This is a genomic window from Lacticaseibacillus zeae subsp. silagei, from assembly GCF_030770335.1.
GTDB classification, from domain to species: domain Bacteria; phylum Bacillota; class Bacilli; order Lactobacillales; family Lactobacillaceae; genus Lacticaseibacillus; species Lacticaseibacillus zeae.
This window is the reverse complement of the sequence record NZ_CP132484.1, coordinates 1,095,141-1,325,826: the sequence shown is the minus strand read 5'-3', so window position 1 is coordinate 1,325,826 and position 230,686 is coordinate 1,095,141. Positions and strand designations below refer to the sequence as shown.

At 47.6% G+C, this 230,686-nt stretch carries 218 protein-coding genes, 2 tRNA genes, 4 pseudogenes and 1 riboswitch (2 of these 225 only partly in view); of the genes and pseudogenes, 82 read left to right on the top strand and 142 right to left on the bottom strand.

Annotated features, from left to right (window positions below; translation table 11 throughout):
- On the top strand, nt 1–233 hold the 3' end of the coding sequence (locus LACZS1_RS06340) for a helix-turn-helix domain-containing protein (protein WP_070650078.1). It extends 1,297 nt beyond the left edge of the window; only the last 233 of its 1,530 coding nucleotides appear in the window; the start codon falls outside the window, past its left edge; its stop codon occupies nt 231–233.
- Nucleotides 234–388: 155 nt separating this feature from the next.
- Here LACZS1_RS06340 and LACZS1_RS06335 read toward each other — a convergent pair whose 3' ends face one another.
- From LACZS1_RS06335 to LACZS1_RS06315, 5 genes are all read right to left on the bottom strand, one after another.
- Nucleotides 389–1,855, bottom strand: coding sequence for an amino acid permease (locus LACZS1_RS06335; protein WP_047105613.1), 1,467 nt, complete (start codon nt 1,853–1,855; stop codon nt 389–391).
- A 143-nt stretch (nt 1,856–1,998) separates the two neighbouring features.
- Nucleotides 1,999–2,173: riboswitch (Lysine riboswitch) on the bottom strand.
- 59 nt (nt 2,174–2,232) lie between these two features.
- Nucleotides 2,233–2,943, bottom strand: a complete 711-nt coding sequence (gene budA / locus LACZS1_RS06330) for an acetolactate decarboxylase (protein WP_070650079.1) — start codon at nt 2,941–2,943, stop codon at nt 2,233–2,235.
- A 68-nt stretch (nt 2,944–3,011) separates the two neighbouring features.
- Nucleotides 3,012–4,688, bottom strand: coding sequence for an acetolactate synthase AlsS (gene alsS / locus LACZS1_RS06325; protein ID WP_010491330.1), 1,677 nt, complete (start codon nt 4,686–4,688; stop codon nt 3,012–3,014).
- 414 nt (nt 4,689–5,102) lie between these two features.
- The gene (locus tag LACZS1_RS06320; RefSeq protein WP_010491332.1) at nt 5,103–5,657 is read right to left on the bottom strand and encodes a hypothetical protein; all 555 of its coding nucleotides are present in this window, start codon (nt 5,655–5,657) and stop codon (nt 5,103–5,105) included.
- A 120-nt stretch (nt 5,658–5,777) separates the two neighbouring features.
- A complete protein-coding gene (locus LACZS1_RS06315; RefSeq protein WP_070650080.1) occupies nt 5,778–6,302 on the bottom strand; it encodes a GNAT family N-acetyltransferase in 525 nt (174 codons plus the stop codon).
- Between the two features lie 428 nt (nt 6,303–6,730).
- On the opposite strand from LACZS1_RS06315, the gene LACZS1_RS06310 reads away from it, so the two are divergent.
- From LACZS1_RS06310 to rpmG, 3 genes are all read left to right on the top strand, one after another.
- Nucleotides 6,731–7,720 (top strand): DUF916 domain-containing protein, encoded by a 990-nt coding sequence (locus LACZS1_RS06310; protein ID WP_083311542.1) that lies wholly within the window; start codon nt 6,731–6,733, stop codon nt 7,718–7,720.
- 537 nt (nt 7,721–8,257) lie between these two features.
- On the top strand, nt 8,258–8,833 hold the full coding sequence (locus tag LACZS1_RS06305) for a hypothetical protein (RefSeq protein ID WP_025013110.1): 576 nt from the start codon (nt 8,258–8,260) through the stop codon (nt 8,831–8,833).
- 62 nt (nt 8,834–8,895) lie between these two features.
- Nucleotides 8,896–9,045, top strand: coding sequence for a 50S ribosomal protein L33 (gene rpmG / locus LACZS1_RS06300; protein ID WP_003566154.1), 150 nt, complete (start codon nt 8,896–8,898; stop codon nt 9,043–9,045).
- Nucleotides 9,046–9,137: 92 nt separating this feature from the next.
- Here rpmG and LACZS1_RS06295 read toward each other — a convergent pair whose 3' ends face one another.
- Nucleotides 9,138–9,998 (bottom strand): RluA family pseudouridine synthase, encoded by an 861-nt coding sequence (locus LACZS1_RS06295; protein ID WP_070650081.1) that lies wholly within the window; start codon nt 9,996–9,998, stop codon nt 9,138–9,140.
- A gap of 136 nt (nt 9,999–10,134) precedes the next feature.
- On the opposite strand from LACZS1_RS06295, the gene LACZS1_RS06290 reads away from it, so the two are divergent.
- Complete coding sequence (locus tag LACZS1_RS06290) at nt 10,135–10,944, top strand: alpha/beta hydrolase (RefSeq protein WP_070650082.1); 810 nt, start codon at nt 10,135–10,137, stop codon at nt 10,942–10,944.
- 100 nt (nt 10,945–11,044) lie between these two features.
- Here the strand turns inward: LACZS1_RS06290 and LACZS1_RS06285 are convergent, their stop codons facing one another.
- Nucleotides 11,045–11,608 (bottom strand): hypothetical protein, encoded by a 564-nt coding sequence (locus tag LACZS1_RS06285; protein ID WP_070650083.1) that lies wholly within the window; start codon nt 11,606–11,608, stop codon nt 11,045–11,047.
- Between the two features lie 219 nt (nt 11,609–11,827).
- Here LACZS1_RS06285 and LACZS1_RS06280 point away from each other — a divergent pair, with 219 nt between their 5' ends.
- Nucleotides 11,828–12,226 carry a hypothetical protein gene (locus tag LACZS1_RS06280; RefSeq protein ID WP_025013107.1) on the top strand — a complete coding sequence of 133 codons (399 nt, stop codon included), beginning with the start codon at nt 11,828–11,830 and terminating at the stop codon, nt 12,224–12,226.
- Nucleotides 12,227–12,298: 72 nt separating this feature from the next.
- On the opposite strand, the gene citG is transcribed toward LACZS1_RS06280, so the two are convergent.
- The 15 genes from citG to LACZS1_RS06205 all read right to left on the bottom strand — a co-directional run bounded on the left by citG (nt 12,299) and on the right by LACZS1_RS06205 (nt 24,482).
- Entirely contained in the window at nt 12,299–13,150 is an 852-nt protein-coding gene (citG, locus tag LACZS1_RS06275; protein WP_070650084.1) for a triphosphoribosyl-dephospho-CoA synthase CitG, read from the bottom strand.
- Complete coding sequence (locus LACZS1_RS06270; RefSeq protein ID WP_010491343.1) at nt 13,143–13,838, bottom strand: GntR family transcriptional regulator; 696 nt, start codon at nt 13,836–13,838, stop codon at nt 13,143–13,145. The genes citG and LACZS1_RS06270 overlap by 8 nt, the downstream gene beginning before the upstream one ends.
- A 126-nt stretch (nt 13,839–13,964) precedes the next feature.
- Nucleotides 13,965–15,368: an oxaloacetate decarboxylase subunit alpha gene (locus tag LACZS1_RS06265; protein WP_070650085.1), complete on the bottom strand. Its 1,404-nt coding sequence runs from the start codon at nt 15,366–15,368 to the stop codon at nt 13,965–13,967.
- Nucleotides 15,361–15,909 carry a citrate lyase holo-[acyl-carrier protein] synthase gene (citX, locus tag LACZS1_RS06260; RefSeq protein WP_070650086.1) on the bottom strand — a complete coding sequence of 183 codons (549 nt, stop codon included), beginning with the start codon at nt 15,907–15,909 and terminating at the stop codon, nt 15,361–15,363. Before citX ends, LACZS1_RS06265 begins: the two co-directional genes overlap by 8 nt.
- The gene (gene citF / locus LACZS1_RS06255; RefSeq protein WP_070650087.1) at nt 15,902–17,434 is read right to left on the bottom strand and encodes a citrate lyase subunit alpha; all 1,533 of its coding nucleotides are present in this window, start codon (nt 17,432–17,434) and stop codon (nt 15,902–15,904) included. The genes citX and citF overlap by 8 nt, the downstream gene beginning before the upstream one ends.
- The gene (locus LACZS1_RS06250; protein WP_010491347.1) at nt 17,434–18,312 is read right to left on the bottom strand and encodes an aldolase/citrate lyase family protein; all 879 of its coding nucleotides are present in this window, start codon (nt 18,310–18,312) and stop codon (nt 17,434–17,436) included. Before LACZS1_RS06250 ends, citF begins: the two co-directional genes overlap by 1 nt.
- On the bottom strand, nt 18,300–18,605 hold the full coding sequence (gene citD, locus LACZS1_RS06245) for a citrate lyase acyl carrier protein (RefSeq protein WP_010491348.1): 306 nt from the start codon (nt 18,603–18,605) through the stop codon (nt 18,300–18,302). Before citD ends, LACZS1_RS06250 begins: the two co-directional genes overlap by 13 nt.
- Nucleotides 18,595–19,599: a [citrate (pro-3S)-lyase] ligase gene (citC, locus tag LACZS1_RS06240; RefSeq protein ID WP_070650088.1), complete on the bottom strand. Its 1,005-nt coding sequence runs from the start codon at nt 19,597–19,599 to the stop codon at nt 18,595–18,597. The genes citD and citC overlap by 11 nt, the downstream gene beginning before the upstream one ends.
- 1 nt (nt 19,600) lies before the next feature.
- Nucleotides 19,601–19,744, bottom strand: a complete 144-nt coding sequence (locus tag LACZS1_RS06235) for an OadG family protein (protein WP_010491350.1) — start codon at nt 19,742–19,744, stop codon at nt 19,601–19,603.
- 54 nt (nt 19,745–19,798) lie between these two features.
- Complete coding sequence (locus LACZS1_RS06230; protein ID WP_039639198.1) at nt 19,799–20,923, bottom strand: sodium ion-translocating decarboxylase subunit beta; 1,125 nt, start codon at nt 20,921–20,923, stop codon at nt 19,799–19,801.
- 26 nt (nt 20,924–20,949) lie between these two features.
- Nucleotides 20,950–21,357 (bottom strand): acetyl-CoA carboxylase biotin carboxyl carrier protein subunit, encoded by a 408-nt coding sequence (locus LACZS1_RS06225; RefSeq protein WP_070650089.1) that lies wholly within the window; start codon nt 21,355–21,357, stop codon nt 20,950–20,952.
- 5 nt (nt 21,358–21,362) lie between these two features.
- Entirely contained in the window at nt 21,363–21,692 is a 330-nt protein-coding gene (locus LACZS1_RS06220; RefSeq protein ID WP_070650090.1) for a hypothetical protein, read from the bottom strand.
- Between the two features lie 264 nt (nt 21,693–21,956).
- Complete coding sequence (locus LACZS1_RS06215; RefSeq protein WP_010491356.1) at nt 21,957–23,306, bottom strand: CitMHS family transporter; 1,350 nt, start codon at nt 23,304–23,306, stop codon at nt 21,957–21,959.
- Nucleotides 23,307–23,590: 284 nt separating this feature from the next.
- Entirely contained in the window at nt 23,591–23,848 is a 258-nt protein-coding gene (locus LACZS1_RS06210) for a hypothetical protein (RefSeq protein WP_070650091.1), read from the bottom strand.
- 76 nt (nt 23,849–23,924) lie between these two features.
- Nucleotides 23,925–24,482 (bottom strand): RNA 2'-phosphotransferase, encoded by a 558-nt coding sequence (locus tag LACZS1_RS06205; RefSeq protein ID WP_070650092.1) that lies wholly within the window; start codon nt 24,480–24,482, stop codon nt 23,925–23,927.
- Between the two features lie 48 nt (nt 24,483–24,530).
- Here LACZS1_RS06205 and LACZS1_RS06200 point away from each other — a divergent pair, with 48 nt between their 5' ends.
- The 7 genes from LACZS1_RS06200 (at nt 24,531) to LACZS1_RS06170 (ending at nt 30,821) form a co-directional block, all read left to right on the top strand.
- On the top strand, nt 24,531–25,037 hold the full coding sequence (locus LACZS1_RS06200) for a GNAT family N-acetyltransferase (protein WP_070650093.1): 507 nt from the start codon (nt 24,531–24,533) through the stop codon (nt 25,035–25,037).
- Between the two features lie 226 nt (nt 25,038–25,263).
- Nucleotides 25,264–25,605 (top strand): PadR family transcriptional regulator, encoded by a 342-nt coding sequence (locus LACZS1_RS06195; RefSeq protein WP_070650094.1) that lies wholly within the window; start codon nt 25,264–25,266, stop codon nt 25,603–25,605.
- Nucleotides 25,606–25,607: 2 nt separating this feature from the next.
- Nucleotides 25,608–26,453: a DUF1129 domain-containing protein gene (locus LACZS1_RS06190; RefSeq protein WP_070650095.1), complete on the top strand. Its 846-nt coding sequence runs from the start codon at nt 25,608–25,610 to the stop codon at nt 26,451–26,453.
- 122 nt (nt 26,454–26,575) lie between these two features.
- Entirely contained in the window at nt 26,576–27,331 is a 756-nt protein-coding gene (locus LACZS1_RS06185) for an NADPH-dependent oxidoreductase (protein WP_070650096.1), read from the top strand.
- Between the two features lie 340 nt (nt 27,332–27,671).
- Nucleotides 27,672–28,589, top strand: a complete 918-nt coding sequence (locus LACZS1_RS06180) for an ABC transporter ATP-binding protein (protein WP_070650097.1) — start codon at nt 27,672–27,674, stop codon at nt 28,587–28,589.
- Nucleotides 28,576–30,192, top strand: coding sequence for an ABC transporter permease (locus LACZS1_RS06175; protein WP_070650098.1), 1,617 nt, complete (start codon nt 28,576–28,578; stop codon nt 30,190–30,192). Before LACZS1_RS06180 ends, LACZS1_RS06175 begins: the two co-directional genes overlap by 14 nt.
- A complete protein-coding gene (locus LACZS1_RS06170; protein ID WP_070650099.1) occupies nt 30,189–30,821 on the top strand; it encodes a TetR/AcrR family transcriptional regulator in 633 nt (210 codons plus the stop codon). Before LACZS1_RS06175 ends, LACZS1_RS06170 begins: the two co-directional genes overlap by 4 nt.
- An 82-nt stretch (nt 30,822–30,903) precedes the next feature.
- Here LACZS1_RS06170 and LACZS1_RS06165 read toward each other — a convergent pair.
- Nucleotides 30,904–32,293: pseudogene (locus LACZS1_RS06165) on the bottom strand (MFS transporter).
- Between the two features lie 231 nt (nt 32,294–32,524).
- Between LACZS1_RS06165 and LACZS1_RS06160 the strand changes: the two are divergent.
- Both LACZS1_RS06160 and LACZS1_RS06155 read left to right on the top strand, forming a co-directional pair.
- Nucleotides 32,525–33,262 (top strand): sulfite exporter TauE/SafE family protein, encoded by a 738-nt coding sequence (locus LACZS1_RS06160; protein ID WP_070650100.1) that lies wholly within the window; start codon nt 32,525–32,527, stop codon nt 33,260–33,262.
- A 117-nt stretch (nt 33,263–33,379) separates the two neighbouring features.
- A complete protein-coding gene (locus LACZS1_RS06155; protein WP_070650101.1) occupies nt 33,380–34,408 on the top strand; it encodes a helix-turn-helix domain-containing protein in 1,029 nt (342 codons plus the stop codon).
- A 102-nt stretch (nt 34,409–34,510) separates the two neighbouring features.
- Here LACZS1_RS06155 and LACZS1_RS06150 read toward each other — a convergent pair whose 3' ends face one another.
- Nucleotides 34,511–35,365: an alpha/beta hydrolase gene (locus tag LACZS1_RS06150; protein ID WP_070650102.1), complete on the bottom strand. Its 855-nt coding sequence runs from the start codon at nt 35,363–35,365 to the stop codon at nt 34,511–34,513.
- 173 nt (nt 35,366–35,538) lie between these two features.
- On the opposite strand from LACZS1_RS06150, the gene LACZS1_RS06145 reads away from it, so the two are divergent.
- Genes LACZS1_RS06145 through LACZS1_RS06135 form a run of 3 tightly spaced genes read left to right on the top strand, consistent with a single transcriptional unit; the run spans nt 35,539 to nt 37,328 of the window.
- Complete coding sequence (locus tag LACZS1_RS06145; RefSeq protein ID WP_070650103.1) at nt 35,539–35,919, top strand: GntR family transcriptional regulator; 381 nt, start codon at nt 35,539–35,541, stop codon at nt 35,917–35,919.
- Nucleotides 35,906–36,622 (top strand): ATP-binding cassette domain-containing protein, encoded by a 717-nt coding sequence (locus LACZS1_RS06140; RefSeq protein ID WP_070650104.1) that lies wholly within the window; start codon nt 35,906–35,908, stop codon nt 36,620–36,622. Before LACZS1_RS06145 ends, LACZS1_RS06140 begins: the two co-directional genes overlap by 14 nt.
- Complete coding sequence (locus tag LACZS1_RS06135; RefSeq protein ID WP_047105648.1) at nt 36,615–37,328, top strand: hypothetical protein; 714 nt, start codon at nt 36,615–36,617, stop codon at nt 37,326–37,328. The genes LACZS1_RS06140 and LACZS1_RS06135 overlap by 8 nt, the downstream gene beginning before the upstream one ends.
- Before the next feature lie 135 nt (nt 37,329–37,463).
- Here the strand turns inward: LACZS1_RS06135 and LACZS1_RS06130 are convergent, their stop codons facing one another.
- The 12 genes from LACZS1_RS06130 to LACZS1_RS06075 all read right to left on the bottom strand — a co-directional run bounded on the left by LACZS1_RS06130 (nt 37,464) and on the right by LACZS1_RS06075 (nt 50,054).
- The gene (locus LACZS1_RS06130) at nt 37,464–38,342 is read right to left on the bottom strand and encodes an ATP-binding cassette domain-containing protein (protein ID WP_070650105.1); all 879 of its coding nucleotides are present in this window, start codon (nt 38,340–38,342) and stop codon (nt 37,464–37,466) included.
- 33 nt (nt 38,343–38,375) lie between these two features.
- Nucleotides 38,376–39,443, bottom strand: coding sequence for an ABC transporter ATP-binding protein (locus LACZS1_RS06125; RefSeq protein ID WP_070650106.1), 1,068 nt, complete (start codon nt 39,441–39,443; stop codon nt 38,376–38,378).
- Between the two features lie 25 nt (nt 39,444–39,468).
- A complete protein-coding gene (locus LACZS1_RS06120) occupies nt 39,469–39,777 on the bottom strand; it encodes a hypothetical protein (RefSeq protein WP_306402910.1) in 309 nt (102 codons plus the stop codon).
- A 97-nt stretch (nt 39,778–39,874) separates the two neighbouring features.
- On the bottom strand, nt 39,875–40,777 hold the full coding sequence (locus LACZS1_RS06115; protein WP_414973793.1) for an ABC transporter permease: 903 nt from the start codon (nt 40,775–40,777) through the stop codon (nt 39,875–39,877).
- Nucleotides 40,778–40,845: 68 nt separating this feature from the next.
- Nucleotides 40,846–41,796: an ABC transporter permease gene (locus LACZS1_RS06110; protein ID WP_070650108.1), complete on the bottom strand. Its 951-nt coding sequence runs from the start codon at nt 41,794–41,796 to the stop codon at nt 40,846–40,848.
- A gap of 100 nt (nt 41,797–41,896) precedes the next feature.
- Complete coding sequence (locus LACZS1_RS06105) at nt 41,897–43,567, bottom strand: peptide ABC transporter substrate-binding protein (protein WP_093997892.1); 1,671 nt, start codon at nt 43,565–43,567, stop codon at nt 41,897–41,899.
- Between the two features lie 693 nt (nt 43,568–44,260).
- Nucleotides 44,261–44,524, bottom strand: coding sequence for a hypothetical protein (locus tag LACZS1_RS06100; protein ID WP_010491405.1), 264 nt, complete (start codon nt 44,522–44,524; stop codon nt 44,261–44,263).
- Nucleotides 44,525–44,697: 173 nt separating this feature from the next.
- Nucleotides 44,698–46,359 (bottom strand): ATP-binding cassette domain-containing protein, encoded by a 1,662-nt coding sequence (locus LACZS1_RS06095; RefSeq protein ID WP_070650110.1) that lies wholly within the window; start codon nt 46,357–46,359, stop codon nt 44,698–44,700.
- The gene (locus LACZS1_RS06090; RefSeq protein WP_070650111.1) at nt 46,352–47,956 is read right to left on the bottom strand and encodes an ATP-binding cassette domain-containing protein; all 1,605 of its coding nucleotides are present in this window, start codon (nt 47,954–47,956) and stop codon (nt 46,352–46,354) included. The genes LACZS1_RS06095 and LACZS1_RS06090 overlap by 8 nt, the downstream gene beginning before the upstream one ends.
- Nucleotides 47,957–48,415: 459 nt before the next feature.
- Nucleotides 48,416–48,814 (bottom strand): iron-sulfur cluster biosynthesis family protein, encoded by a 399-nt coding sequence (locus LACZS1_RS06085; protein ID WP_070650164.1) that lies wholly within the window; start codon nt 48,812–48,814, stop codon nt 48,416–48,418.
- A gap of 130 nt (nt 48,815–48,944) precedes the next feature.
- Entirely contained in the window at nt 48,945–49,112 is a 168-nt protein-coding gene (locus tag LACZS1_RS06080; protein WP_168165289.1) for a hypothetical protein, read from the bottom strand.
- Between the two features lie 96 nt (nt 49,113–49,208).
- Nucleotides 49,209–50,054, bottom strand: a complete 846-nt coding sequence (locus tag LACZS1_RS06075) for a phosphotransferase (protein ID WP_070650112.1) — start codon at nt 50,052–50,054, stop codon at nt 49,209–49,211.
- 216 nt (nt 50,055–50,270) lie between these two features.
- Between LACZS1_RS06075 and LACZS1_RS06070 the strand changes: the two genes are divergently transcribed.
- Nucleotides 50,271–51,026: a matrixin family metalloprotease gene (locus LACZS1_RS06070; RefSeq protein WP_070650113.1), complete on the top strand. Its 756-nt coding sequence runs from the start codon at nt 50,271–50,273 to the stop codon at nt 51,024–51,026.
- A gap of 105 nt (nt 51,027–51,131) precedes the next feature.
- Here the strand turns inward: LACZS1_RS06070 and LACZS1_RS06065 are convergent, their stop codons facing one another.
- The 4 genes from LACZS1_RS06065 to LACZS1_RS06050 form a co-directional block, all read right to left on the bottom strand.
- On the bottom strand, nt 51,132–52,466 hold the full coding sequence (locus LACZS1_RS06065; protein WP_070650114.1) for an FtsX-like permease family protein: 1,335 nt from the start codon (nt 52,464–52,466) through the stop codon (nt 51,132–51,134).
- Nucleotides 52,463–53,203 carry an ABC transporter ATP-binding protein gene (locus LACZS1_RS06060; RefSeq protein WP_070650115.1) on the bottom strand — a complete coding sequence of 247 codons (741 nt, stop codon included), beginning with the start codon at nt 53,201–53,203 and terminating at the stop codon, nt 52,463–52,465. The genes LACZS1_RS06065 and LACZS1_RS06060 overlap by 4 nt, the downstream gene beginning before the upstream one ends.
- A gap of 18 nt (nt 53,204–53,221) precedes the next feature.
- Nucleotides 53,222–53,782, bottom strand: coding sequence for a helix-turn-helix domain-containing protein (locus LACZS1_RS06055; protein WP_070650116.1), 561 nt, complete (start codon nt 53,780–53,782; stop codon nt 53,222–53,224).
- Between the two features lie 504 nt (nt 53,783–54,286).
- Complete coding sequence (locus tag LACZS1_RS06050) at nt 54,287–57,580, bottom strand: LysM peptidoglycan-binding domain-containing protein (protein WP_070650117.1); 3,294 nt, start codon at nt 57,578–57,580, stop codon at nt 54,287–54,289.
- An 885-nt stretch (nt 57,581–58,465) separates the two neighbouring features.
- On the opposite strand from LACZS1_RS06050, the gene LACZS1_RS06045 reads away from it, so the two are divergent.
- Nucleotides 58,466–58,798, top strand: a complete 333-nt coding sequence (locus tag LACZS1_RS06045; RefSeq protein ID WP_070650118.1) for a helix-turn-helix domain-containing protein — start codon at nt 58,466–58,468, stop codon at nt 58,796–58,798.
- 136 nt (nt 58,799–58,934) lie between these two features.
- Here the strand turns inward: LACZS1_RS06045 and LACZS1_RS06040 are convergent, their stop codons facing one another.
- The 5 genes from LACZS1_RS06040 to folP are packed head-to-tail and all read right to left on the bottom strand — an operon-like array spanning nt 58,935 to nt 62,576.
- Nucleotides 58,935–60,287, bottom strand: a complete 1,353-nt coding sequence (locus LACZS1_RS06040; protein WP_070650119.1) for a bifunctional folylpolyglutamate synthase/dihydrofolate synthase — start codon at nt 60,285–60,287, stop codon at nt 58,935–58,937.
- Nucleotides 60,288–60,296: 9 nt separating this feature from the next.
- A complete protein-coding gene (folE, locus tag LACZS1_RS06035; protein WP_070650120.1) occupies nt 60,297–60,869 on the bottom strand; it encodes a GTP cyclohydrolase I FolE in 573 nt (190 codons plus the stop codon).
- Nucleotides 60,870–60,881: 12 nt separating this feature from the next.
- On the bottom strand, nt 60,882–61,379 hold the full coding sequence (gene folK, locus LACZS1_RS06030; protein ID WP_070650121.1) for a 2-amino-4-hydroxy-6-hydroxymethyldihydropteridine diphosphokinase: 498 nt from the start codon (nt 61,377–61,379) through the stop codon (nt 60,882–60,884).
- Nucleotides 61,376–61,741, bottom strand: a complete 366-nt coding sequence (gene folB / locus LACZS1_RS06025) for a dihydroneopterin aldolase (RefSeq protein WP_047105662.1) — start codon at nt 61,739–61,741, stop codon at nt 61,376–61,378. Before folB ends, folK begins: the two co-directional genes overlap by 4 nt.
- Before the next feature lies 1 nt (nt 61,742).
- Nucleotides 61,743–62,576, bottom strand: coding sequence for a dihydropteroate synthase (gene folP, locus LACZS1_RS06020; protein WP_172493466.1), 834 nt, complete (start codon nt 62,574–62,576; stop codon nt 61,743–61,745).
- A gap of 345 nt (nt 62,577–62,921) precedes the next feature.
- Between folP and LACZS1_RS06015 the strand changes: the two genes are divergently transcribed.
- On the top strand, nt 62,922–63,575 hold the full coding sequence (locus LACZS1_RS06015; protein ID WP_070650122.1) for a DUF4767 domain-containing protein: 654 nt from the start codon (nt 62,922–62,924) through the stop codon (nt 63,573–63,575).
- 320 nt (nt 63,576–63,895) lie between these two features.
- On the opposite strand, the gene LACZS1_RS06010 is transcribed toward LACZS1_RS06015, so the two are convergent.
- Together LACZS1_RS06010 and LACZS1_RS06005 are read right to left on the bottom strand one after the other, a co-directional pair.
- Nucleotides 63,896–64,564 carry a Fic family protein gene (locus LACZS1_RS06010; protein WP_070650123.1) on the bottom strand — a complete coding sequence of 223 codons (669 nt, stop codon included), beginning with the start codon at nt 64,562–64,564 and terminating at the stop codon, nt 63,896–63,898.
- Nucleotides 64,565–64,827: 263 nt separating this feature from the next.
- Entirely contained in the window at nt 64,828–67,215 is a 2,388-nt protein-coding gene (locus tag LACZS1_RS06005) for a CAP domain-containing protein (protein ID WP_274784914.1), read from the bottom strand.
- Nucleotides 67,216–67,953: 738 nt separating this feature from the next.
- Between LACZS1_RS06005 and LACZS1_RS06000 the strand changes: the two genes are divergently transcribed.
- The gene (locus LACZS1_RS06000; protein ID WP_070650125.1) at nt 67,954–68,163 is read left to right on the top strand and encodes a hypothetical protein; all 210 of its coding nucleotides are present in this window, start codon (nt 67,954–67,956) and stop codon (nt 68,161–68,163) included.
- Here LACZS1_RS06000 and LACZS1_RS05995 read toward each other — a convergent pair.
- The 4 genes from LACZS1_RS05995 to coaA all read right to left on the bottom strand — a co-directional run bounded on the left by LACZS1_RS05995 (nt 68,158) and on the right by coaA (nt 73,735).
- Nucleotides 68,158–68,469, bottom strand: coding sequence for a helix-turn-helix domain-containing protein (locus LACZS1_RS05995; RefSeq protein WP_070650126.1), 312 nt, complete (start codon nt 68,467–68,469; stop codon nt 68,158–68,160). The genes LACZS1_RS06000 and LACZS1_RS05995 overlap by 6 nt on opposite strands.
- A 540-nt stretch (nt 68,470–69,009) precedes the next feature.
- Nucleotides 69,010–70,422 (bottom strand): reverse transcriptase/maturase family protein, encoded by a 1,413-nt coding sequence (locus LACZS1_RS05990; protein WP_231956450.1) that lies wholly within the window; start codon nt 70,420–70,422, stop codon nt 69,010–69,012.
- Nucleotides 70,423–71,075: 653 nt separating this feature from the next.
- Nucleotides 71,076–72,629 carry a glutamine-hydrolyzing GMP synthase gene (guaA, locus tag LACZS1_RS05985; protein WP_070650129.1) on the bottom strand — a complete coding sequence of 518 codons (1,554 nt, stop codon included), beginning with the start codon at nt 72,627–72,629 and terminating at the stop codon, nt 71,076–71,078.
- 179 nt (nt 72,630–72,808) lie between these two features.
- Complete coding sequence (gene coaA, locus LACZS1_RS05980) at nt 72,809–73,735, bottom strand: type I pantothenate kinase (protein WP_070650130.1); 927 nt, start codon at nt 73,733–73,735, stop codon at nt 72,809–72,811.
- 193 nt (nt 73,736–73,928) lie between these two features.
- Between coaA and LACZS1_RS05975 the strand changes: the two genes are divergently transcribed.
- Both LACZS1_RS05975 and LACZS1_RS05970 read left to right on the top strand, forming a co-directional pair.
- Nucleotides 73,929–74,273 carry a hypothetical protein gene (locus LACZS1_RS05975; protein ID WP_070650131.1) on the top strand — a complete coding sequence of 115 codons (345 nt, stop codon included), beginning with the start codon at nt 73,929–73,931 and terminating at the stop codon, nt 74,271–74,273.
- Between the two features lie 36 nt (nt 74,274–74,309).
- Entirely contained in the window at nt 74,310–74,600 is a 291-nt protein-coding gene (locus LACZS1_RS05970; protein WP_070650132.1) for a hypothetical protein, read from the top strand.
- Nucleotides 74,601–74,713: 113 nt separating this feature from the next.
- On the opposite strand, the gene LACZS1_RS05965 is transcribed toward LACZS1_RS05970, so the two are convergent.
- The 4 genes from LACZS1_RS05965 to LACZS1_RS05950 all read right to left on the bottom strand — a co-directional run bounded on the left by LACZS1_RS05965 (nt 74,714) and on the right by LACZS1_RS05950 (nt 79,432).
- A complete protein-coding gene (locus tag LACZS1_RS05965; RefSeq protein ID WP_070650133.1) occupies nt 74,714–76,123 on the bottom strand; it encodes a C69 family dipeptidase in 1,410 nt (469 codons plus the stop codon).
- Between the two features lie 242 nt (nt 76,124–76,365).
- Nucleotides 76,366–76,842: an acyl-CoA thioesterase gene (locus tag LACZS1_RS05960; RefSeq protein ID WP_070650134.1), complete on the bottom strand. Its 477-nt coding sequence runs from the start codon at nt 76,840–76,842 to the stop codon at nt 76,366–76,368.
- A 5-nt stretch (nt 76,843–76,847) separates the two neighbouring features.
- Nucleotides 76,848–79,139, bottom strand: a complete 2,292-nt coding sequence (gene helD, locus LACZS1_RS05955; RefSeq protein ID WP_070650135.1) for an RNA polymerase recycling motor HelD — start codon at nt 79,137–79,139, stop codon at nt 76,848–76,850.
- Between the two features lie 95 nt (nt 79,140–79,234).
- Nucleotides 79,235–79,432 (bottom strand): hypothetical protein, encoded by a 198-nt coding sequence (locus tag LACZS1_RS05950; protein ID WP_047105674.1) that lies wholly within the window; start codon nt 79,430–79,432, stop codon nt 79,235–79,237.
- Between the two features lie 71 nt (nt 79,433–79,503).
- Between LACZS1_RS05950 and LACZS1_RS05945 the strand changes: the two genes are divergently transcribed.
- The 3 genes from LACZS1_RS05945 (at nt 79,504) to LACZS1_RS05935 (ending at nt 83,179) form a co-directional block, all read left to right on the top strand.
- Nucleotides 79,504–81,333, top strand: coding sequence for a monovalent cation:proton antiporter family protein (locus LACZS1_RS05945; protein ID WP_010491464.1), 1,830 nt, complete (start codon nt 79,504–79,506; stop codon nt 81,331–81,333).
- 421 nt (nt 81,334–81,754) lie between these two features.
- Complete coding sequence (locus tag LACZS1_RS05940) at nt 81,755–82,660, top strand: proline-specific peptidase family protein (RefSeq protein WP_070650136.1); 906 nt, start codon at nt 81,755–81,757, stop codon at nt 82,658–82,660.
- Between the two features lie 57 nt (nt 82,661–82,717).
- Nucleotides 82,718–83,179, top strand: coding sequence for a DUF8821 family protein (locus tag LACZS1_RS05935; protein WP_010491468.1), 462 nt, complete (start codon nt 82,718–82,720; stop codon nt 83,177–83,179).
- 100 nt (nt 83,180–83,279) lie between these two features.
- On the opposite strand, the gene LACZS1_RS05930 is transcribed toward LACZS1_RS05935, so the two are convergent.
- Nucleotides 83,280–84,632, bottom strand: a complete 1,353-nt coding sequence (locus LACZS1_RS05930) for an Nramp family divalent metal transporter (RefSeq protein WP_274804346.1) — start codon at nt 84,630–84,632, stop codon at nt 83,280–83,282.
- Entirely contained in the window at nt 84,619–85,587 is a 969-nt protein-coding gene (hemH, locus tag LACZS1_RS05925; RefSeq protein WP_070650138.1) for a ferrochelatase, read from the bottom strand. The genes LACZS1_RS05930 and hemH overlap by 14 nt, the downstream gene beginning before the upstream one ends.
- A 160-nt stretch (nt 85,588–85,747) precedes the next feature.
- On the opposite strand from hemH, the gene LACZS1_RS05920 reads away from it, so the two are divergent.
- Nucleotides 85,748–86,413, top strand: coding sequence for a histidine phosphatase family protein (locus tag LACZS1_RS05920; RefSeq protein ID WP_010491473.1), 666 nt, complete (start codon nt 85,748–85,750; stop codon nt 86,411–86,413).
- A 305-nt stretch (nt 86,414–86,718) separates the two neighbouring features.
- Here the strand turns inward: LACZS1_RS05920 and rhaD are convergent, their stop codons facing one another.
- The 3 genes from rhaD to LACZS1_RS05905 all read right to left on the bottom strand — a co-directional run bounded on the left by rhaD (nt 86,719) and on the right by LACZS1_RS05905 (nt 90,573).
- Entirely contained in the window at nt 86,719–87,612 is an 894-nt protein-coding gene (gene rhaD / locus LACZS1_RS05915; protein WP_070650139.1) for a rhamnulose-1-phosphate aldolase, read from the bottom strand.
- A gap of 378 nt (nt 87,613–87,990) precedes the next feature.
- Nucleotides 87,991–89,799, bottom strand: coding sequence for an FtsX-like permease family protein (locus tag LACZS1_RS05910; protein WP_306402909.1), 1,809 nt, complete (start codon nt 89,797–89,799; stop codon nt 87,991–87,993).
- Nucleotides 89,800–89,811: 12 nt separating this feature from the next.
- On the bottom strand, nt 89,812–90,573 hold the full coding sequence (locus tag LACZS1_RS05905; RefSeq protein ID WP_070650141.1) for an ABC transporter ATP-binding protein: 762 nt from the start codon (nt 90,571–90,573) through the stop codon (nt 89,812–89,814).
- Nucleotides 90,574–90,874: 301 nt separating this feature from the next.
- Between LACZS1_RS05905 and LACZS1_RS05900 the strand changes: the two genes are divergently transcribed.
- From LACZS1_RS05900 to hflX, 3 genes are all read left to right on the top strand, one after another.
- Nucleotides 90,875–92,545, top strand: a complete 1,671-nt coding sequence (locus LACZS1_RS05900) for an APC family permease (protein WP_010491485.1) — start codon at nt 90,875–90,877, stop codon at nt 92,543–92,545.
- Nucleotides 92,546–92,827: 282 nt separating this feature from the next.
- The gene (locus tag LACZS1_RS05895; protein WP_070650142.1) at nt 92,828–93,709 is read left to right on the top strand and encodes a diacylglycerol/lipid kinase family protein; all 882 of its coding nucleotides are present in this window, start codon (nt 92,828–92,830) and stop codon (nt 93,707–93,709) included.
- A 194-nt stretch (nt 93,710–93,903) separates the two neighbouring features.
- The gene (gene hflX, locus LACZS1_RS05890) at nt 93,904–95,199 is read left to right on the top strand and encodes a GTPase HflX (RefSeq protein ID WP_070650143.1); all 1,296 of its coding nucleotides are present in this window, start codon (nt 93,904–93,906) and stop codon (nt 95,197–95,199) included.
- 127 nt (nt 95,200–95,326) lie between these two features.
- Here the strand turns inward: hflX and LACZS1_RS05885 are convergent, their stop codons facing one another.
- From LACZS1_RS05885 to LACZS1_RS05850, 8 genes are all read right to left on the bottom strand, one after another.
- Nucleotides 95,327–96,307, bottom strand: a complete 981-nt coding sequence (locus LACZS1_RS05885; RefSeq protein WP_070650144.1) for a polysaccharide deacetylase family protein — start codon at nt 96,305–96,307, stop codon at nt 95,327–95,329.
- Nucleotides 96,308–96,443: 136 nt separating this feature from the next.
- Entirely contained in the window at nt 96,444–98,768 is a 2,325-nt protein-coding gene (locus LACZS1_RS05880) for an LTA synthase family protein (RefSeq protein WP_070650145.1), read from the bottom strand.
- 293 nt (nt 98,769–99,061) lie between these two features.
- On the bottom strand, nt 99,062–100,111 hold the full coding sequence (locus LACZS1_RS05875) for an EpsG family protein (RefSeq protein ID WP_070650146.1): 1,050 nt from the start codon (nt 100,109–100,111) through the stop codon (nt 99,062–99,064).
- 81 nt (nt 100,112–100,192) lie between these two features.
- Nucleotides 100,193–100,828 (bottom strand): CpsD/CapB family tyrosine-protein kinase, encoded by a 636-nt coding sequence (locus LACZS1_RS05870; protein ID WP_070650147.1) that lies wholly within the window; start codon nt 100,826–100,828, stop codon nt 100,193–100,195.
- Between the two features lie 62 nt (nt 100,829–100,890).
- The gene (locus LACZS1_RS05865; RefSeq protein WP_025013850.1) at nt 100,891–101,583 is read right to left on the bottom strand and encodes a YveK family protein; all 693 of its coding nucleotides are present in this window, start codon (nt 101,581–101,583) and stop codon (nt 100,891–100,893) included.
- An 86-nt stretch (nt 101,584–101,669) separates the two neighbouring features.
- Entirely contained in the window at nt 101,670–103,109 is a 1,440-nt protein-coding gene (gene wzx / locus LACZS1_RS05860; protein WP_056945697.1) for an O-unit flippase-like protein, read from the bottom strand.
- A 14-nt stretch (nt 103,110–103,123) separates the two neighbouring features.
- Nucleotides 103,124–104,260, bottom strand: coding sequence for a glycosyltransferase (locus LACZS1_RS05855; RefSeq protein WP_070650148.1), 1,137 nt, complete (start codon nt 104,258–104,260; stop codon nt 103,124–103,126).
- A gap of 43 nt (nt 104,261–104,303) precedes the next feature.
- The gene (locus LACZS1_RS05850; RefSeq protein WP_070650149.1) at nt 104,304–105,269 is read right to left on the bottom strand and encodes a glycosyltransferase family 2 protein; all 966 of its coding nucleotides are present in this window, start codon (nt 105,267–105,269) and stop codon (nt 104,304–104,306) included.
- A gap of 434 nt (nt 105,270–105,703) precedes the next feature.
- On the opposite strand from LACZS1_RS05850, the gene LACZS1_RS05845 reads away from it, so the two are divergent.
- Nucleotides 105,704–107,428: a putative glycosyltransferase family protein gene (locus LACZS1_RS05845; protein ID WP_070650150.1), complete on the top strand. Its 1,725-nt coding sequence runs from the start codon at nt 105,704–105,706 to the stop codon at nt 107,426–107,428.
- Between the two features lie 914 nt (nt 107,429–108,342).
- On the opposite strand, the pseudogene LACZS1_RS05840 reads toward LACZS1_RS05845, so the two are convergent.
- The 5 genes and pseudogenes from LACZS1_RS05840 to LACZS1_RS05820 form a co-directional block, all read right to left on the bottom strand.
- Nucleotides 108,343–108,678, bottom strand: a pseudogene (locus LACZS1_RS05840) (C40 family peptidase); the annotation flags it as partial.
- Nucleotides 108,679–108,868: 190 nt separating this feature from the next.
- On the bottom strand, nt 108,869–110,260 hold the full coding sequence (locus LACZS1_RS14190) for a glycoside hydrolase family 73 protein (protein WP_172493468.1): 1,392 nt from the start codon (nt 110,258–110,260) through the stop codon (nt 108,869–108,871).
- 268 nt (nt 110,261–110,528) lie between these two features.
- The gene (locus LACZS1_RS05830; protein WP_172493471.1) at nt 110,529–112,259 is read right to left on the bottom strand and encodes a putative glycosyltransferase family protein; all 1,731 of its coding nucleotides are present in this window, start codon (nt 112,257–112,259) and stop codon (nt 110,529–110,531) included.
- 201 nt (nt 112,260–112,460) lie between these two features.
- Nucleotides 112,461–114,533 (bottom strand): GW dipeptide domain-containing protein, encoded by a 2,073-nt coding sequence (locus tag LACZS1_RS05825; protein ID WP_070650151.1) that lies wholly within the window; start codon nt 114,531–114,533, stop codon nt 112,461–112,463.
- 132 nt (nt 114,534–114,665) lie between these two features.
- Nucleotides 114,666–116,153 (bottom strand): glycosyltransferase family 39 protein, encoded by a 1,488-nt coding sequence (locus LACZS1_RS05820; protein ID WP_070650152.1) that lies wholly within the window; start codon nt 116,151–116,153, stop codon nt 114,666–114,668.
- 265 nt (nt 116,154–116,418) lie between these two features.
- Here LACZS1_RS05820 and LACZS1_RS05815 point away from each other — a divergent pair, with 265 nt between their 5' ends.
- Entirely contained in the window at nt 116,419–117,459 is a 1,041-nt protein-coding gene (locus LACZS1_RS05815; protein ID WP_070650153.1) for an acyltransferase family protein, read from the top strand.
- Nucleotides 117,460–117,528: 69 nt separating this feature from the next.
- Here LACZS1_RS05815 and LACZS1_RS05810 read toward each other — a convergent pair whose 3' ends face one another.
- The 14 genes from LACZS1_RS05810 to LACZS1_RS05745 all read right to left on the bottom strand — a co-directional run bounded on the left by LACZS1_RS05810 (nt 117,529) and on the right by LACZS1_RS05745 (nt 130,794).
- A complete protein-coding gene (locus LACZS1_RS05810; RefSeq protein ID WP_070650154.1) occupies nt 117,529–118,536 on the bottom strand; it encodes a glycosyltransferase family 2 protein in 1,008 nt (335 codons plus the stop codon).
- A 74-nt stretch (nt 118,537–118,610) separates the two neighbouring features.
- The gene (wecB, locus tag LACZS1_RS05805) at nt 118,611–119,753 is read right to left on the bottom strand and encodes a non-hydrolyzing UDP-N-acetylglucosamine 2-epimerase (protein ID WP_070650155.1); all 1,143 of its coding nucleotides are present in this window, start codon (nt 119,751–119,753) and stop codon (nt 118,611–118,613) included.
- 138 nt (nt 119,754–119,891) lie between these two features.
- A complete protein-coding gene (locus tag LACZS1_RS05800) occupies nt 119,892–120,773 on the bottom strand; it encodes a hypothetical protein (protein ID WP_070650156.1) in 882 nt (293 codons plus the stop codon).
- Nucleotides 120,774–121,007: 234 nt separating this feature from the next.
- On the bottom strand, nt 121,008–122,408 hold the full coding sequence (locus LACZS1_RS05795; RefSeq protein ID WP_025012872.1) for a sugar transferase: 1,401 nt from the start codon (nt 122,406–122,408) through the stop codon (nt 121,008–121,010).
- 127 nt (nt 122,409–122,535) lie between these two features.
- Nucleotides 122,536–123,276, bottom strand: coding sequence for a glycosyltransferase family 32 protein (locus LACZS1_RS05790; RefSeq protein WP_070650157.1), 741 nt, complete (start codon nt 123,274–123,276; stop codon nt 122,536–122,538).
- Nucleotides 123,277–123,298: 22 nt separating this feature from the next.
- Entirely contained in the window at nt 123,299–124,054 is a 756-nt protein-coding gene (locus LACZS1_RS05785; RefSeq protein ID WP_093997896.1) for a glycosyltransferase family 2 protein, read from the bottom strand.
- Nucleotides 124,055–124,137: 83 nt separating this feature from the next.
- Entirely contained in the window at nt 124,138–125,073 is a 936-nt protein-coding gene (locus LACZS1_RS05780) for an NAD-dependent epimerase/dehydratase family protein (RefSeq protein ID WP_025012875.1), read from the bottom strand.
- A gap of 238 nt (nt 125,074–125,311) precedes the next feature.
- Nucleotides 125,312–125,974, bottom strand: a complete 663-nt coding sequence (locus tag LACZS1_RS05775; RefSeq protein ID WP_010491536.1) for an amino acid ABC transporter permease — start codon at nt 125,972–125,974, stop codon at nt 125,312–125,314.
- 15 nt (nt 125,975–125,989) lie between these two features.
- Nucleotides 125,990–126,634 carry an amino acid ABC transporter permease gene (locus LACZS1_RS05770; RefSeq protein WP_047105698.1) on the bottom strand — a complete coding sequence of 215 codons (645 nt, stop codon included), beginning with the start codon at nt 126,632–126,634 and terminating at the stop codon, nt 125,990–125,992.
- Between the two features lies 1 nt (nt 126,635).
- Nucleotides 126,636–127,460, bottom strand: coding sequence for a glutamate ABC transporter substrate-binding protein (locus tag LACZS1_RS05765; RefSeq protein WP_070650158.1), 825 nt, complete (start codon nt 127,458–127,460; stop codon nt 126,636–126,638).
- A 51-nt stretch (nt 127,461–127,511) separates the two neighbouring features.
- A complete protein-coding gene (locus tag LACZS1_RS05760; protein WP_025012879.1) occupies nt 127,512–128,249 on the bottom strand; it encodes an amino acid ABC transporter ATP-binding protein in 738 nt (245 codons plus the stop codon).
- A 362-nt stretch (nt 128,250–128,611) separates the two neighbouring features.
- Nucleotides 128,612–129,601 (bottom strand): DUF6681 family protein, encoded by a 990-nt coding sequence (locus LACZS1_RS05755; RefSeq protein ID WP_070650160.1) that lies wholly within the window; start codon nt 129,599–129,601, stop codon nt 128,612–128,614.
- Nucleotides 129,602–129,621: 20 nt separating this feature from the next.
- Nucleotides 129,622–130,080, bottom strand: coding sequence for a hypothetical protein (locus LACZS1_RS05750; protein WP_070650161.1), 459 nt, complete (start codon nt 130,078–130,080; stop codon nt 129,622–129,624).
- A gap of 261 nt (nt 130,081–130,341) precedes the next feature.
- Nucleotides 130,342–130,794: a Fur family transcriptional regulator gene (locus LACZS1_RS05745; protein WP_070650162.1), complete on the bottom strand. Its 453-nt coding sequence runs from the start codon at nt 130,792–130,794 to the stop codon at nt 130,342–130,344.
- A gap of 111 nt (nt 130,795–130,905) precedes the next feature.
- Here LACZS1_RS05745 and LACZS1_RS05740 point away from each other — a divergent pair, with 111 nt between their 5' ends.
- Nucleotides 130,906–131,019 (top strand): putative metal homeostasis protein, encoded by a 114-nt coding sequence (locus LACZS1_RS05740; protein ID WP_010491550.1) that lies wholly within the window; start codon nt 130,906–130,908, stop codon nt 131,017–131,019.
- Nucleotides 131,020–131,084: 65 nt separating this feature from the next.
- Here LACZS1_RS05740 and LACZS1_RS05735 read toward each other — a convergent pair whose 3' ends face one another.
- Nucleotides 131,085–131,687: a nucleoside/nucleotide kinase family protein gene (locus tag LACZS1_RS05735; protein ID WP_274804347.1), complete on the bottom strand. Its 603-nt coding sequence runs from the start codon at nt 131,685–131,687 to the stop codon at nt 131,085–131,087.
- Between the two features lie 107 nt (nt 131,688–131,794).
- Nucleotides 131,795–132,202: a GNAT family N-acetyltransferase gene (locus LACZS1_RS05730; protein ID WP_070650163.1), complete on the bottom strand. Its 408-nt coding sequence runs from the start codon at nt 132,200–132,202 to the stop codon at nt 131,795–131,797.
- A gap of 655 nt (nt 132,203–132,857) precedes the next feature.
- On the opposite strand from LACZS1_RS05730, the gene LACZS1_RS05725 reads away from it, so the two are divergent.
- The gene (locus LACZS1_RS05725) at nt 132,858–133,982 is read left to right on the top strand and encodes an ArgE/DapE family deacylase (protein WP_093997860.1); all 1,125 of its coding nucleotides are present in this window, start codon (nt 132,858–132,860) and stop codon (nt 133,980–133,982) included.
- 121 nt (nt 133,983–134,103) lie between these two features.
- On the opposite strand, the gene LACZS1_RS05720 is transcribed toward LACZS1_RS05725, so the two are convergent.
- The 21 genes from LACZS1_RS05720 to LACZS1_RS05620 all read right to left on the bottom strand — a co-directional run bounded on the left by LACZS1_RS05720 (nt 134,104) and on the right by LACZS1_RS05620 (nt 150,488).
- Nucleotides 134,104–134,403 (bottom strand): glycine cleavage system H family protein, encoded by a 300-nt coding sequence (locus tag LACZS1_RS05720; RefSeq protein WP_010488872.1) that lies wholly within the window; start codon nt 134,401–134,403, stop codon nt 134,104–134,106.
- A 10-nt stretch (nt 134,404–134,413) separates the two neighbouring features.
- Nucleotides 134,414–135,619 (bottom strand): FtsW/RodA/SpoVE family cell cycle protein, encoded by a 1,206-nt coding sequence (locus tag LACZS1_RS05715; protein ID WP_010488875.1) that lies wholly within the window; start codon nt 135,617–135,619, stop codon nt 134,414–134,416.
- A 93-nt stretch (nt 135,620–135,712) separates the two neighbouring features.
- Complete coding sequence (locus LACZS1_RS05710; protein WP_010488877.1) at nt 135,713–135,934, bottom strand: DUF2969 domain-containing protein; 222 nt, start codon at nt 135,932–135,934, stop codon at nt 135,713–135,715.
- On the bottom strand, nt 135,927–136,232 hold the full coding sequence (gene yidD / locus LACZS1_RS05705) for a membrane protein insertion efficiency factor YidD (protein ID WP_010488878.1): 306 nt from the start codon (nt 136,230–136,232) through the stop codon (nt 135,927–135,929). The genes LACZS1_RS05710 and yidD overlap by 8 nt, the downstream gene beginning before the upstream one ends.
- Nucleotides 136,233–136,240: 8 nt before the next feature.
- Nucleotides 136,241–136,411 (bottom strand): DNA-directed RNA polymerase subunit beta, encoded by a 171-nt coding sequence (locus LACZS1_RS05700; protein ID WP_010488880.1) that lies wholly within the window; start codon nt 136,409–136,411, stop codon nt 136,241–136,243.
- 10 nt (nt 136,412–136,421) lie between these two features.
- Nucleotides 136,422–137,411, bottom strand: coding sequence for a rod shape-determining protein (locus LACZS1_RS05695; protein ID WP_010488882.1), 990 nt, complete (start codon nt 137,409–137,411; stop codon nt 136,422–136,424).
- A 64-nt stretch (nt 137,412–137,475) separates the two neighbouring features.
- Complete coding sequence (locus tag LACZS1_RS05690) at nt 137,476–137,712, bottom strand: DUF1146 family protein (protein WP_070651937.1); 237 nt, start codon at nt 137,710–137,712, stop codon at nt 137,476–137,478.
- 145 nt (nt 137,713–137,857) lie between these two features.
- Nucleotides 137,858–138,289: a F0F1 ATP synthase subunit epsilon gene (locus LACZS1_RS05685; RefSeq protein WP_010488888.1), complete on the bottom strand. Its 432-nt coding sequence runs from the start codon at nt 138,287–138,289 to the stop codon at nt 137,858–137,860.
- A gap of 14 nt (nt 138,290–138,303) precedes the next feature.
- Nucleotides 138,304–139,770, bottom strand: a complete 1,467-nt coding sequence (gene atpD, locus LACZS1_RS05680; RefSeq protein ID WP_047105964.1) for a F0F1 ATP synthase subunit beta — start codon at nt 139,768–139,770, stop codon at nt 138,304–138,306.
- Nucleotides 139,771–139,867: 97 nt separating this feature from the next.
- The gene (locus LACZS1_RS05675; protein ID WP_070651938.1) at nt 139,868–140,791 is read right to left on the bottom strand and encodes a F0F1 ATP synthase subunit gamma; all 924 of its coding nucleotides are present in this window, start codon (nt 140,789–140,791) and stop codon (nt 139,868–139,870) included.
- A gap of 11 nt (nt 140,792–140,802) precedes the next feature.
- Nucleotides 140,803–142,332, bottom strand: a complete 1,530-nt coding sequence (gene atpA / locus LACZS1_RS05670; protein ID WP_010488892.1) for a F0F1 ATP synthase subunit alpha — start codon at nt 142,330–142,332, stop codon at nt 140,803–140,805.
- Between the two features lie 23 nt (nt 142,333–142,355).
- Complete coding sequence (atpH, locus tag LACZS1_RS05665; RefSeq protein WP_070651939.1) at nt 142,356–142,901, bottom strand: ATP synthase F1 subunit delta; 546 nt, start codon at nt 142,899–142,901, stop codon at nt 142,356–142,358.
- Nucleotides 142,888–143,376 carry a F0F1 ATP synthase subunit B gene (gene atpF / locus LACZS1_RS05660; protein ID WP_010488895.1) on the bottom strand — a complete coding sequence of 163 codons (489 nt, stop codon included), beginning with the start codon at nt 143,374–143,376 and terminating at the stop codon, nt 142,888–142,890. Before atpF ends, atpH begins: the two co-directional genes overlap by 14 nt.
- Before the next feature lie 34 nt (nt 143,377–143,410).
- Complete coding sequence (gene atpE / locus LACZS1_RS05655; RefSeq protein ID WP_010488897.1) at nt 143,411–143,623, bottom strand: F0F1 ATP synthase subunit C; 213 nt, start codon at nt 143,621–143,623, stop codon at nt 143,411–143,413.
- 22 nt (nt 143,624–143,645) lie between these two features.
- Complete coding sequence (gene atpB, locus LACZS1_RS05650; RefSeq protein ID WP_010488899.1) at nt 143,646–144,356, bottom strand: F0F1 ATP synthase subunit A; 711 nt, start codon at nt 144,354–144,356, stop codon at nt 143,646–143,648.
- A gap of 299 nt (nt 144,357–144,655) precedes the next feature.
- A complete protein-coding gene (gene upp / locus LACZS1_RS05645) occupies nt 144,656–145,285 on the bottom strand; it encodes a uracil phosphoribosyltransferase (protein WP_010488901.1) in 630 nt (209 codons plus the stop codon).
- Between the two features lie 40 nt (nt 145,286–145,325).
- Nucleotides 145,326–146,558, bottom strand: a complete 1,233-nt coding sequence (glyA, locus tag LACZS1_RS05640; protein ID WP_070651940.1) for a serine hydroxymethyltransferase — start codon at nt 146,556–146,558, stop codon at nt 145,326–145,328.
- A gap of 162 nt (nt 146,559–146,720) precedes the next feature.
- Nucleotides 146,721–147,743, bottom strand: coding sequence for an L-threonylcarbamoyladenylate synthase (locus tag LACZS1_RS05635; protein ID WP_070651941.1), 1,023 nt, complete (start codon nt 147,741–147,743; stop codon nt 146,721–146,723).
- 81 nt (nt 147,744–147,824) lie between these two features.
- A complete protein-coding gene (gene prmC / locus LACZS1_RS05630) occupies nt 147,825–148,655 on the bottom strand; it encodes a peptide chain release factor N(5)-glutamine methyltransferase (protein WP_070651942.1) in 831 nt (276 codons plus the stop codon).
- Complete coding sequence (gene prfA / locus LACZS1_RS05625) at nt 148,648–149,727, bottom strand: peptide chain release factor 1 (protein WP_010488907.1); 1,080 nt, start codon at nt 149,725–149,727, stop codon at nt 148,648–148,650. The genes prmC and prfA overlap by 8 nt, the downstream gene beginning before the upstream one ends.
- 170 nt (nt 149,728–149,897) lie before the next feature.
- A complete protein-coding gene (locus tag LACZS1_RS05620) occupies nt 149,898–150,488 on the bottom strand; it encodes a thymidine kinase (protein WP_010488908.1) in 591 nt (196 codons plus the stop codon).
- 127 nt (nt 150,489–150,615) lie between these two features.
- Between LACZS1_RS05620 and LACZS1_RS05615 the strand changes: the two genes are divergently transcribed.
- A complete protein-coding gene (locus LACZS1_RS05615) occupies nt 150,616–151,968 on the top strand; it encodes a Mur ligase family protein (RefSeq protein ID WP_070651943.1) in 1,353 nt (450 codons plus the stop codon).
- A gap of 444 nt (nt 151,969–152,412) precedes the next feature.
- Here LACZS1_RS05615 and LACZS1_RS05610 read toward each other — a convergent pair whose 3' ends face one another.
- Both LACZS1_RS05610 and LACZS1_RS05605 read right to left on the bottom strand, forming a co-directional pair.
- A complete protein-coding gene (locus LACZS1_RS05610) occupies nt 152,413–153,426 on the bottom strand; it encodes a serine hydrolase domain-containing protein (protein WP_070651944.1) in 1,014 nt (337 codons plus the stop codon).
- A 35-nt stretch (nt 153,427–153,461) separates the two neighbouring features.
- On the bottom strand, nt 153,462–154,328 hold the full coding sequence (locus LACZS1_RS05605; RefSeq protein WP_070651945.1) for a VOC family protein: 867 nt from the start codon (nt 154,326–154,328) through the stop codon (nt 153,462–153,464).
- A 360-nt stretch (nt 154,329–154,688) separates the two neighbouring features.
- Here LACZS1_RS05605 and LACZS1_RS05600 point away from each other — a divergent pair, with 360 nt between their 5' ends.
- The gene (locus LACZS1_RS05600) at nt 154,689–155,447 is read left to right on the top strand and encodes a flavodoxin family protein (protein ID WP_306402908.1); all 759 of its coding nucleotides are present in this window, start codon (nt 154,689–154,691) and stop codon (nt 155,445–155,447) included.
- Nucleotides 155,448–155,570: 123 nt separating this feature from the next.
- On the opposite strand, the gene LACZS1_RS05595 is transcribed toward LACZS1_RS05600, so the two are convergent.
- The 4 genes from LACZS1_RS05595 to LACZS1_RS05580 form a co-directional block, all read right to left on the bottom strand.
- Nucleotides 155,571–157,457 carry an ABC transporter ATP-binding protein gene (locus tag LACZS1_RS05595; RefSeq protein ID WP_070651947.1) on the bottom strand — a complete coding sequence of 629 codons (1,887 nt, stop codon included), beginning with the start codon at nt 157,455–157,457 and terminating at the stop codon, nt 155,571–155,573.
- Nucleotides 157,457–159,187, bottom strand: a complete 1,731-nt coding sequence (locus tag LACZS1_RS05590; protein ID WP_070651948.1) for an ABC transporter ATP-binding protein — start codon at nt 159,185–159,187, stop codon at nt 157,457–157,459. The genes LACZS1_RS05595 and LACZS1_RS05590 overlap by 1 nt, the downstream gene beginning before the upstream one ends.
- A 59-nt stretch (nt 159,188–159,246) precedes the next feature.
- The gene (locus LACZS1_RS05585) at nt 159,247–159,906 is read right to left on the bottom strand and encodes a TetR/AcrR family transcriptional regulator (protein WP_070651949.1); all 660 of its coding nucleotides are present in this window, start codon (nt 159,904–159,906) and stop codon (nt 159,247–159,249) included.
- A 205-nt stretch (nt 159,907–160,111) separates the two neighbouring features.
- Nucleotides 160,112–160,828 carry a histidine phosphatase family protein gene (locus LACZS1_RS05580; protein WP_070651950.1) on the bottom strand — a complete coding sequence of 239 codons (717 nt, stop codon included), beginning with the start codon at nt 160,826–160,828 and terminating at the stop codon, nt 160,112–160,114.
- Nucleotides 160,829–160,976: 148 nt separating this feature from the next.
- On the opposite strand from LACZS1_RS05580, the gene LACZS1_RS05575 reads away from it, so the two are divergent.
- Together LACZS1_RS05575 and LACZS1_RS05570 are read left to right on the top strand one after the other, a co-directional pair.
- Complete coding sequence (locus LACZS1_RS05575; RefSeq protein ID WP_025012650.1) at nt 160,977–161,312, top strand: hypothetical protein; 336 nt, start codon at nt 160,977–160,979, stop codon at nt 161,310–161,312.
- The gene (locus LACZS1_RS05570; RefSeq protein ID WP_070651951.1) at nt 161,305–161,490 is read left to right on the top strand and encodes a hypothetical protein; all 186 of its coding nucleotides are present in this window, start codon (nt 161,305–161,307) and stop codon (nt 161,488–161,490) included. Before LACZS1_RS05575 ends, LACZS1_RS05570 begins: the two co-directional genes overlap by 8 nt.
- Before the next feature lie 199 nt (nt 161,491–161,689).
- Here the strand turns inward: LACZS1_RS05570 and LACZS1_RS05565 are convergent.
- A tRNA-Gln gene (locus LACZS1_RS05565) sits at nt 161,690–161,760 on the bottom strand.
- Nucleotides 161,761–161,886: 126 nt separating this feature from the next.
- On the opposite strand from LACZS1_RS05565, the gene LACZS1_RS05560 reads away from it, so the two are divergent.
- Both LACZS1_RS05560 and LACZS1_RS05555 read left to right on the top strand, forming a co-directional pair.
- Nucleotides 161,887–163,317, top strand: coding sequence for a C69 family dipeptidase (locus LACZS1_RS05560; protein ID WP_010488927.1), 1,431 nt, complete (start codon nt 161,887–161,889; stop codon nt 163,315–163,317).
- A gap of 257 nt (nt 163,318–163,574) precedes the next feature.
- Nucleotides 163,575–164,768: an MDR family MFS transporter gene (locus LACZS1_RS05555; protein WP_070651952.1), complete on the top strand. Its 1,194-nt coding sequence runs from the start codon at nt 163,575–163,577 to the stop codon at nt 164,766–164,768.
- Nucleotides 164,769–164,855: 87 nt separating this feature from the next.
- Here LACZS1_RS05555 and LACZS1_RS05550 read toward each other — a convergent pair whose 3' ends face one another.
- From LACZS1_RS05550 to LACZS1_RS05535, 4 genes are all read right to left on the bottom strand, one after another.
- Nucleotides 164,856–164,993, bottom strand: a complete 138-nt coding sequence (locus LACZS1_RS05550; RefSeq protein ID WP_010488931.1) for a hypothetical protein — start codon at nt 164,991–164,993, stop codon at nt 164,856–164,858.
- Between the two features lie 287 nt (nt 164,994–165,280).
- Nucleotides 165,281–165,352: transfer RNA gene (locus LACZS1_RS05545), tRNA-Glu, on the bottom strand.
- 147 nt (nt 165,353–165,499) lie between these two features.
- On the bottom strand, nt 165,500–165,967 hold the full coding sequence (locus tag LACZS1_RS05540) for a nucleoside deaminase (RefSeq protein ID WP_047105942.1): 468 nt from the start codon (nt 165,965–165,967) through the stop codon (nt 165,500–165,502).
- 96 nt (nt 165,968–166,063) lie between these two features.
- Complete coding sequence (locus tag LACZS1_RS05535; RefSeq protein ID WP_070651953.1) at nt 166,064–166,981, bottom strand: Gfo/Idh/MocA family protein; 918 nt, start codon at nt 166,979–166,981, stop codon at nt 166,064–166,066.
- 463 nt (nt 166,982–167,444) lie between these two features.
- Between LACZS1_RS05535 and LACZS1_RS05530 the strand changes: the two genes are divergently transcribed.
- The 7 genes and pseudogenes from LACZS1_RS05530 (at nt 167,445) to LACZS1_RS05505 (ending at nt 172,889) form a co-directional block, all read left to right on the top strand.
- Nucleotides 167,445–168,608, top strand: a complete 1,164-nt coding sequence (locus tag LACZS1_RS05530; RefSeq protein WP_010488937.1) for a glycosyltransferase family protein — start codon at nt 167,445–167,447, stop codon at nt 168,606–168,608.
- A 153-nt stretch (nt 168,609–168,761) separates the two neighbouring features.
- Complete coding sequence (locus LACZS1_RS05525; protein WP_070651954.1) at nt 168,762–169,517, top strand: sunset domain-containing protein; 756 nt, start codon at nt 168,762–168,764, stop codon at nt 169,515–169,517.
- Nucleotides 169,517–169,706 (top strand): annotated as a pseudogene (locus tag LACZS1_RS14185) (DNA/RNA non-specific endonuclease); the annotation flags it as partial. The gene LACZS1_RS05525 and the pseudogene LACZS1_RS14185, both read left to right, overlap by 1 nt.
- Nucleotides 169,707–169,792: 86 nt before the next feature.
- Nucleotides 169,793–170,368: pseudogene (locus LACZS1_RS05520) on the top strand (DNA/RNA non-specific endonuclease); the annotation flags it as partial.
- 278 nt (nt 170,369–170,646) lie between these two features.
- Entirely contained in the window at nt 170,647–170,934 is a 288-nt protein-coding gene (locus LACZS1_RS05515; protein ID WP_070651956.1) for a putative quinol monooxygenase, read from the top strand.
- Between the two features lie 263 nt (nt 170,935–171,197).
- Nucleotides 171,198–171,983 (top strand): SHOCT domain-containing protein, encoded by a 786-nt coding sequence (locus LACZS1_RS05510; RefSeq protein ID WP_070651957.1) that lies wholly within the window; start codon nt 171,198–171,200, stop codon nt 171,981–171,983.
- Between the two features lie 171 nt (nt 171,984–172,154).
- Nucleotides 172,155–172,889, top strand: a complete 735-nt coding sequence (locus LACZS1_RS05505) for a hypothetical protein (RefSeq protein ID WP_070651958.1) — start codon at nt 172,155–172,157, stop codon at nt 172,887–172,889.
- 151 nt (nt 172,890–173,040) lie between these two features.
- Here the strand turns inward: LACZS1_RS05505 and LACZS1_RS05500 are convergent, their stop codons facing one another.
- The 3 genes from LACZS1_RS05500 to LACZS1_RS05490 all read right to left on the bottom strand — a co-directional run bounded on the left by LACZS1_RS05500 (nt 173,041) and on the right by LACZS1_RS05490 (nt 176,201).
- A complete protein-coding gene (locus LACZS1_RS05500; protein WP_039638901.1) occupies nt 173,041–174,381 on the bottom strand; it encodes a glucose-6-phosphate isomerase in 1,341 nt (446 codons plus the stop codon).
- Between the two features lie 194 nt (nt 174,382–174,575).
- The gene (locus tag LACZS1_RS05495; protein WP_010488951.1) at nt 174,576–175,433 is read right to left on the bottom strand and encodes a GRP family sugar transporter; all 858 of its coding nucleotides are present in this window, start codon (nt 175,431–175,433) and stop codon (nt 174,576–174,578) included.
- A 162-nt stretch (nt 175,434–175,595) separates the two neighbouring features.
- Nucleotides 175,596–176,201: a VanZ family protein gene (locus tag LACZS1_RS05490; protein WP_070651959.1), complete on the bottom strand. Its 606-nt coding sequence runs from the start codon at nt 176,199–176,201 to the stop codon at nt 175,596–175,598.
- 471 nt (nt 176,202–176,672) lie between these two features.
- Here LACZS1_RS05490 and LACZS1_RS05485 point away from each other — a divergent pair, with 471 nt between their 5' ends.
- From LACZS1_RS05485 to LACZS1_RS05475, 3 genes are all read left to right on the top strand, one after another.
- Complete coding sequence (locus LACZS1_RS05485; RefSeq protein WP_047105933.1) at nt 176,673–178,931, top strand: LTA synthase family protein; 2,259 nt, start codon at nt 176,673–176,675, stop codon at nt 178,929–178,931.
- A 75-nt stretch (nt 178,932–179,006) separates the two neighbouring features.
- Nucleotides 179,007–179,753, top strand: a complete 747-nt coding sequence (locus LACZS1_RS05480) for a hypothetical protein (protein WP_047105931.1) — start codon at nt 179,007–179,009, stop codon at nt 179,751–179,753.
- A gap of 9 nt (nt 179,754–179,762) precedes the next feature.
- On the top strand, nt 179,763–180,332 hold the full coding sequence (locus tag LACZS1_RS05475) for a branched-chain amino acid ABC transporter ATP-binding protein (RefSeq protein ID WP_070651960.1): 570 nt from the start codon (nt 179,763–179,765) through the stop codon (nt 180,330–180,332).
- 114 nt (nt 180,333–180,446) lie between these two features.
- On the opposite strand, the gene purB is transcribed toward LACZS1_RS05475, so the two are convergent.
- The 8 genes from purB to LACZS1_RS05435 form a co-directional block, all read right to left on the bottom strand.
- Complete coding sequence (gene purB / locus LACZS1_RS05470) at nt 180,447–181,742, bottom strand: adenylosuccinate lyase (protein ID WP_070651961.1); 1,296 nt, start codon at nt 181,740–181,742, stop codon at nt 180,447–180,449.
- Nucleotides 181,743–181,856: 114 nt separating this feature from the next.
- Nucleotides 181,857–182,966 carry an ATP-grasp domain-containing protein gene (locus LACZS1_RS05465; protein WP_070651962.1) on the bottom strand — a complete coding sequence of 370 codons (1,110 nt, stop codon included), beginning with the start codon at nt 182,964–182,966 and terminating at the stop codon, nt 181,857–181,859.
- Nucleotides 182,967–182,986: 20 nt separating this feature from the next.
- Nucleotides 182,987–184,315: a nucleobase:cation symporter-2 family protein gene (locus tag LACZS1_RS05460; protein WP_070651963.1), complete on the bottom strand. Its 1,329-nt coding sequence runs from the start codon at nt 184,313–184,315 to the stop codon at nt 182,987–182,989.
- An 8-nt stretch (nt 184,316–184,323) separates the two neighbouring features.
- Complete coding sequence (locus LACZS1_RS05455) at nt 184,324–184,902, bottom strand: xanthine phosphoribosyltransferase (protein WP_047106314.1); 579 nt, start codon at nt 184,900–184,902, stop codon at nt 184,324–184,326.
- 190 nt (nt 184,903–185,092) lie between these two features.
- Nucleotides 185,093–185,728 carry a glycoside hydrolase family 73 protein gene (locus LACZS1_RS05450; protein ID WP_070651964.1) on the bottom strand — a complete coding sequence of 212 codons (636 nt, stop codon included), beginning with the start codon at nt 185,726–185,728 and terminating at the stop codon, nt 185,093–185,095.
- 6 nt (nt 185,729–185,734) lie between these two features.
- On the bottom strand, nt 185,735–186,220 hold the full coding sequence (locus tag LACZS1_RS05445; protein ID WP_010488969.1) for a GNAT family N-acetyltransferase: 486 nt from the start codon (nt 186,218–186,220) through the stop codon (nt 185,735–185,737).
- A gap of 190 nt (nt 186,221–186,410) precedes the next feature.
- Nucleotides 186,411–186,611 (bottom strand): cold-shock protein, encoded by a 201-nt coding sequence (locus LACZS1_RS05440; protein ID WP_306402907.1) that lies wholly within the window; start codon nt 186,609–186,611, stop codon nt 186,411–186,413.
- Nucleotides 186,612–186,775: 164 nt separating this feature from the next.
- Nucleotides 186,776–187,741 (bottom strand): aromatic acid exporter family protein, encoded by a 966-nt coding sequence (locus tag LACZS1_RS05435; RefSeq protein ID WP_010489006.1) that lies wholly within the window; start codon nt 187,739–187,741, stop codon nt 186,776–186,778.
- Between the two features lie 135 nt (nt 187,742–187,876).
- On the opposite strand from LACZS1_RS05435, the gene LACZS1_RS05430 reads away from it, so the two are divergent.
- Together LACZS1_RS05430 and LACZS1_RS05425 are read left to right on the top strand one after the other, a co-directional pair.
- Complete coding sequence (locus LACZS1_RS05430; RefSeq protein ID WP_070651965.1) at nt 187,877–188,515, top strand: YkyA family protein; 639 nt, start codon at nt 187,877–187,879, stop codon at nt 188,513–188,515.
- Nucleotides 188,516–188,671: 156 nt separating this feature from the next.
- Nucleotides 188,672–189,601, top strand: coding sequence for a glycosyltransferase family 2 protein (locus LACZS1_RS05425; RefSeq protein ID WP_070651966.1), 930 nt, complete (start codon nt 188,672–188,674; stop codon nt 189,599–189,601).
- 70 nt (nt 189,602–189,671) lie between these two features.
- Here the strand turns inward: LACZS1_RS05425 and LACZS1_RS05420 are convergent, their stop codons facing one another.
- A complete protein-coding gene (locus LACZS1_RS05420; RefSeq protein ID WP_070651967.1) occupies nt 189,672–191,411 on the bottom strand; it encodes a putative glycosyltransferase family protein in 1,740 nt (579 codons plus the stop codon).
- Between the two features lie 266 nt (nt 191,412–191,677).
- Here LACZS1_RS05420 and LACZS1_RS05415 point away from each other — a divergent pair, with 266 nt between their 5' ends.
- From LACZS1_RS05415 to LACZS1_RS05400, 4 genes are all read left to right on the top strand, one after another.
- On the top strand, nt 191,678–194,317 hold the full coding sequence (locus LACZS1_RS05415; protein WP_070651968.1) for a YfhO family protein: 2,640 nt from the start codon (nt 191,678–191,680) through the stop codon (nt 194,315–194,317).
- A 431-nt stretch (nt 194,318–194,748) separates the two neighbouring features.
- A complete protein-coding gene (locus tag LACZS1_RS05410; protein ID WP_070651969.1) occupies nt 194,749–195,579 on the top strand; it encodes a PRD domain-containing protein in 831 nt (276 codons plus the stop codon).
- A 42-nt stretch (nt 195,580–195,621) separates the two neighbouring features.
- Nucleotides 195,622–197,469, top strand: a complete 1,848-nt coding sequence (locus LACZS1_RS05405; protein ID WP_070651970.1) for a beta-glucoside-specific PTS transporter subunit IIABC — start codon at nt 195,622–195,624, stop codon at nt 197,467–197,469.
- Nucleotides 197,470–197,483: 14 nt separating this feature from the next.
- Nucleotides 197,484–198,935 carry a glycoside hydrolase family 1 protein gene (locus LACZS1_RS05400; protein WP_070651971.1) on the top strand — a complete coding sequence of 484 codons (1,452 nt, stop codon included), beginning with the start codon at nt 197,484–197,486 and terminating at the stop codon, nt 198,933–198,935.
- 316 nt (nt 198,936–199,251) lie between these two features.
- On the opposite strand, the gene LACZS1_RS05395 is transcribed toward LACZS1_RS05400, so the two are convergent.
- Nucleotides 199,252–199,419, bottom strand: a complete 168-nt coding sequence (locus tag LACZS1_RS05395; RefSeq protein ID WP_172493449.1) for an LPXTG cell wall anchor domain-containing protein — start codon at nt 199,417–199,419, stop codon at nt 199,252–199,254.
- 10 nt (nt 199,420–199,429) lie between these two features.
- Here LACZS1_RS05395 and LACZS1_RS05390 point away from each other — a divergent pair, with 10 nt between their 5' ends.
- The 25 genes from LACZS1_RS05390 (at nt 199,430) to LACZS1_RS05270 (ending at nt 216,661) form a co-directional block, all read left to right on the top strand.
- The gene (locus LACZS1_RS05390; RefSeq protein WP_172493447.1) at nt 199,430–199,807 is read left to right on the top strand and encodes a hypothetical protein; all 378 of its coding nucleotides are present in this window, start codon (nt 199,430–199,432) and stop codon (nt 199,805–199,807) included.
- 153 nt (nt 199,808–199,960) lie between these two features.
- Nucleotides 199,961–200,203, top strand: coding sequence for a hypothetical protein (locus LACZS1_RS05385; protein ID WP_070651974.1), 243 nt, complete (start codon nt 199,961–199,963; stop codon nt 200,201–200,203).
- Between the two features lie 840 nt (nt 200,204–201,043).
- A complete protein-coding gene (locus LACZS1_RS05380) occupies nt 201,044–201,253 on the top strand; it encodes a hypothetical protein (RefSeq protein WP_070651975.1) in 210 nt (69 codons plus the stop codon).
- Nucleotides 201,254–201,382: 129 nt separating this feature from the next.
- Nucleotides 201,383–201,583 (top strand): hypothetical protein, encoded by a 201-nt coding sequence (locus tag LACZS1_RS05375; protein ID WP_070651976.1) that lies wholly within the window; start codon nt 201,383–201,385, stop codon nt 201,581–201,583.
- A gap of 849 nt (nt 201,584–202,432) precedes the next feature.
- Nucleotides 202,433–202,687 carry a hypothetical protein gene (locus tag LACZS1_RS05370; RefSeq protein WP_070651977.1) on the top strand — a complete coding sequence of 85 codons (255 nt, stop codon included), beginning with the start codon at nt 202,433–202,435 and terminating at the stop codon, nt 202,685–202,687.
- 9 nt (nt 202,688–202,696) lie between these two features.
- Nucleotides 202,697–202,876, top strand: a complete 180-nt coding sequence (locus tag LACZS1_RS05365; RefSeq protein WP_070651978.1) for a hypothetical protein — start codon at nt 202,697–202,699, stop codon at nt 202,874–202,876.
- A gap of 1,020 nt (nt 202,877–203,896) precedes the next feature.
- On the top strand, nt 203,897–204,043 hold the full coding sequence (locus LACZS1_RS05360) for a hypothetical protein (protein ID WP_197713299.1): 147 nt from the start codon (nt 203,897–203,899) through the stop codon (nt 204,041–204,043).
- 2,040 nt (nt 204,044–206,083) lie between these two features.
- Nucleotides 206,084–206,386 carry a hypothetical protein gene (locus LACZS1_RS05355; RefSeq protein ID WP_070651979.1) on the top strand — a complete coding sequence of 101 codons (303 nt, stop codon included), beginning with the start codon at nt 206,084–206,086 and terminating at the stop codon, nt 206,384–206,386.
- Nucleotides 206,387–206,716: 330 nt separating this feature from the next.
- On the top strand, nt 206,717–206,863 hold the full coding sequence (locus tag LACZS1_RS05350; RefSeq protein ID WP_172493439.1) for a hypothetical protein: 147 nt from the start codon (nt 206,717–206,719) through the stop codon (nt 206,861–206,863).
- 435 nt (nt 206,864–207,298) lie between these two features.
- Nucleotides 207,299–207,493 (top strand): hypothetical protein, encoded by a 195-nt coding sequence (locus tag LACZS1_RS05345; RefSeq protein WP_070651980.1) that lies wholly within the window; start codon nt 207,299–207,301, stop codon nt 207,491–207,493.
- Between the two features lie 420 nt (nt 207,494–207,913).
- Nucleotides 207,914–208,204 carry a hypothetical protein gene (locus LACZS1_RS05340; RefSeq protein WP_070651981.1) on the top strand — a complete coding sequence of 97 codons (291 nt, stop codon included), beginning with the start codon at nt 207,914–207,916 and terminating at the stop codon, nt 208,202–208,204.
- A 12-nt stretch (nt 208,205–208,216) separates the two neighbouring features.
- Nucleotides 208,217–208,435 carry a hypothetical protein gene (locus tag LACZS1_RS05335; protein ID WP_141753075.1) on the top strand — a complete coding sequence of 73 codons (219 nt, stop codon included), beginning with the start codon at nt 208,217–208,219 and terminating at the stop codon, nt 208,433–208,435.
- Nucleotides 208,436–208,750: 315 nt separating this feature from the next.
- Nucleotides 208,751–208,921: a hypothetical protein gene (locus LACZS1_RS05330; protein WP_172493436.1), complete on the top strand. Its 171-nt coding sequence runs from the start codon at nt 208,751–208,753 to the stop codon at nt 208,919–208,921.
- A 36-nt stretch (nt 208,922–208,957) separates the two neighbouring features.
- Nucleotides 208,958–209,605: a hypothetical protein gene (locus tag LACZS1_RS05325; protein WP_115656726.1), complete on the top strand. Its 648-nt coding sequence runs from the start codon at nt 208,958–208,960 to the stop codon at nt 209,603–209,605.
- A gap of 699 nt (nt 209,606–210,304) precedes the next feature.
- Entirely contained in the window at nt 210,305–210,649 is a 345-nt protein-coding gene (locus LACZS1_RS05320) for a hypothetical protein (RefSeq protein WP_141753067.1), read from the top strand.
- Between the two features lie 459 nt (nt 210,650–211,108).
- The gene (locus tag LACZS1_RS05315) at nt 211,109–211,399 is read left to right on the top strand and encodes a hypothetical protein (protein ID WP_070651106.1); all 291 of its coding nucleotides are present in this window, start codon (nt 211,109–211,111) and stop codon (nt 211,397–211,399) included.
- Between the two features lie 1,056 nt (nt 211,400–212,455).
- The gene (locus LACZS1_RS05310) at nt 212,456–212,800 is read left to right on the top strand and encodes a hypothetical protein (protein WP_141753068.1); all 345 of its coding nucleotides are present in this window, start codon (nt 212,456–212,458) and stop codon (nt 212,798–212,800) included.
- Between the two features lie 189 nt (nt 212,801–212,989).
- Nucleotides 212,990–213,160 (top strand): hypothetical protein, encoded by a 171-nt coding sequence (locus tag LACZS1_RS05305; protein ID WP_168165302.1) that lies wholly within the window; start codon nt 212,990–212,992, stop codon nt 213,158–213,160.
- Between the two features lie 36 nt (nt 213,161–213,196).
- Nucleotides 213,197–213,406 (top strand): hypothetical protein, encoded by a 210-nt coding sequence (locus tag LACZS1_RS05300; protein WP_070651115.1) that lies wholly within the window; start codon nt 213,197–213,199, stop codon nt 213,404–213,406.
- Nucleotides 213,407–213,715: 309 nt separating this feature from the next.
- Nucleotides 213,716–213,844: a hypothetical protein gene (locus tag LACZS1_RS05295; protein ID WP_269461173.1), complete on the top strand. Its 129-nt coding sequence runs from the start codon at nt 213,716–213,718 to the stop codon at nt 213,842–213,844.
- 396 nt (nt 213,845–214,240) lie between these two features.
- On the top strand, nt 214,241–214,450 hold the full coding sequence (locus tag LACZS1_RS05290; protein ID WP_070651117.1) for a hypothetical protein: 210 nt from the start codon (nt 214,241–214,243) through the stop codon (nt 214,448–214,450).
- 63 nt (nt 214,451–214,513) lie between these two features.
- The gene (locus tag LACZS1_RS05285) at nt 214,514–214,888 is read left to right on the top strand and encodes a hypothetical protein (RefSeq protein ID WP_141753069.1); all 375 of its coding nucleotides are present in this window, start codon (nt 214,514–214,516) and stop codon (nt 214,886–214,888) included.
- Between the two features lie 189 nt (nt 214,889–215,077).
- On the top strand, nt 215,078–215,278 hold the full coding sequence (locus LACZS1_RS05280) for a hypothetical protein (RefSeq protein ID WP_070651119.1): 201 nt from the start codon (nt 215,078–215,080) through the stop codon (nt 215,276–215,278).
- 6 nt (nt 215,279–215,284) lie between these two features.
- Entirely contained in the window at nt 215,285–215,836 is a 552-nt protein-coding gene (locus LACZS1_RS05275; RefSeq protein ID WP_070651121.1) for a hypothetical protein, read from the top strand.
- A 531-nt stretch (nt 215,837–216,367) separates the two neighbouring features.
- Entirely contained in the window at nt 216,368–216,661 is a 294-nt protein-coding gene (locus LACZS1_RS05270) for a hypothetical protein (RefSeq protein WP_145981716.1), read from the top strand.
- Between the two features lie 201 nt (nt 216,662–216,862).
- On the opposite strand, the gene LACZS1_RS05265 is transcribed toward LACZS1_RS05270, so the two are convergent.
- From LACZS1_RS05265 to secA2, 8 genes are all read right to left on the bottom strand, one after another.
- Nucleotides 216,863–221,659 carry a KxYKxGKxW signal peptide domain-containing protein gene (locus tag LACZS1_RS05265; protein ID WP_115656725.1) on the bottom strand — a complete coding sequence of 1,599 codons (4,797 nt, stop codon included), beginning with the start codon at nt 221,657–221,659 and terminating at the stop codon, nt 216,863–216,865.
- Nucleotides 221,660–222,153: 494 nt separating this feature from the next.
- Entirely contained in the window at nt 222,154–223,014 is an 861-nt protein-coding gene (locus LACZS1_RS05260; protein ID WP_070650836.1) for a hypothetical protein, read from the bottom strand.
- Entirely contained in the window at nt 223,004–224,446 is a 1,443-nt protein-coding gene (locus tag LACZS1_RS05255; protein ID WP_070650838.1) for a glycosyltransferase, read from the bottom strand. Before LACZS1_RS05255 ends, LACZS1_RS05260 begins: the two co-directional genes overlap by 11 nt.
- A 14-nt stretch (nt 224,447–224,460) precedes the next feature.
- A complete protein-coding gene (asp3, locus tag LACZS1_RS05250; protein ID WP_070650840.1) occupies nt 224,461–225,225 on the bottom strand; it encodes an accessory Sec system protein Asp3 in 765 nt (254 codons plus the stop codon).
- Between the two features lie 15 nt (nt 225,226–225,240).
- Nucleotides 225,241–226,875: an accessory Sec system protein Asp2 gene (gene asp2, locus LACZS1_RS05245; protein WP_070650842.1), complete on the bottom strand. Its 1,635-nt coding sequence runs from the start codon at nt 226,873–226,875 to the stop codon at nt 225,241–225,243.
- Nucleotides 226,865–228,502, bottom strand: a complete 1,638-nt coding sequence (gene asp1 / locus LACZS1_RS05240; protein ID WP_070650844.1) for an accessory Sec system protein Asp1 — start codon at nt 228,500–228,502, stop codon at nt 226,865–226,867. Before asp1 ends, asp2 begins: the two co-directional genes overlap by 11 nt.
- Before the next feature lie 13 nt (nt 228,503–228,515).
- The gene (locus LACZS1_RS05235; protein WP_070650846.1) at nt 228,516–229,739 is read right to left on the bottom strand and encodes a preprotein translocase subunit SecY; all 1,224 of its coding nucleotides are present in this window, start codon (nt 229,737–229,739) and stop codon (nt 228,516–228,518) included.
- A gap of 95 nt (nt 229,740–229,834) precedes the next feature.
- Nucleotides 229,835–230,686: the 3' end of an accessory Sec system translocase SecA2 gene (gene secA2 / locus LACZS1_RS05230; protein WP_070650848.1), read on the bottom strand. 1,539 nt of this gene lie beyond the right edge of the window; 852 of the gene's 2,391 nt are visible here — the last part of the coding sequence; its start codon lies beyond the right edge, outside the window; it ends in the stop codon at nt 229,835–229,837.

The following is a 230,686-nucleotide window of genomic DNA, read 5'->3' as shown; positions in this document are numbered from 1 at the left end:
ACTTGTTGCCGGAACGTGCCGTTTTTAAAACTGCAGACCTCGTTATTACAAGTGTCGATAACGAGCAGGCCATCAAAGCCGCCGCGCCTGCCGGTTTTCATGGGCACATCATTAGTTGGACAGCTGAAGACAGCGACGACGCCATTTTCCGACTGTACTTATTGATTCGCCGCCTGTATCTTAAGAAAACCGACGCCTCGTTGTCAGGCCAAAATGCCGATCCCGCTTCTTAGGCTCTCGTCGTTCGAATAAATTTTGCCAGTTATCCATCAAAAATCGGCTCTAAAACGCAAATTGCTGCGTTTTAGAGCCGATTTAGCTTAGGCGCAATTTCATATACTTTAGCGAGAAATGTTGCGGTCAAAAAGCCAATCAGCTACTCTTTTACTCACGCTCGCTTGCTCGCCTGATGCTCACGGTGTGGTGAAAGATCGACTTTTTCTAACGGAATCAGTTTGGTCTTGTGTTTGACCTTATACCAGACAAATAAAACGATGAATAGCGGAATCGACATGTAAGAAATCAGCAGACGTCCCCAGGCAAAATGTTGCACCGCTTGCAGATCCTGCCCCACAATCACAATTAAGCTCATGATGATCGCCAAAATTGGGCCAACCGGGAACCATTTTGCATGATATTTCAACTCATGAACATCATGCCCCTGCTTCACAAACGCACGCCGAAAGCGAAAATGTGATACCGCGATCCCTAGCCACGCCAGAAATCCGGTCAGGCCGGATGCAGCCACCAACAGTTGATATACATGGGGTCCCATAATGCTGGTCAAAAATGTCAAACCACCGACCAGTGTTGTCAATAGTAAGGCTGCAATCGGAATGCCGCGGGTGTTCGTTTTTTGAAAAACACGCGGCGCAAACCCCGAACCGCCCATGGCCCACAACATTCGGGTGGAGGCATACATGCCGGAATTGGCAGACGACAAAACCGATGTCAGAATCACGGCGTTCATCACACTGGCTGCCCCAGCGAGCCCAATTCGATCAAAAACCAGCGTAAACGGCGAAATCGCCACCTGATCAACGCTAGCGCCTAACAAATTCGGACTGGTATAAGGAATGATGGCGGCAATAACGGCAATGGACAGAATATAAAACAGCAAGATCCGCCAAAACACCTGCTTAATTGCCTTGGGAATGCTGGTTTCGGGCGTGGCACTTTCACCCGCCGTAATCCCGATTAATTCGGTGCCTTGAAAAGAAAAACCAGCAACTACGAAAACCGCTAACGTTGCAGGCAAACCACCAACAAACGGTGCCGCCCCGGTCGTATAATTTTTAAAGCCGATGGGACCGTGTCCGCCCATGATCCCCAGAATGGTCAGCAAGCCCACGACCAGGAAGACCAAGACCGTAATCACTTTGATTAATGAAAGCCAATATTCGGTTTCGCCAAATGATTTGACCGAAATAATGTTAATCGTAAAAATAAGTGCCAAAAAGCCCAGCGAAAACAGCCAACCTGGCACATCCGGTAACCAGAAGTGCATCACAATGGCCGTTGTTGAAACATCAACGGCAACGGTGATCGCCCAATTGAACCAATAGTTCCAGCCTAAAGCAAAGCCAAACGCCGGATCAACAAACCGGCTGGCGTACTCTGAAAAAGACCCGGATACCGGTACATAGGTGGCCATTTCGCCCAAACTGGTCATCAGAAAGAACACCATTAACCCGATACCAATATAAGCTGCGATTGCGCCGCCCGGTCCGGCAGTTGCAATCGCGCTGCCGCTTGCGACAAAAAGTCCGGTGCCAATACTGCCGCCGAGGGCAATCATTGAAAGATGCCGGGTTTTGAGTTCTCGTTTGACCTGATTCGTTGCTGACTGTGCCACAAATGTACTCCTTTGCTGAATGGGTTGAGATGTTAAACGTTAGGCTGTTACGGTTACAGCGCGTTTAAGCAATAAAAAAACCGATGGGTGTCAGTAACTAACCCATCGGCTTATTCTGCTTTTCGTCATGAATAAACGTGATCCGATTTGTTAGCGCCCCGCGATAGCCGCGACAGTCCAGCAGATGTTATCCACTGGCCCAACACCGCCTTACTGAACTAAGCCGGCATTTCGGCACCTTTCCCTTTAACAACTGTGCATCTGGCGTTCAGGCCATTGCAGTTGCGACTGATGATCGGTGCGACCTCTAATCTTGATTATGGTTCACGTTATCATGTCTTATATCTGACGGCAACCGGTTCTCACCCGGTTTTAACTCAATTTTCAGCTTTGCGGATGTCATCGACTAAACTAGCCGTGTCAAAATGCTGCTTTAAGAACGGTTCGTCATCTGTCGGCAAGTGTAACTGAAAGTCACTAAACTTTTGCAAAAATAATTCGCCACTGTCGAGCTCAAAGCCAAGAATGTGCCCACCCATGTGATGATCAGTCGCCAAAAAGTGCAAATGGAAACCCGGCGATACTGCACCGGCATAAAGATCCGGTGAAAAGTAACCGATCAACGTTCCTTTGACGTTATCGGCATGAAATTCTTTTTGACCCGAAGCCGTTTCTGTCAACGTCGGATAAGGAGGTTGCTGCGGCAACACAGCGCGCGTGTGCATTTGCGTAAAGGTCCCTTCGACCCGAACTGCCGCAAAAAGATTACTGGTTTGTAACCGGTCAAGGACCGCTTTCTGAAACCCGGTCAGATCCAACCCTTGAAGCTTTCCGGCCGAAACATCGTCTTGATAATGAACATTCGCAAACGGCACTTTCTCATTCGCTGCAACTTCACGAACGGTACCCTGTGCATTCACCTGATAAACTTTTCCGGCTTGAATAATCAACTCGCCATCAAGGCCGGTCAACGTGCCAATGCCGGTGTCACCGTGTTGCAACAAAGCTTCGATCGTCTGTGTCCCGGCAAACAAACCAGGTACTAGCATTGCCAGTGTCCCATGTTGATACAATCGATCCGTTTTCAAAAAATAACAACCTCCTTTTACACAGGTTTCGAGCCTGCAACCGCCTTGAGTCAACCTGCCACTAACGATTAATAAATCTGATCAGGGAGCATGGCCGCGCCGAGTTCCGCATTGTCGGAATAATCAACCGGAATATCAACCAGCACCGGTCCTTTCGTCGCAAAGGCTTCATCTAACACTTTGCCAAGTTCACTCGGTTGATTGACACGCAGACCTTTGGCACCAAAAGCCTCCGCATATTTGACGAAGTCGACCGGGCCAAAATCAACGCCAGCTGCCCGACCATATTTCATCTCTTCTTGGAATTTTACCATATCATAATGGCCATCGTTCCAAATAATGTGAACCAAATCCGCTTTCAATCGAACTGCTGTTTCTAGCTCTTGGCCCGAGAAAAGAAAACCGCCGTCACCTGATACTGAAACCGCCTTTTTACCCGGACGGACCAAAGTCGCCGCAATCGCCCAAGGCAAGGCAACGCCTAGCGTCTGCATCCCATTGGAAAATAGCAAGTGCCGCGGTTCGTAACTCCGAAAATGGCGGGCCATCCAGATATAGTGACTGCCCACATCTACCGCAACTGTCATATCGTCCGTCACGCGTTTTTGTAAAGCTGCTACGATACTGAGCGGGTGTAAGACTTTTTGATCTGCGAGAGCTGGCGGAACATCGCTTTCCTGCAGTTTTCCTTGCAGTTCCGTGAGGTATTTCTTGCTTTCAGGCGCCACCTGATAGCCTCGCAGTAACGGTACCAAAATATCCAGCGTCTGAGAAATATCACCGATCAGCTCGGTTTCCGGCTGGAAGTTGTGATCGATTTCGGCTGGCACGTCATCAATCACGATGATGCGCGACTTGCCATCCGCATTCCAGTTACGTGGTTCATATTCGACCGGATCATAGCCAATCGCAATGACAAGATCGCTGTGTTGCAATAACATATCCCCCGGTTGATTGCGGAACAAACCAACCCGGCCAAAGAAATTGTCGATTTGGCGGTGAGAGATGATGCCCGCACCTTGGAAGGTTTCAACCACCGGCAACTCGGTAACTGACAGCAACTCGCGAATTTCTGCCGTCACATCGCTAGAAGACGCGCGCATCCCTAACAGCAAGACCGGCAGCGACGCCTCTTTAATGGCATGAGCCAAATACGTCATATCACTAGGACTCGCCGGCCCTAACTTCGGCGCCACCAGCGGCTTAATCGGTTCCGAATTCACTGGGGAATCGGTGACGTCTTGCGGAATCGACACGAAACTTGCCCCTTGCTTGCCGGATTCCGCGGCTTGATAAGCATTGGCAATGATTTCACTGACATTATCCGGATCCTGCACTTCAGCGGCATATTTGGTGATCGGCGCAAAAAGATCGGCATTGCGCATGCTTTGATGGGAACTGCGCAATAAATCTGCCCGCTTAACCTGACCAGACAAAGCCAAAACCGGATCACCTTCAGCGGTTGCGGTCACCAAGCCGGTTGCCAGATTTGAAGCACCGGGTCCCGAGGTTGTCAGGACAACGCCGGGTTTGCCAGTCAAACGCCCGATCCCGGCAGCCATGAACGCAGCATTCTGTTCATGCCGTGCCACGATTAATTGCGGACTCTTTTCTGATTTGGGATGTTCTAAGGTCTCAAAAACCCGATCGATTTTGGCGCCGGGGATGCCAAAAACATAATCAATTCCGTGATTTGCCAGACTTTCGACAATTAAATCTGCGCCATAGCGCTTCTCTTCTGCCATTTCGCCACTTCCTAAATTATTGATGTGTTTCATAATACGCTTTTTGTGTTCCGTTTCAAGCCTAGTTTTTTTGAAAAACACTGACTAAACAGAAATGTTCTGTTGCATATTTTTCATTAATCTGTATCAATTTTAAAATTAGGTGAGTCGGTTGGGAGTCACTTAGCTGATGTTTTTTAGCATCATCTTGATTTTAAACGAAATGGCGTAAACTTTGCTTAAAAACTGCTCACAAAGTGCAACAGGGATAAGGTGTTCTGTGTGGAAGGGCTTCAGACCATTTGCCTGTTTAAGATCGTGCTTTTTCAGGGCTGTTAAAGGGTTGGACTTTATTTTCTATAACGCGTTTACAAAAAATGCACCGTCCTTTTCAGACGATGCATCATGCTTATTAAATGCCACCAAATTGCCTACTCAAGACTGCATGGAACGGCTGATTTTGCCGATGCCAGTCTTGGGATCTGTCATTTTCATATTAAAACCGAATTTCGTGAAAATGTGGCGTAACTTGGCTAAGTTGACTTTATCAAACGAGCTGATCGTGCCGTCAACCAAACCAATATCGGCTTTCATTGCTAGGTTAAGAAATGCTTTTAACGCCAGCTGTGCCAGGCCCAGATTCTCAAAGTCGTAAAAAGCCAGCCGACTTTCAGAACCCAGTGTCTCCAGGACGGTGATGTGCATCACATTATCCCAGCGATTGGTTTCAAACAAGAGCTGTGCTTGATAATCCGCTTTTGAATGGCCATACTTGTCAACATTTTCAAATGGTGTGTAGACGTAAATCGAGTTCGTTTTTTGCTTTTGTTCGTCGGATTTAAAGTCAGTGAACACAATATATTGGCTCACTTTCTTTTGGGCTGGATCCTGCGGCTGATTCATGCTTGACAACACGGTGAACTGCGGATCGGCTTCGATTGCTGCAAGCCGCTTCTTATAGGCCTGCTGGTACTCTGTTTGCACAGTCATTTTGAAACCTCCAGACTATTACTCGTTTTTCATTATAGCATTTTTCAATCCGATGCCTATACAAAAGAAAAAAACCGCGTTGAATTCACCCGGCTTTCAAAAAATGATTAAAGAAAATCCTCATTTTTCAAACTGTTTCGGCAAAAGTCGAAAGTACTGTTCATCGCGCGGCTGGTGCTCGGTTAGCCCTCGTGGCAATGGCACCTCAAACTGAAAAACAAAACCTAATCTTTTTAATAAATGAATAGAAGCCTGATTGTCGGGGAAAACGCCTGCCCAAATGGCCCTGATGCCATGAGCGAATTGGTCAGCGATGACAAGCTGCAGGCCCTCGCGCATCAGTCCTTGATGCCAAAAATCCGGATTAAGAATATACCCGATCTCACGCGTCATGTCATCACCAGTTTCCGGCGATAAGGCGCGAGGATAGACCCCAATGTTGCCAATCACATGCATTTGGTAAACCAACGCCAGATCCTGCTGCTCGCGGGCGAAGCGTTGAACGTGATTGGCCGCCGCCTCGCGCGTCAGCAAGGGTGGCATCCCTGCGGCCATGGTCACCTTTTTTTGTCTTGCATAGGCAAAGTAATCATCCGTATCTGCCAACACAAAAGGGCGAACTGTCACCCGTGGTCCTTGTAACATTGTTCCTCCCCCTGACGCTGTCTCATTTTGTGGAAAAATTTTTCCATTTAGTGAGATGAACGTCCCATTCATTTGAATCGAAGCCCGCATTTTCTTCAGCGGTAACTATTTATCTTTTCATATTATCGAGTATTCATGACGCGAAGACAAGTCCAGCCCGCTGCAACCCATGTCCCCACGCAACTATGCACAAGCATTTTATGATGGCTAAACGACCCTTATCGGTAAAATAAAGTTGTTATCCGAAATAAATCGATATAACAATCAGACAGGGCGACGTCCGATTGACTAGCAAACCTCACCCGCGTCTGACAGGCAGCGATAAATGTGATCGCACTCGGTGGCACCTGTTGCCACCTACATATTACAGACAAAAGGTGAGGACACATGAAAAAGCTTGTACGTAACATTTTGTTACTTTTTTATTCATGGTTTTTATCTGGCCACTCCGCGTCGTCAACGCCGCAGTTGCGCCAAAGTTCACCGTCACGCCAATCTTACCGGCTAATCAACGTCAGACAGTTCCTGGCTATTTTGACTTGCAGATTCAACCTGGCCAGCAAGAAGATTTACAGCTGCGGATCGCCAATCAAACTGATGAAACCCAAACGTATACGCTCGCTGCAAACCCTGCTTACACCACCAATAGTGGCATGATCGCCTTCGATCAGAGCCGGCCGTCGTTGGATCAGAATGCCATTCGGCTGAATACGTTGATCAAGGGACCCACATCAGTCACAATTACCTCGAAAGGCAATCAAGTGGTCACCTATCATTTGCAGGCACCATCTGCGCATTTTATCGGCATTATATCTGGTGGTTTTTACGTTTTACAAAAAGGCGGTACAGCGGCGACCTCATCAACCAGTGGCGTCCGGTTCACGGACCAATTTGCAATCGGTATCCCACTCATTTTACGGCAGGATCTGAAGACTCCTAATCCGCCAATGTTGGAACTCACAAAAGCCAGTATTGGCATTGCCAACCATTATCCGGTGGTGAACGCCAACATTCATAATCCTTCAAGCAATCAGTTTGGCGAAATCGCCACTGATTATACGTTATTCCCAACAGGTGGGAACAAGGCGGTATTGACCGGACATTTTGCCGGCTTGGCGGTTGCGCCGCATTCCCGCTTCACGCAAAGCATTCCACTAAATGGCAAGCAATTGCAGGCCGGGTCTTATACCTTAAAGTGGACAGCGAAATCCGGTTCGTATACTTGGACCAAGCAGGTTAGCTTTCGGTACAATGGCCACCTGCCGGCCAACGCCATCACCTCCCAGCCAAAAACTCCTGCTGCGTCGCAAAATAATTTAGCACTTCCTTGGATTATTGCCGGCATCGCAACAGCATTGCTCATCATTATTCTGGGTATTTGGCGCTGGACGGTCGTTCGACACAAGCAAAATCAATAGAAAAGCGTGCCGTTACTGCTTCTTTGGCTTATGATAAAGATAGCGCACAGGCACCGGCCTCAAGGCATCATGGTTTTGGTAATTGCTTAAGGCCGGTTGTATTGACTGCCGCATTATTGAAACATGGTAACGCTAAGAACGCACCCGCAACGCTGTTTGTTGCCGGGTGTTTAGCAAGACTGTCTGGGCTTTGTTTGCGTGCTTGGTAACTGCTCAGTGGCACAGAAGCTTGGGACGGCTTGCGCTCACCATAACGCGTTCGGTGGCACTAAAGCTTGGACGGCTTGCGCTCACCATAACGCGCTCCCCGGCGCAGAAGCTTGCGTGTAAGGACCTTGAAGCCTAAATGGTCACTGACACATTAGTTTCTAAGCAGGGCGGTTTGCGCTCACCATAACGCGTTCGCCAGCCCAGAAACCTGCGTGTAAGGACCTTGGTCGCAATGGCCAAACCCGGGCCATCACGCCCAAGGCCACTTACACTCCGGTTTCTAACCGGGCTGGCTCACGCTCACCATGTTTGAAGGAGGAGTTTCCCATGTCAAATAACCGCATGCTTGGTAATGAATTTCAAACCGCTTACGAAGACGCGGGCGGGACGGATATTTTAAAGTTTTTGGCGGATGTCAAACAGGCTTACCGCTGCATTAGCGATCTGACTGCGCGGATTACGGCGATGCCGGATTCGGTCAAGACCGAGTCGGTTCCGCAGCTCTTGGTTCAGCAATTGGACCAGACCACATTTGCTGAAAGTTCCGTTCGCAAATGGGAAGATGATTTGCGCCGGTTTGCTGCTTATTTAACGCCGCTGGAACCGCCAATTGCGATTCTTGACAGCTGGGACACGCTCACCGATTTTCTCGAAGCCAACCAGGCATTGCTAAGTTCATTGCAAAATGTACCGTTATTGCACCAAGACACGCAGGATGTCAAAACGGCCACTCAGCTGCTGGTTTATCCGGCCGAACCGCTTTTCCAGGTTGTGCAAGCCGATACCGGTGAAAGTGACGCTATTGATTTACCTGGGTTAACGGCCGCTGATCCCGATGGTGTGGCTGAAATTGCCAAAACCCACGGCGTGACGCCGCTTGCCGCCTTTACGGTTCAGCCTTGATTTTGCCCTGTCAATCCTGTATGCTTGACAGGTTAAATCATGAAAAAGCGAGGTGCTGAAAGATGCGGAACAACATCATCTTAGGTAACAATGAAACCGGCGAACGTATCTATTTAACTTCTAAGAACAAGCGGAATACGCCTGATCGCCTGCAACTCAAGAAGTATTCACCAAAGCTGCGCAAACGTGTGGTCTTTACTGAAGTTAAGTAGGCTATAAGCCGTCAAACGTCAAAAAAGTACCTTCTTACCGAGATTGTCGGCAAGGAGGTACTTTTTTTAAACGCCAAATGACACGCCTAGCATCATTTTTCGTTCAATAATGTCTCAAACAAAGACGGAGTGGGCAGCGCTGCATGAATTTGCTTTTTTGAAAATGGATCGACAAAGCTTAAACGCGTGGCCTGTAATGCCTGATGGTCAATCAAAGTACTTGGCTGACCATAAAGCCGATCACCAATGAGCGGATGACCGAGACTGGCAAAATGGACCCGAATCTGGTGGGTGCGGCCGGTTAACAGTTGCACATCAACTAGGGTGTTGGTCGCCATTTTCAGGACCTTATACCTGGTTAGAGCCGGCTGGCCGGCATCGGTAATGATTCGGTGAATCCCATCCGCCCCCAAGCCGATTGGCGCGTCAATTTTTCCTTCTGATTGCTTGAGCTGCCCGCTAACAACGGCTACATAATGCTTCTCCAACGTTGCGTGTTGCGCCTGATCAAAACGGCCTTGCGCGTAAGGGTGCTTGGCTGCCAGGACAAGTCCAACAGTATCGCGATCCAGCCGAGTGATGATGGCTGGCTGCGGTTCAGTGATGCCCTGTTGCTGCAAATACCACACGATCCGATTTAACAAGCTATGATTAGGTGCATGCGGGCCGGGAACACTGGTCACGTTGGCTGGCTTGGCTACGATTAGCCAGTTGTCGTCTTCGTATAGCACATGAAGCGGCACCTTTTCCGGCGTGACCGTTTTGGTGGTTGGAATCGCAAAGCGCACGACCTGCCCAGCGTTAATCGCAATATTGCCGACCGCCTGACCATCCACCCACAAAAGCCGATCACTCAGCATCTTTTTGAATAAGCGATGGCTGACGCCTTGCTTGGCCAACAGGCGTTTAACCGTGGTGGTGGTTGTCGCTTTTGAATCAAATGTATATCGCATGGTTTTCCCTTCGTCATGACCAGCATTCCTGCGCCTTAAAGCCGAACGAATTTTTTGGAAAGTTTGCATTCAAACGGCTTTTGGGACTATGGTTAGAGTATAACTAATGTACAAGAATAAGGAGGAACAGGCAAATATGCAAGTAGAAAAAGATGTGATTTACGATGAGGCCCATAATTTACCCGCTGATATTTATGTGCCAGAGGATGCCAATGGTGCGGCCATCGTGTATGCCCACGGCGGCGGCTGGTTTCGTGGAGATAAGAAAAATGAAGATGATTTAGGTGAATATTTTGCCAATGCCGGTTATCTCGTGGCGATTCCCAATTTTCGCCTAGCACCGAAGTTTTTGTATCCGACAGCGCAAAACGATTTCGATCATTTTGTCGACTGGCTGCTTGCTTCCCCTTATGACTTCGACCGCAAATGTCTGGGCCTCTTAGGTGCCAGTTCGGGTGGGACCATGGTTTTACAAAACAGCCTATCTTCCGGTTACCCTGTGGTTGCGTGGTCACCGGTTGTCGACTTTGCCAATTGGGTTCAGAAAAATCAAATGGTGAAAGCATCGGTTGATGCCAAAAGTGAATTTGGTCTCACTGAGATTCATGAAATCCACGATGCTTTTTATAAGTACTTTATTCAAACATATTTAGGCGGCCTGGATCCGCGGCTGTTAACAGCAGTCAATCCAACGAATCATTTGACCGACCAACTTGGGCCAACGTTGCTCTTTAACTCCGCAGATGAGCTAATGCCTCTGCCAAGTGCCTTACATTTCGTGCAACAGGCAGCTATGTTTGGCCGCGACATTTCATTGCATGTGGTGCCAGGTACCGGTCATGCACGCGACTACACCAGTTTCGCATTACCTGAAACCAAGGGTTTCCTTGATGATCATCTCTTTACCAGCGTTGAAGATAAAACGCTCAATAAGGCGACAGATTAAGTTTTTATTTGTAAAATCGGCGAGTTGCCAAATTAAAAAATCGTCTCCGACGTCACACAGACGCTAGAGCCGATTTTTTTTATGTCTTTATGTTTAAGCGTTATGGCCGAAGTATCAGTGGGGTGGTCGCTCCCGGTGCAACCCACTGAAGACCGCCGTTTACCGGCACCAAATAAATGGCATCTGCGGCAACATCGGTCGGCGTTAAAATAACACCGTTCCCCTGTTGTGTTGCTGTGTAACCAGAGGTCGTGTTTACCCCTGCTTGGGTAATGGTCATCTGGTCGCCAGTAATCGTCAGTGTCACGTGCTCATTATGCCATGTGCCAATATAAAACGGTGCTTTAACCGTGGGCTGACTAGTCGCTGAAGACGCGGTGGCGCTATATGAATTGACAGCATCGGTTGAAGTGCTGGCAGTCGTAGTCGTCACATCCGTTTTGGCCGAGGTCGTCACACTAGTTTCACTCTCACTTGCTGGCGTGCTTACTTGTACACTAGCCTGACTTGTCAGCGATTGACGTGTCGATGCTTTTGTTGACGTCATCTCGGCATCTGCCGTTCTTACCTCACTTTTGGCACTGACTTGATGCTGATAAAACGCGGCGCCGGAAAGTCCGCCAAGTGTTACCAAGGCTGCTGCTATCATCATCCATTTCTTCATGTCAACCACTCCCACTCAAACCTGATCAGCATTTTGCTTCTTTCAACATTTTTAGTCTAGCATGCCGGTCATTCCCAATGTTACAAAAAGATATCAAAGCAAACAAATCTTAATATTTACAAGGCTTTGGCGTGTCATCTTTTTGTAACTTAGTAAAAATAGCACGAATGACTTGCAAAAGCAAACATATGTTCGTAAGATTGTTCTGAGGTGATTTGAATGACGTACGAAGATAAAATCGGCGAGCAAAAGTTTGCGGCATTGGTCGACGATTTTTTTGCCAATCGGTATATCGACCGCGGCATGCGCAAGTGGCAGGGCTATTACCTCTCCGACCATACCGCAGCGTTAAAAAAACAAGCCAAAGCCGAAAGCGTCACCTATCCGCCGCTTTCTTTACAGGAGCAGCCTTATATTCGTATGATTTTGCTGCGCGCTTATGCTGAAGGCCAATCCGTCACCCTTCAGCTTGATTTGCAAACACCAAATGGTCAAATGTTGCCGCCAATCACCGGTAAAGTAGCCGGATTAAGCGATAGTGATGTGGTTAATGTTGACGGTCAAAACATCAGTATCGACATGATTCGGCATATCGATTTGATTCCTTTTCCGGTTTGAATCAAAAACGGCACCCGCTATTACCACGAGTGCCATGCTTTAGCTTCTTATTTTGGAAACCGAATGATCTGGTCAAGCTGGCTTGGTTCCCAGGAGCGTCAACGCATCAAAAAAGTATGCCAGACTCAGATAATCGGCCGTACCACCCGGGCTCAGATTCAGGGTGATCATCTCGGCATTTAAGGTGCGCAAGGCATTGGGCAACCGCGTATCGGAAACATGCAGTAATGTCTTTGCTGCATCCTGCACAAAACGCAAGCCAGCCGGGCCGCCGCGATGCAAAAGATTGGCATCTTCAACTTGCGCCATCAGATGCACCATTAAACGCAAGTAACGCAAATCGCCTTGTGTCGTCGTCTGTCGCAGATATGGCAACATGTGCTCACGAATGGTTGGGTAACCGGCCAGCGCCTCGCCACGAACGCCTGTAACGCCGTGTTTCACATATAAAGCTTCGCCATGACTTAGCTGCGCTTTGTCACCCAAATGGCGAAAATCACCGGCAACGCCTTGTGCAACTTGCGCCACCGCCGGAAAAAGCGGCGCAAATTCCACCGCCACCAAATCAGGCAAAGAATCCTGCTGCAACAACCAGCCAAGTGCCCCTAATAAAAAGCCAAAAGAGAAGTTGGCACCTCGATGCGTATTGACGCCGTGCGTTGCTGTCAGCATGGCATTTTCCGCGTCAATGCCAATCGTCCGCAACTCCTGATAAAGTTGCGGTACTGTTTTAGCTGCCAGACCAGCGTGCAGGTATTGTGTGAAATAAGGTGCCAACGCGGCAATGCTGGCCTCAAATGTGGTGACATCCATATCCCGGTGGGCCCCGTTAGACTCGGGATCGACTAAGCCTGGCTTGGGTGCAAGCAGCACTTCCGCATGTAAACTGTTCACCGCTGCTTGAGCGATACGTTGTTCATTCAATGTGTTTAGCCTTCATGACTTTTAGAATATATTGCAATGAATGTTCGAGATGTTCCCGGGTAATGAGTTTGATCTGATCGTCATCCCGATTTAACATGCCGCGATAAAGCAACCAATGTTCCTGAATCGCCAAATTACGGCGATCGTCACCATTAATACTAATATCGCGAAAATAAATCAAATAATTCTGCAGCTGATTGACAATCATTTTCAACCGCAGCATGTGACTCGCATCATAAATAAAGTTGTTAAATTCGGTAAACTTTGCCATGACTTCTGACACTCGTCCTGCATCGTTTAGGCGATCCGTTTCTTCCAAAAGCGCCCGCATCTGTTTAAATTGGTCAGGCGTCATCAAGCGCATGGCCTTGCGAATCGCTAAAACATCCAATTCCTTGCGAATGTCAAAAATCTCGTAAGCATCATTAATCGAAATCCCTTTCACAACAACCCCGATACCGGTTTTGCGTTCGACCAGGTCCTCTTCATCCAGACGTTCAAGCGCATAACGAATAGGTGTGCGGCTAATGTTGAGGTTTTCGGATAGATTCTTCTCGTTAATCCGTTCGCCGCTAGGTATTTCGCCGAGCAAGATAGTTTTGCGCAACGCTTCGTAAACCGCTTCTTTAATCGGCCGGTTTTGTGAAAGATCCAAATTTTTCTTAACGGCTGGCACCACTTCATTCATCGTTCGTTCCCCCTCGTCCTGGAGGCCATTATACCAAAAAAAGCCGTTAACTAGTCGGTTAACGGCTTGACCCAAATTTCTTCCAACAGAAAGCCATTCTTCTGCAGGCTGAAACGGGCGTGAAACTCAGTTATGGGTAGGATCAAACGTCAAATCAACTGTTTGAACCGGAACATCATAAAATGGATCTTCGCGCCGACCTAAAAAGTCTTTCGCCTGGTCAGGGAACAAAGCATAGCTCAAAACGTCTTCTTCTGAATGAGCGTATTTGGCGATTGCTTTACGGAATCCCGGCATCTGCGGCTCGATTAAATCAGCCGGACGTGTCGTCACGATCGACGCATCACCAATGATTTTCTTTGTCATTTCCGGAGAAATCGGTACAGGCGGCCGACCATATAAACCGCGTACATAGTCTTTGATTTCTTTTGGAATCAACTTATAGCGCTCACCGCTCATCACATTCATCAAGCTCTGAGTACCGACCATCTGTGATAATGGTGTTACCAGCGGTGGATACCCTAAGTCAGCACGGACGCGAGGCACCTCTTTTAAAACGTCCCCGTATAAAGCTTCCTGGCCTTGATCTTTCAACTGGGCAAGCAAGTTAGACAACATTCCGCCTGGCACTTGATAAATCAATGACTTCGGCTCAACATCCTTGACCCGCGGGTTTAATTGCCCCGCATCGCGGAACCGATCACGAATCGGTGCAAAATAGCTGGCAATATCACTCACCACGTCCAGCTTGACATTGGTTGGATAACCTAGATCCTGCAAAGCAACCAACATTGATTCAGTCGCTGGCTGACTGGTCCCACCGGCAAATGGGGAAACGGCAGTATCAATGATGTCAGCCCCTGCACGCACCGATTCAAGATACGTCATTTCAGCCATGCCCGCGGTTGCATGCGTATGCACTTCAAGCGGCACGGTGATCTCCTGCTTAATGCCGGTCACGAGATCAAAAGCTTTCTGGGGCGTCAGAATGCCCGCCATGTCTTTGATCGCAATCGAATCGGCACCCATGTCTGCCATTTCCTTGGCTAACTTGATGAAGTAATCAACCGTGTGAAACTCGCTGGTTGTATAACTAATCGCCAGTTGTGCGTGGCCACCAGCATTTTTAGTGGCTTCAAGCGCGGTCTTCAAGTTACGCGTGTCATTTAAGGCGTCAAAGATCCGAATAATATCAATACCGTTTTCAACCGACTTTGTGACAAAATCGGTGACAACATCATCGGCGTAATTTTTATAGCCAAGTAAATTTTGGCCGCGCAGTAGCATCTGCAACTTGGTGTGTTTCACAGCTTGACGAATCTTGCGCAGACGTTCCCACGGATCTTCGCTCAAGTAACGGAGGCAGGCATCAAACGTGGCCCCACCCCACATTTCTAACGAATGATAACCGGCAGCATCCATTTTGCCCAAAATCGGCAGAATGTCACTTAACGGCATCCGCGTGGCGATCAGACTCTGCTGGCCATCACGTAACACGGTTTCCATAAATTGGACTTTTTGTTTAGCCATGTGTGGTCCACCCCTCCTTTATGATTGCTTCGACCACTTTTTGAACTTCCGGCAGGCCGTGTCGCCGTGATCGAGCACAGACCTTGGCATCCCCGCCGCAAACCAAGCAAGCGCGTGGTGGCAAGTCAAGATCAACGCGCGAAATCTGGTGGAGCTGCCCGTCTTTTAACGTCACCACGTCCAGATCCAGTAGGTCGCAAAAACGCTGTTGCTGCTCAAAGCCAACCATCAGTCGCTTCAAGGTGATTGGTGACAGCCGAACTGCTAAATAAGCTTCGGGGCCAGTTGCCAAGGTTTCGATTTGGCTTTCCTGCACTGCTTCACCCAGTTGATCCTCTAACGCTTGCATCGCCGCTGAAAAGACTGCGACCACTCGCTGGCCAGTCTTAACCGGACCTGGAATTCGCAAAGTCACATGCAACAAAACGGTTTGGGGATGAGCGTTCAACCATTCACGTTCCTTGACGATCCTGGCATCTTTAGCTGCGAGCATTTGCCCGAGATCAATCTGTGGACCGTCTAAAACTGACAGCTTAAACATTGTGGACCACATCGATCAAGGTACCATCCCGATACTCGATCAGCGCAACGACCTTGTCACCATACTTAATCGGTTCAGGCGTACCGGTAATCTTGTATGCCATTTCTTTAAGCGCTTCAATCGAAAATTGTGGCACTTTCAATTGCTTGAACATTTCAATCAAGTCTGGCCGATCTGGGTTAATGGCCACACCGACTTCGGTGACTACGACATCAACGCTGGCACCTGGAGTCACAACGGTGTTGACATTTTCGACAATTGTTGGAATCCGGCCTCGAACCAATGGCGCAATAACCATGCTCATTTTGCAGGCAGCACTTGTATCACTGTGACCGCCTGATGCGCCGCGAATAATGCCGTCAGAACCGGTAATGACGTTGACATTGAAATCAGTGTCGATTTCCAGCGCTGATAAAATCGCGATATCAAGCTGGTTAATCACCGCACCTTTGCTCAGTGGCGAAGCATACATATTGGCATCGATTTCGTAATGATCGGCATTGTCACCAAGCGAGACCGCTGAAGGATGGTCAAAGTCCTGGACATCGATGATCTTTTCAACGAGTCCTTCTTTCAGGAGATCAACCATGGAATTGGTAATCCCACCTAGTGCAAAGCTTGCTTTGATGTCTTGCTTCAGCATTGCTTCCCGCAAGAACCGGGCAACGGCAAGTGATGAGCCGCCTGTGCCGGTTTGGAAGGAAAAGCCATTTTTAAAGTAAGCCGACTTGGTAATCACTTCTGCGGCATATTCCGCAATTTTTAATTCTTTAGGATTCTTGGTGAAGCGGGTCGCTCCTTTGGCAATGCCAGTTGGGTCACCAATAGAATCAACCTGAACTACATAATCAACGTCGGTTTGCGGGATACTGATCGGCGTATTCGGGTAAGGGACCAGACTATCGGTAATAGCAACGACTTGATCAGCATACTTGGCATCAATCATGGCATAACCTAAGGAACCACAAGTTGCTTTTCCTTTAGTGCCATTGATGTTGCCGTATTCATCACTGCTTGGTGCGCCGAGGAAAGCCACGTCAATGTGAATATCGCCGCGCGCAATCGCCCGCGCCCGACCGCCATGGGACCGGATCACAACCGGATTTTCCATGATACCACTGGAAATCGCGGCACCAACTTTATCACGCAAGCCAGAACTGGTGATGTTGGTGACAACGCCATTTTTAATGTGCTCAATGAGCGGTTCATGCACGTTGGCAATTGAACTTGGTGCAATCGAGAGATTCTTGATTCCCATTTTAGCAATTTCGGCCATGACCATGTTCATCACATAATCGCCTTCACGAAAATGGTGATGAAATGAAATAGTCATGCCGTCTTTTAAGCCAGTGGCCACAATGGCATCGTGAATCGAAGCAACCAATTTACTATGATCGGGCTTCACCGGCTTGATGTGCCGTGCATGTTCATCGTAAGGCTGAATATTGGCAAACTCGCCACCATAAACCCCATATTGATCGGCGTACGGTGCCGGGATCTCACGATTAAGCTTATTCTTGACCATCAGTCTACCTCCATTCCTGATGCCTTAGCGAGCGCAATCGTATATTGGGCTCGTTCGACCACCGGTTTATCAACCATCTGACCATTGACAGAAACAACGCCGGCACCTTTAGCCTCGGCTTCTTTCAAACCGGCGACAATTTCGCGGGCTTTTTGTACTTCAGCCAAGGCCGGAGCAAAGACACTGTTAATCACTGGAATTTGCCGCGGATTGATAACTGATTTGCCGTCAAAGCCGAGTTGCTTGATTAATTCGGTTTCATGCCGCAAGCCTTCTTCGTTGTCGACTTGCGTGTAAACCGTATCAATAGCAGAAATACCCGCTTCTCTGGCTGCGTGCAGAATATAGTTACGGGCAAAAGACAATTCCGCCCCATCGGCAGAACGGTGCGTGTGCTGGCTGGTTAAATAGTCTTCCGCACCAAGCGCAATACCGATCATGCGTGACGACGCCTGCGCAATTTCGCGAGCATTCAAAACGCCTTCTGCGGATTCAATCGCAGCCATCATATGCGTGGTACCGACCTCAATGCCATATTTTTCTTCAACTGCCGTAATTACGGCATCGACATCGCGAATATCCTGCGCGGTTTCCGTCTTCGGCAACCGAATCACATTAATGCCGCCAAGTACCATCGCTTCGATATCCTGATCGCCGCCAGCATCAAGCGCATTGACCCGGACAACCGTTTCAACACTGCTATAGTCAAAAGTTTTCAAAGCTGAATACACCAACATCCGAGCCGTATCTTTTTCTTTTAATGAAACGGCATCTTCAAGATCAAACATGATGGCATCCGCACCGTAAATGGGGGCATCGCGTAACATTCCCGGGTTAGCCCCTGGGACAAACATCATGGTTCTTCTTAATTTATCCATGCGTTGATCTCCTCCCAGTCAAATGTCTTGTTATCCGCTGCACGGTAGGCTGCCGCAATGGTCCGTGCTTTGATGGTACAATCCAAAGCACCTTTGTCGTTTGCTTCTACCGCAACCCCTTCGATACCCAATTTTGTCAAAGTTGCTGCGATCACGGCACGGATTTGCTCGCCAAACTGCTTTTCAACACTGCTCTGCAGTTGGATCGTGGTACCGCTGTCGGCAGGCGTCAGCGTGATTTGAATATCGCTTGACTCTAATGTCCCAGCCGTTGCGGGATGATTAATTTTCATGAGTTGATCGCTCCTTTATTTCTGTATAAACCTCCGGATAAACCATTTGTTCTACCGTGGCCCAGTCATGCTGTTTGATCGCGGCACGAACGCGGGTTGCACTGACAACCGAGCCGCCAATCGTCAAACGCGGCACCACGATTAATTCGATATCATCGGCAAAAGTCGCTGCCAACTGCTGATTATAAATCGCCGTGACTGGCGAAAGCGGTTCTTCACCAACGTATCGCCGGGTGATGCCAAGAATCGGGGCAATCCGCTGTTTAAAAAGCGCCGCGTCTAGTCCGGCTTGCGCGGTCGCAATCGCCGCATCTGCCCGATCCTTGAGAAAGTAACTTGGAAACGTGGTACTGGAGACCATGTAGTCCTGTGTCGGCAAAACCACCACGTTCGGCCAACGTGCTGCCACTTTTTTGACCAAGGCCAGACGCTCTGTTGCCGTAAACATTGATCGTTCAGCTGACAAAACAAAAACGTAAACAACTGCATTGTTCTTTGCTGCTTGTTCGATTAAATAGGCATGGCCGCGGGTCACCGGATTCGCATTCATCACAATGGCTGCAACAGGCTTGCCAGATTGGCGAGATTCTTCCAGCAGCTTGGTATAGTCGGCAAAGTTAGGATAGCCCCGTTCCAATAAAACCACTGATCCGGTAGCCGCCAACTGTTTAAATCCTAGTGACTGGAAAAATTTCAGCGTGCTTGGCTTGGTATAAACAAAGCTATGCGTGATGGCTTCATCGTCCAGTCGATCGAGCAAGGCCTGAATAATTTGCGCCAACAAATTCTCATGTTGAGCTGTCGGTGAAATGGCCACTTCTTTGATAATATTGCCTGACAATGACCCCGTCGCCAGCAAATCGTCTCCTTCAAAGATGCCAACTGTATAATCGACTTGGCGATCCGGAGTCAAGCCTGCATCAACCAGCAACGTCTGCCAGGCTTCAGCGGCCTGCGGGTTCAAATCGAACCAAATACGCTTTAACGTTGTCATTTTATTTTGCCGCTTTTTTGGCTGGCGCAAATTTCAACAATAGTTTGGCGACGAGGTAGATGATGAACAAAACAATAAACACGCCGCCCATACCTACCAGCATCAATTCACCAGCCTGTTCAACAGCAGTCGGATCAAATTTCATAACGCAAAACCTCCCAAGGGTGTTCAGACTTCTCAACTGACAGGTGCATTGATGTTAAGCACCGAAGAATGATAGCAAGAGACCGCCGGCAATAACCGAACCGATTTGACCGGAAACATTGGCCCCAACGGCATACATCAATACAAAGTTCTGCGGATCTTCATCCGTCGCCATCTTCTGAATGACCCGGCTGGACATCGGAAAGGCCGAGATGCCGGCCGCACCGATCATCGGGTTAATCTTTTCTTTGCGGAACAGATTCAATAGCTTAGCGAAAAGAACGCCGCCGACCGAATCCATGATGAAGGCGAAAAGCCCAAACGCAATGATCATCAATGTTTGAATATTCAGGAACTGATCTGCTTGTAATTTAACCGAAATCGTCAACCCTAACAGGATCGAAACGATGTTGACCAGTTCGTTTTGCGCGGTGTTAGACAATCGATCCAACACGCCACATTCCCTAAGCAGGTTACCGAACATCAGGAACCCTACTAATGGCAGGGAAATCGGAGCAATGAAACCAGCGATGATAGTGATGATAATCGGGAACAGAATTTTGGTTGTCTTGGAAACGCCTTCTGCGCGATAAGTCATTCGAATGCGTCGTTCATGCTTCGTCGTGACTGCTTTGATTGCCATCGGTTGAATGATCGGCACCAACGCCATATACGAATACGCTGCCACCGTGATGGCGCCCAGTAAATTCGGTGCCAGTTGGTTAGAAACGAAAATGGATGTTGGGCCATCCGCCGCCCCGATGATCCCGATTGAGGCTGCTTCTTTAATATTGAAACCGAAGAAAACAGCAACGAAGACAGTAGCAAAAATACCAAATTGAGCAGCCGCCCCGAAAAGTAACATAAATGGATTTTGTAACAACGGGCCAAAATCAATCATGGCGCCGATCCCAATGAAAATCAGTAATGGGAAAAGTTCAGTGTTGATGCCGGCTTTGAACAGGACATCCAATACCCCTTCCGTCTTAGTACCGCCAACGACCTGGGTCAAAACACCGGTTCCCGGGAAGTTCACCAAAATGGCGCCCAGTCCCATCGGAACCAATAATGTTGGTTCGTATTCTTTCTTAATACCCAGATACATCAAGAGCGCACCGATCAGCATCATCGCAATTTGGCCTAGCGTAATGGTCGTGATTCCGTGAATGAGCGCTTCCATACCTTCACTTCCCTCCTCTTTATTTGTTAAATAATGCTGATCAATCCATCACCAGAATTTACATTTTGATTCAGCGTTGCGATGATCTCGCCAACTGTACCGGCTTTGGGTGCCACAATTTCGTTTTCCATTTTCATGGCTTCGAGAATCATCAGTGGTTGATTTTCGGTGACAGCATCACCGGCTTTAACCAGAATCTTAGTGACAGTACCGGGCATTGGTGCCGTGACGACTTCACCCTCACCACTCGGCGCAGCCGGAGCAGCAGGTGCCGGCGCTGGTTCAGGCGTTGGTGCTGCTGGTGCCGGTGCACTTGGCGCAGCCGGAGCCGCCGTTGCTGCTGGTGCGGCCGTTGCTGCTGGCGTACCGCCGATTTCTTCCATTTCGACCAGATAGGTTTTACCATCGATCGTGATCTTGAATTTTCTCAACATCTTTTTCAGTCCACCTTTTTCTTAATTGACTTGACCACATAATGCCCATGACCATCACCCGCCGCAATCGCGCTGGCAATCAAGCCAACCCGTTTGGCCTCGGGATTTTCAACATACAAATGTTTAAGCACAAGTTTGGCATCAGGCGCCGTGTCCGCAGTAACCGCGGCAGCGATTAAGCTGGCAGTCAGTTCATTCGCCGGATCAACTTCCAGATAATTGGGTACTTCTTCCCATTCATCCGCCTGAGCTGCTTCATCAGCATTCACCGATTTAACCGGCGTCGATTCAATTAGCGTTTGCGGTTGTTTACGCCGATGCAACCATTTAAACATCTTTACACCCCCTAAGCGTGAGCCGATGCGGGTAGAAGCCGGAGTGTAAGCGGCCTTGGGCGTGATGGTCGGGCTTTGACCATTGCGACCAAGGTCCTTACATGCAGGCTTCTGCACCAGCAAACGCGTTAATGTAAGCTTGAACCAACGTTGTTAAATGCCGAACCAATCGTTATCGTCATGCATTTTCTGGTTCTCATCAACCTTATAATACGGGGAAAAGCCAATCACGATTGGCTTTTCGGTGTCTTTTTGAATTGGTGCTTACTTTTGTGGTAGATAGAATGGTACGTGGCCGAAGAGCATAACGGTGACCACGAAGATGGCGAAAACGCCTAATGCGTATTTACCAGCTTCACGTTGCCACTTACCCATGTCCAACCCGGTGAGCCGGAGCAGTAGGTAAATAAAGGCAACTAACGGTGAAAGCAAGTGGAATGCTTGTCCCATTAATGATGCTAAAGCCATCTGCATATTGGTAAAGCCATAGGCGCGTCCTGCAGTTGCCAGCACCGGCATAACGCCGAAGTAGAAGCCGTCGTTACTCAAGAAGAAGGTCCCTGGTGCAGAAATCAGCGCAATAACCAATCCCCAGAACCCAGCCATGGAACTTGGAATAATCGCGGTGAAACTCTTGGCAAGTGCTTCGGCCATCCCGGTTCCCTGGAATAAGCCCATGAAGACCCCGGCAGCAAAGACCAGAATAACAACTTGCACGGCATCGCCGCCGTTAGCACCGATTCGCTTGCTTTGGTCGCCTAACTTAGGATAGTTAGCCATCAATGCAATACAGGTACCAACCAAGAAGAGCAACAGCGGTGGCATTGCAATCGCCTTGATAAAGGAACTTGCCACCAACCAGGCAATAAGCACAATGGTCAGAATGCCATTAAAAGCAAACATATTTGGACGGCGAATTTCGGAAACTTCAGGATCAACCACTGACGTCATCTCATCGATTTCTTCATCGGTTAATTCCCGAACACCCAAGCGTTTCCGTTCCGCGCGGCCCATGTGTGGCGCAACGTAGAAAACAACATAAGCCAAGGCCAGAATCATACCTGGCAATAAATACGTCAAAATATCGGCATCAACCTTCAAAACGGCCATGGCCCGAGCGGTTGGCCCGCCCCAAGGCAACAGGTTCATGATGGTATTTTGCAAAATAATCAAAACACCGAGATTCATCATATTCATGTTGAGCTTCTTATAAATCGGAATAAATGCTGAGCAGCAGATCAAAGTCGTTGTGGTGCCATCCCCGTTAAGTGAAACTGCCATCGCAACAATCGCGGTTGCCATCAGCACTTTCATCGGGTCGCCTTTTGCGATCTTGATCATCCGGGCTGTAATCGGATCGAACAGACCGGCGTCGAGCATAATGGAAAAATACAGAATAGCGAATAAGAGCATGATCCCTGTGTTAGCGGTCGTTGTCAGACCCTTCAACACGAAATCGCCGATCGTCCCTTTCTTCGCCACGCCTGCTACCATCGCAATAATTGCAAACAGCAGCGGGATCATCACTAAAGAAGTGAATGGTGAGAGCTTCTTGGTCATGATGACGTACATGAAAACAATAATCATGGCGTAAGCAATGACGGTGAGTAACATAGTCCCAACCTCTTTTCATAAGTTTTTGTCGCTATCCACATGATACGTGATTTCTGTCACGAAAAGGCCGATTTTGCTTCTTTAGAACACCAAAAGAACAATTGTACGGTTAAGGGGAATCTAAATTTTCCAAGAAAAAGAAAACGCCTTCATTGGCTTAAAATTCGGTTTTAAGTCAATGGAGGCATATTTTAATGATACGATGGGAACAATTGTAAAAGAACGTTTTTCAATTGATACTTACTTCACAATTGACTAATACAGAAGCGTTTTTCTGTGTTAGTCTACCAATCCTGAAAACGCTCATCTTCCAACTTTTTCAACAGTTGGTGAAAGTTTTCCCGTGACGGAGCGTGGTCCAATGTTTCTTGCTGCAACTCATTAAACCGCTCTGCTAAGTAATAAGCAGTGAGATAAAGCGTCAGTTTTCGTTTCACAATAGCTTCCGGATCTTTGTCGTCCGGTACTTGGTGTGACCCCACAACAAGCTTGGCGAACTGTTTCGGATTTAACCGTAAATCATCAGGTGCATCAGCCTTCATGATAGAACCTCCTTTTTTAAGTATGCCTAATACTAACATAAAAAAACGAACGTTTCCGGCTAAAAGCAGGCGTTCGTCACGATGTTGGGGATGATGTTCGGGTTAAAAATGCCGGAGGAACTGCGTGCACCAACCAAACCTGACTCCCTGTCGGATAAAAAACCTCACCGGTATCTGCTGCCTTTTGCGCGGCCACGCGATAAATAACCGGATGGCGGTCATGCCGCACACCAACCTGCCACGCCATTTTAAGATTTTCGGAAAGATGGACAAAATCGCGATCCATTGGTTTAAGCCCTTCAACATCAATCAAAACGGCTGCTTGATGTGACGTGCCATGATATAACCAGATCGGCGGACGTCGCGTCGGCATTAACGGCAAGACCGGGACACTATGGCCGTATACCGCTCTGATGGTGCTTCCCTCAATCGCAAACCGCTGCTTGTCGCTTTGTGTCATAATGTCATCAAGCACTTGGCGATCAAGATGCATCTGGTAATGTGCATTGAATCGCCTAAGCAACGTTTCCAAATCTGTGCGGCCATAGCGATCCAGTGTGACACCGATTTTTTCCGGATGGTGCCGCAAGATCAGGCTTAATGTTTTACTGATTCTGACGAGTCGCTTATCCATTGATGACCACCTCGTTTTTCAAATTGACATAGCAAAGAAGGCATAACATTGAAACTGCATTTTTCCACGGCGAACTTAACCGATCTTGACGCCATTATGCGAATCGAACGGGCGGGCTTCACACCCCAGGAAGCTGCCAGTCGTTCCAGCATGGCAGCCCGCATCATTCATTATCCTGACACGTTTATTGTAGCGCGGACTGGCCAAACAATTGCGGGTTATATTGTTGGCCCAGCCACTTCACAGTCAACCATTACCGACGATTTGTTCGTTAGCAGCCAGCCTAACTCGGCAGCTGCACCGTATATTGCGATTCTGAGTCTCGCGGTTGCGCCTGATCTGCAACATCACGGCATTGGCCGCCAGCTCTTAGCCAAAATGACCGACGTTGCGCGCAAGCAAAAGCGCATCGCCATTACCTTAACCTGTCTCCAGCGCCTCATCCCTTTTTATGAGCACGCCGGCTTCCACAATGACGGACAGGCAGCCTCCACTCATGCCGGCGAAGTTTGGTTTAACATGACAAAAACTGTGGGGCCGATGAGTGAGTCGTGAGGTAAAAGGGACCGGTAATTTAATTCTGATCGCCGATTTTGTTACGCCCATTTTTCACTTTAAAAGTGGTGTTTTAAGTTCCATTAACATAGAACAATGCCCTTCTCTCAAATTAAAATATGGAAACCATAGCCGGCCATTGTCACCGGCTATTTTGCTTTACACACTAGCCGTTTCGGTTTAAACTACTAGTGTGTAAAGCATATTAGGCGAAGGGAAGATTCTGATGGCGAGAGACGACAACAGCCAGATGCTAAAAGGCATTTTACAAGGGTGCCTGCTCATCTTGCTCGCGCGCAAAGAACAATACGGTTATGCCATCAGCGAATCGCTTAATCTTTTTGGCTTCGAGAATGTGCCTAAGGGGACGATTTATCCGCTATTGATGACGATGGAAAAGAAGGGTCTCCTGACGAGTCACATGCGCCCATCGCCGGACGGACCAAGTCGCAAGTATTATACGATCACAGCAGATGGCGAAAAGGCTAGGCAAACATTCATCTTGCAGTGGCATGATCTCAAAAGTCACGTTGATCAAATTATTGCGAACCAACCCAGGAGGGATTAGCCATGAACAAGCGCAAGGAAGCTGTCAATAAAATAGCAGCTGAGAACAATCAATTACGTAAACAACTGACAAAAGCCAACCGCGATTACTACGAAGATTTGCTGGTTTACATGCGGGGCAAAAACTTGTTCCGGGATGATTATCAATTAGAAGAAAGTTTGCTAGGTATTCTCCAGGACCTCATTGATGCCCAAAATGATGGAACGGACGCAATGACTTATTTTGGTCATGACCCCAAACAGACGGCAACTGAATTACTAAAGACAATCCCGCCGCGTATCGGTAATTTTATCTGGTTTAACTTAAAATTGGCAGCAATGATGATGTTTATTTTGTGGCTGCCGCGTCTGACCTATCCAAACATAACCTTCGATGCCGGAAATTTGTTGCTGGCTTCCGGCATCGCGATTGTCAGTGTGTGGAGTGCACTTTGGTACGTCGGCAGCCACACTTTTGCCAAACCGTCCCGTCTTCAACTAACGGCAATTATTATTCTCGGTGTGATACTGTTTGGCATCATGGTCAGCGTTTTGCTGTTTTTCAAAACCAGCTGGCAAATTCGCCTTTCTCCCCATACTTCGTTCACCGTCATTATTTTAGGGTTGATCATTGCGGCAATTTTGCCGTTTATCCATCACCTCACTGAACTTGAGCGCCCCATTTACTACTTCAGCTTGTTTATACTCATTCTCGGTTTGCTTGTTTATTTCCGAGCCACACGTTCCTTCTTCAGAACCAAGATCGACTTTGGCCAATGGCAATGGTTGTTTTATGTTGCCGTGATCCTCTTGGGAATCGGCATCGGCGTGTTAATCTGGTGGCTGGGAGAACGACGGCATCGTCATTAAAAAGCCTGTCGTCACCACAAAATCCTTGACGGTAAGTTATCTTTTCTAACTAAAAGTACACCCCTACCGAAACATTCCGCTACAATAGATGGCATACGCTTTGATTGAAGGAGTGACTTTTTTTGATTCAAAACGAAACCATTCGTCGTCAGCTCCATCACCGCTCCATTCGGCGGTTTAAACCTGAGCACCTCAGCCATCAGACGATTCAGACGCTGCTGGATGTTGCCCAGCACACCGCAAGTTCGATGTATTTACAGCTTTTTTCAGTCATCCATATTCTTGATCCGAAAATTCGGGCCAAAATTGCGGCGATGAGTACGCAAACTTACCTGAACGGCCCGGGCGAACTGTTTATTTTCATTGCGGACTTGCACCGCGTCGCCGACTTGACCAAGGCGGCACAGCAACCCCTTGATCGACTCGGCCGGATGGATAAGTTCTTGCAGGCAAATGCCGATGCCACCTTGGCGCTGCAAAACATGGTTGTGGCAGCCGAAAGTCTCGGCTTAGGCACCGTCACATTAGGCAGTATTCAAAACGACGCGCAAGCCTTGATCGATTTACTGAATTTGCCTATGTACACGTTTCCGTTATTAGGACTCGCAATCGGGTTTCCGGATGAGCATCCTGAAGAAAAGCCGCGTATGCCTGAATCACTGGTCGCGTTCACGAATCACTATGGCGAACCGGCACCGGCTACTGAGGCAATGGCCGATTACAATCGTACGGTGCATGATTACTATGCCACCCGTCACGGCAACCCGCGCGAAGAAACCTACACCGATCTGGCAGTCAGCGCAGCCACGCACACGCCAGCCAAACGTGATGACCTATTCAAGTTGATGCGGCGTCAGGGCTTCTTCCCGGAAAGTTGAAAATTGCTTTTTGCATTCAAATTTTAAAAATCCGCATAACCCAACTGCCCCGCTGACTGCTTGATGAAATGATCAGGCAGTCGGCTTTTTTGTTACGATTTTAAAAGACGCCGGTTCCGTGATTTGAAGGCTTCCATCTTTCATGATTGATTCAGCATGATGTCCCGCGCCACAGCCTAAAAAATTCATTGACTCATCAGTCAATTCACTATTGACCTGCCAGTCAATGGCAACTATACTTCAGGCGAAAAGGTTATTACACAACGACTTCACAGCGGATCTGCCTTTTCACGCAGAATGCCAGCATCTTTTAAAAAGATCGCATTCATAGGAGGCTACCATGGCAACCAATGTCATCGAATTAGACCACGTTCAAAAAAAGTTCGGCAAGTTTGAGGCGTTAAAGAATGTCAGCTTCACGTTGAGTACGGGACAAGTCCTCGGCTTTTTAGGGCCTAATGGTGCGGGCAAGTCGACGACGATTCGCATCATTTTAGGCATGTTAAAGAAAACTGCCGGCAGTGTCACCGTATTTGGTCACGATGTCTGGCGTGATGATGCCGTCATTCATCCCCGGATCGCTTACATTCCCGGCGATGTTTATTTATGGCCGAATCTGTCCGGCGGCGAAATTATCGATTTGCTGCTTAGGCTAAACGGCCGCGACCATAATCAGAAAACCGATGACTTAATGCAGCGATTCAAATTTGATCCAACCAAAAAAGCGCGAACTTACTCCAAAGGCAATCGGCAAAAAGTCGCGCTGATTGCTGCTTTGTCGCAAGATGCGGACCTGTATATTTTTGATGAACCAACTTCCGGCCTTGACCCACTTAATGAGCAGACTTTTCAACAGGAAGTTCTTAAGCTCAAGCAGGCAGGCAAAAGTGTTTTGCTATCGAGTCATATTTTGTCAGAAGTGGAGCGGATGTGCGATTCGATCGTGATTATCCGTGACGGCAGTGTGATTGAAAGTGGCAATCTAGACCAGATGCAGCATTTAGCGCGGCTAAAAGTCGAAGTCACGACAACAACTGCGAATGATGATTTAGCTCAGGTTGCTGGGGTTCACGATCTGACATTTGCAGCGGCTGACCACACCAAAGCGGTTTTTACCGCCGATCGCAGTGAGTTGAGTCGCATTATGGAGACCTTAGCCACCGATTCAATCCTGGACTTGCGGGTTTCGCCGCCAACGTTAGAGGATCTCTTTATGCGCTATTACGGAAAGCCGGGTGAGTCACATGCGGCGGAATAATCGGTGTGCTGGCTATCTTTTAAAAGCCAACCTCAAACAAAATCTCAAATTTTCGGTTGTCTGGCTAGTGATTCTCATCATGATGATCCTCAGTGGTGCCGTGAAATTAGAAGCTGCCTTCGTCAACGGGGCTTCCGGTTCAAAAGATATTGTCAAAATGCTGCAGGCACCGGGGATGGCCGCCATGTTTGGCGCAACGCCTAAGGTTAGCACTTACAACGCCGCCATCATTTTTGCCGGCGTGATGGTCGTTTTCATGATTATCCTACAGGCCTTATGGATCATGCCGTTGATGATTCGCGACACCCGTGGACAAGAAGAAAGTGGCTTGCTGGAAATGGTCCGGGCGCGCGATGTCGGGCGCACGGCGGATATTACCGCCGCCATTTGGGAGCTGCTACTGGTCAGTTTTGTGATGGCGGCCGCCTACTTCGCCTCGCTGATCGCTGTCAACATGGACGGGACCGACATGACCGGCGATTTGTTGTTCGCCATTGCCATGCTAATCGCCAATCTGGTTTTCGGCAGCCTGGCTTTGCTGTTCGCCCAACTAGCCAACAATACCCGCACCGCCAGCATGTTAAGCTATATGATCTTGGCCGCCGCTTATCTCATTCGCCTCGTCACTGATCTGAACCACCAGCAACTGACCTGGCTTTCTCCGATCGGCTGGTTTGAAAAGGTCGATTTTTACACGAAAAATCAGCTCGCGCCCTTGTTTCTTGGGCTTGCCTGCAGCATCCTGCTTTGTGGTGCCGCCATGGCCATTGCGCAAAGTCGCGATCTCGGCGCTGGTGTGCTGGCAGAAGGAAACGGTCGCGCCACCGCAGCGCCATGGTTACGATCGATGCCGGCTTTGATCTGGCGCACCGAACGTGGTCTATTGTCCGGTTGGTTAATTGGCGCGGTTATTTTCGGCGGCGTCATGGGCAGTGTTCTTGGCGGCGTTGGCGATATTCTTAAAACCAACCCGATTTATCGCCAGCTCTTAGACGTTAAGCAAATTCATGCCGCCAATCAAACCATGGTGCTTTCGTTTCTGGCGATGTATATGGCGATTTTTGTCGCTTTGGCCGTCACCGCGGGGGTTCAGATTGCTTTTCGCCTTAAACACGACGACCGGCTGGGCTATCTCGGTATCATTCACGCGGAAAAGCCCACGCGGATTACGATCAGTACCAGTTACAACTGCTGGGCCTTACTCGTTGGTGTTTTAGTGCTTTCTGTCGGACTACTTGCTTTATTTTTGACCGGCAATGCGGTGCTGAGCCAGCCGCTGCCGGTAAAATATCTCGGTCGACTCTTCATCGGCGGTCTGCCTGCCGTCTTGGCATTTATCGCGTTAGGCATTGCGTTGGCCGGTTTATGGCCAAAACTCAGTAGTCTCTTTTGGCTTTATATGGGTGCCGGGCTGATCGTGCAGGTCTTTCACGGGTTGTTTTCACTGCCCAAGCATGCAGGTGATTTCACGCCCTTTGGCTGGATCGCTGATGTTCCGGTCAAAGCTTTGGGTCAGTCATGGCTTGTCATCATGCTTGTCAGTGCCGTGATTCTCTTCATCATCGGCGTTGCCGGATATCGTCGACAGGATCTGAGCATATGAAAAAAGTCGTCACTGACCCGCAAAAAGTAACCCGAATTTTACAAGCAGCAACTGACGCCTTCGGACAATTAGGCTTTGTCAAAACCAAAACCGATCAAATTGCTGCAACTGCCGGCGTCTCAAAAGGCTTGATTTTCCATTATTTTGGCAATAAACAAGCCTTATACCTCGACACCTTTAAAACCGCTTATCAGCGAATCTATGCCCATATGGATCCGTATCAATGGCAAGACGCCCCGGGGTTAGCCGCTATGATGTCAGCGGCGGTGAAATACGAGATGAAATTGCAATTGGCCTTTCCTGCCGAGTATCGCCTCATGATGCAGGCTTACGCAGATTTGCCGCATTTTCCCCAACCATTGCAACACCAAATCCAACAGGAAACCCAAGCTATATCGGTGGAAGCCAATCGGATTTTTCGTAAAAAAATCGAACAATTACCCCGTCGGCAAGGGATTTCCGTTGATGACATTTTCAGTGTGGTTTCTGCCCTCATCGCCCAACAAACCGCGGTCACAACACAGCTAATCGCCACTGGCAAGTACCGCAACTTTGAAGACCTGAAGGCGGTGGTTGATCAAATGAATCGACAGTTAAAGATCGTCGAGCATGGCTTTTTACCAGACTAACTAGTTATTTAATGAAAAAAGGACTCGGACAAAGGCCTCGCTTGAGATTGAGGTAAGTTGCCTGAGTCTTTTTGAGCTGTCATCACGCTTTTGCTTTCGTCAGCTTAAACAAGCGCGCGTAAAAGCCGAAGTTGACCAAGCCGATCAGGAGCAGTAGCGCAAAGGCTAATTGACTGCCAATGCCGACATTTTGGGCGTGAGTCAGGCCAGGCACCGTGACCGCGGTCATCATCCCGGCCAGGACGGTGGTGCCGATCGAGCCGGTGACTTGCTGGCCGGTGCTGTATAAAGCGTTGGCGTCGCTTTGATACTGGTGGGCCATGACCTTCAATCCATAAGCCGTACTGTTGCCAAATGCCATTGACCGACCGATGGCGAAGATCAAATACAGGATCGTCACGCCTAACACGCCGATATGGCGACCCCAAATCGTAAAGCCCAGCATGCCAACCGTAAACAGGCTGTTACCCAACAAAAGCGGCAATCGCCCGCCAAAATGATCCAGCATCCAGCCATACACCGGCTGTCCCAGGCCATTAAACACACTGCCAGGCAGTAAAATCAGCCCGCCGACAAACGCACTGGCGCCATCCACGGTTTGCACGTAATTTGGCAGCAGAAAATTAATCCCCACATTGGAAAACTGCATCAAAATATACGGCAAAAAGCTGTATAAAAAGCCACCGTCATGAAAAACATCCAGCTTAAACAGCGCCTTGGCATGATGCTTGGACAACCATGGCCACGAGCACGATGGCACCGGCCACACCCGCAATGAACCAGGTATGCTCGCTGATGCCGTTTAAAGCGAGCGTCAAACTAATCAACGCAACCCCCAGCGCCGCAAACCGCAGCCAATCAAACGCAAACGCAGAAGTCGGTGTATATTGCTTAATGCGCCCTTGCCCCATTATGAGCAGCAAGGTCGCAAACGGCAAGGTGCTCCAAAAAATCATCCGCCAATCAAAAAAGTTGGCAATGGCTCCACCAAAAGTCGGTCCCAAGGCTGGCCCGATCAGAATGATGAGGTTCGCAATGCCCATGTATGTACCCAATTTACTGGTGGGTACTGTGTCCAAAATAATGTTCACCATCAATGGCCCACACAAGCCGACACAGCCTGCCTGAACCAACCGCCCAAGCAATAACACCCAGAACACCGGGGCTAATGCACACATCAGGTCGCCGATGATGAATAGCAGCGCTGCAGTAATGAAAAGCTGGCGATTGGTAAAGCGGCGTTTCATGTAAGCAGAGCTAAGCATCACGAGTGCTGCCGCCAATAAATACCCTGATGTCACCCACTGCACCGTTGTCAAAGAAACATGAAAGTCATGCATTAACGTCGGAAACGTGACATTCATGGATGTTTCTGTTAAAACCCCGAAAAAAGACATAAGCGCCACAATGGTGATCACAAATAAAGCATGACGCGTGTTCTTTTCCTTTTGCTCGATGGTTGTTTTTGCCATGGTCGGCCTCCCTTTATCTTCCATGATAAGCCGGGCCATTTTCAGTAACAATATTGAAATTTAAATAATTGCGTGAAAACCAGGTTTTGGGCTAGCACTTTTTCTGAAAGTCAGCGCAAAAGTGCGCTAATATGGAATCAATTAATAAAAATTATTTTATCAAGCATGTTTAGCGAAACATGCTGTGCGGATATCCGGCAATCACCGGGAATCCCACTTGGAGGAAATCTCATGACAATCGTTTTGATTCTCCTCGGCTTCTTGGTCGGGGCTTTTATTATGACAATGGGTGGCGGCGGTGGCGCTTTCTACCTCGGCATTATGACCGGCGTCGCGCATTTGTCGCCAAGTACAGCTGCGGCAACCTCACTTTTTACCGCTATTCCGGCACTGGCGGTGGGCTGTTATAGTCACTATCGCACTGGCAATATGCGGTTTCACGCTGGCAACAGGATTCTGCTCACCGCCGTTCCCGCCACAATTGTCGGCAGTTTGGCAGCGCCTTATATTCCTGAACTAATTTATTCATGGGCCATTGCGATTATTTTTGTCGTGCTCGGCGTGCAGATGCTGCGGCAATCGTTTGCCCGTCACCCCAAAAAGACCGGCCAGCCCACTTGGTTTGCCTATGTGCTGGGCATCATTAGCGGCCTAATGGTGGGTATTGCCGGCTTAAGTGGTGGCGGACCGATTATGGCCGGATTGATGTTGATGGGTTTGGATATGCCCCACGCAGCCGCCACTTCCTCTTATGCGTTGGTTGCCCTCTCCATCATCGGCTGTCTGTTGCACGCCACCCAAGGCACGATCGCCTGGACAGTCGGCGGCTTGCTGATGCTGGGATCACTGGTCGGTGCCGCCATTACCCCGCGCATCCTCAACCGCTTCGACCCGCGGTTACTCACCGCCATCTTGCGTCCGGTTCTCGGTGTTTTGCTGATCGTGATGGCCGTGAATCAGGTGTTGTAGCCGACTTAACCAGCAGTTAAAAAATTTGCAGCAGACTTGAAAACGCCTCCATTGTTTTTACTGATGCCTCTCTGCATAATGAAACTAAAGAACAAATAAAAATGAGGGGTGAACATCATGCAACTGAGCCAAATTATCCGCAACAAGCGGCTAGCTGCCGGTTTAACGCAGGAAGAACTCGCGCAAAAAGTAGGCGTCTCCGCTCCTGCTGTCAGCAAATGGGAAAAAGGCACATCTTATCCTGACATTACCTTATTACCTGTGTTGGCGCGTAACCTCGGCACGGACATCAACAAATTACTGGACTTTTCTTCTGACTTAGATCCAGCAGCCCTTCAAGATTTTTTTACCAAGCTGACCATGACAGCACAAAAAGATGGTTGGCAAGCCGCCGTTGCGCTGGTTGATCAGGAGTTGCGCGACTATCCATCAGTTTCACAACTACAGATGATGGCGGCGCCTTTTCTGGACACGCTGAAGCCTCAGATTCCAAAAGACGACTGGCCTCCGGTACAACAGCGGATCATTCAGTTGTACAAGGCGGGTGAGCAGAGCTCGGATTTGCCACAGGCACAATTTGCCGCACTGGGCCTGTTTAATTTTTATCTCAGCGAAGAGCAATTCGACGCGGCTGAAAAGCAGCTTGCTGCGTTACCTAGCGAAACGGTGACTGCTTGGGCGTTAAAGCCTAAATTGCAGTTAAAACGTGGTCAGCTGACTGAGGCCTATGTTGAAGGCGAGAAACTTTTGGGGAGTGATTATGGCGCTCTAGGACAAGTGCTCGACTTGCTAACTCAAGTAGCCATCGCTGACCACCAGCTGGCAACCGCCGAGGAATATGTGAAGGTCGCCAAAGCATTGGACCAAGCGATTCACATGAACAGTCCATTCGTTATTGATACCGAATTGCAAATCGCCAAGGCAACCAAGGATGCCAAACGGGTAGTGGCGGTCATCCGGCAATTCGCTGACAATTTGGATCAACCATTTCCAAAGGTTTTCCAGCATCTGCCCCAACCAAAACCGCGGGAATCGCCAGCTGCGGCACGCAAGCAATTCGTCCAGACCACTGTGCTTGATCCTGACTTGGCATTTCTGAAAGATACGCCTGAATATAACGAATTGCTTAAGCAGTACGCCGATTAGCTGGCCTTATCTAAATTTTGTAACAAACAAATCATATGCAACCAAAAAGGCATTGCCTCACGCAGATTGTGGGCAATGCCTTTTTAACGTTTTAATCCTTAATCAGTTCGTAATCTTACCCGTACTCAAAAACTCATACAGATACCGGTTGACCAACAGATTATGCTCATGCAGCTTACTGTGTTGCGCCTTGCTGTTGGTAATTTCGCGTTCGGTATAGCTTTTGGCTCGACCTGCCACGATATACCGCAATGAACGGGCAGAGTTGACGGGGACACGGCCATCGGATTCCTTGCCCAGATTGCCAAACAGATTTAAAACCGCAGCTGTCTTAGGAAAATACTGCCGATTTTCGTACATCGGCTTGTAGCGGTCAGACATCACACTGGGGCGGCCATCGCTCGCCAACTTGATGTCTTGTCCGCTGTTCATCCCCGGCATTCCGGGAAAACCGTTGAACGGACCGGCGATCGTGATGAGCCGTTGCAACGTTGGTTCGCCTTTTTTGCCTTTGGTGACTGCCCAATCGGCCCAAGCCGCGGAACCGGCAGAATGGCCAACAGCATTAAAGTCTTGAATGCCGTAACGTTTTTTCAACTGCTTAAGAATCTTGGTCAGCGTGGTCGCATCTGGCCGCCCGCTGCTGAACACAACAGCGATCAGTGGATGACGAACGCTCGGCGACCACGAACCGCTCACACTGAGCTGACCGGTATTCGTCACGGTGTAACGCAAAACCTGACGATAACCGGGATGCTTGCTAAGGTCGTTGATCATATCTTTTTCCGAGCCATAACCACCACCAAAACCGTGAACAAACAATGTCGGTGTTTGATATGTCCCGGCAACGCGTTTGGTCGAAGGCGCCTCGCCGCGGTTCACCCACCACCACGCACCGCCACTCACAACCAGAAAGATGCCGATGATGAGCATCACTTTGCCCCATTTTTTCGTCATCCTGCGCCTCACTTTCTCGTGCTGCTTCTTGCCTTGCATTGTACCACGCAGCAGCAATTTTGGAACTTAGAAGCCACTCTCGCCGTCAAAATACTGGCCACTGATACTTGGCAAACATGATGATTGTTGATACACTGTGTTAGATAACTAATACACTAATAAGGAGGCACACCGTGGAATTTGACGATAAAGTTCCGATCTACCTGCAAATCAAGCAGTACCTTTACCAAGCCATTATCACGGATCGGCTTAAGTCTGGCGCCCAGTTGCCAGCTGTTCGGCAATTGGCCGCCGAGCTAACGGTGAATGTCAACACAGTTCAACGTGCTTTAAGTGAACTGATTCAAGAAGGCGTGCTCGTCACCCGCCGCGGCCGCGGTAATTTTGTGACCGACGACATTAAGGTCTTGATTGAGTTGAAAAATCGCGTCATTGCCACCGAACTCGGCACCTTGTATCGCCAGTTGGATGACCTAAATCTTAGCGCCGCTGAAATGAAAGACGCTTTTGCCCAATATGTTGACGAACAGGAGGCTCACCATGACCACGAATAAGATTTCCGCAGAACACCTAACGTATAAACACAATCGCCACCTCATTCTGGATGATCTCAATCTTGACGTCCAGCAAGGTCATTTCATCGGGTTACTGGGTGCAAACGGTGCTGGCAAAACCACGTTGATGCGGCTTTTAAACGGCGTGGCAACCAATTTTACCGGCACCATTCAAATCGGCGCGTCGGAAAGTATCGTCGACCGCAAGCAACTTAGCAGCTTCAGCGAATCACTTAAAGGCGTCAACGCCAACCGCACGTTACATCAAATCGCCACCGATTACGCCATCATGTATCTCGACTTTTCGGAAAAGGCGTTTGAAAATTTCACCAACAAGTACGAACTGGATTGTCACCAAAAATTAAGTGCACTCTCCAAAGGTAATCGGAAAAAGTTTGCGACTGCCCTCACCTTGTCCCGTCAAACCCAACTCTATTTACTTGACGAACCTTTTGAAGGTATTGACAGCATGACGCGCAAACGCCTTATCAGCAACATGGTCGCCTGGAAGCCTGCTGCGGCCACGGTCATGATCTCGGATCACCATGTCAACGATGTCGTGAACATTCTCGACGAAATTGTTGTGCTAAAAGACAAACATGTTATCGCTCACCGAAACACGGAACAACTCCGCGAAGAAACCGGTATGAGTGTCGAAGCTTATTATGAAAGCCTCTATGAAGGGAGCACCGCAAATGACTAATACCTGGACCATGACAAAAGTCTTGATTCGGCAGCGAATTCAAACCGTTGTCAACACGCTTATCGTTACGATCGTTGCAACCATCATTACGGCGATTTTAATCTATTTTGGCGGTAGTGCCCACTTCTCCATTGAACTTTTCTACTATGCGTTTCAACCATACTTAATCATTGGCGGACTTTACTTATTTATTCGACTCGCGATCAGGCAGGAACATACCTGGGTCGACAATTATTACCGCTCTGTGCCGATTACCAACCTAAAACTTTACATGGCCAATTTATTCAGCACTATTTGTAACTTTGTCATTTACTGTCTCGCTCAGAGTCTGATTTTTACCATCCTGCAAGTGGCCAGTCATGGCATTCACTGGCCGGAGATGTCTGTCTGGATGGACGCTGCCGAAGGGATCATCATTCTTGGCTTAACCTGCCTATTTATCTGGACATTTGTAAGTCTGGTCCACCTGCTCTCCGTCACCATCATGGCCTTCTTACCCGAAACCCAGATTCGTCTCGCACAATGGGCCATTTATCTGGTCGTCATCATCACGGCCTCCTACCTGTTCAACCAGCTATGGCAACTATTCTTAATGCCTTTTAGCAACTACAACATAGCCGCCATTTTCGGCGTTTTCCTGGTTATCTTCACGCTCATTTCCAGCCTTAACGTCTACCTGCTGGATAAATGGGTTGAGACGAAGTAGGTCGATTATTGGCATATGCCATCGTTCTGCTCTAAAAGCTTTTATGGGTATCCACATAATAAAAATGGACTTTCAAGCAGCGTTTGCTGTCACTTGGAAGTCCATTTTTGTAATAACACGTAAAAAATCTTAAGCCTAAGGCGCCAACACCCAGTGGTCCGGTGCCGCTTCGGTTAAGGCCGCACCAGCCGGAATCGGTGCGCGGTCAAAATGGACCCGTGGCTTTTGCTGCTCAAACAGCGGGTCGGCTTGCGGCACCGAAGCCAGTAGCGTCTGCGTGTAAGGATGCAACGGATGGCGGTAAACGGCTTCGGTCGCACCGGTTTCAACAATTTGGCCTTGATACATCACGACAATCTGATCACTGATGTAGTGCACCATGGATAAGTCATGGGCAATGAAAAGATACGTCAGATGCTGGGCTTGCTGAATCTGCCGCAACAGATTCACAATTTGGGCCTGGATTGACACGTCTAACGCCGAAATCGGTTCGTCCAATACCAGAAACTTCGGCTCAACCGCCAGTGCGCGGGCAATGCCGATGCGCTGCCGCTGACCGCCGGAAAACTCATGCGGAAACCGATTAATCGCATCCGGCGGCAAGCCAACTTGTTCCAGCAACTGCAAAACCCGATCAAGCCGCTCCTGGGTCGATGACGCAAGATGAAAATTATCAATGCCTTCCGCAATAATATCGGCCACTTTTTGCCGTGGATTCAACGATGCAAACGGATCCTGAAACACCATCTGGACCTGGCGCCGAAATTGCTTGCGTTCAGCATGGGAAAAATGTTGAATCGACTCACCTGAAAACAGTACATCCCCGCCTGAAATCGGCCCGATGCCGGCAATTGCACGGCCAGTGGTCGTTTTTCCCGAACCTGACTCGCCCACCAAGCCAACGGTGGTGCCGGAAGCAATTGTAAAATTGATGTGATTCACTGCTTTGATGAGCCGCTGATCTTTACGGAAGTTGACGCTTAGATCTTGAATGGCAAATAACGGTTCTGTCAAAAATAACCATCTCCATTTGTAAAAGGCTTCGAATCAGGCCTGATTCACCGCGACCGCCAAAGACGGTTCCCTGGTAAGTTCAGCAAATCGCGCCCACCGCTTTTGAATCGTGACTGGCGGCTGATAACTCGGGGTACGCGGATCAAGCAGCCACGAACGAACAAAGTGAGTAGGTGATACCTGAAACAGCGGCGGCATTTCCTTGAAATCAATAGCCAATGCATAGGGGTTGCGAGGTGCAAACGGATCGCCTTTAATCGGCTTCCGTAAATCCGGCGGTGTCCCCGGCAAGGTGAATAGCTCTTTACGCTGATCATCCGAACTCGGCACCGCATCCAACAATCCCCAAGTGTACGGGTGCTGCGGATTATAAAAGATTTCATTTGCCGTGCCAGTTTCGACAATTTTACCGGCGTACATAATGGCTACCCGATCGGCAATATTCGCAACCACACCTAGATCGTGGGTGATGAAGATCACGCTTAAATCACGCTTGGCCTTCTGTCGCTTGATCAAGTCCAGCACTTGCGCCTGCAGGGTCACGTCCAAAGCGGTGGTCGGTTCATCGGCAATCAGAACCTTAGGCTGCATGATCATCGCCATGGCAATCATAGCCCGTTGTCGCTGACCGCCCGACAGTTCATGCGGGTACTTGCGCGCAATCAAGGCAGGATCAGGCAAGCCGACCTCTTGAATCGCCGCGTTGACCGCCTGTTTTAAAGCGGCCCCGTGCAGGTGTCGGTGGGCTTTGACCCCTTCACCAATCTGCCGGCCGATGCGCATGGTTGGATTCAGCCCGCTCAGCGAATCCTGAAAAATCAACCCAAGCTCTTGTCCGCGCAATCGCGTATAAGTTTTCCTACTGGCGTACAGCAGATCGGTTTCGTCATATTGCATGGCATCAGCCTTGACTTCTGCATCTTTGCCAAGTAAACCCAGTAGCGCATGCGTGGTCACTGATTTACCCGAACCGGACTCGCCAACCAAAGCGAGCGTCTCGCCTTGATGCAGCGTTAAATCCACCCCATTGACGGCATAGACATTTTCGTTGGCTTCATGAAACGTCACGGTTAAGTTTTTAATTGAAACAATATCAGTCATGCGGAGGTCCTTTCAAAATTCATTTTTAATACAAAAGTAAATCAATCACGGTGCCGCCAATCAGATTCACGGCGACCCAAATGCCTAATTGCAAATTGCCAGGCAGCGCGCCGAGCATCTTGCTGGTCAAGTCAGCATGCGGGCGGCGGGTGTGCAGCAGCAATTTAATCCCCACGGCAAGTACCGCCAAACCCACCAGCAGCCAAAACGTCTGGTGTAGTCCCCACAATATGGCCAAGGTCAGGCCTTCGCGCGTTAACGACAAGCCTGTGGTAACCACCAGCAAGCCAATGAAAAGGGCGGCACCGACCTGCCAAGGATGTTTTTGGATCATTTTGACACTTCCTTAAAAAAGGTTGCGCTAACTACCAATACAGCGGCTTTTGGGTGAAGCCTGCAAACAAGCTTCTCGCTGCCGGCAGTCGGCTGAGTTAACCTTGGAATTTCGGATCAAGGGCATCGCGCAAACCGTCACCTACGATATTAAACGCAAAGACGATCGCAACTAAAATTAGAATCGGAATGTAAAGTTGCAGTGGGTGTTGGAGCATCTGATCCTGACCACTGGCAATCAGGATGCCAAGACTCGTGTTCGGGGCCTGAATTCCCAGTCCCAGAAAACTAAGGCTGGCTTCACCAAAGATGTTGCCGGGGATGCTTTGGCCAATATCCAGAATCAGAATACTCATCATATTCGGCACCAGATGCCGCGTCATAATCCGCCACAGTGGGGTGTCCAGCATCACGGCGGCTGTCACATAATCAAGTTGCCGCAATTGCATGACCAGTCCCCGCGCCTGCCGCGCCGCATCCGACCAGCTCGTTAGCGCCAAAGCAAACAACATGGTCCACATACCATTGCCTAAAACGACCATGATCAGCATGGTGATCAACAATCCCGGCAGCGAATTAAACACCTCAATAATCCGCATCATGATTTCATCGACCCAGCCACCAAAAAACGCCATGACCATGCCATAAATTGTGCCAAAACCAATTGCCAGAACGGTACTGAGAATCGCCACCAAGAGTGAAACCTGAATACCAATGCAGGTACGCGTAAACAAATCCCGCCCCAAGCGATCGGTGCCAAACCAATGAGCTGCACTCGGCCCGACATTGCGGCTATTGACCCGAATCAAATTGGGATCATAATGCTGGAGCTGCGGCCCAATCAAGGCCACTAACACAATGAGAAGTAAAATAATGCCCCACGCCACAGCCAAGTGATCTTTCAGTAACTTTTGCCGCGCCGACGCCCAGAAACTGATACTTTTGGGTGTGCCCTCTTCATCCGCAGATATTGCAGGTTGTTTTGTCAGCACAGTTGGCATACCGGCGTTGTCGGTTCCTTGAACAAAATGAAAATCCGTATCACTGACAGCCATTCGCCTGACTCCCTTCAGTTGTCATATAACTTAATCCGCGGATCAACCACGGTATACAGCAGATCGGTGATAAACATCGTGACAATGTACAAAATCGCCAGTAACACCGTTTCGCCCATAATAATCGGCACATCGCGATTCGTCAGCGCCGTCACGAAATACTGCCCGATGCCGGGAATCACAAAAATGCTTTCAATGAAAATTGATCCGGTGATGCCAAAAGCCAACGTCACTGGCAACGAGGTAATAATCGGAATGAACGCATTTCGCACAATATGGTGTAACACGATTTGCGGTTCCGATAATCCCTTGGCGCGCGCCGTCATGACATACTCGCTTGAAGCCACATCCACCATTGAATTTTTCAACAATCGCGCGTACCCGGCAATGTAGCCGATCCCACCGGCAATCGTTGGCAAAATGGTATAAATCCAACCACCCCACCACAACTGATCGCCACTAGGCCACCCGATAATCGGAAACCAACCGAGCTTGCCGCCAAAATAACTTTGCAACAGCAACCCCAGCACCAGACTCGGGAACGACATCAAAAACAGCGCCAGAATCGTCACCACCCGATCAATCCAGATGTTTTTATACACAGCCGCCAGAATGCCCAGCAGCAGCCCCAGCGGAATGCCTAACAACATCTGTTGAATACCTAAACGCGCCGATGCTGGCAGGCGGTCACGAATCAAACTCGACATGGTCACTGACGGATCGGCAATCGACTCGCCAAACTGTCCATGCAACATGTTGTTCATGGTGATCACATATCGTTCCATCACCGGCTTATTGAGACCCGTGTTCTTGTATACCTGCGCGCGAGTCGTCGCTGGCAATTTATCGGTTTGGGCACTTAAAGCATCACCAGGCACTGCCGAAATCAGGAAAAAAGTCGCCGTGGCAATTAAGAACGTCGAAATTAATAATTCGATAAAACGTCGCACGATCAGCTTGATCACGGTTGCAGCCACCTTCTCCTTGAATCAAAATGAGTCATTTTGCCATCTCCTATTGACCTTATGTACATTGGCCGTGTACATGGCCAATGTGACTAGCTAACTATTCTTTTGACGCATAAGTGTAGTTGAACGTGGCGCCAAAGACGGTTGATTGAAGGTTTTTAACTGACTTGTTGATATAAAGACGTGATTGCGAGTTGGTTAACGGCACGACGCCGAAATCTTTGGCAACCAGTTGTGTCTCAAGCTGCTTGTAAAGAGCCAACCGCTGTTGCGTGCTTAAGTTAGCATTCAGCTTGGCATCTAAATCATCAAATGTTTTGCTATTATAACCACCGAAGAACTGTTGGAACCCGTTATTTGAATCCCACAGGCTCAAATACGAATTCGGATCGGCGCTCCCTGACCAGCCATTATCAAGCAAATCATACTGATTATCATTTCTGGACTTCACAAAGCTAGGTACATCAGGGGCAGTTTTGATCGTGACTTTGACGCCTAACTGTTGATCAAGCTCTTGCTTCAGCCAAGTACCGGTGTCATCATCATCGACAGTCAGGTAAACAAAGTTCAGCTTGCTGAGATCCGTTGACTTACCCAGTTCCTTCAGCCCCTCTTTCAACAAAGCCTGACGCTTAGCCTTAGTGTTGTACTGTGCCTGTAGATCTTTCAGTGGGTTACCGACGTACTCACCATAGTTTGTCGATCCAACGTTCATCGATTGCGGCACCATGGTATAGGTTGGTTGGTCTTTGCCGTCATTGACCGCCTTGTTGTAACTTTGGCGATTAATAGAAAGTGAGACTGCTTCCCGCACCTTCGTATTTTTGAAAAGTCCCTGGGTCCCGCCATTGTGTTGATTCATGATTAAAACAGTCGTCCCAGAACCATCTTGTTTTCGCGAGACCAGTTTGTTACTCTTAGCCAATTTGTTGAAATCACTGATCTGTTTACCGGAAGCTGATAAGGCGTCCAACTGGCCACTTTGCATTAACGAAAGCACGGTCGACGGCTTGTTCGTGGTGGTATAGGTTACGGTTTGCAGCTTAACCTTTTTGGCATTCCAATAAGTGTTGTTCTTCTTTAGCGTGATCTTGTCATTCTTTTTCCAAGATGTTAGCTTGAACGGGCCGTTAAAGACCTGATCCTTCACATCGGTCTTCCACTTCTTGTTGCCGACTTTATTAATTTTGTCGAGGCGGACCGGATAATAAATGACCGACGCAAAATCTGACAAAAGCGACGGATAGGCATAAGCAAGCTGAACCTGAAGTGTTTTGGCATTCAAGGCTTTTACACCCAAGTCTTCGGCGCTACCTTTGCCAGTGTTGTAAGCTTCGGCGCCCTTGATAAAGTATGCACCGGTAGCCTGGGAAAAGGCGTTCTCCTTTTTCAATAACCGGCGGAAGGAATCCACGTATTGCTGGGCAGTGACTTTCTTGCCATCTGACCATTTGGCATCGCGTAACTTGAAGGTATACGTTAAGCCATCTGCTGACTTGGTGTAGGATTTGGCCCCAGTTAAAACGACTTTATCTTTGCCGTTTTTCGATTCAATCGTGGTCAAGCCTTCTTGAACTTCTGAAAGAATATCGTTCTCGTTAGTATTGCGCATATCATTCACATCTAACGTCGTCGGATCAAGCTCTTCGGTTAAATTCAACGTCTGAGCGCTGCTTGATGACGCAGAACCTTTACTGCCGCAACCGACAAGTAAGGTCGCCAGCGCAACGCCGGTAATAAGAGCTGTGAGCCAATGGGACTTCTTCATACATGCCATCTCCTAAAGTAAAATAAAAACTGGCGGTGCATCTAGGATTCTAGATACACCGCCAGTTTTGTCCTTCGTTCAAGTCACGTTTGTCCGTCACCTAAGCCAATATCCAGCCATGTAAATAGAACCGCTATGTTGTTCATAGCAGCAGCACATGGACATGAACATGACTTGGTTGAACTGGGTCATCACGTTGACTCCTCTCGAAGAAATTAGCATTAGCATACTTTTAAAAATTTTATTCGTCAACGGGTAATTTGTTAAAACCTGATTTGTTCGGGGCAGCAACATGCTTCAATACTGCTCGGCTATTGGGTTTGAGAATGCTCATAGAATTTTAATTTTGGTTAACTGCCGTTGTGATTGAGTGGTCGTTAAGAAAATAATGGCGGTGATTGCGGAAACGCCTTTGTCGTGGCAGCTGAGGAAAGAAGATAAAGAAAAGCAATAAGGTCATTTCATTTAAAACAGTTTTACTTAAAGCTGATTAACGTTCAGCTTTCATTCAAGTTTGCTGGCTAACTCATATTTAAATTTCCTCGTATTAGCCGTTTCTTTACGGTTAAATGGACAAAACATACTGCTCACATAAGCTTCATTTGAAACTATTTTAAATTTTATGCTCATCAAAACAGCCGACCGAGACTTACTTTCCCAGCCGGCTGTTTTCAATTTTAACAGACACGTACGTTACGCTTCTGCGCGGTGGTGCATCAATACCCACAGAAGTGCAGCGCCGGCGCCGATAAACAGCAACGCCGATACCCCGTTAGCTGCCGACAACATGGCAAATGCCATGGTTGCAAAAAGGCCGCCAATCGAAAGGCCAATCCCCCATTTTTGAATCGGTGTCAGGCTGGCAAATGAAGCGCGGAACCCCAGCGCCAACAAGAGTGATCCAACAAACGAGATCAGGCCAAAGATAATGTGCCCTAAAATCAACCAGTTAAACATCTTATTCCCCCTTTCTGATAAGCAATTCGCTGCGTTCAGAAGCTGGTGTGCCAATTGCCTCGGGTTCGATGACCGTTCATCCGGCCACAGCGCCCGAAACCAACAACCAAGTCTTTGCGCAGAGAATCGCGTCAATACGCTTTTACTATACGTGAGATGGTAGCGGTTGCCAACTATTTTGGCTTAGCGAGACTTTCTTCGTTTAAGCGGCCATTTTCCAGGCGCAAGGCCCGATCCCAAAACTGCGCGATATCCAGTCGATGGGAAATAACCATCATGGCAATTGGCAATGATTTCAAGCGTTGACTCAGTGCTTTTGCTGACGCGGCATCTAAGTTGGCAAACGGTTCGTCTAGCAGTAACATCGCCCGTTTTGCAACAAGTGCCCGCGCCAAGCCGATCTTTTGCAATTCACCTGCCGACACGTTGGCTTTCGTCTGGCCGTGCAGCTGGGTGGCGAGTCCTTGCGGTAAACGGTCAACGAATGCTTGCAAATCGGTTTGGGCAAGCACCGTTTCAATTGCTGCCTGGGTAACCGGTCGACCGAGCGTGACATTTTGCAGCAGGGTATCATCGAACAGCGCCACGACTTGCGGAACAAAACCAATTTCATCGGCTAGTTGCCCTGACACTGCGCCTGCCGGTTGTCCTTGAATCGTGCCGGCCTGTGGAACCAGCAGGCCTAAAATGATCTGAATCAACGTTGATTTACCGCCACCACTTGGACCGGTGACCAAAATCTTTTCATGGGTCGCAACATCAATCGTTAAATTAAGTTGCTGCAACACTGGCTGGTGCGCAGATGGGTAGGTGTAGCTTAGATCCTGTAAAACCAGTTGCTCTCCTGAACAGGAGGCGGCGGAGGTTGGGCACTGTCGAGATGCTTTTTGGGTTAAGTCTGAGTGTTTTTCTTCCGGCAATATCCCTAACGCGAGCAATCGTTTGGCAGCAACCAACTGCCGTGAAAGCTGGGCGTACTGGCCTGGCATGCTGTAGAACAACCACGTAAAACTCGGCGTCAGCATGGCAAACGCCGCAAATTGACCGACCGTAATCATTTTGAAACCGACAAACAGCAATTCAATGCCTAAAATCGCGATGTCAACGAATAACCCCAGCGCAAAACCCAGCACAATGGTTCCTGTTTGCTGAATGCCCATGTGATACTGTGCGTCTGCAAAGGTTTGATAAGCTTGGCGGAATAGTTTTAAACCAAACTGTTCACTTTGATAGTCTTTTAATAGTGTTCGTCCTGCAAGTACTTCCAATAATGTTGCCTGCATGCGACCATTTTCGACTTGTTGGGTATCTTGAGCCTGAGTTAAGCGACCGGCCATGAAGCGTGGGATCAATAACGCAGTCAGGCACAATCCCACGATGACAACCATCAGCAACCATGAACTCAACCAGCCGAATAAGCTGGTGGCAATGAACGAAAAGGTCCCACCAGCAAGTGCAGTTACCGACTGAATAAACAATGGGGCGGCCAAAGATGCCTCGGTTGTTAGACCGTTCAATTGCTCATTGCCGGCTTGATTCTCCGTTGCAACCGGGCCAGTCATGAGTGCGGTCATTTGTTGCGTTTGAAGTCGCTGGACCAGCCGATACTGTGCTTGCGTCTGCCACCGCCCAATCAGCCAGCGCCCTAGCCCTATCATCAGTGCCGCACCAAGCGCAACGACAAATAAGCTGATCGTTAACATACTTTGTTGGGTCACATTTTGAATGATGCGCGCTAACGCAAACTCGAAGCCGGCGCAGATCAAGGCGATCAACCATAAAAGCGGCGCGATCCGCGTCCCGACAAGTTGCCAGATTTGTTTTAGCTTAGTCATGCTGCTCACCCACCTTAATGATGTGATCGGCGGCCGTGACAAAATCGAACGTGTGCGTGATCACGATAATCCCGCGCCGTCGTGCCTCCTGCCGTAGAATCAGCATGACCACCGCCTGATTCGCCGCATCAATATCGGAAAAAGGTTCATCCAAAACCAGCCAAAGCCGCTCCGAAAGCAGTGCACGCGCGATCCCAAACCGCCGCTGCTCGCCTGGTGAGAGTTGCGCGGGATGTAATATTTGATCGACATCAGCCGCATATTTTTCAAGTCCAAGTTGGTGCAGTAGTTGGACGATCCGTTGTGACGAATGAGGTTTACCCAAAAGCAAGTTGGCCGCAACAGACGCCGTGAACATCACGCTGCGTTGCGGCACAAAGGCCATTAACTCAGCCGGCGAGGTGGCAGTTGGACGGCCGCGAATGTCGATGTGTCCGGAAGTCGGCAGTAACTCACCTAAAATCAGCTTCATTAACGTTGTTTTGCCAGCACCGTTTGCGCCAATGATAAAAGTGATGCCGTGATTATCAATCTGAAAATTCAGATTGTGCAATAGCTGCCGTGAGCTGTTCGGGTAATGAAAAGTCACCTGCTCGCCGATAATCGTCATGGGCTGCTCATGAGTTGCCGCTATTTTGGTGTTAGTCGTGATCGGAACTTCAGACGGGACCTGTAGACGCGGCAAAATGCGTTGTAGCGACGTTTTCTGTTGAGCAAGATAGCCAATTGTCGGCGCTAACCCTAAAAACGGCCACAAAATCGAGCCGACACCGGCATTCCACGCGCCCAGCACGCTCGCCACCGACTGCTGTGTTAATGGCAACAAGGCAAATCCCAGTACCAGGGTTAACACTTCCGCCAAATAAATCCCGCCGTTAAAAATACCGGACAAGGCACCGGCAGCACTTGCCAGCTGGTTGATGCTTGGCGTTGCCTCCTGGAAAAAAGCCTGATGCCGCTGTCGGATATACGCAAAAACATGAAGGTTCCGCACCATCGCAAAATTCGCTAAAAAATCATTGAAGAAGTCTTTATGGCGATCATCAATGCCAATCAAATTTGTCTGCGCCCGATTTTGGTAGCGAAAAAGTTGCCGAGAAACCACTGCGAAACCGAGACCAATCAGGATAAAAACGACTGCCAACTGCCAGGACTGAGTGGCAACATACGCGATGCCCAAGATGACGGTGATGCCAAAATCAACCAGTGGCAAAACGCCGGTATCCAGAAACTGCATAATGTTTTGGGTATCAGTCACCAATAAGTTCGTCGCTAAACCACTATCAGGTGCCTCATCAGCCTTCCCACCCAAAAAGCCACTCACTAAAGCAGTGGCAATGGCTAGGCTCAATCGCCGTTTTAGCCGTTCCACAACCACTCCTGATAACCAGTAAACGCCCGTATAAACAACCGATGCACCCAACATTCCGCCGAAAATACCGAGCAGCAAGCCAACCTGACCGGCCAGCGCCGCAGTTAATCCTAGCTGAATCAACATGGAAATGGCGACGTTGAAGCCATCAACCGCGACCCGCAAGCCAAGCAACCCTAGCAACCACCGTTTTTTAATTGAACCGATTTGAAAAATTGTTTGCATTGTTCTCGTCTCCTCGAGTGACTGGAGAATCCAGTCAAAATTTTGGGGACTACGTTGTTGCAAACATGAGTGCGTTTCATAACGCGTTTGCCAGCTCAGAAATCGGCTTACGAACGCAAAAAAAGACGGCCTTCCGCCGTCTTTTTAACATTTCATATTTGACCGACCGGAAGCTCATCTGCTAAGCGCACCAAAGAACCCTGCACCAACCGCAGCCCCTGCATTCAATTTTGATGGGGTAAATCGGTCTTTGATCCGCATGTTAAGATGCCTCGTTCGATTTCGGTTTTGATAGCGTTAGCATAACAGGCGCTTCCTGAAAAATCAATAAATTTTATCTGTGGTTTTTTAATTTTTCGTCGAGTTAACAAAAAAGGCACTAGCACCAAAAATTGTTCCACCGCTAGTACCACTTATTTAAAGAATTCAGTTACCAAACAACTGACAACCTGCTTTGACTCAGCAAGTCGCGTCACTCATCAGGATGCCCTTTTTGAATGCCGCTAACACATCTGACCCCTTGGCAATACGAACGCTGCCGTCTAAATAAGCATGCGCGTCGTCTTTGATACTGATGGCGCCATTCTTAAAGTCCATCGCCAAACCGCTGGCAAAGAAAATCATGTCATAGTCCGAAGTGTACAGTTGCAGACCGGCGTCATTGTCCAACTTCACTTGATAATCCGGATCCGGCTGGTCGAGCACAATCAAGGTAAACTTCGTGCCAATGCTGCAGGCACCGCCTTGTAACGAATACCGCCCGCCGCCGTCATCGGCAATCAACAGCAAAACCTTCTGATCAAAATGCTTCTTCTTCATCAAGTCAACAAACGACTGCGATAACTTAATCGATGCCATCATACCGTCACCTTTCCTGTTATTTACTTTTAGTGTGACACTTATGCGGGACAAAATCAATTGTGCACGGTTAATTATCTTGTATTCTTGTTAAGAACCAACTGCATTAATGAGAACTCCTTTTGCACGTTCAGTCTTCATCTCGATAAAGATCCTCAAATTCTTGCAACGAATGGATTTCTTGAATGGGAACGTGTTGTATAGCATTGATGATCCGCACATTAACAGTTTCTGTATCGGCATCTGTATGACTGTTAACTGCATTTTCAATTCTTTTCTCGTTATCTACCTCGGCCATGTTGCCCATCTCCTTTAACTATGCGATATGAAATGCCTCTTTTCTTAACAATTTTCATTATGCAATACCCCGAGACTGCATGGAACTCTTTTGCAATCATGATGACAAATTGCCAACCAGTTGCACTTGATCCCCAAAATTTTGAACATGTTCCGGCGCTTTCTCCACTGCAACCAACATCCCCTTCACTAGCCACAATTGAACAGTCGCTAAAAAGATACGGTGATCCTCCTTCTCAATCCTCGCCAATTCGCAAAAACGATCCTTGTACATCTTGACTGCATTCACATCTCGCGGCATGAAGCTATCAAAGAGTGCGGCAAAGTCCAGAAACCGAGGGCCGCGACGTGCCTCACCAAAATCGATAATCGCAACTTTTTCGTTGGCCAACGGAAGTAAATTCCAACGACCGAGATCGCCATGCACCCATGTTTCCTGCTGGCGGTCAATTGTTTCGAGTTGCGTGATCATTGGTGTCAGTTGTTCATAAATGCCGGGCCAATTTTGGACTAAGCTAACTCGCTGACTTTCCCAAAGTCGATCCAACGAATGCGAATCGTCAGGCGACCAAGGATATTCAAACCGATCCAGTGCAACTCGAATATTTCGGTAACACGCCAATGTTGCAGCTAGGGCCAGCTTCATTTCAGCTTGCTCCCAATAATTCTGAACGCGATAGACCTGGTGATCCATCGTCACAAACGGTTGCCCGTCTGTGGTTGACAAAAGTGCTGGCGTTACATCGCGATCTTCCGCCTGAATCGCCTGCGTTAAGGCAAACTCAAGGGACGCGCGGGCGACATCGGCAACCGTCTTCACCAAAACCGTTGCCGTATCAGTCTCTACACGCCACGCACGACCGCTTTTCCCATTGGTCATCGGCGTCACTTTTATAATCTGCCCAAGGTCATAGGCATTTACGATCCGATCTAAATCAGGCATGATTCTCCTCCATACATTTCCGCTAATGGCCGTGTCGAAGCTTTTTTCATGACGAATGGGTGATTATCCGGTATGATCATCTCACCACTTGTCAAAGTAAGTTCCTGTTTCGCCATGCCATTCAAACATCAGCCTAAAGCTTCACGACAAGTCTTCCAAATTAGCATAGAATAACACTAGATCCTCGGCAAACTTCTTTTAGAAATGAGGCCATCCATGAAACACCGTAATCGCTTATTCTGGGTGATCGTACTTGTGGCGGGAGTCTTCTTAATTTATAGCACAGAGAGTCCGCTGCCAATTGCGACGCGCCAAACCGTCAAAAGCGGCATCGCCCAAGTCTGGAACACTGCCACACGCACTGTCTCCGGATGGTTGAATGGCAATAATCAAGCTAATCAGGGCAGCCAAGCCTCATCTGGTAGCCTGATAGCCAGCAACACCAGCCAATCAGCCACTTCGACCAGTACCTCAGACGACACCACCCCCGCCTTAAATATCGTTCAAGGCCGTCACCTCAGAAAAACTTATTACTATCACTTTGATGCCAACTTGCCGCAGTCAGAACACAACGTTTTCAACAAAGCTGTCCGCGCCTATAACGCAACCGGCATCGTCAAACTCATCCCTGGCAAAGGTAAAAAGAATGACAACCAAATTACTTTTTCAAGTTATCAAAAAAGCATGAGCGAGCAAGACCTCGGTGCCACCGAACTTGGTGAAGGCGGCCCGACCATCATTGTTGAAACCATGGGTACGCAGGTCACAGTCATCAACCATGCCCGCGCCAGTCTCAACCTCACCTACCCTGCGCAATCCATCAACGAAGCCGTCGCCATGCATGAACTGGGCCACGCGCTCGGCTTAGATCACAGTAAATCTCTCGACTCGGTCATGTATCCGATCACGCGCGGGGTCACGCAACTCTCTAGCGGCGATATTGCTGGGCTGAAAGCAATTTATGGGCAATAAATACGACTTCAAAAAGGCAACGCCACCGGCTGAAATAGCTTGTGGGGCTGCCTTTTTATAAAGCCTGAAAACGACACGGCTTCACTGACCAGTTGAACAATACTTTTAGCGATTCCGAAAAAGCACCGCCCACCGTTGAATTCCAATCCAATCAATGCCAAACAAGATCAATCCCACTGCAGTGGCCATCAAACATGGGAGAAGGAACATAAGGTCAAGATCGATATTCACAGTTAAACCCGCCTTAGCACAGGCAGTAGCTAGTAAACCATACAAGCTAAGATTGCCGACGACGGCAACAACATAGAAGCCTACTGAACAGATGATGCTTTCAGACAAACGTTCCAGCATCAACTGTCCGGTAGTGAATCCAATCTGATGCAGTTGATTTAAATTTACTCCCTGCTGCCGTCCCCTTAACATTGCCACTGACACGATATTTGCAACGACTATGATGACCGGCGCGCCAACATAAACAATAAATGAAAGCAGCGCATTTTGAACATCTACTTGACCTGCTGGTGTAAAACCATACAACGAGCTATACAGGCCGATGCCAAGTGTCTGGACTGCCAAAATGGGCACAAGCATTGTCGCCAGACGCTCCGAATTTGCAATGACCTGATAGCTCGCCGTTCCTATAATTGCTTGACGTTTCAAGGGAAGATATTGCTTCAAGAAGGCAAAGAAGTGCGCCAATAGTTGCCTCCCTGCAGCCAATTGCAAGAAAGCCAGCGCTACAAATGCTAAGAAAAACTGATTGCCAGCTCGCTGCGTCATTTGATCGAATGTCTGTTTTACAGCAGGTTGAAGTATGATCCGTACAGCAGCCGAAAGCAAAACAAGAAATGCCAAGCCGCTCAAAATGAATGAGAGGTGTATGTAACGGTGACGATGGCTAGTGCCAAGCCGTTTTAATGCGCCGTGGGTCTTTGCGAGCCCCGAGACAAAACAAGTTACCGCAACAATGGTACACGTTTCGACTAATCCCATTAGTGAAAAATGAAAGGGTGCATTTGGCAACCATTTTTGACCAAAAAGCTGTTGTAACAACCCATAGAACGGCGTGACTGTCATGATGCCCAGAAAGTACCCGGTGAACCCGCCGATACTGCCGAGAAATGCAAGCTGCGTGGCGACTAACAAGGCAACTTGGCGCGGAGCCGCCCCTAAAATGGCCCAAAGCTCGTAATCCTGTCGCAGAATTCGCAAAACACCGCGAATCACCCCACCAAGTACGAAGAAAAGCGTCATGCTGCCAAAGATCATCGGTATGATAAATAAAGGCTTAGGATCGTCGACAAGGCCGCTCAGAGTGTCTAGACCGACAAAACCGGTCATGCAAAAACCTACCAGCCACCCAGCAACCATAAAGACAAAATTGGCCGTCATCCAAACCCGCCACGAATAACGAAACTGCAACAAACTTGCCTTAATCATGGCGCCACCTTCTCCGATTCACGCATCGCAGCAAACAATGCTTGCTCCGTGGGGTGATTGAAAACCGCATCAATCCGGCCATCATGTAAGATAACAGCTCGATCCGTATGCGTTGCCTGTTCAATATCATGTGTCACCATCACGACACACATGCCACTATCTGCCAGTGCCCGTAATCGAGCAAAAATGACTTGACGTGAAATGGAATCCAAAGCGCCAGTCGGTTCATCAGCAAAGATCACTTTAGCATGCATCATTAAAGCTCTGGCAATGGCTACTTTTTGCTGCTCGCCACCTGATAACGCAGCCGGCAGTTGTGATAAATCCGCTTTAAACTGCAAATCGTTCATTAATTGCTGCACTGCTTCACGTGTGACTTTTTGGTGCGCTAACTGCAGAGGCAACACGATATTGTCATATGCTGGCAAGGCTGGCAACAAATTATACGATTGAAAAATATAGCTAATGGTATTTCTGCGTAAAATAGCCATTTTTCGTTCAGATAATTTGCTTAATAACTGACCGTTTATTTGTACTTCACCATATGTAGGTCGGCTCAGTCCGGACAGGCATCGTAACAGTGTTGTTTTGCCAGAACCAGAAGGCCCCACGATGCTCACAAATTCGCCAGCGGAAGCCTCCAAATCAATGCCATGCAGAATTTCAAACTCTTCGCCTCGACTTCCTTGTCGTTTAACGCTTTTTCTCACATCTATTGCCTTCAAAATAACTGTCATCACTGGCACCTCCTGGCATCAAGCGTGATCGTCATGCGACTTTGGCACCACTTCGTAGACGATCGCGTCAATGTTGTAACGATAATACGCACGCAAAATTCGGCCCAGATATTTGGTGATTTTCCAAAGAATCGGCACCACCAAAATAGCACCGCCGAGCATGACTAAACTGAAAACCATTCGCGTTATAGTAAACGCTTTGATCCCGGCGATAGCCTGCCAGATTACGGCACCTGGAGCCACTAAACACGCGCCAACGCTGCCCCACAAAGTAAGTTGTAAGGACACAAGCAAAACGGCAGGGATCCAGAAAAATAAAACATTAAAGAGCAAACTGCCCAGAAACGCAAAGAAATTGAAGTGGCGTGCCACAATCCGGTCTTCGCCAAAGAAATAAGCAGCATCGACATTAAATAATTTGGCCAAATCCTGCACAGCCTTCACTGGTGGTACATGCTTGTCACTTTCCCAACGTGCGACTGTTTGCTGCGTCACATAAAGTCGTTCAGCCACCTGACTTTGGGTCATTTTCTTTTCTTCGCGTTTTTTGCGAATTCGTTGGCCGATTGACTCGTTCATCGCAACAACTTCCTTTCAATGGGACACCTTTAGTAAGCCATGAGCAGTCACAAATAGCTAACAATTTATTTGATAGGTGCCAAAATGCCGTGATATGAAGGCATTCTCCTCATATAGATTAAACCACTATTTCCCGGGAAAGGTGCTCGAAACTTGTGGACATGGGTTCGTTAGACCATATGGATAGACAGCATTGCCCCTGTATGACAACGCATATGGAAGTTTCTAACACCAAGATCATGATGGACAATATCTTCCTTCAGACATCGAGAAACAATTTTCTCTAAAACTTGCTGCGGCATCGGACACAAAAACACCCCACAATCATTAGGTTCACTTATCTAACAATTGTAGGGCGCTTTAGTTTGGTTGCGACGCGTTTTTAATTTCCCAACCGAAATCCAGACTGACTAAGTCTAAACACCACCGCGGGAATCGAACCCGCGTGCAGAATATTTCCCTGCAGCCCAGCGTGGCTAACCGTGCATTGCTACTAACAATGAATTAACCCCTGTAGACACTATCATCACCCGTCGAAACAGTAGACGAAGCAGCGTAGTAGAAACCATTGTCGGTTACATAGATCCCAATGACGATGTTCTTGTAGTTAGAATTAATGATGTTCTGGTAGTGGCCACCTGTCTGGCCATTATTGTTTTCAGGACGTTCATCAATGATGTACTGCTTGAACATGGCGTTGGCAATCAAGGTGCTCAGTTTATCTGCGTCCCCATCAACGTCTGACTTGTAAATAGAAGAAGTCGAAATATTTTCGGTATTCAGCTGCATGTAGCCTTCACCATCAACATAGCTGACAGCCTGCGTACCTGATGGCGCTGGATTGGTTGGCCGAACATGGGCAAACTTGTACATGACTTCAACTGCCCGCTGTGCCACGGTTTCATATGCTTTTTGATACGGGGTAAGGGTTGTCTGCACGTGACCTGTCCGAGCCTGTTCGCCGTTGACCAAAACGTTGAATTTCTTCGCCACGGCCATCGTTAAATCGTTGTCCGTGTACTGTTGACCTTGCTCGACAGATACCCGCTCATCTTTGACTTGGACTTGATCTTTAATGAGGGTTGTGACGGCATCGTTAACACTCTTGATTTTGCCAATAATAGTTCCGGCAGCCGCATCATTTCTCCAAACATTGGTCGTGGTAATCGTTGTCACTGTATCTCCATTGTTAGGATCAGTGGTTGTAGCCGAGGTTGGCGTTGAGGAAACCTTTGTGTAACCAGTGGTATTGGTTAAAGTACGACCGCCTTCATCTACGTCAACTTCTTTATAAACCGTCTTAGCTTGCGGCTTGTGGTAAACATAAGTTACAGTGACCATCTTCCTGGTCCAATTACCGAGAGTAAGCGTGCTCGTACTTGTTGACGAACCGATGAGACGATAACCGTCAGTTGAGGTTAATACATTTCCCTCGTCGTCTTTATTGACGATGCTATTGGTAATCGTCATTCCGGGGTCTGTGCTCTTTTTCCAAACAATGGTGAAGGTGTATGTGGTCGTCACATTCCCGGATTTTGGATCGGTATCCTCTGAAACCTGAACTGACCGACTAACTTGTTCGTAATTATCAGTATTTGTCAAAACCTTGCCAGTCTCATCAACATTTACCATGACATTACGGATAAAATGCGTTGGTGCTGTTTCATTCTTCTTCCAAACAACCGTTGTCGTAATGGTGGTGGTGACGTCACCCGTTGCTGGATCGGTTGTATCAGACGAGCTCTTAGAACTGGAGACTTGTGTATAGCCCGTTGTATCCGTTAAGACCTTACCATTTTCGTCCACATTCACGGTCTTGTTGACGGTCTGATGAGTCGGGGTCGTATTCGTCTTTCTCCAAACAATCGTAACGGTAACGGTCGTGGTGACGTCACCGGTTTTTGGATCAGTGTCATCAGCAACTTGCTTCGAAATGGAAACTTGTGTATAGCCATCGACATTGGTCAAAGTATGACCTGCCTCATCGACATTTACCGTCTTATTAACGGTCGTGTGGACAATCTTGTGATAAGTATTAGTTGTCGTATAAGTGGTGATCGTATCACCATTGGCAAGCGTTTGGACAGATTTAACCGGTGTCCCTGCCTTCACTAATTTGTAACCATCCAAATTAGTGATTGTTTGGCCACTTTCATCTTGGTTGATCGTGACATTCTTTTCAGTGTCATGTGGCACATGAATGGTTGGCACTGTCTTTTGAACTTCAGCTACTGTCTGCTGGCCTTCTGCCAAAGTGCCATTATGATCGGTGGCATCGACTTTAGCTGTTTGATCTTTCGTCTTCGAGATATTGGCATTTGCCGTATCAACATTGGTTTGCGCCTTTGCTAATTGTTGTTGCCAAGTCGCAATCTTCTCGTTTAAACCAGCAATTGTTTGATTCAGTTGATCCAATTTAGTATTCAAATCAGCTAAATGTTGTTTAACAGTCGCGGCTGCCTGACTATCGGCACTTGTCACTGATGTTGGCAAACTTTGTAAGGTTGTCTGTGCTTGATTAAACTCATTTTGAGCGGCCTTTGCTTCATTGTCGACAGCGGTCAAATTCTGATTAGCCGTCGTCAGATTTTGGTTGGCTTGACTCGCTGCCTGCTGAGCTTGCGTTAATGCACTCTTTGCATCAGCTAACTGGCCTTCATAGACCGTGATCTTTTCTTGAGCAACTGCTAATTTAGCCTTAACATCGACAACTTGGGCTTGTGACGTTGGATCGTTTTTGACCTGACCCGCCAATGTATTCAGCTGTGTTTGGAGACTCGTGATCTGATCGGTTAGGTCCTTGACAGCTGAATTTGCCTGATCAACCTCGTTCTGCTTCGCGGTCACGGCAGCATTAGCCTGATCAAAAGTAGCTTGGGCTTGCTTAGCCGCAGCTTGGGCGTTTTGCAACTTATTTTGGGTTGCATCGACTTTAGCTTTCGCAGTATCAACCGCGGTTTGTGCTGCCGTGCGCTTGGACTGTAGCGACGTTAGTGTCTGATTGTTCTCTTCATTGAGCAGGGCAGTTAATTTAGCTTCTGCTTCGGCCTTGGCTTTTTCTGCAGCCGCCTTTTCAGCCTCGGCTTTTGCTTTGGCTGCCGCTGCTTCTTCTAGTGCTTTTTTGGCTGCAGCGTCATTTGTTGGCGTTTCTCCATTGCCAGTCGAATTAGGCGTTGTTGTTGTGTTCCCTGATTGTCCAGAACTAGCTAAGTTCGTATTTCCAGTCGGGGTTGAGCCGTTCGATCCGCCAACCACGGTGTATTTTGTTTCCGCTTGCTTTGCGCCACTTGCAATCGCCGGTTTTGCTGGATTTAAGTTGAAGGTCTGATTCGTTCCTGCCGCATTTTGCGTGGTGACGGTTGCATTTGCGCCATTACCCTGTAAAGCTAACTTAGCGCCAGCATAAATCAAGTCAACATTTGCAATCCGGTTAATTGCTGCCAACCGCTCAACTGAAGTCGTGTAACCACTATTGTTCATGGCCTCGCTGATGGTTGAAAGGGTATCGCCCCACTGAATATCGTAAACCGTTTTGCCTGAAGCTTTGAGTTGAGCTTCGATTTCACTAACAGGCCGCAACTTCCAAACCCGGCCATTATTTGTTTTCGTTTGTTGCGCGGAAGGCTGTTGCTCACTGGCATGTACGACTTGCCCTTGATTCGATAAGCCAACGCCAGTAACCCCCAATGCAAAAGCTGTCAAACCAACTGCCAACCAACCATGATGTTTGCTGTGAACCAAGGTGACTTTATGTGCGCGATCCCCCACTGCTGCCAAAAACCGTTGCTGTCTTCCCATTTCTTGCTCCTCCATATCTTAATGTTTTTATGAAACATATACGGTCACGTTAACCAGCCCCTGTGACCAAGAACATGATAGCATTTACAAAATAAAATTTATGAAAATTATTTGTAAATTTGTCAAAAATGCTAATGGTGCTTTTTCTACCTAGTGTATCCAGTCATGCTTGTGCAGACTTCTCTTAATTTAGCAATGCAAAATAAAAAGGCTTGAGACAACGAGTCCAAGCCTCTTGATGGTGATTGACGAGGTATCTTTTATACGTAAAAACACATATTCCTGCCAAACATCTTGATGTTAGCCAACACTCGAACGACTTTTCAGTATTCGCAAAAATAGTGGCCAACATAAATGGTTAAAGAGACCGATCCGACCTTAAGCGATCTAACTTGATTATGTCAGCTAAAATGACCTGACGGATGACGTCTATTAACCTCCCCCCTTTTATATAAATTACTTGATGAGCGCCTCATAAACGGTAGGCAACATTCGCCCCAGCGATGTTATTTTCCAGTAAATGAGATTTTATTTATGTTCAGTGACCAAAAGCAACGCGCACATCGTCAACCCCCTGTTGACTAGAAACGTTGCCATTAACCACCACCAAATGGAAGTACCCACTACTATCCCAGCAGCATGTTAACCTGCCCCACGCATGATTAACATGCAAAATACAACTTCAAAGTATGATCTTTTGGTTAAATATTGTATCCATAACCAAGTCAAATGCTTCGTGATGGTTTCTCATCACAATTGTTATTATACGTCTTTATGGTCTAATAAGTCTATTTATTTTTGAAATATGTGCCAACCAGCACTAATCCTTCAATCCGGAGTCAGGTAGCGTTGATGTAATGACCGAGCCAAATAGGGGGTTAAAGGTTGCCACTACAAGAAAGAGTTGCAAAACGGATCCACGAATTAAGACTCAGCAAAGCGATGACCCAAGAACAGTTAGCCGAAAAAGCCAACATGGATGTCTCCATGCTGGCCAGAATTGAACGCGGCAGTCGCGGTGATATTCGAATGGGTACCTTAGACCGGATTATTAACGGCCTGGGTGTCACTTACCAAGAGTTCTTCACGTTTGGCGATGACGAAAATCAGGCAACCCGACTTGCTTCTTCAATTTCCCTAATACAAGATCCGGATATCCTCACCGCTTTGCAGAAAATTGTCGATTCAATTACCAAACCATCAGACAAACATTCATAATCTGAGCTTTAAACATTTAAAAGCATTCATCGATCGCAGTTATCAGACTATTCAAAAAGCGCTAAGTCATCGCAGCAACGACAACCGTCGCTAGCGTCATGACTTAGCGCTTCTTTTTGGAGAAAAGGCGTGCATCTCACTGAGTTGCTTGGGGCCCGCGTGAATCCCACGCCATCTTGACTTGGTTAATAAAGTAAAAAGACCCCACCGCAGCATAAATCATCTGGTCATCTGCATTCGCACGTATATAGTCAACTGCGGCACTTGCGTGGGGTGCCTTGTAAACCAGATGGCCCTGTTGCATTTTGCCATTCTCTTGAAAAATGCGATATAACTCATCAGAAGACATCGCCCGCTCCGGGTTGTCTGGCGTTGAAACTACAAAAGTCGCATGAGGTAAATCAAGCAGCCTGTCAACACACAACGCAACTTGTTTGTCGCGTAAGAAACCAACGAGAACTGTTAACTTTCGGTTGGGGATCACTGTCAGAAGTGTCTTGACCAGCGCATCGATGCCATTTACATTATGCGCACCATCAATGACGAGCGTGGGCTTGCTGGAGAGCTCCTCCATTCTGCCCGGAAACGTCACCGAGTTGATCATCGCTAGAATTGAAGCATCCTTAATTTTACGCGGCTCGCTCGCGTTAAAAGCGCTGCACCATTTGAGTACCGTCGCAAGATCGTCAATCTGATATTTTCCCGCAAGTGAGAACTTCAAGGCACGATGCCAGCGACCATTGAGACGAACATCAATTAAGTTAGACGCTAGATCGCTGGAGAGCAGGTTGATTTCGAAATCTTGATCCACCCACAACTTTGCGTGTTGCTCCTTGGCCCGCGCCGCGATGATGTCATGAGCAACAGATGCCTGCGCAGGATAATCGATCACGCTCATCGAATCCGACTTAATAATTTTGGACTTGGCGGTCGCAATTTCTTCAATTGTGTTGCCGAGAATTTTCATGTGGTCGAGCGCAATTTTGGTGAAGACAGCGAATTTGACATTGCTCGTTGCATTCGTTGCATCAAGCTCACCGCCTAGCCCGCATTCGATAACGGCATAGTCAACGTGTTTCTGCGCAAAAAAGATAATCGCCACCAGATACCACGTCTCAAAAAAAGAAATGTCAGCCTGCGTCAGATTCATTCCAGCCATTTCCTGAATCAAAACGTCGTACGCAGCGAGAAACTCATCCTCAGCAATCATCCGCCGATTGTATTGAATATCCTCACGCTCATCAAGAAGCGACGGACTCGTAAACAGGCCAACCCGATACCCCTCATTTTGCAGTATCTGAGCAATCATGGTTGACGTTGAGCCTTTGCCATTCGTTCCACAGATATGAATGGTCGGAAACGTCTTATCCGGGCTTCCCAACTGCTTCAAAATCCTTCTAAGCAAATCAACCCGGTTCAAGGAATCATCATACAGCATCACCCGGGGAATACGCGCTAAAATCTTACGATAGCTATCATGCTCAGTCATGATGTCACCTCATTGATTTTTGATTTCCTGCAAGAATTCTATTCGGTAGTCCTTATCTTTAAAAGCGCCAGAGTAAAAAGACGTGAGCGTGTGACTATTCGCCTTCTTAATACCGCGCATTTCGGTACACATATGCCGGGCCTTCACGACCACCGCCACGCCTTGGGGAGCGACTAATTTTTGCAGCTCCAAGCCAATTTGACTGGTCAGGTTTTCCTGCACGTTAGGCTTTTTGGCAACATAGTCGACGAGTCTGGGAATTTTGCTAAGTCCAATGATCCGGCCATTCTTCGGCATGTAGCCAACCGAGACACTGCCAAAAAACGGAAGCAAATGGTGTTCACACATCGAATAAAACGGAATATCAGCAACAACAACGAGTTCCCCATCATTCGCCAGGGAACTGTTGAAGACTTTGCTTTCAGTAAAAGCTTTCTGATGCAGAGACGAAAACATTTCTTCATAGGCGCTCGCGACTCGCGCAGGCGTTTCCTGCAGGCCTTCCCTATCAGGGTCATCCCCAATCGCAATTAAAATGTTGCGTACGCTCGTTTCAAGTAACGCCCGATCAAACGGCTTCATGTGAGCACCTCTTTAATTCTCTATTTTTCTAATCTGCTGTGTCCCTTGAATCTTCGTAATGGCATCATGAATGCGAAGGACCATTTCATTGTTCCCATCGAAAACTTCTTCAAGTGGCTTTAGAACAAACAGACGATTAAACATTTCATGATGAGGAATCTCGAGGCGCGAAGTTCGGATCGTCTCCTCATCATAAAGTTCAATGTCTAAATCCAGTGTCCGCGGCCCCCAATGGATCGTGCGCTTGCGTTTGAATCTTTTCTCAATCTGATTTAACGCATTCAGCAGTTCAATCGGTGTATAACTGGTCTTGATTTTGATAACACCATTCACAAAATTTGCTTGCGCTTCATAACCGACTGGGCTGGTATCGTACCACGAAGAGCTGCCGGTCACTTCAATTTGCGGATCCGCGTCAATCACATCCACCGCTGCCTTAACCGTTTGCAGGGAATCGCCGAGGTTACTGCCAATGCCAATAAAAGCCGTATGCTTAAAACCAGCGCTCATATGGTGATGCACACCTCCGCATTATCAACGATGCCGTTAATCGGAAGGGCGATCTTTTTAATCGACAACGTCAACGAACTGAATTTATCCGCAAATCGAGCTTGCAACGCTTCAACGATTCTGACGCCCAACGTCTCCAGCAACTTGTCCTGCGACAAAGAAACCTCATGCGCGATGATTTTATAAACCTCGCCATAGCTGATGGTATTGGCTAACTCGTCAGCTTTTAAAATTGCAAGATCGGTTAACTTCAGCGTGATTTCCGCTGATATCGCTATATCCTGCCCGATAGTCCGTTCTTCCGGATAAACGCCAATGTGCGCATGGAATTTTGCCGAATTAAGCTTGATCACAACTGTCATCCTACGCCCTCCAAATCTGATTCAGCATGGTCAAAAGCTGCTTAGCCTCGGCCACTTCATGCACCCGCACAAAGTCCACGCCTTGAGCCGCCAAGTGCGCCGTGACAGCCTGCGTCCCCGCCAAGCGCCCGGGAGCGATACTTCCGGTTAAATCGCCGATAAACTGTTTTTGGGAATAGCCATAGAGCATTGGAAAATCATCACTTAACGTCTTGGCTTCGTTGATGACTTTCAAATTCCCTGCCAAATCCAGTCCATAGGCATACCCAAGTGCCGGATCAAACAAAACCCGCTCGGCACCAATGCCATATCCTTGCAAAAGTCGTTGTTGCGCATTGAAAAAGTCCTTCAGCTGCTCCAGCGCCTGGTCAGGAACCAACATTCTCGGGAATGAATTGTGGGCAAGCACCAGGCCCATTGAGGTATGGCCAATCATGTCAAGAATGACCTTTTCGGATGCCTCATCCTGAAAAATCAAGTTGATGACATCAACGCCAGCCTTGATCACACCTTCGACCACTTGCGGTTTATAAGTGTCCACAGAAATCGGAACGTCCAGCTTCCCTTTTAACGCCGAAATCACCGGCAAGATACGCCCCAATTCGATTTCCGCGCTAATCGGCTGGCTTCCGGGCTTCGTTGTCTGCCCGCCAATGTCAATCATGTCCGCACCTTGCGCCACCAAAGATAAAGCATGTTCGACCGCCGATTCAGCGTTTTCATACTTCCCGCCATCATAAAAAGAATCCGGCGTGACATTAACAATTCCCATAACCTTCGTCGTGCCATCGAGCGGCAATTTGAAGTTATTTGCAATAAAATAATCTGGTTTCATCTTAATCTCCTTTGAGACCCATATGGATTGATCAGGACGTGTGCCATAATTCTGGAACAAAATTGCGATGCTGATGCGTGGTAACAGGACTTGTAAAGAATTTGTTGCCAATTGGGGTGAATTGAACAGCATCCCTGTCTTCATCTAAAAGTGACGGGAAGCGAACTATCAGCCTAAACAACAAATATCAGCCAGTTTTATAATCAATTGTCCACAATGGAAACAAGAATTAATGTACCATGCAAAGGAAGTTACCGCAATTTTTTGATCAATTTTTTAATCATAAATGGCGGAGCCCCGATCCTGTATAATGATCTATAAAGGTAGTAATTTTGGAGGGATATCATGAAAAAATCAATAATTGGCGTCGCCACGGTGCTTTTCGCATTGGGCTTGTCAGGCTGCGGTAATCAGCAAAAGACAAGCCAAAAGACAAGCACACCAAGCAAGTCACAGGTCTTCAGCAGCAAGGCTTCTTCTTCATCGGCATCGAAGCAGCCATCTGCATCAAGCCAAGAAGCCGCAAATTCCAGTCAGCGCGTCAGCTCAAGCAGCGAACAAGCCGTGTGGTCAAGCGCCAAGGGTCAGCAACTTGCCGCATTCATGAGCGAGTGGCAAAAGACGATGGGCCAGCAATACGAAAGTTACTGGCAGGGAAATAGTGCTGATATGTACGGGCTGAAAATTCCTGACGAATTATCCCAACCAGATGGCACAAACGGCAAAATGGCGATGGCAGTCGGCGACAAAGCCGTCACCTGGGCACTAAGCGCAAACGGCCAAAGTAATGCCGAGTATACCATCGTTGCCATCTATTCAAATTCAATGCGCGCACGTTTTGGAGGTAATTACGTCTACCTATTCACACTACACAATGGCCAGCCTGAGGTACTTGTTACCGGACAGAATCAAGGAAACGAGAATAATTGGATATATTTTGGTGAAACGCGGAATGAGGCGTTGCGGGAGGGGTTTGCTAAGATTGTTAAGGGTGATTAAAGCCGTATATATTCTGTTTTTGACCATTTATCCGTAGATAGCTCGGGGAACTTGTTGCCCACTTTTCTGAATTGGTACTACTTTTTTTTAAATCAAACAAATATTTGTAAAAACGTTTTAAGAGAACGCCAAAAGGATCCGCAACGATCCTCTTTTTATGTCACTTCATTTCCCTGGTCGGCCGCTTCTTGAACTGGCTGTATGGTGAAAAATAGCGTGCGTTGATAACTTAGGCGGACGTTTAAAGAAAAGCCCTCTCCTGATTGTTGGGAGAGGGCTTTTTGGTACCGCAGTCTTAATACCAAGGCAAGTCGGAGATTCTAAAGGTTGACACCTTGGATGCCATTCGTATAAGTCCAGGCCAATATTTCGGCCATGTCCCCGCTGCGATAATATTGGCTGATGAGATTATTCCAGTCCGGCCACTTATCAAGCGGTACGTTGATTAGTCCTACGCCATGGTCAATCATCAACTTATTAGCCGTTAGCATAGCGGTGCGCTTGTTTCCATCCCAGAAAAGTTGCCCACGCATGTTGTGATAAAGCAGTCTTAACGCCCGCTCAGTGTCACTCATGGCGGCATCATTGAGCAAGTCCGCCAACCACTTTTCTTCAGCGACAACGTCAACATCCGGTGGCACAAAGTCTTCTTTGCTACTGATTTGGATCGTGCTATTACCCGTGCGAAAATGACCGGGATCCAGTGAGTCATGTAACGCGACGATTTTGTTGATATGGCGTTCCATCTCAAACGTGAGGGGGTGATCGTCCGTGGTGATATATTGCCAACCCCGTTTGAGTTGCACAATCACGTTGATGTCATCAATTGGCACACCGTTGACGCCCAGTCCATCCATGATTGTCTGCGTTTGAGGCAGCGTTGTGTTGACGCCTTCAAACCGAGCGTCGGTGTGCACAAGCTTAACAAAGTTGGCTCTGGCAAAACGTCTATTTTGGTCTGGCGTGATTTGAAATTTGTCCCGGAACATTGGTGCACCTCCCCAAAAATTTTCTTCAACCTAGTTAAATTATACCGCACATCTCCGTCAGTCGATGATTGCGGCATTCTCTCAGCCTTTCTTGACTGATATGATGCCTGCCTTTATTGAATTTTTCAGCGGCCTCTCTAAGAACTTACGCTCCACTTTCTTAAATTCGTATTCCTTTTTCTTAAATCAAATAAATACTTGTAAAAACCGTCTTAAAGAACGAAAAAGAGGATCCGCTGCGATCCTCTTTTTGTGTCACTTCATTAAGCTTTCTTGGATTTAAACAAAAGCGCCATCATTGAGAACAAGGTAACGATTAACCCAACAATCATGCTTACCAATGAGTTATCATCACCAGTTTGTGGATATGACTTCTCGGCCGTGACAGATGTTGCCGGTTTCGCCGCGAGCGGTTTAAGATGTTGCCCCTCATCAGTCTTCGTTTTGACATCAAGTGGTTGCGGCTTTGTTGTTCCTTGGTCAGCTTCTTTATCTGTCTTGTTTTGCTGACCTTTGGCTTTCTCCTCAGCTTCCTTGCGCCGTTGCTCCTCTTGTTTCTTCTTTTCTTCTTGTTTCCGCTGTTCCTCTCGTTCCTTCTGCTGTTCCGCTTTTTCCTGAGCTTCCTTTTCAGCCTGAATCATGTCATCAGACTTGTTGGCTTTGACTTGTTCCAGATTGGCTTCTGCATCATGAACAGCCAACAGAGCTGTTGCGAATTCTGCTTGGGCTCTGCTGAGATTTGTCTTGAGAGCAGGTAATCCCGCTTCCAAGGGGGCAAGCTTGTTTTGCGCGGCAACTAGAGCTTGCTGCTTGTCAGCACTATCCAACTGGGCTGCACGCAGTTCGTCTTTAGCAGTAGCCAGTTCCTTTGCCAATGCCGCTTTCATACTGCTGAGTGATTGAACGATCTTAGCGGCCTCGTCAGCACGTGTTTTAGCAGCGTCAGTATCTTGCTGTGCTTTCAGCAGATCAGCCTTCGCACTATCTAACTGTGCATGGGCTTTTGTTACTGCTCCTGTGCTACTTGCCAAGGATGCTTGCGCGTTAGTAAGGTCCTGACGGCTAGCTTCCAACTGAGCATCAGCCTTAGTCTTTGCAGCCGTTGCATCGTTCAATGCTTGGTTAAGCTTAGCATCTGCATCATGCAAGGCATTCAAAGCCGCCTGTTCAGTTTGGACGTTATTTTCCAATACTTTGCCAGCTTTAACCAGAGTATCTAACTGAGCATTCATTTGGCTAATTTGAACGCCAAGCGCAGCAGCTTTAGCATGGTCTGCCGGTTTCTCAACAGTATAGTCAAAGATGAAGTTTGGCAGGGCTTGGGTGTCTGAATCTCCCTTGGTATAGAACAAATTGTTAAATAACTTATTCTGCTCTGATGTCATGCCAACTCCATTAACTTCAAAAGTGGCTGCATATGCTTTTGGATTATAGGCAATTCCGAAACTACCAGCAGTATATAGCAGATTTGCGCGATGACCATAATGTAGAGCCGAACCTTTAGGATACAGATTATCGGTTTCGTCGTACCAGGCAGTCACCAAATAATAGGCAAACTCTTTATCGGAAAGAACATTTCCTACCTGAGCGACATTCTCGTTGTATGGCGAGTCGAAATGTTGAACTCTGCCTGGAGTTTGCATATCCGCATACTTTTGAGCCACTGCAGTTAGTGAGTCTGACAGTTGAAGCGGTGGTTGCCCATTCAAGGCGCGCAGCTGGTTAAGATACTGCGTGAAATAAGTGCGTACATTATCCATGTTTGGCACATACTTCTGATTTTCTGGCATTGGCTGAACGATATGTTGCTCGCCCGTGAACTTAGAATCCAACAAGAAGTTAGAATAATCCTGTGAAAAATCGACAACTGCTTGCGGTGCTTCCGCCGCAGTTTTTTCTTTTTCTGCGTCGGCAATCTTTTGATTAAGTTCGGCTTGATCAGCGGTATTTTGCGCTAGGTTGTCTTTTGCAGCTGCCACAGCTTTAGCCTGGGCATCCTCGGTCACCTGATGATTATTAACAGCTTGTTGTGCTTTATCTGCCGCATCATTTGCTGCATTTGCAGCTTGCTCGTCATTGTTCACCCTATTATTAGCCGCATCAACAGCTGACTGTGCCGTTTGCTGCTGTTTGTCTGCGTCATTTGCCTGATCTTGTGCCGCGTTGAACTGACTTTGTTGTCCTTTTACTTTCTGCGCGCTGGTAGTCAATTCGTCTTTTGCTTTATCAGCTTGTTCCTGAGCGTCTTCTTGTGTTGCTGGTAACGCGTCACTCTTTTTCTGGGTTTCATCAATCTTAGCTTGAGCGTCTTTGGTAGCTTGGTCAGCTGCATCTGTTGCCTGCTTAGCTGCCTCAGTATCCTTTTGGGCCTGCTCAATTTCAGACTGTTTGGTTGCAAGATCGTTTTTCGCCTTGTCAACCTGCTCTTGTTTGGCCTTTGCATCTTGATTGGCCTGTTTCAGCTGATCCTGCGCTAGCGCAACGTTCTTATTATATTCTTGCTCGTTCTTTGGTGGCGTATTGTTGTCACCAGTTTTTTGAACCGATACTGTTAGCGGCTGAGCAGTTGTCTTTGTCTGTGTGCCTGAATCCTGTGTACTTGCCTTCACTACCTGCTGGTTACCCAACTGAGTTGAAAATAATGTAGCCATTGCCACACCTGTGTACAATGCGCCCTTCACGAGATTATTTTGTGCCCTCCTTTTTGCATTGCAGCCACATCCCCATGTACAACGCATGATTTTTTGTGCTTACACCCCACAGATTTCTTGCAAGAATAATATAACGGTGCCCCCATTAAAGGTTAAAATTCAAAAAAACAAAAAGAAAAACAGCGTATCTCCTTTAGGCAACCGCAGAAAGTTATTAAGGTCATTATATGCGTAAATGCTGTTCTTCCTATTTTTCTATCGGCCTCATTGAATGCGTTATCAATAGCATATACACCAATGAAGTCAATCAATGACAACCGTTATACCATCTTGCCCTTTGATTTTACATCATGCATTACTTTTTGCAATACATCCTGCAAAACCTTCTGAAAGTGTCACTGTTAAAATCCCGTTCCTTTTGACAGCTGCCACCCGCATTTCCAGAAGTAAAAGCAAGCTGTCGGTATTACGCGCGGAAACTAATAACAATCCGTACAAAAAGACTGAAGAATGATATCCCCTACAAACGTACAAAAATTGAATTAGCTAGAAATAATTCCAGAAAATCTTGACTCAACTTGACAGCACGTTTAAAATTTGTTCTACACAAGACAAGTCGTATTAAGCAATAAGAACAAATTCCACCCCTTAACAAGACTTTATCTCATTTTTTTCGCGGTCTAAAATAACCCCAACAGCCAAATGTTGGGGTTATTTTTAGTTTTTGGAGGGATCGCAATGAATTTGGAAAAGACATTACTTGATTTACAAAACCTAAAATTCGAGATATTCATCAGCGCAAAATATGGCATTGATTACCACTGCTTTAAATTGCTGACACTCGAGCTACCAGATAAGTCTATCAACCTCGCTGACTTGTATCACCTACACAAATCCATGGGTACTAAGGCACTTGCCCATCAAATTGTAGCGGACTATAACCTATAGTTTCATTAAACGTAACATGAGCGCTGCGGCATCTTCTCGCTTTTGTTCAGGTTGATTTGCCAAGTAATCGAGTAGTTCCACAACTTTAGGTGTCTGCAAACGTGGATCCCTGAAAAAATCCGCCATTTGAAGCTGCAAAGCATTAGCAATTGCCGCCAAGTTAGCCAATTTGATGTTATCAACACGTTCGCGCTCTAATCGGGAAATTAGTGATACTGAAACGTCAGCTTTCTCTGCTAACTGTTCGATTGTCATTCCCTTTATTTGGCGTCTATCCAGCACAATTTCACCAATATTCATCAACACTGAACGATTCCTCCCGTAGAAGAAGCTTTAATGCCACGTTACGGGAATAATCGAGCACACGAAAGGAATCTAGTGATATATTATATCTTGATAGAAATGGACCAGATGACGTGTGTTTAAAAAAGCGTTCCATCAGTCACAAAAATGTGTCTCAACAAGGAGCAATAAGATAGTCATTTTGCAGCTTGCATTAGTAACGCTAAGAACTGAAATATTGTCCAAAATACGACTGTCATTTGGAGGAAATCATATAATGAGAAAATTATCGGTATTGGAATTATCATTATATTTGCCTTTACACTGAGTGCATGCAGCAACTGGTCAGGTTCTTCATCCAAAAGCACACTATCCAATGACGCATTTAGATCTTCCGTATATTGACTATCATTATTTTTGGAGTTAACTCCAAATAAGTCCTAACGATAGTTGCAACTAATCGCTACTTGTCTATTGCTCTGTACTTCAGCTAGCTGGGGGGGTAAGCACATCACCAACACTCCCAAATAAGTGATCCAAGACCAATGTCGCTGACTCCCTCAATTAACGAAATCCATATCTCTTACGTCTTTCATTCAAATATTTCTGGCATTTTGCCACAATTTTAACTGCTTGCATATCAATCTTAACCGCATATCCGGGATTGTCTTTATGATATATCCTATCAGCTTTCGATGCATAGCCCCTAAAAGTCTGAGCTTCCTCCGACATATTTAAATATTGTCCAGTTAATCGATGGTAAGCCTTTTGATAAGGAATATAAATCACAGTTTTGCCTTTCGCTAATTCTTTTTTTTGAAATGCTACTTGTCTAACAGAATGTCGAGATTTATGGGAGAACTTAAAAAGTCCTTTAGAACGTAACGTAACCTGACGCCCATCAAACACAAAACCCAAATAATCAAATATTGAGTTAGATAAATGACAATCCTCACCAATCTTTGCCACTACATGATCAGCTTTTGTATACAATAAAATTTTAGTTTTGCTCTTCTCTAATTGTAGCTTTGCAAGTCTCTGTGCCAAGACATCAATATCTTCAGCAACTTTTTGTATAGACTTCCGAGAAATTTGCTTTGGTATTAAGAGAACAAAATCATCAGAATATCGTCGATACATTCCTCCATATGATTGCGCTAACGTATTCATCGCATAATCAAAAGGCAACATATACGCATTTGCCAAAGCAGCGCTCATCGATGTTCCCTGAGGAATACCGACTTCGTGTTTTTTAGATACTTTTATTTTCCCTGATTTTATGGCTTCATCAAGATCTCGAATTCGTTCAACATACCTACTGTGTTTCTTAGCATATAACAGCATGTCATTCGGAATATCATCAGCTGAAATATCCCTGTATTTAGTCAATGCTCGCAGAACAACATACCAATCCGCCAACAATTCTCCGTTCGAACCGCCAACTAGGTCGAAAACACGCTGTTTAATCATTCGATGGTTGAGATTATCAAAGAAATGGACAAAATCACTTTTAATAATCCAGCAGTGATTGGATAAAAAAATATGATCAATAACTTCTTTACTTGATTCAATATTTGAGCCTCTACCGCGACGATAGGCTGTTGCAACCGCTTTAATTTTCAGGTCTGAAACTCGCTGTTCATAATGCGTATTAAGCATAGCTGCGTATAATGAAAAAATTAGTGAGTCTGAATGAGCGACTTCAACAATAGGCCGAATTTTTTTGCCCATCTTTAAGCGTTTCTCATTATTATCGAAGTACATTCTTAAAAAGGCTTTTTTTCTTAGTACCACGGGCAAAAATTGGTGATGTACAACCAAGTCCGGAGACTCAAGTATTTGCTTCATCTTTGCAGCCTGTTTCTTTGTGCTGAGTAGGGCTGTGTCAAAGTGTGGATAGCTTTTATCAGACTTAACAACTGGCACCTTAAAATCTCCAACCTGAATGAGAATCCGCTTCTTTAAAGATACTTTCAACAATTTCTCCTCCATTTTTGAGCCTAAAACAAAACAGGACACCCCCAGGCGTCACGCTACCTGTGACAATGGGGTGCCTGTAAGTTGCTCTCACAAAATGTAAGAACCGCCAAGAATGCAATTCGATGCTTACAAACGGCGTGATTCGCGTGAAAAATGGATAATCAAGATAAGACAACAACTATCACCATGCTTCTTGTTCGCTTCATCGCGAATGTGGCAGACATGGCCTGCTCACCAGTTGGCGAGAACTTAGCTAAGTTCTTGGCAACGGCGGTATTGACGAGGTGTCAAATCATGTGGTATTAACCTGTCACCCAACCGAGTCATCGACCTCTTAATTTGGAATGATAATTGAATTATAACCTAAGAAGCTTTGTGCTGCAATAATTCAAGACAGTTTGTATATTCCCCGTTTACTCTGCCTCTTCCCTTCTTTAGTCTTAATGTATTGAAGTGGTAGATAACCTTGAATACAAACACTTCCAACAAATCTACCGGTACAAACTAGCTTTTCAAAAATGTACCGGTGATTGTACCGGTAACTCAATAAATTCAGATAAATCAAAATGAATTTCAGACAAAGAAAAAGCTGAAGCACCAACAATTTTCATCATTGAGCTTCAGCCAAGTTCATTGAAATTTTGCACCGGTCATTCCCACTCAATCGTTGCCGGCGGCTTAGACGTAATATCATACACAACCCGATTAACGTGCTTCACCTCATTAACAATCCGGCTTGAGATCTCCTGTAACACATCCCAATCGATTCGGGCGAAGTCGGCAGTCATGCCGTCGATGGAGGTGATGGCGCGGATGCCGATGGTGTAGTCGTAGGTTCGGCCGTCGCCCATGACACCAACAGACCGGATTCCCGGCAACACCGTAAAGTATTGCCAAATATCCTTATCCAAACCATGCTTAGCAATTTCTTCCCGCAAAATATAATCGGAATCGCGGACAATTTCCAGCTTGTCTTCGGTAACCTCGCCGATGACGCGGATGCCGAGGCCTGGGCCTGGGAATGGTTGGCGCCATACTAATGCGTGTGGCATGCCAAGCTTTTCGCCGAGTTCGCGGACTTCATCTTTGAAGAGTTTGTTGAGCGGTTCGATGAGTTTGAACTTGAGGTCTTTTGGTAGGCCGCCGACATTGTGATGGGACTTGATCGTTTGGGCGGTGTCGGTGCCGGATTCCACGACGTCGGTGTAGAGCGTGCCTTGGGCGAGGAATTCGATGCCGTTGAGTTTGGCGGCTTCTTCATTGAAGACTTCGATAAAGTCGCGGCCGATGATTTTGCGTTTCTTTTCGGGATCGGTGACGCCTTTTAGATCATTGAGAAAACGATCTTTGGCGTCAACCTTGATGATGTTGAGGCCAAACTTGCCTTTGAGGCTGTCCATGACCTGTTCGGCTTCACCTTTACGAAGCAGGCCGTGATCCACGAAGATGCTGGTCAATTGCTTGCCGATTGCTTTGTGCAGCAGAACGCCGACAACCGAAGAGTCAACCCCGCCAGAGAGTCCGAGCAGAACGCGTTTGTCGCCGACTTCGGACCGGATTTTGGCGATTTGCTTGGTGATGAAATCGTCCATGCTCCAATTAGCTTCGGCGTGGCAGACGTCGAAGGCAAAATGATGCAGAATCTCGTGCCCGTACTGGGTGTTTTGCACTTCGGCGTGGAATTGGATGCCGTAGAATTTACGGTCGTCGTCATCCATAGCGCTGATCGGGCAATTAACGCTGGTGGCCGTGCTGCGGAAACCATCTGGCACACGGGTTACCAAGTCGCCGTGGCTCATCCAGACAGTTTGATCTTTTGGCAGGCCATGGAATAACTTGGCGCTGTCATCGGTCACTTCAATGTCGGCTTTGCCGTATTCGCGGTTATCGGCCGGTTCAACGTCCCCGCCGAGCCGCTGAGCCATCAGCTGCATGCCATAACAGACACCCAGAATCGGAATGCCGAGTTTGAAGATATCTTCGTCAACGCCAAGCGCGCCTTTGTCATACACACTGTTCGGGCCGCCTGAGAAGATAATCCCCTTTGGCGCAATTTCTTTGACTTCTGCCGCCGTGATGGTATGAGGCTTTAATTCAGAGTAGATACCAAATTCCCGGATTCGCCGGGTGATTAACTGATTATATTGACTGCCATAATCGAGGACGATGATCTTGTCGTAATCCTTGTTCTGGTCATTTGCCACAGTCCGCCACACTCCCTTGTTTGAATGCACTAATTTTACAGAGTTTTCATAAGCTGGTCAATCGTGAGTGAGAAGCCTCTCATCTAAGAAATTGCGAAGCCACCGCGTGATTGACCGAGTTAGTGCCAGATTGTCTGGCAAGTTGTTCCCGATTTTTGAAAAAAGGCATGCGCCCACCGTTACCATTTTCGTAATGCGACTTGATCGATTTTGTGTCCAGTCGTTTTATGCAAAATGACGTCCGCCCGATTCTTGGTAGGCAAAATGTATTCCTTCAGATTTTTAAGGTTGACATCTCGCCAGACTTTCCGCGCCATGTCAAAAGCGTCCTTGCGATTCCCGATGGCATATTGATAGTAGTAGTTGCTCGGATCCGTGAAGGCCGTGTCCAGCAAGATGCCGAATCGCTCCAGATACCACTGTTCAATCAAGGTTGGATCGGCGTCGACATAGATGGAAAAGTCAAAGTAATCACTGACATAAATCGGTTGCTTGCTTGGCAGCTGCAGGACATTGATACCTTCCACAATGAGAATATCCGGCCGGTCGATAACCTCGTACTCGTCAGGAACAATATCGTAAATCTGATGACTGTACTTCGGGGCGCGTACCACGCCGCTAGCATTTTTGACGTTGTTCATAAAGTGAATCAGCAACTGCATATCATAGCTTTCGGGGAACCCTTTTCGATCCAGAATGCCGCGGCGTTCTAGTTCGGCATTGGGATAGAGGAAACCATCCGTGGTGATTTGCTGGACGCGCTTGTCTGGATACGCCCGGCTCAGTAACAACTGTAGCAAGCGGGCAGTCGTGCTTTTTCCGACCGCCACCGAACCGGCGATGCCGATGATAAACGGCGTGTGCGGGTTGCGCTGCATCCCCAAAAATCGGCTCAAGGTAAACATATCGCCTTGGTAATCCTCATAGCGAATATGAATCAGGTGGCGCAATGGTGAATAAATGGTTTTGACATCATCAAGACTGATCTCATCGTTCAATGAACGTAACTGCGCCAGCTCGGCATCGGTCACGCTGGTAAAATTTTGCGAGTGAAACTGGGACCATTCTGCCCGATCAAACTTATAGAAATTCATTTCGGATTGCATAACTTACCGTGTCCTTGCGTTTAATGGTTTTATTTTAGCATAGAAACGACCGGTTATTTCGGCCAATCGGTTTTGCTTGACAGCTGGGAAAAGGTTGCCCACAATTAAAGCAATTAGTTCATGTTGCGTGCCACCATGGACTCCCCGGATTCTGAACGCACCGGCTCACGCTCACTACCATCGGAGGGTTGCTATGTTTGAATTTCTTTCCATTATTCTGGAACTGTTACTCGAAATCTTTATCGGACCGATTTTCAAGCCTGAATTCGATCTAGAATCATCACCTGAGTTTAACTGGTTTCGTCTTTTGCTAACACTTGCAGTCGGATTTGCCCTCGCAGGTGTGGGTATTTGGCTCTTGCTGCAATTGCGGATGGATTCGTTTGATTCGTTCGTACTCTTTGCCGGATTGTTGTTCTTAGCATCCGGCGGTTTCCCGGCTGGCCGGGCAGTTGTCGATTTTATCGCCTACCGACGCACAATCCGTCGTCAGCGAGATGCTAAAGTCGAAGCAGAAAAGCCTTATCAGGAACTTTGACTGGCTGAATGTTTAACATTAAGGAGACACTGAGCGATGCGTCAAATCATTAGCTTTGTCGCTTCCATTTTATTTATGTTCTTTCTTTTTCCCAGCTTCAAGCACCACCCGCGCCCGATTCGGTACTGGGTATGGTATTTATCACTGGCAATCGTTTGCATCGGGGCTACCGGATTCGGGCTTTGGATGCTCATTGCAGCCAAATTCCGGGTCAAATATAGCATGTTGGTTTTGATGGGCATTCTGATGATTGCCTTAATGCCGAGCGCCTTGATCCGTGCAACGCTCTTGTTTCGTGCCTATCGCAAGCGTACCCGCCAGCAGTAACCGACTTGACGACCATGCTTCATGCTTTTGCGGGCCACAACCCGTAGCAATTCATTTAAGTCTAAGGCCAAACAAAAAGCGCCCGAACCCGAGCGCTTTTTTGCTGCCAATCATTAATCATGCAAGGTAAACTGCAACTTCATCTTCGGCGCCGCAGCTGCGACCATTTGTCCCAGCAGCTCGTTGCTGTTAGCCATTGCCAAGTCAGCCATTTGCTCGTTTGCTGCGGTCAGATGTTCGCGGATATTCTTGGCATCCTGAACCGCCTTGTCGGTTTGCAGTTGCAGATGGCGGCAAGCCGCAACAGTCTTTTGTTCAAAGACGTCTTCCTGATCCTTGAACAAGGAGAAGTCGTAATCGCCGAACGTTGCGAGCAGGTTGCTCAGCCAGTACATTTTGGAAACATCAAAGTGATCGCCGGTGTCGCGATAAGCAGCCGGTGTGTCATTCACGTTGGCATAAAACGGCACAACGGCATTGAAGGTATTGGGGCCGAATGCCAGCCAGTGAATACCGGCGACTGCAGCTGGCACATCATTGCGAATTTGCAAAATGTGGAGTTCCTGATTGCGGTTAATACCGATTGGCCGATACAGCTTTTTCTGCGCCGGCGTACCAGTCGTGCCGTAAACATCGTACGGCGTGTTTTCGTAATGTGAGCTTTCGACAAACTTCACATCCTCGATGCTGATCTTTTTGGAGGTGCGGCAAATGAAAGGTAGGTCCTGATCAATCGGGGTGGTGTCGAATTCCGGATTGAAGTATTTTTGGCCGTACCATGCCCGCGGGTTGTTGTAGCGGGTGTCCTTGATGGTGGCTGAGCCGAAAATGTGCCGCAGATTATAGCCGTCTGCATCCGGATTAAGGTGATATGTCTCGATCAAGTCACGTAAATCCGCGCTGCTCATCGTGTCATCGCTGGTAAAATCAAAATCGGTGATGTTGAACCGGTTCGGGGCGATCACGTAAGCATCGTCCGGAATTCGAATCGCTGCCCAGTGATGGCCGCCGATGCTTTCGAAGTACCAGACTTCATCCTTGTCAGCAAACGCAATACCGTTGCTTTCATAAGTGCCATATTGTTGAAGGAGACTCCCCAACCGCTGAACGCCTTCACGTGCGCTATGAATGTAAGGCAACACGATTGTCGGCATATCTTCTTCGCCAATTCCGGCCGGCACCAGCGGATCAACGCCTAAAATCCGGCTGTTGGTCGTGATCGTCTCAGTTGACGTCATCGCCACATTGTCGCTATTAATCCCGGCCGCAGCCCAAATACCATGGCCGTCTTCGGCTTCCGGCGTGGATGTGTAGCCCAACGGATCAGCAGGCAGGTCAATCGAAAATTTACTGAGCACAGAATGATACTGACGCGGCTGATCTTCAGGTTTAACATAGACAAACTTTTGCGGATGCAACGGTGATTCGCCGTCTTCGTTACGCGCAATGATCGTCGAGCCGTCAATCGAAGCCTTTTTACCTACTAACACCGTGGTACACGAGCCGACATAACGTTTTGCCAAAATAATCGTCCTTCTTTCAAAATAGTCTCGCCTGCACAACGCCAACAAGCTTGATTTAAAGTTAACTTTACCGCGCAAAAACGGGTTTGCCAATAGTTGGCGGGAAACCTAGGTAAACAAAATCGCCTGTTTGAGATGATTGCTCTCATGACAGGCGATTAATATTTTTAATTTGAAATTTGTTTTCAGAGAGATAGCGGAGCTTGGCACGGCCGAGTATTCACATAACCAACCTACTCCCGCTAATCCAACGGCACCTCGCCAAAGCTGGCATTAATCTTGCGATAATCCGCACGCCGCTCCTCATAGCCGGCTAACAACCGCTTTTCGAAATCCGACTCTGCTTCAAGCGTTGGCAGCGGGCCGTCTTCTTTGTGGCGCGCTACAAACGTTGCAAAAGCCGTACCGACTTGAAAACGTTCGCCAGTCGCCAGATGCTCGCCAATTAAATGAATAAACACTTCCAAGGACCGGTGGCCGACGCCGCTGACCATACATTTGATCTCCAGCGCATCCCCTAAAGTGACCGGTGCATCCAACCGCACCATGTCAAGCGAACCAGTCGCCAACCCGCGACGGCCGAGTCGCTGCGCTGCAATCGAACTGACATCGTCAATCCAAGTAAAAATCTGGCCCCCGAATAGTGTCTTGTGGGCATTTAACATCCCAGGAAAGACCCGATAACTCGAAACCGCCAAAGTGTCACGCATTTTAACCATCGACTTTACCCCCGCTCGTACAGATCTGCCGGAACCTTATCCAACAACGGCGTTACATCCGGGCTGGCAAGCATCGTCAGCCGGTGCATGGCCCGTGACGCGACCGTGTATAGTAATTCCCGCTCGTCTTCTTCGTGGTAGTTCGCTGCGTTAACTTGCCAAAGAACCACCGCATCGAATTCAAGCCCCTTAGCCAGGAAGCTCGGTACCACAATCACACCGGCTGCTAACCGCTGATTTTCGGACTTGATGAGTGTGACCTTGATCCCCGCCGCTTTCATTTGATCGTAAATCGCCTCGGCATCTTCGAGCGTTTTGGCGATCACCGCGGTTGTCTGCTTGGCTTCATTGTTCACTTTTAGCTGTTCCTTGAGCGCCGTCATCAGTCCCGCTTCATCAGGCCGCACGACCAACTTAGGCAGCGGTCCTTGGCGGTTAAAGGCCACGATTTTCTGTCCCGAGGTCAAAATGGCTTTGGTGAAGTCCGTCACCTGCTTGGTTGACCGATAACTTTGCGTCAATTGCACGACCCGGGTCTTCTCCGGATCAAACAACTTGCTGGTTTCGTTGATCAGTGTTCGCGAGTCATCCTTGGTGAAAATGGCCTGATTTAGATCGCCTAACAACGTAAACTTGGCCCGCGGGAAGCTATCCTTGAGATAAGCCAACTGATACGGCGTGTAATCCTGAATTTCATCGACAAACACATACCGCATCTCGCGTTCGCCATGCCGGCCGGTGATCAGGTCATAAAGATGCAAGTACGGCGTTGCATCAGCCATTGGCAACTGCCGCTGCTTGAACACGTCGATGAAATGATCGACTTCCGCCTGCCATTCATCCTCAGAAATGCCTTCTGCCGCTAAATCATAAATCGCCGGTACTTCTCGCAAAAAGCTGACGTACTGGCCGCGAATGTTGATGAACCGATTGCGGACAATATCCTGCTGAATCTCGTCAAAGCCCTTCATCACCAACCGCCGCGCAAAGAAGCGATATTCATCATCGCTATTTTTAAATTCTTTCGGGCCATCCTGTTGCATCGAACGAATCGTTTCGTCGCTTAAATTCTGTACCGCTTCTTGAACCCATTGCGCTTTGGTTTCGGATTCGATTTTACGATTCAGCATTTTGATCAGCCGCTCTTTGGTGGCGTTCAGGCGATTGCCCATATGATAATTTTCATTGTAACTGTAAAAGATCTCGCGAATTCGCTTACGGGAAAAGAACACTTCGCCGCGGAAGCGAATATCCCGGAAACGCAAGCCGGAACGTTCCAGGCTGGTGGCGTATGTTTTGGCCGCATTGAAGAAATCCAGGCTACCTTTGACGCGGGCGATTTTCTTTTGCACCGGCGTCAATTGTTGCTCGAACTGGGAAAAGAGATTTTGGACGTCAATGTGCGGCAATCGGCGCGTCACATACTGGTAGTAAGTGAACTGAACCATATTCTGCTCGCCTAATTCCGGCAACACGTTGCTGATGTAGTCGGAAAAAAGCTGGTTCGGGCTAAACATAATCACCTGGCTGCTGGTCAGATTGCCGCGGTACCGATAAAGCAGATACGCGACCCGCTGCAAAACGGCGCTGGTTTTACCGGAACCGGCAGCACCTTGCACAAACAGCAAATCGGCTTTGGTGTCACGGATGATCTGGTTTTGTTCGCGCTGAATAGTTGTGACGATGGTTTTCATCTGCGTGTCGGACTTCTCGCCCAACACTTCCAGCAACATTTGATCGCCGATGGTCTCGGTGGTATCAAACATGGTCTGAATCTGACCGTTTTTAATCACAAATTGCCGTTTCAAAGAGACATTGACCTGTTGCGGCCCGTCCGGCGTTTGGTAAGTGACCTTGCCCAAACCGCCATCATAGTAGATGGAACTGATCGGCGCCCGCCAGTCATAAATGAGAAACTTGCCAGCCTCATTGGTAAATGAACCAAGGCCAATGTAGATTGTTTCCGGCTTTTCCTGGCCTTCCTGAAAATCAATCCGGGCAAAGTACGGATTGCCCAACAATCGTTTGACAGTTGCAAGTTGCTGAGCGCTTTGCTTCCATGCATTGGTGCGCTCATCAAGCACGCGTTGCTGTTGTTGGATCGAAGCAGCCGTTTCAATGGTTTCCGCGTCATTACTGAAGTTGAGGGAAAAATCATTGAAGAAGTTGTCGCTAATGCTTTTCTCTTCAGTCTTGGTCTTGGCCATCTCGTTTGAAAGCCGAACCTCAGCACCGGAGAGCTCCTTCATGATGCCATCTAAATGTTGCTGCTCTTTAGCCTGCTCATTCTCGACCACGCCATCATCTCCTTAACGGTTATCAAATAATCGTTATAACATCTTATCACTTATGAGCCTGCGCCGCAAAAGCGACATTCACCTAATATCAGGTTTTATTTTAACTTTCCGCGCAACAACGGCGTCCATGCTTCGAGCACATACCCTACTGCCAGGCCGATGGCGACGCCTAGTAAAATGCGTTTGAACGGCAGGCTGATGAGTAGACCGACTAAGACGCAAGTACCAACAATGACGGCCCTACGATTGAAGAAAGATTTTCCTTGACGTGGCGGCTTTTGATTTTGTATCATACGCATTCCTTTCATTTATTCATACTTTTCGTTACGATTGACTCATCCATTATCGCTGATCGGAGGTCATTATGGAATCTATTTCACTTTTAATTGTCCTGACAGCTGCCCTGGTAACCCCGCTGTTCATGGCACATTTTCACATTAATAGTATCCCGACTGCGGTAGCCGAGATTCTGGTTGGTATTGTATTAGGCAAAAGCCTCTTGGGGTGGGTGCACACCGGCGGCAATGTACAGTCGTTGAGCGAACTCGGTGTCACCATCCTGATTTTCCTGTCCGGGATGGAAATCGATTTTTCTCTGTTCAAGCCGCAGCCTAAGACGACAAAAGGACCGCAGCCAGCCAATCCCGTCATGCTTGCTGCAGTGGGATTTGCAACGGTAGTGTTGCTCAGCCTTGGCTTTAGCTACCTGCTGCAATTGATTCATTTCTTTAACTATCCGATTTTTGCGACCATCCTTTTTACAACGATCGCACTCGGCGTTGTCATTGCGGCGTTAAAAGAAAAAGAACTGCTGCACCAGCCGCTTGGCCAAACGATTTTGTTGATTGCAGCTTTAGGCGAAGTGATTCCTTTGATTAGCTTGACGATATACTCCGCCGTGAATGGCAGTAGCGACAACAATCTTTGGCTGCTGCTGTTACTGTTACTGGCTGCTTTGGTGTTGTTGGCGCGATTCAAACGGGTCTACAGCTTTTTTGCAGCGATCGATAAAAGCACCACGCAATTAGACATTCGCCTAGCCTTCTTCTTAGTCTTCACCTTAGTCACAATTGCTTCACAAGTCGGGGCTGAGTCCATTTTAGGGGCTTTCCTTGCCGGGATGGTGATGAAGCTGCTCGGACCGCGACAGGAAACCCAAGACAAGCTGACATCCATTGGCTACGGGTTCTTCATCCCGATTTTCTTCATCGTCACCGGCGCCAATCTGAATTTAAAGGCCTTAATTGCCGATCCTAAAAGCCTCTCATTGATTCCCTTAGTTCTAGTCGGCTTCTTTATCACCAAAATTGGCCTCTTCCCGGTATTGCGCCGCCGTTTCAAGGTGTCAAATGCTTTAGCCGGCACTTTCTTATCAACTGCCACCATTACGTTGGTGATCCCGACGTTAACCGTTGGCCGCAACCTTGGTATTGTGACGGAACAACAATCCGGCGCCTTCACACTAGCGGCCGTCATCGCCTGTGTCAGTGGGCCAATTCTGTTCAATCGCCTTTTCAAACCAGAACCGGAAACGTTCAAGAAAACGCGCGTCACTTTTATCGGCGGCAATCTGTTGACCGTCCCGATCGCCCAACATCTGAGTTCAGACCGATATGACGTCCAACTGTTTACCGATAAGGCCGAAAACTTCCGTACCTATAATTCCGAAGTGGCCATCTCCTTAGCAGACTATAAGGAAGACGCGCTGAAAGCGGCTGGTGCGTTTGACTGTGACATTATCGTACTCGGAGATTTCGACGCGGACACTAACTATGCGCTTGCCAAAATGGCGCTCGCCCAAAAAGTGCCGCGTATCATTGCCCGGTTTGCCGCCAAGGATGCTACCACCGATCGCTATGATCGCTTGCGGGATGAAGGCGTCGAAGTCTTCAATGCGCTTGACGCCAACATTGCCCTTCTCCGCAGCCTGATCGAAACACCGTCGACATTGCAGATTCTGGACGATACTGTCGCCGGAATTTACGAAGTGACGATTCGCAACTCGCGCTTTGCTGGTCTTGAACTCAAGAACCTGCCATTCATCGACGACATCACCGTCAGCCAGATCTACCGCAACAAAAAGTTCATCGCTCCACACGGCGACACCCAGCTGCACCTTGGCGATCACCTCATCTTCTCGGGCGATAAACACTTGATTCGCAACATTCGGACGCAGGTTGAAAAGCTTAATTAACTCGTTGAGGTTGAACCACCATTCTTCTTGAACGATATAGAAAAACTTACGCAATGAGTTCCTTGCCGTGCCAAACTCCGCAATCTGCGGCCAGATCGGGGCTGGCGACCGCGAAGCTAGAGTGGTGGGCATGACTTTGAGCCTCAGCAAACCCGGCTGAGTCTCAAAGCTCGGCCTTGTACTACGCCGGGTAGACCGCCCGGCGTAGTACAATCTCACCACTGAGCCCCCTCTGGCCTCCGATTGCTCCGCCTTGGCACTAATATCTTCATACCCTTAATAAACTTTCTCGGGCGAACCTGCATGAATTGTGAAGTAGCATAAAAGCGCATACTCTTTACCACCTAACTATGATTTTTAACCAGGCTTTCGTTTCCTGACGTGGTACAATGAGATTATTCTAAGAAAAAAAGGTGATCAAATGAAACAAGGAACAACGATCCTGACCTTAGACAACGGCTACCACCTGTGGACCAACACGCAAGGCAAAGGCGATATTCATCTACTGTGCCTGCATGGCGGCCCTGGTGGCACCCACGAATACTGGGAGAATTTTGGCGAAGAACTCGCTGATCTCGGTGTTCAAGTGCATATGTACGATCAGCTCGGATCGTTTTATTCGGATCAGCCTGATTATTCCGATCCGGAAATTGCCAAAAAGTACCTCACCACGGATTACTTTTTGGGTGAAGTCGAAGAAGTGCGTAAGAAGCTGGGCTTGGACCATTTTTACTTAATCGGTCAAAGCTGGGGCGGCGCGTTGACCCAATTGTACGCGCTGAAATATGGCCAGCATCTTAAAGGGGCCATCATTTCGTCCATGGTGGATAACATCAATGAGTACGTGGAGCATATCAACTTGGTTCGCGAAGAGGCATTGCCACCTTCAGCCGTTAAATACATGAAGAAAATCGAAAAAGCCGGCAAATGGGATGATCCGCAGTATCAAAAATATGTCGATGTCCTCAACCGAGGGTACGTTGATCGCAAGCAGCCGCCTGCTATTTCCCATTTAATCAGCACCATGGCAACGCCGGTTTATAATGCTTTCCAAGGCGATAACGAATTCGTTGTCACCGGCAAGTTGAAGGACTGGGACATCAGCGATCAAATCCACAACATCAAGGTACCGACGCTGCTGACATTTGGCGAACACGAAACCATGCCACTAAAAGCTGCGCAACGCATGGCCGAAGTCATTCCGCATGCCCGTCTGGTCACCACTCCTAATGGCGGTCACCATCACATGATCGACAATGCACCGGTTTACTTTAAGCACCTGAAGCAGTTCATTTCTGATGTTGAAAATGGCACTTTCAATGACTAGTTATCAAAAAGCGGTTTGCCGTCTGTGGCACCGCTTTTTATATAAAGGAGCCTCCTGATGGCCTATACCGTTAATTTCAAAACCGTCAGCACGACTGGCCTCGAAAGTTCGCCTGTCGCCCAATCGTTGGCTGGTTTACGTGCCAATGAAGCGCGCTACATTTGGAACAAATTCAAAGTGCCTTATGTGACGTATCCGATTGCTGAAAAGCCGGACAGTCTTGCTTGGCTGCAAACGATTTTAGCCGAACGGGCGTTGACTTTTGCGGCCAAGCCGCTGGAAATCTGCGACTTGGCATTGCCAGACATGCGCTGGGTCGAAGCCTATTATCAAGACGGACTTGTTGTTAATGTCATGTATTCATTAACGGACCCGAAAAAACGGGCAGTCGGCTTCAAACTCAGTGAGGGCATGGCTGTTCCTGATGAACTCGCCGGTAAGTTCAAGTTTGCCCGCCAAAAATCAAAACTTGCCGGCACGATTCGCGGTTCCTTTTTCGTGATTAAGGGCAGTTACTGATTTTATCGCCAATTGCTTCACGATCATTAAATGCAAAAAACGCTTGCTGCCAGTAGCTTGAAAATTCAAGCTGCTTGGACAGCAAGCGTTTTTAATTGTGTCACGGCACAAAGACGGACACAATCAGCTGCAGGTTGAGCAACGTGATCACCCCTGTCAGCAAATACCCGACCCAGCGGATCCCTGGTGAATTGACGTGATCCCCCATCAAATCGCGCCGATCGGTTAAGGCGACTAATGGAAAAAGCGTAAACGGCAGCGCAATGCTTAAGGCCACCTGCGCATAGACAATCACCTGTTCAAAGTTATGCTCGCTAAAGCCCATGATGAAGCCGATGATCATGATGGGAATCAAAGTCACTGCCCGCGTCAGCAAGCGCCGTTCCCACAGTGGCATCTGAATGTTGAGGTAGCCTTCCATGACAATCTGCCCGGCTAAGGTGCTGGCAATCGAGCTAATTAATCCGGTAATCAATAAGGCAAAAGCAAATAGCGTACTCATGATCGGGCTGGCAAGATTGCCGACGATGGCCGGATTCTTCAAGCCGTTATAAACACCTTGAAATGCCGTCACGTGTCCGCCAACGCCGTAGAACAAGGTTGCACCCAACACCAGCAACAACGCATTAATCAAGAACGCGGCCACGAGATGCACATTGGAATCCCACCTGCCAAACCGCAGCGCCTCGGTCACCTGCGCCGGAATATGTTCATCGTACCTGCGACTCTGTGCCAACGAGGAATGCAGATAGATATTGTGCGGCATAATCGTCGCGCCCATAATCCCCAAGCTAAGTACCAGCATCCCGTGATTCGTTAAAATCTCCGGACGTGGCACAAAACCGCCAACGATCCCGCCGACTGACGGATGCGCCCGCAATACCTCGATGCCAAAAATAATCCCTACCGTCAAAATCGAGACCAAGACAATCAGCTCAATGCGCCGAATGCCAAAACGCAAGAAGAATAAAACAACCAGCACATCGGCAATCGTCAGTAACATCCCCCACATTAACGGAAGACCAAACAGCAACTTCAGCGCAATCGCGGTTCCCACAACACCGGTCATATCCGTTGCCATCATCGCCGCTTCATTGATTAGCCACAGGCAAATCCGCGCCCATTTTGGCACAAAGGCGGCAATCGCCTGCGCCAGATCCAGCCGCGCGACAACCCCGAGCTTGATCGACAGACTCTGCATAAACATCGCAACTAAAATCGTCATCAACAACACTGACAACAACGCGTCATGGTATTTACTACCACCTTCCAACGCTGTCAGCCAGTTCCCCGGATCCATGTAGCCAACCGCTACCAGTGCACCGGGACCACTATAAGCCAGAAACTTTTGGAAAAAAGATGTTTCGTAAACGCCCGGTACCTGCACACTGCGATTAATGTCATCTAGACTGCGCTTGGCCTGTTGCGCCCGCAGTCGGTCATCTTGTTTCATCGTTTTGGGCCTCCGCTGCAACTTTTTCCTTTGCAAGCGATGCCAGTATGTCACAAAACGGTGCACACCCATTCATCGGACGCACTGATTTAAAGACTTTGCCGCCATTAGCCCGAAATGTCTGGTAATTTTGAACGTCATTTTCTTCTAGGGTCTCCAGACAATCTGCCACAAAACTCGGCGTCGTCACAAGTACCCGCCGCTTGCCCAAGGCTGCCAACGCCATCAAACGGTTGCGCAAATATGGCTTTAACCAAGGAACCGGGCCAAATTTGGACTGGTAACACATTTCGACCTTCTCCTGGGGTACTTTCTTTAAATAGCGTTTAACGCCTGCAGTCGTGGCTTCACAGGCTTGCTGATAAGGATCGCCATGACGCACCATGGATGTTGGAATTCCATGGTAGCTCAGGATCACGGTGTCATAGTCATCTTGGCTGTAGGCGTCGTCCAGTTGTTGCGCCAACAATTGCAAATAAGCCGGCTGATCATAGAATTGATCAATGACCAGCGTCTTAACTCCGGATGCTGCCACTTTGTCCAAAATGGTCTTCGTCGTGCTTTGCGTATACTCGGGAAACAGCGGAATGACCACAATCGGATGATCTCCGCGCGCCGCCATGCCTTGCAACGTCTCGCCAATGGGATATTCCCCACCATAAGTCATCGCCATTTGGACATCCCAGTCTGGCAGCTTCTTCCGCAAGCGATCGCGCGTCACCTGTGTATAAGCAATCAACGGTGATCCGGCTTTGGTCCATTCATGCTGATAAAAGGTTGCTGACCGCCAACTGCGAAAAGGCAGAATAAAGCCGCGTAAAATCGGCTGCCACAACATTTTAGGCATCGTGATGACATTCTGATCACTTAAAAATTCCTGCAAATACCGGCGCACATCCCGCGTACTTGGCGAAACCGGCGATCCCAGATTTACAATTAATAACCCTGTTGCCATTTTACTACCCCCATCATGCGTCAAAATCATAAATTAAGAATAACACAGTGCGCGTTCTTCTGAGGGCGTTTTCTTGCCTATAAGCATCCGTTCAAAGCTAACCTACCCGCGTTTCTATGCTAAACTATCTTTAGAAGTAAACTTTCGAGGAGGCAGCAGGATGGCTACGAAGGGTATTACCGTTTATCTGGTGCGTCACGGCCAAACATGGTTCAATCATTTCAATAAAATGCAAGGTTGGTGCGATTCACCACTGACCGAAAACGGGGTCAAAGACGGCACTAACACTGGCATTATTTTGCGCAATGTCGCGTTTACCCATGCTTATTGCAGTGACACGATGCGGGCAACGCGAACGGCTGATTTGATTTTAAGCAAGAATGTAACCGGCAAGATTCCGCTAACGGTTACGCCATTTTTCCGGGAGCAGTTTTACGGCTATTTTGAAGGCGAAGATTCCGGTCAAACCTGGTACATGGTCGGCTTTCCGCATGGCGCAAAGACGTATCCGGAAATTCTGGAACAATATGGCGTCGATGCCTCAAAGGACTTCATGCACGATGCCGATCCATTCCATGAAGCCGAAGACGCACGGACTTACTGGACCCGACTTATGAAGGGCTTCCGCCAGCTGCGGTCCGAAAACAAGGAAGGCGACAAGGTGCTCATGGTCAGCCATGGCACCACCATCCGCAGCATTGTCGACAAGTTCGGCAAAAATGACGGCTTCGTGGTCACCGATTCGCCGCGTAACGGGTCGATTAGCAAGATTTTGCTGACCGACACGGGGATTAAAATCTTGAGTTATAACGAGTTTGAAGCTTGATGGTCTTTCATCTTTCAGAGATGTTTGAAGGCCCATCACACCCTTGTCGTGCCAAACTCCGCAATCTCCGGCCAGATGGGGCTGGAACGCTGTGGGCACGACTTTGAGCCTCAGCAAACCCGGCTGAGTCTCAAAGCTCGGCCTTGTTGTAGGCGGGGCAAAGAGCGCCCCACCAACAACAATTTCACAGCTGAGCCCCATCTGGCCTACGATTGCTCCGCATTGGCACTAGGATCAAAAAAGACCACGCAACGTCAATTTTGCGTGGTCTTTTACTATTCAACTGGTATATACCCTTATTGCACCTAGTGTACCAATTCCTTTTCCTTAATCAACGAATCGCCGTGGATGAATTCCGGATTCGGGGTTAAGTCAAAGCGCTGTGCCAATTGCTCCAGATTCTCATCGGTAATCTCGTTGACGAACTTGCCGCCTTGCGCCTGGATTGCGGTGTAGATGGTTGCGGCCTTTTCAACGGTTTCGATCAGGCCATAGGTTTCGTCAATGGAGTCGCCTGCGCCGAAGATGCCGTGTAATGGCCAGAGCACGATGCGGTAGGTGCCCATTTTTTCAGCAGTTGCCTGACCGATTTCATTTGTGCCTGGGGTCATGTAAGGAAGGACACCGACACCTTCAGGGAAGACAACGATTGATTCAGCCTGCATCTTCCAGAAAATCCGGCTGAAGAGCTTCTCTTTCCATGGCAACGTGAAGGTCATGGCAATAGTGTTGGTTGGATGGCAATGCATGACAACGCGCTGGTTAGGATCCTTCTTGAGCCGCTGGATGTGGGTCATCAAATGTGCCGGGAACTCACTGGTTGGCTGGCCGCCGTCTGAAAAGCCCCACAACAAGTCAACACTGTGGCCATCTTCGGCGATGCGAACAAGTCCTGTGTCACGTTCCGGGAAGTCCTTAACATTCTTGAAGTAACGACCAGTGCCGGTTACCAAGAAGTATTGGCCGGCCAATTCGCTGGCATCGAACTTGATCGGGATGTTGCGCTTCACTTCATGCACATCACCATACTGACTAACTTCCTGTTCGGTCAACCGATAGCTGACATTGCCGCCGTTACGCTCGTCCCAGCCATGTTGATAAAGGTTCCAGGTCACCTTTTGCATTTGTTGAACAAATGGTGAATCAATAAACGCCTGCGTATATTCGGGATTCAAGAAATCCTTTTTTGAATCTGCCATGAAAACGTTCCTTCTTTCCTTATGGTCATCGCCCCGATTGCTTATGAAAACAGTGACAAATAAACAGATGATCCGTCTCGACCCTTGTCAGAAACGGCCAACCGCACTGAACCAGTAGCACTCTCGGTTTGATTTGTTCTTTATCTTTCTTACAACTCCTATTTTACGAAGCAATGTAAGCGCTCGACCAGACCAAATGTACGCATCAAAACGGCCAAAACGGAACAGATATACATATCGAGAGGCTATATCATGATGTCAACGGAGGCTGGTTCGGATGATCATAAAAGGTGTTCGGCGAAAATAAAAATCAGCCCGAAGCAACCGGACTGATTTTGCTTGATGCTTTAAGAGCTATACCGTGACATAATTTTCTGTTTAAGCTTTAGCCGCCAAATCCTTGTTAATGACAATGCTCTGATAGATCCAGACAGTGGCCAAATAATAGAGACCGTATAAGACGATGAACAAGCCAAACGGAACTAACAAATTTGCGTAAGGTTGACTTAGCAGGGTCTTAAACATCTGAAGCCCGAATAAGACGTGCACAATGCCGACCAATCCCGGCAGCAGAAACAGTGCGCCGATTTCCTGGCGAATGGAACGGCGCAGTGCTTGCGGACGGGCACCGATTTTTTGCAGCATGAGATAACGCCTTTGATCATAGTTGGCGCCAGAGAGGATTTTGAACATGAGCGTGGACGCCAGCATCGCCAAAAACGCAATGCCCAGGAAGAAGCCCATGAATGCAAGCCCAGAATACATGCCATTAATAATGTCATAGAAGGCAATCTTTTGATCGGTGTTACTATTGCCAAGCCGCGGATATTGATGTTGCTGCATGGTCACAATTTTTTGAATCGTATCATAATTCTGGTTAAAATCTTTGACTTTGATCGTCGTCAGCGTCTGCGCGTTGCCGAGTTTGGCAAATGTCGCAGCGTCTGCCACTTTCATTTGCTTACCGCGATTATTGCCGGTGAACACGCCAAAAGCCGTTGGGTAACGCTCGATGACCCGATCGAAATTGCGGCTGTTGACTTTGATGCTAGGCGCATTGAGTCCTTTATCATTTGCTTTGATTTCCAGCGGATGCGCATCAATCGCCGCTTTGCTGACGTAAACCGTTTTGGCATCCGACTTGAGCGTGTACTGATGCTTGGCAGTCACACCTTGTAACTTATTGACCTCCGCGCGGGTTGCGGCATTCGGCGAGGTCACCGTCACATCGTAAACCGTCGTTTGATTGACCAACATTGGAATGTCATGGGTAAAACCAAGGCCAACCGTAATCGCACCTAACGCCAACGCAAACAAAATCGACACGACCGATAAAATCCGGGTATAATCGCGAATTCGAAAACTTAGCTGCGATAACGTGAAGGTATGCAATTGCTCAGCTGCGAATGGCTTATTGCGCTTCATGAGACTAATCAACGCCACAAAGACGGAATTAAACAGAAAATACGTCCCCGCCACGATCGTTACTAACGCTATCGGAATTGCCATTAACTGAAAAACGGCAATGTTAGCCATGCTGTAGTAGCCAATCGCCAGCAACACCAATCCGAGCACAATCTGAATGGCGAAAGTGGTCTTGCGCTGCTTGATCCGATTCGGTGTCTGGGCTTGATGTAACAGTGCCATCATTGGCGTTTTCAATAATTTCCTGGCATTGTAGATTGCGGAAAAAACAAACAAAACGATAAAGAAGCCCAGCGTCCATAAAATCGCCGGCAACCAGATCGCGGAAAAACCGGTGGCCGGGGCATGTAACGTTTTGATTAACCATTGGCCGATAAAGGTCGTGCCGACCATCCCAATCGCAATACCGGCAATCGTAGCGAGTAAACCGATCACAACGGTTTCAAGAAACACCAGCTGGCCGATTTTGCGACCTTTTGCGCCCAGCATCATAAACATGGCATAATCGCGCTGCCGCATACTAAGCAGAAAACTATTGGCATACACGATATAAACCAACGTATTGATCGCCAGTAAAACAGCACCGAACCCGAAGATAAACGGCGTAACGCTAATCGGAGAATTTTTCGTCAAAAAGCTGGTGTTGGTGGCTAACGCCATAAACATATAAAACACGGCACTGGCAATTACCAAGCCAGAAAATAGCACCGCATAATCCCGAAAACGGTTCTTTAAACCGCCAAGTGCGAGCTTTGTCAACATCGTTTTCGCCTCCTACTTCTGGAATGTTCCGAGTGTCTCAAGAATCTCCTGATAAAAGGCTTCTTGGCTTTTATCACCATGTTTCAGTTCAGAACCGATCTGCCCGTCTTTGATAAACAAAATCCGACTGGCATAACTAGCCGAAAACGGATCATGCGTCACTAGCAAAATCGACACGCCTTCATCCTGATTCAGATGGGCCATGGTATCCAGCAATTCACGGGCCGCCGTGGAATCGAGCGCTCCCGTTGGCTCATCGCCAAACAGAATATCCGGCTGCTGAACCAATGCCCGCGCTGCTGCCACTCGCTGCTTTTGACCACCGGAAAGCTCGGTCGGGTAATGATCCAGCACCGGTTCGATGCCCAACGTCTGCGCAATTTTATCCACCGCTTTGGTCTGCTTCTTGGCGCTCACGTTCTGCAGAGCCAGCGGCAACGCAATGTTTTCCCGCCCAGTCAGATTTTCCAGCAAGTTGAAGTCCTGGAAAATAAAGCCGATGCGTTTCGCCCGAAAATCAGACAGTGCGTTTCCTTTTAGCTTGGTCACGTCATCCCCCTTAATCCGCACGGAACCGGACGTCGGGGTATCGAGCGTACTCAAAATATTTAACAGGGTGGTTTTCCCTGAGCCGGAAGCGCCCATAATGCCGACAAATTCTCCCGGTTCAACTTCAAAACTGACGCCTTTTAACGCAGGTGTCTGCTTCTCCCCGCGTTTACCATAAGTCTTGGTCACATTTTCAACGGTGACAATTGGTTGTTGTTTATCCATGATAAAACCTCCATTCGCCAAGTCACGGCGCTTGCTTGATTAATTTAATAATAGTGGTTATTAATCGATTTCTCCTGTCCATGCGCTAACAGTTGGCCTTTGGAAACTAACGGGTTTGTTAGTTCCATTAGCTTTTCTTTACTTTTTCCACCAAAAAGCCCTAAATCCTTGCTATAATCACTATTGATTCATGAAAATACTTATGAAAGTTGGTTCGTCGTGGGAAAATTTCGCAACAAAGCTCCGGGTCTAGGTTCGCAGTTAGTTCAGCACTCAACCTAGTAAAGGAGTTTGTTTTAATATGAACGATTTGGAAAAACCGCAAAAACAATATATTCCCTGGATGGTTGTCGGCCTCATGGATTTTGTGACCGTAATCGGGTTCGACGACATCATCTATAACTTCCAGAACCAAGGCTTGGTTGCCTTCACGAGCTGGATCATCATGACCTTCTTTTATGTCATCCCGTACAACCTGATTGTGGCGCACATGGGATCGACTTTTTCCGAACACGGCGGCGGGATCACCAGCTGGATGCGCGAGACCAATGGCGATACGGTTGGCTACTATGCTGCGTGGTTCTACTGGATTACCGGCCTGCCTTACGTGGTGGACGTCGCCAATTCCGTCGTCATTTCATTTGGCTGGATCACCAACGGCAATGGCAATATTCAAGCCAACCTCGGCAACGCATGGTTCGGCATTCTCACCGCAGTTATCTTCGTGATCTTTATCTGGCTCCAGCACTTCTTCAAAAATAAAAGTCTTGAAATTATGTCAACCATTGGCGGCGGTGCCATGTTCATCATGACCATTTTGTTTGTGGTGATGACCTTCATCGGCCTGTCCAAAGGCGCCCCGATTGCCACTCGCCCGTTTGACTTCAAGGCCTTCATCCCCAAAGACTTCTTCTCGCTGAGTTTCCTGTCGACTTTTGGCCTGTTCGTTTTTGCCATGAACGGTTCGGAACTCGCTGCGCCGTACACCAAGGACATGCGCCATCCCGCGCGTGACTTCCCCAAGGCGCTGAAAATGATTGCCATTATGACCATGTTTCTGACCTTATTCGGCACCTTCTCACTAGGGGTCTACTTCAACGCCCATCACCTGCCGAACGACTTGAAAATGAACGGTTCTTACTATGCGTTTCAGGCGATCGGTCGCCAATTCGGTCTCGGCAACAGTCTTATGTATCTTTTCGCCGTGGTTCAAGGCATTTATATGCTCGCCCAACTGGCGGTGATTCTAGATGCTTCTACGCGCGTCTTCCTATCTGACGTTGCCAAACGCTTCATGCCGCGGCAGTTGACCAAAATGAACGAAGACGGCTTGCCGATCAACGGCTATTGGATGACAACGATTCTTTGTGCGTTAATCATGGCGTTAGGCGCTTTGCTGCCGAAAATCAACGATATTTTCAACTGGTTATTGAACCTCAATGGCATTGTGAGTCCCTTGTCAACCTGCTTCCTATTCTGGTCCTACACGATGGTTCGCCTGCATCAGGATCGCTTCCCGACGCCGGATTATACGTTCCTCAAGAATCGTAAAGTCGGACTGGTAGTCGGCATCTGGATGCTTGGCATTACTTTTCTGCTCGGCACCCTCGGCTTCTTCCCGACCGATGCAACGGCTGATACTTTTGCCTTGATGCTGGTGCTGAACATTGTGGTGCCAATCGGGATGGTGGCACTCGGTGTCTTGATGCCGTGGATTGCTAAGCGGCAGCGCAATACTGTTAGCGGCCTCGCGTTCAGTCGCAATACTTGGCTCGTCTTCACGGCGCTTAGTCTGGTTGGGCTGATCGCAGCTGCAACCTATGGCATGCATGTCAACTTGCTTAACCACTTAACGCCGGTCATTCAGTGGGCCATTATTATTGCTGTTGATCTGGCCATTGCTGCCGTGGTGATCAAAGTCACGGCAAACGGACGGCATCAACTGTTGGCAACACCGGACGACGAAGCGTAAAACTGCTTGCCGATCTTTTTAAGTTCAAACAACTTTAAAAAATCATGCTCCGGAGACAATTCCGTATCTTCGGAGTTTTTTAATCTGATTGCTTGCCCGTCAGACATTTGGGGCAGCAAGGCTTGCTCGCTGCCATGATGGTGTCCACTGATTCAGCTGTCAACACGGTGATCACTGTCGCGGCGTGATAAGATTAATAGTAAAGAGCGATATTGTTTTTAATTTGTGATGATGCCATTTCTTTTAACAATCGTCACATGTCTTGATAAGTAGGAGGCTGCTATGCTTAGCTACACGATCATTTATAATCCCGCTTCGGGTCACGCCAAAGGCCCAACAGCGGCAGAAGTGCTCAAAGCGAAACTCGAAGATCGCCAGCGGCTGGTCACGATGAAGCCCACAAAAAATGCCGATGATGCCCGTGAGTTTGCTGCCCGGGCCCACTCGGATGTTGTCGTTGCAGTTGGCGGCGATGGCACGATTAATCAAGTTGTCGCCGGCCTAGCGCCACGACAACAACCGCCAATCCTAGGCATTTTGCCAGAAGGAACCGTCAACAACCTGGCCAAGGTGCTGCACATCCCCTTACTATTACCTCTGGCTATCAAGAACATCCTCGAAGCCAAACCCCAGCCGCTCGACGTCGCGCAGGTCAATGACCGCTACATGGTCAGTACGCTGACGCTTGGCGTTCTGGCCAATGCGGCGCTGTCGGTCACGCAAAAAGAAAAACGCCACTTCGGTCCCATCATCTACTTACTAAAAGGCTTTAAAGTTCTGGCACAACACCAGCACTGGCAGTTGCAACTAGACACCGCCCATCACCAATGGAAGAAGGACACTCAGTTTCTGCTGGTGACCATGACCAATTCAGTTGGTGGTTTCACCAATGCCGTTCCGGATGCAACGCCTGATGACGGCCACCTGCATGTCTTCATCGCGCCTAAGCTTACTTGGTGGCGTTCACTGCTTGCGATCCCTTACTTCATCACCGGCAACTTTCAGAAACTGCCGGGTATGACCTATTTTAAGACTGAACAGCTCACGATTCAGGCACCTAAAACCCTGCAAAGCCGCGTTGATGGCGATCCGAGTGCGAAGACCCCGCTGAAGCTTGCCGTGATTGCCGATCATATTCAGGTACTGGCACCGCCACTTAAATAAACGAACAACGCGTATAACAGCAAACAAAACTTTTCACAGCGCAATTCGCTCGCCAGCTAAAATACCGCGTGTTACACTAGTCTTATTCAAATGAAAGGGGTGAATCGCCATGCGGTTACGCAAGGTTGCACCATGACTGATGATCCGTTAGCACCGATCCGCGGCGATGACGCCCGGATCTATGAAAGGAATTTATGACTGAACAAATATCCAATGAAGTAACCTCTGAAAACGTTTTGATCGCAGGCATTTCCCGTCAGCAAGCCGATTTTGATTACACCATGACCGAACTTGGCGAATTGGCCAAGGCTGATAACTATACGGTTGTCGGTGAGGTCCGGCAGAACCTTGACCGCGCCGTCGCTGCCACTTATTTTGGCTCCGGCAAAGTCGAAGAAATCCGCGAGCTCGCCAATGTTTGCGATGCTACCACGGTGGTCATTAACGATGAACTCTCGCCGTCGCAACTGCGCAACCTTGAGAAGCAAACCAAATTGCACGTCATCGACCGTACGCAGCTGATTCTCGATATTTTTGCTGACCGGGCCCGTAGTAAAGCAGCCAAAACGCAAGTCGAAATTGCCCAACTGCAATACGCCTTGCCGCGCCTGCATCCCAGTGCCAACCGCCTCGATCAGCAGGTTGGCGGCGGTGCCGGTTTTGCAACTCGTGGCTCCGGCGAAACGCAACTTGAACTCGATCGCCGAGTGCTCAACAAGCGCATTAGCCACCTGCGTCAGGAACTCAAAGAAGCCAGCGTTGGCGATCAGGTTCGCCGCGCCCGACGCGAAGACAATGCGATTCCCGTCGTTGCTCTGGTTGGCTACACTAACGCCGGCAAAAGCACCACGATGAACGGACTCCTGCAACTCTTCGCTGATCGTCCGGAAGACAAACAGGTTTTTGAAAAGGACATGCTATTTGCGACGCTGGACACCAGCGTGCGGCAAATCACCTTGCCAGACAATCGCAAGTTCTTGCTCAGCGACACAGTCGGCTTCGTCTCCAAACTGCCGCATAACCTAATCGACAGCTTCAAAGCCACCTTGGCAGAAGCCGCCAACGCCGACCTGCTCATTCAGGTTGTCGATTACTCCGACGAGAACTATCCGGAAATGATGGCTATCACCGAGAAAACGCTCAAGGAAGTCGGCATTCACAACATCCCGATGATCGAAGCCTACAACAAAGCCGATCTACGTGAAGGCACCCGGTATCCGGAAGCCACCGGCCAACGCCTCATCTACTCGGCCCGCGACAAACGATCGCTCCAGGCACTCACACAACTCATCAAAGCCGGCTTATTTGGCCAAGATGAAGAACACACGTACCTGATCCCCTTCGATCAAGGACAACTAGTCAACTATCTGAATCAAGAAACAGTCGTTAAAGCCACCGACTACACAGAAGACGGCACCCGCATCACCGCGGTTGTCAACCCGGTTCAGAAGGGTAAGCTGGCTAAGTTTGCGGTTAAGGAAGAAGTCTGAAGCACCTGAGTTAAATCGAATATGAAAAGAGCCTCGCTATTGCTGCTTGAATGTTTCAAGCGGCTTGGCGAGGCCCTTTTTGGTCGATTTGATTTTTTCGTGCACATTTTTTACGGAATGCCAAACATTATGACAAAACGCCAAATTCATACCCGTTACTGCGGTAATAATCAATAATCTTCGGCAGCGTCTTCACAGTCATATCCTTCCCGATAGCATCATGCATCAACACGACCCGCACGTTACTGGTCGGATAAACCGCTAACGACCGCAAATGGTATTGCAACATCGCCGCTTCCGTTTTCGGTTCCTGGGCCGGACTTAACGCATCACCCACCGCCGCATTCCAATCCACCCAATCAAGCCCCAGCTGGGTCAAACCAGTATCAGCGGCCGTCAATCCTTTCCAGCTAAAATGACCACCGGGATAACGCCACAGATGTGTCTCAAAATCAGGCCCCAATACTTGCTTCACTGCTGCTTGCTCCATTTTGGCCTCATTCTCGATGACCGAAGCGGCGCCGATTCGTCCTGGATAAAGCAAATTGTAATTGTGCGTCATGCTGTGCAACCCGATGCTATTGCCGGCATCATATTCCGCCTTCAACACTGCGGCCGTCTCAGGCGAAAGCTGGCGACCGACCACAAAAAACGTAGCATGAACGCCTGCTTGATTAAGGATGTTCAGAACCTGCGGCGAATTGACTGTGTTCGGGCCATCGTCGAAGGTTAGGAAAACTACTTTGTTCTTGATGTTGCTGGTATAAGGAGCCGTCATTTCTTTTTTGACTTCGGCGACAGGATAGGCGTAGGCGGTGGCGGCAGGGACGTGCGCTTGACCGATATTTGACGGCAATTCAGCTGAAGCTTGTTTCCGTTCAGCTTGTTCCGCTACTTTTCGCTTTCTACTTGAAGATGCCCGCCGCGCGGATGCTTGCGCTTTAGATGTGCTGATGCTGTTGGCCACAGCACGTTCATGACTCGCCTGGCGTGCCCGCACCTCAGCGGCATGCCGATCCACCAATGACTTAACGGAAAGCGCCCCTGCCACAATCAACGTTAAACCGAGAGCGACCAACCACCACTGCCATTTGAAGCTGCTTTTCATAGTTAACCCCGCCTATCTTTAAAACGATATCCGGTTTTGAGTTTACCATGAAGCTTGGGGGTATGGGGTAGCGGAAGGCTGGATTTTAATAGTGAGGTCATCGGATTTTCACTTTAACCGCGAGTTTAGCCAAAAATCACTTGAACTGCTTCTGATTCATCATATAATTCGACTTCATGTAGTATTGAATATCGTCAAACTTTTTAATGGCCTGTTTCTGGCTCTTCCCTGGCTTGGTAGTCAGCTTGCCATTGATCATATAATGATTCTTCTGACCAAATACCGGAACCTGTCCCTCAAGATTCTGCAAAACCTGCATGTACTGCGAACCTTTCCACCCGGCATGGGTAAAGATTTCGGGCAATACGTACATTGGACTGATGGTTGGGCCGGTACCCGAAAAGTCTTTCGCCATTATTTTCTTTGCCGCTTCATTAGCCCACATCACATAAGGCGTGTTGTAGTAATTCTCATAGCCTTCTTGGGTAGATTGTTTTAGATTAATGCCAAGCATTTTGTAAGTCGAATTTTGGTCACCGCCCCACGGGTTGTGATCCCCCCAAAATGCCAGAACCACGGGTTGATTTAACCGATCAAGTTTATTTGTCAGCTTTAGAAGTGCATCTGATGTCTCTTTAACGCCGGTCAGATAATTGTTGATGATGGCATAATCGTCTTTGTTGTATCCTTTCTTCCACGGCAACAAGGAATCACCATCGAACTCGGTTGAATACGGGCCATGATTTTGCATGGTCACAGTTTGATTGAAGAACTGCTTACCACTCGCATTCACCTTTTTCAGTTGTTTGACCAGATCATTGAAAACCTTCGTGTCAGGAACAACATCAACGTCAGCAACATGCTGGTCATAGTAATTATCCCTGAAAAATGTCTTTTGAAAGCCCAGATAGCGGTCGATATTCTGCCGGTTGTAGAACCATGCGTCGCCAGGATGCATAAATCTAGTGATATATTTTTGTTCATTAAAATACTGAACAAAAGAATTGGTCATGCCATTGATTGGGCTTAGTTCAGAAAAACCGGTCAATACCTTACGTTCAGTATCAACAGTGCCACCACCAAAGATGGTTGTTGTTAGTTGACCTGCCATTCCTTCAGAGGCCACCTGATGAAGTCCAGCATAAACAGAGGGATCAATTTCCAAATCTGACCATTTCGAAAAATCTTGAAAAGCTTCCAACTGAATCGTTATCACATTGAGCCGTTTATCTGCAGGGATATCTTGGTACTGATAAGCGCTCAATGCCTTTTTTGCAGTGGCGGCATTATAACCTTCTGGCACAATCACCCAGTCATTTTTGACCGAATGAATGAACGAGAACATATAACCATTGACGACATACCGATCGGCGTCTGGCCCCCAAGGATCGTTGTTAGCTAAAGTGTAGTAATCATCGACTAGATAATAATGATTCATCATAAATACGGAGCTTATAAACACCAACCCCAGCGTTAGCAGGCGAACCCACCAGCGAAGCGTTGTTGTTTTCAAAAAACGACCTACAATTACTGCCAGAATCAACAAAACAGCTATAACCAAAAAGTATTTGACAGGTGGAATATAGCTGTATCTTGAACCCATGTTACTAGCCTCTGACGCCAACGAGATATCCGAATACTCAAATGGATAATCGCGATATTGCAACATAAAATAGTTAACGAGCGCAACGACGATCGCTAGAACCTGCCCCACAAGAATTGCGATTGTTACGCGATTAAATAGCAAATATCCTATCAGCATAAAAACAAAAATAGGCAGAATGTTTAATAAAATTAAACGCAGGCTCTTAAAGACAACATTAGTGAGATCGAGGTTATAGGCGGCTGAAGCCATATAAATCGTGACCACAGCAGTGAAGGCTGCCATAGCAAATAAAGCCACCACGTTTCTTAAAAACAGAACAGTTTGATAGCGGTTGAAGCCTTTAAAACTGGTAAAGAAATGCTGATTTGCATAGATTCGGGTTTTATTCTCAAACGATGTATGGTGCACGAACGTTTTAAAAAAACGCGGCGACACAACTAACGATTCCGGCTGTAAAAAAGCTATTTTAGCGCTGAGAGTTCGGGCTTTTGGTAAGCGTAAACCTTTCTCATCAATATCCAAACCAACGATGCGCGAATCGGGTACTAGCCAATTCAACATGAATACCGGCACATCGGCAACAATAAAAGTAGTAGCTTTGACGCGGCGGCGACTACGGTTGCTTAAACGCCGTCCAAATTGTCGCCACTTTTTTTCCGGCAATGGTTCATTTATGAAATAGCGCCAGTATTTGACCTGATAATCCAGTTCATCTAACCGATGCAACCAAAAAAGCAACCTAGTGATTAGCATGGGGAAGACAATCCAGAATCGCCACGGCTTATAGCGCAAGTAAAAGGTAAGCATCGCAGTTTTAACATTCAATCGATTGAAACGCGTATCCAGATCAATCACTTAACAGAACCTCCCATAAAAGACGGCCGTCCCCCAGCGGCCTTTATAAATAAGTTTATAAAAGAAGCGTAGACAGTATATGAAAATAATCATATCATGTTCATCTTGCAAAAGGTACTGCAACTCTTAAAGCTGTCACATGATGCCGATATCTTGGCCCACCTGACTTATTCAAAAACGACAAAACGTTCAGACACACAGAAAACCTCGGGCGCTCCGCTATCTAAAATATTATTTTTGAAAACACAAAAAAACGATTACCTTGCTTAAAGGCAACCGTTTCTGATAAGCCACTAAAACGCCATCTGGTAAGGAATAAACGTCTTATAGGCCCCACTGATTAAGAAAATGAGGACGAAGATCACACCGCACACACCAACCATCGCCAAAGTCCGCGTCCGTTTTGGCATAATCGAAAACACAATCGTTGGCAGCACAATCGTCTCGGTCGTTGTACCAATAGTCGACAGACGGCCCCCGATGGTTGATAACTGCGAAAGTGACAACAGCGTCAGGGTGGCAAATAAGTATACAATCATCAAGAATTTAAACTTAGCGCTTCCGCCAATTAAGGTATCCGCAATCATACCACGCTTTAAGATATAGAATCCTGTGACGCAGATCAATACCTGCATGAGCGTCACCGGATCAAATAAACCCGACGAGAGATAACTCGCGTTTGTCACATAAGGTGCGTATCTCGGTAACGTGTGGACAATAATGACACTCAGAATCTTAGGTGCAACGAAGCCCACAGCTGCACCAAGGGCTAAGAATCCGATCACCCATTTAAAGTTGATTTTACGGAACAGTAACCAGAATGGGTAAATTAACAAGAAGAACAACGCTGAAATATGGATCGTAGCCGACAAGCCAACAATCAGTAGAAAAGGAAGCGGCTTTTCGTCATATACAAACTTTAATGCCAGCATACAGGTCACGCAGACAAGCGAAGCCCGAATCTGTCCCATATCCCGCATGAAGAAAAAGCGACTCATGTAGTAAGCAATCGGAATGATTGCCGGACGGAAATATTCCCTTGCAAAGAAATAAAACAGCACTAAGGTCACTGTTGCCCATGCCAGTAAAAAAAGCCAAAAAGGGGCATGCAATCCGTTAAAAATATTTCGTAAAAACAAAAATCCAGGTTCAACCTGCCCTGCCGAATAATCACCTGCATAAATGGTCTTGTATGGCAAAAAATCGTTACCGGTTTCATAGCGTAATCCGGCAACCAGCGCGAGCATTATAACACCTAGCCATGCCCAGACAGACGACATTGTGACACGTCCGAGTAGCATGAAAATGATCATAATTGCAAAGAGACCTAAATAAAAAGCCACAACATCATTCTCCTATTGCCTTTATGCACCCAGCGTCTCATAGTTTCGGCGGTGAAGCCGTTTCTCTTCCAAGTTTCGACACTAGGTCTGATTCAACACAGTCCCGATTAAAGCTGCCGGTAGTTGTCGAACCTGTGCGATCGTTTGCGCGACATCACGTTTTGATGGCCCATCAGCCTTCGCAACAACTACCACGCCATTAGCAAGTTCCGCAATAAGCCCTGCTTCACTCGCGTCTGCCATCGCCGGCCCATCAATCAAGACGACATCAAATTTATCTTTAACTTGATCAAGGAATGCTTTGAATGCTGAACCAGCCAACAACGTTGCCGGATCGGCAAGGGATTCGCCTGCAGGTGCAACCGCTAACTTTTGAATCTTGGTTTCTGTAATCAAATCATCAGCTTTAACTGATACGGCGTCTGCGCCTACCAAGGATGAAAGACCTTTATTAGGCTGAAGATCAAAAACCGCTGCCAAAATTGGGCGATGCAGATTACCTTCAACCAGCAACGTCCGCTTCCCTTCCACTGCAAAACTAGCAGCAAGATTCGCCGCAACATAGGACTTACCTTCACCAGCAGTGGCAGAGGTGATCAGTAAAACAGAAACATCGTGACGACTCGTCTGTAATGACAGGTTGTTTCTAAGCGTCCGAAACTCCTGACTAGAAACGGATGTATCACTAACAAATTGATGTGCAAGTTCGTTTGTCATGGAAAACTCCTTCAAAATTGGATGTGCTCAAGTCAACATAGCAATATCAACGACTGCAAAGCTTACAGTTTCTTAGCAGAAATAACCCCGAGAACAGGTGCTTTGGCGACCTGTACAAGCGTTTCTTTAGTCTTGATCGTTGCCTGTTTGATTTCTCTGAGAACAATCCAAGCTAACCCAACCAAAAAGCCAATTATTGCGCCAATCACAACCAAAACAACCGGTTTCGTACCGGCTGCCACATCACTCGGCGTCGCCTTTGCCAAAATGGTCACCGTGTCCGTGTGGTTGGTGATCGTACCGACTGTCTTTTGAAAAGCAGCTGCAACTTCATTTGCGATCAAAGCAGCATCCTTGGCATGTTTAGATGTTGCATGAATTGAGAAGGCTCTTGAATTGTCTTCATTGTCAACTTTAACCTGCTTTTGAAGATCACCACTTGTGATATTGAGATGGTCTTTTTGTGCTAGCTGCGTTGAGGCCTCATCAAAAACTGCAGCTGTTTTAAAAAGGGATTTGCCAGTGGCAAGCAGCTCCGAATCATATTGATTCTGGTTCAACATCTGGCTAAGGGACTCGGTGTTGTTTTTTTGCTGATTGATGACGGTTAACGCCGTCGACGAATAGGAAGGCTTCATCATTCCAAAAGCAAAAGCACCAGCTAACACAGCACCCACCAATAAAGTGCAAAGTGCCAGCCACCAATTCTTTCGAAGCGAAACCATTAGTTCTTTCATACTCAGTAAGTTATCCATGATTCCTCCATCATAAACTCATTTCTTGATCAACAGATATCGGTCATGTCTGCTGCGTTTTTATCATACCGCAGAGACGGGAAAAGTCATACGTTTGAACCGGATTTAAAGAAATTTGCAAAGGTTTTTCCCCACGCAATCGTACCTCGTTTGATGGAGGCCAATAGCGTACTATCAATCATCTTATAGTAATATGTTGGCCATCGCCAGTTGTTGTACAGCCCCTGAACCAGAATCGGGAAGAAAAGCAGGAAATAAATATTCCCCCCGGTCAGCTTGAGACCGAGCCATAACCCGACTAAGTTAACACCAGCCGAGATGAGAAATGCTTTTGTGTACGGAATAATATTGGCATTAGCAATATATGATGCATGCACTGAGTGTTGCTGGTAAAGAAAATAGTAAAGGATTAACGGCAAAAACACCTGTAACGTCGGAACTGATTCAGGCTTTATCAACTTCAGTAGCGGGAAGATCACTAACAAGGTTCCAACAGAGGCAATGCCAAAAAGCCAAACATAAGCAGCGACTGCTTTCGATGTTTTCTCTCGGATCGAATCAAAATCCTGCTTAACAAAGTTTGATTGCAAAATCGGATTATATGCCCCGTTGATTGCTGAAGAAGCTGTTCCGATAGCCGAAGCAAACTGGACGCCGACCGAATAGACACCTGTCACCGACAGCGGCAAGAACGCACCTGCCATTAGTGACATACCTTGGGAAGTGACATAATTCGACATGCTGACCAATCCGTCGCGCCAAGTGTTCGGCCAAATGAACAGAAAAATTTCTTTAATTTCGTGCCAGTTCATTGGCGATTTAAGCTCTTGGCGATGAGCCCGCACCTCATCATCCTGCCAGTAAAAATGACTGCAGATCGTTCGAAAAATAATGCCATACATAACCAAGCCAATGACCGGAGATAAAATCGACGGATAGACTAGGAAGCCACCAAAAGTCAGCAGAATCTGTAGCGAACGGGAAAATACCTGTGCTTTGTTGACTGAGTCGATTTTGCCAGAACCACGAAGCAACGCCGAAAAGTAACCGAAATACAAATTAAGGAAAAGCGAAAAACAGAAAACCAGCCAAGTCCACTTATATTCGGCGGCAGGTAATTTGCTGAACACAAAAGCGTTCATGTAGATTGTGCCGAAGATGCCGACTAAGACAACAGCAACAATCGCCAGAATCATGTAAATAGCCCTAGCAGCGTGAATTGTCGAAGCCAGCAAGTGGTAGTTCACGACTGTGTGATCATGTTCCTTATCAACTCCGCGCGATTTTAATGTTTTCGCACCAGACCAAATATACGCAATATTGCGGGCAAATGCTGGGTCAAATCCAAAATCAAACAACGCGATGAGACCGTTGATACTTAAAATTAAATACCAATAGCCAATCTCTTGAGGATTAAGGAAATGAAAGATGATCGGCAGTAGGAGAAAATTGCTTGCCATCGAAAAAATGGTCCCCGCATAACTCCATACAATACTTTTTCTGGTCACTTCAAACCGATTTGGCAACTCGTTTCCTCATTTCACTTAGTTTCAAAACTTGCATAAATATGGCATAACCGCTGTTGCATCAATGGCCACGCGAACTCTTTTTGATATATTTTACGCATTAGATCGGCTTCTTTGGCCCAGTCCTGACGCTTGTCAATCAGTTGCTGGAGGCCAGCACCAATGCTCTTCTCAGAGGTTCCACAAACAGCCCCAAAACCATACTTGGTTAACCAATTTGACATGCCGGATTTTTCGACCATTAATAGCGGCTTGCCGAGTTCCATAGCTTCAAAGAATTTATTCGGGGAAGCATAAAGATGATTCTTAAGCACCGGATCATAGAGCGCGACCAAAATGTCCGCCGTTTTCTCGATGCCATTCACCTTTTCATAGGGCACAACACCTAAATAGTCAATTCGCGATGAACGTTTTGCGGCATCAGCAAACATCTCCTGATATTGACCCTGGCCGGCCACAGTTAAAGATAATGCCGGATTCGCCTCAACTGCGCCTAATAGTTCTGGCAGGCACCTATACGGACTTAATCCGCCAATATAGACAATTTTAAAATTCTTTTGCGTCGGATCAAATTTTTCGGCATCCTCGGCAACAGGACTATCTAACGGTGAATTATAGATCACTGCCAAATTTTTCGGCTTGGCCGGTTCAATTTGGCGGCGGCGATCCTCCGAACAGATTAACGTCCAGTCGGCTGTCGCCATCGCCACATTTTCCCAGTGAACGACCATCTTGCGATACCACCCCGGATAGTTTCGCGTGTCAGGCGCATAGTCAAAGATATCATAAACAAATTTAGTTTTGGTCTTCGCTACGACCTTGGCCGTCACATAGCCCGTATGCACATTACATGCCTGAACCGCGTCATACTCGCGTAAATGCTTACGAAGCCAACGATACAAAAAGGCCTCAAACCGCATAAATGCAAAAACCTTAAAATATTTAAAAGAATACGACAGCTTGATGCCTGTGAAAATTGCCTTCAAACGTTGACCATCGAATTCAAAGGTATCTGTTGTCATTCGGCCATGCGGATCTTCGCGCCAGCCAAGAATCGTGACGTCGTGTCCGGCAGCTTGCAGCGCCGCACTCTCCTTTAACAATCTTGAATCATCATCTACGTGTCCGGTCGACACAAACAATATCTTCATGGTTCCTCCTGATCCGTTCACTTCATTTCCCCGCAGCATCAGATTAATAAAAGTATTTTAACAAAAACGGGAAAACATCCAATACTCTGAATTTATATAGCAATATTTTGACCATCAATTTTTTGTCGTGGTTGAATGATAGCAGTTGTTTCCACGAGTACTGCGCCATTTTGATTCGAATGTGCTGTTTAACCTGAGAATCTTTTACTTTCGCCAAATTTTGAAAATAAATGGATAAACGCCTTCTGATCATATAATCATCAATATCTGCTTTTTTGGCCGAATTGTTCTTCCGAAGTTTTTGTTCAATCTTGTCTACAACCCTGGCATAATCCATGAGTTTGACCGCATTGACATCATGAACAATAGAGCCTGCGTGTTGGTAATAATCATACAAGGTTTCGCGTAATCGGTAAATGTGATTAGCGCGAAGTAGGATAGGTACAAAAAAAGCTAGGTCTTCAGCAAACGCAAAGTCCGGAAATCGTTCCTCACCGATTAGACTTCTGGCAAAAACTTTGTTGTGCGGAAAGCCTCCAATCGGATCATGTGCTCCTGTCAACATTTCGTGGAGAATGTTAGATAAGTTCGTCTCTTCAGCAGTTTCAGGTGATTGGGAGCTTGTTGTAGCGGCATCCTGTTCAGTCAATGAGAGGTAGTCAAAAATCAGCAGATCAAAACCAGTGCCATTAATGATCTTTAAGATTTTGTTGATAGCGTTTGGTCGAATTGTATCGTCGGCGTCGACAAACCAGATATACTTGCCGTGGGCATGTTCAAGGCCAGTATTGCGCGCAAATGCAACGCCTGCGTGAGCTTCGTCGATCAGTAAACTGTTCTTGTGCGCTTCATGGAAGTGCTGAAGCAGTTGGGCACTTTTATCGGTCGAGCCATTATCAACTAAAACGATTTCCACTGTTGGGGGGATTGCGCCTAGACTTTTAAATAGTCGAGGTAAATAGTTCTGGCTATTAAATACTGGGATAATGATGCTCAGTTGGTCGTTCATGGTGCCCTCCGTTTAATGTTGTAGCGCCTTGCTTGCTTTAAGTAAAATGTAACCTAGCTTTTATGGCATAACAGACCAAAGCTGTGGTTGATGCCATAAAAATAAAGCCCTGCACTCCGGTGACAAAAACACTGCCAAAACAGCTCGTGACTTTCCCGAGCATTATACCACAGGTTAGTATCTTCCCTGAGACAATCTTGCAGGTTCCTGCAGCGTCTGGATGAATAAATTCTTCTGGTCACTCAGAAACTCATCTAATCCAAACTATGCCTATGGTAAAATATTTTGGTCGTATGATTGGCAGCTTGCCAAAACTCGATCACCGCGGCTAAACATACTGGTCTTTTCCTAACCGTGTTTGTTTTACACGATATCAATTGAATGCCAAGTCTGTTTCCAGGCATGGCTTACATAATAAGGAGTAAAAATCAACCATGAAAATCAACAGTAATCGCATGATCAAGAACGTGATCATCATATTAATTCTATCTGTGGTTAGCCTGTTCAATGTTCTTCCTGTTCTAAAGCTTAACTTTGCGACTGCATATCTAGGCGATGATTTCTTTTTCCACGTTGAAAGGGTCCTAGCACTGAGCAACATCTTCCAAAGTCCTGTAAACTTTAACGTCTTTGGGCAAGCAGCGACGATGGCCAACATCTTTTACCCGTGGGAAACGGTCTATCCGCTCTATCTCATTTATGCTGCCACCGGCGACTTTATCTTCAGTTATAAGCTCTTCTACTTCCTGTTAACGTTTGTAACTGCGCTATTAGCTTACTGGTGCATCTACAAAATATCAAAGAACACATTTAGTGCATTGTGTTTTTCCGTTCTTTATATTTTCTCATTCTACAGAATTTCAAACTTCTTCGTTAGAGCGGCACTTGGCGAAGTTGTCAGTATGACCTTCTTGCCGCTGGTCCTATTAGGATTATATTATGTCTTATTTTCAGACTTTAAAAAATGGCGCGTACTGACGATCGGCATGACGCTAGTGACATATTCGCACGCGTTATCGCTATTTATGACAAGTGTTCTCATCATTGTGGCAACAATTGCCACGATTGGTTTTACAGACGACAAAATAAAACGTCTGATTAATCTTGTTAAAGCGGGTTTCTGGACATTCTTACTGTGTTCACCTTATTTATTTTTGGTGGCCAACACATCGCTAAAAAACGACCTTTACATTAACTGGACCCAGCCGCTAAAAGGCATGTCTCTTGTGCCGTGGTTGGCAAACTCACTGAGCAATCAAATGTATCCAAATCCAGACGTCAAGAGCAGTCTCGGCGCCTCAGTCGTTATTGCACTAGCCATCGCATTAGTCATCTTCGTATTTTCAAAGAGAGTTCGTACACCCTTCAACACATTTTGTTTATTTGGTGGCATTGGCATCCTCCTGCTATCAACTTCCATCTTCCCTTGGGCTTTGACAAACCAAACACTCTTCAGCCGAATTCAGTTCGTATGGCGATTAAACGCCTATACGTCTCTGCTAATTTTAGCCAGCTTCAGCATGCTGGTCGGCATGATGATGCCCAAGAAAATGCCGGCGCTAAAACCGATTTTGCTGGTAGGACTAGTTGTTTGCCTAACGATTAGTAGCGGCTCTGCTTTCGCGACTTTTGCCAAAAACAAAGCCGAAAAGAATCCGCGCGATCACCAAATCACCAAACTGGCGAGAAATATCTTTTATGGTGATTATTCACCTAAACAAGTGATTGACACGAAAAATCTTCAGCAAGTCTTGCAGAAACAATATTTCCTTAATCGCCGACCGATCCAGCCAACTACCAAGTACACGGACAATATTTATACGATAAAGCTCTCGAATGCAACTGGCAAAGATGCAATTTTGAAAGCACCTGTATTCTGGTACTCCTACCAAACTGTTACCGTCAACGACCAACTCGCAACTTCCAAGATGTCTTCTGCAGGAACGACTATCGTCAAGATTCCTAGAGGTAAAGCGACTATCACCATATCATATCATTACCCAGAGCTTCTTTTAGTATTCATCATAGTCGCAGTATTAAGCCTGGTTTCCCTAATAATGTCAGCACATTATTTTAAAGAAGTAATTGCCAGGGCCTTTCCTAACAAAAAGCAGGAACTTAAGGCTGTGACATCAAATAAGGATATTATCCGCTCGTAAAAAGCATGGCTGAATAAATAAATAATTAAAAACTGTCTAGCGATGTATTCGATCCCTAGACAGTTTTTATATAAACAATTTTTAAACCCCTTTAGACATTTATCCACAAACTATTTGCATGGCCACTTTATCCTTAAGTCATTCATAAACGATTTCCCGATAAATTTCAGCTACTTTTACTTCGGTACGTTTACGACTTGTTCAAACGTAAAGTCTGAGGCGTTGTTATTTCCGTCCGGATCAGACGTGTAGCGAGCCAAGATGCGTATCTGATGCCCCTTCAATGAATCAGGCAACTTAAAGGTTTCATCAAACCCGCTGTTCAACGAGCCTGGAATCTGTGGGTAAGCTCGTTGGACATCTGGCCGTTCGGTTCGATTAATCTTCCACCGGGCTAATTCCTGATTGGTGTTGGCGTCTAAAGCAAACAGATAACTAATTGGTTTGTCCGTAGAGTTTGAAGCCGCTGACCAACCTCGGAGCGTTAAAGTATCCTGACCCACATTGTATTCGTCAAGATGCCCCTCTGATTCAACTTGTGGGATTGAAATAACCTGATCAAACGTAAAGTCGCTTGCATTATTGTCACCTGCAGGATCAGAAGTGTAGCGTGCCATAATACGCACTTGATGGCCCCTCAGTGAATCAGGAATTGTAAGGTTTTCATCAAAACCACTGTTCAATGAACCGGCTATCTGTGGGTAGGCTCGTTGGACATCTGGCCGTTCAGTTCGATTAATCTTCCATCGAGCTAATTCCTGGTTGGTATTAGCATCTAAAGCAAACAGATAACTGATTGGTTTCCCGACTGAATCAGAGGATGCAGACCAACCGCGAAGTTTCAAGTTAGCTTGGTTGACGCTATATTCATCAAGACTACCCTCCCCAGAAACATTAGGTGTATCTGGAAGAACCCTTCTTGCAAAGTCAGGCATATAATACTTAAGTGCCGTCACTTTTACAACATCGCCGGGTTCTGGTGCTTGAATCATATTACCATCGCCAATATAAACTGCATCGTGATAGCTTGCTCCTCTACTTCCCCAGAACAAAATGTCACCTGGTTGCAGTTCATTTAAACTTACTTCTTTGCCAACCGTTTCCTGTTGAGTTGTGACTCTTGGCAAATTTATACCCACAGCATGGGAGAAAACGTACTGCATCAATCCGGAACAATCGAAACTATCTGGACCAGCTGCTCCCCATACGTAAGGCTTTCCTAATTGTTGCTTAGCAAGATTCACGACAGCGGCCTGTTGGTCGTTCATTTGTGCTGCTTCAACCATATTTTCACGATTGCTGTTAGTCCATGCAAACACTGACACCAAAAGTGATAATAAGGTTATTAAAAGAAACCTTTCCTTACGTTTATTCACTTTGTAAATACCTCCCCATGAGTATGTCTACGTTTCCCAACATATGCGAAGAAAGCAAGCCTTTTTAAGATGCCACGTTTATGACTTGTTCAAAGGTGAAGTCTGAAGCGTTGTTATTTCCGTCCAGATCAGATGTATAGCGAGCCATAATGCGTATCTGATGTCCCTTCAATGAATCAGGCAACTTAAAGGTCTCATCAAACCCGCTGTTTAACGAACCTGGAATCTGTGGGTATGCTCGTTGGACATCTGGCCGTTCAGTTCGATTAATCTTCCACCGAGCCAATTCCTGGTTGGTGTTTGCATCTAAAGCAAACAGATAACTAATTGGTTTGTCCGTAGAGTTTGAAGCCGCCGACCAACCTCGGAGCGTTAAAGTGTCCTGACCCACATTGTATTCATCAAGATGCCCTTCCGATTCAACTTGGGGGATTGAAATAACCTGACCAAATGTAAAGTCGCTTGCATTGTTATTGCCAGCGGGATCTGAGGTATAGCGTGCCATAATACGCACTTGATGGCCCCTCAGTGAATCAGGAATTGTAAGACTTTCATCAAAACCACTGTTCAATGAACCGGTTATCTGTGGGTAGGCTCGTTGGACATCGGGCCGCTCGGTTCGATTAATTTTCCATCGAGCTAATTCCTGGTTAGTATTGGCATCTACGGCAAACAGATAACTGATTGGCTTTTCAGTTGAATCAGAAGCTACAGACCAACCGCGAAGTTTCAAAGTAGCTGGGTCGACACTATAATCATCCAGGCTTCCTGCTGCTGAAGTGTCCGAAGAAAAAGCCTCTTGATCCCAGCTTTGAAGGTTATTGGCTTCAATGATGGATATCAATTTATTAGCGTAATCAGGATCAGTGGCATATCCATCTTGCTGAAGTAACTGCGCCACCTGTTTATAATCCTTAACTCCTAACAAATTGTGATAGCGAGAATTATCGGTAAAGAAGTTTCCATGATCCTCCACGCTAGTCGACCAATCAGGATATTTCCGAAATTCAGCATTAACTGTTACCCAGTTTCCATTGGACCATTCAAGTGTTGGCATCTCAACATATTGCCCGTTATATTGTCCCTTAATACCGAATAGATTATTAGCTTGTGTAGAAAGTTGAGACGAACCCCAGCCACTTTCAAGAGCAGCTTGTGCGGCTGTAATTGACGGTAAAACACTATGTTTCGACCAACTAGCAATAGCTCCTGCTTTTATTTGATCTAGAAACTCAGATGGACTAGATTGAAGGATTTCCAAGCTTCGACCAAATAGATTAGTGCCATAAAACCCTGGACCAACTTGAGAATTCTGTTTCAGCGATCCTTGAACAGTTTCCTCATGCCTAGCGATATTTATGTCATGGTTCACTGATGATGCTTGAACAACAGAGGATCCACCAAACGAAACTAATCCAATCATCGCTGTTAAGAAAAATATCTTTTGATACTTCATATCAGCCCTCCAATACTTTTTGCCTGCAACATCAACAACTCTTATATTATAGTGCTTTTTTAATGATGTAAATGTTTCTTTTCACTCTGATAGGTAAAAGATGTGTAAAGAGTATGTATATTCGGCGATATAACAATATTTGTATTCAATGGGCGACTCTAACAGGTGGTAACTAGGTGGTACAACTGTTCGGTTTGAGAGTCACAATTCCAGCATTTTAAATAACGAGGTATAACTATCAAGGTCAGCAGCAGTGAGCAAAAGTGTGTTAACGCTTCAACAAGTGCACTTTGATCTTTATGCCTCCATAAAGTAAAAGACATGCAATTGTTACTACGTTAACAAAAACAGCTATCCAAAATATCTTAGAAGGTTTGTAACCCACCGTTATAGTGTTTTTGCCCAAAAGCGGTTCTACAATTAACACCCCGATGTTACTACGTTGGTATTCCGAAGAACGCAACAATCGCCCATTCAATCTAACTGTAGAATGTTTATAAACAATCACCGGTACGAGCGTTTGTTTCCGATTTTTCGCCTGCCATGTCATCGTAAGTTGGCTCTTCGCATTAATGGCTTTTTTGACATTCAACGGGTTATTTAAAATTTGATCTTTGTAAGCATCATAGGCAAAAGTGGTACTTCCTGCCGTTGCCACCGGCAAATAGTCCGGCGTGTTTTTGGTGACAACACTGAAAACATTGGATTGATCATAAGCTCGGTTGAACAAATCACGTATTTCTGCCTGATTTTGCACTGAGGAGTCCGCACTTACGGCCAGTTGATCACTTTGCCAAGCGCTTGCCTTTTCGTTGACCCATGTGTAACCGTTGATTAGATTTAATCCTGCAACACTGAGAAAAAGCGCCGTCATTAGCCGTGACTTTTGTGAAACGATATTGGGGGCAAATTTCTGAACGGATAGAGCGGTCGCTAAGATAATCATTGTGAGCGCAATCACGTTAAATCGTTGCGGAAATTGAACCGTTTGAATGACCGGAAAATGGGTAGCCAAGAAATTCCATGGAAAGAGCGGCGAACTTAGCCATAAAAACAAAAGGCCATCAAGATTGATAAGCTTCTCAGCGACGGTCAATTGCTTCCAACTCAGCCCAGCAAAAACCAGTTGCAAAACAATGATCGCAGACAAAACTAATCCCAGATCCAACCGTGTCATATTGCCAAGCGACAATCGTGAAGCACTACCGAGGAGATCTTCAACCCGATATGGCATGACGAGACGTTCACTATGTAAATCCATGATGGCCGCAAGCGTGACCGCGTTTAAACCTATGGCAACCGCAACGGCACTTCCTGCAGCAATGATAGTTTGCCGGCGATTTTTCGCTAAATACAGCCCAGAAATAAAGAAAACCGCAGCGCTTAAAACATAGATCAACGCCGTAAAGTTCTGTACTGCCATTAAGATTGCTGCAGACAGACCAAATAAAATCGGATTTATAGGTTTTTCGTGGTTTGTCACCATTCGAATCAGCGGAATGGTTGTGACGGGCAATAGCGCTGCTCCCCAGCCTCTTAATGCGGCATCTGTTACATAAAAGATCACTAAGGGTGTCCCCATGTATAAGACGCCCGCGGCAAACGCTATTTGACGTTTAATTCGACAATACCGTGCCAAAAAATACATGCCGCCGCCTGCCGTAAACAAACATAGAAAACTGGAAATCAGCTCAGCTCTAAACCAAGTTTTAACGATAACCAAGATAATACCGTGCAGATAGGCAAACGCACTGCCATAGACGGCATTGACGATTCGGCCAGATTGCTTAAATGCATAAATCGATTGGAAGAAGTTAAATTTGCCGGTTTTGATTTGCATGGCAGCTTCATAAAAACGATTCCAGTGAAATTCCCAATCATCCCCGACTGCCAAGGCATGGTAATTGATTTGTGGCGATAAAACAATCAGTGCCACCACCATCATAGCAGCAATCCATATCATTTCATGCTTCCATCCCGGCTTACTTGCTTCTTGCACGTTTATTCCTCCCCAAAACCGCCAACTTCTTCAAGTGTTAACTCACTTCCAATAGTTTACACGTTCCGAGCCAAGAAGATAACCCTATCATTTTTCACAGCGCCTTTTTCTTCATCAAAAAACGCCCCGCATCAACTGTAGAATGAATCTACTAGTATCTGCAGGACGTTAACCCCCATGTGAGATAATCAGGTTTTTAAACTATTTAACTGTCAAACCACCCTTGTCAATCCAATATTCATGCCCATCAGCAAACTTCACCTTGACATAGGTTCCGCGATCGGTCTTTTGTTCAACCGAGGCATGAACTTTTTGACCGTCATATTGTTTGGCATTATCGTTACCGACAAGTGTGCTGATGCTGGTATGATACGGTCCATCACTGTAAAGACCATCTACACGGTCCTTTTGATTGATCGTTGCATCATAATTAACATTATTCGTTGAAAGAATCGGACTTAATGACGAGAAGCTTGTAAGAGCGAGTTTATCCGTCCAGTAAGTCTGGCCGTTTGCTAAACGAATCTGTACATATGTCGAATGCGTTGAACGAGAAGTCGTTGCTTCGGTAAGCACTTGAACCAACTGACCGTTTAATGACTTAGCATTGTCATTACCGATTGCGGTTGTAGCTGAGGTGTGATAAGGACCGTTTGCATACAACCCGTCAGCACGATGACTTTGATCAACGATAGCAAGATAGCTTACGGATTTCTTAAGAAGAATCTTGTCATACCCTGAATTATCGCCGGTTTGCAAACCACGCTTATCAATCCAGAAGGTCTGTCCATCAGCTAAACGTACCTGGGCATAAGTCGTGCCGCCAGCTCTGCTGGTAGTGGCTTCAGCAATAACCTGAACCTTTTGGCCGTCATACTTAGTTGCATCACTATTACCGCCAGATGTTGCGGCAGAGGTATGGTACGGGCCGGCGGTATAAATACCATCGCCGCGACCTTGTTGCTGAATTGTGGCCGGATAGTCCACTGTCTGTTGCGAAACAATGCTGTCAAACGAAAATTGTGCGGTACCATTCTTATCAATCCAGAAAACTTTGCCATCCTGAGCCTTAACTTGCAAATAAGTGCCACGCGATGTAACCGCCTCAGCCTGAACGTGGACATTCTGATTGTTGTAATTGACACCATTGAAGTTAGAAATAGCAGTTGAAGCACTGGTATGATACGGTGCATCGAAATAAATGCCGTCTTTGCGAGTATCCTGATTAACAATGGTGACATCATAGCTGACGGATTTGTTTGACAAAATCGGGTCATAAGAAGGTGCTGGCGGAGTAGCTGCATTCGGTTGCGTAAACAGACCCGTGTAATCAACTGAAACATCGACTGGTTTAGATGCTCCAGGCAAATACGCTAATGAAGAATACTGCCATGCACCAAAATCTTGATTCCACATCGAGTTAGCGCTCGGCGTATACGGATAGTCCGCAACCCATGTCCGGTTCTTACCGACTGTCCCAATGGCAGCATTCGAGTAAGTATAATACTTACCGGTATACAATACATGATGCGTATAACCGCGCTGATTAAGTGTCTGCCAGAATGCATTTAAACTCGCCCCGACATCCCCACTTACATCGGAACCTTCGACATCGGCAACAACATTGACTTCTTTACCGACATTCAGCTTATCAAGTGTATTGGCAAAAAAATTAGCTTCAGCCACTGCTTCGGCACTTGAACCGAAGTGGCTATAGTGGTAAGCCGAAACAGTCATGCCCGCGTTACGCGCATATTGAATCTGCGATGCCGCAAATGGATTCTGATAAGACGTACCTTCTGAGGCTTTAACAACGGCACCTCTGACGCCCAACGAATGGAGGGTATTAAAACTGTCTTGATTCATCCACCCTTGATAAGAGGCGACATCTACAACATCTGTTCGTGGAACTGATTGATCCCCAATGGTAAAGCTCATCATTGTCTGTGCTTTGGCTGCAAACGCCTGCACATTCGATTGCGGTGCTGCCTGTAATGTTGCTCCCGCAGCTTGTGCACTTGAAAATGACCGCACACCTGCTGTCGTATTAGCACTGGGAACAGTAGTATTACCAAAATTAGAATGTTCGTTCATATCGTGAAACGATACGGTTTGACCCTGACTCGTCTGACTTGTTTGGGCGTTTGCACCTGTGCCTTCATCAGCTGCAGACACCGGTGTTCCTAAAACAAGCTGCGAAAACAGTATTGACGATGCAATCGCCGCAGATGCCCAAAATAACTTATTCTTCATTTTTTTCTCCTTTTTCCCCATAAGTAAACTCCTCCCCAACTTTTTCAAATTTCATAACAGGCTCATTATACATGGAGATCAACCGCATTTAAAGAAACAATATGATTACAAATTAACAGTTTCTTTATGTTACAGACGTTCAGAACGCGCTACTTAGCGTGATTCTTCAGAACAATCGCGCGTAAACATTTTTTTCTGTATCTTTGTGAGCCACCCATAAAGCGTTGGTACTGCTAACAAAAACAAAACATAGTACTGCTCGAACCGGTATCGTGCTTGGGTTTCCATGAAGATATAGGCAAAGAAGAACATGCCGAAAATCATTGCTGGCAAAAGGTAACTAATCCGACTCGTCACCCATTTTTCGGTAATAACCCGTTTAAATGTTGCCAGAATCGTGCTTGCGTAGATAACCATACCAGAGCAATTTAGCGATGAGATCAACAAAGGATGCTGATCAAGAAATGGTTGATTACCCCCAAGATTGTACTGGTTATCCACATTGCCAATAAAGCCGGTAAAGCGTTTCATGATTTCTTGTATGTCCAAACCATGGGTAAAGACATACCTGAGTTTTTCTGCTGCAGCTTGTTTGTACAGTGAATAATTAAAATGATATTCCTTTAGGTCATAGTAAAGTTGAGATTTTCGGGCGCTAGTCGTATATTTACCGCTAACGCCTTTCCCTGTGAGCCCAATCAGGAACTTGTAGTATGGATTGCCGCCTTTAATACCATACGGCGCTATACCAGAAAGAATAAACAGCTGATTAATGAGCCAGCCTAAGCCCCAAAAAGCTACTAGAAATGCAACGGTCTCTAGCAAACGCTGGCGGCTCTTTTGCTGAACTGCCTGAATGGCCAGTGTTACAACAATTGCAATTGCCACAACGACCGCTGTTGGCCGTAAAACCTGTGCAATCGTGATGCAGACAGCTGCTATCAACAAATTAGGCCAGGATCGACGCTTTAAAACAAAATAAACAGCCAATGCCTCAAGGAGCAATCCTTCATGTTGGTTGTTAATGATCCCCACCCCAATAAACGTAAATGGGAAAAAGGTAAACAGCGCTGCACCAAACATAGCCCGATGGCCATCACAAAACAGTCTGATTGTCTTGTACAGCACTAAGGTTGTTCCCGTCATGACAAGCATTTCAACAATTTTAAAAAATAGCAGCCGTTCGCCAAACACACGCATCAACAGCGAAAGGTAATAGGCATAACCAATCTGGAAATTATAATACCTAAAATAATCACTTGGTCTAGCGGCTTGAGCCTTAAACGTACCGTTGATGATATCGTGTGCACCTTCAAGCAAGACCTGATAATCACTAACAGGCACTGGCCGAAAGATAAAGTTCCAAAAACTCAGAAACACAATGGCAAGCACCGTTAACAAAAGCAACGCTTGACGATCAGAGAGCTTCAACTGACTCAGCTTAAAGATTAAGAAAATGCCGACCAGAATACCCATGCCACCCAACACAAAAGACGGCGTATCCCAAGCCGAACCTTGTAGTATTTGTATCTTAAAAAGACACAGTAAACAAAAGGCAAAAACAGCAACAAGCAGATATCGCCCAAGTTTATTGATTAATGCATTAATACTCTCTAGAAGAACAATTGTACGTCGTCCCATTCTCCACTTCTTCCCCTTCTTCTCGCATTTTAAAACGCCTCGTCATCGGGTTCATATACCCCATCTTGAATATCTATGTATAAAGACTGGCATCCAAGGACAATTTATGCGTCGTCAAGCTTTAATAACCGCGTGACAACTGCAATTATAGTTTGGGTAGACACCTGCCTCCCGGATAAATAGCTTCAAGGCCACGATTAACTCATGTTATACTGGATTTCGGGCATCGATATGACATCGGTTTATTAACGGAGGAACGTTTGCGTTGGATCTTATTCTATTACCATTCATCGGCTTTTTATTTGCTAGTATACGTCCAAGTCAGAACCTTGAAGAAGGCCACCTGGGAAAAAGTGCCACTAACAACCTAAAAGGCATCAGCATCATCTTTATCATTCTGCATCACATCAATCAAGAGCTCAATGGTGTTAGCGGTACTTTCTTTGCTTCGCGACTAACCATGGCCGGTCGACTCGGCGTTGCCATTTTCTTTTTTGTCTCCGGTTACGGTATTATGCGGCAGTATCAGATCAAGGGGCCATCTTACTTAAAGAACTTCCTACCCCATCGTCTGCTGCCCATTATTTTACTTTATCTACTAGCAATGCTGCTTATCTTCCCGATCAAACACCAGCTGATGGGACTGACTTTTAGCCAAGCTGCCATTTCGATGACCAATGGCGCGCCGTTCGTGAATGACAGTTGGTTTGTTTTAGCGATTATTTTTTTCTACTTTGCATTTTGGCTCGGTATGCAAATCTCGCGTGGTCACTCGCTACCATTATTTGCCATTTTGTTTTTGTTGACCGGTCTTTACACGGTTTATATTTGGGATAAAGGTATGGGCGAATGGTTAGTCAACGCAGCCTTTGTCTTTCCGACCGGTGTCCTCTTTGCTTTTTATGAAGACCGCTTCATGCCGCTTATCCGCCGTTTCTATTTGCCGATCATGTTAGGGACGCTGACGGCATTTGCGCTTTTCTTTACTCTAGATGAAATGCATAATCAGTTAAGGTTCCGATTCTTTAGCGAAATCTTCTTCGCTTTAGCTGTCATGATGGTCAGCTATCGCGTTGAGTTTTCGAGCAAGCTCTTTTTAATCAGCAGCGCATGGTCGTTAAACCTGTATCTGTATCATCCCTTCATCGCCAGCTGGTTACATACGATTCCCGCGATTGGTGCCCATAGCGTCGTCTACTCAATCATGGTGATCTTATTAAGCTATTTCGTTGCCGGAATCATTGCCTATGTACAAGTTACCATCAAACAACTGAGGTCCAAACGACTGGCATCAAGAAGTGCTTGATAAGTAAGCAAGCAGAAGCCATTCAGGCCGACTTATGGCCTTTTTATTTTGCTCGTTTTAAAAAACAGTTTATGGTTTCCGCTGCTTTTCAACATCTTTGTCTGCTTTTGGCTGCTTAGATGGTTCATCATGCCAAGTCTGATCACTGATAATAAACCGCGGGCGATGCTTGGTTTCCAGATACGTTTTCCCCACGTATTCACCGATCACGCCCAAACTGAGCAGCTGAATGCCACCCAAAAATGAAACAATGCAAACAATTGAAGCCCAGCCAGCAACAGTAGCACCCTTAATTGCCATGACGACAGCCCAGATCGTACCGATGAAGCCTAAGATACTGACGACGGCACCCAGTTCGGCGATAAATACGATCGGCTTAATTGACAGACTCGTGACGCCATTAATCGCTAAGGCAATCATTTTTGACAGTGGGTAATGGCTCTTACCTGCCAAACGTTCGTGCCTTTCATAATAGACTGACGTACTTTTAAAACCAACAAGCGGGAACATGCCGCGCAGGAAGAGATTGACTTCCTTAAAATCGGCTAAATGTTGCAACACCTTGCTACTGGCCAACCGATAATCGGCATGATTGTAGACAACATCCACTCCCATCACCCGCAAGAACCGATAAAAAGCCTGGGCACTGACGCGTTTAAACCACGAATCGCTTTTGCGGTCTGAGCGAACGCCATAAACAATCTCACAACCGTCTGCGTACGCTGCCAGCATATCTGTCATCGCGTTAAGATCGTCCTGACCATCAGCATCAATAGAAATTGTCACATCAGCGCGATCTTTAGCGACCATCAGTCCGGCTAAAACCGCGTTCTGATGCCCGCGATTGCGACTTTGTTGAATCCCTAAATAATGCGGATCCGTTTGGGCAAATTTTTGAATTAATGGCCAAGTTTGATCTTTTGAGCCATCGTCTACAAACAGAACCCGGCTATTTGCCGCGATCTTTTGCGTTTCGATAAATTCAGAAAGCTTGGCCAGAAATCGTGGTGCCGTGATAGGTAAGACTTTTTCTTCGTTGTAACAAGGAATCACGATCCACAACACCGGAAGTGCCATCTTATATACCCCCTTGACACACGCTCGCCACCACAAGAATCTGTGGTGGCGAGTATGACATGCATGTAACTCATTTACTTGAACGGTGCTGGTCGCGTTTCACGTTTTCCGAATTCATACAAAATCGCATCTAAAATCCGCTGCGACGCATGGCCATCGCCATATGGATTCTTGGCATCTGCCATGCGTTGGTATTCCGCATGATCATCCAGCAACTGCAACATCGCCGTTTTAACCGTCTTCGGATCGGTACCGACCAACTTCAGGGTCCCAGCCTGAACCCCCTCCGGCCGCTCGGTAGTGTCGCGTAACACCAAAACCGGCTTGCCCAACGAAGGGGCTTCTTCCTGCACTCCACCGGAATCGGTCATGATGAAATAGCTGCGCGCGGCTAAGTTATGGAAGTCGACCACGTCCAGCGGTTCAATCAGATGAATCCGTTGGTGATGCCCTAAAATCGAATCAGCTGCTTCCTGAACCACCGGATTTAAATGCACGGGGTAAATGATCTCGATATCCGGATGGCTTTCAACCACATCCCGCATCACTTTAAAGACGCGGCGCATCGGCTCGCCTTGATTCTCCCGGCGATGCATGGTGACTAGAATCATTTTCTTGTTAGGATCAATCAAGTCCAAAACCTCGTGATGATAATCATCCTGGACGGTTTGATCGAGCGCATCAATCGCCGTGTTGCCGGTCACAAAGATCTGCTTGTCAGGATGATGTTCTTGTAACAAATTCGCGCGACTCTGAGCTGTAGGCGCAAAATACAGATCACTCAAAACATCGGTTAACTGGCGATTCATTTCTTCCGGATACGGGCTGTACTTGTTCCACGTGCGCAACCCCGCTTCGACGTGACCGACTTTGGTTTGTTGATAAAAGGCCGAAATACTAGCCGCAAATGTCGTGGTCGTATCGCCATGAACTAGCACAATATCTGGCTCTTCCTTGGCAATGATCTGTCCAAGCTTTAACAAAACATTGCTGGTAATATCCGCCAATGTCTGGCGTGTTTTCATGATGTTCAAGTCGTAGCTTGGCTGAATATGGAAAATTGTCAACACCTGATCCAACATTTCGCGATGCTGGCCGGTAACCACGGTGACCTCCTCAAACTCATCACTACGCCGTTTAAGTCCCAGAACCACCGGCGCCATTTTAATTGCTTCCGGTCGGGTTCCGAATACCGTCATAACTTTGATCTTTGCCAAGTTGGCACCTCACTCTTTTTCTTAATTAAAAACCGTCGCTAGACTGCGACAAATATTTTTAAACTCAGAAAAAAGTATAACAGATTATCGGGTTGGAATCTAAGCTACCTGAACCATCGGCCCTAACAGCTCCCAATACTAGCGGGTTGCTGTACCTACTTGAATGGTGTGCATAGGTTCGAGTCCAGAAATCATATACAAGGCATTGCCTTCTGTCCACGTAATTTGATTTTGTCGAGTGTTCGCATCCGTCACAGCTAAATCGACCGTCCCGTGTGTATCAGGTACCGGCAAGGCATTTTTGGCAAACCATGCGACTGCCTGCTTAGCAAGCGGCAGCGGATCTTCACCGTTAACAGCAGAGGCTTTAACAGTCACAGTCCAACGACCCTCATTCCAAGTCAGATAAGATGATCCGGCTGCACCTTGACTCGCGGCATAAATACCATCTCCAATGGCGACTTGGCGCAATCCCTGCGTCGATCGTGCTGGGGCCACCTGCGCCTGTGCGTCAGCTGCACTCGCATACGTTTTCTTCTGAATGGCCAACTCGGCATTGATATTCTGCAAAGTTGGATCGTTATATGGTAACGCTGACTGCCCTGGACTGAAGAAAATCGAATAATTCGCTTGATCACCAGTTGCAAAGATATTTAAATGCTGTGAGTTTGCAACCGGGTATGAAGCAGGCCACTTGGCATTTGGAATCTGGTTAAATACAGCTTGTTTCAGTGTTGCCAATCTCTGGTCATTTGACGTTGTACCACTCGAGGCCGCTGTTGCAGCTTTTTGCCCAGTCTGACTGGTAGTTGAAGCAGCATTCTGACTACTCGATTGCGCGGAACTTTGACTTGCGCTAGTCTTCCCATTAGACTTTTTTGCTGATGCTTTTTTGGCCTTATGACTCGTCTGGCTGGTCTTAACAGATTCTTTTTGGCTGGTACTTCTTTGATTACTTTGCCCGCAACCCGCAGCAAAGATCAACAACAACACCGGTAATACTAACAGCGTCTTCTTCATTTAAAACGCCTCCCCCTTAATATAACTTAAGTATATGCTTTAATTATAAATAGTTCACTTAATTGACGCACCTACTGGCGGGGGGAGCAAGTTATTAAGAAATTCGTTAAACATTTGAGCGTATGCAAAAATCGGTTCCGGAATGACAAGCCTGTCTTCCCGGAACCGATTCATTCGAATATATGACTGGTCCAATAGCCGTTAAACGGCCGAGACACCGGATTTATGCCACTACTATGACAAGTGCGTGATGTCCTGCTGAACCACCAAGTCATGCAACTTCTGACGTTCCGGTTCCGTGTCTTCCTCAAGTCCCTGCGAGGAAACCTTGTCAAATAAGACCTTAATGGTTTGTAGCAAAATACGGGCATCTAGAAAAATGCTGTAAGTCTTGATATACAGCAGATCAAACTTCAATTTACTGTGGTAGTCGGAAGCGTATTTGCCATAAACCTGCGCGTAACCAGTAATCCCGGCGCGAACATTATGACGCAGATAGTAATGCGGTTCCTGTTGGTTAAACTGATTGACGAAATACGGACGTTCTGGACGAGGCCCAACGATGGACATGTCACCTTTTAAAACATTAAAAATCTGCGGCAATTCATCCAATCGGAACTTGCGTAAATACTTGCCAACCGGTGTAATCCGCGAATCATGCGCTTTAGCCAACACCGGACCAGATTTCGCTTCGGCAGTTGCCGACATCGTGCGAAACTTCAAGATCTTAAACTCTCTTTGATTCAAGGTGATCCGCGTCTGTTTATAAATCACCGGACCTGGTGAAGTTAATTTCACCAATAAGGCCGTGATCAACATAAACGGCGATGCAACGACTAACATTAATAGGGCAACGACAATGTCAAAAATCCGTTTAAGGACGGCGCTTTCGGGCTTAATGCGAAATTGTGTGATGCCCATGACACTTTCATCTTCAAAATTCATCAAGTTTGGTCGCAGCATCATCAAATTGTCAAACGTTGATGGTAACAGGATGGTCTTTTCTTTCTTGATGATGATGTCGATGATTTCCCGGCGCTGTTCATCGGGTAAGCTCTTGGTAAGGTAGAAAATATCCACCTTATCAATAATCTTTTTGGCGTTCTCAACAAAGTGATCTGAGATAACGTAGGTTACTTTATGTTTGTTGTTCTTAGCAGAATGGAAGTTCTCCAAAACAGCAGGTAATTCATGTTCATACGAAAGCACGGCCACCTTGTAGTTACTCGTAAAGTGGATGTACATGTAATATATGAAAACGCGCCAAATACCAAGAATCAGAATACTAAGCACAAACGAATATGCAAGCACCAGTCTTGGAAATGCAAAGAACCGTCCCATGAACGTGATCATGGTTAATCCCAATATGGTAATCGTCTGGGCCAATACCGTATTGAAAATAATGTCACTGATTCGCCGATTATAGTAAACGTAGACGCCTAAGAAAAAGTTAACGAACAGAAAGAGCAGCGAAATGTAAATGGCTGAACCTTCATACATCTTAAAGTTCCATTCGGGAATCTCCGCACCAAACCGCCAGTAAAAGGCGAGCAATATACTTAAATTAAAAAGACCGACATCGCCGATCATCGTCAACAGCCGTTTAAGACCGTTCCATTCGGCACTTTGTTTCATACAGCAACCCTCTCAGTAAATATCTTTGGTTGAAAACAGCTCACTCATTATAGCATATGTTCGGTATTTGTCTGCTGCCGTGAATAGCGATTGGCAAGGCACCTGGGCCGAAACGAATGGTGCAACATCATCGTTGATAAGGAATGCCATCTCGTTCAGCGCTTTTAATCCCACGCCGCGCAGAAATGTCCGCCCACCAATAAGGAAACAGCACTTTAAAGAGATGCTTTAGCCGACCACGTAAGCCAGCATTGGCACTTCCCCAAGAATTATCGAAGAGATGTTCCATGTAGTTAGCATCTTGATTCCGACTTGCATATGTAAAATAATCACGCGGATAAACCACGATTCCCGGTTCTAACTCTTGACGTTGTCCATTCATTCGAAAATCAGGATAAAGTCGCATCAAGATTTTTGTCACAACCGGATTACTGGTCATTTTTTGCATATCATCCTGCAACTCAGGGAATTTCCGTCCAGCATAGACATCTAGAATTTCGGCTAGCAGCGGTGTTTTGGCTTCAGCGCCGATAAATGATGTCAAAATACTATTATCGTACTGAAAACCCCAAACCATCTTGTGATCCAAAAACGGCGCAAGATCCTTCTTGATAATCATATCGGTGTCAAGATAAAATCCGCCATACTGATACAAGACAGCGTACCGCAATTCATCCGCAGCATAGCCAAGTTTGCCCGCTTGGTACATTTTTTCAGAAAATGCATATTTTTTCAAATCAAAGTTTTTGTCATTCCAAAACTTAAATTCCCAGTCCGGCAGCTTCTCTTTCCACTCCTGAACCCTATCCTCGATAAACGATGGCGGTGTGCTGCCAAACCAGGCATAATGAATAATCTTAGGTATCATAGGCTTCCCCCCTCTTTAAATGTCAGCGTTTGTCGGTAATACCCATCAGTGAATAATGCAAAAAGTAATATAAGCTTTTAAAAATATTGAGATGTTCATGCTGCCGATAAATCGTCCATGTCCACTGAGCCGCCTGCAATTTGTTTGAACTCAGCGATGTCTGATGCTTCCGATATTGAGCCAAGATTCGGTCAGACGCAAGGTAGGCAAGCGTTCCGCCACGGGCAATCGACAACCAGCAAGCGTAATCTTCATGATTTATTTTAGGAAATGGATACTTTTGGGCAATTTCCCGAGTCAACATGACGGTCAATAGCCCGATCCGATTGCCTTTTAGCATTTCATGGTAATCCAGACGGGCTTCAGAAATCTTACGCTCACCGATTTTAGTGCCATGATCGTCCACCACATCGTACGAGCAATAAGAGAAAGCTGCTCGATGCTGCCGCATAAATGCGACCTGAAGCTTTAATTTATCGGGAAGCCACAAATCATCGCTGTCCAAAAAAGCAACGTACTGCCCCTCAGCACGTGCCACACCAACATTGCGGGCATTGGCAACACCCTGATTGTCATCGAGGTGAACAAACCGGATTCGACTGTCGCTAGCGGCTAACTGTTGACCGACTTCCGCTGTCTGATCAGTCGAATCATCGTCAATAATGAGCAATTCAAAATCTTTAAAAGTCTGGTCTAAAACTGACTGCACGGTCTTCGGAAGATACGCTGCAGCATTGTAAGCTGGCATCACAACGGAAACTACTGGTGTCTTAACCAAAATATCTCTCCTACAAGCATAAATTAAAGCAAACAACACGAAAAATGACCAGCCATTCGTTACGCGATGACCGATCAATCTTCCTATTGAACCGACGCCACATACTTCGCCAGCCCTTCAGCAAGCGGGGTATGGGTCATGAAATCAAATTGATCCAGTTTAGCTGTCTGGGCATACGAATCGCGAATGTCGCCCAAACGTGGCGCTTTGTGCGTGGCGTGGAGCGTTTTGCCGGTGAGCTTTTCGAGTTCCTTAGCCACTTGATTTAAGCTTGTTTGCTTGCCGTTTGCCACGTTGAAGACATCATCGCGCGCGCTTGGCGTTTCTAGCAAACCGCGAATGGCATGCACCACGTCGCCAACGTAGATGAAGTCGCGAGTTTGTTCACCGTCACCGAAGAACGTGAAGGGTTTGTCCTCCTTCAAGGCGTCCATCATAATTGACAGAACACCGCTGTACGGCGATTTTGGATTTTGCTTTGGCCCGTAGACATTGAAAAAGCGGGTGCAGACCATTGGCATATCGTATAACCGCCCGTAGTTTAAGACTGCGCGTTCGGTTGCAAACTTGTCGACCGCATATTGAGTCAGCGGTTTGACCGCCATGTCCTCTTTCTTTGGCAGTTCAGGCGAATCGCCATAAACAGCGGCTGAACTGGCAAAGAAAAGTTTCTTATAGGCGATCTTTTGTGTCCGCAAGGTTTCAATGATATTTAAATTGGCTTCCTGGTTAACCTGGTGGGTTGCGTATGGCCGCTCAACGGAATCGGCAACACTGGCAATGGCGGCCAACAGCACGATGTAATCGAACTGGCCTTCCATCAGAAGTTGGGACATGAAGGCATGATCGGTGATGCTATGTTCATAAAATGTAATCCGGCTGGAATCAGGAATATTGGTTCGCAAGCCCATCGATAAATCATCGACAATGGTGATCGTATTATCAGGATCCGTTAACAACAGCTCGGTTAAATTGGATCCGATAAACCCGGCGCCACCGGTCACTAAGTAACTACTCAAGATAATTTCCTCCGTCTTGCTGGTTTTATTTCTCTCCTATGGTATCACAGCCGCGCCCGAACCACCGCAGCTTATACCAAATGTTAGGAAAATGATAAGAACCGTTCCAAATGGCACCCTGCTTGCCAATACCGCACACGCAACATTTGAATCCGTCCCCATATACTAAATCGACTCTGGCAGTACACATTGATGTGCTGTCAGAGTCGATTTTGGTGATATTCACCTGCTTAAAAACCTAGTTCGACTGCACCAATCGCCGATCCAACCAGCGACTTGCCAACGACAAGGCATAGTTGACAACAAAATACATCACAGCTAACGCAACAAACATGGGAATCATGTAGTTAATGTTCTGCCCATATATGATTTGCGCGTGGTACGTCGCTTCTGGCAACAGGATAATCGTGGCTAGTGACGTGTCTTTGACCAGTGAGATGAACTGGCTGACAATCGGCGGAATCATTTTCTTAAGCGCCTGAGGCATGATGATGTAGCGCATCGCCTGATAAAATGTCAGGCCATTGCTGCGGGCTGCTTCCATCTGACCGCGCGGGACGGCGTTGATGCCGGATCGGACGATTTCGGCCAACATTGCCGATTCGAAAATGCTCATCGCCACAATGGCCGCAATGATGACGTTTAGGCGAATGCCGATTTCCGGCAACGCAAAGTAGGTGAAGAACAAGATCAGCAGCAGTGGCAAATTCCGAATCACATCAATAACAAAGCCGACAATCGCGGAAAAATATTTAATGTTGACATAACGTGCTAAGCCTAAAATCACCCCGAGAACGAAGCTGAAGAAGATGGAGGCTACGGAAACTTCCAAGGTCACGCCTAATCCCTGAAGCAGGTAGCGTAAATTAATCCAAGAATACGCGTCGATAAAATTATGCATCAGTCCTGCTCCTTTCTATGCGGTAACCCATTTTTTCTCAAGATAACGCATCAGATAACTTAACGGCATGGTCAAGATGAGATAAAGGATTCCGACGATCAGGTAAGTGTCAAACGTCGAAAATGTCGTTGCCGCAATGAGTTTGCCTTGATACATCAGATCGAAGCCGGCAACGAAGGCCAGAACCGAACTGTTTTTCACCAAGTTAATAAACTGATTGCCCAGCGGCGGGATGACTATTTTGAATGCCTGCGGGAAAATGATCTGCGTCATCGCTTGCGTATAGCTCATCCCGATACTGCGGGCGCCTTCCATTTGACCGCTGGGAACCGCTTCGATCCCTGCGCGCACGGTTTCAGCGATAAACGCACTCGTATAGATCAACAGGCCAATCGTGCCGGCGGTGAAGCCATCGATTTTGACGATAAATTGCGGCACGATCACGTAGAAGGCTAACGTGATGACCAGCAGTGGAATATTTCGCACCACCTCGACATAAATTCGGCCGATGATGCGCAGCGCCTTGAACGGGGAAATTTCCATTAAGGCAAACAAGGTGCCGATGATCAGACTGCCAATCAAGGCAAGGATGCTGGCTGCCAAGGTATAGCCAAGGCCTGAAAGAAAGGTGTTCCAGTTATTGGTAAGAATTGACCACATATCATTCCACCTCCTTAAGACTGAACCCTGGCACATCGCCAAACCACTTTTTAATTAACTTGGCATAAGTACCGTTTTGCTTGAGTTGTTTGATCGCCTTATTGACTGCCTTGACAAACGGCCGCTGCCCTTTGTTGATGGCAATCCCATAAGGTTCCTTGGTAAAGGTGCCACCGGTGACAATGTAGCGGTTGTCCTGTTCCGACATCCCGTACAAGATCCCATTATCGGTGGTAAGTGCATCTCCTTGCCCGGACTTCAACGCAGTAAACGCCTGGGCATAATCAGCTAGCTGCAGCACAGTTGTATCCGGCGCGGCTTTTTTGACGTTGTCGACCGAGTTGGAACCCTGCACGCCAATGACCTTCGTCCCTTTCTTCAGGTCCTTCACGGTTTTAATGGGACTCCCTTTTTTAACCAAAAGACTTTGGCCGGCATTAAAATAAACATCGGAAAAATCCAGAATCTTCTGACGCTCTGGGGTAATCGTCATGGTAGCAATCACCGCGTCAACGTTGCCACCTTTGAGCATCGGTACCCGCGTGTCACTGGTCACTTGAACCAGCTGAGCGTTCCCCTTCTTGCCTAAAATCTGTTTGGTCACGGCTTTGGCCATATCAACATCAAAGCCTTCGATTTTATCGGTTTTAATATTCATCAAACCAAAAAGTCGGGTGTCGGCTTTAACGCCCCACACAATGGTATTGGTCGCCTTGGCATGGCTCAAAATATCCCGATCTGCGACACTTTTCCCGCAACTGCTAAGCGGTATCATCATTAACAACAACACCAGCGGCAGGAGCATGCGTTTCCACATCTTTTTCATCTAACACACCTGCTTTCATAAAGTATCCCATCCGTAACTGGTCTTGTTGGGCTAATGATTGATGATCTTACTGATAAATTCCTTGGCCCGCGGTTCTTGCGGATCATCGAAGAATTGGTTGACATCGCTGGAGTCGACCAGAATCTGGCCATCATCCATGAAAACAATCCGGTTGCCCACGTGGCGGGCAAAGCCCATTTCGTGCGTCACTACGACCATCGTCATCCCTTGCTCGGCAATCTTTTGCATGACATCCAGCACGTCACCGATCATTTCCGGATCCAGCGCACTGGTCGGTTCGTCGAATAAAATGGCTTTCGGCTTCATGGCAAGACTACGGGCAATTGCAACACGCTGCTGCTGACCACCGGATAACTCGCCGGGAAAACTGTCCGCCTTGCTTTCCAGCCCAACCATCTTAAGCAAATCGCGGGCTTCCTGTTCAACTTCAGCTTTATCACGCTTCAGCACGAGATCCGGCCCGAGCGTGACATTTTGCAACACGTTCTTGTTGGCATACAGATTAAAATGCTGAAAAACCATGCCGACATTTTTGCGAATGCGGTTCATGTCGGTTTTCTTGTCGGCTAAATCAAAATCATTGACAATTAACTGACCGGACGTGATCCGCTCAAGCCCATTGATGCAGCGCAACAAGGTGCTTTTACCAGACCCGGAAGGCCCGATTATCGTGACCACCTCACCACGATCGACTGTTAGATTAATATTTTTTAATGCTTGGAATTTGCCAAAATACTTGTTAACGTCATGAAATTCAATCATTGACATTTTGGAGGACCTCCTTGGGTTCACTAGCTCTTATCATGGATTTTACATAGAAAACTAATGATGCGCAAATATTTCTTTTAAAAAGTGAGCATTTATTCGGTGGAAAAAACGAAAAATGCCGGTTTTTGGGACTTTTGCGGATGGAACCGCGATGTGGGAATTTGGTGTGCAGATATTGCAGAAACGGATGGCTTGTTTCTCAGCACGACGAAAAGGCTTTCGCACGCAAACTAATATTTTATCTGTAATCACAAACAAAGCCAAGCAAAAAGCCGCGGCATTTCACATTGACTGATCGTCAACGTGAAATACCGTGACTTGCTGACACTATTTTCATACGGAAAGTGACACCGTGTCACTCCTTATTTCTGATGCCTTCTACTTTCCCGGGTTGGAAATTGCTCGGACGCTTGTTGCTCCAGCTTGGTCGTCGCATCGTCATCAAGGGCGTGGCGTCTTTCTCTGGTCTCCTGTGGCGCTTCTGGCTGGCGACCCTCCACTGAATGCGTGTCAGTGTCTGCCTTTTCTTGAGACGCTGCTGGCGACTTATCCTGATAAGCCAGCTGCACTGTCAGGCTGTATGGCTGCGATTCTTTACGCAACCCACTGCGACCCAACAACTTCTGCTCGCCGCCAATCAGAAAAACGTTGGCCGCCACCAGATGATAGTCCTGCGCCGCTTTTTCAACCGGCAACAAGCCCACCCGCTCAACAGTTGCGATGGGTTTGGCCGTCAGCGCGTTTAAGCCACCGGTAATAATCAGCTGATCGTTGACATGTTGCAAATCAAAAAACGGCAACGGATAGGGTGCGCCAATAGCGAGAACCGGTTTCTGCGTCTCCTGCGCAACCCGTTCAATCGCTTTGTCGTCCAAGCCCTGATAATTCAAGCTCAAAACGCCTTGCTTAACCAAACTGGCAACCAACGCATCAAGATTCGCTTGTTGGTCATCGGTTAGCGTAACATCGGCCGTCAGCAGTTGCTCTTGAGAAAACACGCCATTAGGCGGTGCCGCGCCTAATTGCGTTTTCAGCTCATTTTCAACAGCGGTTTTCTTTGCGCCATTGCTGCCCAGCCATTTTTCAACGGTTGGCGAAATATCAAATCGGGTTGTCTTGTTCGTGAAGTAATACAGGAAGTTCAACCCAATAAAATACAAAAAGACAACAAACGCCAGCAGGAACAACGCCCCGCGGATCCGAAAATCCGGATAACGCAGGTTTTCAATCGCAACATAGAGCAAGTAAAAATTAGCGAAAAATGCCACCCACGTGAAGGCCTTGCCTTTGGGTTTATCAGCAATGTTAAAGTAGCCCAGCACGCGGTTGATAATATCAATAACAGTTAACATGATTTCATCCTTTCCGCGGCTTATTGGCCATTCGTGCCGGTTGTGTCAGTTCCTTGATCAGTACTTGTCTGGTTCTGATCAGTCGTTTGCCCATTATTGGTTGAAGCGGTGCTTGGTGTGGACGTCACAGAAGATGTTGACGCCTTTGAGGTCGAAGTTGCCGAACTCGGTGTCGACGTTGCACTCGCGGTACTGGTCGTTTCGTTGTTGTTCTCCTCATGACTCGGCTGCGTCTGCGACTGGCTAGCAGCAGACGGCTGGGACGCCGGAGTTTGACTTGGTTCCGGTTTTGACGAGGCTGAACGCGCAGCCTTAGAAGCCGATTCGGATTTTATTTTGGATACCAACGAACTCTGATCGGTTGCCGATTTAGGCTGATTGACCGGGTTAATCGTATTAACAATGTTATACGCACTAATCAAAACAATCAGCGAAACAATGGCAGTCGGCGGTAATAATGGCGGTGTTCGATAAGCCATGTAGCCAGCTCCTTTCATTCATCGTTTCATTTTACCCCAAAAGTAGCAGGAAGCACCTTAAGTTACCGCTAAAATTATACGCTACTTATAGCGTTGGCCAAAGTGGTGCGCTTTTCAACAATCGTGAGATGGCTACCAATGCATGAGCCACATTTGAAACATGCAACACGACGCATAACTAAAAAAGACATCAGAGAATGGCTATCTCTGGTGCCGATACATCTACGGAGCACATCTGCTTCATTTACTTGCAACTGTTCGTTAGGCGTTAGCTTCTTTTAAACTGTTCGCGCGCTTCTGGCAGTCCGCGCATAAACCATAAAGTTCAAAATTGTGGCTTTGAATTTTAGCGCCCGGAACCTGATCTTCAAAGTAATTCAACGGACACATTTTAAGTTCAATCACTTTGCCGCAGTTCGTACAGATAAAATGGTGATGATGCGGATGCTGGAAATCACACTGCAGTTTAACCACGATTTGATCGTCTTGCATGCGACTTTCCAGGATGCCCATTTCGATGAATGATTTGACGTTGCGATAAATCGTATCATGCGACACCCCGGGGAATTGTGTGCGCATATACCGATCCAGAATCGTGACGGCCGTATACCGATGCTGGTTCCTGCCCAGATAGTCAACCATTGACTCACGTTGTTTGGTGACCCGGTAACCGTGTTGTTTTAACTGTTTTAATGCAATTGTTGTGTTGTCCATGGAATTAAACCCCTTTGGCTTGACACTTTAATTGAAGACGTGTAATGTATCAAATCGTACTGATTACGATTAGTACCATTTAGTGTAACACGCCTGACAGGAGGAAGCAATATGGCTGAAAAAACCGATTATGCATCTGCTGCACGTCGTTTAAAAAGTAAGAATCCCAAGACCCGTTCACGCGCTAAACGTGTGATTAAGGCCGTTAAGAAACCGACTAAATAACCATTGACAGATACCAAAATAGATTGAACGTGGCCTTTTGCTATCACATAGCGAAGGGTCACGTTTTATTTTTGTTCCGGATTCAGCGACATTAAACCGCAACTTTTAAGCGCCAGATCTTTCATGAACCGATCAACCTGTTCCCGCGCTTCATCCCAACTGTCATTTTTGATCACTGTTGCAAACGGCTTGAGTTCATCTGGCAAGGTTAAATCCCGCTTATATTCAGGACTTTTCAGCCGCGCCGCCACCATCGCTGGATCATCGCCGCGGCCCAGTAAGCGATCTTTCAAAACAGTCGGATCATCAATGGTGAGGAATAATACCACGACTTCTTTAGAGAGCTCCTGAACATAAGTGATCGCCCCTTTAGTATCCAAGACAATACTTAAAAAAGGATGCTTCGCCCAATTTTTCTCGAGCGATTCATGTGAGGAACCATATTCATAGCCAGCATAAGTGACCTTTTCGATAAAATGTTTCGTTGCAAAACTTGCCGGCGTTTCAAAATAATAATCGACGCCATTCTTTTCACCCTTACGAGCCGGACGGGTGGTATGCGTCATCACCCGATGAATTCGGTAGTTATCGCGCAGATACGCGCTCACCGTTGTTTTGCCGGTACCTGTTGCCCCTGTGATCACAATCAACTTATGCGCCGCTTTCATGATCCGCCTCCTTGAATATTGCCTCGATTGTACCAAATCAGCGCCGATTCGTCAGCTGAAAATCAACAATGAGCGGTAAATCAAGCTAGCCTTTTCCACTCAAAACCTTAGGACAAGTCCTGGTAAAAAGCGACCACCCCAAAATGATCGCTCGACACAAACCCAATCTTCTCATAAAAGGCTCGTGTGTCTGGCTGATCATCCGTCAACAAAATCCGCTGCCGCACTTCCGGATAGTGATCGACCAATGCGTTTACCAATTGGCGGCCAATCCCTTGACGTTGATAGTTGGGAAGCACCAGCAGATCCTGTATGAAAAGAATCGTTTCGCCATCCCCTACTGCTCGAATCAACCCCACTAAACGGTCCCCATCAAAGGCACCCAGAACCATGAGCGACTGCGCCAAGGCTCGTTTTAGTTTTGCGGGATTGCGCGTGTACGTGACCCATCCAACGGCTTGATATAAAGCCAATACAGCTTCGTCATCAAGTTTGCGATTATCAATCTTGATCATCCCTGTCCCCTCCTCGTGTAGTCGGTGCTTCGCTGTGTTAGCTTGATTGAATGATAAAAGGACTATGAAAGTAGCAGCTCGCGTTCAGCTTGACGTGCCGGGTTTTCCATAACGCGCTCCCCAGCGCAGAAGCCTTGCGTGTAAGGACCTTGGTCGCAATGGCCAAAGACCGGCCATCACGTCCAAGGCCACTTACACTCCGGCTTCTAACCGCGCTGGCTCACGCCCACAAAAAAGAAGCCCACCTCTAACCCAAGACAGTTAGAAGTGAGCTTCACCCACGGTACCATTCTAATTGGCCGTGCTGTGCGCGACCCACTCACCGGACGGATTCATCCGGGAGCGCGTTAATGGGCGCTGACCATCACAGCCTTACAAAAAAATGTTCGGTGTGCCGTGTGCACTAAGCCATATTCACGCGCGCTTGCAACCCCGCTCTCATCAATTCGGGTTTTCTGTAGTGTCTCGCGACCGCTACTCACTTAGTCCGTTTATCATCAATTTCAAGTTTGTATTCATGAGTTTAGCACAAATTTTTTAGTAGTCAAACATTGAATTTTAATTCAAAAAGAGTGTAAGCTTGCTTCAACATTGGCCGTCGGTGAAAAGTTCAATTAAGCGGCCATGAAACATCGCACTGAAAGGATGAGCAAATATGACAGATCCTGTTGCACTGTTGCAAAAATTAATTCGCATTGACTCAGCAAACGGTCATGAGCTGGCTGTGGCAAAAGTCTTGCAGGCTGAGTTTGAGGCCGCCGGTATTCCTACCAAACTGATCCCGTACAAAGATGATCGGGTTAATTTGGTGGCGGAACTTAATCAAGGTGACCAAGTGCTTGGCTTCACCGGTCACCAAGATGTGGTTAGTCCCGGCGACGAGTCTGCATGGACGTATCCGCCTTTTTCCGGAAAAATTGTCAACAATGTCATGTATGGACGCGGCACCGATGACATGAAAAGCGGTCTGGCGGCAATGACACTCGCGCTCATCGCTTTGAAGCAAGCCGGTTTTAAACATCACATTCGGTTCATGGCAACGGTTGGTGAAGAATTTGGCGCGATGGGTGCACGGCAACTCACTGAACAAGGCTATGCGGATGATTTGGCAGGCTTAATCGTTGGCGAACCAACCGACAAATTGCTGCAGTATGCGCATGGCGGGACCGTCAACTACGAAATCGATAGTGAAGGCGTCTCGGTTCATAGTTCACGGCCGGAAAAAGGCGTCAACGCCATTGATGGGTTAGTGGCCTTTGCCGAACGGGAGCCAACTGCCTTTGATCAAGCACCGGACGACCCGGATCTAGGCGTCTTTCGCCATTCAATCACGGTGATCAACGGTGGCGATCAAGTCAACACGATTCCCGCCCACGCCTATCTACGCGGCAACTTACGGCCAACTCCGGCTGCCAATATTGACTTAGTCGTCGACCTGTTGAAACAATTAGTCGAGCGGGCCAATCAAGCTACGTCTGCCAAATTAACGCTCAAGGTCTTGCATCGGTTCCTGCCAGTGCACTCCGACAAAAATGGTCACCTTGTCACCACTGCTAATCAGGCAATTGCCGCTGTCACCGGTACGCCGGCGCAACTCGCAGTGGCATATGGCGGCACCGACGCGTCTGAATTCATTCGCTCTGACAACCACTTTGATGTCATCGTCTATGGTCCCGGCGATAATCATTTCAGCCACCAAATCGATGAACACGTCGACTTAGACAGCTACACGACCGCCATCAAAACCTACCAGGAGATGGCAAAGCGGTTCTTCGCCTGACACTTTTGCCGTCAAAAAGTTAAAACAAACTAAAAAGCAGCCAAAACATCATTTTTGATGTCAGCTGCCTTTTAGTTTGGCTGCGTCACGCACTCGTCAAGTCAATGGCAAGTGATCACTGCTATTTAGTTGAGACAGTCACAACCCAATTGTGATTGTGATCAGTTTCGTCTAACAAAGCCGGTTTGTCGCCAAGTTCTTGGTGAACATCCACAACAGTCCCGGCAAGTGGTGCCTCAAGATCGAGGACAGCCTTTTCCGCTTCCACACTCAAAAACGGTTTGCCAACCGTTAAACTTGTTCCAACTTGCGGTAAATCAACAAACTTGATTTTGCCTAATGTTTCCTGTGCATCCTCGGTTAACCCCAAACGAACCTGACCCGCAGCCAGTTCGTCTTGCCAAAAATAAGTCGTTGCCATTTTCTCGCTCCTATTCAAAATCTTCTGTGTCGCGGCTGAACATATAACTTGTATGGTGATAGCGCATCGAGAGGACCATACCGACCGATAGCATATTCGCAAGCAGGAATGAACCCCCTTGTGAAATGAACGGTAGCGGAATCCCGGTTAATGGCAACAAGCCGATGTTCATGCCAATGTTTTCAAACACGTGGAATAAGATCATCATGATGACACCGGTCGAAATGTAAGCATAAAACTCGTTCTTGGTATCGAACGTGACCCGAATCATCTGATAGATCAACATAAAGTATAACAGAATCAGCACCGCTGCGCCGACAAACCCGAATGCTTCGCCAATCACGGAAAAAATCATATCCGATTCCCGCACTGGTACCGCAACGGCCATGTGGAACGGGCCTTTTCCGGTTAGCTGCCCTGATCCGATCGCCTTCATCGATTGCCATAATTGGTAACTATCGCCACTGGTACTGCCGGACGGGTTCAGCCACGAATCAATTCGAGCAAACTGATACGTTTTGAAGCCAATTGAACCCAAGAACGCCCGACCCCATGACTGTGTGACCAGCAAAATGGCCAGCGTTCCTATCGCAGCCGCTCCCAAGGCAATCGGTAATAGGATCCGCCAATTAATGCCCGCCACCAAGGTGACTCCGGCAAAAATGGCTAGAAAGACCAACGTTGTCCCGAAGTCATTTTGCAACTTCATCAAGATGGCAATCGGAAGGGTCCACAACACCATGCGGCCAATTAATTTCCAATCGTTTTGGATCGTGTGCGAATAAGCTGCATTGTGCTGGGTGACGACTCGGCTTAGCATCAAAATATACGCCGGTTTCATGATTTCCGAAGGTTGGAAACTGATTGGTCCAAGCGCAAACCAGCTTTTAGCACCGGTATTAATTTCAGTTGCCCGGTCATAAAAAATCAGAACTGCGATCATCAAAAAGATCCCGATGCCATACAAATAAGGCGCAATTCGCCACAGCTGTTCTGCATCAAACCGCATGACGAAGAAGATCCCGACGCCACCAATCGCGTACCAGGCCGCCTGCATAATCGTGGCCCTGACCGGATTCTGCGAAGTCGAACCATCATGAGACGCCGCCAGATAAATTGACACTAAACCGATCAGCGCCAGCAGCATGACTGACAAAATGATGCCATAGTCGATGCGATCGCCTTCAGAATTTGATTTAATTTCATGCGATTCCACGGCGAACCTCCTTTAACGCTCTTTGTTTACGCGCTGTTTAAAACGCGCTTACTGGGTTAGAAACCGCCCCAGTTCACGCTCTTCCGATTCACGTCATCCTTGATGCAAATGATATTCCGCAATCAACGCGTTGACAGCGTCATCCAGACTTTTAAAGCGATTTGGCTTGTCTGAACCGGCAACGTAAGCAGCAAAACGAGTGCCATCCGGTTCAATAAACCCAATTTCCTGATCACCGATTTTTAACACCGAAACCGTATGGCCATTGCGGGTTTCATCCGTTTGGGTGACCTTGATGTTTCTTTCTTTAGCCATGATGGCCTCCTAGCTTATGATTAAGATTTTGAATATCGCTGAGATCCAAGTCATTTTCAGGATGCGGGTTCCGCCGCAACGTAAAATAAGCCGGGACCGGATCAAGCCCACCTTTAACAAAGGGGTTGCACCGCAAGATCCGGGCAATCCCCATGAGTGTCCCTTTAATGGCGCCATGTCGCTGCAACGCCTGAATCATGTACGTCGAACAGGTCGGATAATACCGGCAGCTCGGTGGCAATAACGGGGAAATAAATCGCTGGTAGCCCCGCACCAGCCAGGTCAGGATTTGCTTCATGTCCACTCCTAACGCAGGAAATTAAAGAAATGGATCCACGTCGATGGCAAAAAAACCTTAAACGGATTGCTGCCGCCCATACCAAAACCGATCAGCAATCCTAAAATTAACGCAATCGCCGCAATGATCAACCAAATTTTAATGTGATGAAAAATGCGTTTCGGATACTCCGGGTCCATAAGCTAACTCCTAATACTGCCGATGATGTTCGATGTTGTCCAGTAAGACACCTGTGCCTAAAGCTACCGCATCTAACGGATCGTCGGCCAAAAGCACCGGCACCTTCAATTCAGCGGCGAATAACTGGGAAATGCCTTTTAATAACGCGCCGCCGCCTGTCAGCATAATGCCGCGATCGATAATATCGGCAGAAAGCTCCGGCGGGGTCTTTTCCAAGACACCTTTAGCGCCGTCGATGATCGCCATCATGGTTTCGTGTAAAGCGTCAGAGACCTCTTCAGAAGTCACGGAAACCTCACGTGGCAAGCCGGTCGCAATGTCTCGGCCGCGAACTTCAATGGTTTCTTTAGGATCGGCCTCATAAACAGCGCCGATTTTGATTTTAATCTGCTCAGCGGTATGCTCGCCGATAATCAGCTTGTGTTTGTTCTTTACATAAGCTGCAATCGATGAGTCCATTTTATCGCCGGCTAACCGCAGCGAACGACTGGTGACAATCTCCCCCAAAGAAAGTACCGCGATGTCACTGGTACCACCGCCGATATCGATCACCATGTTCCCTTGCGGCTGGAAAATGTCCAAACCGGCACCAACTGCTGCTACCTTAGGCTCGAACTCAAGGTAGACATGACGGCCACCGGATTTTTCGGCCGCCTGGATGATGGCCTTTTGCTCAATATCCGTAATGTTTGTTGGGGCACAAATCAAAATATTGGGTTTGGAAAACACGCCTTTTACATTTAATTTGTTAATGAAATATTCAAGCATTGCTTCTGTAATGTCGAAATCAGCGATAACGCCATCTTTAAGTGGTCGAATTGACCGAATGTTACCCGGTGTGCGCCCAACCATTTTATAGGCTTCTGTCCCCACCGCTAATACTTTGCCGGTATGGGTATCAATGGCGACAACGGACGGCTCATTTAAGACGATGCCTTTGCCTTTAACATTGATCAGTACATTGGCTGTCCCTAAGTCGATCCCAATATCTTTTGCCATGGGTATATATCTCTCCTCGTAAATTGACTAACTATCGCATTATAACATAGTTAAGACGAGGTTTTTATAGGAAAAGTTTAGGTAAGTTTAAAGCTGCTTGAACGAGCGATAAAAAGAAGGAGCTAACCAAATAACCTAACCCGACGGCCATGAAAAGCAACAGAACTTGCGCTTCACGGACATGGTTGGCCTTAATGAACCGCTCAAAACGCAGCGCATTCAATGCCCGGAATGCCAACATGATGAAAACAAAGTGGGACACGAGCGTTATGCCGGCATTTAGGCCGATTTCCTGAAACATGCGATCACCTCATATGTTATCTTCCCGCACTTTCGACATTCATGCAAGAGCGTGAGCAGGGCCGGTTAGAACCGCGGCTCGCGCTCACAAACAAAAAGGCACTAAAGGCAAAATCGCCTCCAGCACCTTTTTGTTCTTCATGAGTCTAATGACTGGTCTTAACGTTGATCCGGTTGATGGCGCGTCGCAATGCGACTTGCGCCCGCCGTAGATCGTCTTGGTTGTTTTCATTCTTGGCCTGCTCGATCCGCTTCTTGGCCCGATCGCGTGCTGCTTGAGCACGGCTCAGGTCAATATCGCGTTCGCGTTCGGCTGAGTCAGCGACGATTGAGGCGACGTTATCCGAAACCTCCATGAAACCCCCGTTGACCGCAATTGAATCGTTATGATCGCTTGAGTCAACACGTTGTACGTCAACCTCCCCGATCGCTAACGGGGTAACGATTGGCTCATGGTTGGCCATGATCCCCAATTCGCCAGCAACAGAATGAACCACCAACATCTTGGCATGATGGTCGTAAACCAGACCGTCAGGCGTCACGATATTGACACGAAGAACATTGCTCGTTTCTGCCAAAACGCGTCGCCTCCTTAGTTAGCTGCAGCCTGTGCAGCTGGCTTTTCGTCAGCATCCGTGTCCTGTTCATCAGGAGCAAAGCCCATCTTCTTAGCCTTTTCGACAACTTCTTCAATGCGGCCGACTGAACGGAAGGCATCTTCCGGATAGTCATCGTACTTGCCGTCCAGAATTGCCTTGAAGCCTTTAACGGTTTCTTCAACCGGTACATATGAACCTGGTTGGCCGGTGAAACGTTCCGCAACGTTGAAGTTTTGTGACAGGAAGAATTGAACACGACGGGCACGGGCAACAATCACCTTTTCCTCGTCGGACAATTCGTCCATCCCTAAAATAGAAATGATATCCTGCAACTCACGGTAACGCTGCAAGACCCGCTGAACTTCAGTGGCCACTTTGTAGTGTTCCTCGCCGACAATTTCCGGTGTCAACGCACTGGAAGAAGATTCCAGCGGATCAACGGCCGGGTAAATCCCTTGCTCAGTTAAACGCCGTTCCAAGTTGGTCGTGGCATCCAAATGGGCGAAAGTTGTCGCCGGCGCCGGATCGGTATAGTCATCGGCAGGCACATAAATAGCCTGAATGGAAGTAACCGATCCTTTTTTCGTCGAGGTAATCCGTTCCTGTAACTGACCCATTTCAGTTGCCAGTGTCGGCTGATAACCAACGGCTGACGGAATTCGGCCCAGCAAGGCAGAAACTTCGGAACCAGCCTGAGTAAACCGGAAAATGTTATCGATAAACAGCAGGACGTCTTGACCTTCGACATCACGGAAGTATTCCGCGATTGTCAAACCAGTCAAGGCAACCCGCATCCGGGCACCAGGCGGCTCGTTCATCTGACCAAAGACCATGGCTGTATTCTCCAGAACGCCGCTTTCCTTCATTTCAAAGTAAAGGTCGTTCCCTTCACGGGTTCGTTCGCCGACCCCGGTGAAGACGGAGATGCCGCCGTGTTCTTCGGCGATATTATGAATCAGTTCCTGAATCAAAACGGTTTTACCGACACCGGCACCACCGAAGAGTCCAACCTTCCCGCCTCGCAGGTAGGGTTCGAGCAAATCGATAACCTTAATGCCGGTTTCCAGAATTTCAGAACTGGTGTTCAAATCTTCGAATTTTGGTGCATCACGGTGGATGCTGTCACGCTGATGATCCGGTCCAAAAGCTTCGCCGCCATCGATGGGGTCACCCAATACATTGAACACGCGACCCAGTGTGTCTTTACCGACAGGCACTGAAATCGGACCGCCAGTATCTTGAACTGCCATGCCGCGCTGCAAGCCATCGGTCGAATCCATCGCGATGGTCCGCATGACGCCATCACCCAGTTCCAAGGCAACTTCCAGCACCAGCTGGGAGCCATCCTTACGGGTAATTGTCAAGGCGTTGTTGATTTCTGGCAAATTGTCATTGATTGGGAACGCTACGTCGACAACAGGACCGATCACTTGCGCAATTTTACCAGTTGCATTTGGCATATTCGTCCTCCTTGAGCGTGAGCCAGCCCGGTTGCTAGGCTAGCTCATGCGTTATGGTAAGCACAAACCGACTTTTCACAAGCCGGCTCATACCTGTTTATTCTAGTGCTGCCGCACCACCGACAATTTCAGTAATTTCGGTCGTGATCGCAGCCTGCCGTGCCCGGTTGAACTGGGTCGACAGATGCGAGATCAAATCGTTGGCATTATCGGTTGCGCTGCGCATGGCGGTTGTCGATGCGGCGTGCTCAGCCGTTTTCGCATCCATAATCGCACCAAAGATCAGACTTTCCGCATACTGCGGCAAGACTGCATCCAAGACAGCGTCAAGATCGGGTTCAACCAAGTATTCGACGTTGGTGTCTTCAACTTCGCTGACATCCAAATCACTGATCGGTAGCATTTTCTCCGCCCGAAAAGCAGAAGTTAATGTATTAACGTGGTGGTTGTAGCAAACGTAAAGTTCGTCAAACACACCATTATCATACATCGTCACAGCTGTTTTCACGATTTCACGAACTTCGTTAAAAGTCGGGATATCGGAAACACCACGGCATTCATAAGCTAGATTCAAACCACGAGCCTTGAAAAAGTCCGCACCGACGCCACCGATGGCCATCATGACATAATCATCCGGGCCTTCGTGATCGTCTTTGATCATCTGCATCATCGCTTTTAAAACCGTACTGTTATAACTGCCAACCAATCCGCGATCACTGGTGATCACGAGGTAACCTGTCTTTTTAACCGGACGCTTCTCGAGCAAACTGGCAACGGAAACAAGCTGATTCTTATTCGCCTCAGCATCATTATTCGCAGCATTAGCTAACTCAAGAAGTTGTCCCGCAGCTAAATGAGTCACAATCTGACGGACCTTATCAGCATAAAGTTGATATTTTCGGGCACGTTTTTCGATCTGACTCAATTTGGCACCGGAAACCATCTGCATGGCTTGCGTGATCTGACCGGTTTTCTTGGTCGAAGCGATCTTGCGCTTGATATCCATTAATGATTCAGCCATGCGGCACCTCCTTAACCTTTAGCAGCAGCAAGTTGTTTGCTAGTCTGGAAGCCACCGGCAAAGGCTTTGATCTGTGCATCCAGCTTATCGGTGTCCGGTAAATCACCGGTATCCTTGATCTGCTTTAACAAATCAGCCGCATTGCTATCGAAGAAATCAAACAGTTCGTCTTGGAACCGGCCGATGTCTTCGATTGGAATCGGATCAAGAAAACCATGGGTCAAAGCATAGAGAATGATAACCTGCTTTTCGACCGGCAATGGCTTGTGTACTGGTTGTTTCAAAACTTCAACCGTGCGCCGACCACGATTCAGCTTGGCTTGGGTAGCAGCATCCAAGTCAGAACCAAACTGGGTGAAAGCTTCCAGTTCACGGAAGGATGCAAGATCCAGCCGCAGTGTCCCGGCAACTTTCTTCATGGCTTTAACCTGGGCATCCCCACCAACTCGGGAAACGGAAGCCCCGGCATCAATCGCCGGCCGGGTACCTGCATAGAACAGATCGCTCTGCAAGAAGATTTGCCCATCCGTGATGGAAATAACATTAGTCGGAATATAAGCCGAAATATCGCCAGCCTGGGTTTCAATAACCGGCAGCGCCGTCATCGAACCGCCGCCGAGCTTATCGCTCAATTTAGCGGCACGTTCCAACAAGCGACTGTGGGTATAAAAAATATCCCCAGGGTAGGCTTCACGACCAGGCGGACGACGGAGCAGCAAGGACAGCTCACGATAAGAGGTTGCCTGCTTGCTTAGATCATCGTACACGATCAAAACATGTTTGCCATTGTACATGAACTCTTCACCCATAGCCGCACCGGCATAAGGCGCAATGTACAACATTGGCGCCGGTTCAGAAGGGCCAGCCGTCAAAACGATGGTATAATCCATCGCACCATATTTCTTCAACGTTTCGACCTGGGCACGAACCGTACTGTCCTTTTGCCCGATCGCAACGTAAACACAGATCATATTCTGATCTTTTTGATTCAAAATCGTATCAATCGCAATGGATGTCTTCCCGGTTTTCCGGTCACCAATGATCAACTCACGCTGACCACGGCCAATCGGAACCAAGGCATCGATCGCTTTTAATCCGGTTTGTAAAGGTTCGGATACAGATTTGCGTTGCATAACGCCAGGTGCCTTAAACTCGATCGGACGGGTTTTATCCGTCTTGATCGCGCCTAAGCCATCGACTGGCTGTCCCAGGGAATTGACAACCCGGCCAATCATGGCGTCCCCGACAGGAACTTCCATAATCCGACCGGTTCGCTTAACCTGGTCACCTTCGCGAATCTCATCGAAGTCACCTAAGATAATGATCCCGACATCGTTCGTTTCAAGGTTTAACGCCATCCCGTATGAGCCATTGCTAAATTGGAGCAATTCGTTGGCCATGGCATTTTCCAGCCCAGTGGCGCGGGCAATCCCGTCACCAATGTAAGTAACGGTGCCAACTTCTTCGGCCGCCAAATCATCTTGATATCCTTCAAGTTGTTTTTTGATCAGAGAACTGATTTCCTCAGTCTTGATGCTCATCCGGTTCACCTCTTTACTTATCTCTAATCTGCCAGCAGTGCTGCCTTCATCTTCTCGAAACGGTGTTTAACCGTTCCATCGATAACCGACCCGTGTGCTTGAATGCGCACGCCGCCGATGACGCTTGGATCAACGACTTGTTCCAATTGCGTCGACTTCATGCCAAAACGCGCAGCAATGGCACTGCGCAAGGCATCGGCTTGGTCTGCTGACAAAGCAACTGCAGTCGTAACAGTCGCTGTAATAATACCGGCTTCATCATCATAAGCGCGATTGAACGCCGTGATGATATCCGGCAATGCACCGAATCGACCATATTGCTGGGTTAACTTCAATAAGTTGGCCACAAGCGGACTGGCATTCTTGGTCAAAGTCGCCATCAGGTTGGCTTTGTCATCTGCCGTAATTCGGGCATTATCAAAAATTGTCAGGATCGTCGGATTTTCTTTGAATACAGACGCAAGCGCCTGTAACTCTTCATGAACTGTCGCTACCTGATCCTGGTCATGGGCTGCTTCCAGTAATGCTTTTGCATAACGCGGTGCAACCATTTGATTAGTGACTGCCATTTGCATCACCTAACCGTTTGATATAGTCGTCGATCAAGTCTTTTTGATCAGCTGCGTTAAGTTCCTTACCGATCAACTTCTGTGCGATCGTCAGACTTAAATCAGCCACATCGTTCTTGGCACTGGCCAAAGCATCTTTACGGGCTTGGTCAATGTCTGCTTGCGCATTTTTCTTCAACGTGGCGACTTCCGTGTTGGCCGCGTCAACCAATGATTGTCGTTGCTTCTCGCCGTTTTCCTTAGCTTGATTGACAATCTTGACAGCATCAGCCTGGGAGTGTTGCAGTTCTTCCCGTCGCTTGGCTGCTAAAGTTTCCGCATCTTTGCGGGACTTTTCAGCATAATCCAAGTCGCCGGAAATCTTTTGTTGGCGATCCGCCATCATTTTGGTAACTGGCTTCCATGCCACTTTCCCGACTGCAATCACCAAGATCAGAAATGTAACAAGTGTGAAGAGTGTGTCACCTAAACTCATCTTTTGCCACTCCCTTCTTTATTGATGAACTGAATTAACGGAGCATCAACATGAAGGCAACAACAACAGACAGGATCGGAACAGCTTCGATCAGGCCGACACCAATAAACATGGTACCACGCAAGGTTCCGGCCATTTCCGGCTGACGCGCCATACCTTCAAGTGTTTTGCTGATGACCATCCCATTACCGATTGAAGCACCGAAGGCAGCAATGCCGGCGGCTAGTGAGGCAGCTAAAAATTGCATAAGAAATTTCCTCCTAAAATAGTTACTCGGGTAGAACTTTGTGTGATGTATAAACCATACCAAGCGTGACGAAAACGTACGCCTGAATACTACCAATGAAGACTGAGAACCCTTGCCAAGCTATCTCGGCTACCGTTGCACTAACAAAGTTGAGTGCACCGCCGGAAAAGGCCCACTGCCGAATTAATAGAACCAAAACTTCGCCAGCAAAGATATTTCCGTAAAGCCGCAAAGAAAGCGTGATAAAGTTCGTAAACTCTTCCAATAGGTTGATTGGTAAGAGAATCGGAACCGGTGACGCATATCCTTTGATGTAACCTTTGAAACCTCTGAAGACAACGCCAAAATAATGCGAAAGTACCAGAACTGTCATCGCCATCGTCATGGTAATCACCGGGGATGCTGTTGGTGAGCGGAACCAAGTATCTTTACCAATATCTAACTCGATGAATAACCCGATTTGGTTACTAATAAAAATGAACAGGAAGAGCGTAAACGCAAATAAATTAAACGTGTAACGCTCCGAACCGGGCATCGCACTTTTGACGATACCGTTTGTAAAGTCCATGGCCCATTCCAGTACGTTCTGCTTGCCACCTGGCCGCATTTTCAGGTTTCGTGACAGCCATAGCACCAGTAAGAATACCAGAACTGCCGAAACCAAAACACCAATGTCGTTGGTCAGGTTGAAAGTTAAGCCGAAAAGCTTGATCGAGGGATATTGTTCGTTCACAGAATTCACCTCCTTACTGAAGTGGCTTCATATCATGTGTACCATCAAAAAGATGGGGCAAGATTGCAGAGACTTCGATAATCGTTGGTTACTAGGGTAGACCCTTGAAACACAATCATTACTCTAACACCATTTCAGTGAAAAAACAAAGCACTAAAAAGAGAAACTTTGGCCGTCATAAAGGCTTTTTCACTGATTTTTTCACGGCGGCCATGGCTTTCACGTGTCTTGATGCGCCTACAAAAAATCTTTTAACTAAAAATGAAAAAGGCATGTGCGTGACCACATGCCAATTCATGTCATTTTGTCCCAAAAAGTCTGTCGCCGGCATCGCCGAGCCCAGGCACAATATAACCGTTTTCATTCAAATGATCATCCAGCGCGGCGGCATAAATGTCGACATCCGGATTAGCGGCCTGAACGGCTTTAACCCCTTCAGGAGCAGCAACCAGTACCACGAGGCGCATTGACGTCGCCCCGCGCTTTTTGAGCGCTTCAATCGCCATGTTGGCCGATCCACCGGTTGCCAGCATCGGATCAACAATGATTAAATCCCGCTGGTCGATATCCGGCGGCATCTTCACAAAGTATTCATGCGGCTTCAGTGTCTTTTCGTCGCGATACATCCCAATGTGACCGACTTTTGCCGCTGGAATAAGGCGCAAAACGCCATCCACCATGCCCAAACCGGCACGAAGAATCGGAATAACCGCAAGTTTCTTACCGGAAAGCTGCTTTTGAACCGTTTTCCCCATCGGTGTTTCGATCTCGACACTTTCCAGTGGCAGATCCCGTGTGATTTCATACACCATTAATTCCGCGATTTCGTTAGCGATTTCGCGAAATTCCTTAGTGCCGGCATGCTTATTTCGAATCAAAGTAAGCTTATGCTGAATCAACGGGTGATTTAAAACTGTAAATTTACCCATGCGAGGCCTCCTGTGTGAGCCATTTGTTTGCAAACCCTATCTATGATAAGGGATGACGGGCTGTCAGCGCAAGGACTTCTTGACGAATTTGATCCAAAGCCGGTTGATCATCGCGATGCGCAATTGCCGCACTGATGAGTTCGGCAACTCGCTTACTCTCTTCTGGCGTAAAGCCACGAGTCGTAATGGCGGCCGTGCCGACGCGGATGCCGCTGGTTTTGAACGGGCCGTTTTGCTCGCCCGGGATCTGGTTTTTGTTGGTGGTAATGTCCACTTCGTCCAATAAATCTTGAACTTGCCGACCGTTGACGCCATAACCTGTGACATCAATTAATACCATGTGATTATCCGACCCGCCGGAAATCAGCCGTAAATGCGGATCTTCCTCAAAACCGGCGACCATGGCCTGCATATTATCGAGAATCTGTTGCGTGTATGTCTTGAATTCAGGCTTCAATGCTTCGCCCAGCGCAACAGCTTTAGCGGCAATCACATGATCCAGCGGTCCGCCTTGAATGCCCGGGAACAAAGCGGAATTAATGGCTTTACCATATTCAGCTTTTGCCAAAATCATCCCGCCGCGCGGTCCCCGCAGCGTCTTGTGCGTTGTCGTCGTTACCACGTCTGAATACGGCACCGGATTCATATGCACCCCACCGGCAACCAATCCGGCAATATGCGCCATATCAACCATTAAAAAGGCACCGACATGATCGGCAATTTCGCGGAATTTCTTGAAATCAATCTCGCGACTGTAAGCCGAGGCACCGGCGACAATCAGCCGCGGCTTGATCTGTTCCGCCTGTTCCCGAATCTTGTCATAATTTAAGCGTTCGGTTTTGGCATCCAACCCGTAATGGTAAAAATGATACTCCTGACCACTAAAGCTAACCGGACTCCCATGGGTGAGATGGCCGCCATCGGTCAGATCCATCGCCAAGACTTTATCGCCGTCTTCCAAAAAGGCGCGATAAGCTGCCATATTGGCCTGTGATCCGGAATGCGGCTGTACATTCGCAAACTCTGCCCCAAAAAGTTTTTTTGCCCGATCAATGGCCAGCTGTTCGGTCACGTCTATGTATTGATTACCACCATAATACCGATGGCCGGGATAGCCTTCGGAATACTTGTTGGTCAAAACCGACCCCTGAGCAGCGCGAACTGCCGGTGAAACAATGTTCTCCGAGGCAATGAGTTCGATATTATGCTCCTGACGCTCTTCTTCATGATGAATTGCGCCGAAGACTTCTGGGTCTTGTGCCATGAAATCCATGTCTCCACTCTCCTCTTGAATGCATTCATTCCTATTACCCAACAAAAAACCCGACCCATTGCAATCGTGTACGCCGTGAAAGCCTAACGTACAAGGCTTAACGCCACGAATCCAAATAAGGCCAACTGACACTCACTGGTCAGTTGGCCTTATTATAGCAAATCAAAACGAATCTGTAGGCATATTTGGTTGATAGTGGACATTACCAGCAGATTTAAGCAGGCGATTCATGTAAGCCATGCTTAATTCACTATGGGAAAACGCCTGCGCCAACACAAGTGTGACATCCGGATGAAGATCGAACCAACGCAACCCGGCAAACAAGTCATGGGTCGCACTTTTAATGTCCTGCCCCAACGAATAACCAGGCACCGCCGAGAATTTGGCAAGAATCGGATCGGTCGCCAAAATACCAAAAGTCTGTCCGGTCTTTTTGGCCCATTCGATCGCTTCGGGAAACTGGCCCGGATCATCGACAACCACCACTTGAGCAGATGGCGCATAGTGTTTATATTTCATCCCTGGTGCTTTGGGCGCTTCATTTTTGCCGACGTGATGAATCGCTGAATCGACCGGCCCTAAAATCGGCTCCAACTCGTCAGGACCGATTGCACCCGGGCGCAGAATTGCTGGTGGCGTGACAGTTAGATCGACAATGGTGGACTCAACACCGACCCGGGTTGGCCCGTCATCGAGCACGCCGGCAATTTTGCCTGACAAATCATGCAGCACGTGATCCGCTGTGGTCGGGCTGGGTTTGCCGGAAGTATTGGCTGACGGGCCAACAATCGGAACGCCGGCAGTTGCAATCAACTTCCGCGTCAAGGCGTTATCCGGATTGCGGAAAGCCGCCGTCTGCAAGCCCCCTGTCACCTTCATGGACAAGCGCCCAGGCAAAATATTCAGAATCATCGTCAACGGCCCCGGCCAAAAAGTCGCCATTAGTTTAGCTGCTGCAGAGGTAATCGTCGCATATTGCCCGACCATCGCCGCATCCGCCACCGTCACAATTAGTGGATTATCTGAAGGCCGGCCCTTGGCTGCATAGACTTTGCCCACCGCATCCACATTGGTCGCGTCAGCACCCAGGCCATACACTGTTTCAGTGGGAAACGCGACTAACTCGCCGCGCTTTAAAGCAGCGGCGGCTTCCGGGATATCAGATTCATGATAACGTTTTGACAACTTCTTCTGCCTCCATATTTTGTCTGTTGCTGTGTAACGCCAAAAGAACGGGTTTCACTCCGAATCCTTATCGGCAAACGCCTAAAATTGCAGCTTGGCCATGCGCGGGTGACCGGCCATATCCTGCCGAAAAGTCACTTGCGCTTGGGGTACTTTTTCCGCAAATAACTTCTGTAGTGCCGGTTGTTGCCGGTAACCGAATTCTAAATAGGCGGCTCCGTAGACATTCAAATGTGCGGGCAACGCTGCGACAAACCGTTCAAAAAGTGCTAGCCCATGATGATCGGCAAACAAGGCCAGCTTAGGTTCATAACGCAACGTACTTTGATCCATCACCGGCGTTTCTTCGGGTGCGATATATGGCAAGTTGGTGACCACAAAATCAAACCGGCCCGGCAAATGACTAAATAAATCACTCGTCACAAATTGCGCCTGCACGTGTTGCGACTGGGCATTCTGCTCAGCAACTGCCAGCGCTGCTTCGGACACGTCACTTAGCGTCATCGTGACTTGTGGCAGCTGGCGAGCCAAGGTAATGCCGATCGCGCCGCTGCCGGTTCCCAAATCCAAACCGGTTCGGGCGGCAGTCTGCTCTTTTGCGACCCAGTCAACCAGCTCTTCTGTTTCAAATCGCGGAATCAAAACTGCCGGCGTTACTTTGAACATCGCACCAAAAAACGGCGCCACACCGGTGATATATTGCGCCGGTTCAAATTTTGCTAGGCGGGCAACATCTGCTTGGAGTTGCTGCCATGACGCATCGGGCATCACGTCTTGCCGATGTAAAATCAATTGACTTGGCGTCCAGTTTGCCCGAGTCATCATGACATACCGCGCCCCATCAGGATCAACATGGTGTTCCGTCAATAACAAAGACGCCCATTTGAGCGCCTCAGCGTATGTTTTAGACATTAAGCGATTCCATTTTCTGTGCCTGATCGTGAACGATCAAGGCATCGATAATTTCGTCAAGGTCGCCGTTCATGATGCGATCCAACTTATTGAGCGTCAACCCGATCCGGTGATCCGTAACCCGGTTTTGCGGATAATTGTAAGTACGGATGCGCTCGGAACGATCACCAGTGCCAATGGCATTTTTACGCGTCTGATCGTATTTTTCCTGATTTTGGGTTTCGTAGTAATCGTAGACCCGTGAGCGCAGAATCTGTAACGCTCGAGCCCGGTTTTCCTGCTGGCTGCGTTCATCCTGCATCGACACGACAATCCCGGTTGGAATGTGCGTCATCCGCACTGCCGAACTGGTTTTATTGACATGCTGACCACCGGCACCTGACGAGCGGTAAACATCTGTCCGAATATCTTTAGGGTCGATTTTTAGATCCACCTCATCATATTCGGGCATCACCCCAACGGTTGCCGTGCTGGTGTGAACTCGACCGGCGCTTTCAGTCACGGGCACCCGCTGCACTCGATGCGCGCCGTTTTCATACTTCAGCTTGGAATAAACATTGTCACCGGTAATCATGACGACGACTTCTTTGTAGCCACCCACTTCAGTTGGCGTTGAATCAATGATTTCCGCTTTCCACCCCTGGCGCTCGGCGTAATGCATGTACATATTCAACAAGTCACCGGCAAAAAGGCTGGCCTCATCGCCACCGGCAGCTCCACGGATTTCCATGATGATGTTCTTATCATCGTTAGGATCCTTAGGCAGCATCAATACCTTGATCTTATCTTCAAGATCGGCTTTTTGCTTTTGCAGATCGTCAAGGTCTTCTTTAGCTAGCGCTTCCATGTCCTCGTCTTTACTCTCGCGAAGCACTTCTTCGCTTTCTTTGATGTCGGACAAAACCTGCTTGTACTTTTTATAGGCAGCCACGACATCCCGCATTCCGCCTTCTTCTTTCGACAAAGCCAGATACCGCTTCGTGTCGCTAATAACCTCGGGATCAGACATCAATTCTTCCAATTCATCATAACGATCCAAAAGACCGTCCAGTTGTTCAAAAATCTTATCCATAAAAATCCTCCTGAGCGTGAACTGGCGCGGTTAGAAGTCGGAGTGTAAGTGGCCTTGGGCGTGATGGCGGTGGTCTTGGCCATTGCGACCAAGGTCCTTACACGCAGACTTCTGCGCCGGTAAACGCGTTATAGCTGAGTGTGAACTGGCGCAACGCCAGCAACTACTCACTAATCCTGATGCTCAATCTTATCTAACGGCGGGTGGAAATAATGATGCCGGCAAACCGGGTAATATGACTCGTTACCGCCAATCAACACTTGCTCGCCTTCATAAACCGGCTTTCCGTCATGAATCCGCAAATTCATAATGGCCTTTTTGGCGCAAAACCAGCAAATCGTTTTCATTTCTTCAATTTTATCTGCATACAGCAGCAGGTATTTAGACCCTTCAAATAACTCATTGCGAAAGTCATTCTTTAAGCCAAATGCCATCACCGGAATATGCAATTCATCGACAACCCGCGCAGCTTCGAAAATATGATGCTTTTGTAAAAACTGGGCTTCGTCAATCAGTACACACGCCGCGTGCGGATCAGTTTCTCTGATTGTTTCAAACAAGTCGGTTTCATGCTTAACCGGAATAGCTGTCCGTTCAAACCCGATGCGACTGGCAATCATGCCAACGCCGGCCCGATCATCCAAGGCGCTGGTCATCAGAATCACCCGTTTATTTTGTTCCTCATAATTATGCGCGACTTTCAGGATTTCAATACTTTTACCTGAGTTCATCGCACCGTATCGAAAGAAAAGCTGGGCCATGTGCCGCCTCCATCTAAAATCTCACAGCTCACAGTATAACGGATTTTTTTCGCAAAGAACACCGTGACTGCCGGTTTGCTTGTCGTTTATGCTAAAATAGTCCCATTAAGTTGAGAGGAAGAACGCCGTGGCATTTTCAGCAAAAGCCAGCCTGGCAACTGCCATTGGTCGCAGCAGCTACTGGTTCTTACACACATTTTTAAAAGGCGGGTCAAGCCTCCCCGGCAAACTCGCCAATAAAATCGATCCGCGCGTTTTGCAGGCGCTAGGTCGTGACTATGATGTCATCGTGGTGACCGGTACCAATGGGAAAACCCTGACGACGAGCTTAATCGTTAAAGTGCTCAAGCAAAAATATCAGGAAGTTTTGACCAATCCCACCGGCTCGAACATGCTGCAAGGCATCACCACAGCTTTCTTGGCGCAACCCAAACACGGGCATGACCGGGGCATCGCGGTTCTGGAAGTGGACGAGGCTAACGTTGCCCCGGTAGCTGCCCAGTTAAAGCCGAAAGCTTTTGTACTGACCAATATCTTCCGTGACCAGATGGATCGTTATGGTGAATTCTACACGACCTATCAGAAGATTCTGGACGGCGTCACTCTTGATCCTAAAGCTGTGGTGCTTGCTAACGGGGATGCTCCGATTTTCAGTTCCCGTAAGTTGCCGAATCCAGTTCATTATTACGGCTTTACGTTGACTGACGAAGGCGATCACAAAGCCCCGCCGAATACGGATGGCGTTTTGTGCCCGGTCTGTCAACATATCTTACATTACCACGCCATCACTTACGCTAACCTCGGCAATTATTTCTGCCCTAACTGCGGCTTCAAACGGCCACAACTGAAGTATCAGGTGAACACCGTGACCAAAATGACACCGCAAAGCAGCGATTTCGTCATTGACGGCCAACCTTGCCATATTGATATCGGCGGTACGTATAACATATACAACGCCTTGGCCGCTTTCGCTGTTGGTCGGACTTTTGGCGTCAGTCCTGAACAAATCAGCCAAGCTTTCGCCTATGACGAGAAAGTTTTCGGCCGCCAAGAAGTCATTCAACTCGGCGATAAAAAATTAACCTTGATTTTGGTCAAAAATCCCGTCGGCTTGAATCAGGTGCTCAGCATGATCGAAACGGCGAAGCAGCCTTTTGGGTTTGCCATGCTGCTGAATGCCAATTATGCAGATGGTATCGATACCAGCTGGATTTGGGATGGTAATTTCGAAGATTTTGTTGCCAGCAAAAAAGCCGCGACATATCTGGTCGGCGGCGAGCGCTACAAAGATATTGCATTACGGCTCACAGTCGCAGGCGTTCCGGAAGACAAGCTCATGACTCAACCGGACCTTAGCAACGTCATCACGGAGTTGCAAAAAATGCCCCAGCAACAACTTTATGTTTTGTCAACTTACACGGCAATGTTGCAGCTGCGCAAGAAGTTGAGCGAAGGTGGGTACATTAAGGCGGGATTTTAAGTTGAACCTATAAACACCGCCGTTGCATCAAGAGGCTGAACCATAATTGCGTGCGAACGTTAATCGATTAGCAAATCTCGAACGATCAAAAACTTTAGGCAATAAGTTCCTTGCCGTGCCAAACTCCGCAATCTCCGGCCAGCTGGGTCTGGAACGCTGTGGGCACGACTTAGAGCCTCTGCAAAACCGGCAGAGTCTCTAAGCTCGGCCTTGATGTAGGCGGGGCAAAAAGCGCCCCACCAACATCAATTTCACAGCTGAGCCCCATCTGGCCTACGATTGCTCCGCTTTGGCACTCATATCTTAAATCGCCCACCGAATTACCTCAGGAAAACAAAGGGTGAACATACTCATGCCAATCGTAAAGTATGTTCACCCTTTTTATTGAGGCTCTGAAACTAATCCTAGATTGCTTCTAGAATTGATCCACTGTTTTTCTTGCGTTCAGGACTCATTCGTCACACCATCCGGCCCGTCCGCCAAAAAGCGTTGCACAAGCTGATCACGTTTGCCCAGAAACTCGCGATTAGGCTGCGGATGGACGCGGTTTGTCAACACGATCAGTGCCAGTTGACTTTGCGGCTGAATGAGCCAGAAAGTACCGGTATAGCCCGTATGGTACAGCCACAGCCGTCCCTTGCCATCACGCCGAAGATCCCAGCCAAGACTGCGACCGAGCTGATGGGCCGTCCAATCACGGGTTAGCTGCTGGGCGTGATCAGGCCATGCCGATGCCTGCTTTTGCCCAAAGAAGTATTGCGTGAACATCTCCAAGTCGGCTAGACTCGCAAACAGGCCGGCCGCCCCGCTATGCCGCCCCAAGATGGCACTTTTAGGATCATGCACGACCCCGCGCCGCAAGCCGGCACTCGGATCGTAAGTCGTTGGCACACACTGTTCCGGATCCGGTTGAAACGTTGCTTTAGGCAAACCAAGCGGACGCAGAACCTGTTGCGTGATAAGTGTTTGAATCGGTTGGTGATAGATCTGTTCCAAAGCCCATCCGACCAGCAACAAATTCACATCCCGATAAACGACTTTAGCATCGACTTCATCTGTGACGGCTAGTTGCGTCAGGAGGGCACGTTTCAGCTCCGGCGCCGGCAAGTCATCACGGTGCGGAATATACCCTTCCAGTCCAGACGTATGTGTCAATGCCTGCCGAAATGTGGTGGCATGCGGAAACGCCGGCAAAAACCGTTTCAACGGCATCTCCGGCGCAACCAGTTTCTGATCCCAAGCCTGTAAAAAAACGGTGGTGGTGCCGATAACCTTCGTCAGGGACGCGACGTCGTAAAGCATCCCTGGCCGCAACGGCGCTGGCGTGGGCTGCCATTGCGCATCGCCGCTCACCTGGTTTTGCACATCTTTTCCCGTCATAAGCGCCACACTAAATCCGGGGATGATACGCTCAGTCACCCACGTCTGCAGCTCCGCCGTGATCACTTGAAAATCCATCCTGGCCTTCTTCCCGACGCCGAGTCACAACCATACTACGCCACGCGGAACCACAGCGTGAGCCGATTAGGACCGGCAATCATCAAAAATTGATTCTCATGATGATAATCGTAGTCCGTTAGCCCGGCCGCATCAAGGTTCATCAAGATATTTTCCATCGCCATTTTGTCCGGCAAAATAAAGCTCACATAATCCAAACCATACATATCAGGCGTCGGCAATAATAACGTCGCTTCTAATCGCAAATTTATGCCGATGTGATGGCGATAATCACCGGCGGCCAAAAAGACTTCGCCGGTATTGGGGCTAGGCTTTTCCCGAAAACCGAGTCCATCTTCCAGATAGTGACTGGTGCTGGCTAAATCCGCCACCCGAAACTGAACGTAACCAATGGTCGTCCCGGAAGGCAATCGATCGTAATCCCGCGCCGCATGTTTACCGATTTCAGCCGGATCGATGGTTTCTTCGGTCTCATCTTCCCAGTTGTACTGTCGTTCCTCTTGATACTGCTCAATCGCGCGATCAATCGTAAACGCAACGCCATTGCCTTCTGGATCCTTAGCCAAAAAGCCTTGCTGATAGCCAGTTTGAAAAGCCTTTGTCACTGGCTGATCCTGTTTCACGATTCGATACGCGGCCCCCAGTGCCCCCGGATTGGGCAGCAAAATCGCAAAATGATCCAATCCCGTCACCGGTTTCTGCGGTGAGAGTCCCTTAATTTGATGTAAAACGACTAAAACCTGTTGATTAAGGCGGGTTCCCAAATAAATCGTATCGCCATTTTGACGCAATAAATCTAATCGGGCGACCTGCTGGTACCATTGGCTCACCTTGGCCAAGTTAGCAACTTTAAGTGCAATAAAATCCACACGCGTTTCTTCTGGCAATGCAATCCCTGCCATGTTCATCCGCTCCTTGTCTGTTTAAGCCCCGATTGAGTTCCAGCTTCCCAATTCGGCCTGTTGCCAACAGCATAATGAGTCGACTCATTTTTTTGCCAACAAAAAGCTTGTGATTTCAAACAATGGCGGTTATGACTAATAAATGCGCTTGCCAAGTCTTGTTATCTTTCTTACAGTTGTAGATAGTGGGGTTGTATTCTAAAGACAGTGTTCACACTCCACTTTAACGCGCTCACCGGCGCAGAAGCCTGCGTGTAAGGACCTTGGTCGCAATGGTCAAAGACCCCGACCATCACGCCCAAGGCCACTTACACTCCGGCTTCTACCCGCGCCGGTTCACGCTCGGGAGGTTTGTTTTACATGAAAATATTAGGTGTTTACGGTGGACAGGATGCCGATGGGTTGACGGCGAGTTTGGTTAAAGCCGTCTTATCCGGCGTGACTGCGCCTGCCACCACTGAATTTGTTGATTTAAATCAATACCAGATTCGGCCAGATGTTTCTGATCTGGCCAATCCGACACTGGACGAACTTGAAGCCAAGCTAAAGAGCGCCGATGTGTGGGTTTTAGGCACCCCAACTTACTTCGGTACGGTCGCCGGTCAGTTCAAGCAACTGCTCGACTGCATGCGTCATCGGATGACGCGCATGACTAAGGAAAGCGATACGCTGCCCGGCATTTTCAAGGACAAGCATTATGTCAGTGTGACCAGCTGTTTTGCGACAGGTCTGGATAACACGTTTACCCATCAAACCGACGCGACTTTGGTGGCAATTGACAAGGCGATGACGGCGGCTGGCGTCCATAAGATTGCCGAATTGGTGCTCCCGCATACTTGGGGCATGACGACCTTACCTGAAGCCAAAATCAATCAGGCGCACGCGCTGGGCGCGAAACTCGCGACTTTTAAAAAGAAGGATGATGAAACTTTGAAACGTTACATATTACTATTTGGCATGATTGCGGTCATGGCCTTGGCCACCATGGGCATTCAGCAAGTCTTACCAGGAGTAGCAACTAATTTTTGGTGGCGCTATGTCAGCTTTGTCGTGATCTTCTTCGTTCTACTCGCTTGCTTACTGCATTATGCGACCTTCATGCGTCACAAGCGGCGTTAATCAGCACAGCCACGATGATGTACAAAAATAGCCTCAGGAGATCATGTTCGTCTCTCTGAGGCTATTTTTTAATCGCAGCCAGTTAAACTTTAGCTTGCAACACAATCACGATTCCTAAGCAAACTAAATCGCAACGTTGCCGCTGAATTGGCTGTTGTACAAGTCCGCATAGAAGCCATTCTTCGCCATCAATTCGTCGTGGTTGCCGGTTTCAACAATCGAGCCGTGATTCATCACAATAATATTATCTGCGTCACGAATGGTGGATAGCCGATGGGCAACAACGAAACTGGTTCGGTCGGTCAGCAAGCGATTCATCGCGTGTTGAATATGAATTTCGGTTCGCGTATCGACAGAACTCGTTGCCTCGTCCAGAATCAGAATTTCCGGATCTGCGACAAATGCCCGGGCAATCGTCAGCAATTGCCGCTGCCCTTGGGAAATGTTGGAGGCTTCTTCATTCAGAATCGTATTGTATCCGTCCGGCAACTGGCGCACAAAATTATCAACATGCGCTGCTTTGGCTGCGGCAAGCACTTCATCATCTGTGGCGTCTTCGCGGCCGTATTTCAGATTATCCCAAATCGTGCCGGTAAACAGCCAAGTATCCTGAAGCACCATCGCAAAATGCGACCGAACGTCTTCCCGCTTCATATCCCGGGTATCCGTTCCATTCAGCCGGATTGAACCGCCGCTGATATCGTAGAAGCGCTCCAGCAAGTTGATAATGGTCGTTTTCCCGGCACCGGTTGGCCCGACAATTGCCACCATCTGGCCAGGCTTCACTTGCAGATTATAATCTTTCAGTAACAGCGTATCTGGCGTATACCCAAATTGAACATGATCCATGACCAATTTGTTCGGATCGTTCGGCACTGCCGGCACACCGGATGGATTGTCCTGCATGTCCTCTTCGTCTAACACAGCGAAAATCCGTTCTGCACTGGCAATGGTGGACTGAATCGTATTCGCCAAATTAGCCAGTTGTGAGATTGGCTGAGAGAACTGCTGCATATATTGCAAGAAGGCTTGGACATTCCCTAAGGTAATTGTCCCGTTGGAAACTTCGATCCCGCCCATGATCGCGACGAAAACGTAACCAATGTTATTAAGGAAAATCATCAAAGGCATGATGATGCCGGAAACAAACTGGGCTTTCCACGCAGCGTCGTAAAACGCCTGATTTTGGCCTTCAAAGTCGCGAACCTCATCATCTTCACGGTTGAAACTTTTGATAATAACCTGGCCACCATAAGTTTCTTCAACTTGGTTGTTCAATAACCCCAGTGCCTTCTGCTGAGCAGCAAAGAAACGCTGTGACTTCGGAGCAACGATGCCGACAACAATTAACCCAAGCGGAATCGTCACCAGTGCGATCAAGGTCAGTTTCCAGGAAATGGTGAGCATCATCCAGATGGTTCCGACAAACATGACGGCACTCGTAACCATCTGCGTGAGACTCTGTTGCAAAGTTGACGCGATATTATCCATATCGTTGATCGCTCGTGACATAATGTCCCCATTGCTGTGGGTATCATAATACTTGATCGGAACGGTTTTCATCTTGTATTTCAGATCTTTTCGCAGCTGATAAACCGTGTTCTGCGAAATTCGCGTCATGATGAACTGCTGCAAGAAGCTGAATAAGGCGCTGCCCAGATAAAGAATCAACACGATCAGAATAATGTGCTTGATCTTGTCAAAATCGATCGGGTAACTACCGACCGCTATCCCGGCTTTTTGCTCCGCCTGGCCCTTCATGACACCTTTAAAGATTTCGGTCGTTGCTTCACCTAAAATCTTCGGCGTACGAATCTGAAAAACCGTTGAGGCAATGGCTAGGACCAGCACGGCGATAATACCGATCAGCCGGTTACGCATATACCCAAATAGCCGGCCGGTCGTTTTCCAGAAGTTTTTCGGCTTTTCAACGAGACCGGCTCGACCACCTGGCCTCATTCGTGGACCGGATGATGGCCGCTTGGTTGCGGATTTTTGATTGTCTGCCATTATTTCTCGTCTCCTTCCCGAATCTGTGACTTGATAATTTCCTGATAAGTTGGGTTGGAGGCTTTCAACTCAGCGTGGGTGCCTCTACCGACCATTTTGCCTTCGTCCAAGACAACAATCGTGTCCGCATCGGCGACCGTGGAAACCCGCTGGCCAACAATCACAACGACTTTAGTTTGAATTTTCTTGTCAGCCTTCAATGCTGCCCGTAAATTGGCATCGGTTTTGAAATCCAAAGCTGAAAATGAATCATCAAAGACATAGATCGACGCATCCTTCACCAAAGCACGCGCAATGGCCAATCGCTGACGCTGCCCGCCGGAGAAGTTACCACCGCCTTGTTCAACTTGATAATCCAGACCTTCAGGATTACTTTCGATGAAATCACGTGCCTGGGCAATATCAAGTGCGTGCCAGATATCGTCATCCGACGCGTTTTCATTCCCGTATTTCATATTGTCACGAACGGTTCCGGTAAACAGATTGGCTTTTTGCGGCACAAACGCGACCGCTTCATGCAGCTTCTTCAAGTCGACATTTTTAACATCTTCGCCGTCAACCCGGACTGCGCCTTTTTCAGCATCGTAAAAGCGTGGGATGAGGTTGACCATTGTGGTTTTACCGCTCCCGGTACCGCCGATAATCGCCAGCGTCTGGCCACCTTTAACATGAACGTCGATATCGCGTAACGCCGGTTCTTCAGCGTGATGATAGCGAAACTGAACATGATCGAATGCTAAGTCAGGGGTTGCTGTATCCAACGTCTTCGGTGATGCCGGTGTGGTGATTCGGCTTTCCTGGGCCAAAACATCATTCAGACGGGCCGCTGAAGCCTGCGCCCGGGGAATGAAAACAAAGATCATGGACAGCATCATGAAGCTCATTAGAATCTGCATCGCATAAGTCATAAACGCGATCAGGTTCCCGGTTTCCAATGCCTGCTGGGCAATTAAATTACCGCCCCACCAAGTAATCCCGATATTCGTACCGCTCATAATCAACGTCATCACAGGGAAAACCGCCGCAATAATCGAGAAGACTTTGACTGCATTATGCGTATAGTCCTGGTTGACGCCTTCAAACCGATTCTGCTCAAAATTATCCTGCCGAAAAGCCCGAATAACCCGCACACCGGTGAGTCCTTCACGGAACACCAGATTAATATTATCGGTTTTCTTCTGCATTGCCTTAAACAACGGCACCGCAAAATACATGATGATCAGCAAGAAAAACGCCAACAGCGGCAAGCTGATCAGGAAAACCATGGTCAGGGTGTGACTCTTTTGGTAGGCAAGGAAACTGGCACCAATTAACATAATCGGCGCCATAATCATCATCCGCAAGATCATCATCCAAACATTTTGGATCTGCGTCACGTCATTGGTCGTTCGCGTAATCAGTGAACTCGTCCCCACCTTATCCATTTCATCATGGGAATAGTTAATGACTTTACGATAAATGTCCGACCGTAACTTTTGGCCCAGCTTTTGCGAGGTGCGGGACGCCAAAAAAACGTTCCCGACACTAGCGAGAATGCTGAGAAAAGCAAACAAAATCATTTTCATACCGGTTGCCCAGATGTAATCAATGTCACCCTTGGCAACCCCGTTGTTAACGATATCGGCGGTCAGATTCGGTAAATATAAATTGCTCATTACCTGAACAATCATGAACAAAATAGCGCCAATAACGGCGATGCCAGACATGCGCTTTTTTGCAAGCTTAAGCATAATTTCCTCCTAACAGATGCTTTTCGGACCCATACAGGCAGTCCGGTGTTTTACGTTTCCTAGTGATGGTTGTGATCATCACTGGCAACGCCAAATTGCAACCAGTCAAGAAGCTGATCGCTGCGTCGTTTGAGTTCAGCGACCGTAATCGGCTTACCTTCAGCCTGGTTTGAATAATAATAGGCGATCGTCTGCATGAACATACCGACAATCTGACGAATCAGTAAACTGACCTCATCATCTGTCTGAATACGAAGCCGACTGCGATCAATGCTGGTCAATAAGAAATCATGGATCTCCTGATGACCATGAGGCGGCTTTAGAAACGGCGCCTTAGATCCGGCCATTTTTGCGGCGCTATGAAAATCCATGTGTAAAAAAACGTTCCGATACAAAGCCGCATGCGGCCCATGTGCCAGCGCCGTGATGGTTTTGCCGAAAAACTCCGACATGGCAGGAAACAGATCGCCATGATGCTTCGTCATGACCTGTTGCAAAATCAAAACAGTCCGTTGCCGCACGGTTTCCAATAAATAAAAATACAGATCCGCCTTGTCATCGAAATATTGATAGTAACTACCGCGTGGAATGCCGGCATGCTTAATAATATTACTAATACTGGTTTCATTAAATGGTGCGCGGGCAAATTCTTGATACGCCGCGTCCATCAACCGCTGTTTTTTTGCTTCCGGCAAGCGGAAGAATGTTGCTTTCGGCATGGCGACCCCCTTTCTGCTCCGAGTCCCTTAGCCCGGCTGGCTGCTGCTCGGTTATGACAATCCGTCATATGACAAGGTGTCATTATAGACGGAGCCGCGCAAAAAAGCAATCAAAAAACGATAATTTCAGTCAAAGGTCCGAAATTACCGTTTCGCCTTACATTTTAAATCAGACCGGAATCAAAATCGTCCAGCAAACTTGACGTCATTTCGTTTCATTTTTAGCGGCATCATCAGTTTCCGGCTCATCATGGCGCAAGGCCAAAATGTCCTGTTCCTGGGTCAGATTAACGCCGCGAACCCGCATTTTCTGATTCACAATATCAATTCGCGTCACGCTGGTATTTTTCAACAAGCTGAATGGCAACTGATCAGGTGCCAGCTGATAAATCAAAGCACTTAAAAGCAAGCCGTGCGAGACGACCAAAATATCGCTGTCATCCGGACTCTGAGCATCTACCTGTTCAAAAGCTTGGCGAGAGCGCGCTAACAAATCAGGGAAATCTTCCGCTTGATGTGTCGGATCAGCGTTGCGAATCGACCGGACTAATCCCGGAAAACGTTTTGATCCGACCCAAGCCCGCCACGCCGTTGTCAGCCCATATCGACGAATCGTCCGGGCCATAATGGCATTGCCCGGATCACCTTCTAAACCGCCAAAATAATATTCGCGCAAGGCGGACAACGCCACTAACGGCGGCTTAGGTTCATGCCCGGCAAGAATCCGTTTGGCTGTTTCCAACGTCCGCGTTCGATCACTCGAAAAGGCTTTGGCAAACGGCACCGGCTGCAATAACTCACCCAACCGATCGGCTGCATCTTGCCCTTTTGCAGTCAAATTGGCATTCGTAATCCCTTGCAATAGCCGCGCCGCGTTCATCGGCGTTTCACCATGTCTGACTAAATATAGCCTTTTGGTCATTTTGACACTCCTATAAATTTGCGTCATTGTTGTTTCAAGCCGGTCCATCGCCAGATATTTCGTCAGTTTTTAAAATGGACCGGCTCACGTACCATCTTCATTCATGTTATCATGAAAAGCGTAAGCATCTTTGAATGGAGGCCTTTTTTTGATTGACGCAGCCATCATGATCCTGGCATATGCCCACGACCATCCGCAAAGTTATCACGTCCGCCAAGTCCCATATCAAAACGTCGCTAGCATTCTGCTCGACGACCGCGTGATCTTTCCTAGTCAACAACTCTTCTTTCCGCCGAATCGGTTACGGGTCATCCGGTTGCCGGAACACTTTTCCTTCAATAACCCTGAGCTTAGTGCTTGGCTATTGAGTCTATTACCTGAATTAGGCGAAGACGTTGAAACCCCGTCCACTAACCAGATGTGGATGACCACCAGCCATCTGACAAAAGCTAAGCGCCTGCTGATTGAGGTATCGTTTGAATAGCGCCGTCAAAGCCGTCTTTACCCGCGGATTACGCGCGGTGTTGATGGCTTTCTTCTTATTCATCGCCAGAGCGTTTCTAACCTGGCCATGGCTGGCGTTTATGATTGCGGCTTTTTTAATCTATGCTTGCATTTGCTTTGCTTATGCGGGCTTTTTGGTGTGGACGCAGCGGCTTTGAGGGCTGGGTTGATGTATAAGCCTACTACATCGCTATGACGCGCTCACTGGCTCCTAACAGCATTTTCAGGAGCATGGAGCTTGTCTCAATCATGTCTCAATTTTCTGAAATAAATCCTTGCTTGCGGTAAACGAAAAAAACAGAAACCTTTTCTATCAAGGCTTCTGTTCTTATCGATAAGCTATCGTCGTATCCAAGATTGGGTAGATAGGGATCGAACCTATGATTATGGATTCAGAGTCCACTGCGTTACCACTTCGCTACTACCCAGTAACTTAACAACGAATAATATCTTAAAAAAGATTTGCGCGGTTGTCAACGACTTTTTTTACGGAGGTGCAAAAAAAACGATTCTGTCGTAAACTGTTACCAATACTTAAGAAGTGAGGCGCAAGAATGAAAATTGAATCTGCATGCACTTCGATTCTGGTTGGTAAGAAGGCCAGCATCGACGGTTCAACGATGATCGCTCGTAACGATGATACGTTTAGTCCCCTGACACCGCAACGTTTCTATATGCACGCTGGATGGAAAGGCGAAAAATCATTACACGTCAAGTCACCGCTTAATGGGTTTGAAGCGGACTTGCCGGAAAATGGTTATCGCTATAATGCCGTTCCCAATGTCGAAAACGATAAGCTCGGCGATTACGAAGAAAGTGGTATCAACGAGCGCAATGTCGCAATGTCCGCAACCGAAAGTACGTACGGTAATGAACGGGCGTTGGGCTTCGATCCGCTTGTCAAAGACGGTCTTGATGAAGATCTGATCGTTAACATGGTGCTGCCATTCATCGAATCCGCGCGCCATGGCGTTGAATACCTCGGCCAGCTGATCAAACAATACGGTTCGCCTGCAGGTAATTCCGTTCTTTTCTCTGACAAAGACAGTGTCTGGTACATGGAAATCGTCACCGGCCATCACTGGGTCGCTCAGCGTATCCCGGACGACGCTTATGCCATTGCGGCCAATCAAGTTGCCATTCAGCAGGTCGACTTCGAAGACACCGACAATTTTGCTTGGAGCGAAGGTATTCAGGAATTTGTTGAAGCGCATCATCTCAATACCGACAAAGAAGGCTGGAACTTCCGCCACATTTTCGGCACGATGAACGAAAAAGACCGCCACTACAACACGCCGCGGGTTTGGTACGGTCACAAGCTGCTCAATCCGGAAATCGAGGCAGATCCTGAGTCAGCCGACTTACCGTTTATCATGCGGACTGACCATCTAATCACGCGTGAAGATATTGCCCAGATTCTTGGTAGCCACTACAACGAGACACCATTTGATCCCTATGGCCACGGCGCTGATGCTGACCGCTTCCGTTATCGCCCGATCGGCTTGAACCGCACCCAGAATTCCCACATCCTGCAACTGCGCAGTGACGTTCAGGAAGGCTTGGCTGCGATCATGTGGCTGGCAATCGGTATGCCATCCTTCAGTCCATATGTACCGTTTTACTGCAACGCCAATGACACGGATCCTAGCTATTCGAAAACGCCGAAAACCTTTGATCTTGATGCAGACTCCGCTTATTGGCTGCATCGCTTGCTCGACGTGTTGGTAGAAGCGCATTACACCCAGTTCATTCAGGCTGATCGCGATTATCTGACGGCACTCAACCGTGATTATCGTGAAATGCTTCAGTCCTTTGACGAAGGCGCCAAAGAATTGGGTGCCAAAGAATTGACCCAGTATCTAACCGAAGCCAACTATAAAATCGTTGCCCACACTAAGGCGGCGACTAAGGCGTTAATTAACGATTATGTCATGGAAAGTCTGAAGTTATCAAAGCTCACCTTCAACATGGACAAGAATCTTTAGTCACGTTTGTTAAGCAAAATAAGTACCACGCATTCAATGAATTTCGAATCCGTCAATTAGAAAACATTCTTGCCGTTTTTGTGCGCGAGGATGTTTTTTTATCTTTTCATATTGGCTATTTTCTCTGTTGGTGCAAAAACGCTACTTTTCGTAAAAACGCAATTGACCCCATGCCAAGGCTTGACGTACCATGACATTATTGCGTTATTGCCAAATTCGGCAGTGGCCATAATTAATCAGGTAAGGAGGCAATGTTGATGGCGCACGAAATCAGGCTACGCTGGCTGCTTACAGGAGCGCTGTTAAGTAGCATCGGGATGAGCTTCATCTGGCCACTAACCAGTATTTATCTACATAATCGTCTCGGCATCTCGTTAACGGTCATCGGGATTGTCTTGTTGCTGAACTCACTGGGGAGCGTCATCGGCAGCATTGTTGGCGGACGGCTTTACGATCAAGGAGATCCATACCGGTTAACCCTTTTTGGCGTCGGCCTTACCGGACTTGTACTCATTGGCCTGACTGTTTGGCACGGGTGGCCTGCCTACTGCATTTGGCTAACCTTACTCGGTATCGGATCCGGCTGGAATATCACCATGGTCAATTCGCTTGGAACCAGTTTACGTTCAAAAGACGGTCGCTACGTTTTTACCATGTTATATTTTGCCCAAAATGTCGGTGTTGTAATCGGAACGGCGCTGGTCGGTTTTGTCTATGATATCAGCGTAACCTTACTGTTCTTAATTGCCGTCATTTTATATTCATTATTCTTCACAGTCGTGCTCACAAAGTTTCGGCCAGCTGCAAAAATACCCCAAACTCAGCCAAAAGAAGTTACCGCAACAGCAGAGAAGCCATCTTTGCCCGCAGCAAACAAATTGATGCTGACGACTTTCTTCTTTGCACTACTGGTTTTTTGGTTGATGTACCAACAATGGTCCTCAAACTTGTCGGTTTACATGACAAGCCTCGGCATCCCGCTGCGCAACTATAGCTTCTTATGGACACTCAACGCAGCGTTAATTGTGGTCATTCAACTCTTCTTGAATTGGTTCAATGAACACGTGAATGGGATTCGCATTATTTACCAAATCCTGTTTGGTCTTGTCATGGTCGCCATATCCTTCCTCATCCTCATCACTGCGCGGACATATAGCTTCTTTGTCATCGCCATGATTGCGCTAACCACCGGCGAAGCCACCGCCTCCCCTGCGATTCCCGCCTTGGTCAATGATTTGACGCCACGCGCTATCAAAGGCCGTTATCAAGGCTTTGTAAACTCCTGGGGATCTGTTGGCCGGGCACTCGGGCCGCTTTTTGGTGGTCTTGTCATCGACTGGCTCAGCTACCGCAGTCTCTTCATCATCGCAGCCATCGGCGTCTTCACCTTAGTCGCTATTCTCCTTTCTATCTGGCTAAAAACTCGCCACGACTTGGTTCGCTATCAGTAAGGTTCTAATTTTCAGTACCGACTACAAAAAAAGCCCCCCATCCGCACATTGGCAGTTAAGTTCATGCCAACGACGGATGGGGTTTTATTATGCGGCCTTGTTTGTCGCTTTTAAATTATGAATGGCTTGTTCAATCGTTCGACCGGTCCCAAAATGATTCTGGTCATGCGCATCAATCGCCACAAACAACTGGTTTTTAGTATCGAGTTGAATTCGATATTGCATGATGCCGTCGCCTCCATTTTCAATCGTTTGGTTCTGCATATTATCCGAGAACCCTACATGGTCTATGATAGAACAGTTGTCAAGGAAATGTCGTCTTCTCATCGCTATCATTTACTCTGTAACGCTAAATCAAGTTCAGAGGTCTCCATGAGCAAGCATTGGATTAGCAGAAGGCAGTGTCTGTGCCGAAAAAGCATCGCGACTTTTGCTACCAAATAAAAAAGAACCCCAAAACGCCGTTATAAAGGCATTTTGAGGGTTCCGTTTTATCTGGTTGATTCTATTTCTCACCCGTACGGGATTCGAACCCGTGTTTCCGCGCTGAGAACGCGGCGTCTTAACCCCTTGACCAACGGGCAATGAGTGGCGCTTTATCGTACCCAAACTATTCTACAGGAAACCTTGGAAAAGTCAACTGTATTTTGGCCAGTACAAAGCCATTTGTCGACCAGCACAAAGCCATCATCGTTCGCGCCGCATCTTCAAATAAATGGCATCACTCGCAACTAATACAATTTCTTTTGGGCTGTTTGATACGCTTTAAAGGCACCAATCGTCATGTCCCGATCATGCTGGCTCAATGTAAGCATCTTCCCTTTCAGGCCATCGTTAATGAAGTCATAGATGGCCGCGTCCCGAAATCCGATCGCTGCAGCATCATCCGCCGTGTTGCCATAATAAACCTGTTTGATATTGGCCCAGATGATCGCACTAAGACACATCGGACAAGGCATCGCCGAAGTATAAAGCTCGCAACCGGACAGATCATGAGTTCCCAGCGCTTGCCCAGCTTTTCTGATGGCAGTAATTTCACCGTGTGCAGTCGGATCATGGTCGACCAAAACCTGATTATGAGCGCGACTCACGATCTTCCCATCCTTGACGATGACGCACCCAAAAGGACCGCCATCTGATCCATTAACATTGGCACGCGCCTCTTCATTGGCAATTTCCATAAACGATTTTTGATACATAAGTCTTGTTTCCCCCATGACAAACTAAGCAGAGTGGTCACCTGCTAGTTGGCTCTATTTAAAAGTCTCTCCACTAGCAATCCATGAAAATAGCGATCATTCTTGAATCTGATTAACCAGATCTGCGACAACTGCATGTGCCAGCTGACTGGTCGCAGGCGATACCGGATTCTTGCCATCGGGATCGGCCACGGCTTGCACAAAGGCTTGAACCATTGAAGCGAAGCCACGTGTCTCCAACATTGGCTGCCAGTTCGGGGCAAAGGTCTGTGAAGCACCACCACGACCGTAAACAACTAGCTGATCCAAATTCTGCACTCTTTGGACACCGCTTGGAGCTGCCACTTGCGCTTCTTCAAGATTGGTGCCGGCTTGTAAGTCAATGCCGGCCTCCCCGCGAATGCCAGGGGCTGTGAAGGTCACGCTTGCCTGTTGAAGTTGACCATCTGAAGTTGTATGCAACGCATATCGCGTGTTAGGTTTTTCAGGATAACCCGCCAACATAAGCGCTGTGTCCACTGGATGAACGAAGAGATCCCACAAGGCGTGTTTTGTGTCATCAAGTGCGTCAATTCTGTTCTTATCCACGCGCACACCGGTCTTATCTGCCACCTGGGCCAGATCCTGAATCATTGGGGCAAACCGACGATTAAACCCGACCGTCAACATCACATGCTGGGAATCAGCCAAGTCATAAAGTTCATTAACCTGTCCCATGTCAGTTGCCAACGGCTTATCGACAAAAACATGAATACCCTTTTCCAAAAAATGTTTGACATATTGATAGTGAGTTTCTGTTGGCGTATGAATCATTACGGCATCAAGCTGCTTTGCGTCTAACGCTTCCAACGAATTTCCCGCCGCAGCCAGTCCATACTGCTTTGATAGTTGTTGTAATTTATCTTCATCGCGGGTGCTCAACAGCCATTGCACCTGATCTTGCATTTGAGCATAAACCGGTAGATATGCTTTTCGGGCAATTGAGCCCAAGCCCATGACACCAATCGTTAACATAACTTCACCTGTTCTTTCATTGATATGGATACTCTCACACTAGCACAGGCCTCTTCAAGGGTAAAGATAAGCATTTATTAGGATTTTTATATTGGCTATCTTCTAAGTTTTCTGTATAACCCTCATAATGTCTTTAGACTTTTTAATCATACAGCTCTGAAATACGATTGTCCGCACGAAAGTCAGCATGTAGAAGCCTCTGGCGCAATGGTCGAGCTCTCCTCCAAACCGACTTATAAACGCGCTCATTCACGTACTCTGATCCGGGCAAACTTGAAAATTTTTAATATTTGGCTTACGGTTATTATGTAAACTAAATTAAACATTAGGTCTTCGCAGAATCTTTTCATTAAACGGGTACCGCTGCTGTAAAAATGGCGGTGGCACCAGGCCTCTTTTTTCTACCCAATTTTTCTGCTTGTGGCCTACATGCTCAGTATGCCAATCGATAGGAGGAACGGCTGTGAAACCTGCAAAAACTAAATTCAATGATGCCCCTGATGGCAGCATTCATCAGTATAATCAGATACTTAAATATTTCAATGACCGGCCGGCTGATCAGACTAAGCCGCGCGGTAATCGAATAACGTTTGTTTCAACTGGGATCATTGGTTACGATGGTGGCCAAACAACCATGTTACATTTAGGCACGCTCCTAGCCAACGCGGGGTATGACGTTTATTACCTCAGCTATGTCCCGCAAAGCCAAGACGAAATGATCCAAAATGCTGAATTTAACTATCCCGGCTATAAAGGTACATGCCTGCCGATGGGTGAACTCGAATCGCACCAATCTGATATTTGGATCGCCACTTTATGGGAATCGGTCTACATCATTAAAAATAAACCCGGCTATAAGATGTACTTTGTCCAGGATTACGAACCGTATTTCTACCCTTATGGTGACCGCTACCAGATGGCGCGACGTACGTATAGCCTCGGCCTGCACATGGTGACGCTTGGTCCATGGTGCGCACATATGATCACAACGCATTGCCAGGTCAATAGTCCAATTGACGTCATCAATTTTCCGGTTGATGTTGCCCGATATCCGTTTAAAGAACGTGACACTGCTCCGTATCAAAAAAAGCAGCAAATTACGTTAGCTGTTTACACCAAATGGAGCAGTCCGCGACGGGCGCCTGTCACGATTCAAATTGTCCTTGAAAATTGCCGCCACATCCTGCGTGCTAAGGGTATTGATCTAAAAATCAAATACTTCGGTACGGGGCGTAGCAAGCGTTTTATCAATGGTGAGAATCTCGGAAAGCTAACACCGCCAGAGCTTAACCAGCTTTATCATGAAGCTGATTTCGGCATCGCAACCTCGATGACTAATTTCTCCTTGGTTCCTTACGAAATGATGAGCGCCGGTCTTCCCTTGATTGATTTCAAAGAAGGTACTGGCAGTTACTTCTTGAAAGACAATACCTACTTCTCTTGTCATCTTGACGAGCGTGATCTTGCCAAAACGCTTCAGGCAGCATGCGCAAATCCTGACACGATCACACAGCATATTGAAAAAGCCCAAGCTTATCTGAAAACAATCAGCTGGGAACGAACCGAAAAAGACATGCTGGCAATTATCGCCAATCTTTATGCCAATGTTGACGTTGTAAAGTCATAAATTGAATCCGACGCAGTCATAAGTCAAAAATTAAGTCCGACGCTTGCCGTTGGGCTTTTTTTCTGGGAAAATAAACTTTAGAAATAAGTTCATACGAATATTTTTTAATCGCAATATTCGTACAATTGTCACTAGGGAATTTGGAGGAGAAAAATGTCAACACTGGGCAATTTATTTGTCATGCTCGGACTGATTGGTACAGTCTGGGGCACGATTCGTTTGGTGCGGCAACGCAAGCATCCATTAACGAAACGTTTCAACCTTATTATATTGATCGGCGGCATTGTGCTCATGTTTGTGGGCAGTCCGATGGTCGACACAAAACCATCAACAGCTTCATCAGCGCAAACAACCACCAAGAAACTGACTGCAAAGCAGAAAAGTCTTTTAAAGTCGGAAAAGACGCGCGGCAAGGTTTTGTTAGCAGCCAAGGCTAAGAAGTCTTCAGAATTAAAGGCACTGAAGAAGGAACAAACCAAGCTGGAAGACCAGCTTGACGCCCGTGCCTCATCATCACGAGCCGTTGAAGAATCAGCATCTTCGGCAGCTTCAGAATCAGCGTCCCGGGAAGCATCAGCCAGCAAAGTCGCGGCGTCATCTGCACAGGCAGCTTCTTCATCCCAAGCCGCCGCAGCAGCTGCGGCAGCTAAACAGCAGGCAGAAGAAGCAAAGAAATCTGCAGCACAACAGCAACAACAGCAACAACAAGCTGCCACAACCCAGCAGCAAGCACCTACCAATCAAGGCGATATGAATACAGGCGATCAGGGAACGATTGTCGGCAATAGCCGTAGCAAGATCTATCATGTTCCCGGCCAGGCGGGATATCGTATGAATTCTGCTAATGCCGTTTATTTCAACACTGAAGCCGAAGCACAAGCGGCAGGTTATCGAAAGGCGCTGCGATGATGAAAAGACAGATAATGAAATACCTCACCCCCTTAGTTGTTCTGGGTGTCCTGTTAGTTGGCTGCAGTTCTGAAAGCAGCTCGAAATCAGCCAAAACAGTGGTCGATCCGGTGGCTAGTCAGACCAAGCTTAACAAGAAAACCGCGTCAGCTATCAGCAGCCTTGACGATGCGATCACTGACAAACGTGAACAGGTCAGCAAGCTCAAAACAACCTTAAATAAGCAGGAACCAGAAGCAAAAGCATCAGAGGCCCCGAGCAGTTCACCGGACACCAGCAACTTAGCTAGCCTCGACTACACCGGTCAACAAGAAATAACCGTCAACAACAATGACCCCGCTTTTAACAAAAGTGACCTTTCCACAGCAAAAGGTGCCTGGGCAACTTACAGCGATTTAGACAGCCAAAATCGCGTTACCGATGCGAATGCACTTTTGAACAAATCGCTGATGCCCTCAGCCAAACGGGAACCCCTCACCTGGAATCCAACCGGCTGGCATAACAAAAAGACAGCACACGGATGGCTCTATAATCGTAGCCATCTGATCGGTTACCAGCTGACTGGCGAAAACAACAATCCTAAGAATCTGATGACGGGAACCCAAACGCTTAATAGTCCGCTCATGTTGGCTCATGAAATGGACATCGCTTACTACCTTAAACAAAACAGCCAGCATTACGTACGTTACGAAGTCAAGCCAATCTTCCGCGGCAACGAGCTCGTTGCTCGTGGTGTCCAAATGCGGGCGCAAAGCGTTGGCGACGACACAGTTCGATTCAACGTTTATATCTTCAACGTTGAACCGGGATATACTATCAATTACGCAGATGGTACCAGTACCAAAAATTAAAACACAAAAATTCTTTATTGAAAGCCGCTAGACACCATTGGTCCGCGCGGCTTTTTTCTTCGGCCATTTTCAATTGTTGAAGTGGGTTCGTTTGTGATGTTCCAAATCACTTTTGACACAGCCCCATCATTCAGCCATGATCTCACCCACTTGCAACAATTATGACGCGGTAAATCGCTAGTAATCGGGTATAATGAAATTATGTTAAGGCGTCTTTTTAAACGCCTTTGTCAATACATTACGCCACAACAAACCCAAACCCCTTTAGGAGGATTCAAATGAAAGTCATTAATGTCACGTTAAAGGTAAAACCGGAACTGACGGACGAGTATCGCCACTTCATCAGTTTGCTGGTCGAAGGATCGCGTGCCGAGGCTGGCAATCTTAGCTATGATCATTTCCAAAGCCTCACCGACCCCAACAAATATGAAATCATCGAGCATTGGCAAGACGCCGCAGCTGTCGAACTACATAACCAAACGGCGCATTTCCAAAAGTTTCTAGCGGGGATTGACGACTTTTTGGCAGAGCCGCTTGAAATTGTGCGGATGGATTATGCGGAGTAATTGATATTTGGGCGAAAGATACGAGTAGTTTATCGTTTTGCAAGCGAACTTTAACGTTACATGTTTCTTTTAAATCAGCCTATCATTTGAATAAGCATTTAGTTGACAAGTGACCTATCTAACAAATCTGTAATCTTGTGATTTTTCAAAATAAATCAGTTGATATTACGATCTGAATAAGTCAGTATAGTTTATACGTTAAACCATTCACCAGTCTAAATCCTGATGACTTTAAAAGCTGAAAAACTTTGGAGGAGCAACACATGGGAATTTTCGACAAATTCAAGGATGCGAGCAATAAACTTTCAGAATCCTCGTCCTTAACAGCCGACGAGAAAGAAGCGCGTAAACTGGCTAAGGCAGCGTTGAAAGCTGATATTGTCCTAGAACAACCCGTCCATTTTATAGCCGGTCGTGAATTAGTTAGTGCTACTAGCTTCTTTGGTGACAAAATGTATCAGTTAAAGAGTGGAAATGTTGTTTTTAATTTAGATAATCCTGTTTATTTCCGAATCAGCAGCATTAAGTTTGCTGGCCCTATTTATCATGAAGAACAGAAAACGCAGAGCCAGTCCGACACAAACCATAAAAGCAAGACTAAAAAACATCGGCATGGGCTTGGCGGTGCAGTTGTTGGCACTTTGCTTATGCCGGGCGTTGGCACGATAGCTGGTGCGGTTATTGGTGGTCACTCTGGGAAAGATAAGACAAAAGGCCACAGCACAACACAGGCATCAAGTGTCATGACAACTTCTCAAGTTGAAGATGATTCAAGTACAACGCTTTTCCTTGTTAACAACGAGACAGGCGAAAAACTGCAGATTGTTCTCTCCACCAAAACGGCTGACTATCAAAAACTCTTGTCTTTTAAGGTCGATGAAGAAAGTGAGAAAGCCATGGAATCCTCCGAGACAGTGATAACGTCAGATAAACCGAAAACGTCCGATGATCCGATTGAACAAGTAAAGCAATTCAAATCACTTCTTGACGACGGTATTATCACGCAAGAAGAATTCGATGCTAAAAAGAAACAACTACTTGGGCTGTAAAAAGTCCTAGGCACCGTTTACTTTTAGGTCTCCTATCTGTGTTCATCATATGCACACCCATTTATTTTGCGCCAAATGAACTTTATAGTATTAGTTACCAGATCTTCTGATTTAATTGACTCGGACGATCTCGAGGGATAAGGGTAATGAACAACTACTTGGAGGAGAATGATGCAAAAACATTTAATTTGGGGATTGGTTGCCGTCAGTGCAGTTTTAATTATTGGGACTGGAACTTATCTTGCTATATCCAGCAATCAGACTGAAACTCTGACTACACAATCTGATAAAGATGCAGATAAAAAACTTAACAAGAAACTCGACAAAGCAGCTGATGAGGCTATTAAAAATGACACTGAAGGCAATAAAGCTGAAAGTGAGTCGCGCATAGTGGCTGCACGTGAAAACTCACAAAGAATTGCAAGTGAATCAATGCAAGAAGAGAGTCAATCAAGGGCTAATGCCGAAGCAAATTCGAAAAGTACAGTATCGAACAGTGAAGCCTCATCAAAGACCAAAGTTACAGAAAATACTGAAACGAATCATGTATTCGGTCCTTTTAGCAAGTCAAAATTATCCGAATACCTTTCTGACATCAAAAGCCCAAGCGGTAACTACTACCTCGGCTCAGCTGGTGTCATGAAGGTCGGAGTTGGTGTTGATGGTTCTGGCAACGTTGCAGTCGTCAAAATCGACATGCGAAAAGCACCATCTGATCCCAATATCGATTCATCTCATTTACAGGAACTTGCTGCAGACTGGATGCCTTCAGACGTAACTCAGACCAGTAATCCTTCATCTACTACCTTTTCTTTTCATTCCAATTCAACTGGTCATGACTACAAAGTTGAATACACGCTCAATTCAAATCAAAAAGTAACTTTTATCTTTGTCCGGCAAGGTTAATTTTTATTTATTTAAATGAATAAACACAAAAAAGAAGCTTCCAAACCTGTGGATGAGTCCGAACTGAGAGTCACAAGTCAGTTACGGAGCTTTCCAAGTGGTCTGGAAGCTTCAGTTTTTAAATCATCTTAAAACGCGCAAAGCCCTGATACTACAGCCGTGCATTCAATTCCTTGGTCATATCCTCATACCCGGGACGACCGAGCAATGCGAACATGTTCTTCTTGTATGCTTCAACGCCGGGCTGGTTGAATGGGTTGATGCCATTCAGGTAGCCGGAGATTGAAACGGCTGCTTCAAAGAAGTAGATCAGATAGCCCAAGGTGTAGGCATCTTGTTTAGGAATGGAGACGGTCATAACCGGTACGCCGCCATCGGTGTGTGCCAAAACAACCCCTTCATAGGCTTTGCGGTTGACAAAGGACATCTTCTTGCCAGCGAGATAGCCGAGGCCGTCGAGGTTCTGGGCGTCGTCTGGAATGGTCAGATCGCGGTTAGGTTCTTCAACCCAAACAACGGTTTCCATTAAGTTGCGCAAGCCTTCTTGGATGTACTGGCCGAGACTGTGAAGGTCGGTACTGAAGTTGGCGCTTGAAGGATAGATCCCCTTTTGGTCTTTACCTTCAGATTCACCCATCAATTGTTTCCACCATTCGCCAAGGTACTGGAGCGTTGGTTCGTAGTTTTCCAGCAGTTCGGTGGTGTAGCCTTTGCGATACAGGATGTTACGCAAAGCGGCGTATTGATAGGCTTCGTTTTCTTTCAAGTCAGCAGATGCATAGGCTTTGCGACCATCGCCGAGTCCGCGCATCATTTCATCGATGTCGCCACCAGCTACGGCAATTGGCAAAAGGCCAACCGCGGACATAACTGAGAAGCGGCCGCCAACATCATCCGGCACAACGAATTCTTCGTAGCCTTCAGCGTCAGCTTCCTGCTTCAAAGCACCCTTGGCCCGATCGGTTGTGGCATAGATCCGTTCCTTGGCGCCTTCCTTGCCATACTTTTCAATTAACTTGGCCTTCAAAATGCGGAAAGCAATTGAAGGTTCGGTTGTCGTACCGGACTTGCTGATGACATTGATCGAGAAGTCGCGATCACCAATGATGTCGAGCAAGTCAGCCAGATAAGTACCGGAAATTGAGTTACCTGCAAAATAAACTTCTGGAAACTTCAAATCAGGATCAAGGTTGCGGAAAGTCTGGGAAAGAAAATCAACGGCCATCCGTGCGCCTAAATAAGAACCGCCAATCCCGATCGCAACGAAGACCTGTGAGTTGCCCTGAATCTTCTTGGCTGCTGCCTTGATCCGGGCAAACTCATCTTTATCATAATTAACCGGCAAATCAAGAAAACCGCGAAAATCCTTACCGGCACCGGTTCCTTCACGCAATTCCTTGTCAGCTGCAGTTACCAACGGCTGCATCTGTTCAAGCTCATTGGCATGAACGAACTTGTCCAGCTTAGATGAATCAAATTTGATGTACGACATCGTGTGCGTTCCTCCTCTAAATACGTCAATCGCTGACAAAACTTTTGCTTTGACCGCCATCATAAAAAGATTGCGGCACCGCTTCCAAACAAAATTTTAACCAGCAAAAGGCGCTGTTCAAATTCACACTCTAACAAGTTAACTTTAAAATTGAATTTGTAAAAAAGCAAGCAATCTGGCAACTTCTCATCAGATTACTTTGCTTTCATGATGCCCAGTACAACGCCGCCGAGAATGACGAGTGCCGAGCCCCAGCTGACCCAAATCATTTCCTTGTGCGTCTTGCGTTCGCCAAGTAAGTAAATGGAGCCGAATGTCGAAATCACGATCCCCATTTGCGACAGTGAATAAGAAACAGCCAACCCGACTTTCGCCATGGACAATAGCATGAAAACATTCCCGGTACCCCAAAGCAGCCCAGTTAGAATATTCTTCACAGTTGCCTTGGCAAAAGGCTGATGGCCAATGCTCATCAATAAGGCACCAATAATCATCCCCACAGATTGCGGCATGACAACTGCCAGTGCCCCTAATTGTCCCGCATTAACAATGATGGTGTACCCGGCATACCCCGCTGTGGAAATCAGCAAGGTCCGGATGCCTTTGGACACGCCGGACGCAGACGTGACATCATCGTTTTGTTCGCGCCTTGACGTTAACGTGGCACCAATAATCAGTAACGCCAACGCCAAAATACCAAGCGTCACATCCCTGCCGTTATGCCATTCGTGAAACAACAGCGCGCCAGCCAGTGTGGTCGCAATGAGTTGCATGCCGGTGGAGATGGGCATGGTCATCGAGACACCCATATACTTCATTGATTGAAACTGCTGGCCTTGGCCCAACGCCCAAAAAAGCCCGGAAATAATACCAAGCAGCCAGGTTTTGCTATCTAGCGCCGGGTGCATGACGAGCAAGGTTCCAACGCCGAAAACCAGCGCGCCAAACGTCATTCCCAAAGTTTGCTGATACGCATTGCCTCCAAGTTTTCCACTGACCAAACCAATGGAGCCCCAGGCAAACATCGGGATCAGCGCAAGTAAAATTACCATAACGCGCCTCTTTCTATATATCGTATCGTTAAGCTAAAAATAGAATACAGGCTAGTATTCTATCGGTTTTCCAGTAGCAAAACAACCAAAAAATCAGTTAGAAAACTAAGAGAACTTTTGGTTTAATCGATACTCGGCACGCAAAAATCTTTTCGACACCGGTTAGCGATGTGGATGCCACATGCGGTAAAAACCGTAACCCAGGATGGCGCCAATCAAATTAAAAATCACGTCGTCAATATCGGCCACCCCGCTGATCAGCAAGAATTGCAGCGTTTCAATGCTCAGGGATGTCACCAATCCGATTCCGATGGCAGAACCCAGTCGTCGCCGATGTGTACTGATCCAAGGCACGCCAAACCCTAATGGCATAAACCAGGCAATGTTCCCCAGTGATTGGTACCATAGATCAAAATGACTCGCCGCTTGCCGCAACTTCAATGTTTCAACAAGTGGCTGTAAGTTAATCACCGAAAGCGGTCGATCCCAATGAAACGTCAACTGCCATGGGTAATAAACATCACGGAAAACTGTCAACGCAAACAGTAAGATTAGATAGCCCACAAACAGGCCCAGTTTAAGCTCATGGCCAAATGATGTGCGCCGGTGAGTCGTTAGCAGCCAGAAGCACCGTAATGCCGCAAATATTAATAGGTAAAGGATCGTTTTGTCCAAACTATAAACCACCAGCCGCACCAAAGGAAAATGGTTGACGCGGCTTAATGATGTGCTGTTAATCCAATTGTAAAATGGCCCCAGAAAAAGCATCACGTTACCTCCAGTAGTCATTGTAGCAAACCACTTACCGGATACCCACAGTACATCTGGATTTCACTAACTCTTAAAGACTCCATAAGAATCGGCCAGTCTTGACTGAATTTGACTCAGTTGCGGTATGCTGTTTCGGTGCGAAAATGTCGCCTGACAACATCACAACTCGTTCACTGGCACAGAAGCCTGTGTGTATGGACCTTGGTCGCAATGGCCAAAGACCGGCCATCTCGCCCAAGGCCGCTTATGCTCCGGTTTCTAACCGGGCTGGTTCACACTCTGACTTAAACGCGCTCGCGTGGCCAGAAGCCTGCACATAAGGACCTTGGGCGCAATGGCCAAAGCCCGGCCATCACGCCCAAGGCCGCTTATGCTCCGGTTTCTAACCGGCCCCGCTCACGCTCTCTTTGTGTAAACACCTTTTTGCGGGTACAATGACAAAGAACAAAGTGGAAAGGAGTTACCGCTTTGAAACGGTTACGACTCAATCGCCTTTTATTGTGGCTTCGCAACACCCGGATCGGCTTTTTGGCGCTCCTGCTTGTTTTATTGTGGGCTAAAACCCTTTTCGGCTATTTTTTTGATTTCTCGCTTGGCCTAAATGACCCGCTGCAATATACCTTGCTTATCCTCAACCCCTTAGGCACTGGCATCATTTTGCTCTCGTTGGGACTTTATCCAAAACATGCCCGCCGCGGTTACCTGCTTGGCATCATTGTCTACATATTAAGTACCTTATTATTGCTCGCTAACGTCCTTTACTATCGTGAGTTCACTGATTTTCTGACGGTAACCACCATCCTCGGCGTTTCAAAAGTCAGCCAGGGACTTGGTGCCAGTTCGCTAAGCATGGTGAAGCCACATGACATCATTTATGTGCTGGATATTGTCCTAGTTGCGCTAACTTATCTGGGTTATGGCATTTGGAACATCTGGCGCTATATCCACAATCAACCACTGAAATGGCCGCATTTTGGCTTATCGCTTGATACCAGCCGCATGCCTTTCCACTTACCGCAAGCAGTAACGGTGTTTGGTGTGGCCTTTTTTGCCTTGCTCACTGCTACCAGTGAAATGAATCGTCCGCAGCTGTTGACCCGGACCTTTGACCGCAATTACATTGTCAAATACTTAGGTTTGGCTCCGTTTACCATCTATGATGCCGCCAAAACTGCCCAGAACAATCAGGTTCGCGCCCAGGCAGACAGTGCCAATCTCGATCCGGTTTTGCAATACACCCGCTCTCATTACGCCGCACCCAATGCCAGTTATTACGGAGCAGCCAAGGGCAAGAATGTCATTATCATTCACCTTGAAAGTTTCCAGCAGTTTCTGATCGGCCAGAAAATTGACGGCCAGGAAGTCACGCCGTTTCTCAATTCGCTCATAAAAGAAAAGGACACACTCAGTTTCAACAACTTTTTCCACCAGGTCGGCCTCGGTAAAACCAGTGACGCAGAAAACATGTTGGAAACCAGCACGTTCGGGATTGCGAACGGCTCACTGTTCAGCAGTCTCGGCACAGAAAATACCTTCGAAGGCGCCCCGGCTATTCTTAAACAGCGCGCCGGCTATACAAGCGCGGTCTTTCATGGTGGTTCTGCCTCCTTCTGGAACCGGGACAATGTTTATAAAAGTCTTGGCTATGACAATTACTTTTCCGGCAACTTTTATAATCATGACGAAAAGGCGGCTACGGAATACGGCATCAAAGATAAGCTGATGCTGGCTGAAACACCTAAATATTTAGAACACTTGCAACAGCCGTTTTACACGAAAATCATCACGACCAGTAATCATAATCCTTTTTATATTACCCAGGCAGATTCTGACTTTCCCGATGCCGGAACCGACGATGCGACCATCAACGGGTATTTTAAAACAGCTCATTATCTGGATGAGGCGTTACGCGAATTCTTCGATTATCTGAAAACCAGCGGCTTGGAAAAGAATTCATTGGTGATGCTTTATGGGGACCATTTTGGGATCAGTAACGACCGTAATACGACCCTGGCACCGTTATTAGGTAAAGATCCCAGCAAGTGGACAGCATTCGATAATGCGCAGTTACAGCGGGTTCCGCTGATCTTCCACATGCCAGGCCTCAAAGGCGGTATCAACAATACGTATGGCGGTGAAATCGATGTTTTGCCAACATTACTGCACTTGCTGGGCATCAGCAGCAAACGCTATGTTCAGTTTGGCACCGATCTGCTTTCGAGCCAGCATGATGACGTTGTTGCATTTCGAAACCATAATTTTGTAACACCGAAATACACTGTTTTAGGCAGCAAGGTTTATGACAACACAACCGGTAAACTTGTGACCATGACCCCTACTTTGCAAGCAGTCATTACCAAAGATCAGAAATCAGTTGATACACGGTTAAGTCTTTCTGATGATGTAGCCAATCGTAATTTATTGCGTTTTTATGTGCCGTTGGGATTCAAGCCGGTTAATCCGGGACAGTATGACTATAATCAGAGTCTCAGCAAGGTCTTGTCGATCGAACACAGTCTTGGCAGCAAGAGCACCAGTCTCTACAGTAAAAATAATGACCAATCAACCACCAACCTCTATCAAACCGATGCTCCTGAATTAGCCGATGACACCCAGCCAATCACCGATTTCCCTGAAAAAGTCCAAGCACAAACCGATTCGTCTGCAAGCGAATCCGAATCTAGCAGCTCCGAAACGGTTGATATTAGGACCAAACAAATCAAATAACATAGTGAATGTACGCTTTAAGTTCACACTTTGTTCAAATTCTTTGCTTATACTGCTTATGAGGTGAACGGGTAGATGCATTTCTTTGAGCGAACGTTCTCGGGTTTCCGTTATCATCGCCGTTATTACATTGTGATGATGCTGCTGTCGGTTGCGTTCTGCTTGATCAGCATCATGCTGATGACGAGTGAAATGATCGATCAATCCGCACAAGGGGCATTTCTGCAGCGTCTTAATTCTTTTGGCGATCAAAATAAAGAAGCCATTCTGCTGAGTACGCAGGTTGGTCAGGCACATATCAAAATGGTTCAGTCTGCGCAATCATTGTTGAATCGGGTCATGATCCTCAATGGTATCTGCTGGCTGATCGGCACGGCTTGGCTATGGCATCATCGCCGCTCTGAAACCGACGCGCTTTATTTAGTAGGCAAAAGCAGTATGTCCATTGGCTTGCAGTATGCTTTTGAAGCTTTCTTTAGTTTCTGGATCAGTTTTATGATCAGTGTCTTTTTGATCATTCTGTTTAACGACCAATTGATCCAGTTTCTAACCAATGCGAACCGCTCCGTTTTTGGCCATCTGCTGCAGGAAGGCTATCAAAGTGTGGATATGAACCGGGCTTTTCGGCAATTATTTGCCCGTCACCTAACCGGATTTACTCGTGAAACTTTATTTTATTACGGCGGTAGAACTGATGACATCACCCAACCAACGGGCTTCCTAACAACTTTAGGTAGCGGAATGGCCGTGATTTTCATCACCAATCTTGGATTAGTGACCCCGCTTTCAATGATTCGTAAGCGACGGGTCATGCCGCGTTAGGAGATATCTATGTTATTTCGGTCAAAACAACTTGATGTGTATCGTGAAAACCTCGCGAAGCTTTTTGCCCCTAAAACGATTCAATACTTGTACGTGCCAGACGAGGCATCGCTGAATGACTTGCGCGACCAATATATCAAGAACTTTGCGAGCGGTGGCCTGCTGAAGCAACTTGCATTCATTAGCAGCCGTGATACAGGTATTCTGGATTATCTCAGCGTCCGCAATAATCTGTATATTAATGGGCACAGCAAAAACACGGATTTTTTACCGGAATGGTTGAATATTAACTCGCCAATTCTCGATCAGCCAGCTGCTACATTGGACACCATGCAACGGCTATACCTGCAATTTTATCGTGGCTTAGTGGGTAAAAAACGTTATTTGCTGCTAAGCGGCCGTGCTGAAGTGTTTGACCCACAAGTCACCCGTTCCTTTTTAACCGAAGCCAGTCGCGCCTTGCAGCAAACCGACAGCTGCCTACTTGTCTTGACCACAGATCAATCGCTTTTAAGCGCCAATCCGCAAAATGCGTGGGAACAGCCACCGGTATTGTCTTTGAATGCCATTACCAAATAGCCTGACTCATCTGAACTCTGTACTTTAAGTCAAAAACCGGCGCTAGACAAATTGCTGTCTAGCGCCGGTTTTGTTTTAAGTTTTCACTTGCTAAAACGTGTAGCGGGCAGGAGGTTATGCCAATCCAACACGCTTGAATATTTCGTCAACATGCTTGAGATGGTAGTGATAGTCAAAGGCATCATCCAAATCGGCCTTGGACAGGCGGCCCATGATTTCAGGATCTGCCTCAAGCAACGGCCGGAAATCACGATGCTCATCCCAGGCGACTGCCGTTTTTGGCTGAACCAGATCGTAGGCTTGCTCACGACTTAGGCCACTTTCGATGAGCTTGAGCATGACCCGCTGACTATAAATCAAGCCGTGTGTCAAATTCATGTTTGCCTTCATCCGTTCCGGGAAGACGTCCAGATGATCCAGGATGCTGGTAAAGCGGTGAAGGATATAATCCAGCAGGCCAGTGGCATCCGGCAACATGATCCGTTCGGCACTGGAATGTGAAATATCACGCTCATGCCACAGTAAAACGTCTTCTAATGCTGGCGTTTCGTAACCGCGGATGACGCGGGCTAACCCTGAGACATTCTCTGAACCGATCGGATTACGCTTATGCGGCATCGCACTGGAACCTTTCTGGCCTTTGTTGAAGTGTTCTTCGACCTCATGGACCTCCGTGCGCTGCATATGGCGAATTTGCAAGGCAAAACGTTCAACTGATGTCGCAATCAATCCTAACGTCTGAATGTAATGCGCGTGCAGATCACGTGGCAGCACCTGCGTCGAAATTTCCTGCGCGCGAATGCCCAGTTGCTTGGTCACATAAGCTTCAACCGCTGGCGGCGTATTGGCAAACGTGCCCACCGCGCCGCTAATTTTACCTGCCTCAACATCACTTGCGGCGTCTTCAAACCGCCGAATATCCCGATTAATTTCGGAATACCAAGTCGCGACCACGAGACCAAATGTCGTTGGCTCAGCGTGGACACCATGCGTCCGCCCCATCATCACCGTATCTTTATGGGCCTTCGCCAATTTGGCCAGACTGGCTTTTAAAGCGTCCAGATCCGACCGCAGAATTTGATTAGCCTGTTTCAATAAGTAACCTTGTGCCGTGTCGACCACATCGGTACTGGTTAAGCCAAAATGAACCCATTTTTTCTCCGGTCCAAGGCTTTCGGAAACATCGCGGGTAAAGGCGACCACATCATGGTGAGTCACGGTTTCGATTTCATGAATCCGATCAACATCGAATTTGGCATTGGCACGCAAGGCTTTGACATCGCTAGCTGGGATTTCCCCTAACTTAGACCAAGCTTCGGCTGCCAAAATTTCGACTTCCAGCCAAGCAGCATACCGGTTCTTTTCTGACCAAATTGCCGCCATCTCAGGACGACTATAACGCGGAATCACAGGTTTTTTTCCTCCTCTAAGGTGAGCACGACTTTTAAAATCCATGAGGCTCAGATCCAGCCAATTAATAACCACTAATTGGTCAATCCGAAACCTTGTAGCTTGATAAAAACGTTACTGAATAACAAAATGTCCGGTTGCGTTAATACTGTCTTTGATTGCCTTCAAATCGCCAACGATTTCAATTTCACCGACTAACTCGCCGCCGTTCGGATAGAAAGCGAAGCGCCAGTCAGGCTTGATTTGAATTTGCGTCAACACCGCATCCATATCTTTTCGCCGGAGCGGAATACCAACCCCGTCCTCAGCCAGTTCCAATTCCGGTAACGGCCAACCAAGAATGGCCCGCAGATGTAACTCGTATTCGGAAATGTCGCTGGTGCTCTGCATAAGATGACCGTATAACTTTGGCCCCGGGTAAACTCGCTTGACGTACAACGTGCCATTAGTCGCCAAGAAGAACTCAAGGCTGAAAATGCCGGTATAGTCAAGTTTCTTGGCAATTTTTTCGGCAATGCGCCGGATCTCCACAATAACGGCCGGATCAACGTCAGCGCGCACCGATGAAGCTTTGAGCTGATGGTGGTCAAAATAATTTTGAATGACCGGACCGATGCGAATGGTCGTGCCGGCTTTTGCCACCATCACGGCCACCTCTTTGATGTTCTGCAAATAGGCTTCCAAAATATACGGACGTTGTTGTAACAGTTGCTTAGCGCGATCCACATCATCCGGTGTCGACAACAATAACTGCTGATCGACCCCCATCCCTTTTTGAATTGGCTTCAATAAGGCGGGATAGCCAATCGTATCAATCGCCTCATTGATATCGCCAGGCGTGATCACCTGGGTATAAGGCAAAATATTCATGTTGAGATCGTCAAGAAAGACTTTTTCCAGATAACGATCCTGCGTTACCGTCAAAATGTCGCTTCCTGAAGGCAATTGACTCGCGGTTGCTAACTCCGCTAAGATCGCGCCATCCACATTCTCGTCGGTAAACGTCATGACCGTACTCATTTGCGTCAATTCTTTTAACGCAGTTCGGTCATCTGACTTACCTACCAATGGAATATCGGCTTTTTCAAGGGCAATATCGGTTTGCGTTGGCGCCAAGACCACGGTCCGCATGCCCATTAAACTTGCTGTGTCGGCCATGCGAAAGGCTGAAACTCCGCCACCAATGATGCCAATAGTGGCTCCTGGACTAATAAATTGCGTCACATTTGTTCCTCGCTTTGACTTTATTTATCTGAATCATTTTCGTTTAAACCGCGATCAATCGGCATTTCCGGTGTTCGGCTAGGTGAATTGAAAATCCAATTCAACAGCACGGCGCTTAAGCTGGTCATCAAAATCCCTGATCCGAAAAGCAGCTGAATGGTTTTCGGCAAAAACTGGACAATATGCGGTTGAACGGTAACGCCTAGGCCTAGGCCAATCGAAATTGCGGCAACCAGCAAATTCTTGTCATTTTCAAAATCAACCTGTTGCAGCATCCGGATGCCTTGAACCGCCACCATGCCAAACATCACTAACATCGCGCCTCCAAGAACCGGTGCAGGAATGATCGTGGCCAATGCACCGATTTTTGGCAACAGCCCCAAAATAACCAGGAAAATTGCCGAATACATGACCGGTTTCCGCGTTTTAATGCCTGAAAGCTGCACCAAGCCGACATTTTGCGAGAAGGTCGTGTACGGGAAGGTGTTAAACAAACCGCCTAACATGACTGCCAAGCCCTCCGCGCGATAGCCACGTTTCAGATCGTCCGCTTCGATTTTCCGCCCAACGATATCACCTAAGGCAAAGAAAACGCCAGTACTCTCAACCATCGACGTCATCGAAATCAGAATCATCGTGACGATCGAACTCCATTCAAAATGCGGTGCCCCAAAATAAAATGGCGTCGGCACATGAAACCAGCTAGCTTCGACGACTGGCTGAAAACTAACTAACCCGAAAAAGCCAGCTAAGACGGTCCCGGCGATCAAACCGACCAAAATGGCGATGGAGTGCAGAAAACCTCTCCCCCAAACGTTAATGGCCAGAATCAGCAACACCGTGAACGTTCCGACCAGCAGATTTGTCATATTGCCGAAATCTTTGGCCGTTGTGGAGCCGCCGCCAAGATTCTGGAAGGCGACCGGAATTAACGACAATCCGATAACCGTAATCAGCGAGCCGGTCACCAGCGGCGGAAACAAAAAGCGCAATTTTGAAAACGCCCCGCCAATCAGAAAGACAAATAAACCAGCAACGATAATGGCACCATACATCGTTTGAAAATTAAATTTCTGCCCGATCATGATCAGCGGCGCCACCGCCTGAACCGCACAACCTAAAACAACCGGTAATCTGATGCCAAAATATTTATTGCCAAATACCTGTAAAGCAGTAGCAATGCCGCACATAAAAATATCAATCGAAACCAGGTAGGTCATCTGTTCCGAAGTAAAGTGCAAAGAGGCACCGATCAGAATCGGCACCAGTACCGACCCCGAATACATGGCTAACAAATGTTGCAGCCCAAGTGCCGCGGCTTTTGGATTGGAAATGCTTTTACTTTTCATGTTTAGGCTTAGTCCTCCGGTGCAAAAATGACGTGGCCATCTTCAAACGCACTGATTCTTGCCAAAGATTCAACCCGGACATGTTTGTCATCCAACAACTTGCGGCCCTTCTGGAAGGTCTTTTCGATGACAATCCCAACGCCGCTTAATGTTGCGCCGGCTTGGGCAATGATCTCCATCAACCCTTCAACCGCTTGGCCATTCGCCAAAAAATCATCAATAATCAGCACATTGTCGTCCGCGGAAAGGAACTTGCGGGAAATCGCAATTTCATTGGAAGTCTTTTTGGTAAATGAATAAACCGTGGCAGTGTACAGATGATCCTTTAAGGTCAGACTCTTGTGCTTGCGGGCAAACACAAGCGGCTTGTGAAACTCCATCGCCGTTGCAATCGCAGGGGCAATGCCGGAACTTTCAACAGTAAGGATTTTGGTGATCGGCTCATTGCTGAAACGCCGGTAAAATTCCTTACCCAGATCGGCCATTAAATCAGGATCGACTTGATGATTCAGGAAGTTATCCACCTTCAACACATCTGTTCCGATAACTTGGCCATCCTTTTTGATCCGGTCTTCCAGTAATTTCACCACAAGCACTCCTTCTATTTGTAAATTTTCAACAAGCTTACCATAAAAAACGTTGTGGAACAATATAGCTTCGGCAATTCCCGAACGAGACAAGTAGCCGCTTTCACGACAGTAAGAGAACAAAACCCCTGTGATTTGGGGCTATTAAAGCCAAACAACAGGGATTGTGCAAACATTAAAATGCGAACATTCAGCTGTCATATTGCGTCAGGTTCCAAGTTTCAATCAGATGAATCAACTTTTGCGGATAATCAGGATCGGTCGCATACCCATCTGTCTGTAGAGCCGATGCTGCCGATTTGTAATCCTTGGCCGCGCGCACGGTTGCGTACTGTTGTGGATTCCAATCAGTCCCGTTGACAAATAACAGCGCGTGATCACGGATTGATGCCGTATCATCGCTGTACACCCGAAACCGTCCATCAACCGTAATCCACTTATCATTGACATATTCTTTGGTTCGTAGCACCTTGGTGTTCGCAGGATTCGTTCCTTTAATGCCGAACAGATTGTGATAATCTTTGGCCAATGTGCTTGTGCCCCAGTCGGATTCAAGAATCGCCTGTGCCAACGTAATACTGGTCAAAACGCCATACTGTTTCTGCATGGCTTGTGCTGTCGGTGCCAGTCGCTTAATGAAAGCCTCTTTCTTCGCCTTTTCGGCCGCTTTCTTATCGATAATGGCCTGCTGCTGTGAAACTTCAGCTTGACGCTGTGACCAATATGAACCGACCACCAACGTTGCCCCGACTGCAAAAAACGCCAGAACGAGCCAGGCAGCCAGCGGAATCTTTTTCAATGTAAAACGGTGGCGCTTTTTCGCCAATGGCCTTTACCCCTTCGTCTCATTTTCACGTGTCAGTAACAACTTGCGCCGTAAAACCAGCATATCCTGCAACTTCAATCCATCAGCATAGACAGGCTGGCTGTATTGGTCAAAAAAGTGTTTACGAATCGAATCCAACCGAAACCCGCGTCGCATGTAGAAGCGGAGATTATCAAAATCGACATCGCCAGTGCCCACCAAAATCTCCTGATATTGCTGAGTGGCATATACCAAGCCCACGTGCCGCAATAATCCGGACGCAATGCCTTGACGGCGGCGCGCAGGCGCGACCGCAAGATTTTTCAATTCAATCGTCTGCTCATCTACTGGAACAACCATCGCGACGCCGACCGGCACCTGATCATCAAGCGCGGCAAAAAGTGTCCCTGTACTTAAATAGCGACTAAGCATGGCGGGATCTTCATCCCCCACCAATAGGAGATCTAAATATTGAATCCTTGCCTCAGGTGCCACTTCTTCAAATTTTAACATCGCGCCCCAGCCTCCATTAGCCCTATCCAAAGATGATGATTTTGTTATAGATTAGTTTACCATGGACCAATGGCTCTGATGTTACGAAACATTGTTTTTTTTACGAAAAGCTAGAGAATCAGTTCCTGGCTCACGCTCACACAAAGAAAAACCGACTGCATCGAATGCAGTCGGTCAATGGTTTCTTTAATTAGTCTTTGTTAACGTTAACCGCTTGTGGGCCACGATCGCCGTCTTCGACTTCAAACGTTACCGCTTGGCCTTCTTCGAGCGTCTTGTAACCGTCGCCTTGGATAGCTGAGAAGTGAACGAAAACATCGCTGCCATCTTCCCGTGTGATAAAGCCGTAACCTTTTTCAGCGTTGAACCATTTAACTGTGCCGTGTTCCATGAGAACATTCCTCCTTGCGTCATTTGACGCATGATAATATCGTGTATTTCTGTTTGGTACAAGTGGAAGAAAGTTCTGAAACCATGCAACCACGACCATTCAAAAAGTACATGTTTAGTCTACCATCACGGCAAAAGCGCCGCAAGTGTCAGCACTTTCAGAAATCAATTTTGCGAGGAAATAATATGATTGAAATTGCGCTTTAACTGTAGCAAGCGGGAGAAGTCTTCCAAAAAATAAAATAAGCGGGCGCGGCTTTCAAACGATGCACGATCAGTCGGCAGCGGTGAAGCCGCAAAGTTGCGCTGAATCTTTTTGACCATCGTAACTAGTTGCGTCGCCGGATTATCTTCATTCAACACACTAGCTGTCATCGACAAGGCATCGCTGATAACAGCCGCCTGCAAAACCGGTGTCTCGATTCGATCCAGGCTATCCTGCATTTGGCGTAACAGTTCATATTGATTGGCCCGCATCTCGAAGTAAGCTTGGTAATAGTCATTTTCCGACCACAATTGATTGTCACTGTGGCGATTGGCCCAAGCCACTGCCGCATCCAGCGTCATTTTCAAATCTGATAAATTCGCCCAGTTATCGGCACTTTTAAGATGCTCCGGCCCTAGCTGTTGACTCATATGATCGATGATTTCTCGCATTTCCGCTTCGACCTGTGCCTGGAATTCCGTGATTTTGGCTTCCAGGCTCGGCATAAACAGATTTGCCACAAGCGCAACGCCGGCACCGACTGCCAACAACAAAAGTTCATTGCGAATCCAGAACCAGCTGCAGCTTTTGGCCATCATAAAATGCGTGACCAACACGGCCGTCATCACAATGCCGCTTTGCACTTCAAACACGTTGGTTAGTGGAATGAAGATTAAAAGGAAAACGCCAAACGCCAGCGCATTGTATCCCAGAACCAAAAATGCCCCGATCGCAATGACAAAGCCCAGCACAGTCGCCAGCAGTCGGTAGGCAACCAGCCGGAACGATGCTTTGGTGGTATTCTGAACTGACAGAATCGTAATGATACCGGCAGCTGTCCAATATTCAAGATGTAAGGCATAAGCGATGAGCATCGCAACTGCTGTTCCCACCGCTGTTTTAACCGTTCGCATACCGATATGCATAAGCAATTCCTCCATTTGCCCTTAGTTTATCATACGTTGTTTTGTTATTAGCGTGATTGCTTCTAAGCCCGCTCACCATGTAGCCTCTAGTAATTCCTTTGTTGTTACGCTACCATAGAAAAAGAGGACTAAGACATGAAAAAATTACTGCCATTATTAGCCGTGCTAGCCTTTCTTTTTGTTGGGTGTTCGGCTACTTTAAATCAAAAAAAACAACTGCTGACAACAACACAGACTGTGCAGACCCAAGTGCAGCAAGAGCAGCAAGCGTTGCAGGTCATTGGCTCGACGGTGAATGATTTTCCGTCCACCTTTGAGAAGGCTTATCAAGATGACCCGTCGGCAGATCTAAAAAATGACGATGGTGCCGTCAAGAAATTGTTGGATAAACGCGCCGCAGCGTTCAAATCATTGGAAGCGGCGAACACAGCGCTGACTGATGCCAATAACACCTTGACCAAACACAATAACCAACCGTCTGAAGACATGCCCCAAGCGCCGCTGAGCAAGGTGCTCACCAGTCTCAAGCTGGCCAAACTCGATCACAAAACCCTGGTTAGTTATTATCGGGAAATGTTGAGTGCCGAGGACGACTTTTTTGCAGCCACGGCTGGCAGCGACGTGTCGCAAGCAGACTTGGAAACTCAGATCTCACAACTCAATCAATATTACAGTTCACTGAATCAGCAAATTGATGTCATGACGGCTAATCTGACAACCGTAACGAGTCAGAATACTAAGTTAACCAAAGCAGTCAAGGCGATGCATGACTGAGTGCTTGTCATCATCATAACGCGTTCGCCAGCCCAGAAACCGGAGCGTAAGGACCTTGGCGCAATGGCCAAAACCGGGCCATCACACCCAAGGCCACTTACACTCCGACTTCTAATCGCGCTGGCTCGCGCTCACTTTTCTAAGGAGGTCCCTTCTATGCCGCAAAGCGTGGCAATTATTATCCCTTGTCATAATGAATCCGAAAACGTTCCTTTGATCTACCAAGCTTTAATGAAAACTTTTCAAACCGACCTGACTCAGCTGCAGCCGCAAATCTGGTATGTCAACGATGGCTCGACTGATGACACGCTCGCCCAAGTCCAGCATCTGCAAGATAGCGATGCGCAAGTGCACTATATTGATCTGTCGCGCTCATTTGGTAAGGAAGCCGCGATGTATGCGGGATTGGTCACCGCCAAAGCTGATTATTATGCCGTGATGGACGCTGACCTGCAAGATCCGCCAGCCATGTTGCCGGACATGTACGCTGCCCTTCAGGAGGGTTATGACATGGCCGGCGCCCAGCGGACAGATCGTTCCGGTGAAGCGCCAGTGCGGTCATTCTTTTCCAATCTCTTCTATAAGTTCATCAATCGTGTTTCTCAGACCCAGATTGTTCCCGGCGCCCGCGATTTTCGGCTCATGACCCGCCAAGTGGTTGACGCGATCGTACATATGACCGAGCGTAATCGGTTTTCAAAGGGGCTTTTTAGTTGGGTTGGCTTTAAAACCAAGTACCTTCCCTACCAGAATATTGAGCGCCAACACGGTGAAACGAGTTGGTCGTTTACTGGCCTTTTGCGTTACGCCATTGATGGGATTATTGATTTTTCCGATGCCCCGCTGACCTTCGTTTCGATGATCGGCATTATTAGCTTTTTAGGCGCGTTTGCGGCCCTGATATTTATCGTCATTCGGGCGGCGCTTTATGGCGATCCGACAGCAGGTTGGCCGTCGATGGTCTCGATTTTCCTCATGATCGGCGGCATTCAACTATTCGCGCTGGGTATTGTGGGTCGTTACATCGGCCGGATCTATATCGAAACCAAGCAACGCCCGATTTTTATTGCCCGTAAAATCAAATAAAACCGGCATGCAGACTTTTCAGCTAGTTCAGCACAAAAGTCTGACACATCGGTACATTGACCATAACGCACTACTTCGTATCTTCGGAAGTGGTGCTTTTTTCTGGATCAAAATTGCGAATTGCGACAAAGATCCAGCTCAGGAAAAATATAATGGCAGCCGCCAAGGAAAGCCATCCAGTAACATGTTGCAACCGCGTGCCGGTATAAACAACCCGCACCCGGTGACTGCCAGCCGGCGCCGTGATGGTCAAGCGGGCATTTTTACCTTGTGCACGATACGGAACGACTTTCCCGTCAACGGTGACGTTGTAGCCGACGTAGGCAAACTTAGGTAATTGCAAGACAACCGATCGCGTGCTGGTATAACCAAAGCGCAAATCGTTATAATGCTGGGTCAGCGGGGTCAGGCGATGAAGTTTATGTGACGGCAAAACCACGGTCTGGTCTTTCTTGAAAAAGGTGGTGGAATCGAATTGTTTCGGTGCATACTCCGAACCGCCGCCAGTCGCATCGCCATAGTAAGCGGCGGCATTTTCGTCCGTTACTCGGTAGGTATTGGCATTCGTCATGGTTGTATTGATTGTCGCGGCATAGCTAAACCCGACCACGCAGGCCGCCAAGACCATCCCCCATGCGAAATGTTGCGGATGCACTTTTTCCGCCACCACCAATGCCACAGCCAGACTCAGGAATAAAGTCGTTAGCTCCAAGTATCGCCAAGGAAACTGAATCGTGCCCAAAACGGTCTTCCGAAACAGTGACCATGGAAAAAGATTAGTGCTTAAGAAAATGGTGACAAAACCAAGTCCGGTCGCTACTTTGACGGAGCGGCTCAACTTCGGCCACCAAAGCGCCAACCCAATCGCAATACCCAGCATCAAAACGCCCATCCCCGGACGGAACGTCTGATTCACGTTTTGCATGTTGCTGGTGGAGGCATACATACTCAATGAATTCTGGAACAGGTCGCCTAGGCTATATTGCAGGTAATTGAGCCAAATGGTGGCAGATTCGGCAAGTTTTAGCGGCAAATGTTGCGAAATCTCCCACATAGGCAGGTAGCTGCCCACCCCCATCAACAGGGAGCTGATCGCCGCGTATGCCGTATACCGGACCATCCGCCACGAAACGCGTCTTAATGCCACCAACACCAGGAACCCGCCAACCAGAAACTCGAGCACCATTACGAGCGACAGCATGTGCGCGTACATCAAGCCCGTCACGCCAAAGGCCAATAAGAACCAGTTGTCTGACTGCTTTATGTAGATCAGGTACATGCCAGCAGCAATGATCGGTAAAAAGATAAAGGCAAGATTTTCACCAAGAGCTCCGCGAACAAAGGCATCCAGCATCCGATAGACCGCTGTTGTATACACGACACTGAAAACGAATGCCGCAAGCGGACGGCGACGAATTTTCAGAAAGCTGGCGTAGGCTGCCAATACGGTCGCTACCAAAATCAATGTTTGATAGCCGTAATAGGCGCTGACCACCCCGAGTCCGGCTAACCGCAGCCAAACATACGGAAGCAGCATTAAGGACGGATAAAAAGCGTCAAAGGCATAGCCAAAGTGGCGAACTTCTTCAGGAAAAACTTTAGGAAAATACGCGCCATGCTGCACGCTGGTGACATAGCTTTCCATGCGGCGCAATTGCGGCATCGTGTCGTCTTGGTGGAAAATATAGGACAGATGCAATTGCGGCCACTGTACCAATAACACTAAAGCAACTGCCAACAGCGGCAGCAGCCAGATCGCATTGGTCTTTAAAAATCTCCTGATGTCTGAACTTCTTGTTTGTGTTGCCATAAAAGCCCTCCAAACGATGATCAACGCGCACGTTCTCTTAATATTGTAACAATAACGGCAACAGCGGGCGAAGTGATTTTTAAAGAATCATCAAGACTTGCAACTTAAAACGTTTTCATGCTGTTCCGGCTGCTGCACCTGGCCAGTCCCGCGTTATGATTAAGTTAATATTTAAACTTAGCTTATTTTTTATTCAGCGCGGTTTTTGCTATCATATTAATTATTAACGACTAACCGATTGCTTTTCAAAGGAGTCCTGCCTGGATATGTTGCATTTCAAAAAAACCAAAACCTGGCCGCTACTGCTTGTGAGTTTTGCGCTGACTTTTCTCATCAGTCTCTGTGTTTTTGCCGCTTTAAAAATGGCGCCATTTGGCACGTCGTCTATTCTCGCCAATGACTCGGCAGTGCAATACATCGACTTTTTTACTTATTTAAAACACGCATTGGCAGGAACCGCAGGCAAGGCGTATTCCTTTTCGAACAGTCTTGGCGGTGGCATGTATGCTAACTGGACTTACTACTTACTGAGTCCGTTTAACCTGATCTTTGTTCTTGTTTCCCGGCACGCGTTACCAGTTGCCATGTTGTTTGTGACGGCGCTTAAATACAGCGCTGCTGCGGCAACAGCTCAGTGCTATGCCAGTCATCATGCCGGCGCCCGCTGGTACACGTTGGTCTTCAGTATCAGCTATGGCTTGTCCGGCTTTTTGGTCGCCAACTTTCTTAACATCATGTGGATGGATGGCGTCATTTTACTGCCATTAGTGGTCTTGGGCATTGATCGGCTGTTTGAAACGCATCGGATCATGCCGTACGTCTTGCCGCTCAGTCTTAGTTTCATAACGAACTATTACATCGGCTTCATGATTGCCATTTTTGCGGTTTTATATTTTGGTTGGCGCTGGGCGATCCAACATCAAACCCACCTACTCCGCAAAATCGGCCTATTTGCTGGCGGTTCGTTACTAAGCGGGATGCTTGCCGCCGTGGTGTTAATTCCGACTTACTTTGCCTTGGCTGCTTCACGGCTATCAAGTGCCGGTGCGGATTTCAGTGTGAAGGCACTTTATTCGTTGCTCGACTTGCCTTCTAAGTTTATCCCCGGGAGTTTTAACTTCGACCAACTTTCCAACGGCTTACCCAATCTTTACATGGGCATGATTGCGTTGCTGGGAGCGGTGTGCTACTTTTTAGCAGCGTCGATTCCAGTCCGCGAACGGCTCGTCTCTGGTGGGTTGACCCTGCTGCTGATCCTGTCGATTTGGCTGAATCCGCTTGTGTTGATTTGGCAAGGCTTCCGCGCCCCGGTCTGGTACCTTTACCGCCATTCGTTCATCGTGATCTTCTGGCTGCTCATACTGGGTCTGCGCGGATTAGCCCATCTGCCTTCCGTTTCCCGCTTTCGCCTCGGCATGGCCAGCATCGCCACAGCAGGCTGCTTAATGATCCCAACGATTTTAAGAATGGCCACTCATAAATACGTCACCGCACTCAACCTCACCCTCGGCGGCGTCTTTTTGCTGGTTGCCGCACTCCTGCTTTATAGTATCCGCAGTCGGCTGCTACCGCAAAAATGGCTGGTTAGTGGCATCGTGATCTTGCTTGTTTTAGACATGGGCACTAATGCGTTCACGAGTCTAAAAGCGATTAGTTTCGTGCCCGCGGCGGACTTCACGGTTACCAGCAAAGTCCTTCAAGCTGGTTATGACGATGCTAAGAAACTCAGCTCAGGCGGCTTTTACCGAATGAATGCCGATAGCCAACGCTCCATGGATGACCCGTATCAATATAATTTTAACGGCATCAGCACTTTTTCTTCGGTACTCAACACCAGTACTATCAACACCTTAACCAATCTGGGCGCGATCGGATCAGCCGGACGGGTCAAAAATAATGACCTCACTTGGCCTTTGGAAAGTCTGCTGGGCGTCAAACAACTATTGATCGTTAACACCCAGAGTAAGAAAACCGGGACAAAAGCCTATCAGCAAGTTGCTTCCCGAATTATCTCCAACCCACGCTACGACTTATCGGCTTACAAGCTCGTGGGCCACAATAACTATTTCAATATTTACCAAAATCCCGATGTCCTGCCGGTAGCCACCCAAATTTACCGGAAAATTCCAACTCAGGTTCAGGCCAACCCAGTGCTCCAACAAAACTCGTATTTTGAAACACTGACACCTCAAGCCAACCAGACAATGCTGACAACCAGCGACTTTTCAGGCATCAGCGTCGACAACGTCAAACCGCTCACGACCTTGACGAACGCTGTTGCGACCAAAGTCAACAAGAAAAACGCAGCTTCGATCACGTTAACGGTCAACCCGACCAGCGAACAACAATATCTGGTTATGGGCGAAAACATGCGCAAGAACATGGCGATCAGTATCAACAACATTCCGGTTAAAAATGACCCCGACACTGGCAGCAAAACAGTTTCAATGCCGATCAACAGCACCAAACCGACCACGATCACGTTGACATTTAACCGTGGCCTCAATCAAATTGATCTCGATCACTTTGCGTTATACACACTCAATCGCACCGCGTTTAAACAAACCATTGCCACAGCCAAGCAAGAGGCTCCGCAACAACGCATTCAAAATGGCCGAGTTACCCTGACAACCAAAGCAAACAACAGCGGGTACATCATGCTGACCATTCCTTACGAAAAAGGCTGGCAAGTTAATTCTAAAAAAGTGACCTTGCAAAACTATCGCGGATTCATCGGCCTCAAAGTCCCCACTAGCCGTTCGACGTTCACCTTAACCTATCACACGCCCGGCATCACCCAAGGCTGGTGGCTGACGATTATCGGCGTTCTGGTGGCTATTGGTGTCACCGTCTATGAATATTGGCCAAGCAACCGGCGCCACTTGAAGCAGACAAAACGAATTTGATCGTCGTGAGTTCGTTTATCGACCAACGTAGAAGCTTTGTCTTTTCGTCGCCAGAAACGACTTCAAGATGATAAATCTGGCTATACCTAATTTAAATAAAAATAATAGCAACCCATGATTTTGTTCATTAATCCATGGATTGCTATTTATTTTTAAATTAATAAGTAGTAAATAAAAGAAAAATATACAGAACTTTTAGCTTACATGGTTGCGTTTTCATCATTTGATTGCTAAAATGCAACTATCAACTGAATAAACAAGCGTATGTTACTGGTAATGCAGGCAAGACTTTGATCATCGTTTCGACGTCAAACGATCTTCTTAATTTTGCCTGTTTTTTTCTCGCTTCAAAAATTGGTCACCCCATTAACCACTCGCAAAGCCCCTCAGCTGCTAGGCTTAATGGCAAACTTTAAGAAAGGAGGAGTTGTGTGTTTCGCATCAAAAAGGTTCTCAATGTCAACGTGGTGCTCGCAGAACAAAACGGGGATGAGTATATCGCTTTTGGCAAAGGCATTGGCTACCATCAAAAGGTTGGTGTCACCATCCCCGATACCGCTGTGTTCAAGAAGTTCATGCCAATAGATGACAGCCGCAAAAGCGAAATGATCCAATCGCTTAACCGCATTCCCGCGGTTTACATCAGCATGACGTCACAAATCGTCACTTATGCCGAAGAACAACTGCAAGCATCACTGCTCCCTAGCATTTATTACGCCTTAACGGATCATCTTCATTTTTCGGTTCAGCGTTACCACGCCCAGCAGGCATTGGGCAATCGGATTTATTGGGAAATGAAGACCTATTACCCCGACATTTTTACCATTGGCGAATACGGCTTAACCGTTGTGCGCGATACCTTAGAAGTCACGTTACCTAAGGAAGAAGCCGCCAATATTGCTTTTCATATTATTAATGCCACACCGGCTACAACCGCCAAAGCCAATGTTTTGGAAGTCACCCAACTCGTTGACAACGTCCTGCAAGCCGTTCGCGCGCTCACCGGCGGCACGATTGTTACCACTAGCTTGCACTATGAGCGGTTCGTCACCCACATGAAGTTCTTCGCCGAACGCTATCTAAGCAACACCATGTTGGAAGATGACGGCCAGTTACTGGTCAATGTGTACAGTTTGTACCCCGAAGCGGCCAAAATTGCTCTCAAAGTCGACAAAACAATCATGGCCATTTACAATAAACCGCCGACAAAAGAGGAACTGGCTTATCTCATTATTCACATCCACCGCGTGCTAATCGGGTAACCCACTGCCACGCACTCAAACAACCCAATCAAGGAGGCAACTATGTCTGACCAGTTAAAAATCACCGATCGCATTATGCAGGCGGTCGGTGGCGTTGACAACATTAAAAGTCTTAGCCACTGCGCGACTCGCTTGCGTTTTGTCTTAATCGATAAAACCAAGTTCAACACTCAACAGCTTGAACAGATTCCCGAAGTGCTAAGCGCCATCAGCTCAGGCGACGAATCCCAAGTCGTTGTTGGCGCCAAAGTGACCCAGTACTATGCCGAAATCATGAAAAACTATCCCATTCGCGAAAACAACGCCACTCCCGACGCAGCTGCGAGTTCCGAAAAGAATGTCCTAAAACGAGTTCTAAATGCCATCGTCAATATCATGGCACCCATCATCACCGTTTTAATTGCCGGTGGTTTATTCAAAGTGGTTATTGCCATCATGGCGCTTTGCGGACTTGATCCCAAAAGCGTGCCTTATTTAACCTTGAGCTTCATGGCGGACGCCGCGTTTTATTTTCTCCCCTTCATGTTAGCGGTCAGTGCAGCCAAAAAATTCAATACCAACACTTACTTGGCTATGATGATGGCCGGTGTCCTACTGCACCCTAACTTCACCGCAATGGTAGCAGCTGGCAAGCCCATTGCTTTGTTCGGCGCCCCAATTCGCCTTGCATCATACGGCGGCAGTGTCATTCCGATTATTTTAATCGTGTGGTTCATGAGTTATGTCGAACGGTTTGCGGAAAAAGTCGCACCGGATATGATTAAAACGATGCTTAAGCCGCTGCTGGTCGCCTTGATCACGGCACCGGTTGCCTTAATCGTCATTGGCCCGATCGGCAGCATGATGGGCGATGGCTTATACGCCGCCATCTCTGTGTTGAACCGAAATGTTCCTTGGCTAGTGCCAACCCTCGTCGGTGCCTTCACCCCGCTACTGGTCATGGTTGGTATGCATGTGTCACTGCTTCCGCTGGCCACCCTTTCCATCGGGCGATTCGGATCTGAAACCATCATGGGTCCCGGCATGCTGGCCAGCAACATTGCCCAAGCTGGTGCTTCCGCGGCGATTGCCGTCCGTGAACGCAAAGCCCGCGGACGTCAGATTGCGTTGTCTGCCACGGTGACGGCATTATCCGGTATTACCGAACCGGCACTTTACGGCGTAACGCTCAAATACAAACGTGCCTTAGCCTGCGTCATCGCGTCTGGTGGGCTAGCGGGATTATACGCCGGCATCAGCGGCCTTGTCCGCTATTCGTTTGGCTCACCAGGGATTTTCACGTTACCGGTTTTCATTGGTGCGAATCCGGATAACTTCCGCAACGCTTTAATTACCGTGGCGATCGCTTTTGGTCTGACATTCATCACGACCTACTTTTTCGCTGTGGTTGCTGATTCACCGGCTACCTCAGCCGCTAAGCCAACTACCCAACAATTTAAAAGCGTGGTTGCCGGCCGGATTGTTCCGCTTAGCCAGCTTGATGACGAGGTTTTCGCTTCCGGATCACTAGGTCATGGGGTGGCCATCGACCCCGAGGCTGACACCATTACGGCACCGTGCGACGCTAAAGTGACCATGGTTTACCCAACCGGTCATGCCATGGGGCTCACAACTGCCAATGGCCAGGAAATTTTAATCCACATTGGCATCAACACCGTCAACCTCAAAGGCCGCGGCTTCAAGACTCTAGTGGAACACAATCAGGAAGTTAAAGCCGGTCAACCGCTGGTGCAGCTGGATTTGCCTTTGATTCGTCAAGAAGGGTTTGATCCAACCGTGATTGTCTTGCTGATCAACACAGCTGCTCACCAGATTGACGTACACGACCAACCAACTGTCACCAATGAAGATGCGTTACTCACCCTTCGTCAACCGATGCCTGAGGCTTAAAAAGGAGCAAGTGTATGACAAAAACTAATTTTCCAGAAGGCTTCCTATGGGGCGGTGCGACAGCCGCCAACCAACTAGAGGGTGCCTACGATGTGGAAGGCAAAGGCCTTTCAACCAGCGATTTACTTTTAGGCGGCAGCGTCAACGTGCCGCGCAAAATCACCCGCACCGTCGACCCAGAAGCATTTTATCCAAGTCATGACGCGATCGACCACTTTCATCGGTTTAAAGAAGATATCGCGTTGTTTGCAGAAATGGGTTTCAAGGTCTATCGATTCTCGATTGCCTGGACCCGCATTTTCCCGACTGGATTGGAAACCAAGCCTAACGAAGCCGGCTTAGCCTTTTATGATCAGCTAATCGCCGAGCTTAAACGGCATGATATCGAACCATTAGTTACGATTTCGCATTTTGAATCGCCAATTGGTCTAACCAAAGCCTTCAACGCCTGGGCTTCGCGTGACATGATTGCCGCGTATACCCGTTTTGCTGAAACCATCATCACCCGCTACCATCACGATGTTCGTTACTGGTTGACTTTTAATGAAATCAACATGCTCACCCGACCAATGGGTGCTTACCTGGCTGGCGGCATGTACGTTGACGACTCGGACCGATTCATCAGTCCCGATACCGACTCCGAGCAGTTGCGCTTGCAGGCGCTCCACCACCAGTTTGTCGCTAGCGCCTTGGTGACCAAATTCGCCCACGAGCTGGATCCGCAGCTTCAAATCGGTTGTATGCTTGCGTACCGAATGCTGTATCCGTACACCAGCCATCCGGATGACATCGCCATGGTTCAACGCGCTACCGAATTCAACAATTTTTATTGTGGCGATGTCCAAGTTAAAGGCCACTACCCTTATTTCGCCCGCCGCTACTGGCGCGATCATTATCTTCATATCGACATGGCACCGGAAGATGCAGCCACGCTTGCTGCAGGAACGGTTGATTTTTATACCTTCTCCTATTACCAATCCAGCACCATGACCTGCACAGGTGAAGGCGAAAAAACCGGCGGCAACTTCTTCAGCGGCGTCAAGAACCCTTATCTGGAACGCAGCGAATGGGGCTGGGAAATTGATCCCCGCGGCCTCAGAACCGCACTCAATCAAATCTATGACCGCTATCAAGTGCCGTTAATGGTCGTCGAAAATGGCTTTGGCACCCGCGATCAACTCATTGAACAAAATGGTGTCAAAACCGTCAATGACGATGCTAGAATCGCCTATCTTAAAGCGCACATTCAGGCGATGGGAGCTGCGATTAAGGATGGCGTTGATCTTGTTGGCTATACGTCATGGGCACCGATTGACGTGATCTCAGCCAGCACTGGTGAAATGGCCAAGCGGTACGGCTATATCTATGTTGACAAACATGATGACGGTACCGGGACTTTAGCTAGGTACCGTAAGAAGTCGTTTTATTGGTATCAGCAAGTGATTCAGCATAATGGGCTTGGGTGAATTTTAAGATGACCAAAAACCACCTGTAGAGGGCTTGAAGCCTTGCAGGTGGTTTTTTATATATCAAAATATTCAGTAACTTATTCGGCAGCTAACCACGTAAGCAAAAGCGAGTTTGGCTTGTGAGCTGTCTAAATAGCCGACGAATGACCGTTTTGGCGCCGATATGCAGCCGACATGCAATGGTCACAGCATCAAAAAAATACGGATAGATCATCAAATGACCTACCCGTATTTCTTAACAACAATGAGAGTTCGAAACCCTGGCCATCTGCAGATTCATTCAAACGTTTTCGTCTGAATGTCTTTCAGATAGCTATCTTGCCCCATCATGCCGTTTCTTCTTCTTCAACGCCATCAATGCCGTGAGGGTCAAGAGCAACATGCCGATTGAGGCGACTGAACTTGAACCTGCATCATCGCTGGTTTGCGGTAATTGCTTATGCATACTTGGGTTATAAGCGCCGGAAACGCTGGTGCTCATACTACCACTTGTGCTTAAGCTGCCAGAAGTTGACGCGTTGGCACTTGAGCTCATACTCTCACTTCCGCTTGCACTCGAACTGTTGGAAGTTGAAGTACCTGAATTCGAGGCACTCGCAGAAGCTGAAGCACTGGAATTAGAAGCACTGGTACTCTGGCTCTCGCTTGCGCTGACACTTTCAGAAGTCGAAGTACTTGCACTCGTTGAACCACTTGTTGACGGCAACTGCCGATGCGACTCAGATTCACTGACGGATGCCGAGACGCTTTGTTCAGCTGACGTCGAGCTTGACTCAGAAGCCGATTGCGATGCAGATACAGACTCTGATGCCGATGCTGAACGTGATGCCGGTGCCGTTGAAATGCTTGTCGAGATTGAAGCACTTTGACTCGTCGAGCTGCTTGTTGAAGCAGATGTCGAAGTTTGCTGTGATTCACTGGTCGAAGTACTTACCGATTCGCTAATCGAATAACTTGTTGACTGTGATGCTGAGTGACTATCCGACTCACTTGCGGATGTTGACTTGGAATCATGAGCCGACTTGCTATTAGATGTTGACTGCGAAGCACTGGTAGACTCCTTGGTTGAATCAGACTGCGAAGTGCTTGTTGAGGCACTTGCAGAAACTGATGCCGAAGTCCGCTGCGATTCGCTGCCAGTTGTCGAATTAGAAGCACTCTTGGATCGACTGTCGGAAGCTGACGTTGATCCGCTGGTTGACACGCTTGCTGATGTTGAAGTTGAAGCAGCTTGCGATTCACTGGTCGAAGCCGATTCAGAATAGCTCGTTGAAGCACTGGCAGATGCCGTTGCACTATTTTCAGCAGATTCGCTTGCCGAAGTAGATGCAGAATGCTCTTGCGATTCACTGGTCGAGGTCGATACGGAAGCACTTGTCGACTTGGAAGGATTCGGCAGACTCGAAGCAGACTCAGACTTGCTTGTTGAAGTTGAAGTCGATGCCTCCTTTGAGCTGCTGGTCGATTCGCTTGCCGAACGGCTGCTGGATTCACTTGCGGATGTCGATTCCGACTCAGTTGTAGACTGATCATGCGCAGCGGATGTCGAAGCACTCGCCGATGCACTGGTCGACTCAGAAGCACTCGTGCTGGTTGAATCACTGGCTGAAATCGACTCAGCATCTCGTGCAGATGCACTGATCGATGTAGAAGCCGATGCACTGGTCGATTCACTAGTGGAGGTTGACGTGCTAACACTGCTTGACTCGTGACTGGATTCAGATTGTGAATCCCGTTGTGACTCACTTATCGAGGCTGATGTTGAAGCACGCTTTGAATCACTCGTGGAAGTCGATGCCGATGCTTGCTTGGATAGACTAGCAGACTGTGAGGCTGATGACTGCGAAGCAATTTGATCAGAAGTCGATGCCGAAGCACTCGTTGATTCACTTGCTGAAGTGGATGCCGACGTGCTAGTTGACGTATACGACGACTCAGAGGTTGACGCATTCGTCGAGGCACTGACCGACAAGCTCTCGGAAGCACTGGTCGAAGTACTCTCAGAAGTACTCTGAGAAAGACTTTCTGATGCTGATGTCGAAGCCGCATTTTGAGCAGATTCACTGGTCGATGCGGATGTCGAAGCACTAACCGAAGCACTGGTCATGGCCGATCCAGACTGGCTATCCGAAGTCGATGCGGATTCAGACTTAATGGTGCTGGTTGAAGCACTGTCAGAACTCGATTGTGAAGCCTGTCTGGATTCACTTGTCGAAGTCGATGCCGACTTAACCGTTGAATCACTGGCCGAAGTCGATGCAGAAGCCTGTTGCGAATCACTCATGGAAACAGATGCTGAGTCTTCTGCTGATTGACTTGCAGAAGTCGAAGCAGAATCGCTTGTCGATACGCTCGCTGATGCCGAGGTAGCATCTCGTTGCGATTCACTAATCGAACCGGATGTCGAGAAGCTGGTCGATTCACTCGTCGATTGTGACGTACTCGTGCTCTTCGACGTACTTGCTGAAACAGATTCAGACGTACGTTTGGAAGCACTGGTTGACGTCGAGGTTGAAGCACTGGTTGACTTCTCAGGATCCGTCGAACCTGAATTCGAAGTCGACTCGCTTTGCGATGTCGAGATCGAGATTGAGGCGCTACCGGACAGACTAGTCGATGTTGACGTTGACTGGCTCTCCGATTGACTGGCCGATGCAGAAGCTGCACCAGTCTTTGATCCTGCCTCTGAACTAGACTGAGAAGCACTCGCGGACTCACTTGTGGAGGTTGACTGGCTGTCGCTTTCCGACCCGCTTACAGATGCGGATGTTGAATGACGCCCAGATTCACTCGTTGAAGTGGATGCCGATGCATGCTGAGATTCACTTGTTGATGTTGACACGCTTGTGCTGGTCGAGTTCTTCGAAGAATCAGATTGTGAAGCCTGATCCGATGCGCTTGTCGAGGCTGAGGTCGAAGCACTTGTTGAAATGCTTGCCTGTCCAGACTCTGACTGACGCTTGGAGGTGCTTGCCGATGCAGAACCCGACGTACTCAATGACTGACTCATCGAAGTGGACGTTGAAGCCTGTTGCGATCTGCTTGTAGATTCTGATTCAGATTGATGAGTCGATTCATATTGTGAACGACTGGTTGAATCTGAATTCGAAACACTGGCTGATGCTGAGGTTGAAGCGCTCTTCGATTTGCTTGTCGAAGTACTGATGGATTCACTTGTGGAATCGGAATGAGAAAGCGAACTCTGATCAGATTGACTTGTCGAAGCAGATGTCGAGGCACTTACCGATGCGCTGTCATCCTTTGATTCAGAACGACTGGTTGATGTCGAAACAGATTCTGACGTTGATGTACTGGTTGAAGCACTGTCAGAACTTGACTGTGAAGCATGCCGCGATTCGCTCGTTGAAGTTGAAGCCGATTTAGTTGTTGACTGACTTGCGGAGGCAGACGCTGATGCATGCTCGGACTCACTTGTTGAAGTTGAAGCCGAAGCACTCGTTGACTCTGTCGTTGAAGTCGATGTCGAACTGCTAATGGATAAACTTGCTGAGGTAGATGCAGATGCCTCCTTCGATTCACTGGTAGATGTCGACTTCTCTGCACTATTCGATGCACTCGCAGAATCAGATGTTGAAACGCTAGTCGAATCACTGGCTGATGCCGAAGCAGAACCATGTTGTGACTCACTTGTCGAAACGGACTCAGAGAAGCTGGTTGATCCGCTCGTTGAAGTTGATGCGCTCATACTCTCGGACGTGCTTGCGGAAGTTGATGCAGAGGTACGTTGAGATTCACTTGTGGAAGTGGATTCCGATGCACTGGCTGACTGGCTAGGATTAGAGGAGTCAGACGTTGACTGCTTGGAACTTTGCGAAACCGAAATCGATGCACTGATGGATTCACTTGTTGATGTTGAAGTCGACTGGCTAGTTGAGGTGCTTGCTGATGTCGACTCAGATTCAGTCTTAGAACCTTGATCAGATGTCGATGTCGATGCCCGCTTGGACTCGCTAATCGACTGCGATGCGCTCTGACTCTGCGATTGACTGCTTGAATCAGACTTAGAAGTCTTCTCTGACTGACTCGTCGAAGTGGAAGTCGAAACACTGATCGAGACGCTGGTTGAAGCAGAATCACTATTGTGTCTGGATTCACTCGCTGAAGTGGAAGCAGATCCATTAGCGGATTCGCTTGTCGAAGTGGAGTTCGAAGCACTTTGCGATTCACTAGTGGATTGCGAGGCGCTATTACTGTTCGAATCATGTGAAGACTTGGATTCAGAATTATGCTCAGATTCACTTGTTGAAGTGGACGTTGATGCACTGTCTGAATCATGGTGATCCTGAGACTCGGACTGCTGCTTGGATTCACTGACGGATGCTGACTTCGAAGTACTTAGTGATTGACTGGTTGAGCCAGACATTGAAGCACTCTGCGATTCATGAGTTGAGTCAGATGCCGATTGACGCTTAGATTCAGACGTCGACTGGCTCTTAGAAGAACTCGTGGAAGTTGAAGCAGATTCACTAGTAGATGTGCTGGTTGAATCAGACTTCGAGGCACTTACCGATTCAGAACCAGAGTTGCGCTTGGATTCACTTCTTGATGTCGAAGTGGAAGCACTCTTTGATTCCTCATGAGATGTCGAAGTTGAATCAGATCGTGATGTGCTTGCAGACTCAGATTCAGAACCACGCTTAGACTCACTGTTCGAATCAGATTCAGAGGCACGCTTGGATTCACTGGTTGAAGTCGAAGCGGATTGACTAGCAGAAGTGCTGGTCGATTCAGATTGACTTGAATCACTGCCACTTGCCATTGACTTGCTCGTGGAAATAGAAGCCGAATCACTTGCCGATGCACTTGCCGACTGACGATCAGAAACACTGGTCGAGCCAGATTGTGACGCCTGCTGCGATTCACTCGTTGAGGTGCTGGTCGAATCCTTGTCGGAAGCACTCGCCGATGACGATGCTGACGTACTCTCCGATTGACTTGTGGATACCGACTTCGAAGCACTATTCGACTCGCTTAACGATGTAGAAGCAGAACCACTGGTAGATGCACTTGCAGAAGTTGATGCAGAGGCATCTTTAGAGGTGCTGTTCGGGGTCGACTCACTTGCTGACGTCGAAGCCGATTGACTTGTTGATACACTTACCGAAACAGATGTCGATGCGCGGTCAGAGTCACTGATCGAAGCAGATGTGGAAGCACTCATCGACTCGCTGGTAATTGATGAACCAGAGCTGCTCTTAGATTTAGAAGCAGAATTCGATTGCGATTCGTGCTGCGACTCACTCTTAGAAACGGATTGAGATTCGCTAATTGAATGACTCGTAGATGTTGAAACTGAACCGCTATCCGATTTACTTGCTGACTCGGAGCTTGATTGGGTTGCCGACTTGGACTTCGAAATTGACTCAGACCGACTACCGGAGACAGATTCGGACTTGCTCTCAGAGGACTGACTCTGTGAGGTCGATTCGGATTGACTCTTGGAAATTGAATCTGACTGGCTTGTGGAGGTCCGCTTGGATTCACTGTAAGACTTCGAGGTTGAATCTGAGTGCGAGGTACTTACCGAATTCGATTCAGAGTGACGCGTTGAGGTACTGTCTGACTCGGATGCGGAAGCACTGGTCGATTCACGCTTAGAGGTCGATGTGGAATCCGACTTCGAGGCGCTCGTTGACGCTGACTCAGAATTTTGCTTCGATTCACTGGTCGAATCTGACTTCGAATGCTTATCTGCTTCACTATCAGAAGTTGAAGCAGACTGGCTGGTCGAGGTGCTTACTGATGTCGACTGACTAGCGTTACTTTCACTGCCGGCGCCCTTGCTTTCCGAAATCGAGGCTGAGTCGCTAGCCGAATCGGACTTGGATGCCCGATCAGACTGACTCGTGGAAGCTGACTTGGAAGTATTCGTTGAATCACTTGCCGATACTGATGCCGACTGCCGTTCGGAATCACTTATTGAAGCCGATTGTGAATCACGCTCAGAAGCACTGGTGGAAGCTGCTTTCGAATCCTGACTTGACTCACTTGCTGATTGCGACTCTGAAGTGCTGGTTGAAGTACTCAAGGAACCTGAAGTCGAAGCGTGATCAGAGGTACTGGTCGAAGCTGACTTCGAGCTACTGTCAGACAAGCTGGCCGAAGCTGATTGTGAACGTTCCTTAGAGATGCTCTCTGAGCCTTGATTTGAACGACTGGTTGATTCGCTTTGCGACATCGAAACTGACTTACTTGTCGAATCACTTGCCGACGTTGAAACCGAAGCTGCGCCAGTTGTGCTCTTGGAAGCCGATGTCGAGGCACTTACCGATTCACTGGCATGTGCCGAAGCACTGGTAGAGATCGATTCAGACGTTGAATCAGAAGCTGAACCATTTTCTGACTTGTGCTTAGAAGTCGATTGCGACTCACTCTTGGATTGACTAGTGGATGTTGAAGTCGACTGACTGCCTGACTTGCTTGCCGAATCAGAACTTGAATGAATTTCCGACTTGGATTTCGAAGTTGATTCGGAGTGGCTTGTCGAAGTTGAACCTGACTGACTGGTCGACGTCCGATTGGATTCGCTGTAAGACTTCGAGGTTGAATCAGATCGTGATGTGCTTACCGAATTCGATTCAGAATGATGTGTTGACGTACTGTCCGACTCGGATACTGAAGCACTGGTCGATTCGCGTTTAGAAGTTGATGTGGAATCCGACTTCGAAGTGCTCGTGGAAACTGACTCAGAGTTCTGCTTCGATTCGCTCTTTGAAGCGGACGTTGAAGCTTGCTTTGATTCACTCGTTGAAGTCGACGTTGATTGACTAGCCGATGTGCTGGTCGATTCAGATTGACTCGAATCACTGCCGCTCTCCATTGACCGACTGGTTGACTTCGAAGCCGAGGTGCTGGCGGAATCAGACTTGGAAGCCTGATCGGAACGGCTAGTTGAATCTGACTTGGAAGTGCTGGTCGAGTCTTTAGCTGAGGCAGAATCTGAATTGCGCTCAGAGTCACTTGTCGAAGCCGACTGTGATGTCCGCGCTGATTCACTGGTGGAAGCACTTTGTGAGTCATGCTTGGAATCACTCGCTGAGTTCGAAACAGAAGTGCTCTCCGAATGACTCATTGATGTGGATGCGGAAGCATGATCCGAAGCACTGGTGGAAGCTGAATCGGACGTGCTGGTCGATAGACTTGCCGAAGTGGACTCGGAAGTATCCTTGCTGGTGCTGCCGGAGCCTTCCTTCGACCGACTCGTTGACTCACTGGTCGACTGCGATTGCGACTTACTCGTGGACGCCGAAGCTGAGGCTGAAGTTGAAGCCTGTTCAGACTCGCTAGTCGATGTTGAATTCGATTCACTGACAGAAGCACTCGCGTTGTTAGAAGTCGACTGCTTTTCAGAAGTTGAAGTTGACGTCGATACCGAGTTTTGCTTGGAATGGCTGTTCGAAGCCGATTGTGATTCACTCATCGACTGACTGGTAGAAGTCGAAACAGATTGACTGGTCGACTTACTTGCTGATTCAGAACTTGACTGAGTCGCTGACTTGGACTTCGAAGTTGATTCAGACTGACTGCCGGAGACGGATTCAGACTTGCTCTCAGAAGCTTGGCTTTGTGAGGTTGATTCAGATTGACTCTTGGAAGTTGAATCCGACTGGCTTGTGGAAGTCTGCTTGGATTCACTGTGTGACTTCGAGGTTGAATCCGAGTGCGATGTGCTTACCGAATTCGATTCAGAGTGACGCGTTGACGTACTGTCTGATTCGGACGCGGAAGCACTGGTCGACTCGCGCTTAGAAGTTGATGTGGAATCCGACTTCGAGGTGCTTGTTGAAGCCGACGTTGACGCCTGCTCCGATTCGCTAGTGGATGTCGACTTAGAGTTCTTGTTCTCTTCACTGTCTGAAGTTGAAGCAGATTGGCTGGTCGAGGTGCTTACCGATGTGGATTGACTAGCAGTACTTTCACTGCCAGCACCCTTGCTCTCCGAAGTCGAAGTTGAATCGCTTGCCGAATCGGACTTAGAAGCCCGATCAGACTGGCTCGTTGATGCTGACTTCGATGCACTCGTGGAATCGTTAGTCGATGTGGAAGCAGAATTGCGTTTGGAATCACTCGTTGAAGCTGATTGCGAATCACGTTCAGAAGCACTAGTGGAAGCTGCTTTTGAATCCTGACTTGATTCACTGGCTGATTGCGATTCAGAAGTGCTGGTTGAAGTACTAAAGGAACCTGAAGTCGAAGCATGATCAGACGTGCTGGTCGAAGCTGACTTGGAGCTACTGTCAGATAGGCTGGCTGAAGCTGATTGTGAGCGTTCCTTAGAGATGCTTTCTGAACTTTGATTTGAGCGACTAGTCGATTCGCTCCGTGAGTTTGAAATTGACTTGCTTGTTGAATCACTCGCCGACGTTGATGCCGAAGCTGCGCCAGTTGTGCTCTTGGAAGCCGATGTCGAAGCACTTACCGATTCACTGGTATGTGCCGAGGCACTGGTAGAAATTGATTCCGAAACTGAATCGGAAGCCGAGCCATTATCTGACTTGTGCTTAGAAGTTGATTGTGACTCGCTCTTGGACTGACTAGTTGATGTCGAAGTCGACTGACTAGCTGACTTGCTTGCCGAGTCAGAACTTGAATGAATTTCCGACTTGGACTTCGAAGTTGATTCTGAGTGACTGGTCGAAGTAGAGCCTGATTGACTCGTTGAAGTCTGATTAGACTCGCTGTAAGACTTCGAGGTTGAGTCAGACTGCGATGTGCTTACCGAATTCGATTCAGAGTGACGTGTTGACGTACTGTCTGATTCGGACGCGGAAGCACTGGTCGATTCACGCTTAGAAGTTGATGTGGAATCCGATTTCGAGGTGCTTGTTGAAGCTGACGTTGAAGCCTGCTTCGATTCACTAGTAGATGTCGACTTGGAGTTTTTATTTTCTTCACTGTCTGAAGTTGAAGCTGATTGACTGGTCGAAGTGCTTACCGATGTGGATTGACTAGCCGTGCTTTCACTGCCAGCACCCTTGCTTTCGGAAGTCGAGGTTGAATCGCTGGCCGAATCAGACTTAGATGCGCGATCTGACTGGCTCGTTGACGCTGACTTGGAAGCATTCGTTGAATCACTTGCCGATACTGATGCCGAATTGCGTTCGGAATCACTCGTCGAAGCCGAGTGTGATGTCCGCGCTGATTCGCTGGTCGAAGCACTTTGTGAGTCATGCTTGGAAGCACTCGCTGAGTTCGAAGCGGAAGTGCTCTCCGAAATGCTCATCGATGTGGATGCCGAAGCATGATCTGAAGCACTAGTGGAAGCTGAATCAGAGGTGCTGGTTGACAGACTTGCCGAAGTGGATTCAGAAGTATCCTTGCTGGTACTCCCAGAGCCCTCCTTTGACCGACTGGTTGATTCACTGGTTGAATCTGACTGCGACTTGCTCATCGAGGTTGAAGCTGATGCGGAAGTTGACGCCTGTTCGGACTCGCTCGTCGAAGTCGAGTTCGATTCGCTGACTGAAGCGCTCTGATTGTCAGAAGTTGACTGCTCTTCAGATGCTGAATTCGAAGCCGATACCGAGTTTTGCTTGGAGCTACTATTCCAGCTCGACTTTGATTCACTGATAGACTGACTGGTCGAAGTCGAAGTAGATTGATTGTTCGACTTACTTGCCGAATCAGAGCTTGAGTGAATCTCTGACTTGGACTTCGAAGTTGATTCGGAGTGGCTCGTCGAGGTTGAACCGGACTGACTGGTAGACGTCTGCTTAGACTCACTGTACGACTTCGAGGTTGAATCAGACTGCGATGTGCTTACCGAATTCGATTCAGAATGACGCGTTGACGTGCTATCTGATTCGGATGTTGAAGCACTGGTCGATTCACGCTTAGAAGTTGATGTGGAATCCGATTTCGAGGTGCTTGTTGAAGCTGACGTTGAAGCCTGCTTCGATTCACTAGTAGATGTCGACTTGGAGTTTTTATTTTCTTCACTGTCTGAAGTTGAAGCTGATTGACTGGTCGAAGTGCTTACCGATGTGGATTGACTAGCCGTGCTTTCACTGCCAGCACCCTTGCTTTCGGAAGTCGAGGTCGAGTCGCTAGCTGAATCGGACTTGGATGCCCGATCAGACTGGCTGGTTGAAGCTGACTTCGATGCACTGGTGGAGTTATTAGCCGATGCGGAAGCCGAATTGCGTTCGGAATCACTCGTCGAAGCCGAGTGTGATGTCCGCGCTGATTCGCTGGTCGAAGCACTTTGTGAGTCATGCTTGGAAGCACTCGCTGAGTTCGAAGCAGAAGTACTCTCTGAAACACTCATTGAAGTGGATGCCGAAGCATGGTCTGAAGCACTGGTGGAAGCTGAATCGGACGTGCTGGTCGACAGACTTGCCGAAGTGGACTCGGAAGTATCCTTGCTGGTGCTGCCGGAGCCTTCCTTTGACCGACTCGTTGATTCACTGGTCGACTGTGACTGTGATTTACTTGTCGATGCTGAAGCTGAGGCTGAAGTTGACGCCTGTTCGGACTCGCTAGTCGATGTTGAATTCGATTCACTGACTGAGGCGTTGTCGTCATCAGAACTCGACTGTTTTTCAGAAGCAGAAGTCGAAGCAGATACCGAGTTTTGCTTGGAGTCACTGTTCGAAGTCGACTGTGATTCACTCGCCGACTGGCTGGTAGAAGTCGAAGCAGATTGATTGTCTGACTTGCTTGCCGAATCAGAGCTTGAGTGAATCTCTGACTTGGACTTCGAAGTCGATTCGGAGTAACTCGTTGAGGTTGAATCTGATTGACTCGTTGAAGTCTGATTGGATTCACTATACGACTTCGAGGTGGAATCCGATTGCGATGTGCTTACTGAATTCGATTCGGAGTGACGTGTTGACGTACTGTCTGATTCAGATGTTGAAGCACTGGTCGATTCGCGCTTAGAAGTTGATGTGGAATCCGACTTCGAAGTGCTGGTCGAAACTGATTCAGAATTCTGCTCGGAAACACTCTTAGAAGTAGAGGTTGAGGCTTGCTTCGATTCACTCGTTGAAGTCGAGGTTGATTGACTAGCAGAAGTGCTGGTCGATTCAGAAGCACTGGCGTTACTGCCACTTTCCATTGACCGGCTGGTTGACTTCGAAGCTGACGTACTTGCCGAATCGGACTGAGATGCCCGATCAGACTGGCTGGTTGAATCTGACTTCGATGCACTGGTCGAATCATTGGCCGATGCAGAGGCTGAATTACGTTCTGAATCACTCGTGGAAGCTGACTGTGATGTCCGCGCTGATTCACTGGTCGAAGCACTTTGTGAGTCATGCTTGGAGGCACTCGCCGACTGTGATGTTGACGTGCTCCCCGAAATACTCAGTGATGTGGATGTTGAAGCATGATCCGAAGCACTGGTGGAAGCTGAATCAGAGGTGCTGGTTGACAGACTTGCCGAAATGGATTCAGAAGTATCCTTGCTCGTGCTGCCAGAGCCTTCTTTTGACCGACTGGTTGATTCACTCGTTGACTGTGACTGCGACTTACTCGTGGACGCCGAAACTGATGCCGAGGTTGAAGCCTGTTCGGATTCACTGGTCGATGTTGAATTCGATTCACTGACCGATACGTTCTTATTGTCGGAAGTCGATCGCTCTTCAGATGCCGATGCCGAAGTGGATGTCGAGTTTTGTTCAGAATTGCTCGTTGAACTAGACTGCGACTCACTGGTCGAAGCCTTGGTAGAGGTCGAAGCTGATTGACTTGCTGACTTGCTTGCTGATTCAGAACTCGACTGATTTGCCGATTTCGACGTTGATGTCGATTCAGACTGACTGCCAGAGACGGATTCAGACTTGCTCTCAGAGGCTTGGCTCTGTGAAGTTGATTCAGAATAACTGGTCGATGTCGAGTCGGATTGACTTGTAGAAGTCTGTTTAGATTCGCTATACGACTTCGAGGTTGAATCGGATTGTGACGTGCTTACCGAATTCGACTCAGAATGACGTGTCGATGTACTGTCTGCTTCAGATACGGAGGCACTCGTTGATTCACGATTAGACGTTGACTTTGAATCAGACTTCGATTCGCTCGTTGACGCTGACGCCGAAGCTTGCTTCGATTCGCTCGTTGAAGTTGATTTCGAGTTCTTGTTTTCTTCACTATCTGAAGTTGAAGCTGACTGACTGGTCGAGGTGCTTACTGAAGTCGACTGACTAGCGGTGCTTTCACTGCCAGCACCCTTGCTCTCGGAAGTCGAGGTCGAATCGCTGGCCGAATCAGACTTGGAAGCCCGATCAGACTGGCTCGTTGACGCTGACTTAGAAGCATTCGTTGAATCACTTGCTGATACCGATGCTGAATTGCGTTCGGAATCACTCGTTGAAGCTGAACGTGAATCGCGTTCGGATGCACTGGTGGAAGCTGCTTTCGAATCCTTGCTTGACTCACTAGCCGACTGTGATTCAGAAGAGCTAGTCGAAGCACTCATAGAACCAGAAGTTGAAGCTTGATCAGAGGTACTGGTCGAAGCTGACTTCGAGCTACTGTCAGACAAGCTGGCCGAAGCCGATTGTGAGCGTTCCTTGGAAATACTTTCTGAGTTTTGATTCGAGTGACTGGCCGATTCGCTCTGTGAATTTGAAATTGACTTGCTTGTCGAATTGCTTGCCGACGTTGAAGCTGAAGCTGCGCCAGTTGTGCTCTTGGAAGCCGACGTCGAAGCACTTACCGATTCGCTAGCATGTTCTGATGCGCTAGTAGAAGTCGATTCAGAGGTTGAATCAGAAGCTGAACCGTTCTCTGAAGTCTGCTTAGAGGTTGATTGCGATTCACTCGTTGATTGACTAGTAGATGTCGATGCTGACTGGCTAGCCGACTTACTTGCCGAGTCAGAACTCGACTGGGTTCCTGACTTAGACTTCGAAGTAGAGTCTGAGTGGCTCGTTGAGGTTGAGTCTGATTGACTGGTAGACGTCTGCTTGGATTCACTATTAGATTTCGAAGCTGAATCGGATTGTGATGTGCTTACCGAATTCGATTCAGAGTGACGTGTTGACATACTGTCTGACTCAGATGTCGACGCACTGGTCGATTCGTGCTTCGAACTCGAAGTAGAATTCGACTTCGAGGTGCTTGTTGAAGCCGACGTGGATGCCTGTTTCGATTCACTAGTGGATGTCGACTTGGAGTTCTTGTTTTCTTCACTATCTGAAGTTGAAGCTGATTGACTGGTCGAGGTGCTTACCGAAGTCGACTGACTAGCGGTGCTTTCACTACCAGCACCCTTGCTCTCCGAAGTCGAAGTTGAATCGCTTGCCGAATCGGACTTAGAAGCTCGATCAGACTGACTCGTTGATGCTGACTTCGATGCACTCGTGGAATCGTTAGTCGATGTGGAAGCAGAATTGCGATCAGAGTCACTGGTCGAGGCTGACTGTGAGGTCCGTGCCGATTCACTGGTGGAAGCACTCTGAGAGTCATGCTTGGAAGCACTTGCTGAGTTCGAAGCTGAAGTGCTCTCCGAATTACTCATGGATGTGGATGCTGAAGCATGATCCGAAGCACTCGTGGAAGCTGAATCGGACGTGCTGGTCGACAGACTTGCGGAAGTAGACTCGGAAGTATCTTTGCTGGTGCTGCCAGAGCCTTCCTTCGACCGACTCGTTGATTCGCTTGTCGATTGTGACTGCGACTTGCTCGTTGATGTTGAAGCTGATGTCGAAGTCGAAGCCTGTTCAGACTCGCTGGTCGAAGTTGAATTCGATTCACTGACTGAGGCGTTATTGTCATCAGAAGTCGACTGCTTCTCAGAAGTTGAAGTCGAGGCTGATGCAGAGTTTTGCTCAGAATTGCTCGTCGAACTAGACTGCGACTCGCTGGTCGAAGCCTTCGTTGACGTTGAAGCCGATTGACTTGCTGACTGACTTGCCGAATCGGAGCTTGAGTGAATTTCTGACTTAGACTTCGAAGTCGATTCTGAATAGCTCGTCGAGGTCGAGTCAGATTGACTGGTCGATGTCCGCTTAGATTCACTGTACGACTTCGAGGTGGAATCCGATTGCGATGTGCTTACCGAATTCGATTCGGAATGACGCGTTGACGTGCTATCTGATTCGGATGTTGAAGCACTGGTCGATTCGCGCTTAGAAGTTGATGTGGAATCCGACTTCGACTCACTCGTTGAAACTGACTCAGAAGCCTGCTTCGATTCGCTGGTTGAAGTTGATTTCGAGTTCTTGTCGGCTTCACTATCGGAAGTCGAAGCTGATTGACTAGTCGAAGTGCTTACCGACGTGGACTGACTTGCGGTGCTTTCACTGCCGGCACCCTTGCTTTCAGAAGTCGAGGTCGAGTCGCTAGCCGAATCGGACTTGGATGCCCGATCTGACTGGCTGGTTGACGCTGACTTCGATGCACTGGTCGACTCATTAGCCGATGTGGAAGCTGAATTGCGGTCGGAATCACTGGTCGATGCTGACTGTGACGTACGTGCTGATTCACTGGTGGAAGCACTCTGAGAATCATGCTTGGAAGCACTCGCTGAGTTCGAAGCTGAAGTACTCTCCGAAATACTCATTGATGTGGATGCCGAAGCATGATCTGAGGCACTCGTGGAAGCTGAATCAGAGGTGCTGGTCGATAGACTCGCCGAAGTGGATTCAGAAGTATCCTTGCTGGTGCTGCCAGAGCCTTCTTTTGACCGACTGGTTGATTCACTTGTCGACTGAGACTTTGACTTACTCGTTGATGTCGAAGCCGATGCCGAAGTTGACGCCTGTTCGGACTCGCTAGTCGATGTTGAATTCGATTCACTGACCGAGGCGTTATTGTTATCAGAAGTCGACTGCTTTTCAGAAGTTGAAGTCGATGCCGATGCTGAATTTTGTTCAGAATGGCTCGTCGAACTAGACTGCGACTCACTGGTCGAAGCCTTAGTAGATGTCGAAGCTGATTGACTTGCCGACTTGCTTGCCGAATCAGAGTTTGAATGGATTGCTGACTGGGACTTGGAAGTAGAGTCAGAGTAACTCGAGGAAGTTGATTCTGATTGATGCTTAGAAGTCTGTTTCGATTCGCTCGTTGATTTCGAAGCTGAATCGGATTGTGATGTGCTTACTGAATTCGATTCAGAGTGACGCGTTGATGTACTATCCGCTTCAGATGCAGAAGCACTGGTCGACTCGCGCTTAGAAGTTGATGTGGAATCCGACTTCGATGTGCTTGTGGAAGCCGACATTGACGCCTGTTTCGATTCACTAGTGGATGTCGACTTAGAGTTCTTGTTTTCTTCACTATCTGAAGTTGAAGCAGATTGACTAGTCGAGGTGCTTACTGAAGTCGACTGACTAGCCGTGCTTTCACTGCCAGCACCCTTGCTTTCGGAAGTCGAGGTCGAATCGCTGGCTGAATCAGACTTGGATGCCCGATCAGACTGGTTTGTAGACTCTGATTTCGATGCACTGGTGGAATCATTAGCCGATGTTGAAGTTGAATCGCGGTCAGAGTTACTAGTTGAAGCTGATTGCGATGTTCGCGCTGATTCACTGATCGAAGCGCTCTGAGAATCATGTTTAGAAGTACTTGCCGACTGCGATGCCGAAGTACTTTCTGAAACGCTCAGTGACGTGGATGTCGAAGCATGGTCTGAAGCACTCGTAGAAGCTGAATCAGAGGTGCTGGTCGACAAACTTGCCGACGTGGATTCGGAAGTATCCTTGCTGGTGCTGCCGGAGCCTTCTTTTGACCGACTGGTTGATTCACTCGTCGAATCCGCCTTCGATTTACTTGTCGAGGTTGAAGCTGAGGCCGAAGTTGACGCCTGTTCGGACTCGCTAGTTGACGTTGAGTTCGACTCACTGACTGAAGCATTCTTATTGTCAGAAGTTGATTGTTTCTCAGATGTCGAAGCCGAAGCGGATGTCGAATTTTGCTCAGAATCGCTCGTTGAACTAGACTGCGACTCACTGGTCGAAGCCTTCGTTGACGTTGAAGCTGATTGACTTGCCGACTTGCTTGCCGAGTCAGAACTTGAATGAATTTCTGACTTGGACTTCGATGTCGATTCAGAGTAACTGGTTGAGGTTGAGTCAGATTGACTTGTAGATGCCTGCTTGGACTCGCTAGTCGACTTCGAGGCAGAATCCGATTGTGATGTGCTTACCGAATTAGACTCAGAGTGACGTGTTGACGTGCTATCTGCTGCGGATGTCGAAGCACTGGTCGATTCGCGCTTAGAAGTTGATGTGGAATCCGACTTCGAAGTGCTCGTTGAAGTAGACGTTGAAGCCTGCTTCGATTCACTTATCGAAGCTGAGTTGGACGCCTTTTTAGATTCACTGTCGGAGGTAGAAGCAGAATCACTGGTCGAAGTACTTACAGATGTGGATTGACTAGCGGTGCTTTCACTGCCGGCACCCTTGCTCTCGGAAGTCGAGGTCGAATCGCTGGCTGAATCGGACTTAGATGCCCGATCAGACTGGCTTGTAGACTCTGACTTCGATGCACTCGTGGAATCATTTGCTGACGCAGAAGTTGAATCGCGGTCAGAGTTACTGGTTGAAGCTGACTGTGACGTCTGCGTTGAAGCACTCGTCGAAGTACTCTGTGAATCACGCTTGGAAGCACTAGCCGACTGTGACGCCGAACTACTCTCCGAAACACTCAGTGATGTGGATGCCGAAGCATGGTCTGAAGCACTCGTGGAAGCTGAATCCGACGTGCTAGTTGACAGGCTTGCCGAAGTGGATGCGGAAGTATCTTTGTTGGTGCTGCCAGAGCCTTCTTTTGACCGACTGGTTGATTCACTCGTTGAGTCTGCCTTCGACTTACTTGTCGAGGTTGAAGCTGAGGCCGAAGTAGAAGCCTGTTCGGACTCACTGATCGAAGTTGAATTCGACTCGCTGACTGATGCGTTCTTATTGTCAGAAGTCGATTGCTCTTCAGAATAAGATGCCGAAATGGATGTTGAATTTTGCTTAGAATTGCTCGTCCAACTAGACTGCAACTCACTGGTCGAAGCCTTGGTAGAGGTCGAAGCAGATTGACTGGCCGAATTGCTTGCCGAGTCAGAGTTCGATTTAATTTCCGACTTAGACTTAGACGTTGATTCCGAGTAACTCGTTGACATCGACTCAGATTTCACACTGCTATCTGAGGTTGATACCGATTCTGACTGTGATTTGCTTGTTGAACCAGAAATACTTGCCGAAGCGGAATCCGATTCACGAGTTGAGGTTGATGCAGAAAGTGATGTTGATGTTGATGCAGACTTAGACTCGTCACGACGCTCTGACAAACTCTTAGATGCCGAAGTTGAAGCGCTAACTGAGCCGCTTTCGGAAGCTGTCTTTGAGTTATCTGCAGACTTAGAGGTGGCATCACGCTGAGAATCGCTCTTTGAAACAGATTCAGAACTGCGTGTTGATTCGCTTGTCGAAACTGAAACTGAGGTGCTTGCCGACGTGCTTGCGGACTGCGAAATGCTTGCACCGCTGTTGTTGCCATTGCGCGAGTCACTTTCCGAAGCCGAGAGACTCTCACTGGCAGAGTTGGACTCTGACTTAACATCTGATTCACTCGTGGAACCCGAAGCTGAAGCCGAGGTCGAAACGCTGGCTGATGTCGAAGCCGACTTACGATCAGAACCGCTTGCAATCGACGATGTGCTTTCATATTGTGATTCACTTGTTGAAGCACTGGTTGAATCTTTGTCAGAGGTACTTGCCGATTCAGAAGCAGAAACACTGCCTGACAAACTAGCTGATTCGGACTGAGATGCCCGACTCGACTCACTTGACGAGGTAGAAGTTGACATGCTTGTCGAATGACTTGCTGAATCTGATTCGGAGACATCTTTCGACGTACTCTCAGTCGTTGATTCCTTCGTAGATGTTGAAGCCGACATACTTGTCGAAGTGCTTGCCGAGTTTGAGGTAGCTGCCCGACTCGATTCACTCATTGAGACTGAAGTCGACTCACTGGTTGATTGGCTCGATTGAGCAGACTCCGGAGGTACTTGCCGATTCAGAAGCAGAAACACTGCCTGACAAACTAGCTGATTCGGACTGAGATGCCCGACTCGACTCACTTGACGAGGTAGAAGTTGACATGCTTGTCGAATGACTTGCTGAATCTGATTCGGAGACATCTTTCGACGTACTCTCAGTCGTTGATTCCTTCGTAGATGTTGAAGCCGACATACTTGTCGAAGTGCTTGCCGAGTTTGAGGTAGCTGCCCGACTCGATTCACTCATTGAGACTGAAGTCGACTCACTGGTTGATTGGCTCGATTGAGCAGACTCCGACTGTTTCTTCGAATCTGAAGCAGAAACAGATTCTGACTGGATCTTAGATGTGCTTTGCGAAATTGAATTAGATTCCGTTGCTGACTCACTGGCGGACAAGGAAGCAGACGTACTTGTCGAGGTGCTTGCAGAAGCAGAAGTCGAAGTTCGTTCAGAGTCAGACATTGAAGTAGATTCTGAAGCACTTTCTGATTGCTTAGAATAGTCCGGTGCTGAATAAACGTTGAAGCTGTCAGTAAATTGTTTCTTGTCTGACTGCCGAGTGAAGACTAACGTGCCGGCATTTTTATGCATGCCTTCTGATTGAAGGGTCTTCTGAGCATCATCGGACCAATCAATCGTAAAGGTACCAACGCCGTCAATCGTCCCAGTGCCGTCATTATTCCAGGTAACCTGATCAGCCGTGTAAACAACGCCATTAACAACAACGGCATCAAAGGCGTCCTTTGCAGTTGGAAGGTCATGACCAATGGTGTAGCCAATGTTCTTCTTACTATCGACTTGCGCATCTGTGGAAGCATTAGTGGTCGAATAGACGTTTAACGCACCTGCTGCGGTGTATTTATCGGATAACGTTACCTCAACATTAGCCGCATTCGAATGCAATCCAGCCGTTTCAATAGCATCTTCAGCACCCTTAGCCCATGCCAAGGTAACTGTGATGGTCTTGCCATCCTTAGTGGTAATGGTACCGGTGTTACCATCACTACTCCACTTGATGTCATCGGTCGTATACTTCGTGCCGTCAACTTCAATGTAGGCACCGGATCCATTCATAGCCTCTTTAGCAGTAGGCTTGTCGCCACCAATAACATAAACAACCGTACGATTATTGTTGACAGTCACATCGTGCTTCGCTGACGAACTGATGACGTTCACAGCATCTTTAGCAACTGTGCCATCCTGCAATGTCAGCTGAAGATCAGCGGCATCGGTATACGTTCCAGCGGTTTGCAAATCATCTTTGCTCTTATTCCAGTTCAGGGTGATGGTACCGACGCCATCAATCGTGCCCTTGCTACCGTCAGCATTCCACTTAACCTGGCTGGCGTCGTACTTAACACCGTTGACAACAACATAATCATAAAGGTCTTTAGCTGTCGGGAGGTCGTCGCCAATAATGTAGTTAACGTTCTTCTTGCTGGTAACGGCAACTTGTTTGGTGATGCTATAAGTGAACTTCTGTGGTAGTAAATCAAGGGCGGAATCAGGTACCTCAAATGAAGTGCCGTCATATTTAAGCTGATTTTTAATCCAGCTTAAGACTGCATCTGCACCATTTTGATTGAGTTGAACCGTCCATTTGCCTTCGTCACCGGTATAGGCAAAGTTGAAGTATGCATGCATATCCCCGGCAAATCCGGAAATAGACGAGAATTTGAGTGACTGGGTCGTCGTGTTTGTCCCATCATTCCAAGTAATCGTGATGGTTGGATCAATATCAGGATAATTTAAAAGTTCACCGTTGTACTGACGCGAATCAGTTGGGTTGGTAATGCTGATGTTATCAATGCTGGCGCCTTTGTGATAAGTAAATGTGATTTGACCCGTCTTACCCGTAAAGGTGCTGGCAGCATTTACTGGGTCAGGAATCCAGCCTTTGACAGTTGGTGCACCAATGTTGGTTAATTGGTCAGTCGGTGCCCAAACCGTATAAGTCTTGGCATCAGGAAAACCAGTTTCGCCAGATTTTGCCTGCAACGTAACGGTGACTTCGGTCAAAATTGACTGATAGCCATCAGTGAAGGCTTGGCCTGCTGCTGGTGCGTCTTTATTAATAGCACTTGCTACCGTGGTATAAATCGAAGCAGTTGTATCGTCTTTGGCGCTGTAATCTTGGCCATCAACCGTGATCTTCCCAGCATCGCCTGCATCCTGCACAGGCATCGCTGGGTTCTTCGCAATTTCCTCATGTGCTTTTGCTAACCCGGCTGCAAACGCATTATTAGCCCGGATCGCTTCTACTTGATAAGCGTAGGAATAGTATGGCCGAGCGAAGTTGGTCAAATCATCGACTAACGGCGTCAAGGTCGAGCTTAAAATGCTTTTTTGTGCTGTAAACTCAGTTGGATCTGGCTTGAGGGGATCAACGTTACCGTCTTTTTGTGAATGAGACTTGATATCAGCGTTGGCTTGCCCTTGATACATGGCGTCACGTAAGAACTGATAAGTCCTGGTGTAATCATTCGCTTCGAGTGTTGTCGCTGTACCGCCGCCACCATTGAGTGCAGGATCACCTACTGGTTCAAAATTAAGATCCGCATCTTTTTGCCGCTGTGCTAGCTGAGCGTCCGTATATGTTGGATCGGTTCTAAAGTCGTACAGTGCTTTAGCAACCGCTTGATATTCTTTGGAGTAGATCTGTTGGATCATCTCGCGGGCGCCTTCAGCGCTGCGAGCATAATTCTTGAGACCGGACGCCGTGTTTTGTGCATTATCTGTCTTCAGTAGAGCTTTGTCAGCGTCGGAGACATTCAATGAATCAATTAGTTCGTCAATGTTGTCAGCTGGACTACCACTCCAAGCATCCGAAGCTGCTTTTTGAAGCAAAGGCGTGAAGACTTTCATGGCCCATGCATAAGCAGCGGCTTGGGTCGTGTCACTTAAATTGGCCTGATTACTATTAGTGACAGCGGCTGGATTATTAACGTCATAGCCAGTGGCCTTATACGTATTTGAGCCGTCATCATAGATACCATTGTTCATCAGGTTCTGCAGGGCTTTATACTCACCAGTTGCCCAGTTGTTCATGATAGCTTGTTGAGCAACGGTTTTAATTGAATCATAAATACGCTGCATGAGGCTACTTTGAATAACCCCATCCAGGCCGACCATTTTAAGAAAAGTCTGAATGTTGCCGTTCAAACTAACGGCATCGGTAAAGTTGTCAGGGGCATAGTCAACCTTGCCATCTGCACCCATTTTGGCATTGCCGATTGACCGAATATCAGACAATGCCTGATGAGCGATCCCGTTGATGATATAAGGGGCAACCAGACCAACTAAGTTATTGAGGTAACCAACAGTTGTATTGACATTTGATGCCGCAACACTTGAATCAGTATATACTTGCAGTACCTTTGGAACGTTATAGTTATTCCAAAATGAATTCCAGATAAAGCTTAGTCCATTTGAGATAACGCCGCCCAGTGAGGAACCACTTAAGTCCCCTGAACGATAAGTAGTGTTGTTGATTAAGGAATTGGCTGCATCAGGATTTGTCGATTGATTCTTAACAGCGGCTAAATCATCCAAAATGCCTTGTGCATATGAACGCAGATAAGTGACATAACCAGCGTTGAAAGAAGGCAATGAGCTGTTGACGGCATAAAAGTAACCAGTACCGCTTAAGTCTGTGATGCTATTAGCACCAGGCCAACGACTGCTATTGTTACGATTATCCGGCTTCCAAATGGGATCGTAAGCATTTGTGCCGGTCTTGTTGTCAGTGATTGTCGTGTTCGTATAGAGTTTGGGATTTTTAATATAGGCATCAATCAAAGCTGCCAGCTGATTAACGGCGCCTCTAACGTTACCAATATTTAAAATCCCGAGTCCCTTGAGGTTAATATTACTAATAATGGACTTAAGATCAGACTCAGCAGCAGATTCACCACTCTTAAAATCTTTTTGATCCGTAATGGTGAATTCACTATCAGCAGCTGCCGTCTTGGCCTGCGCCATCATAGCAGTGAGTTTGTTGATATCAGTTGTTGCTAGCTCACCAGTCTTGGCAGCTAAGTCGCTTAACGATTGCTCGGAAATGCTGAGTGACGTGCTCTGAGAAGCACTCAAAGATTGGCTTTCAGAGGTGCTGGTGCTCTGTTTGCCTGTTGTGCTTTCAGATGAACTGGTTGAAGCCTGCTTTGAGGGGTTCGTGCTCGTCGAGGTACTTTCAGATACGCTAACCGATGTTTCCTTCGAAGCTGGCTGATTCGAGGTACTCTCTGACTTTTTCTGGCTTTCTGATTGTGTGGTCTTATTGCTTTGCGATTCAGTGGTGGAACCACTCTTCGCTGCGCTTTCAGACTTGGAAATGGATTCACTTACTGACGCGCTGGCCGCACTAATAGAGCTGCTGGTTGAAGTGCTCTGGCTATTCTTGCTTGAGTCAGAAGTGCTCTTTGAATCGCTAGCACTAACCGACTGCGACGCCGAGACGCTCTCGGACGTACTGGTTGAAGTGCTTTCCGAAGTTGATTGCGATGTCGTATTGGAACTCGCAGGAATGGTCGCTTGATTTTGAGTCGCCAGCACATCCTGTTTTCCGGCCTCTTTGCCGACACCAGCCGTGTTCGTTGTACTTGCGTGCACCGGCGAACTAGCGACGGCCCCCATACCAAATAAGCCGCTTAATGTGGCGATACCGGCAACCAACCATTGCTTGCCGGCTTTATACATTCTAAAACGGCTTTTACTGTTCGTTTCAAAAAGCCGCTTCTGTCTTTGAGGATTTAATCTACTCATTAATCGCCCATTCCCTCCTGATTCATCATTCTTAGGTTATTCCTTCATGATTTCAGTATACGTTCGTAGTGTAACATATAATTTTTCAAAATAACGATTTTTATTTAAATTAATATCAATATTTTAATTGATGCGACGTTATTCAAAATTGCCGATGTCAGTCACAGCGACTGACCTATCAACACCTTAAAGATGGCGACACTAAGGAACTTCAAATTTTAAAAAAATGTAACCGCTTTCTTGAAACGGCGCTTTTACGCCTAAAAATCGCACATAAGACTCCTTTTAGATATACTTCTGCCGTTAAAGGGGTTAACAAATGTCTGCCAATCCTGCTTCTTCGCTTCTATGCATTCGTGACAAGGACCTGTTTTTAATCCTCAGCAATAGCTCATGATAATATTTTGCGCAACAAAAAGACGCTTAGATCGCTTTTTTGATCTGAGCGCCGGGGTTGTAAATTGATCGGTCTCACAGATTATTTTTTGACAATGTTACCGCGCTTCCGTGACCACTTTAGCTTTGTCTAACGGCACATCTCTCAGTGCCAATGCGTTATAACTTGCCTGATCCATTTGTACCTCGTGAATATAAGCAATTTCGTTGGTCAAAATGGCCATTAAATTGCCGCGCACTTCGGAATTCTCATCAAAAGGCGATTCCGACAGTCTTAAAACGTTGTGCGACTTGGCATGTCGCAGTGCCGTCATTTCCAGACCCATATAGCGCGTTATGGCCGTGTCCTCCGGTTTCAAAAAGCGCGCAATCTCACCTTCTCGGAAAGCCTCGATATCGTCATAACGCCGCAGTTCATGGCCGCTAAAAGGATCCTCAACTGTGATAAGGTTGATTGCACCTTCATAGAAAAATTCGCGAATCACGACTTTCCCATCGCGATTTAAGAACTGAATCTCCTGAATATCATCATTATAGTAAAAAAGATTGCTGTAATGATTGCCGTCGAACGAATATTCCTCAATCAAGTCCTTAGTGCCATCTAAGTACTGGTAGCGCAACTCCTTGACTGCCCGGCGTGTACCGGCATAGGTCACCATCGAGCCAATCGTCTCTCCTTCGCTGATAAGCGAAATGGTGCCATCTTCGTTCATGTAAACCGCCGTGCCCTCAGGAACCGGCGCCTTGTCAAAAAACATATACTTGTGATCGATATAGCGCCGTTGGGTAATCGTATCAATTAAATCCACGCCTTGGAGGTGTTCATCTTTTAAGAACCCATAGAAACCGGGCAACGGGCCCAAAACTAACAGTTGCGTGTTAGTTTGTTTTAACCACGCCTTGTGGTCATCCCAGCCAGGTTGGCCGGCTTCCAGCTGATTGACAATTTCATAGTTCATCAAGCATCTTCCTCCATTCCCCTGCAATCCGGTGATCCTGAAAGTCTGCGACCGAGTTGAACGTCTGACCGCACAGTTTCTGGTAATCTGCCGCCTTCAAACGTTTTAGACCCGTCACCATTTGATCGACATTGTACTGGGTATCATCCCGCTTGAAGTCCTGCAAAAAGCCGTTGACATTGTCCTTGATTAACTCCATGGCACCAAAACGCGCCTTGTAAGTCACGACTGGCAAGCCAGCATTCAGCGCCTCAATGTACGTCAAACCAAACCCTTCAGAGAATGAGGCTGACACAAATGCGTCGTATTTAGGATAAAGCTTATCCAGCTGATTGGTCTGGCCTTTCATCTTGACATAATCACCGGCATGTAGCTTATCAATCAACTGGTTCAGCTTCATCTCTTCACCGCCACCGCCATAAATGTCGAGTGTGTAGTGAACGCCGTCTTTGTTCAAAGCAGCAACTGCTCGAATGATTAAATCAATGTGTTTTTCAGAAGCAAGCCGAGACGCCGTGATTAGGCGAATCGGATCACCCAAGGCTGTTTTAACCGGTGCTGTCTTCTGATCACGCACACCGCCAACCGGAATCGCGACAAACTTTTTCGCATACTGAGGAAAATCACGGATGAGATCCTCGCGCTGCAATTTGGTTGCGACTACCACGCGGTCGACTCGATTCAGCCGAGTTAATAAGTACTCGTAATGGTTGTTCCACAACGGGTTCTCTGGGTCATCCCGGTCAGATAAATGATCAGCGTGAACGATATTGACAATGTGACTGCCAACTGGGCGGTGATAGTCGATCGCCATTTCAACCCCTTCACCACGATCAATGATGAAGGTGCTGTTATGTCCAAAGAAATCGTTAAGCTTATTCATGAAATAACGAATCATCAACACTTCATTGGCGAAGAAAAGATGCTGCCCGTTTTGGTTATAGAGATGAATGTCTTTCATCAACATACCGCGATGCTGATCGTCAACGTAAGAGAACATCACCCGTTTTTCGCCAGTGCGTTGGTTGAAGATTTCGGTACGCCCGGTACTGACGAGCAGGACGTTACTCTTTTTGTGTTTGTCGGGATACTTAACCAAGTGATTGACGATCCGTAGGCCACCACTCGTGATGTATTCCTGAATCCGATATGTATTCGTCCCATCGATCAAAGTATGATCCTTTGGGGTGATCAAATCTTCAATGCCATGACGCAGATAATCGTCACCAAATGTAAAATATTCCCAAATATTAATCATTTTGCGATTCTTAATCTGCCATTTTGCCATTGCCTCGCGTAGTTCGCGCACCACGTCCAACATGACAAACCGGTAGTCGATGCCTAACCGGTCAAATAACTTGGCGCGGTAGAATTCGGCATGTTCGACACCTGAATTGCCAATGCCCATGGCCCGATTCATGAAAAAAATCATTTACCTTTACCCCTTCACTTTTCAATTTTTTTGGAAAATGCCGCTCGTAATGCCTGCCGCAAGTGACCGAGATGCCGGCCAACCTGGTATGCAACGGTTAACGATCCAAATGCCGGATCGAATTCATCTTTTAAAAATGCTGCCGTCTCTTGGCACCACTGCGGATCAAGCAATTGTTTAGCATTGGCAGCTACCACAAAAATCGTTCGCGCTGCTTGCGGCAACCATAACGGCTTGGTCAGGCTGCTGCGCTCTGTTATCCCCAAAACTTGCGATTGATCGGTTTGCTTCCGTGCACGAAAGGTCACCAACGCATGGTTTAAATCCACCGCTATATCAAAATGGTTATAAACAGATACTGGGATAATCATACCATAATGAAAAACGACCTGTTCATGGCGCATATTTTTTAAGCGAATTTCATATGCAGTCGCTGTAAGTGGAAAAGTAAACGTCCCTTTGCCGTCTTCGAAAACTTCCGATCCAACTTCCAAACCGGAAGCGTCGGTGAAGACAATCTGACAGAAGACACTGTCCTCCTTCACTTCCCAGTTGAGAACCAGCGCATAAGTTTCTCCTGGCGTCAAAATCGGCAATTCTGCCAGCTGCAGATTATGTTCAAAGTCTTTCGTCGTCGTCCACGCGTGAATGGTTTTCCCAGGGGGCATCATCGGCGCTTCAAACTGGACGGTACCATCTGCCAAATAATTCACTTGCGCACCATAGTTAAAGGTCGTATCCAGCATTCGGCGCCAGAAAAACAAATAAGCAGTCTCCATCGTTGCCTCTTTTCCCTAGAATGAACGCCCGAATTCCTGCGTTAAAATCATATGATATTGCCGCAGAAACCAAGCATTCACCTCGTTCGTATTGTCGTTATGCCGGCCGTGCAGTCCAATATGCAACACCCGGTTATGCTGCTGGCGGCGATTGAGCCACTTGACGATTTCATCAAACGCATGATGTTCGTAATCGTCATCCAGCATATGGGCAATTGCAAAAAGCGTATGATCAAACTTCCCGCCAGAAATTGTACGCCAGATGCGTTGGTTGATCTTTTCAGCGCTTTCATGAGTGGCGCTGCCATTAAACATCATCAGCATATCAAAAGCAGTCGCAAAATCGGCGCTGCGCCGCACCCGGCCATTCTCGGCGATTGTCCCTAGATTAATCAGCGGTTTACCAACCAAAATCGCCCGTGGATCTAACTTGGCACCATAATATAACGCCCCAAGCGTGCCCATCGACAGTCCGGACAAAATCAACTCATCCGGCCGAAAACCCAACCGTTTCAACGTCGCCTGAATCATTTCAACAACCTGATTCTCAAGCTGCGGATCACCAAGATAAAAGGCGCCACCTTCCAGCCGCGCATCGCTGAACAGCAAGAATGGATTACGCATCGCTTTCATCATGAAGTTACCTTCAAACCCTTCAGCCGACCGATAACCGGAAAAGTAAACCGACAGTGGCGGCTTCAAATCACCGGCGTCAAAGTAACTCAACAGCTCACCATCTAATGGCTTAACAGCTTTCAAGCGTTTGCCGCCGATAAACATCGTGCCATACTTGCCGCGACTGCGCCGTAAATGAACCTGCCTGATTTTGACCGTTCCATTACCTTTAGCCATCAAGGTAATGTTGACAAACCGGAACCCGGCTTTGGTGTCTAAGATCGTATCGTCACGAAACGCTGAGAGTGGAATGAGTTTCTTTTGGGCGATCTGAAAGTTTTGCGGATTCACCATTTGCAGTTTGGCCCAGACTTCGACATCCCCAGCCGTCTCGCATTCAATCGAAATGGCAATAGCTTCCATTTGCCCAATCCCTAGTGAGCCGCGCCAATAAACGGCTGGTTGCAAATTGCGGCCAAAATCGCCTTTTAGCGTCACCCCGACACTGCCTTGCTGCATAACACTTCCGGAAAAGCCATCGGCAATTTCGATCCGGCCAAAAGGCACCCGAATACCCCATTGCGCCGGATAAAAGAATAAAACGATCTGTTCGCCTAATTGGTCTAAATGATCTAACGAAATTGGGTGTGCTTGTTTTAAATCCAAAATGTGAATGATTTCCGGCGTTAACGATAACGTTTCATCATACATAATGGTGTTGGCAGGCAAACCGATCAGTTGGTCGGGTTGCTTTAACACGGCTGCGCCTTCTGTAATGATGAACAACGCTGTCGCATATTCGCGGCGTAACCGGGTCATGTCTGCATTCTGCCACAACGAAATGGGTAGCTGGTCGGGTTTTTCGGCTGGTTCATCTTCCGAATCGCTTTTGTCCGGCTGAGTTGCTAGCGGAGTCGGCGCAGTATTGAAGGCGGCGTTGGAAATAAACTCAAAGGCAAAGTCCTTCGTGAGATGTTCCTGCAATGGGATTGCCTGCGTCCCCAACTGTAAAACGGGATAAGCGTTATCTGCCATGGGTCAAAACCTTCTTCCATAAACGCATCAACTGGTCATCATCATGTTGATCGATCAATTTGACATTAGCGACCACCGTGCGATTCCAAGCGGATAGCTGGTCCAAATAACCAGACAGTGCGTCAGCCAATGCGCGATCCTGATCGATGATGCGGCCGTTAACGCCATCTTGGACATAACCGGTCTCATGCCGATTAATCTGCGGGATCGCCACACTGATGGCGCCAATCTGCAGCAACAAATTAGGTTGATCGCCTAAATCAACCAACAACCGACTGCTATGCAACCATTGCTTCAGCTGACCGACTTCCGGCTCGACGGCGTAATGAAGATGCGTCAACATTTGGAAAACCTGAAAAGCTGTTTGCTGAATCTTGAGGGCTTTTTGATTAGCGGCTTGATCCGCTGCCGAATCGGTTTGCGCCGGTGGCAGCGGCATTTGGGCATTTTCAACCGTCACATTGTCGCCAGCATGTGCTTGGTCGTCTTGCCACTTTTGAATTGTTTTGGTAATTTCGACAAACATGCCTGAGTCAGGACTAATGCCTTGAAGATTTGCGAAGAAGTTAATGGCCAGTTGTTGCAGATGGGCGACTTGATCATCATTGTCTGCAACCACAACCAACCGCCGTCGATTCTCCTTGCTCAACATGGCCAATAACTGCGGAAAAACCACCGCCAACCGTTCTGCATTGAGCTGATTGACATACCACATCACGGTCGTTTGATCGGTTTCATTGCTAACCCCTAAAGCCAACGAGGTAGCGTAAGGCGGGATGACCTGAATCTTTTGGTCGGCACCGGTGCCGAGTTGTTTCTTTAACTGTTCAGCATAGTGATCGGTCGGCGAAATAATCTCCGTTGCCTGTTCTGCCACCGCCCGGACAGATTGCCGTTCCTGCTTGGCTAGATGTTCTTCCACCAGCATGGTCACTGGATAATCTGCCATAATGGCCTTTAACATGGGTTGCGCCATCCCAGCCATGGCAACAATATGCGGATCCGCAGCCAGTGTTAAATGCTCGTTCAGTTTCTCCAAAATAACCTGATCCAGGTTCGCATATTGGTGCTGCTTGAATCGGCGTGCTGCTTGTGGGCCAATCTTGACCTGACCGGATGCTTCTTCGGTCATCACAATGCTTCCGGTTAAGTCATACCAAACGCGCCGAATGATTTTGCCTTGAGCGTCAAAAAATCGACTATAACTCCAAAAACCGCGATCATCATAAACGCGCTCTTCTTTACCGATAGCCCCTTCAGGAAATTCAACGCTCAGAATAAAACCGGTTTTAAACGTCTTGATCACGGCATACAACTCATCCTGTCGATTGAGCGTCACCTGACTTTGCGAAAAGATCCGCTCAACATCTGCTGGCATGCCCAAATCTTCCAGATCAACCGGTTGGCCAGCTTGAAATGGTACGTCTTGAATCGCATCAAAGACTGACCACCACTGTTCAGAGAGGAGATCATTTTCTTTTAAAATTCGGCGCAACCAAGGCTCTGGCCGCAAAAAGAGCAATTCAAACAGTTGATCATGGGCACTAAACAAGTGTGCCAAGTTAACCATCGACTCTTCTTCTAGCAGCTTTGGCGTTTGGGGCCAATTCGGCAGCAAATAAAGCATAGTTTCCTCCCTGTCAGATGACCTGATAACGATTCTTATACCAAAGGGCCCGCATTTGTGAATCTACGGTGTCCATAATGGTGACTAAGATCAAGATCTGCCCCAGCATCACGGAATAATTCGCAATGGGCGGATACTTGAGGCCAATAATCAACGGGGTAATCGCAATCACCACAAGAATCGAATTGCCCCAAACCGACATCAGTGAAAAATGGCGCAGCAAGAAACGGTTGGTCATCTCGCCTGGCACCTGATCAATAATATAGTCGCCGCTTTCCTTGAGATTTTTCGCTAACTTACTCGGCTGCATGTTCATATAGCCAAATGCATACCCCAAGAAAATCATGACCATCGCGTAGGAAAAAATTCCTTGGGGCGTGTTATACGAAAACCACTTAATAATTTGTCGTTGCCATTCACTGGTGGGCCCGACGGTTTGATTCACAAAATAAGTCGGCAAACTGAACAAAGACGAAGAAAACATAAACGGCATGGATCCGGCGACCAGTAACCGAATCGGCAAATACGACTTGGCCAATTCGTTTTCCAATAATGGCCGCTCAATCGGAATATGTAGTTCAGCTTCATTGATGATCGTCATCACCACAATGAACACCAACACAACGATCCCCGCAATGATGTACTCCTGCTCCGAGATCGGATGGCGACGCTGATAAAACCCGCTGTTTAAAACATTCGGCAGCGAAAATACCAGCGATGGAATAATCAACGCCACTGAGCTACCCACCCCTTTAGCCATATTCAAATCAGCCAGCCAGGTGGTAAACATCGCGCCACCGATCAAAATGATCCAAACCAGCACCAAGCCAAAATTAAAACTGAACCCGGGCAGATAAATCGGCTTAATGGCACTGCGCATCACATAAACCATTTCAAAGCCTTGAATAAAGGCAAAGAACAACGTGATGAACCGTTGGGCAATCCCCGATTTTCGAAGGGTCCAGCGTTGCACCTGCTCATCAAACAGCATCTGAATGGCCTGCCACACAATCATGCCGGTCATGTAAGGTCGCATGCCTAAAGATAGAATAGTGGCATTTTGCAACTGACTACCGGTCGCACCGGCAACCAGCTGCAAAAACGGCACTGATTTAAGTTGTTCGCTGGCTGAAGCAATGTCCGTTCCCGGCAATAAAACCAGCTGCCCCAAAGCCACGATGCCTAAAATTAATGCTGTCCATAATGAGCGGATCAACATGTCGTGCTTATTACTCACTAAAAAATGCCTCCTCAACCACGGGTTCACGGACTGGAAAAGGCCAATCACGCTGACGGCCTGTATACTCACGGCAATTATGCTGCCGGCTTCCGTTAAGCTTCCGGAAAACCGACTTGAACACTACCATTTGGATTCTTGTGAATGGTCGATAACATCAGGTTTTTAACCGCACGCTGGGCAAAATCGCCAGTCATGCGGTGAAACGCCTCCCGCGCATCTTTTTGATATTCAAAGAAAGGATTATGTTGGGCCGAAGCACGCGAATTAGCCGTGGATCTCAGCTGCTGCAAGGTATCAACCTGCTCGATCCACGCCGTATCAAGTGCTTTCAGCAGTGACACCTTTTCGAAATAATCAAACTGATCTTGCGAAGGCAGCAATTGGTGCTGGGCTTGTAATTGTTGATCCATCAGCTGGCGCAAAAAAGGCTTGACCGTTTTTTTCATCTGCCGCGTTCGCAACCCCTCGACATCGGGAATCGTCATACTATCCGTGATGAGTTGCGCACTGATGACATTCAAAATAAAATCCATCATTTGATCTTCATTTAACTGATGATGATCCGCTAAAAACTCATCGATTGTTCGATTCAACAGTTTGTCAACCGCCGCTTCTAAGTCCTGACTAGCCTGTATTTCGTCGCGAGTGCGATAAATTGTCTCCCGTTGAATCCGCATGACTTCGGAAAACTCCAACGTTTGAAAGCGCGAATCCCGTCCTGACCGTTCCGAGGCTGCCTGCGCATGATTAATCAGCCAGCGAAACCGATGGCCCGTTAACGGTTGCGGCAGCTTTTCAGCGTGACCACGATATTTTCGGCGAAACTTTTTCAGCCAGTTAGGGCCATGTTCAAGCAAGATCCGATCTTCCAACGAAGCAAAAAACACCGTTTCTCCCGGCGCACCTTGCCGCCCAGCGCGACCCCGCAGTTGATTGTCAATCCG

What these genes read in the sequence shown, in the direction of transcription:
- alsS (WP_010491330.1), bottom strand. Translation starts at nt 4,688, where the DNA reads ATGGCAGAAGAGAAGCGCTATGGCGCAGATTTAATTGTCGAAAGTCTG.
- LACZS1_RS06320 (WP_010491332.1), bottom strand. Translation starts at nt 5,657, where the DNA reads ATGACTGTGCAAACAGAGTACCAGCAGGCCTATAAGAAGCGGCTTGCA.
- LACZS1_RS06315 (WP_070650080.1), bottom strand. Translation starts at nt 6,302, where the DNA reads ATGTTACAAGGACCACGGGTGACAGTTCGCCCTTTTGTGTTGGCAGAT.
- LACZS1_RS06310 (WP_083311542.1), top strand. Translation starts at nt 6,731, where the DNA reads ATGGTTTTTATCTGGCCACTCCGCGTCGTCAACGCCGCAGTTGCGCCA.
- LACZS1_RS06305 (WP_025013110.1), top strand. Translation starts at nt 8,258, where the DNA reads ATGTCAAATAACCGCATGCTTGGTAATGAATTTCAAACCGCTTACGAA.
- rpmG (WP_003566154.1), top strand. Translation starts at nt 8,896, where the DNA reads ATGCGGAACAACATCATCTTAGGTAACAATGAAACCGGCGAACGTATC.
- LACZS1_RS06295 (WP_070650081.1), bottom strand. Translation starts at nt 9,998, where the DNA reads ATGCGATATACATTTGATTCAAAAGCGACAACCACCACCACGGTTAAA.
- LACZS1_RS06290 (WP_070650082.1), top strand. Translation starts at nt 10,135, where the DNA reads ATGCAAGTAGAAAAAGATGTGATTTACGATGAGGCCCATAATTTACCC.
- LACZS1_RS06285 (WP_070650083.1), bottom strand. Translation starts at nt 11,608, where the DNA reads ATGAAGAAATGGATGATGATAGCAGCAGCCTTGGTAACACTTGGCGGA.
- LACZS1_RS06280 (WP_025013107.1), top strand. Translation starts at nt 11,828, where the DNA reads ATGACGTACGAAGATAAAATCGGCGAGCAAAAGTTTGCGGCATTGGTC.
- LACZS1_RS06270 (WP_010491343.1), bottom strand. Translation starts at nt 13,838, where the DNA reads ATGAATGAAGTGGTGCCAGCCGTTAAGAAAAATTTGGATCTTTCACAA.
- LACZS1_RS06265 (WP_070650085.1), bottom strand. Translation starts at nt 15,368, where the DNA reads ATGGCTAAACAAAAAGTCCAATTTATGGAAACCGTGTTACGTGATGGC.
- citX (WP_070650086.1), bottom strand. Translation starts at nt 15,909, where the DNA reads ATGTTTAAGCTGTCAGTTTTAGACGGTCCACAGATTGATCTCGGGCAA.
- citF (WP_070650087.1), bottom strand. Translation starts at nt 17,434, where the DNA reads ATGGTCAAGAATAAGCTTAATCGTGAGATCCCGGCACCGTACGCCGAT.
- LACZS1_RS06250 (WP_010491347.1), bottom strand. Translation starts at nt 18,312, where the DNA reads ATGGATAAATTAAGAAGAACCATGATGTTTGTCCCAGGGGCTAACCCG.
- citD (WP_010491348.1), bottom strand. Translation starts at nt 18,605, where the DNA reads ATGAAAATTAATCATCCCGCAACGGCTGGGACATTAGAGTCAAGCGAT.
- citC (WP_070650088.1), bottom strand. Translation starts at nt 19,599, where the DNA reads ATGACAACGTTAAAGCGTATTTGGTTCGATTTGAACCCGCAGGCCGCT.
- LACZS1_RS06235 (WP_010491350.1), bottom strand. Translation starts at nt 19,744, where the DNA reads ATGAAATTTGATCCGACTGCTGTTGAACAGGCTGGTGAATTGATGCTG.
- LACZS1_RS06230 (WP_039639198.1), bottom strand. Translation starts at nt 20,923, where the DNA reads ATGGAAGCGCTCATTCACGGAATCACGACCATTACGCTAGGCCAAATT.
- LACZS1_RS06225 (WP_070650089.1), bottom strand. Translation starts at nt 21,357, where the DNA reads ATGTTGAGAAAATTCAAGATCACGATCGATGGTAAAACCTATCTGGTC.
- LACZS1_RS06220 (WP_070650090.1), bottom strand. Translation starts at nt 21,692, where the DNA reads ATGTTTAAATGGTTGCATCGGCGTAAACAACCGCAAACGCTAATTGAA.
- LACZS1_RS06215 (WP_010491356.1), bottom strand. Translation starts at nt 23,306, where the DNA reads ATGTTACTCACCGTCATTGCTTACGCCATGATTATTGTTTTCATGTAC.
- LACZS1_RS06210 (WP_070650091.1), bottom strand. Translation starts at nt 23,848, where the DNA reads ATGAAGGCTGATGCACCTGATGATTTACGGTTAAATCCGAAACAGTTC.
- LACZS1_RS06205 (WP_070650092.1), bottom strand. Translation starts at nt 24,482, where the DNA reads ATGGATAAGCGACTCGTCAGAATCAGTAAAACATTAAGCCTGATCTTG.
- LACZS1_RS06195 (WP_070650094.1), top strand. Translation starts at nt 25,264, where the DNA reads ATGGCGAGAGACGACAACAGCCAGATGCTAAAAGGCATTTTACAAGGG.
- LACZS1_RS06190 (WP_070650095.1), top strand. Translation starts at nt 25,608, where the DNA reads ATGAACAAGCGCAAGGAAGCTGTCAATAAAATAGCAGCTGAGAACAAT.
- LACZS1_RS06180 (WP_070650097.1), top strand. Translation starts at nt 27,672, where the DNA reads ATGGCAACCAATGTCATCGAATTAGACCACGTTCAAAAAAAGTTCGGC.
- LACZS1_RS06175 (WP_070650098.1), top strand. Translation starts at nt 28,576, where the DNA reads ATGCGGCGGAATAATCGGTGTGCTGGCTATCTTTTAAAAGCCAACCTC.
- LACZS1_RS06170 (WP_070650099.1), top strand. Translation starts at nt 30,189, where the DNA reads ATGAAAAAAGTCGTCACTGACCCGCAAAAAGTAACCCGAATTTTACAA.
- LACZS1_RS06160 (WP_070650100.1), top strand. Translation starts at nt 32,525, where the DNA reads ATGACAATCGTTTTGATTCTCCTCGGCTTCTTGGTCGGGGCTTTTATT.
- LACZS1_RS06155 (WP_070650101.1), top strand. Translation starts at nt 33,380, where the DNA reads ATGCAACTGAGCCAAATTATCCGCAACAAGCGGCTAGCTGCCGGTTTA.
- LACZS1_RS06150 (WP_070650102.1), bottom strand. Translation starts at nt 35,365, where the DNA reads ATGACGAAAAAATGGGGCAAAGTGATGCTCATCATCGGCATCTTTCTG.
- LACZS1_RS06140 (WP_070650104.1), top strand. Translation starts at nt 35,906, where the DNA reads ATGACCACGAATAAGATTTCCGCAGAACACCTAACGTATAAACACAAT.
- LACZS1_RS06135 (WP_047105648.1), top strand. Translation starts at nt 36,615, where the DNA reads ATGACTAATACCTGGACCATGACAAAAGTCTTGATTCGGCAGCGAATT.
- LACZS1_RS06125 (WP_070650106.1), bottom strand. Translation starts at nt 39,443, where the DNA reads ATGACTGATATTGTTTCAATTAAAAACTTAACCGTGACGTTTCATGAA.
- LACZS1_RS06120 (WP_306402910.1), bottom strand. Translation starts at nt 39,777, where the DNA reads ATGATCCAAAAACATCCTTGGCAGGTCGGTGCCGCCCTTTTCATTGGC.
- LACZS1_RS06115 (WP_414973793.1), bottom strand. Translation starts at nt 40,777, where the DNA reads ATGCCAACTGTGCTGACAAAACAACCTGCAATATCTGCGGATGAAGAG.
- LACZS1_RS06105 (WP_093997892.1), bottom strand. Translation starts at nt 43,567, where the DNA reads ATGAAGAAGTCCCATTGGCTCACAGCTCTTATTACCGGCGTTGCGCTG.
- LACZS1_RS06100 (WP_010491405.1), bottom strand. Translation starts at nt 44,524, where the DNA reads ATGTTTAACTGGTTGATTTTAGGGCACATTATCTTTGGCCTGATCTCG.
- LACZS1_RS06095 (WP_070650110.1), bottom strand. Translation starts at nt 46,359, where the DNA reads ATGACTAAGCTAAAACAAATCTGGCAACTTGTCGGGACGCGGATCGCG.
- LACZS1_RS06090 (WP_070650111.1), bottom strand. Translation starts at nt 47,956, where the DNA reads ATGCAAACAATTTTTCAAATCGGTTCAATTAAAAAACGGTGGTTGCTA.
- LACZS1_RS06085 (WP_070650164.1), bottom strand. Translation starts at nt 48,814, where the DNA reads ATGGCATCGATTAAGTTATCGCAGTCGTTTGTTGACTTGATGAAGAAG.
- LACZS1_RS06080 (WP_168165289.1), bottom strand. Translation starts at nt 49,112, where the DNA reads ATGGCCGAGGTAGATAACGAGAAAAGAATTGAAAATGCAGTTAACAGT.
- LACZS1_RS06075 (WP_070650112.1), bottom strand. Translation starts at nt 50,054, where the DNA reads ATGCCTGATTTAGATCGGATCGTAAATGCCTATGACCTTGGGCAGATT.
- LACZS1_RS06070 (WP_070650113.1), top strand. Translation starts at nt 50,271, where the DNA reads ATGAAACACCGTAATCGCTTATTCTGGGTGATCGTACTTGTGGCGGGA.
- LACZS1_RS06065 (WP_070650114.1), bottom strand. Translation starts at nt 52,466, where the DNA reads ATGATTAAGGCAAGTTTGTTGCAGTTTCGTTATTCGTGGCGGGTTTGG.
- LACZS1_RS06060 (WP_070650115.1), bottom strand. Translation starts at nt 53,203, where the DNA reads ATGACAGTTATTTTGAAGGCAATAGATGTGAGAAAAAGCGTTAAACGA.
- LACZS1_RS06055 (WP_070650116.1), bottom strand. Translation starts at nt 53,782, where the DNA reads ATGAACGAGTCAATCGGCCAACGAATTCGCAAAAAACGCGAAGAAAAG.
- LACZS1_RS06050 (WP_070650117.1), bottom strand. Translation starts at nt 57,580, where the DNA reads ATGGGAAGACAGCAACGGTTTTTGGCAGCAGTGGGGGATCGCGCACAT.
- LACZS1_RS06040 (WP_070650119.1), bottom strand. Translation starts at nt 60,287, where the DNA reads ATGACTGAGCATGATAGCTATCGTAAGATTTTAGCGCGTATTCCCCGG.
- folE (WP_070650120.1), bottom strand. Translation starts at nt 60,869, where the DNA reads ATGAAGCCGTTTGATCGGGCGTTACTTGAAACGAGCGTACGCAACATT.
- folK (WP_070650121.1), bottom strand. Translation starts at nt 61,379, where the DNA reads ATGAGCGCTGGTTTTAAGCATACGGCTTTTATTGGCATTGGCAGTAAC.
- folB (WP_047105662.1), bottom strand. Translation starts at nt 61,741, where the DNA reads ATGACAGTTGTGATCAAGCTTAATTCGGCAAAATTCCATGCGCACATT.
- folP (WP_172493466.1), bottom strand. Translation starts at nt 62,576, where the DNA reads ATGAAACCAGATTATTTTATTGCAAATAACTTCAAATTGCCGCTCGAT.
- LACZS1_RS06015 (WP_070650122.1), top strand. Translation starts at nt 62,922, where the DNA reads ATGAAAAAATCAATAATTGGCGTCGCCACGGTGCTTTTCGCATTGGGC.
- LACZS1_RS06010 (WP_070650123.1), bottom strand. Translation starts at nt 64,564, where the DNA reads ATGTTCCGGGACAAATTTCAAATCACGCCAGACCAAAATAGACGTTTT.
- LACZS1_RS06005 (WP_274784914.1), bottom strand. Translation starts at nt 67,215, where the DNA reads ATGGCTACATTATTTTCAACTCAGTTGGGTAACCAGCAGGTAGTGAAG.
- LACZS1_RS06000 (WP_070650125.1), top strand. Translation starts at nt 67,954, where the DNA reads ATGAATTTGGAAAAGACATTACTTGATTTACAAAACCTAAAATTCGAG.
- coaA (WP_070650130.1), bottom strand. Translation starts at nt 73,735, where the DNA reads ATGCAATCCGAAATGAATTTCTATAAGTTTGATCGGGCAGAATGGTCC.
- LACZS1_RS05975 (WP_070650131.1), top strand. Translation starts at nt 73,929, where the DNA reads ATGTTTGAATTTCTTTCCATTATTCTGGAACTGTTACTCGAAATCTTT.
- LACZS1_RS05970 (WP_070650132.1), top strand. Translation starts at nt 74,310, where the DNA reads ATGCGTCAAATCATTAGCTTTGTCGCTTCCATTTTATTTATGTTCTTT.
- LACZS1_RS05960 (WP_070650134.1), bottom strand. Translation starts at nt 76,842, where the DNA reads ATGGTTAAAATGCGTGACACTTTGGCGGTTTCGAGTTATCGGGTCTTT.
- LACZS1_RS05950 (WP_047105674.1), bottom strand. Translation starts at nt 79,432, where the DNA reads ATGATACAAAATCAAAAGCCGCCACGTCAAGGAAAATCTTTCTTCAAT.
- LACZS1_RS05945 (WP_010491464.1), top strand. Translation starts at nt 79,504, where the DNA reads ATGGAATCTATTTCACTTTTAATTGTCCTGACAGCTGCCCTGGTAACC.
- LACZS1_RS05940 (WP_070650136.1), top strand. Translation starts at nt 81,755, where the DNA reads ATGAAACAAGGAACAACGATCCTGACCTTAGACAACGGCTACCACCTG.
- LACZS1_RS05935 (WP_010491468.1), top strand. Translation starts at nt 82,718, where the DNA reads ATGGCCTATACCGTTAATTTCAAAACCGTCAGCACGACTGGCCTCGAA.
- LACZS1_RS05930 (WP_274804346.1), bottom strand. Translation starts at nt 84,632, where the DNA reads ATGAAACAAGATGACCGACTGCGGGCGCAACAGGCCAAGCGCAGTCTA.
- hemH (WP_070650138.1), bottom strand. Translation starts at nt 85,587, where the DNA reads ATGGCAACAGGGTTATTAATTGTAAATCTGGGATCGCCGGTTTCGCCA.
- LACZS1_RS05920 (WP_010491473.1), top strand. Translation starts at nt 85,748, where the DNA reads ATGGCTACGAAGGGTATTACCGTTTATCTGGTGCGTCACGGCCAAACA.
- rhaD (WP_070650139.1), bottom strand. Translation starts at nt 87,612, where the DNA reads ATGGCAGATTCAAAAAAGGATTTCTTGAATCCCGAATATACGCAGGCG.
- LACZS1_RS05910 (WP_306402909.1), bottom strand. Translation starts at nt 89,799, where the DNA reads ATGTTGACAAAGCTCGCACTTGGCGGTTTAAAGAACCGTTTTCGGGAT.
- LACZS1_RS05905 (WP_070650141.1), bottom strand. Translation starts at nt 90,573, where the DNA reads ATGGATAAACAACAACCAATTGTCACCGTTGAAAATGTGACCAAGACT.
- LACZS1_RS05900 (WP_010491485.1), top strand. Translation starts at nt 90,875, where the DNA reads ATGAACGATTTGGAAAAACCGCAAAAACAATATATTCCCTGGATGGTT.
- LACZS1_RS05895 (WP_070650142.1), top strand. Translation starts at nt 92,828, where the DNA reads ATGCTTAGCTACACGATCATTTATAATCCCGCTTCGGGTCACGCCAAA.
- hflX (WP_070650143.1), top strand. Translation starts at nt 93,904, where the DNA reads ATGACTGAACAAATATCCAATGAAGTAACCTCTGAAAACGTTTTGATC.
- LACZS1_RS05885 (WP_070650144.1), bottom strand. Translation starts at nt 96,307, where the DNA reads ATGAAAAGCAGCTTCAAATGGCAGTGGTGGTTGGTCGCTCTCGGTTTA.
- LACZS1_RS05870 (WP_070650147.1), bottom strand. Translation starts at nt 100,828, where the DNA reads ATGACAAACGAACTTGCACATCAATTTGTTAGTGATACATCCGTTTCT.
- LACZS1_RS05865 (WP_025013850.1), bottom strand. Translation starts at nt 101,583, where the DNA reads ATGGATAACTTACTGAGTATGAAAGAACTAATGGTTTCGCTTCGAAAG.
- LACZS1_RS05855 (WP_070650148.1), bottom strand. Translation starts at nt 104,260, where the DNA reads ATGAAGATATTGTTTGTGTCGACCGGACACGTAGATGATGATTCAAGA.
- LACZS1_RS05850 (WP_070650149.1), bottom strand. Translation starts at nt 105,269, where the DNA reads ATGAACGACCAACTGAGCATCATTATCCCAGTATTTAATAGCCAGAAC.
- LACZS1_RS05845 (WP_070650150.1), top strand. Translation starts at nt 105,704, where the DNA reads ATGAAAATCAACAGTAATCGCATGATCAAGAACGTGATCATCATATTA.
- LACZS1_RS14190 (WP_172493468.1), bottom strand. Translation starts at nt 110,260, where the DNA reads ATGAAGTATCAAAAGATATTTTTCTTAACAGCGATGATTGGATTAGTT.
- LACZS1_RS05825 (WP_070650151.1), bottom strand. Translation starts at nt 114,533, where the DNA reads ATGGGGAAAAAGGAGAAAAAAATGAAGAATAAGTTATTTTGGGCATCT.
- LACZS1_RS05820 (WP_070650152.1), bottom strand. Translation starts at nt 116,153, where the DNA reads ATGGGACGACGTACAATTGTTCTTCTAGAGAGTATTAATGCATTAATC.
- LACZS1_RS05810 (WP_070650154.1), bottom strand. Translation starts at nt 118,536, where the DNA reads ATGGCACTTCCGGTGTTGTGGATCGTGATTCCTTGTTACAACGAAGAA.
- LACZS1_RS05800 (WP_070650156.1), bottom strand. Translation starts at nt 120,773, where the DNA reads ATGAAGAAGACGCTGTTAGTATTACCGGTGTTGTTGTTGATCTTTGCT.
- LACZS1_RS05795 (WP_025012872.1), bottom strand. Translation starts at nt 122,408, where the DNA reads ATGAAACAAAGTGCCGAATGGAACGGTCTTAAACGGCTGTTGACGATG.
- LACZS1_RS05790 (WP_070650157.1), bottom strand. Translation starts at nt 123,276, where the DNA reads ATGATACCTAAGATTATTCATTATGCCTGGTTTGGCAGCACACCGCCA.
- LACZS1_RS05775 (WP_010491536.1), bottom strand. Translation starts at nt 125,974, where the DNA reads ATGCATAATTTTATCGACGCGTATTCTTGGATTAATTTACGCTACCTG.
- LACZS1_RS05770 (WP_047105698.1), bottom strand. Translation starts at nt 126,634, where the DNA reads ATGTGGTCAATTCTTACCAATAACTGGAACACCTTTCTTTCAGGCCTT.
- LACZS1_RS05765 (WP_070650158.1), bottom strand. Translation starts at nt 127,460, where the DNA reads ATGAAAAAGATGTGGAAACGCATGCTCCTGCCGCTGGTGTTGTTGTTA.
- LACZS1_RS05760 (WP_025012879.1), bottom strand. Translation starts at nt 128,249, where the DNA reads ATGTCAATGATTGAATTTCATGACGTTAACAAGTATTTTGGCAAATTC.
- LACZS1_RS05755 (WP_070650160.1), bottom strand. Translation starts at nt 129,601, where the DNA reads ATGTTAACTGTTATTGATATTATCAACCGCGTGCTGGGCTACTTTAAC.
- LACZS1_RS05750 (WP_070650161.1), bottom strand. Translation starts at nt 130,080, where the DNA reads ATGGCTTATCGAACACCGCCATTATTACCGCCGACTGCCATTGTTTCG.
- LACZS1_RS05745 (WP_070650162.1), bottom strand. Translation starts at nt 130,794, where the DNA reads ATGGACAACACAACAATTGCATTAAAACAGTTAAAACAACACGGTTAC.
- LACZS1_RS05740 (WP_010491550.1), top strand. Translation starts at nt 130,906, where the DNA reads ATGGCTGAAAAAACCGATTATGCATCTGCTGCACGTCGTTTAAAAAGT.
- LACZS1_RS05735 (WP_274804347.1), bottom strand. Translation starts at nt 131,687, where the DNA reads ATGAAAGCGGCGCATAAGTTGATTGTGATCACAGGGGCAACAGGTACC.
- LACZS1_RS05730 (WP_070650163.1), bottom strand. Translation starts at nt 132,202, where the DNA reads ATGATCAAGATTGATAATCGCAAACTTGATGACGAAGCTGTATTGGCT.
- LACZS1_RS05725 (WP_093997860.1), top strand. Translation starts at nt 132,858, where the DNA reads ATGACAGATCCTGTTGCACTGTTGCAAAAATTAATTCGCATTGACTCA.
- LACZS1_RS05720 (WP_010488872.1), bottom strand. Translation starts at nt 134,403, where the DNA reads ATGGCAACGACTTATTTTTGGCAAGACGAACTGGCTGCGGGTCAGGTT.
- LACZS1_RS05710 (WP_010488877.1), bottom strand. Translation starts at nt 135,934, where the DNA reads ATGGCTAAAGAAAGAAACATCAAGGTCACCCAAACGGATGAAACCCGC.
- yidD (WP_010488878.1), bottom strand. Translation starts at nt 136,232, where the DNA reads ATGAAGCAAATCCTGACCTGGCTGGTGCGGGGCTACCAGCGATTTATT.
- LACZS1_RS05700 (WP_010488880.1), bottom strand. Translation starts at nt 136,411, where the DNA reads ATGGACCCGGAGTATCCGAAACGCATTTTTCATCACATTAAAATTTGG.
- LACZS1_RS05695 (WP_010488882.1), bottom strand. Translation starts at nt 137,411, where the DNA reads ATGGCAAAAGATATTGGGATCGACTTAGGGACAGCCAATGTACTGATC.
- LACZS1_RS05690 (WP_070651937.1), bottom strand. Translation starts at nt 137,712, where the DNA reads ATGTTTCAGGAAATCGGCCTAAATGCCGGCATAACGCTCGTGTCCCAC.
- atpD (WP_047105964.1), bottom strand. Translation starts at nt 139,770, where the DNA reads ATGCCAAATGCAACTGGTAAAATTGCGCAAGTGATCGGTCCTGTTGTC.
- LACZS1_RS05675 (WP_070651938.1), bottom strand. Translation starts at nt 140,791, where the DNA reads ATGGCTGAATCATTAATGGATATCAAGCGCAAGATCGCTTCGACCAAG.
- atpA (WP_010488892.1), bottom strand. Translation starts at nt 142,332, where the DNA reads ATGAGCATCAAGACTGAGGAAATCAGTTCTCTGATCAAAAAACAACTT.
- atpH (WP_070651939.1), bottom strand. Translation starts at nt 142,901, where the DNA reads ATGGCAGTCACTAATCAAATGGTTGCACCGCGTTATGCAAAAGCATTA.
- atpF (WP_010488895.1), bottom strand. Translation starts at nt 143,376, where the DNA reads ATGAGTTTAGGTGACACACTCTTCACACTTGTTACATTTCTGATCTTG.
- atpE (WP_010488897.1), bottom strand. Translation starts at nt 143,623, where the DNA reads ATGCAATTTTTAGCTGCCTCACTAGCCGCCGGCATTGCTGCCTTCGGT.
- upp (WP_010488901.1), bottom strand. Translation starts at nt 145,285, where the DNA reads ATGGGTAAATTTACAGTTTTAAATCACCCGTTGATTCAGCATAAGCTT.
- glyA (WP_070651940.1), bottom strand. Translation starts at nt 146,558, where the DNA reads ATGGATTTCATGGCACAAGACCCAGAAGTCTTCGGCGCAATTCATCAT.
- prmC (WP_070651942.1), bottom strand. Translation starts at nt 148,655, where the DNA reads ATGTCTAAAACATACGCTGAGGCGCTCAAATGGGCGTCTTTGTTATTG.
- prfA (WP_010488907.1), bottom strand. Translation starts at nt 149,727, where the DNA reads ATGGATAAGATTTTTGAACAACTGGACGGTCTTTTGGATCGTTATGAT.
- LACZS1_RS05620 (WP_010488908.1), bottom strand. Translation starts at nt 150,488, where the DNA reads ATGGCCCAGCTTTTCTTTCGATACGGTGCGATGAACTCAGGTAAAAGT.
- LACZS1_RS05610 (WP_070651944.1), bottom strand. Translation starts at nt 153,426, where the DNA reads ATGGATTTTCAAGTGATCACGGCGGAGCTGCAGACGTGGGTGACTGAG.
- LACZS1_RS05605 (WP_070651945.1), bottom strand. Translation starts at nt 154,328, where the DNA reads ATGGCAGGGATTGCATTGCCAGAAGAAACGCGTGTGGATTTTATTGCA.
- LACZS1_RS05600 (WP_306402908.1), top strand. Translation starts at nt 154,689, where the DNA reads ATGAAAATATTAGGTGTTTACGGTGGACAGGATGCCGATGGGTTGACG.
- LACZS1_RS05595 (WP_070651947.1), bottom strand. Translation starts at nt 157,457, where the DNA reads ATGGCAGACAATCAAAAATCCGCAACCAAGCGGCCATCATCCGGTCCA.
- LACZS1_RS05590 (WP_070651948.1), bottom strand. Translation starts at nt 159,187, where the DNA reads ATGCTTAAGCTTGCAAAAAAGCGCATGTCTGGCATCGCCGTTATTGGC.
- LACZS1_RS05585 (WP_070651949.1), bottom strand. Translation starts at nt 159,906, where the DNA reads ATGCCGAAAGCAACATTCTTCCGCTTGCCGGAAGCAAAAAAACAGCGG.
- LACZS1_RS05580 (WP_070651950.1), bottom strand. Translation starts at nt 160,828, where the DNA reads ATGACCAAAAGGCTATATTTAGTCAGACATGGTGAAACGCCGATGAAC.
- LACZS1_RS05560 (WP_010488927.1), top strand. Translation starts at nt 161,887, where the DNA reads ATGAAAATTGAATCTGCATGCACTTCGATTCTGGTTGGTAAGAAGGCC.
- LACZS1_RS05555 (WP_070651952.1), top strand. Translation starts at nt 163,575, where the DNA reads ATGGCGCACGAAATCAGGCTACGCTGGCTGCTTACAGGAGCGCTGTTA.
- LACZS1_RS05550 (WP_010488931.1), bottom strand. Translation starts at nt 164,993, where the DNA reads ATGCAATATCGAATTCAACTCGATACTAAAAACCAGTTGTTTGTGGCG.
- LACZS1_RS05540 (WP_047105942.1), bottom strand. Translation starts at nt 165,967, where the DNA reads ATGTATCAAAAATCGTTTATGGAAATTGCCAATGAAGAGGCGCGTGCC.
- LACZS1_RS05535 (WP_070651953.1), bottom strand. Translation starts at nt 166,981, where the DNA reads ATGTTAACGATTGGTGTCATGGGCTTGGGCTCAATTGCCCGAAAAGCA.
- LACZS1_RS05525 (WP_070651954.1), top strand. Translation starts at nt 168,762, where the DNA reads ATGTCAACACTGGGCAATTTATTTGTCATGCTCGGACTGATTGGTACA.
- LACZS1_RS05515 (WP_070651956.1), top strand. Translation starts at nt 170,647, where the DNA reads ATGAAAGTCATTAATGTCACGTTAAAGGTAAAACCGGAACTGACGGAC.
- LACZS1_RS05510 (WP_070651957.1), top strand. Translation starts at nt 171,198, where the DNA reads ATGGGAATTTTCGACAAATTCAAGGATGCGAGCAATAAACTTTCAGAA.
- LACZS1_RS05505 (WP_070651958.1), top strand. Translation starts at nt 172,155, where the DNA reads ATGCAAAAACATTTAATTTGGGGATTGGTTGCCGTCAGTGCAGTTTTA.
- LACZS1_RS05500 (WP_039638901.1), bottom strand. Translation starts at nt 174,381, where the DNA reads ATGTCGTACATCAAATTTGATTCATCTAAGCTGGACAAGTTCGTTCAT.
- LACZS1_RS05495 (WP_010488951.1), bottom strand. Translation starts at nt 175,433, where the DNA reads ATGGTAATTTTACTTGCGCTGATCCCGATGTTTGCCTGGGGCTCCATT.
- LACZS1_RS05490 (WP_070651959.1), bottom strand. Translation starts at nt 176,201, where the DNA reads ATGCTTTTTCTGGGGCCATTTTACAATTGGATTAACAGCACATCATTA.
- LACZS1_RS05480 (WP_047105931.1), top strand. Translation starts at nt 179,007, where the DNA reads ATGCATTTCTTTGAGCGAACGTTCTCGGGTTTCCGTTATCATCGCCGT.
- LACZS1_RS05475 (WP_070651960.1), top strand. Translation starts at nt 179,763, where the DNA reads ATGTTATTTCGGTCAAAACAACTTGATGTGTATCGTGAAAACCTCGCG.
- LACZS1_RS05460 (WP_070651963.1), bottom strand. Translation starts at nt 184,315, where the DNA reads ATGAAAAGTAAAAGCATTTCCAATCCAAAAGCCGCGGCACTTGGGCTG.
- LACZS1_RS05445 (WP_010488969.1), bottom strand. Translation starts at nt 186,220, where the DNA reads ATGTTAAAATTTGAAGAAGTGGCACCTGAGGCAAGGATTCAATATTTA.
- LACZS1_RS05440 (WP_306402907.1), bottom strand. Translation starts at nt 186,611, where the DNA reads ATGGAACACGGCACAGTTAAATGGTTCAACGCTGAAAAAGGTTACGGC.
- LACZS1_RS05435 (WP_010489006.1), bottom strand. Translation starts at nt 187,741, where the DNA reads ATGCATATCGGTATGCGAACGGTTAAAACAGCGGTGGGAACAGCAGTT.
- LACZS1_RS05430 (WP_070651965.1), top strand. Translation starts at nt 187,877, where the DNA reads ATGAAAAAATTACTGCCATTATTAGCCGTGCTAGCCTTTCTTTTTGTT.
- LACZS1_RS05425 (WP_070651966.1), top strand. Translation starts at nt 188,672, where the DNA reads ATGCCGCAAAGCGTGGCAATTATTATCCCTTGTCATAATGAATCCGAA.
- LACZS1_RS05420 (WP_070651967.1), bottom strand. Translation starts at nt 191,411, where the DNA reads ATGGCAACACAAACAAGAAGTTCAGACATCAGGAGATTTTTAAAGACC.
- LACZS1_RS05415 (WP_070651968.1), top strand. Translation starts at nt 191,678, where the DNA reads ATGTTGCATTTCAAAAAAACCAAAACCTGGCCGCTACTGCTTGTGAGT.
- LACZS1_RS05405 (WP_070651970.1), top strand. Translation starts at nt 195,622, where the DNA reads ATGTCTGACCAGTTAAAAATCACCGATCGCATTATGCAGGCGGTCGGT.
- LACZS1_RS05400 (WP_070651971.1), top strand. Translation starts at nt 197,484, where the DNA reads ATGACAAAAACTAATTTTCCAGAAGGCTTCCTATGGGGCGGTGCGACA.
- LACZS1_RS05395 (WP_172493449.1), bottom strand. Translation starts at nt 199,419, where the DNA reads ATGAGCACCAGCGTTTCCGGCGCTTATAACCCAAGTATGCATAAGCAA.
- LACZS1_RS05380 (WP_070651975.1), top strand. Translation starts at nt 201,044, where the DNA reads ATGGCCGATCCAGACTGGCTATCCGAAGTCGATGCGGATTCAGACTTA.
- LACZS1_RS05370 (WP_070651977.1), top strand. Translation starts at nt 202,433, where the DNA reads ATGGATAAACTTGCTGAGGTAGATGCAGATGCCTCCTTCGATTCACTG.
- LACZS1_RS05270 (WP_145981716.1), top strand. Translation starts at nt 216,368, where the DNA reads ATGCTTGCACCGCTGTTGTTGCCATTGCGCGAGTCACTTTCCGAAGCC.
- LACZS1_RS05265 (WP_115656725.1), bottom strand. Translation starts at nt 221,659, where the DNA reads ATGAGTAGATTAAATCCTCAAAGACAGAAGCGGCTTTTTGAAACGAAC.
- LACZS1_RS05260 (WP_070650836.1), bottom strand. Translation starts at nt 223,014, where the DNA reads ATGAACTATGAAATTGTCAATCAGCTGGAAGCCGGCCAACCTGGCTGG.
- LACZS1_RS05255 (WP_070650838.1), bottom strand. Translation starts at nt 224,446, where the DNA reads ATGATTTTTTTCATGAATCGGGCCATGGGCATTGGCAATTCAGGTGTC.
- asp3 (WP_070650840.1), bottom strand. Translation starts at nt 225,225, where the DNA reads ATGGAGACTGCTTATTTGTTTTTCTGGCGCCGAATGCTGGATACGACC.
- asp2 (WP_070650842.1), bottom strand. Translation starts at nt 226,875, where the DNA reads ATGGCAGATAACGCTTATCCCGTTTTACAGTTGGGGACGCAGGCAATC.
- asp1 (WP_070650844.1), bottom strand. Translation starts at nt 228,502, where the DNA reads ATGCTTTATTTGCTGCCGAATTGGCCCCAAACGCCAAAGCTGCTAGAA.